The 230,686-nt window shown below is 31.0% G+C and carries 162 protein-coding genes and 9 tRNA genes (2 of these 171 running past the window's edge); 71 read left to right on the top strand and 100 right to left on the bottom strand.

Going from position 1 to position 230,686, the window contains the following annotated elements:
• From B5464_RS14465 to B5464_RS11775, 4 genes are all read right to left on the bottom strand, one after another.
• Positions 1-730 carry the beginning of a carbohydrate binding domain-containing protein gene (locus B5464_RS14465; RefSeq protein ID WP_172830882.1) on the bottom strand. 1,262 nt of this gene lie to the left of the window's left edge, so the window shows 730 of its 1,992 coding nt (coding positions 1-730); the start codon lies at positions 728-730; its stop codon lies off the left edge, out of view.
• Between the two features lie 10 nt (positions 731-740).
• On the bottom strand, positions 741-2,231 hold the full coding sequence (locus B5464_RS11785) for a RagB/SusD family nutrient uptake outer membrane protein (protein ID WP_079738514.1): 1,491 nt from the start codon (positions 2,229-2,231) through the stop codon (positions 741-743).
• A gap of 10 nt (positions 2,232-2,241) precedes the next feature.
• Positions 2,242-5,310, bottom strand: coding sequence for a TonB-dependent receptor (locus B5464_RS11780; protein WP_079738513.1), 3,069 nt, complete (start codon positions 5,308-5,310; stop codon positions 2,242-2,244).
• A gap of 208 nt (positions 5,311-5,518) precedes the next feature.
• On the bottom strand, positions 5,519-8,326 hold the full coding sequence (locus B5464_RS11775; protein ID WP_079738512.1) for a triple tyrosine motif-containing protein: 2,808 nt from the start codon (positions 8,324-8,326) through the stop codon (positions 5,519-5,521).
• A gap of 285 nt (positions 8,327-8,611) precedes the next feature.
• Here B5464_RS11775 and B5464_RS11770 point away from each other — a divergent pair, with 285 nt between their 5' ends.
• Entirely contained in the window at positions 8,612-17,968 is a 9,357-nt protein-coding gene (locus B5464_RS11770; protein ID WP_079738511.1) for a LamG-like jellyroll fold domain-containing protein, read from the top strand.
• 68 nt (positions 17,969-18,036) lie between these two features.
• On the opposite strand, the gene B5464_RS11765 is transcribed toward B5464_RS11770, so the two are convergent.
• The 13 genes from B5464_RS11765 to B5464_RS11705 form a co-directional block, all read right to left on the bottom strand.
• Complete coding sequence (locus B5464_RS11765) at positions 18,037-19,038, bottom strand: N(4)-(beta-N-acetylglucosaminyl)-L-asparaginase (protein ID WP_079739021.1); 1,002 nt, start codon at positions 19,036-19,038, stop codon at positions 18,037-18,039.
• A gap of 185 nt (positions 19,039-19,223) precedes the next feature.
• A complete protein-coding gene (locus B5464_RS11760; protein WP_079738510.1) occupies positions 19,224-20,183 on the bottom strand; it encodes a glycosyltransferase family 2 protein in 960 nt (319 codons plus the stop codon).
• A 213-nt stretch (positions 20,184-20,396) separates the two neighbouring features.
• Entirely contained in the window at positions 20,397-21,203 is an 807-nt protein-coding gene (locus B5464_RS11755; protein ID WP_077808918.1) for an enoyl-ACP reductase, read from the bottom strand.
• 24 nt (positions 21,204-21,227) lie between these two features.
• Positions 21,228-22,880, bottom strand: coding sequence for a DNA repair protein RecN (gene recN, locus B5464_RS11750; protein WP_079738509.1), 1,653 nt, complete (start codon positions 22,878-22,880; stop codon positions 21,228-21,230).
• A 143-nt stretch (positions 22,881-23,023) separates the two neighbouring features.
• Positions 23,024-23,914 (bottom strand): DUF4835 family protein, encoded by an 891-nt coding sequence (locus B5464_RS11745; RefSeq protein ID WP_079738508.1) that lies wholly within the window; start codon positions 23,912-23,914, stop codon positions 23,024-23,026.
• A 57-nt stretch (positions 23,915-23,971) separates the two neighbouring features.
• The gene (gene coaBC / locus B5464_RS11740; RefSeq protein WP_079738507.1) at positions 23,972-25,183 is read right to left on the bottom strand and encodes a bifunctional phosphopantothenoylcysteine decarboxylase/phosphopantothenate--cysteine ligase CoaBC; all 1,212 of its coding nucleotides are present in this window, start codon (positions 25,181-25,183) and stop codon (positions 23,972-23,974) included.
• Entirely contained in the window at positions 25,183-25,503 is a 321-nt protein-coding gene (locus B5464_RS11735) for a DNA-directed RNA polymerase subunit omega (RefSeq protein WP_077808914.1), read from the bottom strand. The genes coaBC and B5464_RS11735 overlap by 1 nt, the downstream gene beginning before the upstream one ends.
• Before the next feature lie 9 nt (positions 25,504-25,512).
• Complete coding sequence (locus B5464_RS11730; protein WP_079738506.1) at positions 25,513-26,373, bottom strand: outer membrane protein assembly factor BamD; 861 nt, start codon at positions 26,371-26,373, stop codon at positions 25,513-25,515.
• Between the two features lie 125 nt (positions 26,374-26,498).
• Entirely contained in the window at positions 26,499-27,008 is a 510-nt protein-coding gene (locus tag B5464_RS11725; RefSeq protein WP_077808912.1) for a ferritin, read from the bottom strand.
• Between the two features lie 21 nt (positions 27,009-27,029).
• Positions 27,030-27,905 (bottom strand): 4-hydroxy-tetrahydrodipicolinate synthase, encoded by an 876-nt coding sequence (gene dapA / locus B5464_RS11720; RefSeq protein WP_079738505.1) that lies wholly within the window; start codon positions 27,903-27,905, stop codon positions 27,030-27,032.
• A gap of 104 nt (positions 27,906-28,009) precedes the next feature.
• A complete protein-coding gene (locus B5464_RS11715) occupies positions 28,010-28,525 on the bottom strand; it encodes a hypothetical protein (protein ID WP_079738504.1) in 516 nt (171 codons plus the stop codon).
• Positions 28,526-29,014: 489 nt separating this feature from the next.
• Entirely contained in the window at positions 29,015-32,671 is a 3,657-nt protein-coding gene (locus B5464_RS11710) for a M1 family aminopeptidase (protein ID WP_079738503.1), read from the bottom strand.
• Between the two features lie 78 nt (positions 32,672-32,749).
• Positions 32,750-33,640: an ATP-binding cassette domain-containing protein gene (locus tag B5464_RS11705; RefSeq protein ID WP_079738502.1), complete on the bottom strand. Its 891-nt coding sequence runs from the start codon at positions 33,638-33,640 to the stop codon at positions 32,750-32,752.
• Between the two features lie 150 nt (positions 33,641-33,790).
• Between B5464_RS11705 and B5464_RS11700 the strand changes: the two genes are divergently transcribed.
• Together B5464_RS11700 and B5464_RS11695 are read left to right on the top strand one after the other, a co-directional pair.
• The gene (locus B5464_RS11700) at positions 33,791-34,879 is read left to right on the top strand and encodes a M42 family metallopeptidase (protein WP_077808907.1); all 1,089 of its coding nucleotides are present in this window, start codon (positions 33,791-33,793) and stop codon (positions 34,877-34,879) included.
• Between the two features lie 63 nt (positions 34,880-34,942).
• Positions 34,943-35,491, top strand: coding sequence for an NUDIX domain-containing protein (locus B5464_RS11695; RefSeq protein WP_079738501.1), 549 nt, complete (start codon positions 34,943-34,945; stop codon positions 35,489-35,491).
• Here B5464_RS11695 and B5464_RS11690 read toward each other — a convergent pair whose 3' ends face one another.
• Together B5464_RS11690 and B5464_RS11685 are read right to left on the bottom strand one after the other, a co-directional pair.
• Entirely contained in the window at positions 35,492-36,259 is a 768-nt protein-coding gene (locus tag B5464_RS11690) for a DUF6503 family protein (RefSeq protein ID WP_079738500.1), read from the bottom strand.
• Between the two features lie 19 nt (positions 36,260-36,278).
• Entirely contained in the window at positions 36,279-38,045 is a 1,767-nt protein-coding gene (locus tag B5464_RS11685) for an ABC transporter ATP-binding protein (RefSeq protein WP_079738499.1), read from the bottom strand.
• 335 nt (positions 38,046-38,380) lie between these two features.
• On the opposite strand from B5464_RS11685, the gene B5464_RS14370 reads away from it, so the two are divergent.
• Genes B5464_RS14370 through B5464_RS11670 form a run of 4 tightly spaced genes read left to right on the top strand, consistent with a single transcriptional unit; the run spans position 38,381 to position 42,631 of the window.
• Positions 38,381-38,545 (top strand): hypothetical protein, encoded by a 165-nt coding sequence (locus B5464_RS14370; protein WP_154066966.1) that lies wholly within the window; start codon positions 38,381-38,383, stop codon positions 38,543-38,545.
• 50 nt (positions 38,546-38,595) lie between these two features.
• Complete coding sequence (locus tag B5464_RS11680; protein WP_172830881.1) at positions 38,596-39,291, top strand: GLPGLI family protein; 696 nt, start codon at positions 38,596-38,598, stop codon at positions 39,289-39,291.
• A gap of 4 nt (positions 39,292-39,295) precedes the next feature.
• On the top strand, positions 39,296-39,997 hold the full coding sequence (locus tag B5464_RS11675) for a GLPGLI family protein (protein WP_079738497.1): 702 nt from the start codon (positions 39,296-39,298) through the stop codon (positions 39,995-39,997).
• A 6-nt stretch (positions 39,998-40,003) separates the two neighbouring features.
• Positions 40,004-42,631 carry a carboxypeptidase-like regulatory domain-containing protein gene (locus B5464_RS11670; RefSeq protein WP_079738496.1) on the top strand — a complete coding sequence of 876 codons (2,628 nt, stop codon included), beginning with the start codon at positions 40,004-40,006 and terminating at the stop codon, positions 42,629-42,631.
• Positions 42,632-42,693: 62 nt separating this feature from the next.
• Here B5464_RS11670 and acs read toward each other — a convergent pair whose 3' ends face one another.
• A complete protein-coding gene (gene acs / locus B5464_RS11665) occupies positions 42,694-44,601 on the bottom strand; it encodes an acetate--CoA ligase (protein ID WP_079738495.1) in 1,908 nt (635 codons plus the stop codon).
• Between the two features lie 54 nt (positions 44,602-44,655).
• Here acs and B5464_RS11660 point away from each other — a divergent pair, with 54 nt between their 5' ends.
• Together B5464_RS11660 and B5464_RS11655 are read left to right on the top strand one after the other, a co-directional pair.
• Complete coding sequence (locus B5464_RS11660; RefSeq protein WP_079738494.1) at positions 44,656-45,426, top strand: sulfite exporter TauE/SafE family protein; 771 nt, start codon at positions 44,656-44,658, stop codon at positions 45,424-45,426.
• A gap of 93 nt (positions 45,427-45,519) precedes the next feature.
• Positions 45,520-46,320, top strand: a complete 801-nt coding sequence (locus tag B5464_RS11655; protein WP_079738493.1) for a TerC family protein — start codon at positions 45,520-45,522, stop codon at positions 46,318-46,320.
• Positions 46,321-46,375: 55 nt separating this feature from the next.
• Here B5464_RS11655 and B5464_RS11650 read toward each other — a convergent pair whose 3' ends face one another.
• The 6 genes from B5464_RS11650 to B5464_RS11625 form a co-directional block, all read right to left on the bottom strand.
• Positions 46,376-46,741 (bottom strand): glyoxalase, encoded by a 366-nt coding sequence (locus B5464_RS11650; RefSeq protein ID WP_079738492.1) that lies wholly within the window; start codon positions 46,739-46,741, stop codon positions 46,376-46,378.
• Positions 46,734-47,216, bottom strand: a complete 483-nt coding sequence (locus B5464_RS11645; protein WP_077808895.1) for a hypothetical protein — start codon at positions 47,214-47,216, stop codon at positions 46,734-46,736. The genes B5464_RS11650 and B5464_RS11645 overlap by 8 nt, the downstream gene beginning before the upstream one ends.
• Before the next feature lie 104 nt (positions 47,217-47,320).
• Positions 47,321-48,508 (bottom strand): enoyl-ACP reductase FabV, encoded by a 1,188-nt coding sequence (fabV, locus tag B5464_RS11640; protein ID WP_079738491.1) that lies wholly within the window; start codon positions 48,506-48,508, stop codon positions 47,321-47,323.
• Between the two features lie 117 nt (positions 48,509-48,625).
• Positions 48,626-49,576: a phosphoribosylaminoimidazolesuccinocarboxamide synthase gene (locus B5464_RS11635; RefSeq protein ID WP_079738490.1), complete on the bottom strand. Its 951-nt coding sequence runs from the start codon at positions 49,574-49,576 to the stop codon at positions 48,626-48,628.
• Between the two features lie 46 nt (positions 49,577-49,622).
• Entirely contained in the window at positions 49,623-50,243 is a 621-nt protein-coding gene (locus B5464_RS11630) for a hypothetical protein (protein WP_079738489.1), read from the bottom strand.
• 3 nt (positions 50,244-50,246) lie between these two features.
• A complete protein-coding gene (locus B5464_RS11625; RefSeq protein ID WP_077808891.1) occupies positions 50,247-51,200 on the bottom strand; it encodes a PhoH family protein in 954 nt (317 codons plus the stop codon).
• A gap of 129 nt (positions 51,201-51,329) precedes the next feature.
• Between B5464_RS11625 and B5464_RS11620 the strand changes: the two genes are divergently transcribed.
• Genes B5464_RS11620 through gldG form a run of 6 tightly spaced genes read left to right on the top strand, consistent with a single transcriptional unit; the run spans position 51,330 to position 55,993 of the window.
• On the top strand, positions 51,330-52,190 hold the full coding sequence (locus tag B5464_RS11620) for an S-adenosyl-l-methionine hydroxide adenosyltransferase family protein (RefSeq protein WP_077808890.1): 861 nt from the start codon (positions 51,330-51,332) through the stop codon (positions 52,188-52,190).
• Between the two features lie 3 nt (positions 52,191-52,193).
• Positions 52,194-52,490, top strand: a complete 297-nt coding sequence (locus B5464_RS11615) for a putative quinol monooxygenase (protein WP_077808889.1) — start codon at positions 52,194-52,196, stop codon at positions 52,488-52,490.
• A 9-nt stretch (positions 52,491-52,499) separates the two neighbouring features.
• Entirely contained in the window at positions 52,500-53,105 is a 606-nt protein-coding gene (locus B5464_RS11610; protein WP_079738488.1) for an outer membrane protein, read from the top strand.
• 3 nt (positions 53,106-53,108) lie between these two features.
• Complete coding sequence (locus tag B5464_RS11605; RefSeq protein ID WP_079738487.1) at positions 53,109-53,639, top strand: GNAT family N-acetyltransferase; 531 nt, start codon at positions 53,109-53,111, stop codon at positions 53,637-53,639.
• A gap of 1 nt (position 53,640) precedes the next feature.
• Entirely contained in the window at positions 53,641-54,357 is a 717-nt protein-coding gene (gene gldF / locus B5464_RS11600; protein ID WP_079738486.1) for a gliding motility-associated ABC transporter permease subunit GldF, read from the top strand.
• Positions 54,350-55,993: a gliding motility-associated ABC transporter substrate-binding protein GldG gene (gldG, locus tag B5464_RS11595; protein WP_079738485.1), complete on the top strand. Its 1,644-nt coding sequence runs from the start codon at positions 54,350-54,352 to the stop codon at positions 55,991-55,993. Before gldF ends, gldG begins: the two co-directional genes overlap by 8 nt.
• Positions 55,994-55,995: 2 nt before the next feature.
• On the opposite strand, the gene B5464_RS11590 is transcribed toward gldG, so the two are convergent.
• Entirely contained in the window at positions 55,996-56,757 is a 762-nt protein-coding gene (locus tag B5464_RS11590) for an NAD(P)H-binding protein (protein WP_079738484.1), read from the bottom strand.
• 185 nt (positions 56,758-56,942) lie between these two features.
• Between B5464_RS11590 and arsB the strand changes: the two genes are divergently transcribed.
• The 6 genes from arsB to B5464_RS11560 all read left to right on the top strand — a co-directional run bounded on the left by arsB (position 56,943) and on the right by B5464_RS11560 (position 62,065).
• Positions 56,943-57,989 (top strand): ACR3 family arsenite efflux transporter, encoded by a 1,047-nt coding sequence (gene arsB / locus B5464_RS11585; RefSeq protein ID WP_079738483.1) that lies wholly within the window; start codon positions 56,943-56,945, stop codon positions 57,987-57,989.
• A gap of 125 nt (positions 57,990-58,114) precedes the next feature.
• The gene (locus B5464_RS11580) at positions 58,115-58,963 is read left to right on the top strand and encodes a DUF2911 domain-containing protein (RefSeq protein WP_079738482.1); all 849 of its coding nucleotides are present in this window, start codon (positions 58,115-58,117) and stop codon (positions 58,961-58,963) included.
• Between the two features lie 196 nt (positions 58,964-59,159).
• The gene (locus B5464_RS11575; protein WP_154066965.1) at positions 59,160-59,726 is read left to right on the top strand and encodes an RNA polymerase sigma factor; all 567 of its coding nucleotides are present in this window, start codon (positions 59,160-59,162) and stop codon (positions 59,724-59,726) included.
• Positions 59,716-60,237 (top strand): hypothetical protein, encoded by a 522-nt coding sequence (locus tag B5464_RS11570; protein WP_079738481.1) that lies wholly within the window; start codon positions 59,716-59,718, stop codon positions 60,235-60,237. Before B5464_RS11575 ends, B5464_RS11570 begins: the two co-directional genes overlap by 11 nt.
• A complete protein-coding gene (locus tag B5464_RS11565) occupies positions 60,221-61,300 on the top strand; it encodes a hypothetical protein (RefSeq protein ID WP_079738480.1) in 1,080 nt (359 codons plus the stop codon). The genes B5464_RS11570 and B5464_RS11565 overlap by 17 nt, the downstream gene beginning before the upstream one ends.
• A 30-nt stretch (positions 61,301-61,330) precedes the next feature.
• Positions 61,331-62,065: a head GIN domain-containing protein gene (locus tag B5464_RS11560; RefSeq protein ID WP_079738479.1), complete on the top strand. Its 735-nt coding sequence runs from the start codon at positions 61,331-61,333 to the stop codon at positions 62,063-62,065.
• Between the two features lie 72 nt (positions 62,066-62,137).
• On the opposite strand, the gene B5464_RS11555 is transcribed toward B5464_RS11560, so the two are convergent.
• The gene (locus B5464_RS11555) at positions 62,138-63,313 is read right to left on the bottom strand and encodes a GlmU family protein (protein ID WP_079738478.1); all 1,176 of its coding nucleotides are present in this window, start codon (positions 63,311-63,313) and stop codon (positions 62,138-62,140) included.
• A 147-nt stretch (positions 63,314-63,460) separates the two neighbouring features.
• Here B5464_RS11555 and B5464_RS11550 point away from each other — a divergent pair, with 147 nt between their 5' ends.
• Both B5464_RS11550 and B5464_RS11545 read left to right on the top strand, forming a co-directional pair.
• Positions 63,461-63,832 carry a 6-phosphogluconate dehydrogenase gene (locus B5464_RS11550; RefSeq protein WP_077808877.1) on the top strand — a complete coding sequence of 124 codons (372 nt, stop codon included), beginning with the start codon at positions 63,461-63,463 and terminating at the stop codon, positions 63,830-63,832.
• Between the two features lie 7 nt (positions 63,833-63,839).
• Positions 63,840-64,388 carry an acyl-CoA thioesterase gene (locus tag B5464_RS11545; RefSeq protein WP_077808876.1) on the top strand — a complete coding sequence of 183 codons (549 nt, stop codon included), beginning with the start codon at positions 63,840-63,842 and terminating at the stop codon, positions 64,386-64,388.
• A gap of 46 nt (positions 64,389-64,434) precedes the next feature.
• Here B5464_RS11545 and B5464_RS11540 read toward each other — a convergent pair whose 3' ends face one another.
• The 5 genes from B5464_RS11540 to B5464_RS11520 all read right to left on the bottom strand — a co-directional run bounded on the left by B5464_RS11540 (position 64,435) and on the right by B5464_RS11520 (position 73,375).
• Positions 64,435-65,031: an MCP four helix bundle domain-containing protein gene (locus B5464_RS11540; protein WP_079738477.1), complete on the bottom strand. Its 597-nt coding sequence runs from the start codon at positions 65,029-65,031 to the stop codon at positions 64,435-64,437.
• Positions 65,032-65,179: 148 nt separating this feature from the next.
• Positions 65,180-67,633, bottom strand: a complete 2,454-nt coding sequence (lon, locus tag B5464_RS11535) for an endopeptidase La (protein ID WP_079738476.1) — start codon at positions 67,631-67,633, stop codon at positions 65,180-65,182.
• Positions 67,634-67,801: 168 nt separating this feature from the next.
• Positions 67,802-68,779: a Gfo/Idh/MocA family protein gene (locus B5464_RS11530; protein WP_079738475.1), complete on the bottom strand. Its 978-nt coding sequence runs from the start codon at positions 68,777-68,779 to the stop codon at positions 67,802-67,804.
• Positions 68,769-70,637 (bottom strand): sodium:solute symporter, encoded by a 1,869-nt coding sequence (locus B5464_RS11525; RefSeq protein ID WP_079738474.1) that lies wholly within the window; start codon positions 70,635-70,637, stop codon positions 68,769-68,771. The genes B5464_RS11530 and B5464_RS11525 overlap by 11 nt, the downstream gene beginning before the upstream one ends.
• 218 nt (positions 70,638-70,855) lie before the next feature.
• Entirely contained in the window at positions 70,856-73,375 is a 2,520-nt protein-coding gene (locus tag B5464_RS11520; protein ID WP_079738473.1) for a PIG-L family deacetylase, read from the bottom strand.
• Between the two features lie 178 nt (positions 73,376-73,553).
• Between B5464_RS11520 and dnaN the strand changes: the two genes are divergently transcribed.
• The 14 genes from dnaN to B5464_RS11450 all read left to right on the top strand — a co-directional run bounded on the left by dnaN (position 73,554) and on the right by B5464_RS11450 (position 91,323).
• Positions 73,554-74,672, top strand: coding sequence for a DNA polymerase III subunit beta (gene dnaN / locus B5464_RS11515; RefSeq protein ID WP_079738472.1), 1,119 nt, complete (start codon positions 73,554-73,556; stop codon positions 74,670-74,672).
• Positions 74,673-74,790: 118 nt separating this feature from the next.
• Positions 74,791-75,336: an ACP phosphodiesterase gene (locus B5464_RS11510; RefSeq protein WP_079739019.1), complete on the top strand. Its 546-nt coding sequence runs from the start codon at positions 74,791-74,793 to the stop codon at positions 75,334-75,336.
• Complete coding sequence (gene ggt / locus B5464_RS11505) at positions 75,336-77,021, top strand: gamma-glutamyltransferase (RefSeq protein WP_079738471.1); 1,686 nt, start codon at positions 75,336-75,338, stop codon at positions 77,019-77,021. The genes B5464_RS11510 and ggt overlap by 1 nt, the downstream gene beginning before the upstream one ends.
• Before the next feature lie 10 nt (positions 77,022-77,031).
• On the top strand, positions 77,032-77,805 hold the full coding sequence (locus B5464_RS11500) for a hypothetical protein (protein WP_154066964.1): 774 nt from the start codon (positions 77,032-77,034) through the stop codon (positions 77,803-77,805).
• 4 nt (positions 77,806-77,809) lie between these two features.
• On the top strand, positions 77,810-78,226 hold the full coding sequence (locus B5464_RS11495) for a VOC family protein (RefSeq protein ID WP_079738469.1): 417 nt from the start codon (positions 77,810-77,812) through the stop codon (positions 78,224-78,226).
• Between the two features lie 71 nt (positions 78,227-78,297).
• Complete coding sequence (locus B5464_RS11490) at positions 78,298-81,540, top strand: S41 family peptidase (RefSeq protein WP_079738468.1); 3,243 nt, start codon at positions 78,298-78,300, stop codon at positions 81,538-81,540.
• A gap of 60 nt (positions 81,541-81,600) precedes the next feature.
• On the top strand, positions 81,601-82,461 hold the full coding sequence (locus tag B5464_RS11485) for an RluA family pseudouridine synthase (protein ID WP_079738467.1): 861 nt from the start codon (positions 81,601-81,603) through the stop codon (positions 82,459-82,461).
• Positions 82,462-82,545: 84 nt separating this feature from the next.
• Entirely contained in the window at positions 82,546-83,823 is a 1,278-nt protein-coding gene (locus tag B5464_RS11480; RefSeq protein ID WP_079738466.1) for a hypothetical protein, read from the top strand.
• Complete coding sequence (locus B5464_RS11475) at positions 83,823-84,905, top strand: AI-2E family transporter (protein WP_079738465.1); 1,083 nt, start codon at positions 83,823-83,825, stop codon at positions 84,903-84,905. The genes B5464_RS11480 and B5464_RS11475 overlap by 1 nt, the downstream gene beginning before the upstream one ends.
• Positions 84,906-84,911: 6 nt before the next feature.
• Complete coding sequence (locus B5464_RS11470) at positions 84,912-86,087, top strand: class I SAM-dependent methyltransferase (protein ID WP_079738464.1); 1,176 nt, start codon at positions 84,912-84,914, stop codon at positions 86,085-86,087.
• 74 nt (positions 86,088-86,161) lie between these two features.
• Positions 86,162-86,971 carry a formate dehydrogenase accessory sulfurtransferase FdhD gene (gene fdhD / locus B5464_RS11465; protein WP_079738463.1) on the top strand — a complete coding sequence of 270 codons (810 nt, stop codon included), beginning with the start codon at positions 86,162-86,164 and terminating at the stop codon, positions 86,969-86,971.
• Entirely contained in the window at positions 86,964-89,255 is a 2,292-nt protein-coding gene (locus B5464_RS11460; RefSeq protein WP_079738462.1) for an FdhF/YdeP family oxidoreductase, read from the top strand. Before fdhD ends, B5464_RS11460 begins: the two co-directional genes overlap by 8 nt.
• A gap of 19 nt (positions 89,256-89,274) precedes the next feature.
• A complete protein-coding gene (locus tag B5464_RS11455) occupies positions 89,275-90,813 on the top strand; it encodes a hypothetical protein (RefSeq protein ID WP_079739018.1) in 1,539 nt (512 codons plus the stop codon).
• Between the two features lie 246 nt (positions 90,814-91,059).
• Positions 91,060-91,323, top strand: a complete 264-nt coding sequence (locus tag B5464_RS11450) for a hypothetical protein (RefSeq protein WP_077808860.1) — start codon at positions 91,060-91,062, stop codon at positions 91,321-91,323.
• 88 nt (positions 91,324-91,411) lie between these two features.
• Here B5464_RS11450 and B5464_RS11445 read toward each other — a convergent pair whose 3' ends face one another.
• From B5464_RS11445 to B5464_RS11425, 5 genes are all read right to left on the bottom strand, one after another.
• Entirely contained in the window at positions 91,412-94,378 is a 2,967-nt protein-coding gene (locus B5464_RS11445) for an ATP-binding protein (protein ID WP_079738461.1), read from the bottom strand.
• A 203-nt stretch (positions 94,379-94,581) separates the two neighbouring features.
• A tRNA-Arg gene (locus B5464_RS11440) sits at positions 94,582-94,655 on the bottom strand.
• A gap of 29 nt (positions 94,656-94,684) precedes the next feature.
• Positions 94,685-94,759: transfer RNA gene (locus B5464_RS11435), tRNA-Pro, on the bottom strand.
• Positions 94,760-94,777: 18 nt separating this feature from the next.
• A tRNA-Ser gene (locus tag B5464_RS11430) sits at positions 94,778-94,861 on the bottom strand.
• Positions 94,862-94,962: 101 nt separating this feature from the next.
• Positions 94,963-97,026: an HD family phosphohydrolase gene (locus B5464_RS11425; RefSeq protein WP_079738460.1), complete on the bottom strand. Its 2,064-nt coding sequence runs from the start codon at positions 97,024-97,026 to the stop codon at positions 94,963-94,965.
• Positions 97,027-97,162: 136 nt separating this feature from the next.
• Here B5464_RS11425 and B5464_RS11420 point away from each other — a divergent pair, with 136 nt between their 5' ends.
• Positions 97,163-98,338: an acetyl-CoA C-acyltransferase gene (locus tag B5464_RS11420; RefSeq protein WP_077808857.1), complete on the top strand. Its 1,176-nt coding sequence runs from the start codon at positions 97,163-97,165 to the stop codon at positions 98,336-98,338.
• 24 nt (positions 98,339-98,362) lie between these two features.
• Complete coding sequence (locus B5464_RS11415; protein ID WP_079738459.1) at positions 98,363-99,133, top strand: C40 family peptidase; 771 nt, start codon at positions 98,363-98,365, stop codon at positions 99,131-99,133.
• 54 nt (positions 99,134-99,187) lie between these two features.
• On the opposite strand, the gene B5464_RS11410 is transcribed toward B5464_RS11415, so the two are convergent.
• Both B5464_RS11410 and gyrA read right to left on the bottom strand, forming a co-directional pair.
• On the bottom strand, positions 99,188-100,435 hold the full coding sequence (locus B5464_RS11410) for a tetratricopeptide repeat protein (protein WP_079739017.1): 1,248 nt from the start codon (positions 100,433-100,435) through the stop codon (positions 99,188-99,190).
• Between the two features lie 22 nt (positions 100,436-100,457).
• Entirely contained in the window at positions 100,458-102,977 is a 2,520-nt protein-coding gene (gyrA, locus tag B5464_RS11405) for a DNA gyrase subunit A (RefSeq protein WP_077808855.1), read from the bottom strand.
• Between the two features lie 263 nt (positions 102,978-103,240).
• Between gyrA and B5464_RS11400 the strand changes: the two genes are divergently transcribed.
• Both B5464_RS11400 and B5464_RS11395 read left to right on the top strand, forming a co-directional pair.
• Positions 103,241-105,799 carry an ATP-dependent Clp protease ATP-binding subunit gene (locus tag B5464_RS11400; RefSeq protein WP_079738458.1) on the top strand — a complete coding sequence of 853 codons (2,559 nt, stop codon included), beginning with the start codon at positions 103,241-103,243 and terminating at the stop codon, positions 105,797-105,799.
• A 155-nt stretch (positions 105,800-105,954) separates the two neighbouring features.
• Positions 105,955-106,983: a TlpA disulfide reductase family protein gene (locus tag B5464_RS11395; RefSeq protein ID WP_079738457.1), complete on the top strand. Its 1,029-nt coding sequence runs from the start codon at positions 105,955-105,957 to the stop codon at positions 106,981-106,983.
• A 72-nt stretch (positions 106,984-107,055) separates the two neighbouring features.
• Here B5464_RS11395 and B5464_RS11390 read toward each other — a convergent pair whose 3' ends face one another.
• The 10 genes from B5464_RS11390 to B5464_RS11345 form a co-directional block, all read right to left on the bottom strand.
• Entirely contained in the window at positions 107,056-108,009 is a 954-nt protein-coding gene (locus tag B5464_RS11390) for an acetyl-CoA carboxylase carboxyltransferase subunit alpha (protein ID WP_079738456.1), read from the bottom strand.
• Between the two features lie 68 nt (positions 108,010-108,077).
• Positions 108,078-108,998, bottom strand: coding sequence for a DMT family transporter (locus B5464_RS11385; protein WP_079738455.1), 921 nt, complete (start codon positions 108,996-108,998; stop codon positions 108,078-108,080).
• Complete coding sequence (locus B5464_RS11380; RefSeq protein ID WP_172830880.1) at positions 108,985-110,076, bottom strand: LptF/LptG family permease; 1,092 nt, start codon at positions 110,074-110,076, stop codon at positions 108,985-108,987. The genes B5464_RS11385 and B5464_RS11380 overlap by 14 nt, the downstream gene beginning before the upstream one ends.
• A 53-nt stretch (positions 110,077-110,129) precedes the next feature.
• Entirely contained in the window at positions 110,130-111,260 is a 1,131-nt protein-coding gene (gene tgt / locus B5464_RS11375; protein ID WP_077808850.1) for a tRNA guanosine(34) transglycosylase Tgt, read from the bottom strand.
• Positions 111,261-111,453: 193 nt separating this feature from the next.
• Positions 111,454-112,344, bottom strand: a complete 891-nt coding sequence (gene rluF, locus B5464_RS11370) for a 23S rRNA pseudouridine(2604) synthase RluF (RefSeq protein WP_079738454.1) — start codon at positions 112,342-112,344, stop codon at positions 111,454-111,456.
• A 33-nt stretch (positions 112,345-112,377) separates the two neighbouring features.
• Entirely contained in the window at positions 112,378-112,980 is a 603-nt protein-coding gene (locus B5464_RS11365) for an alpha-ketoglutarate-dependent dioxygenase AlkB (RefSeq protein ID WP_079738453.1), read from the bottom strand.
• A gap of 99 nt (positions 112,981-113,079) precedes the next feature.
• The gene (locus B5464_RS11360; RefSeq protein WP_079738452.1) at positions 113,080-114,666 is read right to left on the bottom strand and encodes an OmpA family protein; all 1,587 of its coding nucleotides are present in this window, start codon (positions 114,664-114,666) and stop codon (positions 113,080-113,082) included.
• Between the two features lie 10 nt (positions 114,667-114,676).
• Positions 114,677-115,582 carry a type IX secretion system membrane protein PorP/SprF gene (locus B5464_RS11355; protein ID WP_079738451.1) on the bottom strand — a complete coding sequence of 302 codons (906 nt, stop codon included), beginning with the start codon at positions 115,580-115,582 and terminating at the stop codon, positions 114,677-114,679.
• A gap of 82 nt (positions 115,583-115,664) precedes the next feature.
• Positions 115,665-137,006: a gliding motility-associated C-terminal domain-containing protein gene (locus B5464_RS11350; RefSeq protein WP_079738450.1), complete on the bottom strand. Its 21,342-nt coding sequence runs from the start codon at positions 137,004-137,006 to the stop codon at positions 115,665-115,667.
• A 759-nt stretch (positions 137,007-137,765) separates the two neighbouring features.
• Positions 137,766-137,954: a hypothetical protein gene (locus B5464_RS11345; RefSeq protein WP_035325018.1), complete on the bottom strand. Its 189-nt coding sequence runs from the start codon at positions 137,952-137,954 to the stop codon at positions 137,766-137,768.
• 209 nt (positions 137,955-138,163) lie between these two features.
• On the opposite strand from B5464_RS11345, the gene B5464_RS11340 reads away from it, so the two are divergent.
• A complete protein-coding gene (locus B5464_RS11340) occupies positions 138,164-138,913 on the top strand; it encodes a hypothetical protein (protein ID WP_079738449.1) in 750 nt (249 codons plus the stop codon).
• A gap of 864 nt (positions 138,914-139,777) precedes the next feature.
• Here B5464_RS11340 and B5464_RS11335 read toward each other — a convergent pair.
• The 16 genes from B5464_RS11335 to B5464_RS11260 form a co-directional block, all read right to left on the bottom strand.
• A complete protein-coding gene (locus tag B5464_RS11335; protein ID WP_079738448.1) occupies positions 139,778-140,272 on the bottom strand; it encodes a heavy-metal-associated domain-containing protein in 495 nt (164 codons plus the stop codon).
• A 32-nt stretch (positions 140,273-140,304) separates the two neighbouring features.
• The gene (locus B5464_RS11330; RefSeq protein WP_079738447.1) at positions 140,305-142,083 is read right to left on the bottom strand and encodes an efflux RND transporter periplasmic adaptor subunit; all 1,779 of its coding nucleotides are present in this window, start codon (positions 142,081-142,083) and stop codon (positions 140,305-140,307) included.
• On the bottom strand, positions 142,073-142,555 hold the full coding sequence (locus tag B5464_RS11325; protein ID WP_079738446.1) for a DUF305 domain-containing protein: 483 nt from the start codon (positions 142,553-142,555) through the stop codon (positions 142,073-142,075). The genes B5464_RS11330 and B5464_RS11325 overlap by 11 nt, the downstream gene beginning before the upstream one ends.
• Positions 142,556-142,572: 17 nt before the next feature.
• A complete protein-coding gene (locus B5464_RS11320) occupies positions 142,573-145,068 on the bottom strand; it encodes a heavy metal translocating P-type ATPase (protein ID WP_079738445.1) in 2,496 nt (831 codons plus the stop codon).
• Positions 145,069-145,072: 4 nt separating this feature from the next.
• Positions 145,073-146,308 (bottom strand): TolC family protein, encoded by a 1,236-nt coding sequence (locus tag B5464_RS11315; RefSeq protein ID WP_054851357.1) that lies wholly within the window; start codon positions 146,306-146,308, stop codon positions 145,073-145,075.
• Positions 146,308-150,012, bottom strand: a complete 3,705-nt coding sequence (locus tag B5464_RS11310; protein WP_079738444.1) for an efflux RND transporter permease subunit — start codon at positions 150,010-150,012, stop codon at positions 146,308-146,310. Before B5464_RS11310 ends, B5464_RS11315 begins: the two co-directional genes overlap by 1 nt.
• A 107-nt stretch (positions 150,013-150,119) precedes the next feature.
• Complete coding sequence (locus tag B5464_RS11305; protein ID WP_036122971.1) at positions 150,120-150,533, bottom strand: hypothetical protein; 414 nt, start codon at positions 150,531-150,533, stop codon at positions 150,120-150,122.
• A 71-nt stretch (positions 150,534-150,604) separates the two neighbouring features.
• Positions 150,605-152,557 (bottom strand): heavy metal translocating P-type ATPase, encoded by a 1,953-nt coding sequence (locus B5464_RS11300; protein WP_079738443.1) that lies wholly within the window; start codon positions 152,555-152,557, stop codon positions 150,605-150,607.
• Positions 152,554-152,916 carry a DUF3703 domain-containing protein gene (locus B5464_RS11295; RefSeq protein ID WP_079738442.1) on the bottom strand — a complete coding sequence of 121 codons (363 nt, stop codon included), beginning with the start codon at positions 152,914-152,916 and terminating at the stop codon, positions 152,554-152,556. The genes B5464_RS11300 and B5464_RS11295 overlap by 4 nt, the downstream gene beginning before the upstream one ends.
• Positions 152,917-152,972: 56 nt before the next feature.
• A complete protein-coding gene (locus B5464_RS11290; protein WP_079738441.1) occupies positions 152,973-153,386 on the bottom strand; it encodes a Fur family transcriptional regulator in 414 nt (137 codons plus the stop codon).
• 2 nt (positions 153,387-153,388) lie between these two features.
• Complete coding sequence (locus B5464_RS11285; RefSeq protein ID WP_079738440.1) at positions 153,389-155,575, bottom strand: TonB-dependent receptor; 2,187 nt, start codon at positions 155,573-155,575, stop codon at positions 153,389-153,391.
• Positions 155,576-155,624: 49 nt separating this feature from the next.
• On the bottom strand, positions 155,625-155,945 hold the full coding sequence (locus B5464_RS11280; RefSeq protein ID WP_079738439.1) for a DUF6660 family protein: 321 nt from the start codon (positions 155,943-155,945) through the stop codon (positions 155,625-155,627).
• A 50-nt stretch (positions 155,946-155,995) separates the two neighbouring features.
• A complete protein-coding gene (locus B5464_RS11275) occupies positions 155,996-157,492 on the bottom strand; it encodes a hypothetical protein (protein WP_079738438.1) in 1,497 nt (498 codons plus the stop codon).
• Positions 157,492-157,755: a helix-turn-helix domain-containing protein gene (locus tag B5464_RS11270; protein WP_079738437.1), complete on the bottom strand. Its 264-nt coding sequence runs from the start codon at positions 157,753-157,755 to the stop codon at positions 157,492-157,494. Before B5464_RS11270 ends, B5464_RS11275 begins: the two co-directional genes overlap by 1 nt.
• 174 nt (positions 157,756-157,929) lie before the next feature.
• Entirely contained in the window at positions 157,930-159,180 is a 1,251-nt protein-coding gene (locus B5464_RS11265; RefSeq protein ID WP_079738436.1) for a site-specific integrase, read from the bottom strand.
• A 235-nt stretch (positions 159,181-159,415) separates the two neighbouring features.
• A tRNA-Ser gene (locus tag B5464_RS11260) sits at positions 159,416-159,503 on the bottom strand.
• 236 nt (positions 159,504-159,739) lie between these two features.
• On the opposite strand from B5464_RS11260, the gene aroC reads away from it, so the two are divergent.
• Positions 159,740-160,804 carry a chorismate synthase gene (gene aroC / locus B5464_RS11255; RefSeq protein ID WP_079738435.1) on the top strand — a complete coding sequence of 355 codons (1,065 nt, stop codon included), beginning with the start codon at positions 159,740-159,742 and terminating at the stop codon, positions 160,802-160,804.
• Positions 160,805-160,838: 34 nt separating this feature from the next.
• Here aroC and B5464_RS11250 read toward each other — a convergent pair whose 3' ends face one another.
• From B5464_RS11250 to B5464_RS11135, 24 genes are all read right to left on the bottom strand, one after another.
• A complete protein-coding gene (locus tag B5464_RS11250; protein WP_077808831.1) occupies positions 160,839-161,150 on the bottom strand; it encodes a DUF3467 domain-containing protein in 312 nt (103 codons plus the stop codon).
• Between the two features lie 113 nt (positions 161,151-161,263).
• Entirely contained in the window at positions 161,264-165,538 is a 4,275-nt protein-coding gene (gene rpoC, locus B5464_RS11245; RefSeq protein WP_079738434.1) for a DNA-directed RNA polymerase subunit beta', read from the bottom strand.
• A 104-nt stretch (positions 165,539-165,642) separates the two neighbouring features.
• Positions 165,643-169,452, bottom strand: coding sequence for a DNA-directed RNA polymerase subunit beta (gene rpoB, locus B5464_RS11240; RefSeq protein WP_079738433.1), 3,810 nt, complete (start codon positions 169,450-169,452; stop codon positions 165,643-165,645).
• Positions 169,453-169,595: 143 nt separating this feature from the next.
• On the bottom strand, positions 169,596-169,970 hold the full coding sequence (gene rplL / locus B5464_RS11235; RefSeq protein WP_079738432.1) for a 50S ribosomal protein L7/L12: 375 nt from the start codon (positions 169,968-169,970) through the stop codon (positions 169,596-169,598).
• A 50-nt stretch (positions 169,971-170,020) separates the two neighbouring features.
• Entirely contained in the window at positions 170,021-170,539 is a 519-nt protein-coding gene (rplJ, locus tag B5464_RS11230) for a 50S ribosomal protein L10 (protein WP_077811321.1), read from the bottom strand.
• A 19-nt stretch (positions 170,540-170,558) separates the two neighbouring features.
• A complete protein-coding gene (gene rplA / locus B5464_RS11225; protein WP_077808827.1) occupies positions 170,559-171,248 on the bottom strand; it encodes a 50S ribosomal protein L1 in 690 nt (229 codons plus the stop codon).
• A 20-nt stretch (positions 171,249-171,268) separates the two neighbouring features.
• Positions 171,269-171,706, bottom strand: a complete 438-nt coding sequence (rplK, locus tag B5464_RS11220; protein ID WP_077808826.1) for a 50S ribosomal protein L11 — start codon at positions 171,704-171,706, stop codon at positions 171,269-171,271.
• Between the two features lie 70 nt (positions 171,707-171,776).
• Positions 171,777-172,328 carry a transcription termination/antitermination protein NusG gene (nusG, locus tag B5464_RS11215; protein WP_077808825.1) on the bottom strand — a complete coding sequence of 184 codons (552 nt, stop codon included), beginning with the start codon at positions 172,326-172,328 and terminating at the stop codon, positions 171,777-171,779.
• Positions 172,329-172,330: 2 nt separating this feature from the next.
• The gene (gene secE / locus B5464_RS11210; RefSeq protein ID WP_077808824.1) at positions 172,331-172,528 is read right to left on the bottom strand and encodes a preprotein translocase subunit SecE; all 198 of its coding nucleotides are present in this window, start codon (positions 172,526-172,528) and stop codon (positions 172,331-172,333) included.
• Positions 172,529-172,546: 18 nt separating this feature from the next.
• Positions 172,547-172,619: transfer RNA gene (locus B5464_RS11205), tRNA-Trp, on the bottom strand.
• 82 nt (positions 172,620-172,701) lie between these two features.
• On the bottom strand, positions 172,702-173,889 hold the full coding sequence (tuf, locus tag B5464_RS11200) for an elongation factor Tu (protein ID WP_079738431.1): 1,188 nt from the start codon (positions 173,887-173,889) through the stop codon (positions 172,702-172,704).
• Positions 173,890-173,949: 60 nt separating this feature from the next.
• Positions 173,950-174,022, bottom strand: a tRNA-Thr gene (locus B5464_RS11195).
• A 15-nt stretch (positions 174,023-174,037) separates the two neighbouring features.
• Positions 174,038-174,110 (bottom strand) — tRNA-Gly (locus B5464_RS11190).
• 13 nt (positions 174,111-174,123) lie between these two features.
• A tRNA-Tyr gene (locus tag B5464_RS11185) sits at positions 174,124-174,205 on the bottom strand.
• A gap of 54 nt (positions 174,206-174,259) precedes the next feature.
• Positions 174,260-174,333: transfer RNA gene (locus B5464_RS11180), tRNA-Thr, on the bottom strand.
• 104 nt (positions 174,334-174,437) lie between these two features.
• On the bottom strand, positions 174,438-174,746 hold the full coding sequence (raiA, locus tag B5464_RS11175; RefSeq protein WP_077808822.1) for a ribosome-associated translation inhibitor RaiA: 309 nt from the start codon (positions 174,744-174,746) through the stop codon (positions 174,438-174,440).
• 6 nt (positions 174,747-174,752) lie between these two features.
• Positions 174,753-175,640, bottom strand: coding sequence for a tyrosine-type recombinase/integrase (locus tag B5464_RS11170; protein ID WP_079738430.1), 888 nt, complete (start codon positions 175,638-175,640; stop codon positions 174,753-174,755).
• A 96-nt stretch (positions 175,641-175,736) separates the two neighbouring features.
• Positions 175,737-175,934, bottom strand: a complete 198-nt coding sequence (rpsU, locus tag B5464_RS11165; protein ID WP_026777225.1) for a 30S ribosomal protein S21 — start codon at positions 175,932-175,934, stop codon at positions 175,737-175,739.
• 215 nt (positions 175,935-176,149) lie between these two features.
• Complete coding sequence (locus B5464_RS11160) at positions 176,150-177,316, bottom strand: acyl-CoA dehydrogenase family protein (protein ID WP_079738429.1); 1,167 nt, start codon at positions 177,314-177,316, stop codon at positions 176,150-176,152.
• A gap of 21 nt (positions 177,317-177,337) precedes the next feature.
• Entirely contained in the window at positions 177,338-178,222 is an 885-nt protein-coding gene (locus tag B5464_RS11155) for a helix-hairpin-helix domain-containing protein (protein ID WP_079738428.1), read from the bottom strand.
• 9 nt (positions 178,223-178,231) lie between these two features.
• Positions 178,232-179,824, bottom strand: a complete 1,593-nt coding sequence (locus tag B5464_RS11150) for a sodium:alanine symporter family protein (RefSeq protein WP_079738427.1) — start codon at positions 179,822-179,824, stop codon at positions 178,232-178,234.
• A gap of 87 nt (positions 179,825-179,911) precedes the next feature.
• The gene (locus B5464_RS11145) at positions 179,912-180,811 is read right to left on the bottom strand and encodes an SDR family oxidoreductase (protein ID WP_079738426.1); all 900 of its coding nucleotides are present in this window, start codon (positions 180,809-180,811) and stop codon (positions 179,912-179,914) included.
• Complete coding sequence (locus B5464_RS11140; protein ID WP_079738425.1) at positions 180,812-181,810, bottom strand: TrkA family potassium uptake protein; 999 nt, start codon at positions 181,808-181,810, stop codon at positions 180,812-180,814.
• A 3-nt stretch (positions 181,811-181,813) separates the two neighbouring features.
• Entirely contained in the window at positions 181,814-182,035 is a 222-nt protein-coding gene (locus B5464_RS11135; protein ID WP_077808815.1) for a PspC family transcriptional regulator, read from the bottom strand.
• Positions 182,036-182,208: 173 nt separating this feature from the next.
• On the opposite strand from B5464_RS11135, the gene uvrA reads away from it, so the two are divergent.
• The 5 genes from uvrA to B5464_RS11110 all read left to right on the top strand — a co-directional run bounded on the left by uvrA (position 182,209) and on the right by B5464_RS11110 (position 193,938).
• The gene (gene uvrA / locus B5464_RS11130; RefSeq protein WP_079738424.1) at positions 182,209-185,031 is read left to right on the top strand and encodes an excinuclease ABC subunit UvrA; all 2,823 of its coding nucleotides are present in this window, start codon (positions 182,209-182,211) and stop codon (positions 185,029-185,031) included.
• A 50-nt stretch (positions 185,032-185,081) separates the two neighbouring features.
• Positions 185,082-185,789 carry a TIGR00730 family Rossman fold protein gene (locus B5464_RS11125; RefSeq protein WP_079738423.1) on the top strand — a complete coding sequence of 236 codons (708 nt, stop codon included), beginning with the start codon at positions 185,082-185,084 and terminating at the stop codon, positions 185,787-185,789.
• Positions 185,790-185,850: 61 nt separating this feature from the next.
• On the top strand, positions 185,851-188,634 hold the full coding sequence (locus B5464_RS11120; protein ID WP_079738422.1) for an aminopeptidase: 2,784 nt from the start codon (positions 185,851-185,853) through the stop codon (positions 188,632-188,634).
• A gap of 277 nt (positions 188,635-188,911) precedes the next feature.
• Complete coding sequence (locus B5464_RS11115; RefSeq protein WP_079738421.1) at positions 188,912-191,365, top strand: thiamine pyrophosphate-dependent enzyme; 2,454 nt, start codon at positions 188,912-188,914, stop codon at positions 191,363-191,365.
• A gap of 134 nt (positions 191,366-191,499) precedes the next feature.
• Positions 191,500-193,938 carry a zinc-dependent metalloprotease gene (locus B5464_RS11110; protein ID WP_079738420.1) on the top strand — a complete coding sequence of 813 codons (2,439 nt, stop codon included), beginning with the start codon at positions 191,500-191,502 and terminating at the stop codon, positions 193,936-193,938.
• Between the two features lies 1 nt (position 193,939).
• Here the strand turns inward: B5464_RS11110 and B5464_RS11105 are convergent, their stop codons facing one another.
• Positions 193,940-195,214, bottom strand: a complete 1,275-nt coding sequence (locus tag B5464_RS11105) for a DUF2851 family protein (RefSeq protein WP_079738419.1) — start codon at positions 195,212-195,214, stop codon at positions 193,940-193,942.
• Positions 195,215-195,329: 115 nt separating this feature from the next.
• On the opposite strand from B5464_RS11105, the gene B5464_RS11100 reads away from it, so the two are divergent.
• The 10 genes from B5464_RS11100 (at position 195,330) to B5464_RS11055 (ending at position 203,934) form a co-directional block, all read left to right on the top strand.
• Positions 195,330-195,962 (top strand): NAD(P)H-dependent oxidoreductase, encoded by a 633-nt coding sequence (locus B5464_RS11100; protein ID WP_079738418.1) that lies wholly within the window; start codon positions 195,330-195,332, stop codon positions 195,960-195,962.
• Positions 195,963-195,989: 27 nt separating this feature from the next.
• Positions 195,990-197,450: an aminoacyl-histidine dipeptidase gene (locus B5464_RS11095; protein ID WP_079738417.1), complete on the top strand. Its 1,461-nt coding sequence runs from the start codon at positions 195,990-195,992 to the stop codon at positions 197,448-197,450.
• 193 nt (positions 197,451-197,643) lie between these two features.
• Positions 197,644-198,408, top strand: a complete 765-nt coding sequence (locus B5464_RS11090) for a ParA family protein (protein WP_077808806.1) — start codon at positions 197,644-197,646, stop codon at positions 198,406-198,408.
• 1 nt (position 198,409) lies between these two features.
• A complete protein-coding gene (locus tag B5464_RS11085) occupies positions 198,410-199,297 on the top strand; it encodes a ParB/RepB/Spo0J family partition protein (protein WP_079738416.1) in 888 nt (295 codons plus the stop codon).
• Complete coding sequence (locus tag B5464_RS11080) at positions 199,298-199,879, top strand: DUF5683 domain-containing protein (protein ID WP_077808802.1); 582 nt, start codon at positions 199,298-199,300, stop codon at positions 199,877-199,879.
• Between the two features lie 3 nt (positions 199,880-199,882).
• Complete coding sequence (dapB, locus tag B5464_RS11075; protein ID WP_079738415.1) at positions 199,883-200,584, top strand: 4-hydroxy-tetrahydrodipicolinate reductase; 702 nt, start codon at positions 199,883-199,885, stop codon at positions 200,582-200,584.
• A gap of 86 nt (positions 200,585-200,670) precedes the next feature.
• A complete protein-coding gene (gene lepB, locus B5464_RS11070; RefSeq protein WP_079738414.1) occupies positions 200,671-202,374 on the top strand; it encodes a signal peptidase I in 1,704 nt (567 codons plus the stop codon).
• A 1-nt stretch (position 202,375) separates the two neighbouring features.
• Complete coding sequence (locus B5464_RS11065) at positions 202,376-202,978, top strand: WbqC family protein (protein ID WP_079739016.1); 603 nt, start codon at positions 202,376-202,378, stop codon at positions 202,976-202,978.
• Positions 202,979-203,038: 60 nt separating this feature from the next.
• Positions 203,039-203,617, top strand: coding sequence for a Crp/Fnr family transcriptional regulator (locus tag B5464_RS11060; protein ID WP_079738413.1), 579 nt, complete (start codon positions 203,039-203,041; stop codon positions 203,615-203,617).
• 5 nt (positions 203,618-203,622) lie between these two features.
• On the top strand, positions 203,623-203,934 hold the full coding sequence (locus tag B5464_RS11055; protein WP_079738412.1) for a DUF6122 family protein: 312 nt from the start codon (positions 203,623-203,625) through the stop codon (positions 203,932-203,934).
• On the opposite strand, the gene B5464_RS11050 is transcribed toward B5464_RS11055, so the two are convergent.
• From B5464_RS11050 to B5464_RS11030, 5 genes are read right to left on the bottom strand one after another with little or no spacing between them, the layout of a single operon-like run.
• Positions 203,913-205,412, bottom strand: coding sequence for a lipopolysaccharide biosynthesis protein (locus tag B5464_RS11050; RefSeq protein ID WP_079738411.1), 1,500 nt, complete (start codon positions 205,410-205,412; stop codon positions 203,913-203,915). The genes B5464_RS11055 and B5464_RS11050 overlap by 22 nt on opposite strands.
• 1 nt (position 205,413) lies before the next feature.
• Entirely contained in the window at positions 205,414-206,679 is a 1,266-nt protein-coding gene (locus B5464_RS11045) for a glycosyltransferase family 4 protein (protein WP_079738410.1), read from the bottom strand.
• Positions 206,676-207,866: a glycosyltransferase family 4 protein gene (locus B5464_RS11040; RefSeq protein ID WP_079738409.1), complete on the bottom strand. Its 1,191-nt coding sequence runs from the start codon at positions 207,864-207,866 to the stop codon at positions 206,676-206,678. The genes B5464_RS11045 and B5464_RS11040 overlap by 4 nt, the downstream gene beginning before the upstream one ends.
• On the bottom strand, positions 207,863-210,298 hold the full coding sequence (locus B5464_RS11035; RefSeq protein WP_079738408.1) for a YfhO family protein: 2,436 nt from the start codon (positions 210,296-210,298) through the stop codon (positions 207,863-207,865). Before B5464_RS11035 ends, B5464_RS11040 begins: the two co-directional genes overlap by 4 nt.
• 37 nt (positions 210,299-210,335) lie before the next feature.
• The gene (locus B5464_RS11030) at positions 210,336-210,599 is read right to left on the bottom strand and encodes a DUF4834 family protein (RefSeq protein ID WP_079738407.1); all 264 of its coding nucleotides are present in this window, start codon (positions 210,597-210,599) and stop codon (positions 210,336-210,338) included.
• Positions 210,600-210,739: 140 nt separating this feature from the next.
• Here B5464_RS11030 and B5464_RS11025 point away from each other — a divergent pair, with 140 nt between their 5' ends.
• From B5464_RS11025 to B5464_RS11000, 6 genes are read left to right on the top strand one after another with little or no spacing between them, the layout of a single operon-like run.
• Positions 210,740-211,951, top strand: a complete 1,212-nt coding sequence (locus B5464_RS11025) for a transporter (protein WP_079738406.1) — start codon at positions 210,740-210,742, stop codon at positions 211,949-211,951.
• Positions 211,952-211,966: 15 nt separating this feature from the next.
• Entirely contained in the window at positions 211,967-213,088 is a 1,122-nt protein-coding gene (locus B5464_RS11020; protein ID WP_079738405.1) for a GTP cyclohydrolase, read from the top strand.
• Between the two features lie 22 nt (positions 213,089-213,110).
• Positions 213,111-213,818: a 16S rRNA (uracil(1498)-N(3))-methyltransferase gene (locus tag B5464_RS11015; protein WP_079738404.1), complete on the top strand. Its 708-nt coding sequence runs from the start codon at positions 213,111-213,113 to the stop codon at positions 213,816-213,818.
• Between the two features lie 39 nt (positions 213,819-213,857).
• The gene (locus tag B5464_RS11010) at positions 213,858-214,499 is read left to right on the top strand and encodes a DUF4159 domain-containing protein (protein WP_079738403.1); all 642 of its coding nucleotides are present in this window, start codon (positions 213,858-213,860) and stop codon (positions 214,497-214,499) included.
• Between the two features lie 38 nt (positions 214,500-214,537).
• Positions 214,538-215,461, top strand: a complete 924-nt coding sequence (locus B5464_RS11005) for a bile acid:sodium symporter family protein (RefSeq protein WP_079738402.1) — start codon at positions 214,538-214,540, stop codon at positions 215,459-215,461.
• A gap of 3 nt (positions 215,462-215,464) precedes the next feature.
• A complete protein-coding gene (locus tag B5464_RS11000; RefSeq protein ID WP_079738401.1) occupies positions 215,465-216,526 on the top strand; it encodes a 1-acyl-sn-glycerol-3-phosphate acyltransferase in 1,062 nt (353 codons plus the stop codon).
• A 143-nt stretch (positions 216,527-216,669) separates the two neighbouring features.
• Here B5464_RS11000 and B5464_RS10995 read toward each other — a convergent pair whose 3' ends face one another.
• The 4 genes from B5464_RS10995 to B5464_RS10980 all read right to left on the bottom strand — a co-directional run bounded on the left by B5464_RS10995 (position 216,670) and on the right by B5464_RS10980 (position 222,053).
• Complete coding sequence (locus B5464_RS10995) at positions 216,670-219,588, bottom strand: glycoside hydrolase family 3 N-terminal domain-containing protein (protein WP_079738400.1); 2,919 nt, start codon at positions 219,586-219,588, stop codon at positions 216,670-216,672.
• Positions 219,589-219,782: 194 nt separating this feature from the next.
• Entirely contained in the window at positions 219,783-220,268 is a 486-nt protein-coding gene (locus tag B5464_RS10990) for an ABC transporter ATPase (protein ID WP_077808777.1), read from the bottom strand.
• 46 nt (positions 220,269-220,314) lie between these two features.
• The gene (locus tag B5464_RS10985; protein WP_079738399.1) at positions 220,315-221,142 is read right to left on the bottom strand and encodes a 3'-5' exonuclease; all 828 of its coding nucleotides are present in this window, start codon (positions 221,140-221,142) and stop codon (positions 220,315-220,317) included.
• Between the two features lie 56 nt (positions 221,143-221,198).
• Complete coding sequence (locus B5464_RS10980; protein WP_079738398.1) at positions 221,199-222,053, bottom strand: PPK2 family polyphosphate kinase; 855 nt, start codon at positions 222,051-222,053, stop codon at positions 221,199-221,201.
• A gap of 165 nt (positions 222,054-222,218) precedes the next feature.
• Here B5464_RS10980 and B5464_RS10975 point away from each other — a divergent pair, with 165 nt between their 5' ends.
• The 7 genes from B5464_RS10975 to B5464_RS10945 all read left to right on the top strand — a co-directional run.
• Positions 222,219-223,007 (top strand): MBL fold metallo-hydrolase, encoded by a 789-nt coding sequence (locus tag B5464_RS10975; RefSeq protein ID WP_079738397.1) that lies wholly within the window; start codon positions 222,219-222,221, stop codon positions 223,005-223,007.
• Between the two features lie 16 nt (positions 223,008-223,023).
• Positions 223,024-223,545 (top strand): superoxide dismutase family protein, encoded by a 522-nt coding sequence (locus B5464_RS10970; protein ID WP_079738396.1) that lies wholly within the window; start codon positions 223,024-223,026, stop codon positions 223,543-223,545.
• Positions 223,546-223,834: 289 nt separating this feature from the next.
• The gene (trmD, locus tag B5464_RS10965; RefSeq protein WP_077808771.1) at positions 223,835-224,518 is read left to right on the top strand and encodes a tRNA (guanosine(37)-N1)-methyltransferase TrmD; all 684 of its coding nucleotides are present in this window, start codon (positions 223,835-223,837) and stop codon (positions 224,516-224,518) included.
• A gap of 24 nt (positions 224,519-224,542) precedes the next feature.
• Complete coding sequence (locus tag B5464_RS10960) at positions 224,543-226,015, top strand: glycosyltransferase family 39 protein (protein ID WP_231963596.1); 1,473 nt, start codon at positions 224,543-224,545, stop codon at positions 226,013-226,015.
• Between the two features lie 118 nt (positions 226,016-226,133).
• The gene (gene rplS, locus B5464_RS10955; protein WP_077808769.1) at positions 226,134-226,484 is read left to right on the top strand and encodes a 50S ribosomal protein L19; all 351 of its coding nucleotides are present in this window, start codon (positions 226,134-226,136) and stop codon (positions 226,482-226,484) included.
• Positions 226,485-226,809: 325 nt separating this feature from the next.
• Positions 226,810-229,035, top strand: a complete 2,226-nt coding sequence (locus B5464_RS10950; protein WP_079738394.1) for an NADP-dependent isocitrate dehydrogenase — start codon at positions 226,810-226,812, stop codon at positions 229,033-229,035.
• A 156-nt stretch (positions 229,036-229,191) separates the two neighbouring features.
• Positions 229,192-230,686 carry the 5' portion of a TonB-dependent receptor gene (locus B5464_RS10945; RefSeq protein WP_079738393.1) on the top strand. The gene runs 884 nt beyond the window's last position, so 1,495 of the gene's 2,379 nt are visible here — the first part of the coding sequence; the start codon lies at positions 229,192-229,194; its stop codon lies off the right edge, out of view.

The following is a 230,686-nucleotide window of genomic DNA, read 5'->3' as shown; positions in this document are numbered from 1 at the left end:
AAGTTGTAGGTAATTCGTTTAATGTTACATCGGTATAAGCATCACTAAAAATCGAAACAACGTCTTCTGCTTTTCTATTCTTCGGATTTGGTGCCGCTTCTAATGGCGCTAAAATTTCTGTTACTGTAAATTCTTCTGTATATTCTAAAGTTGCAATTGCCGCACCTTTTGCTACAATTTTAATTGAATAATCACCTGCTTCTTTATATAGGTAAGAAATAGTTTCACCTATATTACCAGAAACTGGTTCTGTTGCATTTACTTCACCTGAATAAAAATCGAACATTGATGCAAAATCTGCATTTACCGTAATATTTACTTGTTTAGATATTGCTGCATCATTTTCTAAAACTACAACTATATTCTGAGGTGCTTTAAATGAAACTACCAATTGTTGTATGGCTTCAGTTTTATCTCCGTTTAAATTATAAGCAACAATTTTTACATCGTGCGTACCTTCTGTATAAACATTAGATGCACTTTCGCCTTGTTCTAAATTAATAGGCGTAGTAGTATCTGCATCAAAATAAACATCGTAATTAGTTGCTCCTTCTGCATTTGGCGTAATTGTAACTTCGCCAGTATTATCTTGCTTTATATTATAATTAGCTGTAACATTTGTTGGTGCTGATATATTATCTGCAAAAGAAAGGTCGTTTAAATTTTCTTTACACGCTGTAAACAAGATCAACACGATAAAGAATCTATATATATATTTTATTTTTTTCATCTTTTAACTATTAATTGTATCCTTGATTTTGAGACCAACGATTACCTGTTAATTGAATTTCTATTGCCGGAATTGGAAACAGCTCATTTTTACCCGTTTGAAAACCAGAAATATTAGCTGCTGCTTCTCCCGTTCTTACTAAATCGAAAAATCGATGCCCTTCACCAGCTAATTCTAATCTTCTTTCATTAAAGATAATAGCTGTTAAATTTGCTCCGGTTTCTGAAATATTGTGTAACATATCTCCAAAAGCACGTTGCCTTACTAAATTTAAATATTCTAAAGCCTTAGCATCATTTGCCGATGGTTTTCTATTATGAGCTTCTGCAGCCATTAACAAAACATCTGCAAAACGAATTGCTCTGTAATTATTTGGATTTGTTAAATTTCTATCGGCTTGTGCATCTGCACCTCTTTTTCTTGGTAAATATTTTTTATTAAAATAACCAGTATGCTCGAAACCAGTATTAAATTCTGCTCCTGTTTGAGTTGCCCAAGCATTGATATCTAAAATTGTTATATCTTTTCGCATGTCACCGTCTTCAAAAGCATCTACTAAATCTTGCACCGGCACGTTAAAACTAAAGCCAGAAGTAAACTCTGGTCCTTCATAACCTCTTACACCGTTAAAACCAACAGCAACATTACCTTCACTACACTGTAAACAACCAAAACCTGCACCTTGCGTTTCTGTATATTGAACCTCAAACACAGATTCTACACTATTTTCATTATCATTTTCAAACAAATCCATAAAAGTTGCTGCATCTGTAACTAAACTATGCGGTCCGTTTAAAATTAAATTATCTAAAACATCGGCAGCTTCTGTAAATTTATTCTGATATAAATATGCTTTACCCAATAAAGCTTCTGCAGCTCCTTTTGTTACTCTACCAGTTTCTGCCTGAACGTATGGTAAATTGTTTGCAGCAAAAATTAAATCTTGTTCTATTTGTGCATAAACCTCTGCTTTTGGAGTTCTATCTACATTAAACTGATCTCCAAAAAGAATTCTTTGATCGACAACCAAAGGCACATCACCAAACCATTTTACCAACTCGAAATAATAATAAGCTCTTAAAAATCTTGCTTGTGCAATAACTTCTTCTTTACCAGAAAAATCTATTTTGTCTTTAAATTCTAATATATAATTCGCTCTGTTTACTCCTGCAAACATCCAACCCCAGATATCTCTTAATTGCTGATTTTCGGATGTATGAATCATGTCATCAATTTCTTGAATAGCAACTACATCTGTTGCACTTTCTCCGCCAGCTAATGTATTATCTGATGCTATTTCACCTAGCAAAACGTTTAAATATGAAGATTGTAACATATCATAAGCGCCTATTAGAGCATTTTGATAATCTTCTTCTGTATTAAAATAATCTTCTGAGTTTTCTGCTGTCGATTCTACATCAACAAAATCATCACTACAACTCGTAATTAAAATTGAAGAGAATAAAAAGAAAGCTAAATATTTTATATGTAATTTTTTCATGGTCTATTTTTTAAAAATTAACATTTAATCCTACTAAAAAAGTCTTTGGCGTTGGATAAAATCCTTGATCAATTCCGCCACCAATCGGCGCTCCGTTAGAAGTTGTTGGGTCGTAACCTCTATATTTTGTTAACGTAACTAAATTATTAGCTGATACATAAAAACGGAATTTGCTTAAACCTACTTGTTCTAATATTTTCTGATCTAAAGAATATCCTAATTGTATGTTTTGCAACCTTACAAAAGAACCATCTTCTACAAAAAAGTCAGAAAAAAGTACGTTACTGTTTGCTCCTGTTGTAACTCTCGGAAAAGTATTTGATGTTCCAGCACCTGTCCATCTATCTAAATAATATCTTGGTCTGTTTGTTAATGGTAAATTTCTTTCGAAGTTTCTTACAATTTCATTTCCAAGTGATGCAAAAGCATACATGTTAAAATCGAAATTTTTATAATCAAAAGAGAAATTTAAACCCATAGTTACATCAGCAATAGGATCTCCGATATAGGTTTTATCTTCATTTGTAATCTCACCATCGTTGTTGATGTCTCTAAACCTTAAATCTCCAGGATTTGCATTTGTTTGTGTTGCGTGTGCATCTACTTCTGCTTGTGTCTGAAAAATTCCGTCAGTTTGATATCCGTAGAAATAACCAATTGGCATACCTGCTTCCATTCTAGAAGGAGGATCTTGCCCTACGCCAAAAGAACCGCCAAATAAAACACCGCTTTCATTACCTACAAATAAAACTTCATTTTCTAAAGTTGTGAAATTGTATTTAATTCCGAAGTTAAAATCATCTGAGATAGTTTCTTTATAACCAATTGAGAATTCAAAACCTTTATTTTCTACGGTTCCTGCATTTACAATAGGACTTCCAGAACCCGGTGCAGAAGCTCCTAAGATTCCTGAAACTTCTGGATTTAGTAATAAATCTTCTGTTCTTTTGTTAAAATAATCTGCAGTAATATCTATCTTATTAAAAAGCTCTAAATCTACACCAATATCTAAAGGAATTTGTTTTTCCCATTTAATTTCTGGATTAGAAATTGCCCCAAGTGCAGTACCAAATTGTAATTGATTGTTAAAAACATATTCTCCTTCTCCTGATAATGTAGAAACAAAACCGAAGCTCGAAATTCTATCGTTACCAATTACACCATAACTAGCTCTTAATTTTAAGAAACTTAATACAGAACTATCTTCTAAAAACTTTTCTTTAGAAGCTACCCAACCTACAGATGCAGTAGGGAAATAACCAAATTTATTTTTAGGTCCAAAATTAGAAGATCCATCTCTTCTAATTACTGCCGACATTAAATATTTTCCGTCATAATTATACTGTAATCTTGCAAAATAAGATAGTAACCTACTATCAAAAAAACGTCTTGGTTGATTACTTAATGCTAAATTATCTTGCGATGTATCTGAACCTGCAACACTAACACTTTCTAATGTATTACCATTGGCTCCAAAACCTAATAAATTAGATTCGTTAATTCCTTGAGATCTAAAAACCGATGTACCTAATAACACTTTTACATCATGAACATCATTAAATGTCTTTTCATATTTTAACAAAGCATCAAAAGTATAATCTTTATAAGTTTGTTCGCTTTCAAAAACAGATGAAGTATTATTTGCATCTGTTAAATCTGCAAGAGCACTTACCGTATTAAAAACCTTACCAGAACCATAATAAACCTCTGGACTATAACTTTTTGTTTTTACTGATGCATGGTTAAACTGAATTCTAGATTCAGCAGAAAATCCGTCTAAAAATGAATAATTTAAACCATAACTACCCGCAAATTTATTTACCCAAGTTCTATTGTAAGAATTCTCTGTTTGTGCTAAAGGATTTACAACTTCTATACCAACACCTGTATTTGGTGCAAAAGAATAATCGCCATTAGCATCTCTAACAGAAATATTAGAAGGCATATTTAAGGCGTTAAACAACACAGATCCCAAAGCATTTTCTGGCAAACCTCTTCTATTTGTATTTGTATAAATTGAAGAAGAAGTAAACTTTAAATTCTTTAAAATATCTGTACTAAAATTAAATTTAGCTGTGGTTCTATTAAAATTCGCTTTAGAACCACCTACAATACCATCTTGATCTAAATGAGAACCCCCAAATGAATAGGTAGATTTTTCGGTACCTTTAGTAGCATTAAAATCTATACTAGAAATTGCTGCATCTTTAAAAACTTCGTCTTGCCAATCTGTACCAACACCCAAACCGGATATATTACTAAAAGGTAAAGACTCTGCGTTAGCGGCAAAAGCTTCATTCGCTAAAAGAGCATACTCTGTAGCGTTAAGTAAACTGATGCTTCTTGTAGTTCTTTGAAAACCTGCATATGCGTTTAAGTTATATTTAAACTCAGTATTTTTTCTACCAGATTTTGTTGTAATAATGATAACACCATTTGCACCACGAACACCGTAAATACCAGCCGAAGCATCTTTTAAAACATTCATAGATTCGATATCAGAAGGATTGATCACACTTAAATCTTCTATAACATTACCATCTACCAAGATTAAAGGATTGTTGTTTCCGTTTGTAGAAATACCTCTAATTCGAATATTTAAAGCAGCACCTGGTGCACCAGAAGAAGATGTTATGTTAACACCAGCAACTTGCCCTTGTAAAGCTTGCTCTATTCTTGTTGGCTTTAAATTCTGAATTTCTTCACTAGAAACTACAGCAACTGCACCTGTAATTTCCTTTTTTCTTTGTGCTCCGTAACCAACTACAACAATTTCATCTAAAGATTCAGATTCTACTGTTAAGGATACATTTAAATTACTAGAAGTAACAGTAACCTCTTTTTCTGCATAACCTAAATATCTAAAAACTAAAATTACTCCTTTATCTATATTAGTTAAAGAGTAATTTCCATCGAAATCTGTATTAGTTCCTTTAGATGTACCTTTTAATATAACACTAACTCCTGGTAGCGGATCGCCAGTAGCGGCATCTTTAACAACACCTTTTATATTTACAGTTTGTGCAGTTGCACAAAAACCTATAAATAATAGAAGTAAAAATGTGATTTGTTTTCTCATAAATAAAGAGTTTTATTTTTTTGATAAATTTAACATCAATAAATTATTAAATTAATAAAAAACACCTGAACAAAAAACATACATAGCAATTTTTAACTAAAAACACTTTATAATCCCTTGTTTTACATAGAAAGATTAAGTTTTAAAAACTTAAGTTAAATACCGATGTTGTGGTTATGTATAGGTCTTAACACCTCTTGATGTGGTATTAGATATCCAAAATATAATTTGTTAAGTTGATATCGTGATCCAAATCCATCTTTTTACGCAATCGATACCTCTTTACTTCAACACTTCTTGGTGATATATTTAACAAAGGAGCAATCTCTTTTGAAGACAAATTCAATCTAAGGTAAGCGCACAACCTCAAATCATTAGGGGTTAAATTTTGATGTCTATCTTTCATCTTATCTAAGAATTTTTGATCTGCATTATTAAATGCTTCTTGAAACATTTTCCAATCGTCTGTATTGTTTAAGTTCTTATCTATAATTTTAACAACCTTCGTAATGTTTTGTTCCTTACCTTTAAGAAGTTCTGTTTTCAAATTACTTAAAAACTCATTTTTCTTAATAATACTCATTGTAGATGTTGCCAATTCTCTATTTTTACTAGCAATATCATTTCTTAATTTTTCGTTATTAAGCTTGATAATTTTTTGAGAACTTTCTAATTCTTTTAGCTCTAACTCTTTTTGAGCTTTTAACAAAAGCTTTTGCTGTTTATCGTTGTAATATTTTTTAGATAAAACATACCAAATAAAGACCATCAAAATAAAAATCAAAATATACACAACAATTGCAAATTCAGATAAAAACCATGGCTTCGCAATATTAAAATTAAAACTAGCTACATTACTACTAACTTTACCAGATGCTAAAGCTCTTACCTTAAAAGTATAATTACCATGTGGTAAGTTCTCAAAGAGTGTTTTATTTGATTCAGAAAAAGTACTCCATTTACTATTGTAACCTTCTAATTTATGTTGATATGTTAAACTAGATCCACTTTTAAAACTAGGAACACTGTAAGAAAACTCCACGCTATTTTCCTTAGTTTTAAAATTAGCTTCTTTGGTTAAGTTTACATTTTTAAATGGCTGATCTATTTCGTAATTAATAACATTGGTTATATTAATATTAAAACTCTTAGGAACCTTTATCTTGTTTAAGTCTACTATTAAGTATCCGTTTATTGTACCTATTAAATATTTTTCATTTTCTAAATGAATAATATTTTCGAAACCAGAAGCACCTTTATATAAAGTATTTTTAACTGGAATAATATTTAAATTTGGTTTATCACTTAAAGCTCCAGGACTTAAATACCGAAGTCCATCACTTGTAAAAGACCACAATTTATTAGTTGTATTATCTGCAATTAATTTTGCAGATATAAAATTCCTTTTTGGCAATAACTCACTGTAAGTAGAATCAATTTTAAAAACATTATTAGTAAAATCATACTTAAAAACACCTTCTTTAGATGCGTATAAAGCTTCATCTTTGTATTTAAGAAGACTAGAGTGTAAGCCTTTGCGAACAGACCCTTCTTTTTCTAAACTTATAACACTTCTTAAATCTGCATCAACCTTTAGTTTAAAGACTCCTTTATATTCATGATTTACAAAAATTTCAAAGTTGTCAAATATCAAAAAATATCTACTAGAGTTTTTAAAACCACTAATCTTATTTCTTACAACCCAATTGTCATTTTTTTTCTGTAAAACATATAAACCGTCGTAACTTCCTTGTAAAACAAAGTCTTTATCAAAAGATTTAAAATCCCAACTTCCTTGGGAATCAAAAATTAATTTTGCTTTTTCATCATCAATTATAAAAGTTCCTGAATCATGACCACAAAATAAAGTTCCCTTAATTGATTTTAAGTTCCAAACTTGACCTTGCGTACCTTTAACAAAAGCAAAAGATTCCTTTGTATTGTATTTTTTAACAAATAACCCTTGGTTTGTTCCTAAATACATATTTCCTTTATGTAATAAAGATGTATAAATCGTACCCAAAAACTCTTTTTGATTTGAAAACGTTTTAAAAGGAGAATTAAAATTCACAAGATTAATTCCGTTATCTAATCCTAACCATAAATTTTTTTCAAAATCTTCAAAAATAGATAATACTGTGTTATTGCTTAAGCCTAAATTCTGATTGAGTTCATATTCAATTTCACCAAATTTATTTAAGTATAGTAATCCATTAGAAATTGTACCTAAAACAAAAGATTCGTTTGCCAATAATTCCGCACTATAAATAGTATTATTATCTAATTTAGTAGCTGCTTCAATTTTCCATTTTAGCACTTTGTTATTCTCGAAGTAATAAAACCCTTTATTTTGTGTTAAAAAAAGAGGCTTTCCATTAAAGTGAAAAATATTTGTTAATTTGTTATTTTTAAATATTTCATTTTCAGAAACTAAAAGAGACGCGCCATTTTCAATTCTAAACAATCCCTTTTCGAAATCTTGAAAATAGACTACATCTTTTACTTTAGCAATCTTAGTAATTTCATTAAAACTTTCTATAATTTTTATTTTCTGAGTTTCTAAGCTGTATAAATATATTCTTTGCAAAGACTTAAACAACACCCATCCATCCAACTCTATTATCTCCCAAATTTGCTCATCTTCTAGCATTTTTACCTTTTCAGTTTCAACTAAAGAAGAAAATTTAAGTAAACCAAACTCATCCTTTTCCCAAAAACCGAAATCCATAAAAAATCCTGTATAGATTCTGTTAGAAATGCATTTTACAGAACGCATTATAGTTTCGTTTGGTGTAATGTACAACTGCCAATCTTCCCCGTTATACTCTAACAAACCCTTGTTATTTGCTACATATATATATTTATTATCAGATTGTGAAATAGACCAATTTTGATTTTCACCACCATATTCTTCTGTTGTAAAAACATCGATTGGTGGCACTTCTTGAGAACATAAATCCCCCACAACAAACAACAAAAAAACAACAACAATACTTGTAGATATATAATTTTTCATATTTTAAATATGTATGGTTTTATTAAATAACAATTGCTTAAAATTAAACATTTTATAAATATTAGTATAGTTATTTTTAATATATATTTTATCAATAATTTATTTCATCTTAATTAAAACTATCTTAAATTAATCCAAAAAAAGAAAACACGTGTAAACACCTAGTTAACAAATCAAGTATTTATTACTTAAAAACCTAGTCTTTAATTGATTGTTGTATTGTTAAAATTTTAACATTATATTTGCATTTGACACTAGTGTTTTTTAAATAATAAATCTTAATAAATGACAAATGTTTTTCTTAGGATTCTTGAATTTGGGGAAGTTCAGAATCTAAAAAACAAAAGAAATAACTTTATATTATCTTTTTTGTTAATTGCATTTTTAACAATTACTAACAATTCTTATTCACAAACAATTCCTGGTACGGGTACAGTAACCTCAAATTGCGGTAACTGTACACCTACAAATTGGTTAGATACTGGTGGTACACCAGATATTTCTAATAGATTTAATACGGGAGGACAAGGAAGTGCAGGTGGTAATGCTACTTGGGTAAACCCTCTACCTCTGCCTCCAACAGGAGACTTAACATGGGTATCTATTAGAGATATTGGAGATGGTATAGGTTTAGCTGGTTCAGAAGAATCTGTTACTGCTACTATGGGAGAGTTAGTGGCAAACAAAATTTATATTTTAAAAATTTACACACTTACAGCTTTATCAAATGCAGATGGTACTGATCCAGCCAATTCTTATTATTCTGGAACTTATATGGATCAATTTGATTTTGAAATTGATAATAATGGAAGACAAACTATTTCATCTATAACTAGAGATAAATGGGGAACTAACAATATTGTTTTTATTGCACAACCAAATTCTGGTAACATGAATATCTCATTTTACCCGAGAACGGATGCAGACGAAGGTCCGTTTCCATATCAAGGTTTAGAAAGTTTACAAATAGCAATAGAATTAAATGCGATCGAAGAATTAGATACTGATAATGATGGCGTACCAGATATTGTAGATGTTGATGATGATAATGACGGTGTTCTAGATACAGAAGAGTTAACAGTAGGTGCAACCACTTATGATCCTTTAGGTGATGAAGATGGTGATAAACTGCCAAATTATCTAGATACTAGAGATGATGGTACTGGTGATGGCTCTAACACAAGTTATATAGATTCAAACTCAGATGGTGTTCCTGATATTTTTGATTTTGATAATGACGGAATTCCTAATCACTTAGATTTAGATACCGATAATGACGGAATTCCCGATAACATCGAAGCTCAAACCACAAATGGATATATTGCCCCAAGTGGATCTGTTGGAAACGGATTTACCGATATTGACAATGATGGGTTAGACGATAATTATGATCCAGTAGTTGCTGGTGGAACAGCAGGTGTTGCAATTATTCCTGTAAATTCTGAAAATGACGGAGAGCCAGATTATAAAGACTTAGATTCAGATAATGACACTGTACCTGATACTGTAGAAGCTAATTTAATTTTAAGCGGCAACGTTGGCGAGAATGGTTTAGATAATATTTATGATAATGAAGATAATTATACAGACGTAAACGGATCTTTCGATAATACTCAAGTAGACAACTTTCCAGATCAAGACAATAATGCTAATTTAGGATTGCCAAATGACGTAAATTGGAGAGATGTATCTGTTGCTGGTTTTATTGATACAGATGGTGACGGTATTGCTAATTCTGTAGATATCGACAATGATAATGATGGTATTATAGATACATTAGAAGGTTATGCAACCGAATGTGCTAAATATGATAATGGATTTATAGAATCTGAAGTTAGTATTGTAAATTCTAATAATATTATTGGAGAACCAGACGGTAATTTCGGACAAGTTTATAACGGCACTAGTACCTTTGACTTTGATTTCGGACAAACCTATCCTGCAGGAACTCAATATCAAATTACTTGGAGAAGAAGAAATAATGTAACTACGGGCACAGCATATATAGATTTAAGCGAATCTTCTGACAACAACACTTATGTATTACACCCCGTACGTCCACAAAGTACTAATAATGTTACTTTTCAAAATACAATTGTAACTTCAAACGTAAGTTTTAGATATCTTAAATTTGCAAAAGGTACTATAAACACAGTAGATTATGAAGTTGATGCCATCGGAATTATACAAAATACAAATTGTTCTTTAGATAGTGACAATGATGGTGTACCAAACTATTTAGATTTAGATAGTGACAACGATGGTATTCCAGATAACATTGAAGCGCAGGCTACAAACGCATACATAGCTCCTAGTGGTGCACCAAACGCCGGTTTTACAGATGCAAATAATAATGGTTTAGATGATAATTATGAAACTGCACAAGGTGGTACAGATATTACTCCTGTAAATACGGATAATTCTAATGACACCATTCCAGATTATTTAGATTTAGATTCTGATAATGACGGAACATCTGATAGAGCAGAAGCTAATTTATCTTTACACGGTAATTTTGGTTTAAATGGTTTAGATTCTAGTTATGAGAATTCTGACAATTATACAGACGTTAATGGTAATTTCGATGAAACTCCTTTTAACGACTTTCCAGACAATCCTACAGGTGGCGAAATAGATTGGAGAGATAATACAAGTACTTTTATTGATACTGATGGAGATGGAATTCCTAACAGTGTAGATTTAGATGATGATAATGACGGAATTTTAGATACTGTAGAGGGTTGTGATGCTGCCTCTATCGTATCAGAAAACCTATCTTTTACAACCGTTTCTGGTTCTGGATTTAGCTATAATGGTAACAATTTAAACTTCACAAACGGAACCGCCAATTATGTAAACAGTACGCATTCACCTGATTTTTCTACTTATGGTGTAAATAATGACTTCGAAATGAAATTTACCATTAGTGGTAACTATACAGACTTTACGGATAGAAGAGTTGTTATTGGAATTAATGAATCTGGTACAGATTCATCCAATAATTGGCCAGATGTAGATTTTTCTTTTTATGTAAGAGGTACCAATGAAACACTACAAATCTATGAAAACGGTAATTATATAGGGAATTTCGGAAGCGGAGCAAGTGGAAATATACTAAGTATCAGAAAAACAGGTACAAATGTAAGTTATTTAGTGAATGGTAATGTTGTTTATACAAGTGCACAAACCGCAAATGGAAATGATTATTACATTGACAGTTCTTTTTTCGGACAAACTTCTAACTTCGATTTAAATAATTTCCAAATAGAATATATCGATCCTGCAGATGATTTTGATGGCGATGGAATTCTAAATTGTTTAGATTTAGATTCTGACAATGATGGAATACCTGATAATATTGAAGCTCAAAGCACTTTAGGCTATACCGCTCCAGATGGTATTTATGATGCCAATGGTGTTGATACTGCTTATTCTGGTGGTTTAACTCCAGAAGATACAGATACAGATGGCGATTTTGATTATTTGGATACAGATTCAGATAACGATGGTAAATTAGATAATTTTGAAGCAGGCCTAACTTTAACAGGTGTATACGGCGTAAATGGCTTAGACAATGCTTATGATAACGGAGATAATTATAACGACGTAAACGGTTCTTTTGACAATTCGCAAAGTAATAATTTTCCTGATGAAGATGGTGATGTATTTAATTCTGGAGATGTAGATTATAGAGATGATACTTTTACAAATGATTACGATGGAGACGGCATTAGTGATGAATTAGATTTAGATGATGATAATGATGGTATAGTAGACGCTATAGAACTAGGACCTGGAAGTTGTTTAATTTCAGATCCAACAGGAGGCATATTAAACTGGAATAATGAATTCACAAACGGAGATACAACTTTTATTTCTGGTGATGATCCTTTAGGTACATCTGCAAATTTATCTAATAACAACGTAAATATATTATTATCTAGAACCTCAAACGTACTTAGTGAAAGTGAATTTAGAGTAAACAATGCAACAACCACTAATAGTTCTTTTAATTTAAATCAAGGAGCCTCTTTTTCTGCTTTTTCTAGACATACTATTAATTTTGATGCTCCTGTTTTTGGAATCAATTTTACAATTTACGATGTAAATGTAGATGTGAATACAATTGCAATTGATAGAGTTAAAATAATCATTACTAAGCAAGATGGTACAACCTACAATCTTACGGCAGCTGACTATGCAACTGGTGCCTCTAACTCTTTTACAGGTAATAATACTTTCTTAGGTACAAGCACAGCTTCATCAAATATAACAATCAACTCAATATCAGAATGGATAACACAAGTTCAAATTGTTTATGAAAACGCAGGTTCTGGTAGTATTACTGCCACTCAAAATATTGCAATTGGCGATATCGGTTTTTGTACTCCAATAGATAGCGACGGAGATTCTGTATTTGATTTTAGAGATTTAGATGCAGATAACGACGGTATTCCAGATAACATCGAAGCACAAACTACTTCAGGCTACATAGCGCCAACAGGTAGTTACAGTCTTTTTGGTATAGATTTAGCATATGATACAGGTATAACGCCTGTAAATACAGACGAAACAGGTGAGCCAGATTACTTAGATTTAGACTCAGATGATGATGGTATCAACGATATTTTAGAATCTGGTTTAACTACTTTACCTAACAATGGTAGTACAACTACCAACCCAGTTGGTAAAAACGGTTTAGATAACACATTAGATAATGGCGATGATTATGTTGATGTAAACGGTTCTTTTGATAATACACCTACAGATAATTTTACAGACGGTGATGCTGATGTTAATATTGGAGGAGATTTAGATTATAGAGATGACATTATTGGTGTAGATACAGACGGAGATGGAATTACAAATGACATTGATATTGATGATGATAATGATGGTATACCAGACATTATAGAGGATCAAGCAGACGCTTCAATTTCACCAACTTTCGCAACAAATCCAGATGCGTATTGGACATTAGACAATAATTCTAACGATGCTTCTGGTAATGGCAATAACGAAAGACCAGAAACAAATCAACCAGATTATTCTACAGATGCAATTCAGGGAACACATTCAGCTGAATTTAATGGAACTAATGACGTTTTAAGATATAGTCAAGATGGCGGTTTTATGGAAAGTACTTATACACATATAAGTTTTTCTGCATGGATAAAACCAGATGACGTTTCAGGGCAAAGAGTTATTTATGAAGAAGGTGGTGCTACTAATGGTATAACATTATGGATTAACAATGGTGTAATCACATTATCAACTCGAAACGGAGGCGCAACTAGTCAAAGAGATTTAGCACACCCTGTTTCTATAGCAGTTGATAACGCATGGCATCACGTAGCCGCAACTTTTGTAAACGGTATTTTAACTTTGTATGTAGATGGTAACCCAGTAAGCTTAGATATTTCTGCAGACTACACAACAATTCCTAATCATACGAATGATGGTGGTCTTGGTGGTCCAATTGGTGGGGCAACAGGCGCAGGTGTTAATGGTTATTATTCTGGTTTAATTGATGCTGCCAGATATAGTAATACACCTGCAGGAGTGTTTTCTGCTGAAGACATTTCAACAGAAGTAGCTTTAGGTAGCGATTCAGATAACGACGGAATAATAAACAGCTTAGATATTGACGCAGATAACGACGGTATTCCAGACAACATAGAAGCACAACCAACAATTGGTTACATTTCTCCGAGTGGATCAGATACTGATAACGATGGTTTAGATGATGCTTACGACCCTGATTGTGCTTTAGCGGCAGATTGTGCAGGTATTATTGGTGTAGATTTAACTATTCAAGAAAATACAGATGCATCACTTACAAACCCAGATACAATTCCTGATTATCTTGATACCGATTCTGATGGTGACGGACTATTAGATATTGAAGAAAATGGGTTTACAGATAATACTGTAAGCGGAACAGATTCTGATAACGATGGACTAGATGATAATTTTGAAGGAGCAAATACAAATGACAGATATGATGTTAATGATGAAATTAACACACCATCGCAAGATTTACCAGATGAAGACTCAGATGTTAGTACAGATGATGTAGATTATCGTGATGAAGATTCTGATCCTGTAACACCAGACTTTACAGGAAATACTTTGTGGTTAAGAGCTGATAAAAATGTAACCGGAGGTAATACAGTTACGCGTTGGGAAGATCAAACAGCTAGTTTAGATTTTGATGCTACTGCCGGTCAAGAACCAGACGCAAGTATTGTTGCTAATAATTTAAACTTTAATCCAACAGTAACTTTTAATCAAGCAAACGGAGATGGTTTATCATACACTGGTCTTTTAAACCCTAGAACAATGTATATTGTATACAACGATCAATCTAATACAGATTGGGCTACTCCATTTACACACAATGACGGTGCTGGTTTAGGACATGGAAATGGGAACACAACTAATGGTACAGATTTTGTTTTTGATACCACTTTTAATCCAATAGAAGTAAGAGATGGTGTGCAATATGTTAACGGTTTAGAAACACAATTAACAGCGCATCCAAGACCTGATACTTTTGAAATGCATTCTAGAATATTCACTGCAAACATTTCACCAGATTCAGAAGGATCATATACTTACACAGTTGGTAGAGACAGAAACTTTACAACAAGAGTTATAGATGGTAGCGTTGCAGAAGTTATTTTATACAGTGACGCTCATTCAGATGCAAAAAAACAAAGTGTAGAAACTTATTTAGCAATTAAATATGGTTTTACTTTAAGCAATACCAATAATACTTCTGTTACCGACGGAGATTATGTTTTAACAGATGGTAATACTAAAGTTTGGGATTACACTGCAAACAGTAATTTTCATAATGATATTGCTGGTATTGGTAAAGACGATGCAATGGCTTTAGATCAAAGACAATCTAAATCTGTAAATTCTGATGCATTAATTACCATTGGTTTAAATACAATTGCAGCAACCAACTTAGCAAATTCAGGTAGTTTTTCTAAAAACAAAGATTTCTTAGTTTGGGGTAATAACAATGGTAACATAAACTCAATTACAGAAACAGAGTTAGTTTGTGCGCCAGAAAAAACAATTGGTAGAACTTGGAAAATCGTTGAAACAGGAAGTGTTGGTTCTACTCAAATTACAGCAAATAAAGCAATTTTAGACGCTGCATTAACAACACCTAATACAATTAAAGTATTAAAAGTAGCAGATGATGCAAACTTTACTTCTAATGTAAACTACGTGTTGTTAACTGATACTGTTATAAATTCAGAAAATGTATATGCTGCACAGTACGATTTTAATGGTGTAAAATATTTTACATATTCAGAGATTAACGGTATTTTCTGGAATGGAGACGCAAATGCTTGGACAGGTGGAAATAGTAGCCTAATTGCTGGCGGACCAAGTACAAATGCTGCAGACCGTGACAAAGTTATGGTTATCGACTCTCAAACATCGCTTACACACGCAGTTTTAACAGAAAATGTTGTAGTTGAATGTGTTTGGATAAAAGATGATTCTAAACTAATGGTATCAGACAATAGATATTTAGAGTTTGATGAAGATTTTATCTTAGACGGAGAAATGAAATTAATTGGCGACGGTCAATTGATACAAACACATGCTGGTTTTTCTAACGTACAAGGTAACGGTAAATTATACAGAGATCAACAAGCTGTTGTGCCAAGTATTTACAGATATCATTATTGGTCTTCTCCTGTAAGAGAATTAAATCAAGATTCTTTTAGAGTTAAAGAAGTTATGAAAGATGGTAACGAACCTACTTCTGCGGCATCTACAATTACAGAAATAGATTGGTCTGGAAACGGTAACATTTATGATGGTGCACCTGGTGTTGCAGGCGTTACACCAATTAAAATTGCACCTTATTGGATCTATTCTTATTTTAATGGTACTACGCAAGCAGAGTATGTTCAAAGAAGAGAATCTAGCCCAATAAAAAGAGGACAAGGTTACACGATGAAAAGTACAGGTCAAAACCCGCAAAACTTTACATTTGTTGGTACACCTAACGATGGTTCTATAACTTTTGATGTTGATCCTGCCACAACAAGTTTATTAGGGAATCCGTATCCAAGTGCTTTAGATGCAACAGATTTTATCAATACAAATATCAACGAAATCGACGGTACAATTTATTTCTGGGAACATACAGGAGAAGACAAAGCGAATCCTGCAAGTTCTGAAGGTCATAATTTAACAGGATATCAAGGTGGATACTCTCAAAGAAATATTTCTATGGGAATTGCAGCCAACGGTGTGGGTAGCTTACCTGCATTAGTTTTTGATTGGACAGATGCGATTTTAAGTGGTAACACTTTAACTCAAACTGTATCCGGAATTACAACTACAGTAACAAAGTCTGCTGGAAACATTGGTTTATTACCTAATACCTTAGGTGTTGGTGGTACTTTAGGAAACATTATTGGTGATCTTGGTTTAACAACTAGTACTTATGATATTACTTTTGATTTTAACGCGAAAGTAGATTTAAAATCTATTTATTTATTTAATAATGTAATTCTACCATTAACAAATCCAACAGTAACCTTAACTCCAAACGGAGGAGCATCACCGGTTACACAAGAATTATCAGGAATTACAGGACAAGAAATTACTTTAGATTGGGAAGATGTTACATCTTTTACGATTACAACAGACAGTCCTTATAATTTAATAATAGACGATTTAAAATTTACGAAAGGAAATTTACCAAGTTTAGGTGACGGTGTTTATCATGCGCCTAACAGATATATTGGTGTTGGTCAAGGATTCTTCGTTTCATCTTCATCTATTGGTGGTAGAATTAGATTCGAAAATTCACAAAGAAATTATAGAGATAATAATTATGCTGCTGGCGGAACTTTCTTCTTTAAATCAAATCAGAAAAAATCTGCACAAGATCAAGAAACTAGTTTATTACCTAAATTAAAATTAGGGTTTAACTACAATGTTACAGATGAAATTAAATCGCATAGACAGATTGGTATCTCTTTTAGAGGAAACAATACTTTTGGTTATGATAATGGTTATGATAGTGATATTTACGATTTAAACAGTACAGATTTTTATTGGCATTTTCAAGAATACTCTAACAGAAAGTTAATTATAGCGGGTGTACCTTCTCTTGAAAAAGATATGGAAATACCATTAAGCGTAATCATAGGAACCAACAACAGTTTTACTGTACAAATTGATGAAGTTGAAAATATTGAAGACAATATCTATTTATTAGATAAGTTAACAAATACGTCTTACTTATTAAGTGATACAGCAACTGAATTAAACGTACCTGTTGGTACATATACCGATAGATTCTTTATTACATTTGCTAGTAAAAATGCTTTATCTGTAGAAAATGATACTATTTTAAGCAAGAATTTAGAAGTATTTATGGATAATGATAATCGTGAAATTGTAATTAGAAACAGCGATTTATTAAACATTAAAAAAGTAGAGTTATATAATTTACTAGGTCAGAAAGTAAATACCTATTCAAATTTAGAAAACGGTATAGAAAACAGACTTAAAATTAACAAACTACCAACCGCCATTTATACAGTGAACTTGGTTACAGAAAAAGGGAAAATTTCTAAAAAATTACTCATAGAATAATTTTAAAATAAAAAACCGAAACTTAAACGTTTCGGTTTTTTTTATCTTCATATTTACATGAACGGCAATTATTTTTTTTGAATATAAGAACCAGATGCTATATAGGTTTGTTTGTCTTCTTGGTATTTACTTACTCCAAACCCAGGATGAATGCAATAACTACCAAATTCTCCTTTTTTATTTAAAGCCACATAACCAACCTGAAAGTTTTTATAATTAGGATTAGAAGAAACAATTCTTTTTACACCTTCTTCGCAAGCCTCTTGTGGCGTTCTACCTTGTCGCATTAACTCTACAATTAAAAAACTACCAACCGTTTTTAAAACTTCTTCTCCCATACCCGTTGCAGTTGCGCCACCAATGGCATTGTCTATAAACAAACCAGAACCAATTACAGCAGAATCACCTACTCTACCCGCCATTTTATAAGCCAAACCACTTGTTGTGCATCCGCCAGAAATATCACCATTTTTATCTATTGCTAACATACCAATCGTATCATGATTTTCAATATTGATAATTGGTTTGTATTCCGATTTTTCTTTCCATTTCTCCCAAGCTTTTTTTCTTGAAGCTGTAAGTAAATTTTCTCTAACAAAACCTTTAGATACCGCAAACTCTTCTGCTCCTTTCCCTGCCAATAACACATGCGGCGTATCTTCCATTACTTTACGTGCCACAGAAATTGGATGTGCAATATTTTCCATACAAACCACAGCACCGTAATTACCATCTTTATTCATAATACACGCGTCTAAAGTTACATGTCCGTCTCTATCTGGCGTGCCACCGTTTCCTACCGTTGTGTTATTTACGTCTGCCTCTTCCACTCTACAACCTTGTTCTATTGCATCAATTGCAGTACCGCCATTTTTTAAAACTTCCCAAGCAGCTTTTGTGGCATTATGAAAACGCCAAGTTGCTACAACAACAGGTAAAACCGCTTTTTCATCTTTTTTAGTAATTGCATCTTCTTGTATAGTTTCTTTACATGCAATTAAAGATGAAGAAACCGTTACAATACCCAAACCCGTTACAGATGCTTTTTTTATAAAATTTCTACGTTTCATTGAATAAGATTCTAAAATTTCTACCAAATATAACAGAAATTAAAATTTAGTGTTCTTTGCTATTACTTATTTTGATAATAACTAATAAAAACAAGTGCATTTACCTATTGATTATGTAAATTGAAAAAGATAACTTCGCTAACTTCGATTATAAGTCATTAAAACGACAAGATAATCGTATTAAATTAGCGAAACCTTTTAAAAAATTTAGATTTTAAAAAACCAGTACCGTAACCATAAAATTGGGTTAAAGAAGTTACTATACTTAAAAATGCAACTTTTATACTTTTGTTTTGAGACAAAGAATCTAGAAATAGTATGCACAAATAAAAGCAGTAAATGTAAAATAGTTGTGGGTAACCAAAAAACACCGCAATAATACTTAGATCTAATCCTATTATAAAAACACTAGGAAACCAATAGGTAATTTTGGCTGTTTCTGGATACTTTTTATTTAAAATAGGTCTTGCTGTACCAAAACCAAAGGTTTGGTTAAAAAACTGGTTAATTGTGCTTCTGCGTTTATGATATACAAAGGCTTTTTCTATTAGTTGGGTTTCAAAACCATTTTCCCACAGTCTAAAAGTTAAATCGATGTCTTCGCCGTTTTTCATTTTAGAAAAACCCTGTGTGTTTTGAAAGGCTTTTTTAGAAAGCCCAAGATTAAAACTTCTGGGCTGAAATTTACCGACACTTTTTTTCTTTCCTCTAATTCCGCCAGTTGTTACCACAGACGTCATCGAGTAATTAATGGCTTTTTGTAAATCTGTAAAACTTTCATGCGCTGCATCTGGTCCGCCAAAAGCATCTGTAAAATTGGTTTCTAAAGCTTTGTTTACTGCAGTTAGATAGCTTTTAGGCACCAATACATCAGAATCTAAAATAATAAAATAGTTTCCGGTTGCTTTTTGCATTCCGAAATTTCTACTTGCTCCTGCCCCACTATTCTCTTTAAAAAAATATTTTAAATCTAATATATTGGTATATTTTTCTACAATTTGTTCGCTTTTTTCTGTAGAACCGTCTTCAATTATTAGAACTTCAAAATCATTAGAAAAATCTTGTTGGGTAAGACTTTCTAGCAATTCGTCTATTTCTTTAGGACGATTGTAAACGGGAACTATGATAGAAAAATTAAGCTTCAAAATGTGTTTGAAATATGTGTTTTGTAAATGTAGAAAAATTAAAAAAGCTGAAAGTTTTTATTTCTAAAAATTTCAGCTTTTAAATATGCTTTTTGTTTTTTCTGTTTCTAATTGCTAGCAAACAAGTTTAGCCCTGATTGAGCGGCATGTTTGAGCTCTTTTGAGGCACGAAAAAAGCGAGTAGCGAAAGCAGGAAATAGCTTCTAAAAAAAATTACTCGAATTTTTCTATTACAGCATCGCTTACGCCCATATTAGAGAATCCGCCATCGTGAAACAAGTTTTGTAAGGTTACTTTTTTTGTTAAGTCTGAAAACAGAGAAATTGTATAATCTGCACATTCTAATGCGGTTGCGTTACCTAACGGCGACATTTGGTCTGCGTATTTTATAAAACCATCGAAACCTTTAACACCGCTACCTGCAGTTGTTGGAGTTGGCGATTGAGAAATGGTGTTTACTCTAACTTTATGATCTCTACCAAAGAAATATCCAAAACTACGTGCAATAGACTCTAAATAGGCTTTATTGTCTGCCATATCGTTGTAATCTGGAAAAACTCTTTGTGCAGCCATGTAGGTTAAGGCAACTATACTACCCCATTGGTTCATGGCGTTTTTGTTGTACAATACATTCATAGTTTTATGAAAAGAAACTGCAGAAACATCCCATCCTTTTGTTGTAAAATCGTACTTAGGATCTGTGTAATGTTTACCTTTTCTTACGTTTACAGACATACCAATTGAGTGTAAAACGAAATCTATTTTTCCGCCTAAAATTTCCATAGATTTTTCTACAAGGTTTTCTAGATCGTCCATAGAAGTAGCATCTGCAGGTATAATTTGCGAGCCCGTTTTTTCTGCTAAAGCATCTAACTGCCCCATTCGCATTGCAATTGGCGCGTTTGTTAAAACAAACTCTGCACCTTCTTCATGTGCTCTTTCTGCAACTTTCCAGGCAATTGAGTGTTCGTTTAAAGCTCCGAAAATAATACCTTTTTTCCCTTTAAGTAAATTGTACATATGTATAAAAATTTAATGCTTTTTTTAATTTAGTAGTTCTTTTGCATGTGTTAATGCCGATTCTGAAATGTCTTTACCACTTAACATTTCTGCAATTTCTTTAACACGCTCTTCGGCTGTTAATTGTTTTAAATTTGTGGTAGTTACACCGTTAACTTCTGCTTTATACACTTTATAATGGCTGTTACCTTTTGCAGCAATTTGCGGTAAATGTGTAATTGCAATAACTTGCATATTCTTACTCATTTGTTGCATTATTGCCGCTATTTTATTAGAAACTTCACCAGAAACACCGGTATCGATTTCATCGAAAATAATGGTTGGCAATTGTGTGTTTTCTGATAAGATGGTTTTAACAGATAGCATAATTCTAGACAACTCACCACCAGATGCAACTTTTTTAAGCTCGCCAAAGTTACCACCTTTATTTGCAGAGAATAAGAATTCTAACTTATCTTTTCCGTTTGCAAAATAGTTTTTGGTTGGCTTTATTTTTATTGAAAAACGGGCGTTTTCCATACCTAAATCTGCCAATAAAACTTCTAATTGTTTGTTTAATTTTGGTATTGATGCAGTTCTTGCTTTTGTGATTAAACCGGCTACTTTGTCTAATTTTTCTGATACAGAGGCTATTTCTTGTTGCTTTTTTTGTATAAACTCGTCTGCAGATTCTACGGCAACAACTTTTTCTGATATTTCTTCGAAAACTGCTAGCAATTCTTTGTTAGAATTAACCAAATGTTTTTTCTGTAAATTGTATAGCAGTTGTAATCTATCATTGATTTCTTCTGCTTCATTCGGATTAAAATCTACATTTTCGTTTGCGTCTTCTAATTCTGAAACAACATCATCAATTTCTATTTTTACGGATGTTATTCTTGCTGATAATTCTTGATATTCTTTAGAAAAAGATGCAATTTTAGACAAACGATTGTCTAAAGTATTTAGCAAGTTTTGGATGCCTATTTCTTCGTTTATTGTTAGCTCTAAAGCTTCTGCTAAATTATCTTTAATTTCTTCTATGTTGTTTAGCTTTTCTAGTTTTTCTTCTAAAACTTCTTGCTCATCAACTTTAATTTTAGCGTCTTCTAACTCTTTAAACAAATGCAAATTGTAATCGTACTGTTTATTTGCTTCTTGCTGTTTTTCTTCTAATTTTAAAAGTTCTCTTTTTAATTTATTTAACTGCGAAAAGCCTCTTTTATATGACGCTATTCTTGGTGTATTTTTGGCTAAAGCATCTAATATCGAAAACTGAAAATTAGTATCAGACAATTCCATTGTTTGATGTTGCGAGTGCACATCAATTAATTTTACTCTTAATTGGTTTAAAACCGTTAAGGTTACAGGTGTATCGTTTATAAAGGCTCTAGATTTACCAGATGGTAAAATTTCTCTTCTAATAATGGTTTCTGCTTCGTAATCTAAGTCTACTTCTTCGAAAAAATCTTGTAAATTATAGTTAGAAATAGCAACTTTAGCTTCTACAATACACTTTTTTGTAGTGTCTTTTAATGATGACAAATCTGCCCTGTTACCTAAAACCAAGCCCAAGGCACCTAATAAAATAGATTTACCTGCACCAGTTTCTCCTGTAATTATAGACAAACCCGAAGAAAAATCGATACTTAATTGATTGATTAACGCGTAGTTATTTATGGATAATTGTGATAGCAAATTCTCTAGATTTTAAAAGATAAAATTAGTGAAAATTTGTTGAATACTAAACATCGAAAATTTAATTATAACACAAAGGATAAAATTAAAATCAGTAGATTTTAGTAGAGAAAAATTAAGTAATTCTCAACTATCAAAAAAACCTAATCTAACTTTCTCCACTTAGAATTATTATTGGTAGAAATTTTTCGAACAGTTTGTATAAGACGTTGTTTATTTCTTGTTTTGGTATCTTCTGAATATAGATTTACAATTTCATCTGCTTTCGCATCAAAAAACAATCTAATTAAATAATTACCAACTGTTTTGTTGTAAATACTTTCTAACGCAATTACACTATCTTCTATACTTTGTTGTGCAGAAGCTTTTGCACCTACAAGATTATCAAGTCCGTTTCTATGATAATTGTAAAGTATATTTCTGTAAGCTTTTAGTTTAGGCGATATTAAATTATCTATTAATAAATATCTGTTTTGTTTACCAACAACATTTTGCCATGACGATAAACCGCTTTGTTGCGCTTGTAGCATTACATTTTGCGCTTCTTTTAGTTCCTTATCACCAGCAAACTTGCCAAATGTATCTGCATCTACACCAATAATTATATTTGCATAAAATACAATGGTAGAAATTAAATTACTGTCAAAAGCATTTTTATTATAAATTAAAGGGTCAAACTCGTTGTATTTAAAATTGAATTCGTTGTCTTTAATGTTTAAAACAGGCGATGGATAACTAGAGTTAAAAACGGGTCTAGATGATTGTACTTGCAATGTGGCAGTAAAATTATTGTTATCTCTAGAAGTGATAATAATTGTCATAGCACAATCGATACGTTCTTCTGGCTTTACAGTTCTATCTGTCCATTTTGTTTGATTGATATACTCGCTTAAAGCTCTCTGTAAAGTAGTAAATACTTGTTTGTTAGAACCCGCAATTTGATCTGAATTAACGGTTACCAAACAATTTAATTCTTGTGCAGTAAAAGTAATTACAGTAAAAAATATAAAAAGTAGTGATGTTATTTTGCGCATACTCAAATTTAGATTTTTTATTAAAAGAAAGCAACAGTTTGTAATACTATTAGAATCTTATTTAAGAATTCTTACTACAATTTCATTCATAATATCTTTTGCTACTTCTACTTTAGACTTTAATTGAAATGATTTTTCATTTAAATCTTTATCAATTACCGTAACTTTATTGGTGTCTGTTGCAAAACCTGCTCCTTTGTCTTGTAAAGAATTTAATACAATTGCATCTAAATTCTTTCTTTTTAATTTGCCTTTTGCATTTTCTAGTTCGTTATTAGTTTCTAAAGCAAAACCAACTAAAAATTGCTGTTTTTTAATTGCACCTAAAGAAGCTAAAATGTCTTTTGTTGGTGTTAACTCTATGTCTAACGTAGCATCTTTCTTTTTTATTTTCTGAGTAGCAATGTTTTTTGGTTTATAATCAGCAACTGCTGCAGATAAAATAGCAATATCTACATCAGCAAAATAAGAATGTGCAGCGTTGTACATGTCTTCTGCAGAAACAACGTCTATTCGTTTTACTAAAGAGTGTGAAATTTTTTGATGACTTGGGCCTGAAATTAAAAAAACTTCGGCACCTAAATTTGCAGCAGCTTTTGCTATTGCAAATCCCATTTTACCAGAAGAATGATTTCCAATAAAACGCACAGGATCTATCGCTTCATAAGTTGGTCCTGCTGTTAGTAGTACTTTTTTACCTTTTAAAGGTAAATTCGATAAAATATCATTTTCTATAAATGAAACAATATCTTCTGGTTCTGCCATTCTTCCTTCTCCTACCAAACCACTTGCCAATTCGCCAGAAGTTGCAGGAATTAAAATATTGCCAAAACTTTGTAATTTATCTAAACTTTGTTTCGTAGACGGATGTATGTACATATCCAAATCCATTGCAGGTGCAAAATAGACAGGACATTTAGCAGATAAATAGGTAGCTAGTAAAAGGTTATCGCAAGTACCATTGGTCATTTTAGACAATGTATTTGCTGTTGCAGGTGCAATTAACATATAATCTGCCCACAAACCTAAATCTACGTGATTATTCCATAATTCATTTTCATCTTCTTTAGAATAAAAAGTCGAATGAACAGGATTTTTAGAAAGTGTAGAAAGTGTTAAAGGTGTTATAAAATCTTTAGACGCAGGAGTCATAATAACTTTAACTTCTGCGCCTAATTTTATAAATAAACGAACTAAACTAGCCGTTTTATATGCTGCAATACCTGCAGTAATCCCTAAAAGAACTTTCTTATCTTTTAAAACAGACATTACTCTGCTTCTGGGTTTCTATGGTATACTTTTTCGTTTAACCATTCTTCAACTGCCATTGCTGTTGGTTTTGGTAATCTTTCGTAAAACTTAGAAACTTCTATTTGTTCTTTATTTTCGAAAACTTCTTCTAAAGAATCGTTATATGTAGCAAACTCATCTAACTTATCTACTAATTCTCTTTTTAAATCAGAATTAATTTGATTTGCTCTTTTTGCTATGATAGATATTGCCTCATAAATATTTTCTGTAGGCGCTTCAATTTCATTTTTATCGTAAGTAATAGTACTTAACGGTGCTTTTGTATCTTTATAATCCATCTTAAATAATTATTTCTTTTGTATGTTCTGTAATTCTTTCTGCTTTGCAATTAAAGCTTCTACTCTAATTTTTTCTGCTTCTAATGTAGCTACCATTTTATCAGAATCTTCCATAAATTGAGATTCAGGAAAACTCTTTTTTAATCTCTGATATGCTTTCATTGCAGCTTCAATTCTTTCTGGCTTTCTTCTATCTGTACTTTTTAATACAAAATCATGCGCCGCTTTTAATCTATAATATAAAGCTTCTTCTTTAAATTTTGTTCCTAAAAAGTCTTCTAGTAAATTATCAAAAGCTTGTATAGATGCTTTGTAATTTCTTAAATCGTAATCTGCCGTTCTGTAATAAGTTTTCGCAATTTCGAAATACTTTCTTTCTAACTTAGTTCTAAGTTCAGAATAATATTTGTTTGCTTCTGCAATTTTATCAGAATCTGGATACGTGTTTATAAAACTTTGAAAAGATTCTAATGCTTTATTTGTATCTGTAGGATCGATACTAAACCTTGGTGATGCCAATTTATAACTGTATGCAGATAAAAATGCAGCTTCTTCTTTTTTAGAACTCTTTGGATAACTTTTTGTAAAACGATCGTAATAATATGCTGCTTGCGCGTAATTTTTTACATTAAAATTAGATTGCGCAACCATAAATTGTATACGCTCCATTTGAGGTTTACCTCTGTAGGTTGGTGTTACTTTTTCGAATAAACGTAAAGCCTTACTGTATTTCTGACTTTCGTACATCTTTACAGCCATCTTATACTGCTCTTCTGATGTACCTTTATTTAATACTTTTTGATATTCACCACAAGAAAACAGTAGTAAACTAAGAACAAATAAATACGCTAAATTTTTAATTTTTTGCATCGGGCAAAATTAGTGATTAATTATGGATAAATAAAACGATTTTTTACACAGTTGTTTATGCTATGTAATTTTCATTACAAAACAACAAAAAATAGCCATAAACCGCTACTAAAAGTTTGTTAATATTAAACTTCTTCTTCTGGTGCTGTGATTAATTGTTTGATGTCATTATCAAATAAATAAAAACCACTTTTATCGTCTCCTATTAAACTAATCTTATCTAAAATATTTCTAGCCAAAGCTTCTTCTTCTATTTGCTCTGAAACGTACCACTGTAAAAAGTTATGTGTTGCATAATCTTTTTCTTGTAAACAGATATCTACCAAATCGTTTATAGATTCTGATACTGCTACTTCGTGATTAAATAATTCTTGAAACATTTCTTTAAATGAACCAAAAGAAACTGGTGGCGCTGCTAAAGGAGAAATAATTGCATGCCCACCTCTTTCATTAATAAACTTTACCAATTTTAGCATGTGCATTCTTTCTTCATCAGAATGTGCGTACATAAATTGAGAAACACCTTCAAAACCTTGTGTTTCTGCCCATGACGCCATTGCTAAATATACTTGAGAAGATTGTGCCTCTACCGTTACCTGTTTGTTTAATGCGTCTTGAATTTTTGGTTTTAACATGTTTTATCTTTTTTAGTAAACTTAAAAGTTTTTTACAAAATTAGCAATTTTTGCTTGAAGTGTTGCACTTGCTTTTACCAAAGGCAATCGGACTTCATTTTTACAAATACCTAATTCTTGTAAAACTGTTTTTATTCCGGCCGGATTATTTTCTTCAAAAATCAAATCAATAATAGACATTAATCTAAAATGCATTGCAAAACCTTCTTTGTTATTGCCTTCTAAACCATCTTTTATTAAGGTAGAAAACTCTTTAGGATATGCTTGCCCAATAACAGAAATCACACCAGATCCGCCTGCAAGCGCAATACTTAATGCCAAATCATCATCACCAGAAATCACTAAAAAGTCTTTTGGCTTGTTTTTTATCAACTCTAAATATTGTTGCATATTATTACCTGCTTCTTTTATACCTACAATGTTTTCAAAATCGTTTGCAAGTCTAATAGTCGTTTCAGCATCCATGTTTTTTGCTGTTCTACCAGGCACATTATATAAAATAATTGGCTTTTCTGTTGCTTCTGAAATTGCTTTAAAATGCTGATAAAAACCTTCTTGCGTTGGCTTACTGTAATACGGCGCTACAGATAAAATACCATCTATATTCTCTAAATTGGTTGTTTTTATATCTTTAACAACCTCTAAAGTATTATTACCACCAATTCCTAAAACTAAAGGAACTCTACCCGCATTTGCAGTTACAATAACATCTATAATTTTTAGTTTTTCTTCTTTACTTATAGTTGCACTTTCTGCAGTTGTACCGTTTATTACTAAATAATTGGTACCATTTTCTATATTAAAATTAACTAATTTAATTAGTGCATCGAAATCTACACTTAAATCTTCATTAAAAGGTGTAACCAAAGCTACTCCTGTTCCTATAAACTTTTGCATTCTATAAATATTTTGATAGACAAAATTACAATTTTAAGATTAATATTTTACCGATTTTAATCTCTATTAGAAAGAATAAACAACTTTAAAAAGAAAGTTTAATTTTATAGCTTTTTTAAAATCTGTAAGTATTTTTTAACTTCTTCTGTAAAAGTTTTGTGATTTTTTATTTCTGATGTAATTTCTAAATGATAAAGCTTAGAATTCACATTAGAAAACCCTACTTTAAAATCTGCTTTACTTTGTAAAACGGCTGTTTCTAAATACATATTATTTTCATTAAAATAACCAACTAACAAGTCTAAAGGTTCGTCTAAAAAGCTTTTAAAGTTCGTTTGAAAATAATTTCCGCTCCAGTTTATGTCTTTCTCTGTAAAATGTTTGTAAGAAATTTCATCGTTTTTATTAAAATCTCTTTTGCTGTAAATTTTCACATTTTTGACTCCCAGAGTATTTTCAAAAACTTTTTGTAAGTCTGTCTCAGCTGATATTTCTTCTGAAGTAATGATACCAACAGATTGTATTTTTTTTAAAGATGACGCACTCGTTTCTTCTTTTAACGAAACTAATTTATCTAGTTTCTTTTTTAAAACGCGCTCTTTTAATCCTTTAAAAATCATTTAGTATCTATTTGAAAAAAAATAAAAATAGTAATTATTATCTTAAGTTTCTTGATTAATTATGCATCATTTTAGCGTAATATTTACCTAATTATTTGCAATAACATAGAATCAATTTTGTTTTTAGTGTTGTCAAATTATAAATACTGAAAAAACAGCATTTACATCGATTGCAAAAAACAACACCTAAAACACTATTAAACAATAAAATACATAATCAAAAACTTATAAAAGCTTTAAATAAATTAAGAATTAATGATTTTTTTTATTTTTAATTTGTTTTTTTAACATATTTTTTACTATTATTGTAATGTTGTTTGATAATTCATTATCAAATAATATTTAACCCCTAACTGGTAAATAATTTTTATACGTTCTTTTTGCCCTAACAAAATCTACGTTATTATTATAAAAGCATTTACCCCTATCTAAAAAAGCAACTACCTAAAAGTAGTTGCTTTTTTTGTGCTCTAAATTAACCAGAAGAAGTTATAATTTCATCCTATTATCATCAGATTTTGTATCAATTAATTTATTGTACGGATCTACACCTACCTCTATAGGCTTTTTATCTACAACAATAGAAATTGTATTACGAATTTGTGTAATCTTATGCTTTTCTAAATACAATTGCTTTTCTTTTTTTACGCCGTCTTTTTCTTCTTCAGTAAAAATACCGATATCTATATAATCTTCTAATTTAACAGACAACAAAGGTTTGCTTAACTTCTCGTTTGTATAACTTAATGTATCACCTACTTTTTGGCCATAATATTTTTTCCCTTTTTCATCATTTCTGTATTTAGAAACCTCAAATTCTATATCAACTTTATATTTTCCGTTTTCTAAAGCTGTAGATTTTGCATCAACAATTCTATTTTTGTACAACGTAACTGTTTCAAACATATCTTTAATAACATATTTTAAAGAATCTGGTGTTACCTCTTTAATATAATTTACCATTTCTAAAGAAGTTGTATAAGGTGCTTCTTGAAACTTTACTTTTTCTACATATTTTTTTAAAGCATTATTTAATTTTTCTTCACCCAAATAGTCGCTTAATGCATAAAATACTAAAGATCCTTTTTGGTAACGAATATAACCTTGCCCATCATTGTACATTAATGGTTTTTCTCTTTTTGTTTCTAAAGTTCTCTGAATCAAATAACCGTCTAATGCTTCTTTTAAAAACGTTCGCATTTTTGGCTTACCATTTTGATGTTCTAAAACTTTTAATGCTACATATTCCGATAAACTTTCTGACAACATTGTTGCGCCTAAAACATCTGCACCAATTACTTGATGTGCCCACCATTGATGCGCTACTTCATGAGCCGTTACTGCAAAAGGATAATCTACTCCGTCATCATTTGTATCATCTACAGCCGCAATAAAACCAAATCCTTCTGAAAACGGAATTGTGTTTGCAAATGATTGTGCAAATGTACCTTGTGTTCTCGGAAACTCTATAATTCTTAATTGTTTGTGTTGATACGGACTAAAGTTTTTCTCGTTATAATTAATAGACGCTTTCATACCTTTTAGCATTCTGTCTAAATTATAATCGTGTTGTTTATGATAATAAATTTCTAAACCTATTCCTTTCCAAATTTCTTTTTTAACTTCATATTTCGCTGAATTAAATGCATAGAAATTCAACATTTTACTATCCATTTTATAATGAAAATACTTTCGATTTCCTTCTGTCCATTCTTTTTGCAAATAACCAGGCGCAATCGCTATTTGATCTTCGGATGTTGATACGGTTGCTTCAAAATCTATCCAATCAGAATCTTTAGAAATATAGGTATTACCCAATGCTGTAGAGTCTGTTGGTAACGGACGCAAATTATTTGGTGGTAAATCGTATTTTTTTCTCGTTTTATCATCAATCAATTCTCCACCAGAAGAATATCCTAAAGAAGGAAACATCGAAAAATTATTGATAAATGTTCCGTTTGCTAAAACTGGTGATTTTCTTTGAAAAACAGTGTTTTCTTTACTTTTTACATGTACAGTAAGTTGTAACGAATCACCCGGTAAAATTTTATTTTCAAACTTGTAAATATCAAAATTAAAAACCGTGTCTTCTAAAACTAAATTATTTGGTTTATTAAATTCGAACGTATTTTCTAACGAATTATGATTTAAGAAAATACTATCAATTGCAGTATCTGTTTTATTAATCATTGTAAAAACAGCGTTTGCTTTATAGGTTCTTTTCTTAGGAAAAATAGCAACATCTGCTTTTACAGCAACAATTCTTGGTTGCTTATAATTCTCGTATTTTTTATATGATTTTTCCCATTTTACAGCATTCAATTCTGCTTGCTTAGATGCAGAATTTTTCTCTTTAGATCTTGTTGCTGTATAAATAGTTGCACCCAAACTTATAAAAGCAATTGCAACAATCACCAAACTAATTATTTGTGGCATCTTAAATCTAGATACAGCTATGTTTAATCTTTCTGAAAAAGAATTTGGTATGCCTCTAACCCAAAATAAAATACTTAAAATCAATAAAATTGTTCCGCCTAAAATCCAATACAATTTGTACCATAAATATCTAGATAATGCAGATCCATAACCATTCATATCAGAATAACTAAAACCTGGCCCTTCGTTATATTTAAAAATTGCCAATTCAATTCCTATTAAATCTAAAAACGGAATTCCGATTGCTAATATCAGCAATACCAACAAACCTAAATACTGGTTTTTAAATAGTGTTTGAATAAATATTGCTAAAAATGCCCAAACCACATAATTTAAAAATTTTAAACCAAATAATTCTTGAATATACAACCCAATCTCAAAGTTGTAATAGCCTTGATATGCTTGAAACAACATACCAGAAACCATAATTACAGCCAATAAAACCAATTGCATTTTTAAAATAGCGATAAACTTAGAAAACAAAAGCGTCCAGTTTGGTACAGGTGTACTATCTACCAAATGATTAATTTTTGCAATTCTTGCTCTTTGCACCAACATACCTGCATATAAAAAAGTACAAATATTAATTACAAACAGACTAAAAATATTTCCGCCACCTAACATTTGCCAAGTTACAGGCAATGTATCTGTTCCAAAAATTTCACTTGAAATAAATAAAGTACCAAACAGCATTAAAAGCCCTACAATTAATATTGATATAAATGGTAAACTTTTAAAAATGTATTTAAAATCGATGTTAGACAATTTCCACATCACTTTTAGGTTTTGTAAAAACGAATAATCATAAGTTACTTTAGGCAAAGTAATTTTTGTAACTCCACTAAAGTTAGATTTTGTTACTCTTTCTGATTTTGATTTTTTTAACGAAAATGTTACCGCATTTTGGGTAAACTTAAAATACTTATAAACCAATCCAAAGATTAAACTAGATACTAATAACCATATCAAACGATTATAAATTACTAGTTTTCCTATCGGAATTTGCAATTCATTCTGTTCTGAAACAGTCCAATATTTTGTATAATAAGAAGACGCAGAAGAACCAAAAGGATCTAACAACGCTAATAAACTTGCTTGCTCTGGATCTGATAAAATGCTAGAAATTGCCCCTTCTACAAACATTAAAATAATTACTGTAATAAATCCAGCGGTTACATTTCTAGAAAAAGTAACCACAGCAAAAACTACGGCACCAAAAAATAAAACATTTGGTAAAATATAAACCAAATAGGTTTTTAAATAGGTAACAATATTAAAATTTGCTACAATTTCTTGATTGGTTCCTGGAAATCGAAAACCAATAATCATACCTAAAGCTATCACTAAAACAATCGCAGAAACCACCACGATTCCGCTAAAAAATTTAGCAAATAAATAATTAGCCTTCGTAAAAGGATACGAATATAAAATGGTATGCATTTCACTTTTAAAATCTCTATAAATTGAAACACCAATAATAGAGGGAAATAAAAAGAAAATTAAAGTGGTAAACCCATTAAATAAACCTGTAATGCCTATTGGCGAGTTTACAATTCGAGAAGAACCCATGGTTCCTGTAATTCCGTCCCAAATACCTGCAGATGTTGCTGATAAGAAGAAAGAAATTATTAAAAATATTGAAATATAAATGTAAAAAACTGGCTTGTTAAACCAATATTTTAATTCTTGTTTAAAAATTGTAGAAAACATAATAAAATAGTTTTAAGCGATTCGTTTTAAATATTCTGTTTTTTGAGTTTTGTAACTAAAACTCTTCATCAAAAACTATTAATTGGTTAAAACTGGTTCATCTTGTTTTAAAGCTATAAAATACACATCATCTAGCTGTGGTGTTGCCTTAACAAAGTCATCCGAGGGTTTTTCTAAAGCGTGTACTCTAATATTTAACGTATCATCAGCATTAAAATTTCTAGACAAAACGTTGTATAACTTCATGTTTTCTTCTAAATCATCTTTTTGGATTACTTTGGTCCAAATAGTATTCTCTAATTCTTCTGTTGCTTTTTTAGGCGTGCTATGTTTTAAGATTTTACCACCATTTAAAATGGCCATCTCATTACACAATTCTTTTACGTCTTCTACAATATGTGTAGAAAAAATAACGGTACAATTGCTACCAACTTCACGTAAAACATTTAAAAAACGATGTCTTTCTGCCGGATCTAAACCTGCAGTTGGCTCATCAACAATAATTAATTTAGGATTATTTAAAAGCAGTTGTGCAATACCAAAACGCTGTTTCATTCCGCCAGAATAACCTGCAACATGTTTGTGCCTTACTTCGTATAAGTTGGTAATTTCTAACACTTCTTTTACAATTGCTTTTCTTTCTGTTTTATTAGCAATTCCTTTTAAAGTTGCAAAATAATCTAACAATTCGTCAGCAGACATTTTAGGATACACACCAAAAGATTGCGGTAAATAACCCAAAACTTTACGCAAAGACATGTTGTCTTCTAAAACATTAATATCACCAAAAGTAATCGAACCAGCATCCGGACTTTGTAATGTTGCAATAGTTCTCATTAAAGAAGATTTACCTGCCCCATTTGGTCCTAACAACCCAAACATACCTGTGCCAATTTCTAAATTTAAATTATCAATGGCTTTTACACCATTTTTATATGTTTTGGTTAAATTTTTAATAACTAATTTCATATTACTTTTTTGTTGGTTAATGTTGTGTAATTAGTGTAAAAGTAAGCACTTTTGTTACACTATTTTGTGATTTTTTTAATGGAAATCCTAAAAAATGGTATTATTTTTACATCTATCAAGAAAAAATCAATTTTTATAAATTTATAAATAATGGCTAAAAAATCAATTTTAAATAAAGATTCACTTACATTTTTAGAAAAATATTTAAATAATGCGGCTCCTACTGGTTACGAATGGGAAGGTCAAAAAATTTGGATGGACTATCTAAAACCTTATGTAGATGAATTTATTACAGACACTTATGGTTCTGCTGTTGGTGTTATAAATCCGGATGCAAAATACAAAGTTGTAATCGAAGGACATGCAGATGAAATATCGTGGTATGTTAATTATATTTCTGATAACGGATTAATTTATGTAATTAGAAACGGTGGATCAGACCATCAAATTGCACCAAGTAAAATTGTAAATATTCATACTAAAAACGGAATTGTAAAAGGTGTTTTTGGGTGGCCTGCAATTCATACAAGAAACAAATCGAATGAAGAAGCACCAAAACCAGACAATATTTTTATTGATACAGGTTGCGCTACAAAAGAAGAAGTAGAAGCTTTGGGTGTGCATGTTGGTTGCGTAATTACTTATCCGGATGAGTTTCATATTTTAAACGGAGACAAATTTGTTTGTAGAGCTTTAGACAACAGAATGGGTGGTTTTATGATTGCTGAAGTTGCGCGTTTATTAAAAGAAAACAAAAAAGATTTACCGTTTGGATTGTACATTACAAACTCTGTACAAGAAGAAATTGGCTTGCGTGGTGCAGAAATGATTACACAAACCATTAAACCAAATGTTGCAATTGTTACCGATGTAACACATGATACAACTACACCAATGATAGAACCTAAAAAAGCAGGTTTACTAGAAATTGGTAAAGGGCCAGTTGTTGCTTACGCGCCAGCGGTTCAACAAAAATTACGAGATTTAATTACAGAAACTGCCGAAGCTAAAAAAATCCCTTTTCAGCGTTCTGCACTTTCTAGAGCAACGGGTACAGATACAGATGCTTTTGCTTACAGCAACGGTGGTGTAGCGTCAGCTTTAATTTCTTTACCACTAAGATATATGCATACAACTGTAGAAATGGTGCATAGAGAAGATGTAGAAAATGTAATTAGAATGATTTACGAAACACTTTTAAATATTAAAGACGGAGAAACTTTTTCTTACTTCGAATAAAAATACTTTAATTATGAATTACGAATTTTTAATTACAAATTCGTAATTCATAATTTTTTAAAAATGGACGAACTCATAGACATATTAACACCAGAAGGAAAATCAACAGGCAAAACTGCTTTAAAATCTGAAGCACATAAAAACGGTTGGTTTCATGCCACTGTACATATCTGGTTATTTACTTCGGATGACAAAATATTGCTTCAAAAAAGAGCAATGACAAAAAAAGTATTTCCGGGTTTATGGGATATTTCTGTTGCCGGACATATAGGCGCAGGAGAAACTATTTTAGTAGCTGCACAAAGAGAAGTTTTTGAAGAAATTGGCCTTAAATTACAAGAAAAAGACTTTATTAAAATTGGCACAAGAATTCATCAAGTAAAGCATCTAAACGGAATTATAGATAACGAGCATCATCATGTTTTTATAGCCGAATTAAAAACTCCTTTATCAACTTTAAAAATTCAAGAAGCAGAAGTTGATGACATCAAATTATTCAATTTAAAAGTATTAAAGGACACAAAAAACCTTGAAAACGTATTGTTACCAAGATTTCATGCGTATTACTGTATGGTTTATGATAAAATAATTGAATTTAAAAACAAGAAATAATTAACCTTTTGGTTTTTCAAAAAATGAATTTGCCATTTTTGTTTTACTAATTAATGGTAATGTAAATTTTACACTATTTCCAACAGGTTTTGTTGGTAATCCGTTTTTGTCTTGTGCATACCAAATAATTTCATTTGGTAAAAGAAACCCATTTACATTTTCCCATTTTTTATATTTTATCAAATTATAACGATTGCTTGATGTCTTAGAATTAAAAGTAACCGTGTAGGCTAACCATTCCATTTTATAAGTTTCAGGATTGTAGTATACAATATAATTATCATTAGAAGAATTACCAATATTTGCTTTGTAAGAAATTTTAAATCCAGGATATTTTACATTTTCAAAAACTAAATCTTCTGCTTTTTCATATACAATTCCGTTATCACCTAAAACAAAAGGCATTGCATAAAAATAGAAATATAAATTGTAATAAAACTTCGGATTACCTTTGTAATCACCATCATTTTCTTCATCTAACCAAACCTGATTACCGTCAAAACCCAAAGAATATTTTGGTGCATTAATTACGGTTTTTCTAGATTGAAGCGCTACCGTATGCGTTTCATCATTTATATTAAAAGACAATAAATGGTTTGATTTCCAATTTGAAATTCCGCCATGAAATTGAAAAACTTTATGCAATTCCGAAGGAAATTTAGACTCTTTTACCTCTACAACTTCTTTTTGCTTAACATCTTTTTTGGCTTCTTTTTTACAAGAAACAATTGTGAATGTAAGTACGAATACAACTGCTAATTTTTTCATAATATATTTTTAATACTTTCTAAATTTTAGATTGATACGTATACAAATCGAAATATCTACCTTCTTTAGCAATCAACTCATCATGCGTTCCTCTTTCTGCAATTTCACCAGCCTCTATCACCAAAATTTGATCTGCTTTTTTAATAGTACTCAACCTGTGTGCAATAACAATTGTGGTTCTGTCTTTTACTAATTCTGATAAACTTTTCTGAATTAAAGCCTCACTTTCTGTATCTAAACTAGAAGTGGCTTCATCTAAAATAATCATTTTAGGATTTGCCAAAATAGCCCTTGCAATTGCCAATCGTTGTCTTTGTCCGCCAGATAATTTCACACCTCTTTCACCAATTAAGGTGTCTAAACCATCATCAAAACGATCTGTAAATTCATTTACATAAGCTGCTTTTACAGCATTTTGCAACTCTTCTTTAGTAGCGTTTGGTCTAGGAAACAAAATATTATCTCTTATGGTTCCTTCAAATAAAAATTCATCTTGTAAAACAACACCTAAATATTTTCTAAAACTAGATAATTTAACCTTAGACATATCTTTATTATCTATAGTGATTTTACCTGCTGCTGGATTTAAAAATGTTGCCGACAAACCTGCAATTGTAGATTTACCAGAACCAGAACTACCCACCAAAGCAGTAACAGAACCTGCAGGAACTTTAAAATTAATGTTATTTATTACTTGTTTACCTTCTTCATAAGAAAACGAAACATCTTCAAAAACAACATCACCTTTTACATCATCTAAAACAATAGTTCTATGCTCGTTATCTTCTTCCGCAGCCATATTCATTAGCTCTTCTGTTCTGTCTAAACCAGCCAATGCTTCGGTTAATTGACTACCAATATTGCTCATTTGAACAATTGGTGCAACCATAAACGCTAACAGAAATGTAAACTGAATAAAGTCTCCAAAAGTTAAACTTCCTTCCATCATATAATATCCACCAATTCCCATAACACCTGTGGTTGCTAAACCTATTAAAAAAGTTGAAGAACTTGTCATTAAAGCAGTAACCGTCATGCTTTTCTTTACGTTTTCGTAAATATTTGCCACTCCTTTTTCAAAAATTTCACTTTCTTGTTGTTCTGCATTAAAGGCTTTTATAACTCTTATGCCTCCTAAAGTCTCTGTTAATCGACCTTTTACTTCTGCATTTATTTTACCTCTTGCTCTAAATATTGGTCGAATATATTTAAAAGATTTTAAAGCAATTAAACCAAAAATAGATAACGGAATAAACGTAAAAAGCGTCATCCAAACATTCATTCTTAATAAAATTACAAGTGTTACAATTGCTGTAAATGAACCACCAATTAACTGCACCAAACCTGTACCAATAAGGTTTCTTACTCCTTCTACATCACTCATAATTCTAGATACTAAAGCGCCAGATTTTGTGTTATCGAAAAAACTAATTGGTAAAGACAATACTTTCTTCTGCACTTGGGCTCTAAGTTCTGATATTAAATATTGTGCCTGAATACTTAATACTTTTGTCAATAAAAATGAAGTAATTGCTTGCACTAAAATTGCGCCAATTACTATTAAAACCAAATTATAAAGTTGATTAAATTCTTTATTTGGCACAACTTCGTCCATTAAAACTTTACTTTGCAATGGCAAAACAAAACCAGAAAGACTTCTTATTATTATCAATACCAAACCTAATAAAACCAAGTTTCTTCTTGGCCAAATAATGGTTTTAAAAGCTTGTTTTAAGGTTACTTTTGGTTTGGTTTTACTTTTTTTTGATTCTTTGAAATGTTGCATAAAAAATAGTTGTCAATTTATATGCCACAAGGAAAAAGCATGACAGATTTACAAAGTTACAATAAACAAAAAAACTTAATGGTTTTACACCGAAAGAACTTACTCTAAACCTAAATACATATAAATTAAAACTTTAACTTAAATAAAAACGTGAGTTTCATTTTTTTTTTACATTTGGATATCTTCTATCAAAATTATTTTGTGGAAGAGAAGAAAAAATTGCTTTATTTCATTACAATTTAAAATTAAACTTTACGCCAAATATTGGTTTGTAATCTAGTACAAATTATTTAAAAGTAATTTTAACACTTGCATTTATAGCGGGTATTACAACAATGAACGCGAATACAAATATTCAAAATAATGATCCAGAGGATGATTGTATTGCATATGCATGTGAAGGACTTGATGAATTTCTAGATTTTGTTGATGGTGAATCAAATGAAGCTCTTAATGATTTCATCGTTGATACATTATACAATGATTGCATGGGATTATAATTAATTTATGGGGAAATTAAACAATTTCCCCTTTTTAAAAAAAAATGAATATGATGAAAAAAATAACAGTTTTGCTATTTGTTTTATATGTATCAAATATATTTTCTCAAACAGGAATTATTAAATATACAACTAAAGTAGTTGATAATAAATCTAATGTTAGTGAACGGATAAAGAGAATGATTATTGAGGCAAATAGAACAAAATACACACTAATTTATAATTTAGAAAAATCTTACTTTCAAAAAGATAAGAATATACCAATTTATCCACTAGAAGCTAAATTGGCTTCTGTATTAGTAAGGTCAAACAAAAATTCACATCAATTAAACAACTTAAAAAAAGAAAACTTTTTTAACACTTTTATTAAAAACACTAATTATATCGTAGATGATAGTGATAAAATGAGTAATTGGGTTTTTGTTAATGAAACTAAAATTATAGATGGATATATATGTTTTAAAGCAACAAAAGAAATATTTTATAAAAGAACTAATGTTAAGTCAAATAATATAGCTTGGTATACACCTGATATACCTGTACCTTATGGACCCGCAGGTTATGGTGGTTTACCAGGTTTAATATTACAATTAGAAATTGGAACTAAAGTTACTTATTTGGTAAGTAAGGTTATATTAAACCCTACAAAAAAAGTTGAAATACCAACTTTAAAAGAAGGTGAAAAAATAAACTTAGAAGAAATGGTTTTTTTAATGCAAGAAGCAAGAAAAGTTACAAAAGACTAACGTTATGAAATTAAAAAACATCTTTTTTACATTATTTTTTTTAACAAATTTAACAGCACTACATAGTCAAAACGGAATTATTACATACAAAACAAAAAGAACAAAAATTCGTAAAACTTCTAACCCTGAAATGACTAGAAAAATTACGGAGGAAGTAAATAGAAGTTCATATGTTTTGTACTTTAATAAAGAAAAATCTTTTTTTAAAAAAGAAAAAAATATACCTCTTTACCCATTTAAATCAAAATTTGCTGATATTTCTACAGGTGCCAACAAAAATTGGTATCAATTTAATGGTATTAATAAAGATGCTATGTATAATACAGAAATTTTAAGTAAACAATATATTGTTAATGATAGCTCTAGAATGAAAGAATGGGAATTCTTTAATGAAATTAAAATTATTGATGGTTACACTTGCTATAAAGCAGTTAATAAAAAATTAAATACAAGATCTGGTAATTACATTACTAATATTGCATGGTACACTACAGATATACCCTTGCCTTATGGCCCTATAGGTAATGGTGGCTTACCCGGATTAATTTTGAAATTAGAAATAGATAACTTTCATTATTTAGTTGATAAAATCATTTTAAATCCAAAAAAAATAAAAAAAAATCCTAGTTTAAAGAAAGGAAAAAATATAGATGTAAATGAGAAAATAAGATTAATGAGAGATGTTAGAAAAGTTACTATAGACTAAAAAATCATGAAAAAACCACATCTAATTTTATTTTTTATATTAAACTTTTCTTGTGCTATTTCTTCACAAATAGTAATAAAAGGTAAAATTTTAGATGAAAATAACAAACCATTAACTGGCGCAAATATTTTAGCTTTCCCTAACAATAAAGGTAAATTAGCCCATAACGTTAGTGATAATTTAGGCAATTATACTTTATCACTTACAAAGAACACAACTTATAATACCTCTATAAGTTTTATGGGTTTTATAACTAGAAAAGAAACTTTAAACACTCCTAAAAAAGATAGTATTATTAATTTTATTTTAAAGGAAGACCCCAATAAATTAGAAGAAATTGTTATTAAATATAAAATTCCTGTAAGAATTAGAAAAGACACTACCACATATAATACAGATGCTTTTACAAATGGTAAAGAACGTAAACTAAAACAAGTTTTAAAAAAATTACCTGGCGTAGAAGTAGATAGAAAAGGCAATGTTACTGTAAAAGGTAAAAAAGTAACGACACTTTTAGTAGATAATAAAAAGTTTTTTACAGGAGACACAAAATTGGCGGTAAACAACATACCAGCAGATGTAATTGCCAAAATAGATGTTATAGAAGATTATCATGAAAATGCTTTTATGAAAGGTCTCGAAAAATCTGATGAAATTGCCATGAACATTAGCTTAAAAGAAGACAAAAAAAAGTTTGTGTTTGGAGATATAGAGGCAGGTTTAGGTATTAAAAACAGATATGTTTTACACCCTGCAATTTTTAAATACAGCCCAAAAACTAATTATAGTTTTATTGGAGATTTTAACAATACAAATAGAAAATCTTTTACTTTGAGAGATTATATAAATTTTGATGGTGGTTTAGACATGAATAACTTAAAAGAAGTAATTCAATCTCCGGTTGTAAAATTATTACGAAATCAAAATTTTACAGCTAGTAAACACAAATTTGGTGGTTTTAACATGCAACATGCTAAAAACGAAAAATTGAGTATTAGTTCTTTTTTAATTGCACTATCAGATAAAACAAATGGTCGTGTAGAGAATTTTAGAAATTATTTAATAGATAATATTACTGAAAGATTGCGAGAAGATGAAAGTAATAATCAGAATTTATTCTTAGGGAAAATACAATTCTTATATAAACCAGAAGAAAATACAAGAATTAAATATTACACAAAATTTGAAACAACTTCGATAAACCAAACCATCGAAAACAATAGAGATTTAGCTAATTCTGTAATAAACTTTAATGAAAATAATTTAATTAATTCTGATAAAATAAATTCTTATTTAAAAGCAGAAAAAAAGTTTTCTACTTACCATACATCACAAGCAATTGTAAATTTTAATTTTAATAAAATTGATGATTCCACAAATTGGTTAACAAACACTAATATTTTCCCAAATAATATTCCTATCAATGAGAAAGAAAGTATAAATGTTCTAAAAAAATCTTCAACTGAAAAGTTTGAATATAATGTGGCTTTAAAGCACTTTTGGATATTAGATAATGTGAATCATCTTTATTTTAATGTTGGTAATAATTTCGAACAAAATAAATTTAAGAGTAATTTATTACAAGATAATATAACTATTAGTAATTTCTCTAATAATCTAAAACACAACCAATTTACTATTTTTACAAGTATTTTATATAAAAAATTAATTGGTGATGCTATTTTTACGGCAGAATTAAAATATCAAAATTACTACAGAACAAGTTTAGACCTTAATAACAACAGCTCTTATCAATCTAATTTACTACTACCTAAAATTGAAATAGATTGGGATATTACTAATAGAAAGAAGCTTATCTTTAAATACAACCTTACAAATACATTTCCGAGCACAAGACAATTAATTTCTAATAATATTTTAAATAATTACAATAATATCTATACTGGTAACACGGATTTAAAAGAAACTTTTTATCACTTTGTTAGTTTAAGTTATAGAAATTACAAAACCTATGGTTGGAGTTTTTACCCAAGTATTTATTATAAGATAAGAAATAATCAAGTCCAGAATATTTTTAACACTTCAACTATTTTTAATGTTATTAATCCTATTAACATTGATACTCCCAACAAATCTTTAACTACAAATTTTAGAGTTGTTTACAATTATAAATACTGGAAAGCTACTGTATTAACAGAATATACAAATTCCAATTACGCAACATTTATAAACAATAATAAAATTAAGTCTAATAATAATTCATTTTTAACCCGAGCCAGTTTTAGAACTGTTTATGATAATAAACCAAATATAGATTTTTCATATTCTCAAACACATAAAGACAACACAAACTCTTTATTTAGTGCTATCTCTAATTTATCTAATTTAGATGTTGCTGTAGATTATGAGTACGAAAATTGGAAATTTAAAACTGAATATTTGTATAATTTTTATAAAAATAACGCTACTAAAAACACCAATTCGTTTAACGAATTAAATGCTTCCTTTTTTTATCAAAAAGAAAATAGTCCTTGGGGCTTTGAATTATTAGGCACAAATATTGGCAACAATATTTCTAAATTAAATTCTACTTTATTTTCAAATTTATTTTCTGAAAGAAGAACTTTTGTTTTCCCTAGAACATTTGTTATAAAGGCAATCTATAAATTATAATTTTGTAAATCTTTAATTCAGAAATCACCTATATAATAAAAAAAAACTTACTAGAAATTAGTTTACATTCTATTATCAATAATACTTTGTACAACTTCCGGATTTAACAATGTACTTGTATCGCCTAAGTTATCCATTTCATTAGCTGCAATTTTACGTAAAATACGACGCATAATTTTTCCTGAACGTGTTTTTGGCAATCCTTCTGAAAATTGAATTTTATCTAATTTTGCGATTGGTCCAATTCTGTCTGCAATTAATTGGTTGATTTCTTTTTTAAGATTATCATGATTTCTATATTCTCCGGCATCCTTTAAAGTAATATAACCGTATAAAGCACTTCCTTTAATATCGTGCGGAAAACCAACAATAGCAGATTCGGCAATTGCCGGATGCTCGTTTATAGCATCTTCTATTGGTGCAGTTCCTAAATTATGTCCAGAAACAATAATAACATCATCTACTCTACCAGTTATTCGATAATAACCAACTTCGTCTCTTAAGGCGCCATCGCCTGTAAAATAGTTATTTTCGAAAGCAGAAAAATAGGTTTCTTTATATCGTCGATGATTTCCCCAAATAGTTCTCGCAATACTTGGCCAAGGAAATTTTATACACAACCTTCCTTCTACTTGATTTCCTTTTAATTCTTGTCCGTTTTCATCCATTAAAGCTGGCTGAATACCTATAAAAGGTAATGTTGCATAGGTTGGTTTTGTAGGTGTAACATACGGAATTGGTGTAATCATGATTCCGCCAGTTTCTGTTTGCCACCAAGAATCTATAATCGGACTTTTCTTTTTACCAACATTATCATTATACCAATGCCATGCTTCTTCATTTATGGGTTCACCAACAGAACCCAAAACTTTTAACGAAGACAAATCATATTTATCTACCAATTCTGTTCCTTGTTTTGCCAATGCTCTAATTGCTGTTGGCGCTGTATAAAACTGATTTACCTTATGCTTTTCTACAATTTGCCAAAACCTACCAAAATCTGGATAACTTGGTACACCTTCAAACATAACAGTTGTTGCACCGTTTGCTAACGGACCATAAACAATATAAGAATGTCCGGTAATCCAACCAATATCTGCGGTACACCAATACACATCATTTTCTCTGTATTGAAATGCATTTTTAAAAGTATAAGCAGCATAAACCATATATCCTGCAGTAGTATGCACCATTCCTTTTGGCGTTCCTGTAGAACCAGAAGTGTATAAAATAAATAACGGGTCTTCGGCATTCATTACCTCTGCCTCACAAACATCAGAAGCATTATCTAACAAAGGTTGTAACCATTTATCTCTATCAGATTTCATCGATATATTAGATTGAATTCTTTTTGCAACTAAAACACTTTCTACACAAGTACAATTTTCTAAAGCTTCATCAACAATTCCTTTTAAGTCTATGGTTTTTGAGCCTCTATAAGATCCATCAGCAGTAATTACCATTTTACAATCAGAATCATTTATTCTTGTTGCCAATGCTGTTGCAGAAAAACCTGCGAAAACTACAGAATGTATTGCGCCAATTCTGGCACATGCTAAAGTTGCAATTGCCAACTCTGGTATCATCGGCACATAAATACAAACTCGATCTCCTTTTTGTATACCTTGCTCTTTTAACACATTTGCAAACTGATTTACTCTCTTGTGCAATTGGTTATAAGTAATATGTTCTGCAGCTTCATCTGGATTATTTGGCTCAAATAAAATGGCAGTTTTATCTCCTCGAGTTGCCAAATGTCTATCAATACAATTTTCTGTAATATTTAATTTAGCACCTTGAAACCATTTTATTTCTGGTTTCGAGAAATCCCACTCTAGAACTTTATCCCATTTTTTTCGCCAAATAAAATGCTCTTCGGCTATTTCTTCCCAAAAACTTTCTGGCTCTCTAATAGACTTTCTGTATACTTGATAGTATTCTTCTAAATGTTTTATGTGGTAATTACTCATAATAAGTTTTGCTAAGTATAATTCTTTCTAAAAATAGAAAATTATATTTGCTTTATGGAATTTGATTTAATTTTAACAAACTTACCTGTAATAATTCTGTTTTTTTCGGTGGCAATATTATATGCAGCTGTTGGTTTTGGTGGCGGTTCTAGTTATTTAGCAATTTTAGCTTTAACAAGCATTGCATTTACACAAATTAGAGCAACTGCTTTACTTTGCAACATTGTTGTTGTTACCAGTAATGTTTTATTATTTCAACAGCAGAAACAAATAGAATGGAAAAAAATAGTGCCTTTAATTCTCTTAAGTATTCCGTTTGCATTTCTCGGTGGAAAACTAAAAATAAGTCAGAATTTCTTTTTTATTCTTTTGGGTTTTACACTTCTTTTTGCAGCAATAACTATGTGGATTTCAAAAAAAATAATTTCTTCTGATGCTAAATTTAAAGAGTCTAATTTTCTAAAAAATGCAGGCTTTGGTGGTTTTATCGGTTTTATTTCTGGAATGGTTGGTATTGGCGGAGGCATTTTCTTAGCACCACTTTTACATCTTACAAATTGGAATACGCCTAAAAAAATTGCAGCTACAGCTAGTGTATTTATTTTAGTAAACTCTATTGCTGGTTTAATTGGGCAATATTCTAATCCAGATTTTAATATCGATTGGCAATTAACTTCTATTTTATTAATTACGGTTTTTATTGGCGGACAAATAGGAAGCAGATTAAGCGCAACAATTCTTAAACCTATGCAACTTAAAAAGGCAACTGCTATTTTAATTGCTTTTGTAAGTATTAGGATTCTAGTTAAACATTTATTTACCTAAAACTATAATGTTAAAAGTAAATCGAATATTAATTGTGTATTTTCTACAATCCAAATATATTTGAACTTCATACTTATTAAACAATAAAAAACTATGTTAGAAGTAATTTTTACATTAATTATGCTTGTGCTTTTACAAGCAGTTCTTGGTTTCGATAACCTACTTTATATTTCTTTAGAATCTAAAAAAGCGCCGGTAGCAGATCAAAAAAAAGTTAGAAAAACAGGAATCTTAATAGCAATTGTTTTAAGAATTGTATTGCTTTTTGTTTTAGTATCTATTATTGATTTTTTTCAAGAACCTTTTTCTTTTTTAACTGGTGAAATAAAAGATATTGTTCATTTTGAATTTAATGGTCACAGCATCATTGTTTTATTAGGTGGTGGTTTTATTATCTATACTGCGATTAAAGAAATTTGGCACATGATTGGTACTAACAATTTAGGTGACGATATTGAAGGTGATTCTAAAAGAGCTAAATCTGCTAATGCAGTTATAACAAGTATTGTAATTATGAATCTTGTTTTTTCTTTCGATTCTATTTTAGCTGCAATTGGTTTAACTAGTGAAATCGAAAACTCTACAACCGCTTTTATTGTAATGGCCATTGCTATTGTAATTAGTGGTTTGCTAATGTTATTTTTAGCTGATAGAATTTCTAGCTTTTTAGCAAAAAACAGAATGTACGAAGTATTGGGTTTATTTATTCTTTTTATTGTCGGAATAATGTTAGTTACAGAAGGCGGACATTTAGCACATATTAAACTTTTTGGTAACGAAATTGTACCAATGAGTAAAACTACTTTTTACTTTGTATTAGCGGTATTGGTAATTGTTGATGTAGTTCAAGGAAAATATCAGAAAAAATTATTAGCAGCTCAAAAGAAGCAATAATTTTAAATTTATATTTAAAAAAAGGTGTTTGTAAAATTACAAACACCTTTTTTTTTTAGATTTCATCTAAGCTATCTTGAATTCTTTGCGCAATTATCTGTAAAATTCTTCTATTTAATTCTGATGAATTTTCATCGTAAAACGCATATTCTTCCATCGAAAAATCTCCAATAATTAAACCTAGATTTAGGTTTTTAAAATTGATGTCTTTTGTAAAAATAGCTTTTACTCTACTTCTTTTCTTTTGAGCTGTTAAAACAGAAAAATCAATTTTTCTTTTCTTTAAATAACTCTTAAAAAACACAATTAACAAATTGTGTTGCATTTTTATAATAGGTCGTAAAGTTTTATTTTGAAAAACTTCTGCTTCAGACATATTATCTGTTATTAAGTTTTCTAATACAGGTCTTGTTCTACTCATTTTCTAATAATTCGTTTAATTCTAATTGAAAATCGTATTGTAAATCTTCATGTAGTTTTTCTAAAGCTTTTTTTATCATTCTTACCTGTGTATCAAAAACACTTTGTAAACGCGTACTTCTTTTTATAGAAGGTTTAAAAGCTTTTAATTTTTTACAAAAATACAGTAACAACTCTACTTCTGTTTCTTTTTTCTTAGAATAACGAATGTGTTTTTTGATTGATGTTAATATTTTTCGAACACTTTTTCTTATGTAAAAAAAACTCTTCGTATTAATTTCGCTAAACTGTAAATCTACTTCTTCTTTTATCGTTGCTATAAAAGATTCTTCATCATGAGATTCGAATAATAAATAGGTAAGTAATTCTTTGTTTTCTTTTTTAAATCGAGCCAAATGCAGGCATAAATCTTTTAAATCTGAGGCAGATTTATGCGACAATTCATCTTTAAGTTGCTTAATAGTAACTGCTTTCATAAGTTTTAAAAAATTTAACTACAAGATAAAAAAATAATACCTCACAAAATTAAATTGTAAGGTATTATTTGTAAAATTTAACCAATAAAATTGGTAATTATTATTTATTTAATACTTGGTATTTGTACCATTTCATTTACATCTGCGTCGTAATCTACTCCGTCTACTTTAAATCCGAATAAATTAAAAAACTCGTCGCTGTAACCTTTTAAATCTCCAATTTCAGCTAAATTTTCTGATGTAGCATCTTTCCAAAGTTCTGCAATTGCAGCTTGTACTTCTTCTTTCATTTCTAAATCATCAATTCTAATTCTGCCTTTTTCATCCAAGTCTAAATCACCACCAAATAAACGTTCGCTATACAAACGCTGAATTTGTTCGATACAGCCTTCGTGAGTTCCGTTTTCTTTCATTATTTTAAATAACAAAGATATATATAAAGGTATTACAGGTATTGCAGAACTTGCTTGTGTAACCAATGCTTTGTTAACAGAAACATAAGCATTACCGTTAATTGCTTTTAAATCTTCTGCAATTGTAAAAGCTGTTGCTTCTAAATGATCTTTAGCTGCACCAATTGTTCCGTTTCTATATACTGGCTTTGTTACTTCTGGGCCAATGTAAGAATATGCAACTGTTGTAGCACCTTCTGCTAATAAATTTTCTTTACTTAAAGCATCCATCCACATTTTCCAATCTTCACCTCCCATTACGGTTACGGTATTTTCTACGTCTTCACCTTCTGCCGGATTTATAGAAATTTCTGATACTTTACCTGTATGAAAATCTACAGTTTTGTTTGTAAAAACTTCTCCGATTGGTTTTAATACTGATTTAAATCTTTTACCAGTATTTGGGTGTTTTCTAACTGGTGATGCTAAACTGTAAATTACCAAATCTACTTGCCCTAAATCTTCTTTAATTAGATTTACAACTTCTTCTTTTATTTCGTTAGAAAATGCATCGCCATTAATACTTTTTGCATACAAACCTGCTTGGTGTGCATGTTTTTCAAATGCTGCTGTGTTGTAATATCCTGGTGAACCTGGTCTACCTTCTGTAGCTGGTTTATCAAAGAAAACGCCAATTGTTGCTGCATCAGAACCAAATGCACTGGTTATTCTAGATGCCAAACCAAAACCTGTAGAGGCACCAATTACCAATACTTTTTTTGCTCCGTCTATTTTTCCTTTCGACTTTATATATTCTATTTGATTGACTACGTTTTGCTCACAACCTGTTGGGTGAGATGTTAAACATATAAATCCTCTTGTTCTTGGTTCTATAATCATTTGTTGTTTGTTTGTTCTCTATGTAAAGTTAACTAAAAGAAATCACTCGAATTGACATAATTTTTGCCTAAACAAGTGATTTTGTTTGCTTTTACATCTAACTTAATTTGAGATGATTTATTTTGAAGCTAAAAACTTCAACACATTATTTTCTATTCTATTTAGAACATTATCTGTAGTAGCTTTTGTAAAAGCTTCTCCGGTAATTTGTTCGTATAATTCTATATATCTATTAGAAATTTCGATGATTTTTTCATCATTCATTTCTGGTATTGCTTGTCCTTCTTTACCTTGAAAACCGTTTTCTATTAACCATTGTCTTACAAATTCTTTAGACAATTGTTTTTGTGGTTCGTTATTATCTTGTCTTTCTTGGTATCCTTCAGCATAAAAATAACGAGAAGAGTCTGGTGTATGAATTTCATCAATTAAAACAATTTTACCATCTTTCGTTTTACCAAATTCATATTTAGTATCTACTAAAATTAAGCCTCTTTTTGCCGCAATTTCAGTTCCTCTTTTAAATAAAGCTCTTGTGTAATTTTCTAAGACGATGTAATCTTCTTCAGAAACAATTCCTTTCGCTAAAATGTCTTCTCTAGAAATATCTTCGTCATGCTCGCCGTTATCTGCCTTTGTAGAAGGTGTAATTAAAGGTTCTGGAAATTTATCGTTTTCTTTTAAACCTTCTGGCATTTTTACACCACAAAGCATTCTTTTACCTAATTTATATTCTCTTGCCGCGTGCCCAGAAACATAACCTCTTATAACCATTTCTACTTTAAAAGGATCACATAAATGACCAACGGCTACATTTTCATCTGGATTTGCAAGTAACCAATTCGGAACAATATCTGCGGTATCATTCATCATTTTGGTTGCAATTTGATTTAAAATCTGACCTTTAAACGGAATTTGTCTTGGTAAAATAACATCAAATGCAGATAATCTATCTGTGGCTATCATTACCAAAAGTTCATTATCTATATTATAAACTTCTCTTACTTTTCCTTTGTAAACAGATTTCTGATTCGGAAACTGAAAATTAGTTTCGTTAATTGTATTCATTTTAGTTGTTGTGTTGTTAAGTGTGCAAAAATAGTAATTTAAAAAGTTATTTTTTCTTCTTTTTTAAACGTTTTATTTGCTTTAAATTATCACTAATTGGTGTTGCTGTAATTTCTGTTTCACCTGGAATAAAATAGAAAAAATAGGCCGAATTCTGCCCTATTTTTCTAACATCTAATTGTTGGTTGTCTTTAAAAACAAGCGTATAATTTGGGATAATTTCTTTAGATTGATATTTATGTTTCATACCGATGCCCATACCGGTTCTCATAGAAACAAAAAGTAAAAAAAACAAAAACATTAACGCTGGCAACAGGTTATTTTTGTCTCCCATTTTAGCATATCTCTTATCCCATTTTTCTATATTATATATCTTTTGATACCATTTTTTTACTCTAAAGTATTTATACAATTTGGGCATCCATCTAGTTAAATATAAATACAACAAACCAAACATAAAAATTAGTACAAGAGATAAAACCCAGTTATTTGCAAGCAAACTTATAGGAGATATTAAAGCATCTAAAATGGTTGTGTAATTAAGATAGGTAACACCAAAAATTCCGTAAAAAATAGCGTCACTAACAATTCCTAAGATTATTAAATATAAATATCCAATGTAAAAATAGTCTTGTAAACCTAGTTTATCTTTTTCTATTTTTATCATTATCTATTCTGTTTCTATGCTTTTGTAAGCAGAAATAATTCTCTTAACCAATCTGTGTCTTACAACATCTTTATCGTCTAAATAAACTTGTGCAATACCTTCAATATCTTTTAAAGCTAATAAAGATTCTTTTAAACCAGAAACTTGTTTTCTTGGTAAATCTATTTGCCCAGGATCGCCGGTAATTATAAACTTTGCGTTTTTACCCATTCTGGTTAAAAACATTTTCATTTGATTGTGAGTAGTATTTTGTGCCTCATCTAAAATTACAAAAGCATTGTCTAAGGTTCTACCTCTCATAAATGCTAAAGGCGCAATTTGAATAACTCCTTTTTCTAAATGAGATTCTAACCTTTCATGCGGAATCATATCTCTTAATGCATCATATAAAGGTTGCATATAAGGATCTAATTTTTCTTTTAAATCTCCTGGTAAAAAACCTAAATTCTCGCCAGATTCTACAGCAGGTCTTGTTAAAATAATTCTACGTACTTCTTTTTCTTTTAAAGCTTTTACAGCCAAAGCAACTGCGGTATATGTTTTACCTGTTCCTGCAGGACCAACAGCAAATAACATATCATTTTTGGCCATTAAAGAAACCATTTTACGCTGGTTTTCTGTTTGCGCTTTAATTAATCTACCGCTAACACCATGCACCAAAACATCTTTTGCTTTTTTAGAAGCACTTGTTTTTTCTTCGTTTCCGTTAGATGTTAAAATACGCTCGATACTATTTTCATCTAATTTATTATAGCGGTTATAGTATTTTATCAATCGGTCTAATCGAATTTCAAACTCGTCTAAAAGTTCAGACTCGCCGTAAATTTTCATTTTAGATCCTCTTGCGACGATTTTTATCTTCGGAAAATACCTTTTTAATTGTTCTATGGTACTATTATGTGCCCCAAAAAAGTCTTTTGGGTTTATTTCTTCTAGCTCTATAATGCGTTCGTTCAAATGTTTATTTTTTATAGATTGATATCAATTTTATTTCAACTAAAAATAGCGAATAAAATTCCTAAAATGATTAGATTTGCGTTAAATAGTTAACAACTTTTACACAATTAATTAACAGCTAAAAAATTAATGTCTCTAATTACTTTAACCACAGATTTCGGAACGAAAGATCACTTTGTAGGTGCTGTAAAAGGGGCTATTTACTCTGAACTTCCAGATGCAAAAATTGTTGATATCACACATGAAATTTCACCATTTAACATTACAGAAACTGCGTATATTCTAAAGAATTCTTACAAAAGTTTTCCCAAAGGAACCGTGCATGTAATTGGTGTAGATTCTGAATTAAGTGAAGAAAACAAGCACATTGCGTTAGAATTAGATGGTCATTATTTTGTGTGCCCAGACAACGGAATTATTTCGATGATCGTTGCAGAATTTAAGCCAACAAAAATTGTAGAAATCACAATTCATGATAGAATAGAAAGTAGTTTTCCGGTTTTAGAAGTTTTTGTACAAGTTGCTTGCTTTATTGCTCGTGGCGGAAATTTAACAGTAATAGGAAGAGAAATATCAGAATATAAAACAATTATAGAAATACAGCCAAAAGTAAATCAATTACAAGATCAAATTATTGGTGGCATCGTTTATATAGACAACTACGGAAATGTAATTACAAATATTAGTAAAAAAATGTTTCAAGAAATTGGTAAAGGAAGAAATTTCGAAATCAATGCTAAAAAACATAAGTTTACAAAAGTGTTTTCTAAATATAACGAAGTTGCGTCTAACAGCGCTTACAGTAATCAACAATACGAAGGTCATAAATTAGCCATTTTTAACTCTGCAAATTATATAGAAATTGCAATTTACAGAAGCAATTTAGATACTGTTGGTGGCGCCTGCTCTTTATTAGGTCTGGCATATCGAGATACTGTTACCATAAATTTTATTAACGAGCCAAAACAAGAATTTACCACTTTAAACTAAACTATGTTTGTAAGAATTGTAAAGATGAGTTTTCATCAGAAACACATACCTACTTTTTTATCAATTTTTGAAGAAAAAAAAGAATTTATAAGAGGTTCTAAAGGTTGCCAATTATTAGAATTATATCAAGATAAAAACAACCCAGATATCTTTTTTACATATTCTTATTGGAACGAAGAACAAGATTTAGAAAACTACAGAAACTCGGCACTTTTTAAAGATGTTTGGGCAAAAACAAAAGTTTTTTTTAACGATAAACCTGCTGCTTGGAGTGTAGACAAAAAAGTATCACTAATTTAAATTTACTATATGAAAAAGATTGCTTTATTATTTATCACACTTATTACAATTTCAATCAACGCGCAAACAGAAAAAGGGAGTTTTATGATTGGAGCTTCTAGTAATTTAAATTTCGGTTCTGCAAAAATATGGTCGGAAAATGATGGATATAATTCTAGAGATACAAAAGCTACTAATTTTTCAATTGCTCCGAAAGTTGGATATTTTATTATGGATAATTTTGTTATTGGTACTGAATTAGGGCTTAGTTATTCTAAAAGCTCCTATGAAAACGGTTCCGATTCTTACAAAAATAACTCTTTTGTTTTTACACCTTTTTTAAAAAATTATTTTTTAAAAGGAGAGTTTAAGCCTTTTATAGAAGCAAAGGTTTCATTTGGTAAAAACAAAAGCGAAAATAATTATTACGATGCATTTGATAGTTATAATTATACTGATGAATCAAACATTTTTGGTTATGAATTTGGTGCAGGCATTGCTTATTTCATTAACGATACAATAAGTGTAGAGTTTAGTTTAAAATATAATAAAACAAAAAACGACACTACAAATGGTGATTACACCTATCATGCTTCTTCATTTAATTCTTCTATCGGTTTCGGAATTTTCTTATAAATCATGAACTTTATTAACTTCACTGAACATCCGGTTTTAAAAACCGAAAGATTAATTTTAAGAAAAGCTACCGATTTAGATATTGCCGTTGTTTTAGAATTAAGGTCTAGTGAAGAAATTAATAAGTTTGTAGGTACAAAAAGAATTCAGAATTTAGAAGAAGCATCTGCATTTATAAACTCTTGTAATTCTTTATATGATCAGCATAAAAGAATCTTTTGGTTAATTGAGTTTCAAAATCAAGTAATAGGCAGTATTGTGTTACATAACATTTCTAAAGTTGATACATACGCAGAAATCGGCTATAAACTAAAGCCAAACTTTCAGCAAAAAGGAATTATGACTGAAGCTTTGCAAAAAGTAATTACCTTTGGATTTGATAAATTAGCATTAACAACCATAGAAGCTTTTACGCATAAAAATAATATTGCTTCGATAGCGTTATTAGAAAAAAATGGTTTTGTTTTTTTACCAAAACGAAAATGTAGCACATTTAATTACAATAGAATCTTTAAATTAGAAAGTAAATTATAGAATGATTGCAATACTAAAAAAAGAATTCAATTCGTTTTTTTCGAGTCCGATAGCATATTTGGTTATCGGCGTCTTTTTATTAATTAACGGCTTATTTTTGTGGGTTTTTAAAGACGATTTTAATATTTTAAATGCTGGTTTTGCAGATTTAAATCCGTTTTTTTATTTAGCTCCTTGGGTATTTTTATTTCTAATTACTGCAATTACCATGAAAAGTTTTGCTGATGAATTTAGCAATGGTACCATAGAATTACTAAAAACGAAACCAATTTCTAATTGGCAAATAGTATTAGGTAAATTTTCTGCTTCTTTAATTTTAGTAATTATAGCTATTTTACCAACATTAACTTATGTATACACAGTGTACCAATTAGGCAGTTCTGTTGGCAATTTAGATATTGGTGCAACCATTGGTTCTTACATCGGTTTGTTGTTTTTAGCAGCAACCTATACTGCAATTGGCCTGTTTACATCTATCATATCAAAAAACCAAATAGTTGCATTTATATTAGGTGTTTTAATCACTTTTTTACTTTTTTATGGTTTTGATGCCATTTCAGTTTCTTTAGACAACAATTATGTTATTAAGAAATTAGGTATTAATGAGCACTATAAAAGTATATCTAGAGGCGTTATAGATAGTAGAGATATTATTTACTTTTTAAGCATTACATTTTTCTTTTTATTCATTACAAAAACCCGTTTAGAAAATGAATAAATCTATAAAAAACATATCGATTGTAATTGTTTTATTGATAAGCATCAACCTACTAAATCAGTCTTTTTATAAAAGATTTGATATTACAAAAGACAAAAGATACACTTTATCAGAAACCACTAAAAGCAGTATTGCTAAGGTTGATAAAAACTTATTTATAACGGTTTATTTAGAAGGAGATTTTCCATCAGAATTTAAACGATTACAAGTAGAAACTCAACAATATTTAGAAGAATTGTCTTCGGAAAATTCAAGAATAAAAATCAATTTCGAAAATCCAGACAATCAAAGAGAAGCCTTGATAAAAAAAGGCATGATGCCTAGTCAACTAACGGTAGAAGAAGATGGTAAAATGTCGGAAGCTATTATTTTTCCGTGGGCAGAAGTTAGTTTGGGTTCTAAATCTACCATTGTATCATTATTACCAAATGCCATTGTAGCATCACAAGAAGAACAATTGCAAAAAGCTATTGAAAATTTAGAATATAGTTTTACAAATGCCATACATACTATTCAATTAAAAACACAGAAAAAAGTAGGTATAATTACTGGTAACGGAGAATTAAAAGATATTTATCAGTATAGTTTTTTAAGTGAGGTTGCAAAAAAATACCGATTAGCAAAATTCACTTTAGATTCTGTAGAAAGTAATGCTAACAAAACTTTACAAGATTTAACTAATTTAGATTTGGCAATAATTGCAAAACCTACAGTAAAATTTACAGATAAAGAAAAGTTTGTTTTAGATCAGTTTATTACCAACGGAGGTAAAACTTTATGGATGATTGATAATGTGCAAGCAGATCAAGATAGTTTGGCTAATTCAGGTAAAATGCTAGCGTACCCAAGAGATTTAGGTCTTACAAATTTATTGTTTTCTTACGGAATTCGAATAAACACAAGTTTGATAAAAGATTTATACTCGGCAAAAATACCGGTTGCTACAGGGCAAGTTGCAAATCAACCACAGTTTAAAAATCTAGATTGGTTTTACCATCCATTAGTTAACGGTAATCCGAATCACACAATTACCAAAAACGTTTCTCCGGTTAGATTACAATTTGCTAACCAAATAGACACTCTTAAAAACAACATAAAAAAAACACCTTTATTGGTTAGTTCTTTATTAACACAAAAAGTAGGAACTCCTAAAATTATAGAGTTGCAATCTATTGCTGATGAAGTTATAGAAACAGATTATAAAGGCGGTCATCAGTTATTTGCTGTTTTACTAGAAGGTTCTTTTAATTCTGCATATAAAAATAGAGTAAAACCTTTTAAAACAACGCTCTTAAAAGAACAATCAAAACCAAGTAAAATGATTGTAATTTCTGATGGAGATATTGGTAAAAATCAAATTTTGAAAGGACAACCTTACGATTTGGCTAGAGATAAATGGACGAATCAGCAATTTGGCAACAAAGATTTCTTACTAAATGCTGTAGATTACTTATTAGATGACGCAGGTTTGTTAAAATTAAGAAACAAAAACTTAAAAATTAAAATGTTAGACAAACAAAAAGCTTATAAAGAAAGAACTTTTTGGCAATTTTTAAACCTAATATTACCTTTAATTTTATTGTTTGCCTTTGGCCTTACATTTAATTTTCTAAGAAAAAGGAAATACAGTAAATAGATTTATATAGATAGTAAATCGTCGTGAATAAAAGTATAATCTAAAGTTTTTTGTAGTTTTTCTGACGAAATAATTTTCCATTTATAAACATCATTATTTTCAAATTCTGGCGTTTCAAAATCTCTACTTAATTTAGCTATTGTATAAAATTCTCTTCTTGTAGGATGATGATTAGAGCAAGCATTAAAAGTAGTATTCCAACAATTTTGAGCTACAATTTCATGTATAACTTCTATACAATCTTCTCTATGAATCATGTTTACAAAACCTTTTGGCTGCGGAATTTTTTTACCATTTTTAAACCAATTTGAAGGATGTCTTTCGCCACCAAATAAACCAGCAAAACGAATTATAGTTGTTTCGAAAAAAGTATTTTCTCTAAATAAATTTTCGATAGCTGTTAGCGGTGTATTTAACACTGCATCTTCTTCTGTAACCACCTTATTTAAACTGTCATAAACAGAAGTAGAACTTATAAAAATCACTTTTTGAACGCTAGAATTTTGAATTTGAGATATCAAATTTTCGAAACCATAAATATCTTTTGAGGTAATTGCAATAATTAAAATATCGGTATTTAAAAAAGTATCAAACTCTTCGAATTCAGATATATTTACGATATAAGACTCTATATCTAAAGCCTCTAAATCTGTTATTTTTTCTTCGGATGTTGTAGATCCTTTTACAGAATATCCTTCTTCCAAAAAAGAAACTGCTAAAGGTTTCCCTAACCAACCACACCCAAGAATACTAACATTTTTCATTATCTCTAGATTTATTATTCAGCAAAAATACAAATCCTTTTTAATGTTTCCTTAATGTAATTTAATTAGTAAATAAATAAAATAAGTTTAAAACCTACAATATTAATCGTAATATTGCAATATAACAAAATATAATAACAACAGTAACTATTTACACGCTTACAAACTTTAAATTCGATTAAAAAATGACTAAAAAAAAGCTTAGTTTTTTAGATAGAAACTTAACCTTATGGATTTTTATAGCAATGGCTATAGGTGTTGGTTTAGGATACTTTATACCTACATTTCCAGATTTTATAGACTCTTTTAGCAGTGGCACTACTAATATTCCAATTGCTATTGGTTTAATTTTAATGATGTATCCACCATTAGCAAAGGTAAATTATGCACTTTTACCTAAAGTATTTAGAAATATTAAAATACTATCTATTTCTTTAATTTTAAATTGGATAATTGGTCCGGTGTTAATGTTTATTTTGGCTATTGTATTCTTAAGCGATTATCCAGAATATATGGTTGGTATAATTCTAATAGGATTGGCAAGATGTATTGCAATGGTGTTAGTTTGGAATGATCTTGCCGAAGGTAGTAGCGAATATGGAGCAGGATTGGTTGCCTTAAATAGTATTTTTCAAGTATTTGCTTATAGTTTTTATGCTTGGTTATTTATAACTGTATTGCCTCCTTATTTTGGTTTTGAAGGTGCAATAGTTGACATTTCTATTGGTACAATTGCAGAAAGCGTTGCCATTTATTTGGGAATACCTTTTTTATTAGGAATTTTAAGTAGATTAATTTTAGTAAAGTTAAAAGGAGAAGAATGGTATACCAATAAATTTATTCCAACAATTTCTCCAATCACCTTAATTGCGCTATTATTTACAATTATTGTTATGTTTTCTTTAAAAGGAGAATTAATCGTTCAAATACCAATGGATGTTTTAATAATTGCTATTCCGTTACTTATTTATTTTAGTTTAATGTTTATTATTGGCTTCTTTTTTACAAAAGCTACAGGTGCAGATTATGACAAAACTACAGCTGTTGCTTTTACCGCTGCAGGTAATAATTTCGAATTAGCAATAGCGGTTGCTATCGCAGTTTTTGGCTTAAATTCTGGTCAAGCTTTTACAGGCGTTATTGGTCCTTTAGTTGAAGTTCCTGCTCTAATTCTATTGGTGCGTGTTTCTTTTTGGTTAAGAAAAAAATATTTTACTAAAAGCAAAGCATAAAAAAATATGCTAAAAAGCGATTGAAATGTACTTTTCAACAGCATCTTATTTTAAGTTTTTATTAACATTTCGCTTTTTTTGAAATTGTAATTTTGAAACTATAAAAACTAAATAATACTTATAAAATGAAAAAAATTATATTATCATTATTTGTAGCTGCTTTTGCTTTTTCTTCAAATGCACAAATAAAAACTCCAGCACCAAGTCCTTTTCAAAAAATTGAGCAAGCTGTTGGCTTAACAGATGTTACTGTTGAGTATTCTAGACCAAGTATGAAAGGTAGAAAGATTTTTGGTGGTTTAGAAGACTACGGAAAAGTATGGAGAACCGGAGCTAATGAAAACACGAAAGTTACGTTTTCTACTGATTTTATGATTAATGGAAAAAAATTAAATAAAGGTACCTACGCTTTGTACACAATTCCTGGTCAAAAAAATTGGGATATCATTTTATATTCTGATGCAACAAATTGGGGAAATCCTGCAAAATGGGATGAAACTAAAGTAGCTGCTAAAGTAACAGTTGCCGCACAAAACATACCAATGGTAATTGAAACATTTACAATTAGTTTTGATGATTTGACAAATGATTCTGCAGTAATCGGTATTATGTGGGAAAACACGTATGTTGGTTTAAAGTTTGAAACTCCAACTGACGCAATGGTTTCTAAAAATATAGAAAAATTGATGAGCGGACCATCTGCAAATGATATGTATGCAGCTGCATCTTATTATTTAGAAGCAGGTAAAGACATTAATAAAGCAAAAACTTGGATTGATAAAGCGGTTGCAATGTCTGCAAATGCTCCTAAATTCTGGTATTTACGCAAACAATCTTTAATTCATGCAAAAGCAGGAAACAAGAAAAGTGCAATTGCTGCTGCTAAACAATCTTTAAAATATGCAGAGATAGCAAAAAATGCAGGTTACATAAAAATGAATAAGGCTTCTTTAAAAGAATGGGGAGCAATGTAATACTGCTTTACATACTTTATAAAAAAATCTCGAACGTTTGTTTCGAGATTTTTTTTGGTTAATTTTTAAATTACAAATTATTGAAAATCAACGATTAAAACATTAAATATTGTATTCTTTTAAAAAAGTTTACTTTTATTTCTTAGAAAGTGTCACATTTTAAAAAGCTTTTTGTCTATAGAATAGAACCATTTTATTGGAAACTAATCAACCACATATAACCAAATTATTAGAGCGCTGCCAAAAGCAAGATAAAAATGCGCAGCTAGAATTGTACAAATGCTATTATAAAGCAATGTATAATGTAGCGTATCGTATTTTAAAAAATGAATTCGAAGCAGAAGATCTAATGCAAGAGGCTTTTTTAACTGCTTTTACAAAAATGAAAATGTATAAAGGTGAAGTTACTTTTGGTGCTTGGTTAAAACGAATAGTAATCAATAAAAGTTTAACACAATTAAAGAAAAACAACAGATATCAAGAAGTAAAAATGGAAGTTGTTACTGATGATGAAGTCGAAGAAGAAACAATAGATTACAGAGGATTTAAAGCTAGCACTGTGCTTAATTGTCTTCAAAATTTAAAAGAGAATTACAGAGTAGTTTTAAATTTACATTTAATAGAAGGTTACGATTATGAAGAAATTTCGCAAATATTAGAATACACGAATGAAAATGTAAGAACAACTGTTTCTAGAGCGAAGAAAAAATTAAAGCAGGTTTTACTTGCAGAAAATTTACAAACACAAGTATATGGAAGATAAATTACATCAATTTTTTTCTGAAAATAATTTTGATTTAAATGAACCAAACACTGGTCATTTAGAACGATTTGAAAGAAAATTAAACTATCCAAAACAAAAGAAAAACTCTTGGAAATGGTTAAGTGTTGCTGCTTCTGTTGTTTTAGTATTAGGTTTTTGGTTGGGTAGCAATCATCAAAAAAGACAATTAGATTTAGCAGATGTTTCTCCTAAAATGGAAGAAGTTCAAAATTATTTTGTCTCTACTATTAATCAAGAAATTAAAACTTTAGAAAGTAATAGAAATTTAGACACAGAAACTATTATAGAAAATGCGTTAGAAGAATTAGAAGAGCTAGAAGACAATTACAAAGTTTTTATAAAAGATCTTAATAAAAATGGTAAACAAAGGCGTGTTATAAGTGCAATGATTAAAAACTACCAAAGACGTCTAGATATTTTAGAAAGAACTTTAGATCAAATAGATAAATTAAAAAACTTAAATAATATTCAGAATGAAATTTATATATAAAATAGCACTTTCTTTAATGTTTATACCAGTAGTTGCCTTCGCTAATACTGATGATAAAAAACACGAAAGAACAAAAAAAATATCTAAAAGTTACACCGTAAACAAAAACGCTAAAGTTCTTATTAACAATAAATATGGCGATTTAAACATATCAACTTGGGATAAAAATTCAGTTGAAATTGAAGTTAAAATTACTGTAAAAGGTGATGATTTAGATGAAGTAGAATCTAAATTAAATTCAATAAAAATAGATTTTAACGCTTCAAAATCTATGGTAGAAGCAGAAACTGTATTCGGAGAAAAGAAAAGCAATTGGTCTTGGTGGGGTAAAAGTAAAAACACCAATTATAAAATAAATTATATTGTAAAAATGCCAAAAACAAATGCTGTAGATTTAGATAACGATTATGGCAGTATTTATTTAGGAAACTTATCTGGTAACGCAGTTATTAATTGCGATTACGGAAAAATTTCTGTCGGAGAATTATCAGCAAAAAATAACGACATTAATTTAGATTATTGTTCATCATCTACAATTGCTTACATGCAAAATGGTAAAGTAAATGCAGATTATTCTAAACTATCTATCGATAAATCAGAAAACTTAAAAATAAATGCAGACTATTCTACAATTAAATTAGATAAATCTAAAAATGTAGATTTTAATTTAGATTATGGTTCGATTACGGTTAATGATGTAGAAAATATTGATGGTAATTCTGATTATGTTGCTTTACGTTTCGGAACCGTAAGAAAACAACTTTCTGTAAATACAGATTATGGGTCTTTAACAATTAAGAACCTTAAAAAAGGTTTTGAAAAGATTGATATTACAGGACAATATACCGGGATAAAAATTGCTGTAGAACCAAATATATCTTTTTTATTTAATATAGACTTACAATACAGCGGTTTTAAAAGAGATGATGATAAAATAGAGTTTTACAAAAGCATCTCTAAAACTACAAGTAAATATTACGAGGGTAAATACGGAAAAGCAAACACCAACGCAAGCATACATATCAATTCTCAATACGGAAGTGTTAGAATTGAAGAAAAATAAAAAACAAATCAACCTATAAAACCAAAAATCATGACTAAAAAAATAGCTTTTGCTCTTTTATTCTTATCACTAACATTTTCTGCAAACGCACAAAACTGGTGGGGAACAAATAAAAAAATTAAAGGAAACGGAAATATTGTAACTGTTAAAAGAAGTACTGATGATTATAGAGGTATTGCTGCCGGTGGCTCTTTCGATGTAATTTTAGTAAAAGGCACAGAAGGTAACATCACCATAGAAGGTGAAGAAAATATAATACCATATATAGAAACAGAAATTAACAACGGAATTTTAAAAATTAAATACAAAAAAAACACCAATATAAGAACCACAAAAAGATTAACTGTTACTATACCTTTTACAGATATCGAAAGTGTTGCCTTAGGTGGTTCTGGTAATGTAACTAGTAACGATGTTATAAAATCTAAAAATTTAAATGTTAGTTTAGGTGGTTCTGGTAATATCAATTTAAAAATAAATTCTGATGATGTAAATACAAATATTGGTGGTTCTGGTAATATTGATTTAAAAGGAAATACAGAAGAATTAAAGTGTGCAATTGCAGGTTCTGGTAGTATTAGAGCTTATGATTTAAGCACAGATGAATTTTCTGCAACAATTGCAGGTTCTGGTAGCATAAAAATTACTGTTAAAAACAAAATTAAAGCAAAATTAGTTGGTTCTGGTAGTATTTACTATAAAGGAAACCCAAAACATATTGATAGTAAATCTGTTGGTTCTGGTAGCATTGTCGACAGAAATTAATAATTATTTTTACATATAAAAAACGCCAAAATGAGAATTCATTTTGGCGTTTTTATCAATCTATTTTTATACTTAATAATTTCTGTATTGTTTAGTTTCTTCAAAAATATGATCTAATATTTTCTGATCTTTTTCATCAAAAACTAAGCTTCTTCTTTTCATAACAGCAGTTACTACTTCATACACTTTTTTCATTTGAAATGTTGTAAAACCAGCAGCACCACCCCAACTAAAAGAAGGTACAAAATTTCTAGGGAAACCACTACCAAATATATTTGCGCTTACACCAATAACGGTTCCTGTATTAAACATTGTGTTAATTCCGCATTTAGAATGATCTCCCATCATTAATCCGCAGAATTGTAAACCTGTTTTCGCAAAACGATTTGTTTCATAGCTCCAAAGTTTAACTTCTGCATAATTATTCTTAAGGTTAGAGTTGTTGGTATCTGCACCTAAATTACACCATTCTCCTAAAACAGAATTTCCTAAATATCCATCGTGCCCTTTACTAGAATATCCAAATATAACAGAGTTACTAACCTCACCTCCTATTTTAGAAAAAGGACCAATTGTAGTGTCTTTATAAATTTTTGCGCCCATTTTTACAACCGCATTATTACACATTGCAAAAGGACCTCTAATATTAGAACTTTCCATAACCAAAGCATCTTTACCAATATAAATTGGCCCTTCAGAGGCATTTAAAGTAGCAAAAACAACTTTAGCTCCTTCTTCTATAAAAACATTTTCTTTATTTAAAACTTGCACTCCTTCTGGAATTGGCGCAGAAGTTTTCCCTTCTGTAAGCAATTTAAAATCTTGCTTAATAGCTTCACCATTAAAGGTAAAAATATCCCAAGTGTTTTTAACCTGAATTACATCTTCATCAAAATCTATTTGAGTGTATTGTTCAAAATCTACCTCTTCTTGCGAATCTGTAGTGTAAAATGCAATTACATTATCACCCTTAAAAATTGCTTCGTTTTCAGAAAGATTTTTAATTTTTTCTACTAACGATTCCGTAGGACAAAAAGAAGCATTAATTAAAATGTTTTTTTCCATTTCTACCATCGGAAATTTTTCTTCTAAATACTCTTCTGTTATTGTTGTTGTAGTTAAACCTAAGTGTTTTTCCCATTTTTCTCTAATGGTTAAAATTCCTATTCTTATGTCTGCAACAGGTCTTGTATATGTAAATGGCAATAATGATTGTCTTGCATCACTATCAAATAAAATGTAGTTCATTTTGCTTTTTTTTGAAGTACACAAATTTACTGTAAATAGATTACAAAAAAAACTGATTCTTATAAATCACGACTATATAAAGCTTGTTTATCATAAAATCCTTTAAAAATTAATAATTACTAAAATTTAGATTTGTATTTTTGATTTATGAAAAAAATTTTAGGCGTTTTAATAACTAGTGCAATAATACTTACTGTATTATATTATGTTTTTATCTACTTTGTAACTTATAGTACAGGTGTAAGATCTGGAGAGCTGATAAAAATTAGTAGAAAAGGTGTTCTTGTAAAAACTTGGGAAGGAGAAATTAGTCAAGGAATTTCTGGAGCGCAAATTTTTGCTTTTTCTGTTGAAGATAAAAACAAAAAAGTTATTGAAGATTTACAAAAACATCAAGGAAAATATGTAAAACTATCTTACAAAGAACGTTATACATCTTTCTTTTGGTTGGGCGATACCAAATATTTTATTACCGAAGTCACAAGAGAAGATTCACCACATTTTAGAGGAAAAAATTAATAATAAGATGAAAAAATTTAAAAGTATAGAAGAATCGCAATTAACAATAACCGAGTTAATGTTGCCTTCGCACTCTAATTTTAGTGGAAAAATTCATGGTGGTCATATTCTAAACCTTATGGATCAAATTGCATTTGCTTGTGCTTCTAAACATTCTAGTAATTATTGTGTAACTGCATCTGTAAATAAAGTAGATTTTTTAAATCCTATAGAGGTTGGTGAGCTACTTACACTTAAAGCATCTGTAAATTATACAGGTAGAACTTCTATGGTTGTTGGTTTACGTGTAGAATCTGAAAACATTAGAACCGGAGAAAAAAAACATTGTAATTCTTCTTATTTTACAATGGTAGCAAAAGACGAAAACGGCAAAAGCACACCGGTTCCTGGTATTATTTTAACTTGTAAAGACGAAATTAGACGGTATGCAAGATCTATAATTCGTCAGAAAGAAGGTAGAAATAGAACTTCTAGATTTAGTACTAATTCTTTTAAAACGGAAGATTATTTAGAATTATTAGCACAAAGTAACTCTAAAATAGAATTGAAAGATTAGGTATTAAAACTTGTTTTTTAATCAACATTTTCTAAAAAAAATAAAATCACTCTTTTTTAGGTTGGTAAATAACAATTATTTGAATAACAATTGCTAAAAAAATTAGAATATAGATTTCTAATTGAGTAAACAACTCTACAGTATCAATTGCCTTTTTACTTATAGACATTTGCCTGCCTCCTTCGTTTAATTGAATTTTAGATAATTGGTATAAATTCTTTTTAACTTTTAAAAGTTCGTTTTCAAGACCTTTAACATTATCAAATTTAGAGGCGATAAAATCTCTTTCAGCTACTTTAACTTTTTCAAAATTTTGCTTAAATTCATTGAACACTTTTACCTCTTTGGCAGTTAATTTTGTTTGTTCGTACTTTAAAATAAAATTCTGTAAATCTTCGTTAATTTTATTGTTTTCTGATAAGAAAAAATCCTTGTCTGCTTTTATTGCTGCCAATTCTTTTTCTTGCATAGCTATAGACATTTCAAAAATCAAATCATTTACAACAAGTCTGTCTTCATAAATCGTAACCACAGAATCTTTAACACGTAAAAAATTATTTCTATCTATTAGATTAGTTGCAACAATTAGCACAAAAACCATTAGAATACCCAAAACCCATTTTACTTTATTATAGAATGACATAGCTTGTATTTTTTATAAACTGATAACTCAAATATAAAAAAACACCCTAAAATATCATAGATTTTTAACATGTTATTAACCCTAAACAAATAGATAACAAGAAGATAATTATAAAAAAAGCCTCTCTAAAATAGAGAGGCTTTTTTTACTAAACTAACTTTTTAGCATTACTTACTTTCTGTTTTGTAAGCGCTATTTCTATTACTTGTTTCATATCAGAAACATAATGAAATGTTAAGCCTTTTAGATAGCTTTCTTTTATTTCTAAGATATCTTTTCTGTTGTCTTCACATAAAATTATCTCTTTAATATTAGCCCTTTTAGCTGCTAATATTTTTTCTTTAATTCCGCCAACAGGCAACACTTTTCCTCTTAAAGTTATTTCACCAGTCATGGCTAACTTGTTTTTTACTTTGCGTTGTGTATAAGAAGAAATTAACGATGTTAACATTGTAATACCTGCACTTGGCCCGTCTTTTGGCGTTGCCCCTTCTGGTACGTGCACATGTACATTGTATTTTTCTAAAATTTCTGGTTTAATTCCAAATTCTTCTGCATTAGACTTTATATACTGCAAAGCAATTGTAGCAGACTCTTTCATTACATTTCCTAAATTACCAGTAATAGAAAGGTTTCCTTTTCCTTTAGATAAAATAGATTCTATAAATAAGATATCTCCACCAACTTGTGTCCAAGCCAAACCTGTAACAACACCTGCAACATCATTGTTTTCAAATTTATCGCGATTTCTTGGTGTACCTAAAATTTCTTCAATTTTTTCTGATGATAAAGCAATATCATATGTTTCTTCTAGAGCAATTGATTTTGCAGCAAAACGTACCACTTTAGCAACTTTTTTCTCTAGTCCTCTTACACCAGATTCTCTTGTATAACCTTCTACAATTTGTTCTAATTGCTTTTTACCAAGTTTTAAATCTTTAGTAGTTAAACCGTGCTCTTTTAATTGCTTTGGTAGTAAATGTCTTTTTGCAATTTCTACTTTTTCTTCTATTGTATAACCTGTAACATTAATCAATTCCATTCTATCTCTTAAAGCCCACGGAATTTGACCAATATTATTTGCTGTAGCAATAAATAGAATTTTAGACAAATCATAACCTACTTCTAAGTAATTATCATAAAAAGATTCATTCTGCTCTGGATCTAATACTTCTAACATTGCAGAAGAAGGATCCCCTTGATGACTTTGCCCTAGCTTATCAATTTCATCTAAAACAAATACCGGATTCGAAGTTCCTGATTTCTTTAAATTCTGAATCAAACGACCTGGCATTGCACCGATATATGTTTTTCTATGACCTCTAATTTCGGCTTCATCTCTTAAACCACCTAAAGACATTCTAACATACTTTCTACCTAAAGCTTCTGCAATAGATTTTCCTAAAGAAGTTTTACCAACTCCTGGAGGTCCGTATAGACAGATAATTGGAGACTTCATATCTCCTCTTAACTTTAAAACAGCCAAATGCTCTATAATTCTTTCTTTAACTTTTTCTAAACCAAAATGATCTCTGTCTAAAACTTTGGTTGCATGTTTTAAATCGAATTTATCTTCAGAATAAATTCCCCATGGCAATTCTAACAGTAATTCTAAATAACTTCTTTGAACGCCATATTCTGCCGCCTGCGGATTCATTCGTTTTAAACGATTGATTTCTTTCTCAAACGTATCTGCAACTTCTTTAGACCATTTTTTAGTTTTAGCTTGCTTACGCATTTCTTCTAATTCTTGATCATTAGAAGCGCCACCTAATTCTTCTTGAATGGTTTTTAATTGCTGATGTAAATAATATTCTCTTTGTTGTTGATCTAAATCTTCTCTTGTTTTAGATTGAATATCATTACGTAATTTTAATTTCTGAAGTTCTTTATTAAGGTTTTTTAAAGCTAATAAAGCACGTTCTTTAAGATTGTCCTTTTCTAAAATAACTTGTTTTTGTGCAACCGTTAAATCCATGTTAGAGGAAATAAAGTTTACCAAAAACGAATTAGATTTGATATTTTTTATTGCAAAAGATGCTTCTGATGGCAACATTGGGTTTTCTTTAATAACCTCTAATGCTTGCTCTTTAATACCGTCTATTATTGCGTTAAATTCCTTTACATCATCTACTTCCTTATCTTCAATCGCTTCTTTTACAGTTGCTTTTAAATATGGTTTTTCTTCTATTATTGTGTCAATTTCAAAACGTTTTTTACCTTGAATAATAACGGTTGTATTACCATCTGGCATTTTTAAAACGCGTAAAATTTGTGCAACAACACCTGTTGTATGAATATCTTTTAAACCTGGTTCTTCTACATCTTCATTACGTTGTGCAACAACACCAATAACTTTATCACCTTTATTTGCATCTTTAATTAACTGAATCGATTTATCTCTACCTGCTGTAATAGGAATTACAACTCCTGGAAATAAAACAGTGTTTCTTAAAGGTAATATTGGTAAAATTTCTGGAACACTCTCATTATTTATAATTTCTTCATCTTCTGGCGTCATTAAAGGAATCAATTCTGAGTCTTCATTTAACATGCTATTAAGCGACAAATTGTCTATTCTAACTACTTTTGGTTTGCTCATCTTCTATATATCTGTCATACTGACATTTATTTTTATTTAACTAAAAACAAATATCAAATTTCTTATTAATAATTAACTGAAAATCAATATTTTAAAAATAAAAACATTGCTTTTTCAACTTATAAAAGTCAATTGTTGTGCCAAAGGATATTTGCACTTTAAAAACTACTACGATTTGTAAGTTAAACCAATTGTATTTCGAACATCATCTAAGGTTTTAATTAAAGTTTTAGAAAAATCAAAAGTCATAATATCACTTTGCTTTTTCCCTTCTCTTAAAAGCTGATTAAAGTGTTCTATCTCGAAATTAAAACCAATGGTATTGTAATTAAAATCGATAACATCTTCTTTATCATCTACAAAAACACTTACAGTTGTAGGCTCGTGAAAACGCGTGTTTATTTTAACAATGGCTTTGTCGAATGTAAAAATTGCTTCTGTTGGTGTTTCTTCTAAGAAAGTACTTTTTAAAGATGCCTTTGCATTTTTATAATTAAAAGTCATATAGCATTCCGCATCTGCTCCATTCTCAAAAAAAGTAGCATCCGCAGTAAAATTATCTGGCGTACCCAAACTAGATAATGCAGCAAATACAGGGTAAATTCCTATATCCAACAAACTTCCTCCGCCAACTTCTTTTTTAAAAACCCTACTTTCTAAGTTGTACTTCGGATGAAAACCAAAATCTGCTTCTAAGTGATCCAATTTTCCGAATTTTTCAGTTTTAACAATATCTAAAACATATTTATAGTGCGGTAAAAAGCTAGTCCATAAGCCTTCCATTAGCAAAACATTATGCTCTTTAGCCACAGAAATCATAGTTTCTACCTCTTGCAAGTTCATTGCAAAAGGTTTTTCACACAAAACCGCCTTTTTATTTTGTAAACAAAGTATTGCATGTTCTTTATGAAAACTATGCGGCGTTGCAATATAAACAGCGTCTATGGCATCGTCTTGGGCTAATTCTAAATAAGAATTGTATGCTTTTTTAGCATTAAACTTCTTAGAAAACTCATTCGCTTTTTCTTGACTTCTAGATGCCACAGCTACTAATTCTGCGTCTTCAACTTTTGCTAAATCTGTTGCAAATTTGTTTGCTATTTTTCCAGGGCCAATAATTCCCCATTTAATAATTTTATTTTTCATCCAATGCAGTTTTATCAATATTAAAAAATCCTAAGAAAAAGAAGAGTACAATTAGCGTAACTACATGCGTAATACTTAACGACACATCGTTTAAAATATCATAAGAAATTTTAAAAATTGCTAAAGAAGTAATCAATAAAATTACTTTACTTTCTTTGTTTATTGCATTAAAAACAAAAAACAAAGAAAAGAACAACACCAAAATACAACCTATAAAATTTAACCATAAATAGCTAATAATAGGTTCTAAACCTGCAGCTTCTAATTTGTAAATTCCGAAATAATAAATAGAACAAATTAAAATCTGAGTAATTACAGCAGCCTTAAAAACTGCATTTCCGTTTACTTTTTTAAAGAAAAAAGCTAATAAGAAAATACCCAAGACATTTCCGTAGAAAATAGAACCAATAATATTTACTAACTGTATTAAATTATCGAATAAATTGGCAACACATGCAACGGATATTGCAATTAAACCCCAAGCTAGTGTAAACCATTTCGATGCTTTTACATAATGTTCTTCGCTCTTATTTTTACTTACATTTCTTTTGTATAAATCTATGGTGGTTGTACTTGCAAGTGCATTTAATTCTGATGCTGTAGAAGACATTGCAGCAGATAAAATTACAGCCAATAAAAGCCCAATTAAGCCTCTTGGTAAATTATTTAATATAAAATGGATAAATACATAATCTTTATCGTTGGTTTCAATTTGATCATTAATCTTTTTAATAACATCTTTTGATGATGCTTTTAATGCCAAATCTTTCGCATTTAAAGATTGAATTTCCTCTTTTTCATCTGCTTGAAAACCATCAGCAAAAATTATTTTTTTAGTATTTTCTATTGCTATATGTTCGTTTTCTAAAGCTTTGTATTCTTGTTGATACTTAGAATTAGTTACAGCGTCATTAACATTGGGATTAAAATTTAATGGCGATGGATTAAATTGATAAAAAACAAAAACCATTACACCAATTAATAAGATAAAAAACTGCATTGGCACTTTTAATAAGCCGTTAAAAATTAAACCCAACTGACTTTCTCTAACCGATTTACCCGACAAATAACGTTGTACTTGACTTTGATCTGTACCAAAATAAGAAAGCATTAAAAATGTTCCACCTAAAATTCCTGTCCAAATTGTATAACGATTGCTTAAATCCGAAGAAAAATCTAGCACCTGCATTTTATTACTTGCACCCGCAATTTCTAATGCATTTGTAAACGTAATATTTGCCGGCAGCTGACTCATTATCATAAAAAATGCAATTAACATTCCTATAAAAATAATTATCATTTGTTGCTTTTGCGTAACATTTACAGCTTTTGTACCACCAGAAACGGTGTAAATTATCACTAAAAATCCTATAATAATGTTTAAGGTTAGTAAATTCCAACCTAAAACCGCACTTAAAATAATTGCTGGTGCAAAAATGGTAATTCCTGCAGCCAAACCACGCTGAATTAAAAATAGAACAGAAGCCAAACTTCTTGTTTTTAAATCGAATCTACCTTCTAAAAACTCGTATGCTGTATAAACTTTTAGTTTATGGTAAATTGGTATAAAAACCAAACAAATAATTATCATGGCAATTGGCAATCCAAAATAAAATTGCACAAAACCCATTCCGCTATTAAAAGCTTGCCCTGGTGTAGATAAAAAAGTTATTGCGCTTGCTTGCGTTGCCATTACAGACAAACCTATTGTCCACCATTTAGTGTCATTTCCGCCTTTAATATAGTCGGTTACATTTGCATTTTTTCTTGTAACATATGTACCGTAAGCAACAATAGAAATTAGAGTTACAGATAAAACAATCCAATCTATGGCGTGTAATTTACTTTCAATCTCCATAAACTAAACTGTAAAATAATTAGTGATAAAATAAAATGCAATTATGTAAATAACATTGGCAATTAACACCAACGAATATTCTTTTTTCCAGGTATATTTTTGTTGTTTCATTATTATTTTTTTTTGAAGCAATTTCCTGCTTTCGCTACTCGCTGTTTCGTACCTCAACGAGCTCAAACAAACCGCTCAATCAGGGCTAGATTTCTTTGCTAACTTATTTATTGCTTAATTGTCTTTTTTACTTCTATATTACTTTTACCAACAGACAATAAATTTGCAAATAATTTATAAGCGCCAGAAACACCTGCAGGCAATTCTCTAAAGAAACTTAAACCTGTATAAATGTAATTTCCTTTACCATACTTTGCTATTAACAAACTTCCTTTTTTTGCTGTTTCACCCTTGTCTTGCATAGATAATACTGGTGTAAATTCTTTGCTCCAAGAGTTCGGAAAATACAAACCTCTTTCTTGTACCCAACCCTTAAAATCGTTTTGAGAAATTTTATTTGGAAAATTTAAAACCGGATGCTCTTTTTCTAAAACAGTAACTTTAGCAAATTCATCTGTAACTCTATCTCTAGATAAATTTAATTTAAAAGGTGCAGCAACATCAACATTTCTATTCGTGTTATACTGTACAATCATGTTACCACCTTTTTCTACATAATCTAATAAAAACTTTTGCTTAAATTTCAACTCTTTTACAACATTGTAAGCTCTAATTCCTAGAACAATTGCATCATATTTATGTAAGTTTTTATCATTAATTTCTAAAGGATTTATCATTACAACATTGTAACCAATTTGGTTTAAACTTTCTGGCACAACATCACCAGCACCTTTAATATATCCTATATAATTACCAACTTTTTTAATATTTAATCTTACAATTTTTGCTTCAGAATTTAATAAAACACTTTGTTTTGGTATATGATTGTAATTTATTTCTACCAATTCTTTATCAAAAACTTTTCCGTTAGAAGTTGCCATCACTTTTAATTTACCTTCTGCTTGGTTTTTTGGTGGTGTTACCTTAAAAGTAAATGCATTCTTATCATTTTTTTGTTTGATTGCAAAATCAATATACTTTGGTGAAACTGCCCAATTTAAAGGCACTTCTAAACTAAGTTTTCCTTTAACATTATTAGCGCCAGCTCTAACCTCTACAACAACATCTTTAGCAATATCATCAGAAAAAATAAGTACCTTATCTTTTAGTTTTGTTGTAATTTTAGGTAGAATTTCAAAAGGCTCGTAAATTTCTCCTTTATCTCTTTCTGCATATCTTCTCACAACATTTTTAGTAAATGTTATTGGATTACCGTCAATCATTAAATTAAACAATACTTTTGTTTCTCTTGGTGTTTCTGGCTTACCAATTAAATTTTGATTCTCTACAGAATACATACCTAAAGTTGCGTCTTTTCTTAACCAATAAGGATCTGAATATGTATTTGTTTTTAAAGTAATTGTCTCTTTAAAATTAAGTTTTTTATTAGTTACTAAATCTATCTCTTTTTTAACTTTTTTATTATCTATTGTAGAAACAATTGATGTTAATTCTATTGAAAAATTACTTCTATTTAATACTTCGAAATTTAAATTGATAATACTATTTGGTGTTGCAGAAGAACTTTCTGCAGAAGCTTCTAAATACAAACCTGCACAAGCTTCTATAATTTCTTTTATCTGTTTTTTCTTAATTTCTCTCCAATGATTATCTGTTAGTTTATCTATTAAACCATAAGCTTTCATTAATTTTGGCAAATGTTTTTCTGGATTCACGAAATCAAAATTTTCTTCAATTTCATATAAAATTTCACCAATTTCACCTCCTTTATTTAAACGGTTCCAGGTTGTGTTAATTCCAGAAAAAATATCATTCTTATCCTTTAATTTATCTCCTTTTAAAAATTCTACATATTCTTTTTGAGAACCTCTAGTAGTTAATCTACCAAAACCCTGACACAAATGTTGACTACTTGCCAAAGATGCTAATTCGTTATTAGACATCCCTTTTAAAGGATAATAAGTACCCACATCAAAAGATGTTAACTTTCCTTCTGTTGCATTTTTAAAATCTGCTTCATTTTTATAAAACCAAGAAGATGTATTAAAAAACAAACGCTTTGGTTGCCAAGTTTCTGTATATTTTAGTTGATTTTTATAAACAGAATTATCTCCTGCCAAATCAAAAGCTTCTACACTTAACATTGCAGAAGTTGTGTGATGCCCGTGTGTTGTACCTGGCGTTCTGTGATTAAATCTATTGATTATTACATCTGGTTTAAAATTTCTAATTGCCCAAACAACATCACTTAAAACCAATTCTTTATTCCAGATTTCTAATGTTTCATCTGGATGTTTGGAGTAACCAAAATCGTTTGCTCTAGAAAACATTTGCTCGCCACCATCTACATTTCTTGCTGCCAATAATTCTTGTGTTCTAATTACACCTAACAATTCTCTTATTTCTGGGCCAATTAAATTTTGTCCGCCATCACCTCTAGTTAACGATAAATAACCTGTTCTTGCTTTTACATTGTTAGCTAAATAGGCAATTAAGCGTGTGTTTTCATCATCTGGATGCGCAGCAATATATAAAGCAGTTCCTAAGAAATTTAGTTTTTCAATCTTTTCAAAAATTTGATTTGATGTTAATTTTTGTGGTTTTTGAGAAAATACAGCAATTGAAATCAGTAAAAAAGCGACGCTTGTAAGTAAAAATTTATTCATATTTATAAATTAGTCAGTGTAACAAAAGTAGTTTTTTAAAAATCAAATTAAATCTTGTTAACATAATTATAACGTTTCAAAAATCATCAATAAAAATGCTAATAACCTGTTAATAAAATAATTTTTAAAGTCACATATTTAGAATATATTTGTAAATCAAATTAAGAAAACATATTACATGAAATTTATTGTATCTAGTTCGCAATTATTAAAACAATTGCAAGTTTTAGGAGGCGTTATAAATAGTAACAATACTTTACCAATTTTAGATAACTTTTTATTTGAATTATCTGAAAATGAACTAAAAGTTTCTGCATCAGATTTAGAAACAACAATGAGTTCTGTGGTAGAAGTAGAAAGTGAAAGTTCTGGTTCTATTGCTGTATCTGCTCGTTTGTTATTAGATACTTTAAAAACTTTTCCTAACCAACCGTTAACGTTTAAAACAGAAGGTGATAATACAATTGAAATAAGTTCTGATCAAGGTAAATATGATATGGCTTATTTTGGTGGAGATGAGTTTCCGAAAGCGGTTTCTTTACCGTCGCCAAGTAAAACAGTTGTTCCTGCAAATATTCTAGGAACGGCTATTTCTAAAACAATTTTTGCGGCAGGTAACGACGATTTAAGACCTGTAATGAGCGGAGTTTTCTTTCAGTTTAGCTCTCAAAGTTTAACTTTTGTTGCTACTGATGCTCATAAATTGGTAAAATATTCTAGAACAGATGTTACTGCAGATCAAACAGCAGAGTTTATCATGCCAAAAAAACCTTTAAATTTATTAAAAGGAATTTTAGGAGGATCGGAAAGTGATGTGACTATTGAATATAATGATGCAAACGCTAAATTTACGTTCGATAACGTGGTTTTAGTTTGTAGACTAATTGATGGTAAATATCCTAATTACGAAGCGGTAATTCCTAAAGAAAATCCGAATAAATTAACTGTAGACAGAGCTTCTTTTTTAAACTCTGTAAGACGTGTTTCTATTTTCTCTAGTAAAACTACACACCAAATTCGTTTAAAAATGGCAGGAACAGAATTAAATATTTCTGCAGAAGATTTAGACTTTGCAAACAAAGCCGATGAACGTTTAAGTTGCGATTATCAAGGTGATGATATGCAAATTGGTTTTAACTCTCGTTTTTTAAGTGAAATGTTAAACAACTTAAGCTCTAACGAAGTTTTAATTGAAATGTCTTTACCTAACAGAGCTGGTATTTTAACACCTATTGATGGTACAGATGAAGGTGAACAAGTTACAATGTTGGTAATGCCAGTAATGCTAAATAGCTAGTAAAAAATTACTTTATAATATATTAAAACCACAACTAAATAGTTGTGGTTTTTTTGTTTACTTTTAAAAAATGAATTTTCTAGCACACCTCTACTTATCTCAAAACAATAAAAATATTATGATCGGTAATTTTATTGCAGACCATATTCGTGGTAATAATTACAAAAAGTTTTCTAAAGAAATTCAACAAGGTATATTTTTACATCGCGAAATAGACACTTTTACAGATGCGCATGAAGTTGTTAGAAAAAGTAAGCGAAGATTACACCCAAGATACAGACATTATAGCGGTGTAATAATCGATATTTTTTATGATTATTTCTTAGCAAAAAACTGGAATGATTATTCTGAAATTCCGTTAGAAATCTACACAAAGTCTATTTATCAATTATTTAATGAAATTAAAGAAGAACTTCCTGTAAAATCTCAAAACTTCATAAAATATATGATTGAATATGACATTTTATTCAATTACAACAATAAAGCAGGTATTGCAAAGGTTTTAAACGGAATGAATACTAGAACCAAAGGAATATCTCAAATGAATTTGGCTATTGAAGATTTGGAAGTACTAGAAGATGAATTACAAGAAGACTTTACTGCATTTTTTAAAGATTTAATAGCATTTACAAATATCAAATTAAAAGAAATTAAAGCAATCTAATGAAAAAAAGATCCTTATTAATTATAGCCGTTTTTATCTTACTTTTTTGTGCTTGTAAAAAAGATAAAACTGTAGGTTTTATTGCAGAAAAAGCAATGGTTGTTTCTGCAAGAGAAGAAGCTTCTAAAATTGGTGCTGCAATTTTACAGAAAGGTGGTAACGCATACGACGCTATGATTGCTACACATTTGGCTTTAGCAGTTGTTTATCCTGTTGCGGGTAATATTGGCGGTGGCGGCTTTATGGTTTATAGAAATAATGATGGCACAACTGGTGCGTTAGATTTTAGAGAAAAAGCACCAATTACAGCGCATCGAGATATGTATTTAGATTCTGTTGGCAATGTTATTAAAAACAAAAGTACTTTGGGCGCATTTGCTGTTGGAGTTCCAGGATCAATTGCCGGAGTTTTTGAGGTTTATAATAAATTCGGAAGCCTTCCTTTTAAAGACCTAATTCAACCAGCAATCGATTTAGCAAAAAATGGAATAACCGTAACAGAAAAGCAAGCAAAATCCTTAAACAGCGCAACAGAAAGGTTTAAAAAGGTTAATAATTATATTACCGTTTTTGAAAAGGAATGGAAAAAAGGCGACATTTTAAAACAGGAAGAATTAGCTCAGACTTTAGAACGTATTCGAGATTTAGGTAAAGATGGTTTTTACAAAGGTAAAACTGCATCTTTATTTGTGAATTATGTAAAAGAATTAGGCGGAATTATCTCTCTTGAAGATTTAGAAAAGTACAAAGCAATTTGGCGTAAACCAATAACTTTTAATTACAAAGATTTCAAAATTACTTCTATGACTTTGCCTGCAAGTGGTGGTATTTGTTTAGCGCAAATTTTAAAAGCTGTAGAGCCTTATGACTTATCAAAAATAGAACACAATTCTACAAAATACATTCAGCTTTTAACCGAAGCAGAAAGACGTTCTTATGCAGACAGAGCTAATTTTTTAGGTGATATCGATTTTGTAAATGTTCCTGTAGATAGTTTAATAAATGCAAAATATATCAATAATAGAATGAAAAGTTTTTCTTGGGATAAGGCTACACCTTCTTCAGAAGTTTCTCATGGTAAAATTCTAGGTTATGAAAGCGATGAAACCACTCATTATTCTATTGTAGATCAATTCGGAAACGCTGTTTCTGTAACTACAACGCTAAATACTGGTTACGGTTCTAAAGTTGTGGTAAAGGGTGCAGGTTTTATTTTAAATAACGAAATGGATGATTTTAGTAGCAAACCTGGTGTACCAAATGTATATGGTTTATTAGGTTCTGAAGCCAACTCTATTGCACCAGAAAAAAGAATGCTAAGTTCTATGACACCAACTATTGTAGAAGAAAATGGTAAATTAAAAATGGTTGTTGGTACTCCTGGTGGTTCAACAATAATTACTTCTGTTTTGCAAAATATTTTAAATGTAACAGAGTATAAAATGGGTATGCAAGAATCTGTAGATCAACCAAGATTTCATCATCAATGGCTGCCAGATGTAGTTCGAATGGAACCAAACGGATTTAATGAAGAAACAAAGGCTAAATTAGAAACTTTAGGCTATAAAATTCTAGAAAGAAATTCGTTAATAATTGGTAGAGTTGACGCTATTTTAGTTTTACCAAACGGAAAACTAGAAGCAGGTGCAGATAAACGAGGTGATGATGCCGCAGCAGGATTTTAAATAATTAAGTATGCAGAAATTTTTATTACTTTTTATAATGGCTCTTTTTTTTACAAATTGTAAAAAAAATGAATTTTCCTTAACAAATATTAAAGAGTCTAGCCCTAAATATCCGACTCTTATTTATGAATTTCCACTTCTAAACGGATCAGAAGAAATTGCAAACAAAATTAATAGAGAAATTGCAAACGAACTTTTAGATATTAATTTAAACGATAAGTATAAAAGTATTTTTGAAAATATTTGGGCTACGGAAAATAAACCAATGTCTAGACTTTCTTTCTTAAACTATAAAATAAACACTTTAAACCAAAACCTCTATTCTGTAACTTTTTATTCCGAAGGTTGTGGTGCCTATTGCGAAGAGTTTAATATCTCTTATAACTACAACCTACAAAACGGTAACGAATTAACTTTGGATACAATTTTAACATCAAAAGGAAAAGACGATTTAATTAAAATTTTATCCGTTAAAAAAAGAAAGAAAATAGAAGGTTATATTTTTCATTTAGAAAATGAAGAAGCAACCATCGAAGACAAAAAAATGATTGATGAATCAATATGGCTTTATAAAGATTGTTTAACCAGGTTACCTTTTAAAACCTTAGATTATATCGACTTTAAAATTAAAAAAGATTCGATAATTTTAGAATCCGGCAGATGCTCTAATCATGCAATGAGAGCGTTAGATGACTTAGGTAATTATTCGTATGCATTCCATATATCAGACATAGAAACATATTTAAACGAATACGGTCTTAACACATTAACTAATCAAAATTAAAAAAATGATTCAACCATTCCATTTAGCAATTCCTGTTCAAAACTTAGAAAAATGCAGAACTTTTTATAGAGAAATTTTAAATTGTGAAGAAGGTCGAAGTACAGAAAATTGGGTAGATTTTAATTTCTTCGGACACCAGTTAGTCATTCATCAAAAAGATGGCTTTAACCCAGAAAGAATTTCTAATCCTGTAGATGGTCACGATGTTCCCGTTCCACATTTCGGAGTCGTATTATCTTGGGAAGATTGGCAAAGTTTATCAGAAAGATTAAAAAAACACAACACTAAATTTATTATTGAGCCTTGTATCCGTTTTAAAAGCGAAGTAGGTGAACAAGCAACAATGTTTTTTCAAGATCCAGAAAAAAATGCTTTAGAATTTAAAGCATTTAAAGACATGAGCCAGTTATTTGCGAAGTAAGTTCGTTTTTTTTATGATTTATTTAAGTTTGATTTTCTGTATCTTTAATGATTCAATCAAACTTTATTCTCATGAAAAAAATTACACTTCTTTTTTTTGTAATTCTCAGTTACACAAGTTTTTCGCAAGGCACACGATTATTAAGGCAACCTACTTTAAGTAACAATCAAGTTGTTTTTGTACATGCTGCAGATTTATGGAAAGTTTCTATAAATGGCGGCAATGCTATTCGTCTTACCAGTGATGATGGTTATGAATCTAGTCCGAAATTTTCTAAAAACGGACAATGGGTTGCTTTTACTGCACAATATGATGGTAATACTGATGTTTATGTTGTTTCTATTAACGGTGGCGAACCCAAAAGGTTAACATACCATTCTGCTTCAGATAATGTGCAAGGATGGACGCCCGACGGAAAAATATTGTTTCGATCTAACAGAGAAAGTAGGCCAACGCAAACTAGTAAGTTTTATACAATTTCTATAGATGGTGGTTTGCCAGAAGCCTTCGATATTCCGAGAGCTGCTTATGGTGAAATATCAGAAGACAATAAATACATTGCCTACACACCAATTACAAGTTGGGATGCAGAATGGAGAAATTATAGAGGTGGACAAGCAATGCCAATTTGGATTGTAAATTTAAAAACTAAAGAATTAATAAAAACTCCACAATTAGATAGCGAAAGACATGTAAATCCTGTTTGGTATAATGGTGATGTTTATTACATTTCAGAAAGAGATTATACAGCAAACATTTGGTCTTACAATATCAAAACTAAACAAGAAACACAAGTTACATTTCATAAAAAATTTGACGTTAAAAACATTGATGCCAACCAAAATGGTATTGTTTATGAGCAGGCTGGTTTTTTACATTTGTTAAATCCAAAAACTAAAGAAACCAATCAAATTGTAATAAATGTTAAAGGAGATTTAAACTATTCTAGAACAAGGTGGATGAATGTTTCTGGCAGAAACTTAACCAATCCTAATGTTTCGCCAAAAAGTAAAAGAGCCATTTTTGAATATCGAGGAGAAATTTTTACAGTACCAAAAGAAAATGGTACTTGGCGAAATTTAACCAACTCTTCTGGTGTTGCAGACCGTTCTCCTATTTGGTCTCCAAAAGGAGATAAAGTTGCTTGGTTTTCTGATAAAAATGGTGAATATGAATTGGTATTAGCAGATCAAAACGGAAACAATCAAGAGTTTATAAAATTACCAAACCCTACTTTTTACTTTCAACCAGATTGGTCTCCAAATGGAAAATTTATAGCGTATACAGATACCAATTTTGTAATTTGGATTATCAATTTAGACACTAAGAAAATTGTAAAAGCAGATGCAGATGGTTTTGCGCATCCTAATAGAACCATGAATCCTAAATTCTCTCCTGATAGCGATTGGATTGTGTATGCAAAACAAAATGATAACAGCTTTAAATCGATCTATGCTTATCAATTAAGTACTAAAAAAACGGTTCAAATTACAGATAAAATTGCAGATGCAATTACACCTGTTTGGGATGCTTCTGGTAAATATATTTACACTTTGGCAAGCACAAATTACGGTTTACAAACGGGTTGGTTAGACATGTCTTCTTTCGACCCTAGTGTTACAAGAACATTATACACAATTGTTTTGAATTCTGGGGATAAAGCTCCTAATCTTCCAAAAACAGATGAAGAAGAAGCTTCAAAATCAAAACCTGATGATTCTAAAAAGAAAGAAAACAAAAAAGATAATGTTCAGAAAACTATAATTGATGAAAATGGAATTTTCGATAGAGCTGTCGCTTTAAATTTACCTGCTAGAAATTATGTTGGTTTATTAAAAGGGCCAAAAAATAAAGTTTTTGTTGCTGAATCAATCCCTAATTCTAGAGGTTTAACATTACATAGTTATGATGTTACCAAAGAAAAAGCAACAACTTTTGCTACTGGTGTTTCTACTATGACTGCATCAAGTAACGCAAATTCTATTTTATTATCTAAAGGAAGTAACTGGAGCATCAACAAAGCTACTGCAGCAAAAGCAGGTAAAGAAAACTTAAATACCAATTTAAAAATAAAGGTAGATCCTAAAGCAGAAGCTCATCAAATTTTTAAAGAAGGATGGCGTTACATGAGAGATTTTCTTTACGTAGATAATGTCCATGGAGCTCCTTGGGATGATATATACAAATGGTATTCTCCGTGGATAAATGATGTAAAACATAGATCTGATTTAAATTATGTTGTAGATATCATGAGTGGTGAAGTTGCTATTGGACATTCTTATGTTTCTGGCGGAGATTTCCCAAATATTAACAGAGTTGGTGTTGGTTTATTGGGTGCAGATTTAGAAAAGAATCGAGGTTTTTATCAATTTAAGAAAATTTATAAAGGCGAACGTTGGAATCCGAATATTTATGCTCCTTTAGGTTTACCTGGTATCAATGTAAATAAAGGTGATTATTTAGTTGCTATAAATGGTGTAGAATTAACTTCGGATATGAATCCTTATAAATTACTTGAACAAACTGCGGGCAGAGAAATTTATATCAAAGTAAATAACAAACCTTCTCTAAAAGATGCTAGATCAATTTTAATTACACCAACAGCAAGCGAAAGAGGTTTAAGAAATATAGATTGGGTAGAAAGTAATCGTAGAAAAGTTGATGAATTATCTAACGGAAAATTAGCTTACGTTTATGTACCAAACACAAGTAATCCTGGTTTTACATCTTTTAATAGATATTATTTTTCTCAGCAAGAGAAAAAAGGAGTTGTAATTGACGAAAGAAATAATGGTGGTGGTTCTGCAGCAGATTATATGATAGATATTATGTCTAGAGAAGTTGTTGGTTATTTTAATAGTAAAACAGAAAGTAGAAAACCATGGACAACTCCGATGGCAGGAATTTGGGGACCAAAAGTGATGATTATTAATGAAAGAGCGGGTTCTGGTGGAGATTTATTACCATATATGTTTAAAGAGAAAAACCTAGGACCATTAGTTGGTACAAGAACTTGGGGTGGTTTGGTTGGGACTTGGGATACTCCGCAATTTATTGACGGCGGAAGAATGGTTGCACCAAGAGGTGGATTTTACGATGTTGATGGTAATTGGGCTGTAGAAGCAGAAGGTGTAGCGCCAGATATTGAAGTTCATCAAACTCCCAAAGAGGTTTTGTCTGGTAAAGATCCTCAATTAGAAAGAGCAGTAACAGAAGCTTTACGTTTATTAAAAGACAATGAGTTTATTTTAAAACCAGAGCCAAAAGCACCTATTCGCTCTAAAAGACCAAAAGGATATCAAAAAGACAATTAAAATGATTAAAATAATTCCCACTTTTGTGGGAATTATTATTTTATAAAAAACTTTTATGTATTGAATTTACTAGAAACCCATTTTGTAAAAAAATTAGAGAAACCGATTCGTTTTCAAGAATACAGCGTCGGAATATTTAATGCCATACCAACAAAATCAGGAATTAAAAAAGCTATTAAAAAAGGTCATATTTTTATTGATGATAAAATAGCTACAACTGGAATATATATTTCGGGAGGAGAAAAAATAGATCTTTATGAATCTGAAAACACTTCAACTTTTGAAAGATTAAAATTAGATTTAGAAGTTTTGTTTGAAGATAACTATTTAGCTATTATTTACAAACCTGCAGGTATTTTAGTTAGCGGTAACAAATTTGTAACTATTGCAAATGCTTTATCGCAAAACCTTATTAAGAGTACGCTTGCAGATGCAGTTAAACCGCAACCAATTCATAGATTAGATTATCCAACTAGTGGATTGTTATTAATTGGCAAAACAAGTTTATCTATTATTGAACTAAGTAAATTGTTTAAAGAAAAGAACATCAGAAAAACATATTTTGCAGTAACAATTGGTAAAATGAACGCTAAAGGCTACATAGACAAACCAATAGACAACAAAGAAGCTTTTACAAATTATAAAGTTTTAGAATCCGTAATTTCTAAACGTTTCAATTTTTTAAATTTAGTAAAACTACACCCAGAAACAGGGAGAAAACACCAACTACGTAGGCATTTATTTTCTTTAAAAAATCCTATTTTAGGAGATAAAGAGTATTTTCTACAAGATAAAATACTAAATGGAAAAGGTTTGTTTCTACACGCAGCAACTTTAGATTTTATACATCCGTTTACGAAAGAAAAAATTACTATTTCGAAAGAATTACCTAAAAAGTTTAGAAAAATTTTCTGTCATTAAAAATCTATTTTAGATTATTCTAAAGAAAACAAATCATAACTTATTTAAAATTGATAAATTTACAGTCTAATTTATCTAATATTCATGAAGAAATTTTTCAAAATCCTAGGTTTTCTATTTTTAATTTTAATCCTATTTTTAGGTATTTATTACTTTGCTAATAACGAAAAATTACCAACCGGAGAAAAGGGTGAAAAAGCAGATGCTTTGGCAACTAAAATGTTAATAGCCTTAAATAAAGATGCTTTTGACACTACAGAAATTATAGAATGGAATTTTATAAACGAACATTTTTATGTTTGGCACAAACAAGAAAATTTAGTTGAAGTTTCTTGGGATGAAAATAAAGTTCTTTTAAAAACTAAAAACCCATCAGATTCTGAAGTTTATGTTAATGATAAACTTACTAAAAATGACGACTTAATTAAGCAGGCAGAAAGCTACTTTAACAACGATTCTTTTTGGTTAATTGCACCTTACAAAGTTTTTGACAGCGGTACAGAAAGACGTCTTGTAAATTATAACGATAAAGAAGCACTTTTAATTACTTACAAAACCGGCGGTTCTACTCCAGGAGATTCTTATTTATGGATTTTAGATGATAATAATATGCCGATTTCTTATAAAATGTGGACATCTATAATTCCTCTTGGCGGAGTATCGGCTACTTGGTCTGATTGGAAAAACACAAAATCTGGCATAAAATTACCTACTAAACATAAACTTTCGATTTTTGGATTAGAAATACCAATGAACAACGTAAAAGCTTACAATAAAAAAGCAGATGAGTTGGCGCACAAAATATTAAAAGCTATTAAACATGAAAACTATAAAAACACACGTTTTATAGAGTGGAGCTTTGGCGGAAGAAGGCATTTTAAATGGGACAAAGAAAATCATATTGCAGATGTTTCTTGGGACACAATTCGTGTAAACCTGCATCCACAAGCAAAAGAAAAAAGCACCGTTTATTACAATAATGTTAAGCAAGATATTGCTGATGAGAAAATTGTAAAACGTGCTTGGGATATTTTTAATAACGATTCTTTTTGGTTGGTTGCACCTCACAAACTTTTTGATGATGGTACCATTAGAACAATTAAAAAAGTAAATAATAAAGATGCGCTTTTAGTAAAATATACTTCTGGCGGAACAACACCCGGAGATTCTTATCTTTGGATATTGGATGAGAACTATGTACCAATTAGCTACAAAATGAATGTTGCTAGCATGAAAATGGTAGAAGTACCAGCAACTTGGCAAAATTGGATTACAACAGAAAGTGGTACAATGCTGCCAACTAATCATACTTTTGCAAATGGTAATAATTTAAGTATGGGAACTGTAAAAGCTTATAATTAATGACTTCTAAAACAATTGCAAACGGTATTTTAAGAGCTTTAGCTATAATAATTGGTATAGTTTTACTTGGTTATTTCTTGTATGCTATTCAGTCTGTAATTGTATATATTATTATTGCAAGTGTACTTTCTTTAATTGCGAGACCACTTATAATTACATTGCGAAGAAAATTAAAATTCCCCAATACGCTTGCCGTTGTTTTTACAATGATATTAATGCTTGGTTTCTTAACGGGCTTAATAGTTATGTTTATACCTTTAGTTGCAGAACAAGGTAAAAGCCTATCGTTATTAGAAGTAAATGAATTGCAGAACAATATTCAAGAAATTTTTAATCAAATAACTTCGTACTTTGCATCTAAAGGTATTGATGTTTTAAGCGAATTAAAAAATGTAGATTTTTTATCTCAATTTAAAGAAATACCAAACCTTTTAAATTCTGTTTTAGGCGCTGTTGGTTCTTTAAGTGTTGGCTTATTTTCTGTATTATTTATTTCTTTCTTTTTTATGAAAGACAGTCAAATATTAAAAAAAGGAGTGCTTGCAATTATACCAAACGGTACAGAAACAAGATTTTCTAAATCTTTAGAAACCATTAATAATTTACTTTCTAGATATTTTATTGGTTTATTACTTCAAATTACAATTCTATTTATTTTATACACTTTAATTTTATTAATTTTTGGTATTACCAATGCTGTTGTTATTGCTTTTCTATGTGCATTATTAAACCTAATACCTTATGTTGGCCCAATGATTGGTGCTGTTTTAATGTTTATTTTATCGATGACAAGTAATATTGGTTTAAACTTTCAAGAAGAAATCTTACCAACTACAATTTATGTAATGATTGGGTATTTAATTGCACAATTAATAGACAATTTTGCAAGTCAACCATTAATTTTTTCGAAAACAACTAAATCTCATCCTTTAGAAATATTTTTAGTAATTATTATTGGAGGCTTACTTTTTGGAGTTCTGGGTATGATAACTGCGGTACCTTGCTATACTGCTCTAAAGGTTATTTTAAAAGAGTTTTTATCTGATAATAAAATTGTAAAATCATTAACCAAAGACTTATAATTTCTTTTGAATTTAGCCATTTTACGTACAGAAGTTCAGCAATTTATTTTAGATCATTTAAAAGCTGATATTACCAAATTGATTTTAAAAGGAAGCCCTTTTAAAGATATTACTGTACAAGAACTGGCAAATCAAATTGTAGCAAAACAAAAATCTGACCAAAAATTACCTACTTGGTTTACTACGGATAAGATTTATTATCCTGCAAAATTAAGTATCGAACAAACTTCTTCTGAAATTACAGGAAAATACAAGGCAAATCTTGTAAAAGGAAATACTATTATCGATATTACCGGTGGTTTTGGTGTAGATTGTTACTATTTTTCTGAAAACTTCAAAGCAGTTACACATTGTGAAATTAATACTGATTTATCTGCAATTGTAAATCATAATTATCAGCAATTAGAAAAAAACAATATTGCAACTTTTTCTGGAAACGGATTGGATTTCTTAAAAAATACTGATCTCAATTTCGATTGTATTTATATAGATCCTTCTAGAAGAAACGATGCAAAAGGAAAAGTTTTTTTATTAAAAGATTGTTTACCAAATGTGCCAGAAAACATAGATTTTTTGTTTTCTAAATCGAGTATAATCTTAATTAAAAATTCACCAATTTTAGACATTACAAGTGCTATTAACGAACTTAAATTTGTCAAAGAAATTCATGTAATAGCAGTTCATAACGAAGTAAAAGAGTTACTATTCATTTTAGAAAAAGAGTATAATAATCCTATCAAAATCATTACCATAAATATTGGGAAACAAAAAACAGAAACTTTTAGTTTTATTTATAAACAAGAGTCTGTTTCTATTAATTCTGAACCACTTACCTATTTGTACGAGCCAAATGCTGCGATTCTAAAATCTGGCGGATTCCATCAAATTACAAATCAGTTAAACGTTTTTAAACTTCAGCAACACTCGCATTTATATACATCAGAAAATAAAATAGATTTTCCGGGTCGAACCTTTAAAATTGAACATATTTTAAATTACGATAAGAAGAAGTTTAAAAAAATCTTGTTAGATAATAAAGCGAATATTACGACTAGAAATTTCCCTAAAACAGTAGCGCAAATTAGAAAAGAAACTAAAATTAAAGATGGTGGAAATACATATCTTTTTTTAACAACAGATTATAAAAACAACTTAATTTGTATTGTTTGCTCCAAAGCATAATCACCTAGTTCCCTCTTAAATTAACTACACTATTTTCTTTATTTTTTTACGTTTAAAGGTTAACTTTACGGCTTATGCAAACATTTATTTACCAAGGATTAAAAATTACAGACTCAAATCAATCTTCTACTGAAGATAATTTAGTTGTAGAAGCACCTTTACAGATAAATATTAATAATGATGCATATACTGTTGTAATGCGAACGCCTGATAACGATTTTGAACTTATTAGAGGTTTACTTTACGCTGAAGATATTTATAAAAAAAGTAGTGCTCTTGAGTTCGAAATCATAAAAACTACACAGAATATTCCTGCAATTATAAATGTAAACATCAGCAAAGAAAACTTAGGAAAAGGTTATTTAAACAAACGTACTTTATTGTCTGTTTCTTCTTGCGGAATTTGCGGAAAACAAGAATTAAAAGACTTAGAAATTTCTGGAAAAAAATTATCAAATAAAAATCTTCTTTCAGCAAACAACATTCATAAAATGTTTGTTAAAATGAGCGCTTTACAAAACACTTTCAAAGATACTGGAGGTAGTCATGCAGCTGCAATTTTTGATAAAAAAAATAATTTATTGTCTATTAAAGAAGATATTGGTAGGCACAATGCAGTAGATAAAATTGTTGGCGATTTATTAATCAATAATAATTTAAAAGCTGCAAATTATTTATTGGTAAGTGGTAGAGTTTCTTATGAAATCGTTTCGAAAGCATTTATCGCTAAAATACCTGTAATTATTGCCGTTTCTGCTTGTTCTTCTTTAGCTGTAGATTTTGCTAAAGAATTCGGAATCTGCTTAATAGGTTTTACTAGAGAAAACAAAATGACAGTTTACGCAAATCCATCATACATTCAAAATAACGAAACTTATGTCTAAAAATACAAACGCACAACCACCAGAAAAACTTACCGGAATTAAGTTAAAAGACATTCCAGATTCTGCGGTTGGCTTTAAAGCAATTACCTCTGCATTAAAACATGTTACAGAAGAAGCTGGTTTTGTAAAAGGTATTGGTTTATTAAAAAATTTAAATCAAAAAGATGGTTTTGATTGCCCTGGTTGCGCATGGCCAGATCCAGATGCTAAAAGAGCTTTTTTAGCAGAATATTGTGAAAACGGTGCAAAGGCTGTTGCCGAAGAAGCTACCAAAGATAAAGTTTCGCCGCTATTTTTTGCAACACATTCTGTTAATGAACTTTCTAAATTATCTGATTATGAAATTGGAAAAAGCGGACGAATTACACAACCCATGTATTTGCCAGAAGGAAAAGATAACTACGAAGAAATTTCTTGGGAAAACGCTTTTTCTATAATTGGACAAGAATTAAATGCTTTACAATCTCCAGACGAGGCAATTTTTTACACCTCTGGAAGAACAAGTAATGAGGCAGCATATTTATATCAATTGTTTGTTAGACATTACGGTACTAATAATTTACCAGATTGTTCTAATATGTGTCATGAATCTAGTGGTAGTGCACTTTCAGAAACGTTAGGAATTGGTAAAGGATCTGTTACTTTAGACGATTTTAATCATGCTGATTTAGTTATAGTTATGGGGCAAAACCCAGGAACTAATCACCCAAGAATGTTAACTGCATTAGGAGAAACTAAAAATAATGGCGGAAAAATAATTACTGTAAATCCGTTACCAGAAGTAGGCTTACTAAATTATAAAGATCCACAGAATCCATTAAAATGGGTTGGTTCTGGTCAAGATTTAACCGATTTATTTTTACAAGTAAAAATAAATGGTGACGTTGCCTTACTTAAAATTATTTTAAAATTAATGAAAGAAAAAGAAGTAGCATTGCCTAATTCTGTTTTTAATCATGAATTTATAAATAGCAAAACCGAAGGTTTAGACGCTCTTTTAAATGATCTTGATACTTTTTCTATTGAAGAATTATTACCTCAAACAGGTTTAACCCTAGAAGAAATTGAAAAAGCTACCGAACTAATAATTAATAATGAAAACATCATTATTTGTTGGGCAATGGGTTTAACTCAGCATAAAAACGCGGTTGATAACATTAGAGAATTGGTAAATATTCTTCTGTTAAAAGGAAGTATTGGTAAAAAAGGTGCCGGAACTTGCCCCGTTCGTGGTCATTCTAATGTTCAAGGAGATAGAACTATGGGTATTTGGGAAAAAATGCCAGATTCGTTTATCGATAATTTAGAAAAAGAGTTTTCATTTAAAGCACCCAGAAAACATGGTTATGATGTTGTAAACTCTATAGAAGCTATGCATAACAGTAAAGCTAAGGTTTTTATTGGAATGGGTGGTAATTTTGTTTCTGCAACTCCAGATACAGAATACACAGCAGATGCATTAAGAAACTGTAATCTTACCGTTCATATTTCTACAAAACTAAATAGAAGTCATTTAATTCACGGTAAACAAGCATTAATTTTGCCGTGTTTAGGACGCTCAGAAAAAGATATTACTACCAATGGAGAACAATTTATAACCGTAGAAAATTCTATGGGAGTTGTGCATCAATCTAAAGGTCATTTAAAACCTCACTCTCCTTTTTTATTAAGTGAAACTGCAATTGTTGCAGGTATGGCAACTGCTACTTTAGTTAATTCGAATGTGAACTGGACCAAACTTGCTTCTGATTATGATTTAATCAGAAATAAAATTGAAGCAACAATTCCTGGTTTTGATAACTATAATGAAAAAGCAAGAATTAAAAGCGGCTTTTATTTACCCAACAACGCTAGAGATAACAACTTCTCTCCTACTGCCACAGGAAAAGCAAATTTTACACTAAATCAACCATCTGATTTAAATTTAAATAAAAATGAATTTATAATGATGACAATTAGAACTCACGATCAATATAATACAACTATCTATGGCTTAAATGATCGATATAGAGGAGTTTTAAACGAAAGAAGAATTGTTTTTATGAATGAAGAAGACATGAAAGAAAACAATTTAAATCAATTAGATTTAGTAGATTTGGTGAGTCATTTTAACAATCAAAAAAGAATTGCAAAAGGATTCTTAGTTGTAAAATACGATATACCCAAGCAATGTACAGCAACTTACTTTCCAGAAGCAAATGTACTTGTACCAATAAAAAGTGTGGCTAGAAAAAGTAACACACCAACATCAAAAACAGTTATTATTACAGTTGAAAAAAGATAAAAATTTTAAAATTACACTTGTGAAAAACTATTTATTAATTTTAACTACCATTTTTTGCACTCAAATTCTTACTTCTCAAACGAATTTAGTTCCAGAAAAAAAAGTGCAAAACGGATTTTTAAAAGTAGATTTTTTATCTATTGAAATGCCACAACTAGAAATTCCTAATGAGCCAAACATGGGATTTTCAGGAATACATTATAATTTATTTTTAAATGATGATTTGTACGCAGGTTTAGGTATTTATGGTGCTGTAACTGGTAGAAGAGGTGGTTTTTTTACACTTGGCGTTAATGCTGGATACAAGAAATTTTTAACCGAAAAATTATTTATAGATACCGGTTTTCATTTTGGTGGTGGCGGTGGAGCAGCTGCGGCAGATGGTGGAGGTGCCTTTATTTTACCCCACTTTAATTTAGGTTATAAATTTGATCATTTCAACTTAAATGCTGGTTACAGTTATGTGAACTTTTTTGATGATGGAAAAATTAACGGAAGTCAATTAAATTTTGCAGTAGAAATCCCGGTAAACTTTAATTATTCTGATTATAATGTTATTGATGAAAAATTTTCAATTCAAGATTTAGAAAATTCATCTTGGAATAATCCTACTAAAAAATCATCTCTAACAATTCATTTTAATAATTTAAAAGCTACTAAAGCTAAAAATTATGCAGGAGGAGTTATTGAAGGCAAAACAATTAGATTAGCAGGTTTTGAATTTGCAAATTACATTACAGAAAATTGGTTTGCCTTTTTAAAGCTAGATGGGGCTTATAGCGGAATTAGAGCCGGCTATATGGATGTTTTATTAGGAGCTGGTTACAATTTCTCTTTTAATAAAAATAGAACAAACATATTAACCAAACTTGCAATTGGCGCCGGTGGTGGCGGTGGAGTTAATTCTGATGGTGGATTTATGATTTCACCAGATATTTCTATCGAACAGAAATTATTTGGTAATACTTACTTAGCATTAAATAAAGGATATTTATTTACACCAAACACAGAATTTTTTACAACTTCTACTTACGGATTTGGTCTAAAATATTATGTAGATAGAAATGGGACACAATCAAGTTATAAAAACTTTAAAGAAGGTAAATTTAAGGGAATACAACTTATTGTAAAGCAAGATTGGTATTTAGATGCAGAACGTATGGAATTAGATACAGAAGATATGCACCAAATATCTTTACAAGTTAACTTTGATCTTTCTAAAAATTTATATGTAGCAGGTCAAACTTCATTTGCTAACTTTGGTAATGCAGGTGCTTATGCAGAAGGAATTGTTGGATTAGGTCTTAAATCTGGTAAATTTTTTAATAAAAGTACCACGATTTTTACACAAATTTTAGCAGGTGCAGCTGGTGGCGGAAACATTAGCACAGGCGAAGGATTGATTATAAAACCAAGTTTAGGAGTTAATTATCAACTAACTAATAAAGTAAGCTTAAGAAGTGCTGTTGGTTATGTAAAAGCTAAAGGAGGCGAATTGAGCAATCCGTTTTTAAATTTTGGATTAAATTTTGATTTCTCCTTTTTGAATATGAAATAGTTTTAGTATATTTGTATTATCAATTTTAATTAATTGAACTCCCTACATTAAATTTATAATTAAGTTCAGATTTTTGTATTAATTTACATCAATCTAAATTATAATACAAATTAAAGCACCCTAACTTTACACGTATTTTTGTTCTATTATTTTATAGTTCCAGAATAACTAAAGTATCAACCTCTAAAAATTAGTTTCTGATTGTAAATAATAGTTTTTATTCAATTTTATAAAAATTATTTTAAGATGAAAAAAGTTTTTTTAACAACATTATTTGCAAGTTTAATGCTTGCCAGTTGTCAACCAGCAAAGACAGAAATAGAACATTATGAGTCTAATAAAGCTGTGGTTGCCAAAGAATTTCCAAATTACCACATAACATCATTTAGACAGTATAGTTACATTTTTCAGGTATCTAACCCAGAACATGTAATTAAGTTAACTTTAGATAATGCTGTTATTGTAAAGAAAGATACTTTAAAAGTATTTGCTACAGTAACAAGAAGATAATTACTCCCCCAAAAGTAAGTTTAAGTACGTTTGTTAACGTAATTTGAGTAACCATAAAAAAATGGTTACTCATTTTTATGCATTATATTTAACTTGGCAACACCTCTATATTTAGGTGTTTTTTTAGGACTCCAGAAGGCACATCTTTTGATTCATCAAATATTCTTGTATCACCAAACAATATAAAGCTATCTTTAGCTCGAGAAACTGCAACATTAAGCATGTTGGGTTTATTGTCTCTATCAAAAAATAACACACCTTCATCTTCTATACTGTAAACAGAACTAAATAAAACGATACTTCTCTCTGCACCTTGCAATGCATGCACTGTACCTAATTTTATATCGTTTACTTTAAAACCAGAATCTATCAACGCTTTAGATAATTCGGTTTTTTGGCTAGCAAAAGGTGTAATAATTCCTAATACTTTTTCTATGGATTCTACATTATATGCTTTTTGAATATCAGCTTTATGTCTGTTTAGCCACATAATAATAGATTTTACTTCATTTTTATTATGACGACTACTAAATTTTCTTTCACTTAAACCTTCTATATGATATGCCATCATAGAAGGAAAAATTTGATCTTTACTTGCTTTTCCCTTCATTGGTTTAAGAATACCATCATAAGCTAATTCATTACAAAAACCAATAATTTCATCATTACATCTTCTATGTTCTAATAATAACAATCCGTTTTCTTTCTTTGTAATTAGTGGTGTTTCATATTCACATGCATTTTGAGCCATTTTCATGATACTACCATTAGATGCCAAAAAACCAATTTCTTTTAAATAATTATAATCATCTTGACTAGAGACAATATGCTGATTTAACAAATTACCAGAATCAATTTTTGGAGGTATTGACCAAATCGGTTCTATTTGTTTTAAATCTCCTACTACAATTGCTTTTTTTGCCAACGAAAAAATAGGAATACTTACCTCTGGAGTTACTTGTCCGGCTTCATCAATAATTAATAAATCTAGAAAATTAAACAATGGTAAATATTCAAAAATAGCTTTTCCGTTCTCGTTTTCACCTTGAAACTGACTAAATAAAAAGTGTGAAGGCGCCATATATAAAGTTGCAACAAAACAAGGAGTTAACATTGCTCTTCTTTTCCATTTTGCAGCTACTACTCTTTCTCCTGTTCCTTTTTCTGTTTCATTAAGTAAAACATCTTCGGTTTCTAAAATCCATCTTGCTTCCCAATAATGTGTTGCTAATAAAAAAGCTTTGTGACGAATATTTAAATCAATTTCATCATAAAAAAAACGATGACTTTTATCCTCAGCTTCCATTTTTTCATACTCAAACTCCCACATTTGTTCTTCAGAGACAAATGGGTAACCGGTAATACTATTTTTAAATTTCCAGTTTTTTAATTTTAAGTTGGATGATAAAGCTAGATTTATATCTGCAATACATTTTTTGATGAATATTAATGTAGCATCAGAATTATTTAAAACTTCTTTATCGATTTTAAAAATTTTATCTGAGTTTTCATTTTTAGAATCTTCTTCAAAGTATTGCTGCACTTCCTCTAAAAAATTACGCTCATCCGAAGAAGATTTAAGTGTATTTAGTATCGTTCTCCATTTCTGTAAATTAGAAATTTGAATCGTATTTTTCTGAATATGATCTTTCTCATTAAGTAAAAGATTATTTACACTTTTTATGGATTTTAAATAATCTTGAGAAATACGAACTCCGTCAATTAAATTATCTTGTAAAATAGTTATTTCTTCTTGAAGATGAAGGCAAGCATCTTCTAACGAATCTAATTCTACATTAAAGTACTCGGTATATTTACTAAAGTAAAAATGTTTAGCATCTTCTAAATACTTTTCATTTTCTAGATCACATAGAGTACCTTCATTGCCAAACATATTGCCTTTAAGGTAATTTATATCTTTAAGTTTTTTTTCACTTTTAGAATTCGACGGTAAATAAGTGGCATACCCGTTAAAACCAGGAATCCATCTTTCTGCCAAATCACCTAAAGTACTCTTAGAATTAATAAAACTATCTATAATATTTGTGACCGCTTGGTTATTTGTTGAACATGCCAAAATAACTGGTGCATCATCTCCTTCAATAGCTGCTCTAACAACTTCTGTAGCAACCAAACTTTGTAAAAGTGTTGTTTTTCCGGTACCAGGCGGACCATTTACAGCAGTAATTGCATTTTCTTCTGCGGTAAAATATGATAATAAAGTTTTTCTCTGACTTATAGAAAGCGGAAACTCATTAGACATTTGACCTAAATGTAAATGATTATAATTTAAAAAACCAGCATCTGTTATTGGTTCTCTTTTCTGCTTTAAATTAGGATCTATTAATTTAGAAATTAAGGGCAGTTCTTCTGTTTCGCTTAATAAGTTTTCATATAAAAATAAGATACTTTTTGCAGCAGAAATCTTAGAACTTCTTGCAAAATAAGTCGCTTTATGGTTTGTTGTAAATCCTTCTGCATGATAACTCGCAATTGCATTGTAAGTCACCTCAGAAAAAATCATATTTACATATTCCCAATAAACATCCCAAGACAAAACCTCATCTTCAACTTCTGGCTTTTCTATTTCTCTAGCTTCTGCAATTGTTTCTGTGGATGAAAAAATAAAATCGTTTCCAATATCTGCTTTAGGATCTAAATAATCACGAACAAATAGCGGAAAAATTTCTTTTGGTGCTGATAATTGACCTGCTCTATTTACTCTTGCGGTTATCCAAAAAGGATAAATAGATTTTTGCTTAAAATTTTGGTCTGCTGAAATTACATCTAACTGAAAAGGTGCTATAATTATTTCTGTATCGAAAATTGTGTACCAATTTACATGCTCTTTATTGGTAATTCCTTTTAATCGATTGATTCTTTTTTCTTCAAAATCTAACATATCAGCCGCGTTATTGGGGTTGATTGTTCCTGCGCCTAAATCGCAATAATTTTGATTAAAAATATTTTTTATTCTAGAAATATCAACGGCTAAATTCTCGCTATCTATTAAACTATTTTTATAATAATGCAACCAGTTTTTAACGTTATTCATTTACTTAATATAGATTAGCTCTTTGAAGAAATTAGAGGGCGAATATATACTTTTTAAGAAGCAATTATCAATTATAAAAGGAGATTGTTAATAAATAAAATTACCTTAAAATATTATTTATTGATTTCTAAATAATTAGAAAAATTGAGATTATAAAAACTTTATATAAACAAAAAACCATCACATTTCTGTGATGGTTTAAGTGAGCCCTGAAGGATTCGAACCTTCGACCGCCTCCTTAGAAGGGAGGTGCTCTATCCAGCTGAGCTAAGAGCCCGTAGTTTTTATGTTTCTACGAAAACAGTGTCGGGGTGGCAGGATTCGAACCTGCGACCTCCTCGTCCCAAACGAGGCGCGATGACCGGGCTACGCTACACCCCGAGAATTAAGCAAAAATTGCGGAGAGACAGGGACTCGAACCCTGGCGACAGTTACCCGTCGACAGATTAGCAATCTGCTCCATTACCACTCTGGCACCTCTCCTGTTTTAGAACTTATCCGCAGTTGTTTAAAATTGCGAGTGCAAATGTAATACTAGATTTACAATTTTACAAGTTGTTTGCTACTTTTTTTTATCTTTTTTTTTAATCAGGATACTCAACCCTTAAGTGATAGATGTTTAGCAGTTTTTTCTTTATCACTTTTTTTATAATTTCAATTTCTTTAAAAGTAATGTCTGAATTTAAAAATTGATTGTCTGACATCTGTTTTTCAATGATTTTATCAATTAAATCACTGATAGATTGCGCTGTAGGCGTTTTTAAGCTTTTAGAAGCTGCTTCTGCCGCATCACACATCATTAATATTGCTGTTTCTTTTGAAAACGGATTTGGACCCTGATATTGAAATTTTTTAACATCAACCTCACTATCCGGATTCAATTCTCTTTCCTTCATTAAGAAATAATAAGTAGTACTTGTACCGTGGTGTGTTCTTATAAAATCGATAATTCGATCTGGTAAATTGTATTTCTTTGCTATTTCAACTCCTTTAATAACATGATCTGTTATTATTTTTGCACTATCTCTTGGTGATAATTCATGATGAGGATTTACACCTGTAGTTTGGTTTTCTATGAAATACATAGGATTTGCCATTTTACCTACATCATGATACAGCGCACCGGTTCTTACCAACATCGAGTTTGCTCCAATTTCATTTGCTGCAGCTTCTGCTAAATTAGCAACTTGCATTGAGTGCTGAAAAGTTCCTGGAGCTTTTTCATTTAACTCTCTTAATAATTTAGAGTTTGTATTAGAAAGCTCTAAAAGAGTTACATCAGAAACCAAACCAAAAACTTTTTCATAAATATAAATTAAAATAATTGCTAAAAAAGATAACAATCCGTTTACGGCAAAAAGCATGAAATAATCTAGATTAATCTGCGATGCATTTCCTTCTTTTATAATTGAAAAAGCAAAGTAAGTAATCATATAAATTCCTGTTATTTGTGCAACCGAAATAAATAAATTTGCTCTTTTATAAAGTTCTGATACACTTAAAATAGTAACAATACCGGCAATTATATGTAGATAAATAAATTCGAAACTATTGGGTACAACATACCCCAATAAAAGTACAGTTAGTACATGTGTAAATAAACCCAACCTTGCATCAAAAAAAGCTTTTAAAATAATAGGTAAAACACTTAAAGGAACAACATATAAATAATCTGAATTATAATTTATTACCAATGTTTGTATAAATATCATTGAAAAAACATTGAAGAAAATAAATGTTACTTTGTTGTTGTTGTTAAATATTTCAATTCTATTTCTTTGTAAAAAAAGTAATAGCATTAACAACGCTAAAGCAACTAGGATGGTGTATCCAAAAATAATCCAGTTATAATTAGATTCTGTCCATACATTAGATTCAGATTCACTTTTAAGAGAATTTAAAATTGCTAATTTCTTCCCTTCTACCAAATCACCTTTTAAAATAATTAACTCACCTGCAGAAACTTTTCCTTTTGTGTAAGAAATATTTTTAGTTTCGTTATCAATAACTTTATCAGTATAAATGGCGTCATAAGTTACATTTGGTTTTATAATTTCTGATAAAATTGTGAAAATTTGACTTCTTACAGATTCATTTAAATCAGTATCTAAACCATTTGTTATCGATTTTAAGACTTTATTAGAATTGTACAAATTTTTAAAAGGAACATCTTTTACTTCATTCTTATTTCTAAGAGCAACTAGTTCATCTTTATTAGAAACTCTATCTTGGCTAACTACTTCTAAAAAGCCTGTTTTATAAATTTCATCAATAACCTTTAAACCTAAATTCTTTAATAATTTTGTTTTTTCTGCTGATAAAGTATCAATAGTACTTAAACTATTTACTTTATTTTTAAAGGAAGATTTTACTTGATTCTCTATTGTTTTATCAACAATAAAATACAATTTAGCATTTGCGTCTATTTGCTTTTTTTCTATTTTAATTTCCTCTTCAGACTTCTGAATTGCAAAATCAAAAGGAGCATACAAATTATCATACCTCCATAATTGCCCGTTACTAAAATCATATTTAAACTGACCTCCTTTTGGAAACAAATACACAATAGCTATCGTGGTTACTAAAAACAATATTACCTTAAAAATTATGGTGTTGTTTTGATAAAGTTTATTTACAAAATTGCTCATGCTTATTTTCTTATAAATACAAACTTACAGTAAAAAAATTAAGGTTAGAAATTCAAGAGAAACAAACCTTTACAAATTGATTAAAAAAGATTAATTTAGCAGACAATCTTATATTAAAATAAACTCAAATTATCATATGAAAGAAGTAGTAATTGTATCTGTAGCCAGAACACCAATTGGTAGCTTTATGGGAAGTTTATCTTCTGTGCCTGCAACAAAATTAGGTGCTGTTGCAATTAAAGGCGCTTTAAATAAAATAAACTTATCGCCAGAATTGGTAGAAGAAGTTTTTATGGGTAATGTTGTTTCTGCAGGTTTAGGACAAGCACCTGCAAGACAAGCAGCCATTTACGCTGGTATACCAGAATCTGTACCTTGTACAACTGTTAATAAAGTTTGTGCTTCTGGTATGAAATCTATTATGTTAGCAGCTCAAACAATTGCTTTAGGAGATGCAGATGTTGTTGTTGCTGGTGGTATGGAAAACATGAGTTCTATTCCGCATTACCAACACGCTAGAAAAGGTTCTAAATTCGGGCCAATAACTATGGAAGACGGAATGCAAAAAGATGGTTTGGTAGATGCTTATGGCAAAGTAGCCATGGGAGTTTGTGCTGATGAATGTGCAACTGAATATGATTTCTCTAGAGAAGACCAAGATACATTTGCAATACAATCTTACGAGCGTTCTGCAAAAGCATGGAGCGAAGGTAAATTTTCTGATGAAATTGTGCCTGTTGAAATTCCTCAAAGACGTGGAGAACCTGTAATCTTTTCTGAAGATGAAGAATACAAGAACGTTAAAATGGAAAAAATTCCTGCTTTAAGACCTGCTTTTACAAAAGAAGGAACTGTAACTGCCGCAAATGCTTCTACTATTAATGACGGTGGAGCTGCATTGGTTTTAATGTCTGCAGAAAAAGCAAAAGAACTAAACATTACACCGCTTGCAAAAATAAAAAGTTATGCAGATGCTGCACATGAGCCAAAATGGTTTACAACTGCACCTGCAAAAGCGCTACCAAAAGCATTAGCTAAAGCAAACATCTCTATTGATGATGTGGACTATTTTGAATTAAACGAAGCTTTTTCTATTGTTGGTTTAGCTAACATGAAAATTTTAAATATTTCTGATAAAAATGTAAATGTTAACGGTGGTGCAGTTTCATTAGGACATCCGTTAGGTGTTTCTGGTGCAAGAATTGTAATTGCATTGACTTCTATTTTAAAGCAAAATGATGCAAAAATTGGTGCTGCAGCTATTTGTAATGGTGGTGGTGGTGCCAGTGCTATGGTAATTGAAAGATTATAATCTTAAATAAATAATAAGCAATTTATGCTATTTGGCATCTGTAATTTAAGTATTGTACCCGTTAGGGCAGAAGAATCTGACAAATCTGAAATGATTAGTCAGATTCTTTTTGGTGAACATTTTCAAATTATTGAAAAAACTAAAAACTGGAGTAAAATTCGTATTAGTTTCGATAATTTTGAAGGTTACATAGATAACAAACAATACCTAGAAATTACAGAAGACTTTTATAATTCTATAGAGAATGCTACGTTAACTTTTTCTGGAGAAATTTTAGATTTTGTTACATCAGAAAATAACGATTTAACAACAATTGCAATAGGTTCTCAATTACCTAAATTTAGTATTGGAAACTTAAGATTAGGTTCTTATAATTATAAATATGAGAACACTGTTTTTGATAAAAAACTATCTAAGCCAGAAATCTTAAAGATTGCTTTTACCTATCTAAATAGTCCTTATTTGTGGGGAGGAAAAACTCCGTTTGGGATAGATTGTTCTGGTTTTACACAAATGGTTTACAAACTTTCTGGATATAAATTACCTAGAGATGCTAAAGAACAAGCTAAACAAGGTGAAGTATTAAGTTTTATAGAAGAAAGCGAACCTGGTGATTTAGCTTTTTTTGATAATGAAGAAGGCGAAATTATTCATGTTGGAATTGTTTTAAATGACTATAACATTATTCATGCTCATGGTAAGGTTCGCATAGATACTTTAGATCATAGTGGTATTTTTAATGCTGATTTACAAAAGCATACTCACAAGTTAAGAGTTATTAAAAAAATGATATAAAAAAAATCCGAAACTTTAAAGTTTCGGATTTTTTTTCATCAATCTTAAGATCTATTACTGACCTCTCATTTTTTTATAAATTGGTCTTAAAGCATCTGCTTCAGTAGTCATTTCTAAAGTATCGTAGATATTCAATAAAGTTTTAACAGTACCTTCAGATCTTTCAATATTATCTGCTTTTACTAAATAAGGTAATGCTTTTCTGTATAATACTTTTTGCTTTTCTTGTAATTCATCGTACTTCTTAAAGTTAGATAAATTTTCATTCATTTCATCAACAATTGCTTTTTCTCCACTTAATATTGCTACAGCTAAATTCATGTAAGCATCTCCGTAATCTGGTTTTAACTCGATTGCTTTTTCATAATATTTAATTGCTTCTTCACTTTTGTTTTGATTAGCATTAACAACACCTAAATTAAAAAATAACGTTGGGTTTGTTGGGTCTAACTTTACTGCTTCTTCCATTAAAGCACCAAACTTATCCATTTTTTCTAATTTAATATATAATTGCGCTTCGTTTAGAATTAAATTAACATCTTTCGGATTTGCTTTTCTAGCTTCTTGTAAAGCTACAATAGCTTCATCCGTCTTACCTTGATTCACTAAAATATATCCAATATTTTTAACAATCTCAGCTTGCTTAGAATCAGAAACTTTTACTGTAGGGTTAGAATATTGACCTAACTTAACCATAGTATCTCTATTAGTCTTAGTTCCTAAGTTTTCTACAGCTCCTGTTTCTTTGTTTGTTGCTAAGTATTGAGTTGTGATACCTGTATAACCAATTTCTTTTAACTCTCTGTAATGCTTTAAAGAAACATCATAGTCTTTTGATAATGAAGCACTAATAGCTGCATTATATAAAAAACTTGTGTCTTTAGGACTTAAAAGATATGTTAAATAGAAATTACCTGTTGCTTGCTTATAATCTTTACTATTATATTGTTTAATAGCTAAATTAGATGCTTTTTGAATTAATTCATTTAACATTGGTTGCGCTTCTTTTGTATATCTCTGCTTACCAATTTCTTTTTCATATTTAAATAAAGTATTAAATGCATCTGCGGCACCTTTATAATCATTTTTACCAGCCAATGCTTGACCATTTAAATAATAATATTTTGCTTTATATTTAGCTTCCATTGTTGCTTCCATAGATGCTAAAGGAGCTATAGCTGACAAAGCTGTAGTATAATCTTGTTTCTTAATTGCTTTTTCAGCTGTTTTCAATTCGCTTTTTTGCGCAAAAGAAGCCATTGATAAGAAACCTACAGTTAACGCTAATATTTGTTTTTTCATTTTACTGATATTAAATTTATAATTATTCTTGATTTTCACTTGAATCATTTTCAATTTCCGTGCCATTTTTTATTTCTTCGGCATTTTCTTCTTCGTCTACTTCTTCATCATGAGCAACTTTAGCAACTGCTGCAATGCTATCAGAATCTTTAATATTAATTAAACGAACACCTTGCGTTGCACGTCCCATAACTCTTAAATCTTCTACAGCCATTCTTATGGTTAAACCAGATTTATTAATAATCATTAAATCGTTAGAATCGTCTACGTTTTTAATTGCAACTAAATCTCCTGTTTTTTCAGAAATATTTAAAGTTTTAACACCTTTACCTCCTCTATTTGTAACTCTATAGTCATCTAATTTAGAACGCTTTCCATATCCTTTTTCAGAAACAACAAGTATATTACTTTCCATATCGTTTACAGCAACCATACCTACTACTTCATCATTTTCATGTTGAAGTGTAATACCTCTTACACCAGAAGCTGTTCTTCCCATCGGACGAGTTTTAGCTTCTTCAAAACGGATTGACTTTCCAGATTTTAATGCTAACATAACTTGGCTATCTCCCGTAGTTAATTTAGCCTCCAATAACTCATCACCTTCTTTAATAGTAATTGCATTAATACCGTTAGTTCTTGGTCTAGAATATTGTTCTAATGATGTTTTCTTAACCTGACCTTTTTTAGTTGCCATTATGACATAATGACTATTAATATACTCTTCGTCTTTTAAATCTTGAGTAACTAAGAACGCTTTAACCTTATCGTCTTGTTCGATATTAATAAGGTTTTGCATCGCTCTACCTTTTGTGTTTTTACCACCTTCTGGAATCTCATAAACACGCATCCAAAAGACTTTACCTTTTTGAGTAAAGAACATCATATATTGGTGGTTTGTACCTACAAATAAATGTTCTAAGAAATCTTCATTTCTTGTAGTTGCTCCTTTTTGACCTCTACCTCCTCTATTCTGAACTTTATATTCTTCTAAGTTTGTTCTTTTTAAATAACCAGCATTAGAAATTGTAACAACAACCTTTGTATTTGGTATCATGTCTTCAATTTTCATATCTCCACCAGCATACTCGATGATAGATCTACGCTCATCACCATATTTATCTTTTATTAAAAGAAGCTCGTCTTTAATTATCTGATAACGTCTTGGTTCGTTTGCAAGAATATCTTTTAAATCTGTAATAGTTAACATGATTTCATCATACTCTGCACGTAACTTATCTTGTTCTAGACCTGTTAATTGACGTAATCGCATTTCTACAATTGCCTTGGCTTGAATCTCTGTCAATTCAAATCTTTCAATTAAACTTTCTCTAGCTTGATCTGCATTACTAGAAGCTCTAATAATTTTTATTACTTCGTCAATATTATCCGAAGCAATTATTAATCCTTCTAAAATATGTGCTCTAGCCTCTGCTTTTTTAAGTAAAAACTCTGTTCTACGTACAATTACTTCATGCCTATGCTCTACAAAATAATGTATTAATTGCTTTAAATTTAATTGCTCTGGTCTTCCTTTTACCAATGCAATATTGTTTACACTAAAAGAAGTTTGAAGCTGTGTGTATTTAAATAATTTATTTAAGACGATGTTAGGAATGGCATCACGTTTTAAGACATAAACAATTCGCATACCATTTCTATCTGATTCGTCACGAATATTAGCAATACCTTCTAATTTCTTTTCGTTTACTAAATCAGCAGTTTTCTTAATCATGTCTGCTTTGTTAACTTGATAAGGAATCTCGGTAACAATAATACATTCACGTCCTTTTACTTCTTCTATAACAGCTTTAGCACGCATTACTATACGACCTCTACCTGTATGAAAAGCATCTCTTACACCATCATAACCATAAATAATACCACCTGTAGGAAAATCTGGCGCAGTAATATGCTGCATTAACTCGTCTATCTCGATATCTCTATTATCAATATAAGCTACAGTACCGTTAATTACTTCTGTTAAGTTGTGTGGCGCCATATTTGTTGCCATACCTACAGCAATACCAGAAGCACCGTTTACTAATAAATTAGGAATTCGCGTTGGTAAAACAGTAGGTTCTTGTAAAGTATCATCAAAATTTAATTGATGATCTACAGTGTCTTTTTCAATATCAGCTAACATTTCTTCTGATATTTTTTGCATTCTAACCTCTGTATAACGCATTGCTGCCGGAGAATCTCCATCAACAGAACCAAAGTTACCTTGCCCATCTACCATCATATAACGCACACTCCAATCTTGCGCCATTCTCACCATAGAATCATATACAGATGTATCACCGTGTGGGTGATATTTACCTAATACTTCCCCAACAATTCTTGCTGATTTCTTATAAGCCCCTGTTGCTTTAATTCCTAGTTCATGCATACCATACAAAACCCTTCTATGCACTGGCTTTAAACCATCTCTTACATCTGGTAATGCTCTTGAAACAATAACTGACATCGAGTAATCGATGTATGCAGATTTCATCTGCTCTTCAATGTTAATCGGAATTAACTTTTCTCCGTCTGCCATATATATTTTCTATTAATAATTATTCCTTTTTTTAAAACAAGGCAAGATACTATTTCTATTACTATTTACAAAGATTTAAGACTTATGAATTCGACAGAGTTATCAACATTTATTAATAATTTATTAGCGCTTTTTACTTCCTTGATTTTCAACTATTTTCTGCATTATTTTTAAAGTCAAACTGTCAGTTTTTAAGAGTTGGCATATTTTTTGTAATTTTTAAGAAAAAAAAGGACTAAATTTACATCAATAGACAATAATATATGGACGATAATTTTTCACCGAAGGTAAGAGATGTAATAGCATTCAGTAAACAAGAAGCGCTAAGATTAGGGCATGAATTTATTGGAACAGAACATTTGTTATTAGGTTTAATAAGAAAAGGAGAAGGAAAAGCAATGGAAATTTTAACTGCATTTGATGTAGATACTATTTTATTGCGTAAAAAGTTAGAACAACTAAACCCAGTTGATCCTACTTTTGCAGAAACTTCTGAGAAACAAAGTTTACATTTAACTAGACAAGCAGAAAAAGCTCTAAAAACAACTTTTTTAGAAGCAAAGCTATATCAAAGCGAATCTATAGATACTGCACATTTACTTTTATGTATTTTAAGAAACGAAAATGACCCAACTACTAAGTTGATTCAGAAATACCACGTTAATTACGATGAAGCGAAAGCTTTATATAAACAACTGCATGTAGATGATGAAGATCTACCTAACAATCCGATAGCAGAAACACCATCTGATGATGAATTTGCTTCTGAAAAACAAAATCCTTTTGATCAACCTCAAAAAGGAAAAAATGTTAAAAAATCAAAAACACCAGTTTTAGATAATTTTGGTAGAGATTTAACAGATTTAGCAGAAAAAGGAAAGTTAGACCCTGTTGTTGGTAGACAAAAAGAAATTGAAAGAGTTTCTCAAATACTAAGTAGAAGAAAGAAAAACAACCCAATGCTTATTGGAGAACCTGGTGTTGGTAAATCTGCCATTGCAGAAGGTTTAGCTTTAAGAATTGTAGAAAGAAAAGTTTCTAGAATTTTATTTGACAAGCGTTTGGTTTCTTTAGATTTAGCAAGTTTGGTTGCGGGCACAAAATATCGTGGTCAGTTTGAAGAACGTATGAAAGCTCTAATGAACGAACTAGAAAAGAATGATGACATTATTCTTTTTATAGACGAAATTCATACAATAGTTGGCGCAGGTGGTGCTACAGGATCGTTAGACGCCTCTAATATGTTAAAGCCAGCATTGGCTCGTGGAGAAATACAATGTATTGGTGCTACTACTTTAGATGAGTATAGAACAAATATCGAAAAAGATGGCGCATTAGAACGTCGTTTTCAAAAGGTAATTGTAGACCCAACATCCGTAGAAGAAACAATACAGATTTTACACAACATAAAAACGAAGTACGAAGAACATCATCATGTAAATTATACAGATGAAGCTTTAGAGGCTTGTGTAAAATTAACTAACAGATATATGACTGATAGATATTTGCCAGACAAAGCTATTGATGCTTTAGATGAAGCTGGATCTAGAATTCACATCACTAATATTGTTGTTCCGCAACAAATTTTAGAGTTAGAAACCAAGTTAGAGCTTATTAGAGAAAGAAAAACTAAAGCTGTAAACGGACAGAAATATGAAGAGGCTGCAAAATTAAGAGATGATGAAAAGAATATAGAGGCTGCTTTAGATTCTGCTCAAAAACAATGGGAAGATGACTCAAAATTAAATAGAGAAATTGTAACCGAAGATAATGTTGCAGAAGTTGTTTCTATGATGACAGGCATACCTGTAAATAGAGTTGCAGAAGCAGAAACACATAAATTAAACGAATTACCTCAACTTATAAAAGGTAAGGTAATTGGGCAAGATATTGCTGTATCTAAAGTTGTTAAAGCAATTCAAAGAAATAGAGTTGGATTAAAAGATCCTAACAAACCAATTGGTTCTTTTATTTTCTTAGGACAAACTGGTGTTGGTAAAACGCAATTAGCAAAAGTTTTAGCAAAAGAGTTATTTGATTCTGATGATTCTTTAATTAGAATTGACATGAGTGAGTACATGGAAAAATTTGCTATTTCTCGTTTAATTGGTGCACCTCCGGGATATGTTGGTTATGAAGAGGGTGGTCAATTAACAGAAAAAGTTAGAAGAAAACCTTATTCTGTTGTTCTTTTAGATGAAATTGAAAAAGCACATCCAGATGTGTTTAACATGTTACTTCAAATTTTAGATGACGGTTATATTACTGATAGTTTAGGAAGAAAAATTGATTTTAGAAATACAATCATCATTATGACTTCTAACATTGGTGCTAGACAATTAAAAGATTTTGGTGGCGGAGTAGGTTTTGGCACTTCTTCTAAAAAAGAACAAGCAGATGCACATGCAAAATCTGTAATTGAGGGTGCTTTAAAGAAATCTTTTGCACCAGAGTTTTTAAATAGAATAGATGATGTAATTGTATTTAATGCTCTAGAAAGAGAAGATATACACTCGATTATAGATATCGAATTAGATAAATTATTACGTAGAATATCAGATTTAGGTTATACATTACAATTAAGCGAAAAAGCAAAAGATTATATTGCTGACAAAGGTTTTGATAAGAAGTATGGTGCTAGACCGCTTAAAAGAGCTATTCAGAAATATATCGAAGATGCTTTAGCCGAAGAAATTGTAAATTCTAAACTAAATGAAGGAGATACAATTTCTATGGATCTTGACGAAAAAGAAAACAAATTAAATATCAAGATACAAAAAGGAAAAATAGAACCAGAACAAGAATCTGAAACAGAATCATAAATTAAAAAATCTCAAACTAACGTTTGAGATTTTTTTTTACATCAAACTACAAAAACACTGTGAATTTCTATATTTTTAACAGAAAAGTTAAATATCGAAAGACACTATCCTCTGATTAAATTTATATATTTGTTTCAAATAAATATTTATAATAAATGAAAAAAATTAGCATCATAATCATCGCTGTTTTTGCACTTGCTTCTTGTACTAAAGAACATTCTAAAGATTATTTAACGCTTTCTGGAAAGTTAGAAAACAATAAAGATTCTATTTTAACAATTACAGGTCAACAAGGCCCCGTAAAAAGCATTACAATTAATAACGATGGTACTTTTAAAGATACTTTAAATATAGAAAACGCTGCAGTGTACACTCTTAGTACTAGTCCTGCAAAAAGAGCTCCTATTTATTTAAAAAACGGATTTGATATTAAGTTAAATGGAGACTCTGAAAATTTTATGTCTAGTTTTAAGTTCTCTGGACAAGGTGCAGATAATAGTAATTTTATTTTAGCTCAGATTACAGAAAGTCAAAAAATTGGAAATCCTACGTTACTATTAGAATTAAATGAAAATGATTTTAAAAACAAAATAGCTTCAATTAAATCTAATTACGATAGTATTTTAAACTCTTATAAAGACATAGATACTACATTGGTAAAAATGGTAGATAGTCAAACCAATCAAATGATTACTTATTTTAACCAAGCTTATGAAAAAAACAAAGCTATGGCTAAAGGAACTATTTCACCAAAATTTGTTGATTATGCAGATTACAAAGGCGGTAAAAAATCTTTAGACTCTTTTAAAGGAAAATTTGTTTATATAGATGTTTGGGCTACTTGGTGCGGACCTTGTATTCAACAAATTCCTTATCTAAAATCTTTAGAAAAAGAATATCACGGTAAAAATATAGAATTTGTAAGTATTTCTACGGATGAATACAGAAGAAGTGGCGGATCTTGGGAAGCAGCAGAAAAGAAATGGAAAGATTTTGTAAAAGCAAAACAGTTATCTGGTGTGCAACTTTGGGCAGGTAAAGACATATCTTTTCAGCAAGAATATCAGATAAATTCGATTCCTAGATTTATATTAATAGATCCTCAAGGTAAAATTGTAAATTCTGATGCACCTAGACCATCAGAACCAAGATTAAAAGAATTATTTACTTCTTTAGGTATTTAAAAAATATTAGAAAATAAAAAAAGCGAAATTCAAATTTGAATTTCGCTTTTTTTATTTTATTTAAATAGATATTTACTCTTTGTAAACACCCATGTTTGCATATTTATCCATTCTTTTTTCGACTAAATCTTCATCAGATAAATCTTTCAATTCATCAAAAGCAGCTAGTATTTGACTTTGAACAGCAGCAAAAGCCCCTTCTCTATCAGAATGTGCACCACCAATTGGCTCTTTGATAATTCCGTCTATCAATTTCATTTTCTTCATGTCGTTACCGGTAAGTTTTAAAGCTTCTGCAGCTTGTTCTTTAAACTCCCAACTTCTCCACAAGATAGAAGAACAAGATTCCGGAGAAATTACCGTATACCAAGTGTTCTCCATCATATAAACTCTATCTCCAACACCAATTCCTAAAGCCCCACCAGAAGCTCCTTCACCAATAACAACTGTTATAATTGGTGTTTTAAGAATTGTCATTTCAAAAATGTTTCTAGCAATAGCTTCCCCTTGTCCGCGTTCTTCCGCTTCTAAACCAGGGTATGCACCAGGAGTATCTAAAAGTGTTACTACAGGAATACCAAATTTCTCTGCCATTCGCATTAAACGTAAAGCTTTTCTATATCCTTCTGGATTAGCCATTCCAAAATTTCTATACTGACGTGTTTTTGTGTTGAAACCTTTTTGCTGACCAATAAACATAAAAGATTGATCTCCTATTTTACCCAATCCACCAATCATCGCTTTATCATCACCTACACTTCTATCTCCATGAAGTTCCATAAAAGTATCACCACAAATTGCCTTAATATAATCTAAAGTATAAGGTCTGTTTGGGTGTCTAGATAATTGTACTCGCTGCCAAGGCGTTAAGTTTTTGTATATATTTTTTCTAGCATCTGCTAGTTTCTTTTCAATTTTTTTACAAGTAGCAGTTACATCTACCTCACTTTCTTCACCAATAATCTGACATTTTTGCAGTTGATCTTGAAGTTCTTTTATTGGCATTTCAAATTCTAAATATTCCATTTCTAGTGATTTGATTTTAGTTATTTGTAAGAACAAACATACTATAAAATTTACTTTTTAAGGCTAAATTAAATTACTTTTTTCTTTTTCAGTTTTTGCTGAATCTTATCTTTTAATGTCTTTCTATTTTTTAAAATACCATTTAATAATACTACAAACAAGACTATAAAAGCTCCTAAATAAAAAGTGTTACTCATTTGCTCTTTATCACCAAAAATTATTAATGCTAAAATAATTGCATAAATAGGTTCTAAATTTATTGTAAGCATTACAGTATAAGGAGAGAGATATTTCATTACTTCAACAGAAGCAATAAAAGCATAAGCGGTGCAAATACTGCTTAAAATTAAAAGGTACAACCAGTCTGAAGTTTCAATTTGAAAAAAGGCAATAGAAAATCCGTTAGTAATTAATAAGTATACAGTAATAAAAGCAACGCCAAAAAATAATTGGTAGAACGATATAACATCCGCAGTGTATTTTTTAATGTACAAACCGTTTAAAACAGCAAATAGCGCACTTAAAAAAGAGGCAATTAACGCGTAAATAATACCTAATTTATATTGACTTTCGAAATTGAATATAATATACAACCCACCTATAACTAATAATCCTAAAAAAATCTCTAAAGTATTTATTTTTCTCCTAAAAAATATAGGTTCTATTAATGATGCAAAAAATGCACCTGTACTCATGGTTACCAGTGCAACAGATACATTAGAAACTTTTATAGCTTTGAAAAAAAACACCCAATGTAAGGCAATTACAATTCCTGTAAATAAAAATTTTAAAAGCCCTTTTTTATTGACTCTGAATGATTTTTTCTTCCAAAGAAAATAAATTACAATAAAAATTACCGCCAATAACATTCTATACCAAACCAAAGGAATTGCATCAATAGTTATTAGCGCACCTAAAATTGCGGTAAACCCCCAAATAAAGACAATGAGGTGTAGTAATAAATAGTTTTTTAATTTACTTTCTTGCATTTAAGTATAAATAAACAGCAACTGCACCAAATAGTATATTAGGAATCCATACATAAGTGATAGAATTTACTCCGGCAACAGAGCCTAATACTTCACCTACTTTCATAAAAAACACATACAAAAACATAATACCAACTCCTATTGCTAAGTTAACGCCTGTACCACCTCTTCTTTTTCTAAAAGCCAAAGCAACTGCAATGATGGTTAAAATATAGGAAGCTACAGGTAAACTAGTTCTTTTATAAAGTTCAACTAAATAGGCATTAAGGTTTTTAACACCTCTTTTTTTAGAAATATCTATAAATTTCATCAATTCGTTAGATGGCATTTCTTGTGCAAAAGCAGATTTATAGATTAAATCTCTTGGTGTAAAACTAAAAACTGTATCTATCTTATTACCAGAAAAAATACTATCTCTGTCTTTATAAATCAATCTTTTTTTCCAGGTACTAATTGTAAAGGTTGAATCTTTTACATTATATTTTAATCTGTTTGCAGATAATTTTGACTTTAATTTTAACCCATCATAAGTTTCTGAGTTAAAATCGTAACCTATATTATTTTCTGTATTAAACGTTCTTATAAATATATACGTGCTATCTGTTAATTGTAAACTAAAATCTGATACATATTTTAACTCATTAATTTGTTTTGAGTTATTGATATATTTTTTTTCGAAAGCTTTTCTTGTTTTACTACTTGTTGGCACCACATAATGATTCATAGCCAACGATAAAATAGTGATTAAAGTGGCGCCTATAAAATATGGATATAAAAAACGAGTAAAAGAAACTTTAGCATTTGTAATTGCTATAATTTCTGTGTTATTAGATAATTTTGAAGTAAATAAAATTACAGCAATAAACAATGCCAAAGGCATAAAAGTATTGGTATAATAAATTGTAAAATTTAAGTAGTAATCATTTAAAATCTCATTGAATCCTAAATCTGGATGTTCTAAAAAATTGTCTATTTTCTCAGAAACATCAATAGCTATCGCTATCGGAATTAAGATTAATAATGTAAACAAAAATGTTACTAAAAACCTTTTTAATATGTACCAATCTATTATTTTCAAAAGAATAAATAATTAATTTTTTAGATTTAAGTTCTTAATAAGAACTTGTAATTTTACAATCTATTGTCCATTTGTTTTACCATTTTATCTTTCCACTCTCTAAAATCTCCTGCTAAAATATGTTTTCTTGCCTCTCTTGTTAACCAAACATAAAATCCTAAATTATGTATAGAAGCAATTTGTTTACCTAACATTTCTTTTGCAGCAAATAAATGACGTAAATATGCTTTAGAGTACATTGTATCTACCCAAGTAATTCCCATTTCATCTATCGGAGAAAAATCGTCTTCCCACTTTTTATTCTTAATATTTATAGAACCATAAGCAGTAAATAACATACCATTTCTAGCATTTCTAGTAGGCATAACACAATCGAACATATCGATACCTAAAGCTATATTTTCTAAAATATTAATTGGCGTACCAACACCCATTAAATAACGTGGCTTATCTTCTGGTAAAATTTCTGTTACAACTTCTGTCATTGCATACATTTCTTCGGCAGGTTCACCTACAGATAAACCACCAATTGCATTTGCTTGTTGACCTGCATTTGCAATATATTCTGCAGATTGTTTTCTTAAATCTTTGTACGTACTACCTTGTACAATTGGCATAAAAGTTTGTTCGAAACCATATTTATACGGTAATTTATCTAAGTGATTTATACATCTGTTTAACCACCTATGCGTCATATGCATCGATCTTTTTGCATAATTATAATCACAAGGATACGGTGTACACTCATCAAAAGCCATTATAATATCTGCACCAATAGTTCGTTGTGTTTCCATAACATTTTCTGGTGTAAAATGATGCATAGAACCATCTATATGACTCTTAAACTTTACACCTTCTTCGTTAATTTTTCTTCTACCAGACAAAGAATACACTTGGTAACCACCAGAATCTGTTAAGATATTTCTATCCCAGTTCATAAACTTGTGCAAACCACCTGCTTTTTCTAAAATATCTAAACCAGGTCTTAAATATAAATGATATGTGTTACCTAATATAATATCAGGATTTATTTCGTTTTTTAATTCTGTTTGATGAACTCCTTTTACGGTTCCAACAGTTCCCACAGGCATAAAAATAGGCGTTTCTATTTCTCCGTGATCAGTAGTTATTACTCCTGCTCTTGCCTTGCTTTTTGGGTCGGTAATTTTTAAGTCAAATTTCATTATCGGCAAAGATACTATTATTTAAGAATTGTAAGTTTCTTAATTAAAATTTATATTCTATTTTGCTATTAGTTCGCAAAATATGCGTTAAGGATTGCAGTGGAAATACTTTTTTGAGGAACGAAAAAAAGATTGTAGCGTAAAGCCTGACTTTAGTTCTAAATGCTTTTAGAACAAAGTAACGCCCAAAAAATTATCTTCTTTTTCTTTTGGATGAAAAACTTGTATTCTTCCTTTTATTTTTTGGTGATGATTTTCTAAATGATGCGCTTTTTTTATTAAAACTATTTTTGGTTGGTACTTCTTTTCTTTTTGCTTTTTTAGCTTTTGGCGCTTCTTTTACAACTGATGCTTCTTCGGTTTTAGATGATGTTGCAATCATTTTATTTATTTGTTGCATTTCTTCTTGGGTAAGCTCTCGCCAATCTCCTGTTTGTAAAAAACCCAATTCTACATTCATAATTCGGGTTCTTTTTAACTTGGTAACTTCGTAATCTAAATACTCGCACATTCTACGAATTTGTCTATTTAAACCTTGTGTTAGTATTATTTTAAAGACTTTTTCGCTTACTTTTTCTACTTTACATTTTTTTGTAACTGTGCCTAAAATTGGTATTCCGTTACTCATTTTATCTACAAACTCTGGTGTAACAGATTTGTTAACGGTTACAAAATACTCTTTTTCGTGATTGTTACCTGCGCGTAAAATTTTATTTACAATATCGCCATCGTTAGTTAAAAATATTAATCCTTCGGATGGTTTGTCTAAACGACCAATAGGAAATAATCTTTCTGGATGATTTATATGTTTTACAATATTTGCTTTTTCTCTACCATCTGTTGTAGAAACTATACCTACAGGTTTATTTAGAGCGATATAAAGTGTTGTTCTTTTAGGTTTAACTAATCTACCATCTAACTTTACAACATCTTTTTTACCAACTCTGTTACCTAGTTGTGTTGGTTTACCATTAATGGTAACTCTGCCTTCGTTTATAAATCTTTCTGCTTCTCTTCTAGAACAAATACCAGATGAGCTTATATATTTATTAAGATTTATAGTTTGCTGCTTGTTAGTTTCCAATGAAAATTTTTTTTTGCAAAAGTAAAGATAAGATTACAATTCTATTGTTCTAAAAGTTAAATTAATTCGAGGTGTTTTTACTTTTTTTGTTGGTGGCAACCTGTGTAACCAGTTTGTTTGCGTACCAGATTTCATAACTAATAAACTTCCGTTCTCTAAAACAATGTCTATTCTTTGTTTATTTTCTTTATGTTTAAAAGAAAATTTTCTTGCAGCACCTAAAGATAATGAAGCTATTGCTCCGTTTTTTTTGAGCATTTTTTCTCCGTCGGAATGGTATGCCATACCTTCTTCACCAGAATGATATAAATTTAATAAACAAGAATTATATGTTTCTTGTGTTTCTTTTTCTATTATTGATTTTAATTCTAGTAACTCTTTGGTAAAAATATTTGCTGTTTTTGTAACACCAGAATATTTATAAGAAAATTCTGATTCGCCATACCAAGCAACTTTTCTTTTGGTTATTATTTTTTTACCAAAAATAATAGCTTCATCATTTTTCCAGTTTATAGAATTCATCAACTTTTCATAATAAAAACGACAATCGTTTAAATTTAAAACTACTCCGTGATAATTTGTGATACCATCAAATGGCAAAATATTTTTTATTTTTTCTGAAGAAAACAAATCCATAGTGTAAAAATACAATTTATATTACGTCTTGGTTTTATCAAACAAAAAAGTCTAACCTTTTACAGTTAGACTTTTTAATCTATTAATTATTTTGAATTTTTAACGAATTGCTTCTGGATTTAAAATAATAAATTCTGTTCTTCTATTTAATTGATGAGCTGCCTCTGAACACTCTACATTATTGGCACATTTATTAACTAATTGAGTTTCGCCGTAACCATCTGCTTCTATTCTTGTTGCTTTTACACCACGACCAATTAACCAATCTAAAGTAGATTTTGCTCTTCTTTTAGATAATGATAAATTGTAAGCATCTGGCGCTCGACTATCTGTATGAGATGCTAACTTAACTTTTAATTCTGGATACTTTCTCATAATTCTAACAACCTTTTCTATTTCTATTGCTGCGTCTGGTCTTATAAAAGATTTATCTAAATCAAAATAAATAGGATTTATATCTACCATTAATAATCCTCTTACTCTTACGAATTCACTTTCAATTAAATTTAAGCCTAAGGTTAAATTTAAATCTTCATCTAAATTTGTTGTAAACTCCTCTGAATCTTCTGTGTAATCGAATTTACTACCAACTACTTTATAAGATTCTTTACAATCTACTTTAAATTTAAACCTTGCATTGCTATCTGCGATAACAGAGTCTATAATTTCTCCTTTAGAATTATACAAATCTACTTTTGCTCCTGGTAATAATGCTTCTGTTACACGTTCTTTAACTACACCATTTACAACTTGATCACATTCTACTCTTACCGGTGCTATTTCTTTAAAATAATAAATATCATCATCACCTGCTCCTCTTTTTCTATTAGAAGAAAAATGACCTTCTCTTTTACCATTTCTAAAAACTAAACTAAAGTCATCGTAATTAGAATTAATAGGATACCCTAAATTTGTAGCTTTCATTTTATTGTTAGAATCAGATAATTTTACAGCATAAATATCTAATCCTCCTTTACCTTCTCTATAACCGTTTGATGAAAAGTATAAAACATCATTATTATCTATGTAAGGAAACATTTCTTTGCCTACAGTATTTACTCTTTCACCTAAATTAACTGGTTGCCCATAAGTACCATCTTTAAAAACATCTACAACAAAAATATCTGTACTACCTATAGATCCTGGCATATCCGAGGTAAAGTACAATTTGGTTTCGTCTTTATTTAAAACAGGATGCCCAGTTTGATAATTATTATCATTAAACGGCATTGGTATTATGTTTGTCCATTCCCCATTCTCGCCTATTGTAGCTCTGTACATTTGTATTAAGTTCATTCCTTCATAATCATTTCTAAGTTTTTTCTTGATATAATTATTTCTTGAAAAATAAACTGTTTTTAAATCTTTTGTAAACGCCACATTAGACTCATGATATTTTGTACTTATTTTTTTTGAAAATCGTTTTACATTTTCAATTTCACCATTTTCTAAAACAGTTCCTTTGTATAATTCTAAAAAGGGCTGTCTATTATTTGCCCACAAACCTGTTTTTACAGATTTAGGACTTCTACTAGATGCAAATACAGCTTCTTTATCACCATAATATGCAACACCAAAATCCGAATATTTAGTGTTAACATCTAGTCTTTTAATTGTATAGTTAAATTGTTGTGCATTAGTTACACCAACAAATAAAGCTAAAAGTATAAAGGTAATTTTTTTCATATTTATTTTTTTAAAAGAATCTAGGACTCTTAATGTTTCTTCTATTAAAATTAAATAACAACATTATTTCATGACTACCAGAATTAAAGTTTCCAAAACGGGTAATTGTATGATCGTATGCATAACCAATTCTAAAATCTTGATTAACATTAAAACCTAAAATACCACTTATAGAATCATCTAATCTATGAGACAAACCAATTTCAAATTTATTATCTACTAGCAAGTTTGCAGATATATCTACAGATAATGGTGCACCTGCACCCCCCTTTAACATTGCTGATGGTTTAAGTTTTAAATTATTTGAAATATCAAACACATAACCAGAAGTTAAAAAGTAATGCATTTTCTCTGATGCAGTACTTACAATTCCATTTCCTTTTTCTAAATGAATTGTTTCTAAGAAATTTGGCACAGAAAGACCTACATAAAACTTATCTGAATAATAATATAAACCTGCTCCGAAATTTGGAGAAGCTTGGTTTACAGGAGTATTTAATGGGTCCGCGGGTTCACCCAATCTTAATTCTCTAACATTTAAAAAAGTGGCTCCACCTTTTATACCAAAAGCAAGTCTACCTTCTTCGGATGTTCTAATTGTAAAAGAAACATCAAAATAGATATTATCTTCTTTCACAGGACCTATTTCATCATGAATAATAGAAAATCCTAATCCTAGATTATTTCCTAATGGAGTATCTGCAGAAACTGTAAATGTTTGCGGAGAACCTTCTACACCAACCCATTGTGATCTACCTAAAATTCCTATACTACCTACTCCTTTAGAACCGGCGTACGCAGGATTTAAAATATTCATGTTGTACATGTATTGCGTATACTGCGGATCTTGTTGACCATAAATAGTACTAATTGTAGTAAGCAATATTATACTAAAAAGTAATTTTATTTTTTTCATAAACCTAGTTTAAAATATGATTTATAAGAGAGAAAAGAGTTTTTAGAATCTTTTCTCTCTATATTTTCTGTTTTTACAATTTTTATTTTCTTAAATATAACCAACCTGTTTGAGGTTTTCTATCATCATTATTAAAGTAAATAGTATAGTAGTATGTACCTGCAGGTAAACTATCAGAACTTAAATTCCAACGTCCTGTAGAGAAACCATTCCACCATTTTGGTGATGTACTTGGGTTACCATCGTGTTTATATGTATAAACCACATTACCATATCTATTTACTATTTCCATTCCAAACTTAGGATACAACACTTCTAAATGTTTTATCTCGAACACATCATTTTTACCATCTCCGTCTGGTGTAAACCCTTCCGGTATTGCTAATAATACTTCTGGCTCTGTTGCTCTTTGTGCCATATCATCTTCGTAAAGATCTCCGTTGTTTGGTGTAGAATCAATATCTAACTCGTTAATTGCAGTTACTTCTGCAATGTTTAACCAATCTCCAAACGCCTCTACAGTTGCAGTTACAGTTAATGTTTGAGTTTCATCTTTTAAGACCGTATCAACTGTCCAAAGACCAGTTAATTCATTATAAGAACCTGCTGTGGTAGTTGCACTTACAAATGTATAACCAGATGGTAATAAGTCTAGAACTTCTACACCGTTTGCAGTACTTAAACCATTGTTAGTTAAATTCACTGTAAAGTCTACATTAGAACCTGCAACTGGTTTGTTTTCGCTAACATCTTTAGTTAACTCTAAATCTACAGTTTGTACTGGTGTTAAAGTTATACATGATGTATCGTTAGTTGCGTTTACATCTGGCTGATGAACACTATTTACAGTTGCACAATTTGTGTAACTTGCTGTAGTACCTTCTGCCTCTACGATAACATCTATTAATAATATTTCGATATCATTTGCGGCAATTTTACCAACATTCCAGATTCCTGTGTTCTCATCATAAGCGCCAACCGTAGAACTGTAATTAACAAATGTGTATGATAATGGTAATAAGTTATCAATTACCGTAACATCTGTACCATTGATAGGTCCGTTATTAGTTAACTGAATTTCGAAAGTTATCACTTCTCCTACTTTAGGTGATGTATTACCATTAACAACAGTTTTAACTATTGATAAGTCTAATTCTGTTACTGGTGTTACAGATGCACAATCATAATCGTCTTCTGCTGCAACTCCATTTGCAGGTGTAGAATCTTTGTCATCTTCATTAGCAGTTATAATTTCTGCACAATTTTCGTAAACTCCGCTTTCTAAAACTGTAACATCTACTAATAAAACTGCTGTATTACCAACTTCTACTTTACCAATATTCCATAAACCTGTAGTTGGATTATAAGTACCAATTGTAGAACTATAGTTTTCATATTTATATCCAGAAGGAACTAACTCTGAAACTTGAACTCCTGTAGCATCTGTTGGTCCATCATTATAAACTCTAATTTCGAAAGTTAATTTATCGCCAACCAATGGTGTAGTAATGTTATTTACAATTGTTTTAGTTAACCTTAAATCTATTACTCCGACAGGTACAATACTTACAGCACCAATATTATTTGTAGTATCTGGATCTTCTTGATCTGATACTACAGAACTTGTTGTGTTTGTTATTGTTTTACCAATTGTACCTTCATTAACAGTCGCTTCAATAGTTAAATTTGCAGAAGCACCAGAAGCTAAATCACCAATAGACCATTCTCCAGATCCGTTGTTAAAAGTACCATTAGTTGTAGATGAACTTACAAAAGTTACACCTACAGGTAAATTATCAACCAGACTTACATTTGTTGCTGTATCTGGACCATTATTAATAACTTCTATTACATAAGAAATAGTGTTACCAACATTTGGTGTAGCATCGTCTACAATTTTAGTAACTGCTAAATCTGCACTAGTTACATAAATAGACTCTTCTAAATCGTCTCCAACTGTAGTTAAGTCAACTTCATTTCCAGAAGCTGCAGTTACTACATTATTAATATTATTTCCAGCTTCACCTTTGTTAACCGAAGCTCTAATAGTAATTGTTGCAGAACCGCCTAATGGTAAATTACCAATAGACCAAATTCCAGAAGTAAATGAATTTACAGTTCCACCCGTTGCTGTATGACTAATATAAGTTAACCCTGATGGTAAGTTTTCGATTAAACTAACTCCGGTAGCATTACTTGGCCCATTATTTACAACGTTTAATGTAAACTCAACTATATCACCTACATTTGCTACAGATCGGCTTACTACTTTGGTAGTTACTAAATCTGTAATTTTTATTGGTGTTGTAGTTGCATCATCATAATCATCTTCTGTAGGATTACTATTTCCTGGTGTTGATGTTGGATCTTCTTGATCTGATGAAGTTACTTCTGCTGTATTTGAATAATTACCAGTGGCATTTACCATTGCAGTAATAACTAAGGTTTCATTTTCTGATGCTGTTACAGCACCAACATTCCATGATCCAGAAACTTCACTATAAGTTCCTACAGAAGCAACTGCACTAACAAAAGTATAACCAGTTGGTAATTGATCTACTACATTTACTCCGGTAGCATTATTTAAACCATTATTGGTTAATGTAATTGTAAAGTTTACAGTATCACCCACATTTGGCGTATCTACATCAACTTCTTTTAATAAAGTTAAATCTGCACTTTCTTTTACATCTACAGTTACAATTGCTGTTGTACAATTTACTGGATTTAAAACTTCACATATCTGATATTCTATTTCATAAGAACCACCCGGTGTTCCTGAAGGTACACTGATAATTCCTGTTGATGGATCTATTGTTGGAACTGGCGCACCAGACACTAAAGGTGTTGCAGGAGTAACTATAGAAATAACTACTTCATCAATTAGAACTGGCACTCCGTTTAAAGTATCAGATCCGCTTCCATTGTCGGTTAAAACATTTCCTACGTTATCATCTCCATTATAACCATCAACATTACCAATTATATCATCATTAGCTACAATTGGCCCTGTACCTACAACTACCGTTACTATTGCATCATCACAATTTGTTGGATTTAATTCCTCACAAATGCTATAACCAATTTTATATGTACCTGCTGGAGTTCCAGATGGAACGCTAACAATACCTGTTGATGGGTCTATTACTGGTACAGTAGCACCTGGTGTTAATGGTGTTGCTGGTGAAACTACCGTTAAATTTACAGCATCAATATCAACAGAACTTCCATTTAAAGTATCTGCTCCATCTCCATTATTTGCCAACACATTTCCTACGTTTGCACTACCATCTAAACTATTTACTGGCTTCGAACTGAAATCATCATTTTCTGCCACAATAATAGCCTCTTCAACAACTACAATTACTTTAGCTATATCACAATTTGTTGGATTTAAAACTTCACATATTTGATATTCTAATTCGTATGTTCCTGCTGCTGTTCCTGGAGCAACATCTACAGTTCCATCTCCGTTTAATGTTAATGCATTATTTGGGTCTGCAGTTATTAACTTTAATGTCACTTCATCAGGATTTACTAAAATACCGTTTAAAGTATCATTATCAAAAACATTAACTACAGCTACTTTACCTTCAAATCCATTTACAGGCGTTACAGGAATATTATCAACTGCAACAATCTCTGGTGAATCAACTACAACTATAACAGTTGTTGTATCACAATTATTTGGATTTAAGTTTTCACAAATAGTGTATTCTATAGTATACGTTCCGCCTGGTGTACCAACTGGCACACTTACAATACCCGTAGCAGGATCTATTACAGGAACCGGTGCTCCTGCAATTGGAGTTGCTGGTGTTTTTATAGTAATTGTTACATCTGCAAGTACTACAGGAATACCATTTAGAGTATCGTTATCTAAAGCATTTCCTACATTAGGTTCTCCATCTAATCCATTTACTGGACTTAATGAATAATCATCTACAATCGCATCTATAACAGCCTCTTCTACTACAACTGTAGCTTCTGCTGTATCGCAATTTGTAGGATTTAAAACTTCACAAATTGTATATGGATACACATAAGTTCCTGCAGGTGTATTTGGTGCAACTGTAATTGTACCATCTGCATTCATAGTCAATCCTCCAGAAGTTGTTGTTGGTGCAACTCCTGCAGTTAAATTAACATCTGCTGGTGAAACTATCACTCCGTTTAATGTATCATTTAATAATACACTTGCAGTATTTGCTCCATCTAATCCATTAATAGGTATTGCAGAAAAATCATCATTAATAGCATCTATTTTTGCTGGATCTACAGTTACGGTAATTGTTGCTGTATCACAGTTACTAGGATTTAATATCTCACATATAGAGTAATTTATCTCATAATCTCCTGCAGGTGTTCCTGGAGGAATACTTATAACTCCTGTTGATACATCTACACTTGGTACAGGTGCTCCTGGCAATTTAGGTGTTGCCGGTGCAATTATTGATATTGCAACATCAGATACATCTGTTGATACTCCGTTTAGCGTATCATTACCATCAGTATTATCATCAAATAAGTTACCTACATTTGAATTACCGTTTAATCCATTTCCGCCTGCTATTACGTCATCTTCTGCAACAATTGGAGCTGCTTCTACAACTACTGTTACAACAGCGGTGTCGCAATTACCTGGTGGATTTGGCTCTAACTTATCACATATAGAGTATGTGATTGTATATGTATCTGCAGGTGTTCCTGCTGGTACAGTTATATTACCTGTTACTACATCAATTACTGGTACTAATGCTCCTGCAACTATTGGTGTTGCCGGATTAACTATCGAAATAATAACATTATTTCTAGTTGCTGCATCTCCATTTAAAGTATCAAAACCATCACCAGTATCACTAGTTAAAATATTTCCTACTAATGATTCTCCTTCTATCCCGTTAACCGGACTATTTGTAAAGTCATCATTAGTTGCTATAATATTTAATGGAGAATAACCTATCGTTACTGTAGCTTGATTAGAAATATTACCATCATTATCATCTACTGTATAAGCTATTGGTGTTGGATCTTGTGTATAACCAACTTCCGGAGTAAATGTTATTGATCCTGATATAGCATCAACAAACCAAGTTCCTTCTCCTGGAATCACAAAACTTATTACATCTCCATTAGCATCTTTATTAACATTTGTAGCTGTACCAACTGGTACAATTAAACTTACTGTTGTTGGATCTATACTTCCTGATGCATCTGAATCGGCATCATTAGACGTTACATCCACAGTCACTAAGTTTCCTGGCACATTATTTAAATCAGTATCACTTGTTGCTACCGGCGCTTGTGCTACATAACCTGCACTAGCAATTGCTGTTGTGCTCTCTCCGGTAATTGTCTCTGTTAATGTGTAAACTATTGGTGTTGGATCTGCTGTAAATGTTGGGTCTGGATTAAATGTTAAATCATCTGTAGTTGGATCATAACTCCAAACTCCTTCGCCTGGTACATCTAATGTCAATGGATTTCCATCTCCGTCTGTATCATTTGGATCAATACTTATCGTAGCATTCCCTGTCGATGGATTTGTGTCTACTGGACTTCCATCACTCAACGTATCATTAACTGAAATGTCTGACAATACTGCATCAACTCCTGTTACAATACCATTTACGCTATCATCTGTAGCTACTGGTGATACTTCATTATAAGTAACTGTTACTATAGCTGAAGTTGCATTGCCTTCTGCATCACTTACCGTATAACCAATCACTGTTGGATCTGTTGTAAAGCCTGCTTCTGGATCGAAGGTTAAACTTCCTGATCCGTCATAAGACCAAACTCCTTCACCTGCAACTGTTAATTGATAATCCGATGCTCCTGGTGTACCACTCACAACTGCTCCTGCTGGTAATGGGTTTGCTGTACTTCCAAACACAAAAGTGTTCGCTACAACTGCATCGCCTTCTGTATCATTACCTAAAACATTTAGTGTAACATCTGATGCTACAGTATTGCCTAAACTCTCATCATTTACTGCTACTGGTACATAATCTACCGTTACTGTAGCTGGCGTAGCACTTACATTCCCATCATTATCCGCTATGTTATAATCTATAGGTGTTGGGTCATCTGTAAAACCTGTTAATGGTGTAAAAGTAATTGATCCCGTAACTTCATCAACATTCCATGTTCCTTCTCCTGGTACTGTAACACTTGTTACATCATTGTTTCCATCTACAACATTTGTAGTGGCTCCTGATGGAACTACCAAACTTACCCTTGTTGGATCAATTACACCATCTGAATCGGTATCTGCTCCTGCTCCTGTTAATGGATCTAATGTTACTGCGCCTGCTGGATTTGATGATGAAATATCATCATTCGCTATTGGGGCAACTTCTTGATAATCGATCGTTACTGTTGCAGTATCTGTTAAACCTGTTTGATTCTCTGTTAAAGTATAAACTATAGGCGTTGGATCTGCTGTGAAATTAGATGCAAATCCTCCTGATATCGTTTCTGGAGTAAATACAATCTCTCCGTTTGCTAAATTATAATTCCAAGTTCCTTCTCCTGCAACTACTAAGACATCTTGAACGCCTGCTGTAGATGGATCTAAATCTAAAGTCGTATTCGTTGGACTTGCTGGTGTTACGCCATCACTTAATAAATCATCCGTTAAAATCTGTAACGGTGCACTTGGCTGTGTTGTCGTATTTAAAGTTACATCTGTATTGTCATTCGCTACCGGTGGTAACTCTCCATAAGTAACTGTTACTATAGCTGAAGTTGCATTGCCTTCTGCATCACTTACCGTATAACCAATCACTGTTGGATCTGTTGTAAAGCCTGCTTCTGGATCGAAGGTTAAACTTCCTGATCCGTCATAAGACCAAACTCCTTCACCTGCTACTGTTAATTGATAATCCGATGCTCCTGGTGTACCACTCACAACTGCTCCTGCTGATAATGGGTTTGCTGTACTTCCAAACACAAAAGTGTTCGCTACAACTGCATCGCCTTCTGTATCATTACCTAAAACATTTAGTGTAACATCTGATGCTACAGTATTGCCTAAACTCTCATCATTTACTGCTACTGGTACATAATCTACCGTTACTGTAGCTGGCGTAGCACTTACATTCCCATCATTATCCGCTATGTTATAATCTATAGGTGTTGGGTCATCTGTAAAACCTGTTAATGGTGTAAAAGTAATTGATCCCGTAACTTCATCAACATTCCATGTTCCTTCTCCTGGTACTGTAACACTTGTTACATCATTGTTTCCATCTACAACATTTGTAGTGGCTCCTGATGGAACTACCAAACTTACCCTTGTTGGATCAATTACACCATCTGAATCGGTATCTGCTCCTGCTCCTGTTAATGGATCTAATGTTACTGCGCCTGCTGGATTTGATGATGAAATATCATCATTCGCTATTGGGGCAACTTCTTGATAATCGATCGTTACTGTTGCAGTATCTGTTAAACCTGTTTGATTCTCTGTTAAAGTATAAACTATAGGCGTTGGATCTGCTGTGAAATTAGATGCAAATCCTCCTGATATCGTTTCTGGAGTAAATACAATCTCTCCGTTTGCTAAATTATAATTCCAAGTTCCTTCTCCTGCAACTACTAAGACATCTTGAACGCCTGCTGTAGATGGATCTAAATCTAAAGTCGTATTCGTTGGACTTGCTGGTGTTACGCCATCACTTAATAAATCATCCGTTAAAATCTGTAACGGTGCACTTGGCTGTGTTGTCGTATTTAAAGTTACATCTGTATTGTCATTCGCTACCGGTGGTAACTCTCCATAAGTAACTGTTACTATAGCTGAAGTTGCATTGCCTTCTGCATCACTTACCGTATAACCAATCACTGTTGGATCTGTTGTAAAGCCTGCTTCTGGATCGAAGGTTAAACTTCCTGATCCGTCATAAGACCAAACTCCTTCACCTGCTACTGTTAATTGATAATCCGATGCTCCTGGTGTACCACTCACAACTGCTCCTGCTGATAATGGGTTTGCTGTACTTCCAAACACAAAAGTGTTCGCTACAACTGCATCGCCTTCTGTATCATTACCTAAAACATTTAGTGTAACATCTGATGCTACAGTATTGCCTAAACTCTCATCATTTACTGCTACTGGTACATAATCTACCGTTACTGTAGCTGGCGTAGCACTTACATTCCCATCATTATCCGCTATGTTATAATCTATAGGTGTTGGGTCATCTGTAAAACCTGTTAATGGTGTAAAAGTAATTGATCCCGTAACTTCATCAACATTCCATGTTCCTTCTCCTGGTACTGTAACACTTGTTACATCATTGTTTCCATCAATATCATCTGTCGTTGCTCCTGCTGGAACTACCAAACTTACCCTAGTTGGATCAATTACACCGTCTGAATCAGTATCTGCTCCTGCTCCTGTTAATGGATCTAATGTTACTGCGCCTACGGTATTCGATAATGAACTATCATCATTCGCTATTGGGGCAACTTCTTGATAATCGATCGTTACTGTTGCAGTATCTGTTAAACCTGTTTGATTCTCTGTTAAAGTATAAACTATAGGCGTTGGATCTGCTGTGAAATTAGATGCAAATCCTCCTGATATCGTTTCTGGGGTAAATACAATCTCTCCGTTTGCTAAATTATAATTCCAAGTTCCTTCTCCTGCAACTACTAAGACATCTTGAACGCCTGCTGTAGATGGATCTAAATCTAAAGTCGTATTCGTTGGACTTGCTGGTGTTACGCCATCACTTAATAAATCATCCGTTAAAATCTGTAACGGTGCACTTGGCTGTGTTGTCGTATTTAAAGTTACATCTGTATTGTCATTCGCTACCGGTGGTAACTCTCCATAAGTAACTGTTACTATAGCTGAAGTTGCATTGCCTTCTGCATCACTTACCGTATAACCAATCACTGTTGGATCTGTTGTAAAGCCTGCTTCTGGATCGAAGGTTAAACTTCCTGATCCGTCATAAGACCAAACTCCTTCACCTGCTACTGTTAATTGATAATCCGATGCTCCTGGTGTACCACTCACAACTGCTCCTGCTGATAATGGGTTTGCTGTACTTCCAAACACAAAAGTGTTCGCTACAACTGCATCGCCTTCTGTATCATTACCTAAAACATTTAGTGTAACATCTGATGCTACAGTATTGCCTAAACTCTCATCATTTACTGCTACTGGTACATAATCTACCGTTACTGTAGCTGGCGTAGCACTTACATTCCCATCATTATCCGCTATGTTATAATCTATAGGTGTTGGGTCATCTGTAAAACCTGTTAATGGTGTAAAAGTAATTGATCCCGTAACTTCATCAACATTCCATGTTCCTTCTCCTGGTACTGTAACACTTGTTACATCATTGTTTCCATCAATATCATCTGTCGTTGCTCCTGCTGGAACTACCAAACTTACCCTAGTTGGATCAATTACACCGTCTGAATCAGTATCTGCTCCTGCTCCTGTTAATGGATCTAATGTTACTGCGCCTACAGTATTCGATAATGAACTATCATCATTCGCTGTTGGGGCAACCTCTTGATAATCGATCGTTACTGTTGCAGTATCTGTTAAACCTGTTTGATTCTCTGTTAAAGTATAAACTATAGGCGTTGGATCTGCTGTGAAATTAGATGCAAATCCTCCTAATATCGTTTCTGGAGTAAATACAATCTCTCCGTTTGCTAAATTATAATTCCAAGTTCCTTCTCCTGCAACTACTAAGACATCTTGAACGCCTGCTGTAGATGGATCTAAATCTAAAGTCGTATTCGTTGGACTTGCTGGTGTTACGCCATCACTTAATAAATCATCCGTTAAAATCTGTAACGGTGCACTTGGCTGTGTTGTCGTATTTAAAGTTACATCTGTATTGTCATTCGCTACCGGTGGTAACTCTCCATAAGTAACTGTTACTATAGCTGAAGTTGCATTGCCTTCTGCATCACTTACCGTATAACCAATCACTGTTGGATCTGTTGTAAAGCCTGCTTCTGGATCGAAGGTTAAACTTCCTGATCCGTCATAAGACCAAACTCCTTCACCTGCTACTGTTAATTGATAATCCGATGCTCCTGGTGTACCACTCACAACTGCTCCTGCTGATAATGGGTTTGCTGTACTTCCAAACACAAAAGTGTTCGCTACAACTGCATCGCCTTCTGTATCATTACCTAAAACATTTAGTGTAACATCTGATGCTACAGTATTGCCTAAACTCTCATCATTTACTGCTACTGGTACATAATCTACCGTTACTGTAGCTGGCGTAGCACTTACATTCCCATCATTATCCGCTATGTTATAATCTATAGGTGTTGGGTCATCTGTAAAACCTGTTAATGGTGTAAAAGTAATTGATCCCGTAACTTCATCAACATTCCATGTTCCTTCTCCTGGTACTGTAACACTTGTTACATCATTGTTTCCATCTACAACATTTGTAGTGGCTCCTGATGGAACTACCAAACTTACCCTTGTTGGATCAATTACACCATCTGAATCGGTATCTGCTCCTGCTCCTGTTAATGGATCTAATGTTACTGCGCCTGCTGGATTTGATGATGAAATATCATCATTCGCTATTGGGGCAACTTCTTGATAATCGATCGTTACTGTTGCAGTATCTGTTAAACCTGTTTGATTCTCTGTTAAAGTATAAACTATAGGCGTTGGATCTGCTGTGAAATTAGATGCAAATCCTCCTGATATCGTTTCTGGAGTAAATACAATCTCTCCGTTTGCTAAATTATAATTCCAAGTTCCTTCTCCTGCAACTACTAAGACATCTTGAACGCCTGCTGTAGATGGATCTAAATCTAAAGTCGTATTCGTTGGACTTGCTGGTGTTACGCCATCACTTAATAAATCATCCGTTAAAATCTGTAACGGTGCACTTGGCTGTGTTGTCGTATTTAAAGTTACATCTGTATTGTCATTCGCTACCGGTGGTAACTCTCCATAAGTAACTGTTACTATAGCTGAAGTTGCATTGCCTTCTGCATCACTTACCGTATAACCAATCACTGTTGGATCTGTTGTAAAGCCTGCTTCTGGATCGAAGGTTAAACTTCCTGATCCGTCATAAGACCAAACTCCTTCACCTGCTACTGTTAATTGATAATCCGATGCTCCTGGTGTACCACTCACAACTGCTCCTGCTGATAATGGGTTTGCTGTACTTCCAAACACAAAAGTGTTCGCTACAACTGCATCGCCTTCTGTATCATTACCTAAAACATTTAGTGTAACATCTGATGCTACAGTATTGCCTAAACTCTCATCATTTACTGCTACTGGTACATAATCTACCGTTACTGTAGCTGGCGTAGCACTTACATTCCCATCATTATCCGCTATGTTATAATCTATAGGTGTTGGGTCATCTGTAAAACCTGTTAATGGTGTAAAAGTAATTGATCCCGTAACTTCATCAACATTCCATGTTCCTTCTCCTGGTACTGTAACACTTGTTACATCATTGTTTCCATCTACAACATTTGTAGTGGCTCCTGATGGAACTACCAAACTTACCCTTGTTGGATCAATTACACCATCTGAATCGGTATCTGCTCCTGCTCCTGTTAATGGATCTAATGTTACTGCGCCTGCTGGATTTGATGATGAAATATCATCATTCGCTATTGGGGCAACTTCTTGATAATCGATCGTTACTGTTGCAGTATCTGTTAAACCTGTTTGATTCTCTGTTAAAGTATAAACTATAGGCGTTGGATCTGCTGTGAAATTAGATGCAAATCCTCCTAATATCGTTTCTGGGGTAAATACAATCTCTCCATTTGCTGAATTATAATTCCAAGTTCCTTCTCCTGCAACTACCAAGACATCTTGAACGCCTGCTGTAGATGGATCTAAATCTAAAGTCGTATTCGTTGGACTTGCTGGTGTTACGCCATCACTTAATAAATCATCCGTTAAAATCTGTAACGGTGCACTTGGTTGTGTTGTCGTATTTAAAGTTACATCTGTATTGTCATTCGCTACTGGGGGCAACTCTCCATAAGTAACTGTTGCTGTTGCTGAAGTTGCATTGCCTTCTGCATCACTTACCGTATAACCAATCACTGTTGGATCTGTTGTAAAGCCTGCTTCTGGATCGAAGGTTAAACTACCTGATCCATCATAAGACCAAACTCCTTCACCTGCTACTGTTAATTGATAATCCGATGCTCCTGGTGTACCACTCACAACTGCTCCTGCTGGTAATGGGTTTGCTGTACTTCCAAACACAAAAGTGTTCGCTACAACTGCATCGCCCTCTGTATCATTACCTAAAACATTTAGTGTAACATCTGATGCTACAGTATTGCCTAAACTCTCATCATTTACTGCTACTGGTACATAATCTACCGTTACTGTTACATTATTAGACTGATTGCCATCATTGTCCTCTACATTGTAACTAACAACTGTTGGATCATTTGTAAAACCTGCTAATGGCGTAAAAGTAATTGACCCTGTAGCCTCATTCACACTCCAAGTTCCTTCTCCTGGTACTGCAAAACTAGTCACATCGCCATTGGCATCAATCACCTCACTAGTTGCTCCTGCTGGTGTTATTAAACTAACAGTCATTGGATCAATTACACCTCCTGCTGCTGCATCTGAATCTGCATCATTAGATGTTACATTTAACGTTACTGCTGTATTTGGTGTATTGTCTAAATCACTATCTAAAACAGCTACCGGCGCTTGCGCTACATAACCTACAGTTACTGTAGCTGTATCTGTTAAACCTGTGCCTGTCTCTGTTAAAGTATAATCTATTGGGGTTGGATCTGCTGTAAAGCCTAGATCTGGATCAAATGTTAAATCATCCGTTGCTGGATCATACGTCCAAACTCCTTCGCCTGGTACATCCAATGTTAATGGATTCCCATCTCCATCTGAATCTGTTGGATCTAAACTAATAGTCGCATTTCCTCCTGGTGTCGTGTCTACTGCACTTCCATCACTCAACGTATCGTTTCCTGAGATATCTGTTAAAACTGCAGGCGTTCCTGTAACAACTCCTGATACACTATCATTTGTTGCTACCGGTGGCTTATTAACAATAATTGTTTCTGTTAAATCATCACCAACATTTGTAGGGTCTACTTGATCTCCTGATGCTCTCGAAGTAGTATTTATAATTGTGTTACCAGAAGTGTTAGCATTAACTGTAGCTATAATATTTAAAGTTACACTTGCGTTAACCGCTAAGTCACCAATTGTCCAAATTCCAGAACCTGAATTATAGGCTCCTGAACTATCATCACTTACATAAGTAACTCCTGCTGGTAAATTATCTGTTAAATTAACACCTGTTGCAGCAGTTGTTCCTCCGTTATTTGTAACTACAATTTTATAAATAATTGTATCTCCTTCATTAGGAGTTGGATTATCTACCTCTTTAGTTGTTACTAGATTTGCACTATTTATAGGTGTAACTGGCACTTCACTATAATCATCTTCTGATGGATTGTTATTATTAGGTGTTGAATCTAAATCATGTTGATCTGACCCTGTTACTTGTGCAACATTATCATAATCTCCTGTACCTAATACTTTAGCTGTAATAGATAAATTAGCTGTTACTCCATTAGCTAAACTTCCTACATTCCAAGCTCCAGAAACATCATTATAAGTAGTTGTCACTGTTTCCGTTGAAGATACAAAAGCATATCCTGAAGGCAACTTGTCTGTAACTACAACTCCTGTTGCGTCACTTGGACCTTCATTTTTAACAGTTAAATTAAACACTACATTTTCACCAACATTTGGTGATGCATTAACAACTGCTTTTGTTACTACTAAATCTGCAATTGGTCTTGGTGTACTAGAAATACTATTTGTATTATTAGTCGTGTCATCATCAGTTTCTGCACTGGTTACAGTGGCTGTATTTGTATAATCTCCTGTTGCTAAAACAGTGGCTGTAATATTTAAAGTTGCTTTTGCATTAATAGCTAAATTTCCTATTGACCAAACACCTGTAGCAGGAACATAATCTCCTGTACTGTCATCACTTACCCAAGAATACCCTGAAGGTAATAAATCGTTTGAAACAACTCCAGTAGCATTACTTGGACCGTTATTAACAATTTCAATAGTAAAGACAACATCAGAACCAACATCTGGTGTTGCATTGTCTATTCTCTTCATTAAAGCAAGGTCTACTAATGGTGATGGTGATGGTGTTACTGTTGAAAAATCATCTCCTGTTCCATCATTTACTGTAGAATCTGGATCTGCTTGATCACTACTTGTTACTTCTGCATCATTTTTATAAACTCCACTTTCTAAAACTGTGGCTACTATTTGAATTGTTTCTGTTGTACCTGCTATAATTGGTCTTGATACAGTCCATAACCCTGTTGTACTATTATACATTCCTGCTGTTGGACTTGCACTTACAAACTGGTAACCTGTTGGTAATTGATCTGTAATTACAACATTTGTAGCATCACTTGGTCCTGCATTGCTTACATCAATAGTAAACGTAACATTATCGCCAACATTTGGCGAAGATATATCTACAACTTTAGATACAGATAAATCTGCTCTTTCTACAGGTGTAACAACTACCTTTTCTTGATCATCTTCTAAAATATCATTATTACCAGGTGTAGAGTTTTCATCTACTTCTGTAGTTCCTGTAATTTCGGCAACATTGTCATAATCTCCTGTTGGTAAAACTGTTGCTTCAATCTCTAAAGTAGCATTTGTAATTCCTAAATTTCCAATGGTCCAAGAACCTGATACTGAATCATAAGATCCAACAGATGGTGTTGCTCCTACAAAACTATAACCACTTGGTAATTCATCTGAAACCACAACTCCTGTTGCGTTACTTGGTCCTACATTTGTTACTGTAATTGTAAATTTAACATTGCTACCTACATTAGGTGAAGGAACATCTACTCCTTTAGTTAAACTCAAGTTAACTAAAGGATCTCTAGATACTGTTACCTCATCTTGATCATCTTCTGTTAAATCATCATTGTTTGGTGCAGAATCAACATCTGTTTCTGTTGCACTTGTAATTTCTGCAACATTTGTATAATTTCCTGTAGCTAATACAGTTGCTGTAACATTTAAAGTAGCTGTTGTTCCGTTTGCTAAATTTCCTATAGTCCAAACACCTGTAGCTGGCACGTAACTTGCGCCACCAGTATGACTTACTAAAGTATATCCTGATGGTAATTGATCTGTAACTACAACTCCTGTTGCGTTACTTGGTCCATCATTAGATACAATTACTGTAAATACCACATCTGTACCTGCCACAGCTTGCACGTTATCTACAGATTTTGTTAATGATAAATCTATTAAGGGTGTTGGTGTTGTGCTTGTAGTAGAATAATCGTCTTCGGTTACAACTCCATTATTTTCTGTAGAGTTTGGATCAAATTGATCTGTTGCAGTAACTTCAGCATCATTTTTATATTCATTAGCAGCACCTGTTGCAGCGTTTACCGTGGCTACAATATCTAAATATTCTGTTTTTCCGTTTAAAACACTTCCTGAAAGTGTCCAATTACCAGTAACTGAATCATAAGCACCTGAAGTTGCTGTATAACTTACAAATGTATAACCTACAGGTAATTGATCATTAACTACTACTGATGTAGCATCACTTGGGCCTGCATTTGTTAAAGCAAGTGTAAACTTTACATTATCTCCTACTATAGGAGTTGATTCATCTACTGTTTTAACAAGTGATAAATTGGCCACCTTTGTTGGTGTAATATCAACTTGTGCTTGATCATCTTCTGTAATAGTGTTGTTACCAGGTGTAGAATCTGGATCTTGTTGATCTGAATGAACTACTTCTGCTACATTATTATAATTACCCGAATCATTAATAATTGCATCAATTTCTAAAACTGAAGATCCTCCTGCTGATATAGTACCTATAACCCAAGAACCAGTTGCTGGTGTATAAGCTCCAGAACCATTATCGGCATCATACGAATATCCTGTTGGTAAATATTCTACTACATTAACTCCTGTAGCAATACTTGGTCCTGCATTATTAACTGTAATTGTAAATTTAACTTTTTCGCCAACTAAATAACTTGAACCATTTGCTGGTGCACTTACCGTTTTTGTTAAATTTAAATCTGCAACAGATACTGGAACTGTTGCTTCAGAATCTTGGTTATTAGAAGTATCTGAATCTGTTTCATTTGTTGCTGATATTGAAGCGGTATTGTTATATGAACCTGACGCATTAACTGTAGCCGTAATATCTAAAGTTTCTGATGCTCCACTTGCTAAATTCCCAACAGTCCATACAATTCCTGTTCCAGAGGCTGGTGTCGAATCATCGATACTTGCGCCACCTGTTGCAGAATTAGAACTTACATATGTATAACCAGATGGTAACACATCTGAAACAGCAATACCAGTAGCATTACTTGGTCCGTTATTATTTACAGTTATCGTAAATATAACGTTAGAACCCACATTTGGAGCTGCGTTATTTACCGTTTTAACTAAAGCAATATCTACTACCGGACCCGGTGTTGTAGTTACAGAACTTTGATCGTCTTCTGATAAGACATTATTATTAGGTGTAGAATCTGGATCTGATTGATCTAAGCTTGTAATTTGTGCAGTATTTATATAAGGTCCAGAAGCTTCTACTGTAACTTTATATGTTAAGATAACAGAACTACCTTTTGAAATTGTTAAACCATCCCAATTAATACTTCTCCCTCCAGAATTATAAATACCTCCATTACTTACAGAACCTGTTACAATAGAATAACCTATTGGTAGTTCGTCTAACACACTTACTCCTGTTCCGTCAAAATTGGCATTATTGTTTGTAACTTCAATCTGAAAATCTAAAACATCACCTACACTGATTGGTAAAGGTGTTACTAATGTTTTTTCTAAATCTAAATCTACACTAGGTAATATTGTTATAATAACGTTATCTGTGGTTCTTACACATGGATTATTATCTACTGTCCAAGTAAATTCGTAAGTACCTGGTACTGTACCTGCAACATTTGTAGCAGGGTCATTTATATCTAAAATATTTGGTGTATTTGGTCCTGATACAAATGTCCAAACTCCTTCTCCTGGTAAAGGGTCGTTTGCTGCTAAAACAACAGCATCAAACTGAGATAAATTTTGATCTGGGCCCGCATTTGCTGCTGCTACATCATCTGTAATTGTTACCTCCATTGTATCAGAGAAAGAACATCCACCATTTGACGAAGTCCACATAAAAGTATAAACTCCTGCACTTGTTAATCCTGTAACTCCTGTATCTTCATTAAATTTATTATCAAAAGTTACTATTGATGGTGTAGTACCTACCTGAGACCACTCTCCGGTACCAACAGTTATGTTATTACCATTCATTATAACAGAAGAAGACGCGCATAAAAACTGGTTAGGTCCTGCATCTGGATCTGTTGGAGGAACACCATTATAAGTTATTGTTATAATATCTTCTTTAGTTGCACAACTACCGTTTGCAACCTTCCATCTAAAAGTATAATCACCTAAAGCTAATGTATATTCATTAACTATAGAAAGAGCTGTTGTAGGATTGTTTGGGCTATCAATTGAAATATCTCCTGGAGTATAAGATGCTGGCGGATCATATGCAGCAATATTATAAGGATTACCACTACCATCTAAACTATTACTATCAATTAATTCCCAAGTTCCTAAACCGTTTATTGGTGTTGCAGCTTCTAAAACAGTTGAAAACTGACAAGAATTATCTGGAATTGGCGTAATAACTGCATCACTTGGTTCTAAATAAGAATTAACTCGAATAAAATCACTTATTCCGTTAGTACAATTACTTCCAGGATTGGTTGATTTAAATTGAAATATATACAAACCTTCTACTGTTGTAGAAAGCTCAATATTTGTTGTTGGATTGTTAACTGCAAGTATATTTGCAGCACCTGGAGCTGGTTCACTTATTACTGACCATTCACCTTCACTTGGACTTGTTAACGCAGTTGCATTCATGGTTGCAATGTTCGTATCTCCCAAACAAACCTCTTGATCTGTACCTGCATTAGGTGTTTCTGGTGGTGCACTGTTTGTAACAGTTACAGTATCTGTATCTCCACAAGCTACACCAGGCGTAGTATATGTAAATTGATATGTATTACCTGGAATAATATCAACAGTGGCTAATCCATTTCCAATTGAAACAGGATTAGGACTATCTGAACCTGTAGAGCTTAAAAAAGTCCATGTACCATTATTAGATAACGTTTCATTACCTTGTAAGATAACAGATGTTGCGTCGCATAAATCTATATCTGCACCTGCATCTGCTGGTTCATTTACAGTTAACGTAAAATCTACAGAAGGAACACTCGGAGGACAAAATGGATTATCCGAAGAAATTGTCCATCTAAAAACATAAACACCTGTAGACATTCCTGAAACTGTAAGATCTGGGTTTGTGGCGTTTATTGTAGGATTATTTGGTCCTGAAACTATAGACCATATTCCAGTACCACCGTTTCCTGGGGTTGCTACTGCTTGCGATCCTAAGCCTCCATAAACTGTAGTAGAGTTATCTACTTGAGATGATACATAAGAAGTACCACACGTAGTATCTGATGACGCGCCTGTTAAAGCAGCATCTTCTGCTTGCAAATACACATCAAAACTTACTGAATCTGGATTATCATAAGTACAAAGACCTTTATCTACATTCCATTCAAATTCATAAGAATACCCAGGTTTTAAATTAGAAAAAGTTGCTGTAGGTGAATTTATATCGTCTACAGACCAAGAATTATCCCCTTGCTTTAAAATCCAAGTACCTGTAAAACCATGTACAACAGGATCATCTGCATTCATTGTAACAGATATTGGTTGACTCGTAGCACATACATCAGTAATTGTTCCGGCATCATAAATAACTCCCGGATCGACAGTAATAGAAACCGTATCTGTAAATTCTGTTGTACATGCAGAAGGGTTTGTGGTTTTCCATTCAAAAACATATTGACCTGCTTGTAAACCTGTATAAGTTGCATTAGGGTCTGCATCTGTTTGTGAATAATAATAATCTGGTGTAGCACCTTGACCTGGAGTTTTTATACCATATGTAGTAGTAGGATCTGGTGCGCCATTTGGCTTACTTACAATTGTCCATTCTCCTATAGTCTGATTAGTATCATTAAAACTCGATGCATCTGCATTTAAAGTTACACTTGTAGTTCCACTAGGCAAACAAAAATCATCTCCTGCAAATGCGGCCGAAGGTGCAACATCTGAATCTACATCTAATGTTACTGATGTTGCATAGGTACATGGTATAGCAGCCGTAGTTGCTACCTGCCACTCTATCGTGTATATAGTATTAGGCGCTAAATTTACCGATGTTCTTATATTATTCTTATCAGAAAAAACAACTGCTGGATTAGCATCTACCTGAACCCACTCACCAACTTCATTTTCTGCTAATGGTGTTGCTTCTAATATAAAGTCACCAGCACATAAATTACTTGTAGATGGCGGAGGAATTATTTGAGAATTTGGCGTGATAGATACTGTAACTTGTGTATCGTCTGTAGAAGGTGTTGACCCAGGAGGACCACTAACAATATGCCATCTAAAGTTGTAAACCCCAGAAGTCGTCATCGTAACTAATGTGTTATATAAAGTTTCATCAGTAAACACTGCAACATCTGGCCCATCAATTTGAGTCCAATAACCAGTATATACATTTGTTACACCTGGTTTTGTTGCCGTAGGATCATTACCCGCTAAGTTAGTAGATGCATCACCACAGGGTAAAACAGAATCTGTACCAGCATTTGCTGCCATATCTTGATTTGCTCCTGGTGCTTCTGAAACTATAATCGTAATATCTTCTGATGCAGAACCACAACCTGTTAAACCTTCTCCTGATGCAAATCTAGTAATACGTATTACGTAAGTACCAATGTCATCTAAACCAGAAACATTTATATTTCCTGAAGAATATGTATAGACTGGCACTACTGTACCTGGTCCACTTACTAAAGCAGCAGTTGTACTAGTTCCTCCTGAAAAAACATAAGGTAAATCTACACTATTATATGGTGAAGAAGGTATAGGATTCTCTGGAGTAGTTGGAAGTATAATGGTATTAGTTGCTCCATTAACATCAATTGTTGTAGGATCGTTTCTGAATAAAACTCTTACATCATCAGAAGAATCACATTCGTAAAGTGGATTTCCTAAATTTGGTGCAGTAATTGTCCATCTAAATCTATAATCTGCAGTACCAGACATTCCTGAAACTGTAGTTGTATTACTTGTATTATCACTAAAAGTAACAGCAGGGTTACTATCTATTTGAGTCCACAAACCTGTTTCACCTGCATAAAGTGGCAAATTACCTTCTAAAACGGTAGATGTTACTGGCGTACAATATACTTGATCTGGACCAGCATATGAACTCGTATTTTGTTGAGTTGCCGCAGGCACATTTATAGTAACTGTATCTGTTCCTGTAGCACAAGGACCGTTTACCGTCCACCTTAAAGTATAAGAACCTTCTGTTAATTGGCTTACAACTGTATTGGGGTTATTTAAATCTACAATATTTGGTAAAGCAGGACCCGAAACAAAAGACCAAGTACCTTGCTGACCGTTACCTAAACCACCTACAGATGCAGACATTGTTACACTTTGAAAATTCGTATAACATTCTGGTACATTTGTAAATGCTTCTAAATCTGGGCCAGCATCTACAACTGGGTCACCTCCTAGATTTGTAATAACCACAAGGTCGTCTGTAGGACAAGTTTTTGTTTGTGACGGATTTGTAATAGACCATCTTAATGTAGTATCACCAACTTCTGTATCACTTAATGTAATTGTAGTTGTAGGAGAATTAACATCTGCTATTGTTACACCAGCATTGTCATTTCCATTAATTGTCCACACACCAACCTCACCAATAGCTGTGTTAGGTGCATTTGCCGAAAGCGAATAAACACCAGGACAACCGCTAATATTATCTCCAGCCTCTGCCAAAGTATTTTCATTAACAGTAATCGTTACATTTTGTGAGTTATCACCAGAACCATCAAAACATTCTCCTGTTAGTTTGAACTCATAAACTTCTCCACCTACTAATCCGTCTACAATCGTAGAAGCTGAATTAGGTGTTTGTAAAATTACACTTGGTCCAGAAACTTGTGTCCATCTTGGATTAACTACTTTAGGATCTGTATCACCAGGAGCAATACCAAAAGAAGAACTAGTTAAAAATAAACCATCTGTAACACATATAGTTTTACTATTACCAGCATTTAGGTTACAGGTTTGTGAATATGAACTATTGCTAAATAATATAATAGCAAATAGTGCAAAAATTAAAGACACCTTATTATAGGTATAAGAAGTCAGTTTTGTAAATAAGTAATTTTTCCTCATATTTAATTTAATTATTTTAAAACAAAAAGCAGAATACACCTTGTATAATTACAAGGTGTATTCTGCTTTGATTAAAAGACAATATATTTATTAACTGTCTTTAAACAACAAGATTTTTTATTAGTTAGTAATAAGGTAATAGTCGGTTTCAATTCCTCCAATTTTAATTTCGCTAAATATTAAATTGCGCATATTTTTTATTGGAGGAACGCAAATATATATAAAAAAATAACTTCTGAAATTAAATTAAAGTAAACTTTAAATATTTATTTAATAGAAATTAACTGCTATTTATTTATATATGATTAAGAAACAATTTCTATTATAAAGTCACATAAAAAATATTTTTTTTAAGAAAAAAAATTGTAAAAAAAAGAATTTCAGTATTTTAAAAATATTTAATTATATAAATAAAATCATAACTTACAATACCATTGTACAAAAAACACTATTACTTCTACTAATTTTATAAAATAATTAATTAATCATCAAGAATATTTTTATTTGATAAATAGATTTGATTAGAATATGTACGCTGAGGAAAAAATTTAAATGTAGGATTAGAAAATAAATTCTATTAAGCACAAAACCCACAAACATTATGTTTGTGGGTTTTTATTGAGATATGTAAATCTCTAAGCGGAGAAAGAGGTAAGTGAACCTCTTTCGTAGTGCCTTTATTTATTACTGTTTCAGTCCTGTACCATTGTTGGGTCACCTAATAGGTCACCTTTATACCTTGTAGTAAAGATAAGGAATTTACTTGATTAATCCTTGTACTTTACTGATTTCAAAGCCCATAAAGTCGCAAAATTCATCGATAGTAACTAACTGATGAGCTTCTTTGTTAAGGCGTTCTTTAATCGCTTTGATTATTGTTCTGCCATAACGCTCACTCTTTCCTGTTACTACCTGTACGTCTTTAGGGTAAATACAGATTCTACTCATTTACTTTAAATTTAAAATTAATACTCTAACTATACTTTATCTATACCGTAGCTATAAAGCACTTATATACAATATACGACTAATATCCCATTGAAAAAACTAACTAAATCGGAAGTTTTGGCAACTTATAAACAGTACGGAAGCACTCTAATACATTGACAGTCAATAGCTCGTATATTTGATATTCATCATCAAAAAATGTATTAGTTATGGCAAAATTGAAAGGTATTATTAAGTTAGAAGGAACGTTAGACAATCTAACTTTTTACAAAGCAAAAGAGGGTTATTTAGTAAAAACTAAAGGCGGTGTTTCTAAAGAGCGTATTCAAAATGACCCAGCGTTTGAACGTACTCGTGAAAACGGTTCAGAATTTGGAAGTTCTGCATCATCTGGTAAGTTATTGAGAACATCAGTTAGAAACTTAATGATTAGAGCAAAAGACAATCGAGTTTCAAGTCGTGTTACTCAAAAAATGACACAAATTAAAAACTTTGATACAACCTCTGTAAGAGGACAAAGAAATGTAGCTACAGGATTAGCAACACCAGAAGGTAAAGCCACATTAAAAGGCTTGGATTTCAACAATAGAGCCATTTTAAGTGCTGTTTTATTCGCTCCGTTTACTGTAGATGGTGCGACAGGTGAAATTACTATCCCAAATTTAACACCTACAAATGATATTGCATATCCAAGTGGCGCAACACACGTAAGTTTAAGTTCAGCATTTCTAAAAGTTGACTTTGATACTACAGATAACGCAATCGAATACAGTCCTACTGTAAATATTCCGATTGATTCAACGTCTGCAACGCAAACACTAACTCCAGCAGGTGTGCCAACAGGTACAGGAAACGATATATTCGTTTTATTAGTAGAGTTCTTCCAAGAGATTAACGGTGTTCAGTATCCGCTTAAAAATGGCGCATATAACGTTTTAAATATCGTTGAAGTAGCATAGTTTCATTCTGACCTTTGAAGCTGCAAGAGTCCTATAATTTTTATTGTAGGGCTTTTTCTTTTGCCATAATTTTTTTGAAGAAAAGAAAAAAGACAGCCAATGTTAAAGGTAGCGTGGATGATGCTGTCAAGGTTTTTGGGTAAAAGTTTTTTACTCTAAAATCTTGAAACCTTTTACGATAGCTACTTAAAAAAGTTTTATTCAAAACCCGTAGGGCTTGACCTTTACAGTATTGAGCGTTGGCAGAAGGAAGCTACCTATATTTGCTTTCTTTTTTATTTTTTTATGTACTTCATTTACAAGTTTAGCACAATCTAATCACCTTTTAATTATAGCACTATGCTTCTTGATATTTGTTAACGAAATGAAACAAACAAAGACTTGAGGTAAGGAATACTTGGACTTAACGATGGTTTTGTGCAGATGAATGAGATAACTAATATTCTAACCTACTTTATCTTACTTCTGTTTCATTAGAGTTCCAAATGTGGTTGTGTGTTCCAATGTGAGCGTGGGTTAAGCGGATATTTTACATAATACCAGTTATAGCTACGAAAATATAAGAATACTGCGTTAGCAAACCTTTGAAAGGATTTTTGCTACTATAACTTGTATTATGTAACATAGCTTGGGTGAGTTTAGGGTTTTATGATATAATAATAACAGAATAGCTTATTGCAGTTTGGTTTGATTTTATGAAAACCAAAGCTGTAATATGCTATTACCTTAAAGACAAAAAAACGCTAAACTTGTTAGGTGAGCGGAACAACACAAAAGACAGAGGATTTTGAGGTACGAAAAAACTGGGTTTTGGGTTGTGGGGAATAAAAAAGAGCCTTCCGAAAAAGACTCTTTCATTATTGCTTAATGGTCGTGATTTGAATGGTCATCACTTTCTTCTTCACCAGATTGATTCATCATCATTTCGTGGTCGTATTTACAACAACCTGGTAAACCATCATATGCTTCTTCATCACCTTCTACTTTTTCGGTATCATATCCTGAAGCTGCGATTGCTTTATGGATTGCCATTGCATCGGTTTTTGTATCATCAAAAGACACATCAATCTTCTTTTTATCGACATCCCAATTAGCACTTGCAACACCTTCAACACCGTTAGCTGCTTTTTCGATAGTGTTTTTACACATTCCGCAATTTCCTCTTACACCAAAAGACAGGTCTGTCATTGCCATATCTTTTGACATTTCAGTAGTTGTGGTTTCTGTTTCTTTTTTGGTTTCGTTTTTACAACTTGTTAAACCTAATGCTGCTATTACAGCTACACTTAAAATTACTTTTTTACTCACGTCGATTACATTTTTGTTTTTGTGTTCGTGATTTTTCTTTGAAAAATTCATTGTTTAAAATTTAATTGTTATTACTTGATTTATTATTCTATTACTTGTTTTACTTCACCACAGGTTAGCATTGCTTCGCCAAAGTATGGATTGATTACTTTTTCTTCTTTGCTTAACCAATAAGCACCATTATTGTTATCTGCCATTGGACAAAATTCTACATAGACCTTTTCATTGATACCAAATAGTTGTACAGCATTGATTAGATGTGATGATAAATGTTTAAAATGGTCTCTTTGTGATTTTATATCGGACGTTTCAGAAATTGAAGTTGCAGAAGATTTTATTTCGCCTTCTAATGACATCCAATGGTTATGCGCCTTATTATCTGACAACAATTTCATATTTACTTTGGTTAAATTGTTTAGTAAAGTTGATGCGCTTGTTGAAGTACTTTTTGAATCTTCTTTTACTAAAGCATCTTTTAAATTGATATATTCATTGTAAACACTATTTAACTGTTGTTGAAATTTCTCTGATACTTCCAAACGCTCATTCATATTGGTGTGGTCAGTTTGTTTGTTGGATGCATTGTTATCCATACCTAAATGTCCTTCGTGTCCAGTCATTACTTTACCACCATCTTTATTCATCATAGATTTTTTGCCTTGTAATTGTGCAGCTGCATCAACTGTAAATGTTCCGTTAGTCACTATTTCATTTCCAACAAATAAACCTTCTACAACTTCATATTCATTACCAATTTGATTGCCTAATTTAATTTCACGCATTTCAAAAATAGGTTGGTCTGGATTTGTTTTAAGGTACACCACAGAACGTTCACCTGTCCATAACACAGAAGATGTAGGAATTGTTAATACTTCGTCATTTTTAGCTGTACTGCCTTCAATATTTGCGGTTACAAACATTCCTGGTTTAAATACATCATCCTTGTTGTTTAGAACCACACGCAAGGTTACTGTTCTTGTTTTCGTGTTTAAAACTGGGTCAATGAAATCTACTTTACCTTTAAACTCTTTATTAGGATAAGCATTGGTTGTTATCATCACTTCCTGTCCTTTTTTAAAGCGTTCAATCTGATTTTCATAAACATCAAAATTTCCCCAAACCGTATTGAGATTAGCAATTTTTAATAAGGGTTGACCTTGTTTAATGTAATCGCCTTGCTCTACCAATTTTTCTGTAACAGTACCCGAAAAGGTTGCATAAACAGGAAAGTTTTCTTTCACTTTTCCTGTTTCTTCAATCTGATTGATTTGATTTTCAGAGAGCTTCCATAATTTCAGTTTATTACGGACTGCTTTATATAAAGCAGGTTGTGATTCTTTTAAAGATGCTGCTGTAATTAATTCTTGTTGTGCTGCATAGAGTTCTGGCGAATAAATGGTTGCCAATAATTGACCTTTACGAACTTCTTCGCCTGTAAAACTCACATTCAAACGCTCAATTCTTCCAGCGAAATAACTTACTTGTACTGCATTGGCTTCTTCGTTTTCAGCAATTTTACCAGATAGTTTTATGGTATTGCCTTCTGCATTGCCTTTACCCACAACGGTTGTTTGAATATTGGCTAATGCCATCGCATTTTCTGTTAGTTTGAACTGGTCTGCCATTAAGCCATCGCTTCCGCTTTCCGCAGGAATTAAATCCATACCACAAATAGGACAATCACCTGGTTCTGGTTTCATAATCTGTGGATGCATAGAACACGTCCACATTTGATTGGTTTCTGCAACCGCATTGTGATTATGGTCTGTTTCTTTATTTGATGAGCCACCAAAAAGCAACCACCCCAATAACACACCTACTACGAGTAAGCCTATGTATATGACAATTTTATTATTTTTCATTTTCTAATCTTTTTATCATTGCTTTCATTTCTTCTATTTCTTTACGCTGTGCTTTTATGATGTCTTCTGCTAATTTCTTAACTTCTGGGTCTTGAATATCTGCTCTTTCACTTGTTAAAATAGCGATAGAATGATGTGGTATCATTGCTTTCATCCAAAGGACATCACCAATAATTGGTGCTTGTGTTCTTACCAATCCTAATGCACCAACAAACAGAATAAAACTACCTGCAAGTATGGCAATATTCTTCTTTTTATCATTATACATTTTTCGCATAAAAAACCACATTATAACTGCCATTGTTGAAATTCCTAAACACGTCATATAGAAACGTGTTAGACTAAACCATACGTGGTCTATGGAATAGGTGTTTAAATACATTGTGATGTACATTGCTACAAATGAGCAAGCCAGCATTATAAAGAAGGTTTTGTAGTTTCCTTTGTTTGAGTGTTCTTTTGGATTTTCCATAATCATTTGATTTATAGTTATACTTTAATCGTTCTTAATCTTAATGCGTTACCAATAACCGAAACAGAGCTAAAACTCATTGCTAAAGCTGCAATCATTGGCGAGAGTAATATTCCGAAGAATGGGAACAACACACCTGCTGCAATAGGCACACCTAATGTGTTATAGATAAGCGCGAAAAATAGGTTTTGCTTAATGTTTCTCATTACAGAATCGCTTAAATTTCTTGCTTTTACAATTCCGTTTAAATCGCCTTTTACGAGTGTTATCATTGCGCTTTCAATTGCTACGTCTGTTCCTGTTCCCATAGCAATACCAACATCGCTTTTAGCCAATGCTGGTGCATCGTTAATACCATCACCTGCCATAGCAACTACTTTTCCGTTTTCTTGTAATTTCTCTACTTCTTTGAGTTTGTCTTCTGGTAACATACTGGCTTTAAAATCTGCAAGATTTAGTTCTGATGCTACTGCTTGTGCGGTATCGTGATTATCGCCTGTAAGCATTATTACATCAATCCCTTTATCTTGAAGTGCTTTAATGGCTTTAGCACTTGTTTCTTTTATCTTATCGCCTATAACTACATATCCAACGACGGTTTCATCTATTGACAAATAAGAAACTGTTTTGCCTTGTTTTTGGTAAGATTTCGCTTCGTCTTTCATTTTAGAAGCAATTTCTGCTTTCACATATTCCATCATTTTAGGATTACCTAATGCTACTTTTTTATCTTTTATGGTCGCTTCAACACCTTTTCCTGTGACTGCACTAAAATCTTCGGACTTTAAAATTTCTGCGTTGTGTTCTTTGCCATATTTAACAGTTGCTTCTGCTAAAGGATGTTCGCTATTGGTATTTAATGAAACGATGTATTGTAACACTTCTTTTTCGCTTAAAGCCTCATTAAAAGCACCAACGGTTTCAACTGTTGGTTTTCCTTCGGTAATTGTGCCTGTTTTATCAACGATAAGCGTATTCACCTTATCCATTTTTTCAAGAGCTTCAGCATTTTTAATCAATACACCATTTTGAGCACCTTTACCTACACCAACCATTACAGACATTGGTGTTGCTAAACCTAAAGCACAAGGACACGCAATGATTAGTACTGCAATTGCATTCACAAACGCATACACATAAACTGGTTCTGGTCCCCAAATAGACCATACTATAAATGTGATTATCGAAATGATTACTACAACTGGCACGAAGTAACCCGAAACTCTATCCGCTAAATTTTGAATAGGTGCACGACTTCTACTGGCATCATTCACCATATGAATGATTTGTGATAATAAAGTGTCACTACCTACCTTTTCAGCTTTCATTAAAAAGGATTGATTGCCATTTATTGTTCCGCTACTTACTTTATCTTCTTGAGATTTGTTTACAGGAATAGGTTCTCCTGTAATCATAGATTCGTCAATAGTTGTTTCGCCTTCAGTTATCACACCATCCACAGGAATTTTATCGCCTGGTTTCACTTTTAGAATATCATTAAGTTCTATCTCGTCAATACTGACTTCAACTTCTTCGCCATCTACTATTTTTATGGCTTTGTTAGGTGCTAATTTTAACAATTCTTTTACTGCCGAATTGGTTTTACTATGCGCACGAGCTTCTAACAGCTGACCTAATAGTACTAACGTTAGAATTACCGTTGCTGCTTCAAAATAGACGTGAACTGTACCTGATTCTGTTTTAAATTGACTTGGAAATACGTCTGGAAAGAACATACCAAAAACACTAAACGACCACGCCACACCTGCACCAATCCCAATAAGTGTAAACATATTGAGATTCCAAGTCTTAATGCTTTTATAGGCACGTTCAAAGAACATCCAAGTGGCATAAAACACTACTGGAATTGATAATGCAAACTGAATCCAGTTCCAATATTTCTGTTCCATTATATCGTACAACGGATTGTTATTAAGCATTTCGCTCATAGCAATTAAGAAAATGGGTAATGTGAATACAGATGCTATCCAAAATTTCTTTAATAGCTTCTTATACGTTTTTTCTTCTGCTGAACTATCTGCTTCCATTGGCACTAAATCCATCCCACAAATAGGACACGAACCTGCTTCGTCTTTGACAATTTCTGGATGCATCGGACACGTCCATTGTTCCTTTGAAGTTGCTGATAGATTTTGTTCTTCCACCAAATCCATTCCGCAAACAGGACAATCACCTGGTTTGTTATAGATTTTATCGCCTTCGCAATGCATAGGACAATAAAATGTGCCTGTACCTTTAGGTTGCTTTTCCTTTTTAGCTTCTGAATGCTGATGGTGTTCACCTTGTTTATGAATGCTATATGTACCACCATCCTTTTTTAAGGCTTCTTGAAATGTTTCTATGGGAATATGTGATTCCATTTCTATGTTAGCTTCTGCCTTATCTAAATCGACTGTTGCTTTTGAAACACCTCCTACTTTAGAGAGCGTTTCCTCAACGTGACTGCGACAACCGTTGCAGGTCATTCCGTGTATGTGATATGTGTGTGTCATTGTTTTACTGAATTAAATAATTAATGATTGTACTTTGCACATAGTAGGTCTTCACAGATTCTATTTGGTTCATTTGAAACTTTAGCTGCAACTCTTGAATATCCAAAACATCATTAAAATCAATCGTTCCTGTTTCATAGCTTTTGATTAAAATGTCTTCTGCATCTTTGGCTTGCTGTAGGTTTTTGGTTTGGGTAGCATAACTTATTCTTGCAGAAATGCGTTCGTTATTCGCTTTGTCTAAAAGCGTTTCCAATGCATTTAAACGTTCCTGTTTTTGAGCAGTAATTTCCTGCTGTTGCAAATCATTTTGTTTGGTTTGGGATTTATATTTCTTATTGAAAATTGGGATAGATACCGAAACCATTGGCATTACAATATCCTTTCCGTTATCGCTGAAATCCATATTTGGTCTTTCAGCAACATTGATATAATCTAATCCAAAACCAATCATTGGACTGCTTTCTTTTTGATTCAATAATTCTGATTGCTCTATGGATTGATAGAGTTTATCAAATTTTAGTAATTCAGGATGTAATACTAATTTTTCAAAAGTAATATCAAAGTCTTCAGAAGGTATCATTAAACTATCTACCACATTCACGGTAACATCATTACCTCTATTCAATAGATTATTGAAGTTAGTTTGTTCTGCTAAAAATTGTTGTTGCAATACGTCTTTTAATTGTTGCATTTCGTTTTGACGCATTTGTAAACGCAATACATCAACCGCTGATGCTTTACCAACCTCAACAGAAGTCAAAGCCATTGTTTCATAAGTTTCTAACAGATTGATATTCTCTGTTAATACCTTTTGTTTTGCTTTATTAGCATATAGTCTATAATAAGATTGTGAAACTGAAGACATTAGTTTTCGCTTCGCAATTACAATATCTTCATACTTAACATCTGCTAACGAACTAACGTAATTTTCTCTTGCCGAAATATTACCAAACCACGGTAACATTTGTTTTGCAGACACCTTAAAGCGTTGAGCACCTGTTCGAGTTTCTGGTTCACTTACAAAATAACCAACTCCAAATTCTGTATTAGGAACCGTATTTACTTCATTTACTTTTTCTGAAACCCTTTTGTATTGCAATTCAAATTTTTGAATTTCAGGGTTGTTATCTAATGCTTCATTAATGAGCACATCTAATTGTTGCGCATTTCCTTTGAGAACAAAGATTAAAAAACAAAGAAAAATGACTGACTTTATGTGTGATTTTATATGTTTCATTATACTGTTCTTTTAAGTTTAACTTCTGCTTTCCAACTATATAAAACAGGGACTACAAATAGTGTTATTAAAGCGATTAACATTCCACCAAAACTTGGTATTGCCATAGGTATCATAATATCACTACCTCTTCCTGTAGATGTTAATACTGGTAATAATGCCAATATGGTAGTAGCAGTTGTCATTAAACAAGGTCTAATACGTTTTTCTCCTGCTTCTACTACTGATGCTCTGATTTCTTTTTTATTTTCTGGTGTATTTCTATCAAATGTTTGTGTTAAATAAGTTGCCATTACAACTCCATCGTCTGTTGCAATACCAAAAAGAGCAATGAAACCAACCCAAACTGCTACACTTAAATTAATTGGATGTATTTGAAATAATTCACGTAGATTCTCTCCAAAGAAATTAAAGTTTAAAAACCAATCTTGACCATAGAGCCAAATCATTAAGAAACCACCAGCAAATGCTACTGCAATACCTGTAAATACCATTAAGGATGTTCCAACAGAACGGAATTGGAAGTACAGTATCAAAAAGATAATTGCCAAAGCTAATGGTACAACAACCGATAAAGTTTTTTCTGCTCGTAATTGGTTCTCATACGTTCCTGTAAATTGATAGTTAATGCCTTTTGGTACAACCAATTCGCCATTATCTATCTTTTCTTGAATTAAGGTTTGTGCATTTTCAACCACATTTACTTCTGCAAAACCATCCATTTTATCAAATAACACATAGCCAACTAAAAAAGTATCTTCACTTTTAATTACTTGTGGACCTTGTTCATATTTTATAGTCGCCAATTCACTTAACGGAACAGGGCTTCCTTTTTCAACAGGCACATAGATTTGTTTTAAATCGGTTGGATTTGCTCTTAATTCTCTTGGGTAACGAACTCTAACACCATAACGCTCACGACCTTCTACTGTTTGTGTTAATACCATACCACCAACAGCCACTTTTAAAACATTTTGAACTTCCTCAATGGTTACACCATAACGAGCAATTTTCTCTCTATCAATGTCTATTAACAAATATGGTTTACCTACTATACGGTCTGCAAAAACTGCTTCATCTTTAACACCTTCAGCTTGTTTAAGTATATCTTCTAACTGAACACCAAATGCTTCTATTTGTTTTAAGTCTTGACCTTTAACTTTTATTCCCATAGGTGCACGCATACCAGTTTGTAGCATTACTAATCGGGTTTCAATAGGTTGCAATTTTGGTGCAGATGTAACGCCTGGTAGTTTGGTAACTTTAACAATTTCATTCCAAATATCATCTGGTGATTGTATTTCAGGTCTCCAATTTCGATAGAACTCACCATTATTATCTTTTATTAATTGAGACCTTGAAACAGTATTGAAAGGTGTGTTTTTAGTATTATTTGGGTTCGTTATAAAACGACCATCTTTTAATTCAAACAAACCATCATCATTGACTTTGTAACGTTGACGTTCTCGATTTTCATTCAGCATATATTCTGACTTATACTGAATAACATTTTCATACATTGATAGTGGTGCTGGGTCTAAAGCAGATTCTGTACGACCTGCTTTTCCGACTACTGTTTCAATTTCAGGAATACTTGCAACTGCCATATCTAACTGCTGTAAAACACGCTTATTTTCTTCTACACCAGAATGTGGCATCGAAGTAGGCATCAATAAAAACGAACCTTCATTTAATGATGGCATAAATTCTTTACCTGTGTTTTTCATAATGAAAAAACCAGCAATGACAATTGCAGTTGGAATTGAAAGAAATAGTAATTTATTATCTAAACACCATCTTAAAATTCGAGTATAATACCTGATAAACAATGAGAAAACACCCAATAAGCCAAAGCAAATGACACCAACAAAGATGAGGTTCCAGAAGATACTTTTATCAACTCCTAAAGGTCTCCAATATTCCGCTAACAGAAATACTATTGCAGTTGTACATATTATGATATTAATTAAGTTGGATTGTTTTTCTGTTATTTTATTTTGAGTACTTAACAATGCTGTGATACCAAAAGCTATCAATATTAATCCTAACCAATAACCATAGATTATTGCTATTATCCCTAATACTATTAAAACGCCATTTAAAGCATATTTAAAATGCGTTTTTATGCTTTTCTTTCTGAATAAAAACGCTGCAAAAGGTGGAATTAAAAACAATGCTACAATTATTGAAGCTGTTAATGCAAAGGTTTTTGTGAATGCTAATGGTCTGAACAATTTACCTTCAGCGCCAATCATTGTAAATACAGGAATGAAACTTATAATTGTAGTCATTACTGCGGTTACGATTGCACCAGAAACTTCGGCTGTTGCGTTGTAAACTACTGTATTAATGGATTGTGTTCCATCATCTTCATCTAAATGCCGAATGATATTTTCTGATAGTATAACACCAACATCGACCATTGTTCCGATAGCAATTGCAATACCAGATAATGCGACAATATTAGCATCGACGCCAAAGAGTTTCATCGCAATAAATACCATTAAGACTGCAACTGGTAATAATCCTGAAATCAAGACAGAAGCTCGAAGATTAAACACCATAATGATTATAACCAAAATGGTAATCAATATTTCAAGAGTTAAGGCTTCATTGAGTGTACCTAAAGTTTCTTGTATCAATTCTGTTCTGTCATAAAAAGGCACTATGGTAACTTGTGATGTTCTTCCATCTGCCAAAACTTTTGAAGGTAATCCTGCACTTAATTCATTAATTTTTTCCTTTACGTTATTAATGACTTCCATTGGGTTTGCTCCATAACGAGCCACCACAACAGCACCAACAACTTCAGCACCTTCTTTATCCAATAAACCTCGTCTTGTTGCTGGACCTAATGAAACTTTTCCAATGTCTTTAATTTTTATTGAAGTGAAATTTTCAGAATCAACTACAGCATTTTCAATATCTGCAATGGATTTTACATACCCCAAACCACGAACTAAATATTCAGCTTGGTTAATTTCCAAGGTTTGTGCGCCAATATCCTTATTACTTTCTTTTACAGCTTTAACAATATGATGTAACCCAATGTTATATTGACGCATTAGTTCTGGGTTTACATCCACTTGGTACTCTTGAACATAACCACCAATTGATGCAACTTCAGAAACACCGCTTGCAGAGGACAAGGCATATTTAACATAGTAATCTTGAATACTACGTAATTCGTGTAAATCCCAACCACCTGTTACATTACCGTTCTCATCACGACCTTCAAGTGTGTACCAAAATATTTGTCCTAATCCTGTGGCATCTGGACCTAACGCTGGATTAACACCTTCGGGTAATAAACCACTTGGTAAGGAATTAAGTTTTTCGAGAATACGACTTCTGCTCCAGTAAAATTCTATATCCTCTTCAAAAATGATATAGATGCTTGAAAACCCAAACATAGAGGAACTACGAATGGTTTTCACTCCAGGAATACCCAATAATGATGTGGTTAATGGATAGGTTATTTGGTCTTCTATATCTTGTGGGGAACGACCATCCCACTTGGTAAATACGATTTGTTGATTTTCACCTATATCGGGAATAGCATCTACTGCTACAGGGTTACTTGGCAAAAATCCTGTATCCCAATTAAAAGGTGCATTAACAGTTCCCCATCCAATAAAAAGGACAAGTAGTAAAACTGCAACGAGTTTGTTTTCTATTAAAAATTTGATGCTTTTATTTAGCATATGATTGATTTTAAACAATTAGACAATAGTGTTGTAAAAACACCGAATACAGTAAATTATCCTTACGACATTGCAGTCATAGGATAAAAGAGTCTATTGTTTAAAAATCAAATTAAGTATGTCTCGTCAATCTTGTAGAGTTGCCTTATGACGAGTGGTGGTTTGTATTCTTCGTAGGTAGATACATTACTGTCTAAACCTTCAAAAAGGTTAATGTAAGTATAAACAAATGAAGCGATGAATACTTGTTGCTCAAACGTGATTTTGTCAACTTGCAATTGTAATTCGTCTTGACCTTCAATTGCTAATTGTTTATCATCACAACAATTTTTCTTGGTAATAGAACATTCTTCGGTTGAAGGCTTTTCCATTTCCATTCCGCAACCTTTGGCTTTTTGAAAGATAGCAGATTCTACTAAAGTATCTCCACAATAATGCATATTCACAGTAAATGACATTGTAGAGAATAACACTACAAAAGTCATTGCTAAAGACATTATTTTATGGAAAATCTGCTTCATATTGATTGCGAAGTTACGAAATTTTAACAACTATTGATTTTGTTTAACAGAAGTTTAATTGATTAATCTGCTTAATCCCATTTCATTTTCTGCAATCGAACTGCATTTAAAATTGCTAATAATGCTACTCCTACATCTGCAAAAACAGCTTCCCACATTGTGGCTAAACCACCTGCTCCTAATATCAAGACAATAACTTTAACTCCAAACGCTAAAATGATATTTTGCCAAACAATTTTTCTTGTAGAACGACTTATTTTAATGGCTCTAACTACTTTTGAAGGCTGGTCGGTTTGAATGATAACGTCTGCTGTTTCAATAGCTACATCACTACCTAAACCACCCATTGCAATACCAACGTTACTTGCTGCTAAAACAGGTGCATCGTTAATACCATCACCTATAAAGGCTATTTTGTTTTCAGGATTTTTCTTTAAAATTTCAACTTCGTTTAATTTATCTTCTGGAAGTAAACCACCTTTAGCATTTTCGATATTCAACTCTTTAGCGACTTGTTGCGTGATGGAATCTTTATCACCGGAAAGCATCATAATATTTTTAATGCCTACTTTGTGTAATGCTGTAATAGTTTCTTTTGCATCTTCCTTTAATTCATCTGCTATGACTACATAACCTGCAAATTGATTATCGATTGCAACTAATACTATCGATTCTACAATAGATTCCGTTTCAGATGGAACATTTATATTATTCGCAGTCATTAAGGCTTTATTTCCTACTAAAACTGTTTTACCATTAACAACGCCTTTTAAACCTTTACCTGCAATTTCAGAAACGTCTTGTGCTTCAAAATCTTCTCCTTCAGCTTTGTACTCTAAAATGGCTTTAGCAATTGGATGCGTGGATTGTTCTTCCAACGCCATTAAGTATTGCATAAATTCGGTTTCATTCCAACCAATTGCTTTTACTTCTTTGATTTTAAAAACACCTTTGGTAGCGGTTCCTGTTTTGTCCATTACCAAAGTATTTATTTTGGTCATAGCATCTAAAAATGAAGCACCTTTAAATAATATTCCATTTTTTGAAGCTGCTCCCAATCCACCGAAATATCCTAATGGAATTGAAATCACTAAGGCACAAGGACAAGATATTACCAAGAAAATTAATGCTCTGTATAACCAATCTCTAAACACATAATCATCTACAAAAAAGTAAGGTATAAAAGTAACACCAATAGCTAAAAACACAACAATTGGTGTGTAGATACGAGCAAACTGTCTAATAAATAGTTCTGTTTTAGACTTACGAGCTGTAGCATTTTGAACCAAATCTAATATTCTCGCAATAGAACTGTCTTCAAACTTATTAGTTACCTCAACTTCAATAACGCTTTCTAAATTGATACTACCTGCGTAAACCTTTGCTTCTTTCTGAATGGAATCTGGTTTGCTCTCGCCTGTTAACGCTGCGGTGTTTAGAGATGCTTTTTCGGATAATAAAATCCCATCTAACGGTATTTTCTCACCTACTCGAATTTGTATTTTTTCACCAATATTTACAGCTTCTGGCGACACACTAACATAATCACCATCACGAAATACATTGGCTTCTTTTGGTCGAACATCTAATAAGGCTTTAATATTTCCTTTTGCTCTATTAACTGCTGCGTTTTGAAATAATTCTCCTACTGCATAAAATAGCATTACTGCCACACCTTCAGGATATTCACCAATGATAAACGCACCAATGGTGGCAATAGACATTAAAAAGAACTCGGTAAAAACATCGCCTTTTATAAGACTTTTCCATCCTTCTTTAATTACAGGAAATCCAACTGGAATATATGCTAAAGTGTACCAAACTACTCGAATCAATCCTTCAAATTGAGGAATCGCATCAAAATAATCTACAGCGATACCTACCATTAACATAACAAAACTTATAATAGCAGGAATGTATGTCTTGAATGCACTTCCATCTCCGTGGTCGTGACCATCATCGTGAGAATGTTGTTCTTCTGAATTTGGTTTTAAATCTCTTAAATTGACTTTCTTTTTTTTCATTTAATATCTAATAATTTTTCAATGTCATTGGGAATAGGCATCCGTTTTAATGGTGGCACGTTTGCTCCACCTGTATTACCAAGTGGAACGTGATTTATAAATGATTTCCAGCCACCCACAAACAACCTAACTATTTGACCTATTACTTCTTTAGTATCTTTTTGTCTAAATCCAAATTTTAGCATTAACCAATGTGAATAGGTATGTTCTATTGGATAAGATTGCCCTATGATATGACTGCGTTCTAAATGATACCAAGCATTGCCAAAATGCTTATTTTCTAAACAGAAACTGTATAGTTTTAATTCTTCGTTATACGCCTGTTTAAGATGTTTAGGTATTTTAGTATTAAACTTCATATTCACTAATTTTGGATAAATGTACTTTAATAGTAAGTGCAATGGAAGTGCAATTATTAGCCACTACACTTATCGCAAATACCTTTTACCACCAAATTTACATTCTCTGACACAAAACCATCAGGTACTTTAATTTGCGGTATTTTATGTTCTGTTAGGCAAATGGTTTCATTGCAATTGTTACAATGGAAATGTAAGTGTAAATCGGTTTTTATATCACAATTACATCCCTTTTCGCATAACGCATATTTTGTTATCCCTGTGCCATCGTCTATTTGATGCACAATATCCTTTTCTTCAAAAGTTTTAATAGTTCTGTACAAGGTAGTTCTATCTGCTTTTTCAAAAGCATTTTCAATATCACTCAATGTTACCGCTATCTCTTTTTCTGCAAGAAACTTATAAATTAACATACGCATTGCTGTAACACGAATATTTTTTGACTCTAATACTTGTTCTATTGTTTCCATATTTAATCGTGGTCTTCGTTTCCAAATGGTTTAATAATAAGACCTACACTAAATATAAAACCATCTGTAGGTGCATAAATCTCTGGAAAAACAGGATTGTCGTGTGGCGGTAAAACTAAAGGTGAAAACCTGCTTTGTCTTCTATCTGTAAAATTCTCAAAATTCACAAATACACTTCCTAATTTAAAATTACGCATCACCAATAAACCCATAGTTACAAAGTCTGTAGTTTCTGTACCATTGGATAAGAATTGTTTTCCTGTATAAAAGGTTTCATAACCAATACGCCATTTTTCAGATTCGTACATTAAAACACTACCTGCGTTATGCTTTGCTGTTAATGGCTTTTGTGGATTGCCAGGTAAATAATTTAGTTTGATATCAATAAGCGCATAGTTTAAAAACCATCTAAAGTCTTTGTAAGTAAACTTAATATTGGTTTCTGCTCCTTTGCTAAAGATTTCATCTGGTGCATTTTCAAACTGAAATAAACCGTTATCTGTAGAATTTAAAAGCAGTCCATCATTAATAGCAGTCACATAGAATAATTGGTTTATGGAAAAACCAATCTCATCCGATAATCGTGTTTGATAATTCACATCGAAATTAACACCATAAGAACGTTCTGCATCTACTGTAGATTTATCTATAGCAAGCACATTTTCAAAATTGATATACTCTGCTTCTTCTGTAAAAATATCAGGAATCTTATACCCTAAACCTCCACCAATTCTACTTGAAAATCCACTATTGTTTTTATAAAGTAATGAAATTCTTGGAAGTGGAAAGAAACCGAAATCCGTATTATAATCTGCTCTTAATCCTGTTTCTAATATCCAATTATCTGATAAATCATAAATATTATTTGCAAATGCGCCAAAGGTTACATCTTTTTGGTCTCTCTGTAGTGGTGCGTTATCATTTTCATCGAAATTTGAGGTATAAAGATTAGCTCCAACTATCCAATCCGTTTTTTCTGATGCTGTATTATATGTGATTTCAGTAAACGTATTTGTCTGTTTGCCATCAAAATTGAAATCCGGAACGGTTAAATTCCTATCGAAAAAAGAGACACTATTTTTAAACTCTACTGAACTAACGGAATCTAATTGTGTTTGATATACCAATTGACTGCTTAATCGTTTTGAATTGTTTTCTTCTGTATATTGATGAATACCTTCTTCACCACTTTCAATTTTGGTAATATCTCCACCAATTCTATGATCGTACGTTCCGTTTAATCCAAACCAAAGTGTTGTTTTATCTGATGGATAATAAAATAATTTTGGATTGAATGAAATTGATGTTGTTTTTGGTAGGTTACTAAAGCCATCATCTTCTGGGTCGTATGCTTTTTGGTAATGACCAGAACCATAAAGTGATACACCGAATTTTTCATTTCGTTTGCTATAAAATACATTGGCAGTACTTCCTAACGCTTGGGTTTGAGTTAGCATAATATCTAATGCAGGTTCTTCATCTGGTGTTTTAGATACCATATTTACTAATCCTGCAATAGCACCTCCACCATAAAGTGTTGACGAACTTCCTTTAATAATTTCAAATTGTTGTAAGTCTAAAGGTGGTATTTGTAAAATACTTAACCCACTTGAGAAACCACCATATAATGGAAATCCATCTCTTAAAAGCTGTGTGTACCTACCATCTAAACCTTGAATACGAATATTGGTACTCCCACTACTTAATGATGTTTGTTGCATTTGTATTCCTGTGCTTTCACGAAGCACCATAGAAATATTAGTAGGATTCATTATTGCTTTTTCTCCTAATTCCTCTGCACCTATAAACTCTATACGTGTCGGTATTTTTCTAACGGTTCTCGTACTTCTTGAAGATTGCAGTACTACAGCATCTAATTGATTACCACCTTCTTTTAATTTAAAGACTAACGCTGTATTACTTGGAATTTGAATTGTTGTCTCAAATGCTTCAAAGCCTAAAAAGGAAATTATTATTTGATGCTGACCATCTGGTATTTCTGTAAAAGTTGCAATACCATCAAAATCGGTTACTGCTCCTTTTTCTAATACTTCAAAATAAACCGTTGCGCCCAATAAAGGCTCGTTTTCAGCTTCTGTTAGGACTTTTATTTGTATGTCTGATGTTTGTGCCTGTAACGATAGGCAAAGTATTAATATGAGCTTTATGCTCAATAGGTATTTATTCATTGAATTGTATTTGTAATTAACTAAATAATTGATTTAAAATCGATTTGTTTTAGCTGATTACTTGTGGCGGATGCCAAATATTGGAAAGGAAATTAAACCCGTAAATAGGTTGATATGTAGAAATTAAATCCGTTGAGATTTCAATATTAAGTTTTAAATCAAATGTCTTGATGGGTTCGTAAGTAATTGTCATACCGCAACAATTACAAATACAAGTTACAGGACAAGAATCGTCGCTATCTTCTTGATGATTATGATTTGTACTTATCTCGTCTTGATGCTGCTGGTCTTCTATATTTTGCCCATCAGAACAAGGCTTTGCTGAAAGCAATAGTATAATTAATGATAATATGATTGTTACAAATTTCACAATTACAAAGATAAAAATTTAATGATGCAATGGTTGTGCAATTATTTTATTTAAGCGACAACCTTTGCTTTCTCCTTTAAAGTTTCAAGATGCTTTACCATATTGCTTTTACACCATACCTCTTGTTTTATTGTTGGTGGATGACCAATAGCCTTGGTTAACTCTTCCATCATAATCTGCTCAACTACTTCTACATATTCTTCAGTAGTAGATATGCTATCGTGAATAGTGTATATAGGTGCTAATGGATATTCTTCTGAAACACGCTTTGCTATGATGTTAATCATTAAATGACTCTCTATGCTCTGTAATAATCTTGGAAGTAAAGATTTGTCCTTACTTTTTATTTTAGCAAATACATCATACACCGCTTTAAACTTTTGCTCAAATAACCTTTTGGGTGCTGCTTCTGCTTGCCCCTTAAATTGGTTGGATGTAAACAACACTTGAAAAACTGCTGCTTTAACTTCTTTGCGGTCTTTTAATTCAATACCTAATTCCTGTAAAAAGGCATCCTCTAAAAACTCATATAACTTTCCAGATACTACTAAATCAATATAGTCTTGAAACTCATTATTTATAAGGGATTGGGGGATTTCTCCTAACATAATGTAAGAATCATTGTTATGAATATTTATATGTGAAATATTTAATGTATCACTCTTTATTTCATTGAAAACCTTATTTATTTTATTAAGATAAGAAAAATAGCGACTCTGCGGTTCATCAAAAGCAATCGACAATGAGTTATTCTTATTTCGCTCAAATTTTTGCACTATCCAAAAATCACGACTCAACAAAATAGTACTTAAATAGGGTTGACTGTTTTTAATATCTAACGAAATTAATTTTTGGCCATCATACGTAACAGCATTTCTAATTCGACTTGGCATATTGGTCAAATTGGTATGAAAGCGATATACATTATCATCCAACATCAAATTATAATCTTGCCATTTTAACCTTTGTGCGCTCATTTGAGCGTGTACCATTTGATTTGTTGGATGCTTATATTTTTTTCTTACTCTGTCGTACTCCCAAAGTGCTTTATCTTTTATTTTTAAATTATGCTCTTGAACTAAAAAGTCATCTATGTAATCATAATCAATTCGTAGTTTATCATTAAACCACTTTGTTAAAAAGCCAAGATGTTTAACCGACTCTATTTTACGATTTTTATGGGCTTTTAATTTGTTTCTAAAAGTGAAGTCTTCAACTTGCATTGATTTTACAGGTGTTCTGTATCTCTCAATAAATCGAAATCCTTTTGATTTTTCTCCAACCACATAATGATTATCGGACTCAATAATTTGTAAATCGCTTTCTAAATAGTTAAGATACTTTTTATAGTTCTGTATTTTATCCTGCAATTTTTTTGCGTTGATAGGCACAAAATCTTCGCCCTGAATATTCTTATCCATTAATGGAATAGCATTTATTAAATGCAGGATATAACATAGCTTGTCTAACTTATAAGGTTTAAAACTTGGCGGATTATTGTGCGTTAACTCGAATATATCCAAGTTTTCAGGTATGTATATTCTCATTATGCACTTTTGTTTTGGATTAAAATTCCGATTACATCATCATATTCATAGTACATAGTTTTACCCATTTTTGTATAAGGTAATGTTCCGTTGATTCGTAAATTCTGCAACGTGCCTGCTGAAATATTTAATAGCTCACGTACGTCTGCTGATTTTAACCACTTTTTTTGCTCTGTTTGGCTTCCTAAAATTGTCTTCAGTTCTGTGATGATTTCCTGTTTAAGAGTCTTTAAATCATCCTTTGTAATTACTTCAAATGTCATTTTTTATTAAAACGTATTAAAAGGTGTAAACACCTGATTTATATTGTGTTAATTTACGATATTTTGACCTTTACATAAAACAAACTTATTAACATTTATGCACTATCTTTTAACAGAAAAACCCTTGAATAATCAAGGGTTTAAGCATATACTTTTGTTCTTTGTTTATATATGTTAATTAGCGATTCTTTTGGAAGCATCAACATTACTTTTATCAGCAAATTTTTGTTTCAAAATTGCCATATCATCGCTTACTTTTCTATCCAATATTTTAGCATAGTGTTGCGTTGTTTTTAGTGATTTATGACCTAACATTTTACTAACTGATTCCATTGGCACACCATTAGACAATGTTACCGTAGTTGCAAACGTATGACGAGCTAAATGGGTGGTTAAGTTTTTATTGATACCACACAAATCTGCTATCTCTTTTAAATAGGCATTAGACTTTTGATTGCTCAATACAGGAAGCAATACATCTTTTGTAACTGCCTCTGGATGGTTCTCGTATTTCTTTATAATCTCTAAAGCAGTCGGAAGTAGGGGAATGTTACTACGTGTATCTGTTTTAGTACGCTTTGTCTTTATCCACTTATCTCCATCAATACCAAATACCAAATTATCTTTTGATAGTTTCTTAACGTCGCTATACGCTAAACCTGTAAAACAACAGAATATAAAAATGTCTCTTACTTGCTCTAATCTATTAGTGTGTAACTCTTTTTCGAGCATTGTTTGTATTTCTTCTTCTGAAAGAAATTGACGTTCCACTTCTTTTAAACGGACTTTATAATTTAGAAATGGGTCTTTTTTAATCCAATCGTTTGCTATTGCAATACGTACAATCTTTTTAAAATTCTTGATATACTTAATTGTACTGTTATGTCCGCAGTTTCTAACCGTTTTTAAATAGAACTCAAAATCTGTAATATACTTGTGGTCTATTCTGTTTACAGGTATATCACTTACATTGTATTGATGTTGCATAAACTCTTGCAGATGCTTACATACTGTTTTATAACGTTCTAAAGTTCCTGCTGAAAACTCTCTACCAACTAATTTTTCAACTTGCTTGTTGTGATTATTAAAGATGGTTATGAGTGTTATTTGTTTTTCCTCAACACCTAAAAACTTGTTTTTAAGGGTTTCGGTTGTAACCTCCTTGTTATCTTGAATTAAGTCTCTTTGGCTTTGATATACTTTTGTAGTAAGTGAATCTAAATAGGCATTTAGTTCTCGTATATCTTCTGTTCTTCCAATAGCTTTATTGGCTTCAACGCTCCATTTCTCAATCTCAATGGTACGTTTTGTACTAATCTCTGTACGCTTACCATCTATGGTAATACGTAGGTAAATAGGGCATTTGCCCTGTGCATCTACTTTACCCTTTTTTAAGTAGAATAATAATCCAAATGTTTTGTTCATTCTGGTGACCTTTAATTATACATTAATTTACAAAATTTCGAGGTCTTTTAATTGATATATTGTACTGATTTATAAACAGTTATAAACAATTAGGTGACCTAATTAAGGTTTAAAAAAGGTCACCTAATAGGTCACCAACAGAATGGTTTTAAATACATATTTTAATGTTTTGGGTAAAATAAAAAGTCCCATAAACATTGAGTTTACAGGACTTTCGTCGATTTTGAATAAATCTTGGCGGAGAAAGAGGGATTCGAACCCCCGGACCTGTTACAGTCAACAGTTTTCAAGACTGCCGCATTCGACCACTCTGCCATTTCTCCAAGTGTCTCATCAGGTATTCCCTGAATGCGGATGCAAATATAGAAAGGTTTTTTAATTCTGAAAAACAAAAATGAAGTTTTTTTTAAAAAAATTTGAAAATAATATTTTTAATTCTCTATAACTCTAATAATCAGATTATCACCAAGAAATAAAAATTATAGGTATCATTTAAAATATTACAAAAGATAATATCATCGAGAACACTTTATTATATTTGTAAATAAATACAAAAAAAATGGCATTTAATTCTTTTGGAAAATTATTAAAAGTAACCACTTACGGTGAATCTCACGGAACCGCTATTGGTGGTGTAATTGATGGTTTTCCTGCTGGGTTAAAAATTGATTTAGAAGCTATTCAAAATGAATTGAATAGACGTAAACCTGGTCAATCTAAAATTGTAACACAACGTAAAGAACCAGATACGGTAGAGTTTTTATCTGGTATATTTGAAGAAAAAACTACAGGTACTTCTATTGGTTTTATTATTAGAAATACCAATCAGAAATCTAAAGACTACAATCATAACACCAATGTTTATAGACCTTCACATGCAGATTACACGTATGATAAAAAATTTGGAGGTAGAGATTATAGAGGTGGTGGTAGAAGTTCTGCTAGAGAAACTGCCAATTGGGTTGTTGCTGGCGCTTTAGCAAAACAATTAATAGCATCAATGAAAATTAATGCTTTTACTTCTTCTGTAGGCGATATTTTTATTGATAAGCCTTATCAAGATTTAGATTTTTCTAAGACAGAAAACAACATTGTAAGATGTCCGGATGAAAGTTCTGCAGACAAAATGATTGCTAAAATTCAAGAAATAAGAAAAGCTGGAGATACTATTGGCGGTACTATTACATGTGTTGCACAAAATATACCTGTTGGCTTAGGTGAACCTATATTTAATAAATTACATGCAGAATTAGGCAAAGCAATGTTATCTATTAATGCTGTTAAAGGTTTTGAGTTTGGAAGTGGTTTTTGTGGTGCAAAAATGAAAGGATCTGAGCATAATGACATTTTTAATGCTGATGGATCTACTGAATCTAATCTTTCTGGAGGAATTCAAGGAGGTATTAGTAACGGAATGGATATTTACTTTAGAGTAGCTTTTAAACCTGTTGCTACAATAATGACAAATCAACAAACTATAAACTCTGAATATGAGGTAACAGAAATAACTGGTAAAGGGCGTCATGATCCTTGTGTTGTACCAAGAGCTGTACCTATTGTTGAAGCCATGACTGCTCTAGTATTAGCAGATTTTTGGTTATTGAACAAAACAAGAAAAATATAATAAAAAAGCGAAACTTTAAAAAGTTTCGCTTTTTTTATGCTTCACCAGTTGGCCCAAAATTCATTGGAATTGGTGGTTGTTCATAATCTTTAATTTCACCGTTTTGTTGTTCAAACTTTCTAACATTTTCTGCCAAAGCTTTAGAAAGTCTTTTTGCATGTTGCGGAGTTAAAATAATTCTAGACTTTACTTTGGCCTTTGGTACACCAGGCATAATATTAATAAAATCTACTATAAACTCTGAAACAGAATGGTTAATTATAGCTAAATTAGAATATGTGCCTTCAGCAATTTCTTGATCTAATTCTATATTTAATTGTCCGTCTTTATTTTGATTTTCTTCCATAATCTTGTTTATATATCAATTAATTTACAATAAAAAAAAGTTGAATTGAATAATGTAAATAAGTTACAGTAAACAATTCAACTTTTAAAATATATTACTAATAAAAGCTACTATTAGAAACTTTGTTCTATTTCGTCTTTAGGACCAACTAGAATGTTTTCATAAGCTCTCATACCTGTACCTGCTGGTATTCTCTTACCTACAATTACATTTTCTTTTAATCCTTCTAAAGTATCTACTTTACCGCTTACAGCTGCTTCATTTAATACTTTTGTAGTTTCCTGGAAAGAAGCTGCAGAAATAAATGATTTCGTCTGTAAAGATGCTCTTGTAATACCTTGTAAAACTTGTTCTGCTGTTGCTGGTCTTGCATCTCTAGCTTCAACTAAGTTCTGATCGTTTCTTCTTAATAAAGAATTCTCATCTCTTAATTGACGTGCAGAAATAATCTGTCCCGCTCTTAAATTTTCAGAATCTCCAGCATTTTCAACAACTTTCATTCCGTAAATTGCATCATTATCTTTGATAAAGTCAATTTTGTGAATTAATTGATTCTCTAAAAATAAAGTATCTCCAGAATCAATAATCTTAACTTTACGCATCATTTGACGTACAACTACTTCGAAATGCTTATCATTAATTTTTACACCTTGTAAACGATATACTTCTTGAATTTCATTTACTAAGTATTCTTGAACTGCAGATGGTCCTTTAATTCTTAATATATCTGAAGGAGTTGTAGCTCCGTCTGATAATGGCATACCAGCTTTAATAAAGTCATTTTCTTGCACTAAAATTTGGTTAGAAAGTTTAACTAAATACTTACTAATATCTCCAGTTTTAGATTCAACAATAATTTCTCTATTACCACGCTTAATTTTACCGAAAGAAACAACACCGTCTATCTCTGATACTACTGATGGATTAGAAGGGTTACGTGCTTCAAACAATTCTGTTACACGAGGTAAACCTCCTGTAATATCGCCTGCTTTACCTGATTTTCTTGGTATTTTAACTAAGGTATGTCCAGATTCTACCATCTGTCCATCATCAATCATTAAGTGTGCTCCTACTGGTAAACTGTAAGAACGTAAAGCATTACCATCTTCATCTTCAATAATCAATGAAGCAATAATTTTCTTGTTCTTAGAATCGATCATTACCTTTTCTTGGAAACCAGTTTGCTCATCAACTTCAACAGAGTAATTAATACCTTGTTCTAAGTTATCAAACTTAACTCGTCCACTAAATTCAGAAACAATTACACCGTTAAATGGATCCCATTGTACAATTACATCACCTTTCTTAATAGTCTTTCTCTCTTTATCAAAGATGATAGATCCATAAGGTATAATGTTTGTACTTTGAGTAATTCCTGTTTTCTTATCTATAATTTTAATTTCTGCTGTTCTAGAAATTACAATATCAACATCATTACCTTCGCTATCTTTACCAACAACAGTTCTTAAATCTTCGATAGTTACATTACCATCAAATTTAGCTATTAACTTATTGTCTTCAGAAATGTTACCTGCTACCCCACCAACGTGGAATGTACGTAACGTTAACTGTGTACCTGGTTCTCCAATAGATTGCGCTGCAATTACACCAACTGCTTCACCAATTTGTACTTTGTTAAGGGTAGATAAACTTTGACCATAACATTTTGCGCAAATACCTTTTGTAGATTCACAAGATAACGGAGATCTAACTTCTACACTATCTACACCAGACTCTTCAACTGCTTTTGCTAATTGATAAGTAATAGGTTGGTTAGCTTCTAAAATTAGGTCTTCTGTTATTGGATGATAAACGTTATTTAAAGAAATACGTCCTTCAATTCTATCTGATAAAGATTCTACAATCTCATCATTTTTCTTTAATGGAGCAACTTCTAAACCTCTTAATGTACCACAATCTTCTTCGTTGATAATAACATCTTGAGAAACATCTACTAATCTACGTGTTAAATAACCAGCATCGGCTGTTTTTAATGCTGTATCGGCAAGACCTTTACGCGCACCGTGAGTAGAAATGAAGTATTCTAAAATTGATAAACCTTCCTTAAAGTTAGAAAGAATTGGGTTTTCAATAATTTCTCCACCTCCTGCAGTAGATTTTTTAGGTTTTGCCATTAATCCACGCATACCTGTTAACTGACGAATCTGCTCTTTAGAACCCCTTGCCCCAGAATCAAGCATCATGTATACCGAGTTGAAACCTTGTTGATCTTCACGTAAACGTTTCATAGATAACTCAGTTAAATCGTTATTTGTTCTTCCCCAAATATCAATTACCTGGTTGTAACGCTCTTTCTGCGTTAACATACCCATATTATAGTTACCTACAATTGCTTCTACTTCTTTGTTTGCTGCATCAATCATTCCTTGCTTTTCTGCAGGAATAATGATATCTCCTAATGAGAATGATAAACCACCTTGGAAAGCAAATTTATATCCCATATTTTTAATATTATCTAAGAATTCTCCAGTAGTAGGAATATTAGTAGCTTTTAAAATGCCACCAATAATTCCACGTAAATTTTTCTTAGTTAATACTTCATTAATATAACCTGCAGCCGGAGGAACAACTTCATTAAATAAAACCCTACCAACAGTAGTTTTAATAATTCTAGTTACTTGTTCTCCATTTTCATCTATATCTTGAGTTCTTACTTTAATACCAGCATTTAAATCAACTTTTTCTTCGTTAAAAGCAATAGTTACTTCTTCTGGAGAATAAAAAGTTAATCCTTCACCTTTAATAGGCACTTCTGGAGTAGAAACTCTTTCTTTTGTCATATAATATAAACCAAGAACCATATCCTGAGAAGGTACAGTTACTGGTGCACCATTTGCAGGGTTTAAGATATTATGAGAAGCCAACATTAATAATTGTGCTTCTAAAATAGCTTCTGGTCCTAATGGTAAGTGAACAGCCATTTGATCTCCATCAAAATCGGCATTAAATGCAGAACATGCTAATGGATGTAATTGTATTGCTTTTCCTTCAATTAATTTTGGTTGAAAAGCTTGGATACCTAATCTGTGTAACGTAGGAGCCCTGTTTAATAATACTGGATGCCCTTTAATTACATTTTCTAAAATATCCCAAACAACTGGTTCTTTTCTATCTATAATTTTCTTTGCAGATTTTACAGTCTTAACAATACCTCTTTCAATTAATTTTCTAATTACAAAAGGCTTATAAAGTTCTGCTGCCATATCTTTTGGCAATCCACATTCAGATAATTTCATTTCTGGTCCAACAACAATTACAGAACGTGCAGAATAATCAACACGCTTTCCTAATAAATTCTGACGGAAACGTCCTTGTTTACCTTTTAATGAATCTGATAAAGATTTTAAAGGTCTGTTAGATTCTGTTTTTACTGCAGATGATTTACGTGTGTTATCAAATAGAGAATCTACAGATTCTTGTAACATACGTTTTTCATTACGTAAAATAACTTCAGGAGCTTTTATCTCAACTAACCTCTTTAAACGGTTGTTTCTAATAATAACTCTTCTATATAAATCATTTAAATCTGAAGTAGCAAAACGACCTCCATCTAATGGAACTAAAGGTCTTAATTCTGGTGGAATTACCGGAACCGCCTTCATAATCATCCACTCAGGATTATTTTCTCTATTTTTTTGAGAATCTCTAAATGCCTCAACAACATTTAAACGCTTTAATGCTTCTGTTTTACGTTGTTTAGAAGTTTCTGTGTTTGCTTTATGTCTTAAATCGAAAGATAATTGCTCTAAATCGATTCTTGCCAATAAGTCAATTAAACACTCAGCACCCATTTTAGCAATAAACTTGTTTGGGTCTGAATCTTCTAAATATTGATTATCTTGAGGTAATTCATCAGCAATATCTAAGTATTCTTCTTCTGTTAAGAAATCCATTTTTTGTAATGGTTCTCCTTCTACATTTTTAGCAATACCTGGCTGAATTACTACGTATCTCTCGTAGTAAATAATCATATCTAACTTTTTAGAAGGTAAACCTAAAAGGTACCCCATTTTGTTAGGTAATGATCTAAAGTACCAGATATGAGCAACAGGAACCACTAAATTAATGTGTCCTACTCTATCTCTTCGTACTTTCTTTTCTGTTACTTCTACACCACATCTATCACAAACGATACCTTTGTAGCGAATTCTTTTGTACTTTCCACAAGCACATTCATAATCCTTTACAGGACCAAAAATACGCTCACAAAATAAACCATCTCTTTCTGGTTTGTGCGTACGGTAATTTATTGTTTCTGGTTTTAAAACTTCACCTTTAGAAATTTCTAAAATAGCTTCTGGTGATGATAAACCAATTGAGATTTTATTAAACTTTTTTACAGTGTACTTCTCTTGTTTTCTTGCCATGTTGATGGATTCGAATTAAAATTGTAAAAATGGCCTCAATGAGACTTATAAATAAATGATTATAAGAAGTAGATTAAAAAACCTACTTCTTACATCAATTTTTGTTATTCTTCTAATCTAACGTCTAAACCTAAACCTTTAAGTTCGTGCATTAATACGTTAAATGATTCTGGTAAACCAGGTTCTGGCATAGTTTCACCTTTCACAATACTTTCGTATGTTTTAGCTCTACCCATAACATCATCAGATTTTACTGTTAAGATTTCTCTTAAGATACTTGATGCACCATATGCTTCAAGAGCCCAAACTTCCATCTCTCCAAAACGTTGACCACCAAACTGAGCTTTACCTCCTAATGGCTGTTGTGTAATTAATGAGTATGGTCCTATAGAACGAGCATGCATTTTATCTTCAATCATATGACCTAATTTAATCATATAAATAATACCAACCGTTGCTGGTTGATCAAAACGTTTACCTGTTCCTCCATCATATAAATATGTATGTCCAAATCTTGGTACGCCAGCTTCATCTGTAATACCGTTAATTTGCTCTAAAGATGCTCCATCAAAAATAGGTGTTGCATATTTAGTGTTTAATTTTTGACCTGCCCAACCAAGAACAGTTTCATAAATTTGACCAATATTCATACGAGATGGTACACCTAATGGATTTAATACGATATCTACTGGAGTTCCGTCTTCTAAGAAAGGCATATCTTCTGCTCTAACTATACGTGCAACAATACCTTTGTTACCGTGACGTCCTGCCATTTTATCACCAACTTTAAGCTTACGTTTCTTAGCAATGTAAACTTTAGCTAATTTTAAAATACCTGCTGGTAATTCATCTCCAACTGAAATTGTAAACTTTTGACGACGTAATGATCCTTGTAAATCATTTACTTTAATCTTATAGTTATGAACTAGTTCACCAACTAATTTATTTAAGTCGCTATCTGTTGTCCACGAACCTGTTAAATGCACATAATCATCAACAGAGTTTAACATTTTAAGAGTATATTTTTTACCTTTTGGTAAAACTTCTTCTCCTAAATCATTAAATACTCCTTGAGAAGTTTTACCACTAATTAAAGTAAATAATTTCTCGATTAATTCGTCTTTTAAACCTTCAAATTTAGAAACAAAAGATTGCTCTAAAGTAGCTACAGCTTCTTTATCTCTAATTCTCTTATTTTTATCTTTTAAGGCTCTTCTAAATAATTTTTTATCAATTACTACACCTCTTAGTGATGGAGAAGCTTTTAATGATGCATCTTTTACATCACCAGCTTTGTCACCAAAAATAGCACGTAATAATTTTTCTTCTGGAGTAGGGTCAGATTCTCCTTTTGGTGTAATCTTACCAATTAAGATATCACCAGGATTAACTTCTGCACCTATTCTAATCATTCCGTTTTCATCTAAATCTTTTGTAGCTTCTTCAGAAACGTTAGGAATATCATTAGTTAACTCTTCGGTACCTAATTTTGTATCTCTAACATCTAAAGAATATTCATCAATATGAATAGATGTAAATATATCTTCTCGAACAACTTTTTCTGAAATTACAATTGCATCCTCAAAGTTATACCCTTTCCAAGGCATAAAGGCTACTTTCATGTTTCTACCTAAAGCTAATTCTCCTTTTTGAGTTGCATAACCTTCACAAAGAACTTGTCCTTCTTCAACTCTATCACCTCTTTCTACAATTGGTTTTAGGTTAATGTTAGTTCCTTGATTGGTTTTTCTAAACTTAATTAAGTTGTAAGAAACTTCATCAGAATCAAAACTTACAAGTTTTTCTTCTTCTGTTCTATCATACTTAATTGTAATTTTATTAGCATCAACATAAATTACTTCACCTGCACCTTCCGCATTAATTAAAATACGAGAATCTTTTGCAACTCTACGCTCTAAACCAGTACCAACAATTGGAGATTCTGGTCTTAACAATGGTACAGCTTGACGCATCATGTTAGATCCCATTAAGGCTCTGTTCGCATCATCATGCTCTAAGAATGGTATTAAAGATGCAGATATTGACGCAATTTGATTAGGAGCAACATCCATATAGTCAATTACATCTGGTGTAACAACCGGGAAATCTCCTTCTTCACGAGCAATAACTCTATCTAAAACAATACTACCGTCTTCTTTAAGTTCTAAATTAGATTGAGCAATTTTCTTACCTTCTTCTTCTTCGGCACTTAAATAAGTTGGCTCTTCTTTAGCAACAACACCATTATCTACTTTTCTATAAGGAGTTTCGATAAAACCTAAATTATTCACTTTTGCAAATACAGAAAGTGAAGAAATTAAACCAATGTTTGGCCCTTCTGGTGTTTCAATTGGACATAGACGTCCATAATGTGTATAGTGAACATCACGAACCTCAAAACCTGCTCTTTCTCTTGATAAACCACCTGGCCCAAGTGCAGATAATCTACGCTTATGTGTAATCTCTGCTAACGGATTCGTTTGATCCATAAATTGAGATAACTGGTTTGTACCAAAGAAAGAATTAATTACAGATGATAAAGTCTTAGCATTTATTAAATCGATTGGTGTAAACACCTCGTTATCACGCACATTCATACGCTCACGAATTGTTCTTGCCATACGAGCTAAACCAACACCAAATTGACCAGCTAATTGCTCTCCTACAGTTCTTACACGTCTGTTAGATAGGTGATCAATATCATCTACTTCTGCCTTAGAATTGATTAATTCAATTAAATATTTTATTATAGTAATAATATCTAACTTAGTTAATACTTTTTGGTCTATAGGCTCATTTAACTGAAGTTTGGTGTTCATTCTAAAACGACCTACTTCACCTAAATTATATCTTTGTTCAGAAAAGAATAATTTATCAATAATACCTCTTGCAGTTTCCTCATCTGGCGGTTCTGCATTACGTAATTGTCTATAAATATGTTCTACTGCTTCTTTTTCAGAATTTGTAGGATCTTTCTGTAACGTATTATGTATAATTGCATAATCTGCCATGTCGTTATCTTCTTTATGAAGTAAAACGGTTTTGGCACCTGCATCTATAATTTCGTCTATATGTTCTTTATCTAAAATAGTATCACGGTCAAAAATAATTTCGTTTCTTTCGATAGATACTACTTCACCAGTATCTTCATCTACGAAATCTTCATGCCAAGTTTTTAAAACTCTAGCAGCCAATTTACGACCTAATACTTTTTTTAATCCAGCTTTAGAAACTTTTACTTCTTCTGCAAGATCAAAAATTTCTAATATATCTTTATCTCTTTCAAAACCTATGGCTCTGAATAATGTTGTTACTGGTAATTTTTTCTTTCTATCAATGTAAGCATACATTACTTGATTGATATCGGTAGCAAATTCTATCCAAGATCCTTTAAAAGGAATAACTCTTGCAGAATATAATTTTGTACCATTTGCGTGGAAAGATTGTCCAAAGAACACACCTGGTGATCTATGTAACTGAGAAACTACCACACGCTCTGCACCATTTATTACAAAGGTACCAGAGTTTGTCATATAAGGTATTGTACCAAGATAAACATCTTGTACAATTGTTTCGAAATCTTCGTGTTCTGGATCTGTACAGTAAAGTTTTAAACGTGCTTTTAAAGGCACACTGTGCGTAAGACCTCTTTCGATACATTCTTGAATAGAATATCTTGGTGGATCTACGAAGTAGTCTAGAAATTCTAATACGAATTGATTTCTTGTATCTGTAATTGGAAAGTTATCCATGAAGGTTTTGTACAAACCTTCTTCACCTCTTTCTTCTGCTTTCGTTTGAAGTTGGAAAAAATCTTGGAAAGATTTTACCTGAATATCCAAGAAATCTGGATATTCTTTAATCATTTGAGAAGTTGCGAAGTTGATTCTTTCAGTAGTGTTTTTCGTTGCCAAAAGAGTATATTTTTTTGATTAAAATCTGAATTAAAATAAAGAACGAATATATACACAAAATGGTTTAGGTCTAGAGACAAGTGTCCCTAGTACCTAAACCTAAATTTGTTTTCCCGTTACGTTTACACGTCGGGAGTAATAGCTTACTTAAGCTCTACCTCAGCTCCAGCTTCTTCTAAAGATGCTTTAAGACCTTCAGCCTCATCTTTAGATACACCTTCTTTTACTGCTGCTGGTGCGCTATCTACGATACCTTTAGCTTCTTTTAATCCTAAACCAGTTAATTCTTTAACTAATTTAACAACTGCTAATTTAGAACCTCCTGCTGCTGTTAAAATAACATCAAATTCAGTTTGCTCATCAGCTGCTTCTGCTCCACCTGCTGCTGGTCCTGCTACTGCTACTGCTGCTGCAGCTGGCTCGATACCATACTCATCTTTTAAAATAGTAGCTAATTCATTAACTTCTTTTACTGTTAAGTTAACTAATTGCTCTGCGAAATCTTTTAATTCTGCCATTTTAATTGTTTTTAAAAATTTTGTTTATTATAGTTTATTTGTGCGCGTAATTATTTTTCAGATAATGTCTTAATAATACCTGAAAGTGTTTGTCCACCTGACTGTAATGCTGAAACAACATTCTTAGCAGGAGACTGTAATAATCCAATGATTTCTCCAATTAATTCTTCTCTAGATTTAATATCTACTAAAGCATCTAATTGATCATCTCCAATATAAATAGATTCTTCTGCAAATGCACCTTTTAATAAAGGTCTATCTTTAGATTTCTTTCTAAATTCTTTGATTAATTTCGCAGGTGCATTTGCAGCCTCAGAAATCATCATTGAAGTATTTCCTTTTAATACTGTTGGTAAGTCTCCAAAATCTTTATCTGAAGCTTCCATTGCTTTTGCAAGTAATGTATTTTTAACAACTGATAACTGAACTCCTGCTTTAAAACAAGCTCTTCTTAAATTAGATGTTGTTTGTGCATCTAATCCAGAAATATCTGCTAAATATAAAGTGTTTGTATCTGCTAATACTGCTGTTAAATCTTGTATTACTTGTGATTTCTCTTCTCTAGTCATAATTATAAGTTTTAACGTATTAAACAGTTTTAACTTCAACAGCTATACTAGGACTCATCGTACTAGACATGAAAACGCTTTTTACATACGTTCCTTTTGCTGTTGTAGGTTTCAATTTAATAATTGTTTGTATTAACTCGTTTGCATTCTCTTCAATCTTCTTAGCATCAAAAGATACTTTTCCAATTGCAGCATGTACAATACCAGTTTTGTCTACTTTAAAGTCTATTTTACCAGCTTTAACATCTTGAACGGCTTTTGCAACATCCATAGTAACAGTACCAGTCTTTGGGTTCGGCATTAATCCTCTTGGACCTAATACTCTACCTAAAGGACCTAATTTCCCCATTACACTTGGCATCGTGATGATAACATCAACGTCTGTCCAACCACCTTTAATCTTTTGAAGATATTCATCTAACCCTACATAATCTGCACCTGCTGCTGTAGCTTCTGCTTCTTTATCTGGAGTTACTAATGCTAAAACTTTAACATCTTTTCCTGTTCCGTGAGGTAATGTTACAACACCACGAACCATTTGATTAGCTTTACGTGGATCTACTCCTAAACGAATTGCTAAATCTACTGATGCATCAAACTTTACATTAGTAATGTCTTTGACTAGAGCTGAAGCTGCTGCTAAATCATAAGATTTAGAGCTATCTACTTTTGCGTAAGCTTCTTTTTGCTTTTTTGTTAATTTTGCCATTTTACTACTTTTTATAAAGTTTATGCTGGTGCATCACCTTTTACTGTTAATCCCATAGAACGTGCTGTACCTGCAATCATACGCATTGCTGAAGAAACTTCAAAGGCATTTAAATCTACCATCTTGTCTTCTGCAATTGTTTTAATTTGATCCCAAGTAACTGATGCTACCTTCTTTCTGTTTGGTTCACCTGAACCCTTTTTAATTTTGGCCGCTTCTAGTAACTGAACTGCTGCAGGAGGAGTTTTTACAACAAAATCAAACGATTTGTCTTTGAAAACAGTAATAACAACAGGTAATACTTTACCTTGTTTGTCTTGCGTTCTTGCATTAAACTGTTTACAGAACTCCATAATGTTAACACCAGCAGCACCTAAAGCGGGTCCAACCGGCGGCGATGGATTCGCTGCGCCTCCCCTTACTTGTAACTTAACTACTTTACTAACTTCTTTTGCCATTTTAAAAATGTTTAATGATTTATTTTAAGTTGGAAGCCAAAAAATAAATCGATATATATTTGTGTAACAATTATATCTTTTCTACTTGCATATAACTTAATTCTAATGGTGTTTTTCTTCCGAATATTTTCACCATTACCTCAAGCTTACGCTTTTCTTCGTTTACTTTTTCAATAGTACCATCAAAACCATTAAATGGTCCGTCAACTACTTTTATTGTTTCTCCGATATTAAATGGAATTGCAACATTCTCATCTCTTACAGATAATTCATCTACTTTACCTAACATTCTGTTCACTTCAGATTTACGCATAGGTACAGGTTCACCTCCTTTAGTTTCACCTAAAAAACCAATTACACCTGTAATTGCTTTAATAACGTGAGGAACTTCACCAGATAAATTAGCTTCTACCATAATGTAACCAGGAAAATAAACTCTTTCTCTATTTATTTTCTTACCATTACGTACTTGTACAACTTTCTCTGTAGGCACTATTACTTGGCTTACATAATCAGATAAGCCTACCCTAGAGATTTCTGTCTCTATGTAAGCTTTTACCTTATTCTCTTGTCCACCAATGGCTCTAACAACATACCATTTCATTACTGAATCAGTCGCCATCTCTAATTAGATTTAAACATTGTGAAAAAGTTATCCAAACCTGTTTGAAAAACATAGTCTATACCTGCTACAGCTAAAGCGAACAAAATAGTGAACACCGCTACTGTTACTGTTGTCTTTTGAGCATCTTCTTTAGAGATCCAAGTCATGTGATTGCTTAGTTCATCAAAAGAATCTTTAATATATTGTATAAACTTCATTCTAATTGTATGTTTTTGCACGGATTGAGAGACTCGAACTCCCGACACCTGGTTTTGGAGACCAGTGCTCTACCAACTGAGCTAAACCCGTTTATTATTTCATTTATAAAGGCATCCCGATAAAATCGGGACACCCTTTTAAATTTATACTTAATAAATCAATATATAAAATATTAATCTAATAATTCAGTTACCTGACCTGCACCTACAGTTCTACCACCTTCACGGATAGCGAAACGTAAACCAACGTTTAATGCGATTGGTTGGATTAAATCTACAGTAATTGTTAAGTTATCTCCTGGCATTACCATTTCAACACCATCAGGTAAGTTAATTGTACCTGTAACATCCGTAGTTCTTACATAGAATTGTGGACGGTAATTGTTATGGAATGGAGTATGACGACCACCTTCTTCCTTCTTTAAAACATAAACTTCTGCTTTAAATTTAGCGTGTGGTGTTACAGAACCTGGCTTACAGATTACCATACCTCTTTTAATATCTTCTTTAGCAATACCTCTTAATAAGATACCTGCATTATCTCCAGCCTCACCTCTATCTAAGATTTGACGGAACATTTCAATACCAGTAATAGTAGAAGTCATTTTTTCAGCTCCCATACCGATAATATCTACAACATCTCCAGTGTTTGCAATACCAGTCTCAATACGACCAGTTGCAACTGTACCACGACCTGTAATAGAGAATACATCTTCAACAGGCATTAAGAAATCTTTATCCACCTCTCTTAATGGTTCTTCAATCCAAGCATCAACTTCTTTCATCAATTCAAGAACAGTATCAACCCATTTTTGCTCACCATTTAAAGCTCCTAAAGCAGAACCTGAAACTACAGGACCATTATCTCCATCATATTCATAGAAAGATAATAATTCTCTAACTTCCATATCAACTAATTCTAAAAGCTCTTCATCATCAACCATATCAACTTTGTTTAAGAAAACAACGATACGAGGAATTCCTACCTGACGACCTAATAAGATATGCTCTCTAGTCTGTGGCATTGGTCCATCTGTTGCAGCAACAACTAAAATAGCACCATCCATTTGAGCAGCACCCGTTACCATGTTCTTAACATAATCGGCGTGACCTGGACAATCTACGTGTGCATAGTGACGCTTTTCAGTTTGGTACTCTACGTGAGAAGTGTTAATTGTAATACCTCTTTCTTTTTCTTCCGGAGCATTATCAATCTGATCAAAAGATCTAGCCTCAGAGAATCCTGCATCAGCTAATACTTTAGTAATAGCCGCAGTTAAAGTTGTTTTACCGTGATCTACGTGTCCGATAGTACCAATGTTTAAGTGTGGTTTCGAACGGTCAAAAGTTCCTTTTGCCATAATTATTAATTTTAATTCTTAGTTTAAATATATTTAGTGTCTAATAATACATAAAAAATGAGCCAGCGATGGGATTTGAACCCACGACCTCATCCCTACCAAGGATGCGCTCTACCAACTGAGCTACACCGGCTTGTTGATATTTTAGAGCGAAAGACCGGGTTCGAACCGGCGACATTCAGCTTGGAAGGCTGACGCTCTACCAACTGAGCTACTTTCGCAATTTGTAAATTGTGGGGAGAGCAGGATTCGAACCTGCGAAGACATAGTCAACGGAGTTACAGTCCGTCCTCGTTGGCCGCTTGAGTATCTCCCCGATAATTTACTATTTTAATGAACTTTTAAATTACAAATGCAATTTAATTTACTGAGCCAATGGAGGGACTCGAACCCACGACCTGCTGATTACAAATCAGCTGCTCTAGCCAGCTGAGCTACATCGGCTTTCGTTGTTTAAAAACAACACGCTATTTCTAACGGTTTGCAAATGTATAAAGTTTTTTCAATTTCCAAAACTTTTTTTTAAGTTTTTTTGTTTTTTTTTCGTTTTACGAAATCATAGAATCTCTTAACTTCTCTTTTGATCTTTTTAATTGCCTCTTTAAATTATCAACTGCGGCATTAACACCTTCTTCAAAAGTTTTCGTTTCTCTTTTGACAATCAACTCGCTACCAGGTATATTAATTTTTATTTCTGTTATTTTATTTTCTTTATCACTTGTGTTTTGAACTTTTAAAAACACTTCTGCATCAACTATCTTATCATGAAATTTTGACAATGTTAAAACCTTAGTTTCTACAAACGTTATTAATTGACTATCTGCATTAAAATTTACCGATTGCGTGAATACTTTCATACCTTATCATTTTTTGTTGCTTCTAGGGTGAGCATTGTTATACACTTTTTTTATTGCTTCTAAACTATTACTAGCATAGATTTGAGTAGAGGCTAAAGATGAATGCCCTAGCAATTCTTTAACCGAATTTAAGTCTGCCCCTTCATTTAAAAGATGTGTTGCAAAAGAATGCCTTAATATATGTGGACTCTTTTTTACCTTTGAGGAGACTTCACTAAAGTAAGAATTTATAATTCTGTAAACAAGTGTTTCATATAATTTATTTCCTTTTGAAGTAATTAACAAATATTCTGAAACAAAACCTTCTTTGTTTCTCTCTTGTAAATACTTTTTTATTGAAATTAGCACAGAGGGAAGTATTGGCACATAACGTTCTTTATTCCTTTTACCCAAGACTTTTATAGTATTATTTGTAGAATTTATATCTTGTAATTTTAAGCTGATTAACTCTGCTCTTCTAATTCCTGTAGAGTACAAGAGCTCTACCAACAACTTGTTTCGTAGAGTTTCAAAACTATTATCATTTTCAAGAGAACTTATAACAGCATTCACTTCTTTTACAGTGAAAGGAACCTGGACTTTCTTTTTGATTTTTAAAGCTCTATGTTTTGCTAACGGATTACTATCTAACTGACCTGTTTTTTGTAAAAATTTATAAAATGACTTTAATGAACTAATTTTTCTGTTTATAGAATTATTTGATACATCAGAATTAACTAAACTTACAATCCAACTTCTAATTAAGGGATATTTCACCTCTAACAAATCATCTAATTCAAATTCTGATAAACAAAATTCATTGAAAGCAGTTAAATCTGTTTTATATGCAACTATAGTATGCTTAGAATATTTTTTTTCTAAGGATAAATAATCTAAAAAAGAATTGATTAACATTATTAATTTTTAATAATCAAATTTAGTGTTTTTAAAGCAAAAAAAATCTCGTACTAAAATTAGTACGAGATTTATTATTTTAAGAATACGTTAGATTTATCCAACCTCTTCTTGTGTTCTTAATCTTTGAACGTAAGAAGCTTTTATTCTTTGAGCTCTTTTCGCTACAGATGGCTTTGTAAAGTTTTTTCTGTTACGTAAGTTCTTCATCGTCTTAGTACGATCGAATTTTCTTTTATAACGCTTTAACGCTCTATCTATATTTTCTCCTTCTTTAATAGGTATAATTAACATAAGTTAGCACCTCCCTTCATAGTATCTTTATATTTTGAATAGCACAATGGCTATTTGGTTTATTTTTTGGTTTGCAAATGTAGTTACAAATTATGAAATAACAATTACTAAATTAAATTTATTTTAAATAGTCTATTTACTCTAATTTTCAATAGTTTAAAACAGGTTTTAAATAATCATTATAAAGTCAAAAAATAATAAAATATAAAAATGTACTAAGTAGCTGGTTTATATTCTTTATTATCGATTACCATTTTTGCTATAATCTCTTTTAGTATTTCTGAAGTTCCTCCTCCTATTGGACCTAATCTACTATCTCTTAACAACCTTGCCATAGGATATTCTTCCATATAACCATAGCCTCCTAAAAGTTGTAAAGCATCATAAATAACCTCATCTGCTATCTTTGTAGATAATAATTTAGACATACTTGCTTCTTTAACAACATAAGCTCCTAAATCTAATCTTTTAGTTATCGAGTAATTATACTCTCTACACATATCTACTTTACTAGACATTTCTGCTATTTTATGTCTTAAAGCTTGAAATTTATCTAAAGACTTGCCAAAAGCAACTCTTTCTTGCATGTAATTAATTGCATAATCTACTGCGAATTCTGCTCTTGCGTGTGCATTTACCCCCATTATCAATCTTTCTAAAGCAAAATGTTGCATGATATAAGGAAAGCCTTTTCCTTCTTCTCCCATTAAGTTTTCAACAGGAATTTCTACATTATCAAAAGCAATTTCTCCAGTATCTGAAGCTCTCCAACCAAGTTTATCTAATTTCGTTGCAGAAATACCTTTTGCTTCTCTATCGACAACAAAAATACTAATCCCTTTATATTTATCCGAAGGATCTGTTTTTGCTGCAACTATTAAATAATCTGAATAAACTCCGTTAGTTATAAAAGTTTTAGATCCGTTTAGAATATACTTATCACCTTTTTTAATAGCTGTAGATCTCATACCCGCAACATCACTTCCACCAAAAGGCTCTGTAATACAAAGACAACCAATTTTATCGCCTTCTACACTTGGTACAAGATATTTTTGTTTGATAAATTCTGTACCTTCCTTATTAAGATGTGTCATTGCTAAAAATTCATGCGCCCACATTGCTGCTGCAAAACCACCTGAATTAACCTTTTGCAATTCTTCTAAAAAAATTACGGTGTAGAATAAATCTAAATCTAACCCCCCGTACTCTTCTGGTGTACGCAAACCGAAATATCCCATTTCGCCAAATTTTTTCCAAATAAATCTGTCTATGGTTCCTGTTTTTTCCCATTTATCAATATGAGGAACTACTTCCTTCTGTAAAAAATCTTTAAAACTTGCACGAAAAGCGTCGTGTTCTTCAGTAAAGTACATACTGTTCATCTGGTAAGAATTTTGAGTTGTTTATTTAGCTACCAAATATAAGACTATTCTGTCATACAAATCTAACGGAAAACCACTGATATTTTTTAATTGTGAAATATTTTGCAATTCAGCCACCTCATCTCTGTACTCAAATATCTTTTTACACAATTCATAATCTACGTACGGAGTTTTAAGAATTTCTTTAAAAGAAGCTGTATTTACATTGACTTTTTGAATATATGGTAATTCTACAAGTTTAAAGGTTTGTTTAATTTTAACCAAAACTTCTGGCTTAACACCCCATATTTCGTCTAGTTGACTAAGCATAGAAAATCCTTGTAATTTAGAACGATACTTAATAATTCTGGCTGAAATTTTATCTCCAACACCATCAATTGTTTTAAAATCTTCTAAAGTTGCTTTATTAATATCTGCTGTCGATAGAGTTTTATTCTGATTTTTAGTATATTTAACAATAGTAGAATTAGATGTACTTGTTTTTTGTTTAGTAACCCAATCAGGGAACTTAAAATACGGAGCAATTCTATTTAAAAGTGAATCTGAAACATTTGTAACTTTCTGAAACTCTTCTTTAGAATTCACAAATTGATTTCGATTTCTATAAGCAAGTAACTTATCTATTTCATTTATAGACATTCCTAATTGAACACCTTTATAATCTGTTATATAGTTCGGATTAAAAGGATATAACTTAGGCTTTCTTGATTCTAAAGCAATTAATTTTAAACTATCTATCTTCTTATAAAAGGCTAAAGTTCGAGCATTATCAATTATTGATAGATCTTTACTTGAGTCCTTATAAAAGAAAATTAAAACTTGGAATAAAGCTATAATTATAACCAATAAAAAAATCCCATTTCTTTGGTTTTTATTATACCAGAAATGGGATTTGAATATGTTCATTTGTACTTTTTATGCTTTGTTTGTTTTAATAGCACTCATATACTTCTTTAATTCTACTTTAACCTTAGGCGCTAAAAGAATTAAACCTATCATGTTTGGAACCATCATTGCAAACACCATTGCATCAGAGAAACCAATTACAGAACCTAAACTAGCTGCCGCACCTATTATAACAAAAATACAGAAAATAACTTTGTAAGTGTATTCCATCTTTTTTGATCTTCCGAATAAATAAGACCAACCTTGAAAACCATAGTAAGACCAAGAAATCATAGAACTAAATGCAAATAAAACTACTGCAACTGTTAACACGTATGGAAACCAAGAAATAGCCGACTCAAAAGCTCCTGAAGTTAATAAAATTGCTTGCGCATCACTTAAAGATGCATTTTCTGCAGTTACATTACCTGTAATAATTAATACTAAAGCTGTCATTGTACAAACCACTACAGTATCAATAAATGGCTCTAATAAAGCAACCATTCCTTCACTTGCTGCGTATTTAGTTTTTACTGCTGAATGCGCAATAGAAGCAGAACCAATACCTGCTTCATTAGAAAATGCTGCCCTTCTAAAACCTTGAATCATTACACCAATTGCACCACCAGCAATTCCTTCTGGACTAAAAGCACCATCAAAAATTTGCACGAAAGCATCACCAATCATATCATAATTTGCAAAAATCACAAACAATGCTGCACCCACATAAATTGCAACCATAAAAGGAACAATTTTATCTGTAACCTTAGCAATTTTCTTGATTCCACCGATAATTACAATACCAACTAAGATAGCCATAACCAAACCGAACAACCAACCTTTACCTGCTAAAACAGACTCTGAACCACCTGTAATATTTTGAACTAATTGAAAAGCTTGATTTACCTGAAACATGTTTCCTCCTCCAAAAGAACCACCAATAACAAAAATTGCAAATAAAGCTGCTAAAATCTTACCTAGCGTTTTATTTTTTAATCCTTTTGTTAAGTAATACATTGGCCCTCCGTAAACAGTACCATCTGCTTCGATATCTCTATATTTTACACCTAAAGTACATTCTACAAATTTAGACGCCATTCCTAAGAAACCAGCAACTATCATCCAGAATGTTGCACCTGCACCACCAATTGAAACAGCAATTGCAACACCTGCAATATTACCTAAACCTACAGTTGCAGAAAGCGCTGCTGTTAATGCTTGAAAATGCGAAACCTCACCTTCATGACCCTCTACTCTAATTGTGTCAGGATTATCACCTTCTTCTGTTGTTGAAACATTATTTGAAACTTCAATAGCTTTATTTTCGCCTTTACCTTCTAAACCGTCATATTTTCCTCTAACAATATTTATTGAAGTAAAGAAACCTCTAAAATTGATAAAGTTAAAATAAACTGTAAAATATAAAGCTCCTAATATTAACGGGAATAAAACCCAATAAATACTAATAGTATCTGTAAAAGGAATTTGATAAAAAATAAAATCTACAAACCATCCTGTTGCATTACCAAATGCTTCATCAATTTGTTGATCTAAACCTTTTTCTTGAGCAAATGTAAAAAAGGGTGTTGCTAACATTAGCAACGAAAGAAGTTTTTTATTCATAATAGAAATTTGATTAATTTAAATTTAGTGACCCGCAATATCATAAAAAAATGCTCTTTTAACAAGTTTTAAGCGTTAAAAGTAACTTTATGACAACGTTTCTTTAAACTTTTGTAAATCTACTTTAAAAGAATTTGTTTTAAAGCCTAACTCTTTATTCGTTTTAGTTAAGTCGAAACCTGTTTTTGCAGGTCTTAAAGCTTTTTGATTTAAAGTTTTGGTAGAAATTGGTTTTATTAAATCTTTGCTTAAGTTAAAAACCTCTGCAATTTCTTGTGCGATTTCAAAAACACTAAGCAGTTTATCCGAAGAGATATTAAAAATTCCTTTTGCTTTTTTATCAATAACAACCTTGCAAGCTAATGCTAATTCTTCTACATAAGTTGGCATTCTATATTGATCATCAACAATCGTAATTTCTTTGTTATTTTCTAACATTTCTTTTACCCAAAGTACAATATTACTTCTACTCATGTCAAAAACTTTTCCGTAGACTAAAATTGTTCTTAAGATTGTGAAATCTATTTCTGAATTCAATAAAACTTGTTCAGATTTTAATTTTGACTCGCCATAATAACTTAAAGGATTCGGAATATCAGACTCTTTATAGTATCCTTTTTTGCCATCAAAAATAAAATCCGTAGAAATATGAATTAGATGAATTTTAAGTTTTTCTGAAACATCTTTTAACGATTCTACCGCTAAAACATTTAACTCGTTACAAGTTTCTTTGGCATCTTCACAAGCATCTACGTTTGTCATAGCTGCTGTATTTATAATAAAATCTGGTTTAATTTTTAGAATAGCATCAGTTAATAAAATTTTATTGGTGATATCTATTGACGAGTACTTAAAATCTTTTCTTCCGCTTCTGTTATTTCCTTTAGAAAAACCATAAACATCATACACATCTTTATTTTTGAGTAACAAGTTTAGTAGAGATTGACCTAACAAACCATTACTACCCGTAATAATTACTTTTTCCATTTAAAAGATTTGTCTTAGTTTAATTATTTGCTCTGGCCTACCCAAAACAATTAGTTGAGAATTTTCTACTAATTTGATGTTTGCCTCTGGATTGATTACATAATCTTTATCCGGATTTCTAAATCCTATTACGGTACAACCAGTTTGTTTTCTTAAGTCTAAATCTAAAATAGTTTTATTTATAAATTTAGATGGCAAATCGTTTACAGCTATTTCTTCTAGGTTTGCAGTTGTTTCACCTTCTATAGTTAATCTATCTACAAATTCTATAACATCTGGCGTTGTAACCAAAGATGCCATATGATTTCCGCCAAGTTTATCTGGCATTATTACATTATTTGCACCGGCAAACTTTAATTTCTTGTACGAAGATTCGTTAGATGCTCTACTAATAATTGTGCACTTATTATTTAATTGACTTGCAGTTAATACTACAAATAGATTATTCGCATCCGAAGGTAAAGCTGTTATCAAAAAAGAGGCTTTTTCGATTCCGGCTTTTAATAATGTTTCATCTAAAGTTGCATCACCTTCAATATTTAAAATCCCTTCAGAATCTAAAAAAGAAATCATTTCTTTATCTTTTTCTACAACAACAAATTCTTTATTGTAGTTTCCTAATTTTAATATTGCTTGCTTACCATTTCTACCGTAACCACAAACAATAGTGTGGTTTTTTAAATGATTTATTTGTTTTTCCACTTTTCTGTGTTTAAAATGTTGAAATAATTTACCGCTAACCAAATATTCTGAAAACGAAGAAACCGCATAACCAAAAATGGTAATACTTGTTAAAATTAAAAAAATTGTAAATACTTTTTCTTCAGGTGAAAAAGGCTGCAACTCACCAAAACCTACCGTTGTTACAGTAATTACTGTCATATAAAGTGCATCTACAAAATTATAGCCAGAAAGCGACATATAACCAATTGTACCAACACCAATTATTAACATAACTAGTAAAGCAATTTTATTTATTTTCGATTTTAGAAACTTCATATTTTACAAATCAAAAACCGAGCTTCTTTTGGTGTAAATCATATCTTTTAATTTTAAAATAAAAGCCATTGTTAAATACAAGCCAAAAGACAAACCTGCAGTAAAAAATGTAGCATAAATAAAGAATAAACGAACGTTTAATGCTCTCATCCCTAATCTATCTGCCAATCTAGAAAAGACTCCAAATCCATTTCTTTCAAAAAAATGACGTATACTGTCTATCATTATTTACCAAATTAAATATATCGCAAGATACTATTTTACATTTTTAAAAGGAAGATTTTTTATTTCTTAAACATCTTAAAACTAGTTAAAAAACATTTATAAAGGTTTTTAGATTGATTCTTAAATTAAATTTCTAATGATTAACTTTGCTTTTTTTGAAAAATAAGGCACATTTGAAAGACCAAGAATATATAGAAGTTTACGGAGCAAGGGCTCATAATTTAAAGAATATTGATGTAAAAATTCCTCGCGAAAAACTAGTAGTTATAACTGGTTTAAGTGGTAGCGGAAAATCTTCTTTAGCTTTTGATACTATTTATGCTGAAGGACAAAGGCGTTATATAGAGACTTTTTCTGCGTATGCCAGACAATTTTTAGGAGGATTAGAAAGACCCGATGTTGACAAAATTGATGGTTTATCACCCGTAATATCTATCGAACAAAAAACAACAAATAAAAGTCCGAGATCTACTGTTGGTACCATTACAGAAATTTATGATTTTTTAAGATTACTTTTTGCAAGAGCTGGTGAAGCATACTCATATAACACAGGCCAAAAAATGGTAAGTTATTCTGATGAGCAAATTAAAGATCTTATTTTAAAAGATTTTGATAACAAAAAAATTGCCGTTTTAGCACCTTTAATTAAATCTAGAAAAGGACATTATAGAGAATTATTCGAACAAATTTCTAAACAAGGTTTTTTAAGAGTTCGTGTAGATGGTAAAATTCAAGAAATTGAAAAAGGAATGAAGCTAGACAGATACAAAACTCATGATATTGAAGTTGTAATCGATCGTTTAGCCGTAAACAAATCCGTAGAGAAACGTTTAGATGAAACTATAAAAACAGCCTTATATTCTGGTAACAATATAATGATGGTTATTGATGTTGAAGATAATAACCCAAGATATTTTAGTAGAGAACTTATGTGTCCTACAACGGGTATTGCTTACCCAAATCCAGAACCAAACACTTTTTCTTTTAACTCACCTAAAGGTGCCTGTAATTCTTGTAACGGGTTAGGATTAACTAATGAAATTAATCTATCTAAAGTGATTCCGGATGATTCAATTTCTATAAAAAATGGTGGAATTGCTCCGCTTGGAGAACAAAAAAACAGTTGGATTTTTAAACAAATTCAAAATATTGCGGAACGTTATAAATTTAAACTAACAGACGCTATTAAAGACATTCCTAAAGAAGCATTAGATATTATTTTAAATGGTGGTAACGAATCTTTTGAAATAGAATCTAAAACTGTTGGAGTAAGAAGAAATTACAAAATCGATTTTGAAGGTATTGTCGCATTTATTGAAAACCAGTACAAGAGCGCAGAAAGTACTTCTATAAAAAGATGGGCAAAAGGTTTTATGGACGAAGTTACATGTTCTACTTGCCATGGTAAAAGATTAAAAAAAGAAGCTTTACATTTTAAAATTTTAAATAAAAACATTAGCGATTTAGCACAATTAGATGTTACAGAACTTGCTAAATGGTTTAAAACCATAGAAAAAGATTTAACTAAAAAACAGCTAAAAATAGCCTCTGAAATCTTAAAAGAAATAAGAACTAGAATTCAGTTTTTATTAGACGTTGGTTTAGACTATTTAACCTTAGACAGAACTTCTAAATCTTTATCTGGTGGAGAAGCGCAAAGAATTCGATTAGCTACTCAAATTGGTTCTCAGCTTGTTGGTGTTTTATATATTTTAGATGAACCAAGTATTGGTTTACACCAGAGAGATAATGAAAAATTAATAGATTCTTTAGTTAAACTTAGAGATATTGGTAATTCTGTGTTAGTTGTAGAACATGACCAAGATATGATTGAAAAAGCAGATTTTGTTTTTGATATTGGTCCAGGAGCAGGAAAACATGGTGGCGAAATTGTATCCGCAGGAACATTTAGTCAATTAAAAAAACAAAAAACACTTACAGCAGATTATATCACAGGAAGAAAAAAGATTGAAGTTCCTAAAAAAAGAAGAGAAGGTAACGGAAAAAAGATCAAGTTAAAAGGAGCAACAGGTAACAATTTAAAAAATGTATCTGTAGAATTTCCTTTAGGTAAAATGATTTGTGTTACCGGAGTTTCTGGAAGTGGAAAATCGACTTTAATCAACGAAACTTTATACCCAATTTTAAACGCTCATATTTACAGAGGTGTTAAAAAACCAATGCCTTATAAAAAAATTGAAGGTTTAGAACATATTGATAAAGTTATTGATATCGATCAATCTCCTATTGGTAGAACTCCCAGATCTAACCCAGCAACGTACACCAAAACTTTTGATGAAATTAGAAGTTTATTTGCAAAAACAGCTGAAGCTTCTATTAGAGGTTACAAACCTGGACGATTTTCTTTTAACGTTAAAGGTGGTAGATGCGAAACTTGCCAAGGTGGCGGAGTTAAAGTTATTGAGATGAACTTTTTACCAGACGTACAAGTAGAATGTGAAACTTGCCAAGGAAAACGTTTTAATAGAGAAACTTTAGAAATTAGATACAAAGGAAAATCTATTTCTGATGTTTTAGAAATGACTATAGAAGACGCAACAGAGTTTTTTATCAAAATTCCTAAAATCCACAGAAAGCTTAAAACCATTAAAGATGTTGGCTTAGGGTACATAACACTTGGGCAACAATCTACTACGCTTTCTGGTGGAGAAGCACAGAGAATAAAACTAGCATCAGAATTGTCTAAAAGAGACACTGGTAATACTTTTTATATTTTAGACGAACCCACAACCGGACTTCATTTTGAAGACATTAGAGTGCTAATGGAAGTTTTAAATAAACTAGCAGATAAAGGTAATACCGTTTTAATTATAGAACATAATTTAGATGTTGTAAAATTAGCAGATTACATTATTGATGTTGGTATGGAAGGCGGTAAAAAAGGTGGTAAAATTTTAACTACTGGTACACCAGAAGAAATTGCAAAACATAAAACTAGTTACACCGCCAAATTCTTAAAAAAATTACTAATTTAGCAGGCTTTTCTTTTTTAAAAGCATGATACAATAAATAAAATATACTTAAAATGACAAATGACGATAGAAAAATAAAAGAAAAACTACAAACTAAAACTTGGAACGAAATTAAAACAAACGATTCTTGGGCTATATTTAAAATCATGGCAGAGTTTGTAGAAGGATACGAAAAATTAAGTAAAATTGGTCCTTGTGTTTCTATTTTTGGTTCTGCAAGAACAAAAACAGATCATCCATATTACAAATTAGCAGAAGAAATTGGTTTTCAATTAACGCAAGCAGGTTTTGGTGTTATTACTGGTGGTGGACCAGGTATTATGGAAGCTGGTAATAAAGGAGCAAACAGAGGTAAAGGACTTTCTGTTGGTCTAAATATCGAATTACCTTTCGAACAACATGACAATCCTTGGATTGATCCAGGAAAAAGTTTAGACTTCGATTATTTCTTTGTGCGTAAAGTTATGTTTGTAAAGTATTCGCAAGGTTTTGTAGTGATGCCTGGTGGATTCGGAACTTTAGATGAACTTTTTGAAGCAATTACACTTATACAAACTAAAAAAATAGGCCGTTTTCCAATTGTACTTGTTGGTTCTAAATTTTGGGGCGGATTATTAGACTGGATAAAAAACACACTAATTACTGAAAAAAATATTGGTTTAGAAGATTTAAGCCTATTTAGAGTGGTAGACACTGCAGAAGAAGCTGTTGAACACTTTAATAAATTTTACGCAAAATACCAGCTTAAACCAAACTTCTAAAATTAATTAAAGATTTATTAGTTTACCTTTATTGAAAAAACAAGTTTACATACTATTTTTCATGCTACTTTATAGTGGCTTTAACTTAGCACAACAAAATGCGATTAATATTAAAGCCACTTTAAATGTAGAAGAAGATAAATTAATGATTCAGCAAGAAATTGTTTATACAAACACTTCTAATCAAGAATTAAATCACATATTTCTTCACAATTGGGGTAACGCATTTAAAGATCGAAAAACTCCACTTTCAAAACGTTTTATTCAAGATTTTAGAAAAGACTTATATTTTGCAAATCAAAAAGATTTAGGTTTTTCAGACATCAAAAACATTACAATAAATTTTAATAATATTGTTTATAATGAGTTAGAAAACAAAGAAGATATCTTACAGCTATTTCTTAATAAACCATTAAAACCGAAAGAAACTACAAGAATTAATGTTACTTATATTTTAAAAATTCCGAACTCTAAATTTACAGGTTATGGTAAATATAATAACGGATACAGATTAAGATATTGGTATTTAACACCTGCAATTTATAAAGATGGATGGCAGTTAATGAGTAACTTAAATCTTAACGATTTATTTGAAGATTACACCACTTTTAACATTCAGTTTAAATTACCAAATTACCTTAACTTAACAAGTAGTTTAAAACAACAAAAACCAAATATCGATAGCGTTTTTACTACTTACAACCTTTATGGTAAAAACCAAAAAGATGTTATTTTAGACATCCAAAGAAAAAATACTTTTAAAAAATTTCATACAGATAGTCATGAAATTCAAACTGATATTTTACAGGAAGATTTCAACGAAAATATCACAAAAGTAATCTTAAATAGAGAGCTAAGTTTTTTAACGTCATATTTAGGAGTTTTACCTACTGATAAAATTTTTATTGATGAAGTAATGCGTAAACAAAATCCTATTTACGGATTGACGCAATTACCTAATTTTATTAGACCTTTTTCTGATGTTTTTAAACAAGATTTAACCTTATTTAAAGTTTTATCAAAAAAATATTTACAACAAACTCTGCTAATTAATGAAAGAAAAGATTATTGGTTAATAGATGGCTTGCAAAATTATTTGATGATTGAGTATGTAAATAAATTTTATCCAGAAATTAAACTTTTAGGAAAAGCATCTAACTCTTGGTTTTTAAAAAGATTTAATATTTCTAAACTTCAGTTTAACGAAAAATATCCATTTGTATATCAATTTACTGCCAGACGATTTTTAGATCAAGCATTAAATACTCCTGCAGATTCTTTATCGAACTTTAACAGAAGAATAGTAAGCAAATATAAAGCTGGTTTAGGTTTTACCTATTTAAAAGGTTTTTTAAGTGAAGCTATTTTAAATAAAAGTATCAAAGAATTTTATCAAAAAAATAAACTTAAAGTTACTAACGATTCTGACTTTAAAAATATTCTAACTAAGAATACTTCAAAAGATATTTCATGGTTTTTTAAAGACTTTATAAAAACTAACAAAAAGATAGATTATACTATCGATAAAGTTAAAGAAACAAATGACAGCTTAAAAGTTACAATTAAAAATAAGAGAAATATTACGGCTCCTATTGCTTTATACGGAATAAAAAATAAAGAAATAAAATATAAAGAATGGTTTACTAACGTTTCTGACACACTTACCACTAGCCTTCCGAAAGGTAAATTTGACCAAATTGCTTTAAACTACGAAAATATTTATCCGGAATACAATACGTTAGATAATTATTACAACGTAAAGAGAAAATTATTTAACAAACCTTTAAAATTTTCTTTGATTAAAGATGTTAAAGCACCAAATTACAATCAGATTTTTTATCAACCTAGTTTTGGATATAATTTTTACGACGGATTAATTTTAGGCGTAAAACTACATAATAAGCCTATTATCAAAAGAAATTTAGAATTTAAAATTTCGCCAGGTTATGCAACCAGAAGTAAAATGATAAACGGTTCTTTTTCTGTAGCTTTTAATCAGTTTTTTGAAGAAACTAACATTTATAAAATTGCATATGGTATTGCCGGAAACACATTACAATATGCACCAGAATTATCTTACAGCTCTTTAATACCATATGTAGATATTCAATTTAAAAGAAAATCTTTAAGAGATGCAAGTACAGAAAATTTAAGAGCAAAAATTGTTCATATTAATAAAGAAATTTCTCCGCTAGAAACAAAAACAGATCAAGATAATTACAATGTATTTAGTTTAAGCTATAATTATATCAATCCTGATATAATTGATGAAACTAGGTATAGTTTTACAGGAGAAGTTGCAAAAAATTTCTCTAAGATTTCTGCAGATTATAGGTTTAGAAAGCTAACAACATCAGACACTCAGTTAGATTTTAGAGTTTTTGCGGGCGTATTTCTTCATAATAAATCTGAAGGAGATTATTTTAGTTTTGGTTTAGATAGAGCTAACGACTATTTATTTGAATTAAATTACTACGGTAGATCAGAAAGTTCTGGTATTTTTAGCCAACAATATATTATTACAGAAGGTGGTTTTAAGTCTGTTTTACCGACAAGATTTGCAAATCAATATATGTTATCTCTAAACTCTAGCATTGGTTTATGGAGATGGGTAGAGTTTTATAATGATGTTGCTTTCCTTAAAAATAAAAACCAATATTTATTTTTTGGTTATGAAAACGGAATCCGTTTAAACTTTATTCATAATATTTTTGAAATCTATTTACCGCTATACTCTAATAACGGTTGGGAGGTTTCTCAAGAAGCGTATCCTCAAAAAATTAGATTTACTTTTACAGGCGATTTAGGTTCTATTTACAATTTCTTTAGACGAGGATTTTTGTAAAAACCAATTCTAGCTTCCTCTAATTTTAAAACAACTTTAACACACATTTTTCTTTACTTAAGCACTTAAGAATGTTTAATTAAATTTTAGGTTATTCTATAATAATCTTCATTTACTTCTATTTCGTACAGATTTTTAAAATAAATCTATAAAATTTAATTATTCGTAAAATTTTAAACTAAAAACATTAATTTGTTGATAAATTACTAAATAAATAAGAAATTTTTAAATATCAACTAAAATGACTACTTTTGCAAAAGTATAATTCAAGAAAAATATGGCTCAGAAAACACTTACTCAAGATACAAAAGAACTTTCTTTTAAAGATTTTAAAGCAGAAGTTTTAAACGACTATAAAATTGCTAAAATTAGTAGAGAATGTAGTTTACTTGGTCGAAGAGAAGTTTTAACTGGTAAAGCTAAATTCGGAATTTTTGGTGACGGTAAAGAAGTGCCTCAATTAGCCTTAGCAAAAGCCTTTAAAAAAGGAGATTTTAGATCTGGTTATTACAGAGATCAAACTTTTATGATGGCAATTGGCGAATTAACTGCACAACAGTTTTTTGCTGGCTTATATGCTCATACAGATATCGATATAGAACCAATGTCTGCTGGTAGACAAATGGGTGGTCATTTTGCCACACATAGTTTAAATGAAGATGGTAGCTGGAAAAACCTAACAGAACAATACAACTCTAGTTCAGATATTTCTCCTACTGCAGGTCAAATGCCTCGTTTATTAGGTTTAGCGCAAGCTTCTAAAATCTATAGAAACGAAAAAAGTGTACAACACAAAACCAACTTTTCTAAAAATGGTAATGAAATTGCTTGGGGTACAATAGGTAACGCAAGTACAAGTGAAGGTTTATTTTTCGAAACAATTAATGCTGCAGGTGTTTTACAAGTACCAATGGTTATGAGTGTTTGGGATGATGAATACGGAATTTCTGTTCACGCAAAACATCAAACTACAAAAGAAAGTATTTCTGAAATCTTAAAAGGTTTTCAAAGAGACAACGATGCCAATGGTTATGAAATCTTTGTAGTAAATGGTTGGGATTATGTAAAATTAATAGACACTTACAATAAAGCGGCTAAAATTTCTAGAGAAGAACATGTACCTGTTTTAATTCATGTTAAAGAATTAACACAACCTCAAGGGCACTCTACATCTGGTTCTCACGAGAGATATAAAGGAAAAGAAAGATTACAGTGGGAAAAAGAGCACGACTGTATTGCTAAAATGAGAAAATGGATTTTAGATTTTGAATTAGAAACAGAAAACGGAGAAACTTTGCGTTTTGTAGATTCTGAAGCCGATTTAATCATTCTAGAAAAAGAAGCTAAAAAAACAGTTACTACTGCAAAAAGAAATGCATGGAACGCTTATAACAATGAATTAATTGCAGAAGTAAAAATTGCGGCAAATCTACTAGACAGAGTTGCTAAAAAAAGTAAAAACAGCGCGTTTATTACAAAATATAAAAACGATTTAGAAAAACTAGTAGAACCAATTAGAAAAGATATTTTAATTGCAACTAGAAAAACACTTCGTTATTTAAAGGATGAAGAATTTTCTGAGAAAATAGAACTTCAAAACTTTATTAAAAAAACGATTGAGGCAGCAGCTTATAAATATTCTTCTTATTTATATAGCGAAAGTAATTACAGTGCTTTAAATGTAAGCGCTAAAAAACCTGTTTATGCTCAAAAACAAAACTTGGTAGATGCAAGAATTGTAATGAGAGATAATTTTGATGCAATTTTAAAGAAGCATCCAGAAGTTGTAATTTTTGGTGAAGACGCTGGTTTTATTGGTGATGTAAATCAAGGATTAGAAGGTTTACAAGAAAAATACGGCGATATTAGAATTTCTGATACAGGAATTAGAGAAGCTACAATTATAGGACAAGGTATTGGATTAGCAATGCGTGGTTTAAGACCAATTGCAGAAATACAATATTTAGATTACTTATTGTATGCTTTACAAATTATGAGTGATGATTTAGCAACATTACATTATAGAAGTTTTGGTAAACAAAAAGCACCCTTAATTATTAGAACTCGTGGTCATAGATTAGAAGGTATTTGGCACGCAGGTTCACCAATGGGTGGTATTATTAATAACGTTAGAGGAATGCATGTTTTAGTTCCTAGAAACATGACTAAAGCTGCCGGTTTTTACAACACTTTACTAGAAGGAGACGAACCTGCTTTAGTGGTAGAATGTTTAAACGGTTATAGATTAAAAGAAGAATTACCTATAAATTTAGCAGAATTTAAAACACCTATTGGTTATATAGAAACTGTTAAAGAAGGTACAGATATTACAGTTGTTTCTTACGGATCTACTTTAAGAATTGTGCAAGAAACAGCTATCGAATTACAACAAGTAGGTATTAACATAGAAATTATTGATGCACAAAGCTTGTTACCTTTTGATTTAAATTCTGATTGTGTTAAAAGTCTTGCTAAAACTAACAAATTATTAGTAGTTGATGAAGATGTACCAGGTGGAGCATCTGCTTATATATTGCAAGAAATTTTAGAAAAACAAAACGGATATCAATATTTAGATAGCAAACCAGCTACATTGGCATCTAAACCACATAGACCTGCTTATGGTACAGACGGAGATTATTTCTCTAAACCTTCTGCAGAAGATATTTTTGAAAAGATTTATGATATTATGCACGAATCGAATCCAAAGAAATTTAAAAGTTTGTATTAAAAAAATTTTTCTTATCATATTTATGAAAACCTCAAAAAACTACTGTTTTTTGAGGTTCTTTTTTAACAGAAATATAAGAATCTGCTTCAGCTAATTTTAATAATTTAGTAGATTAAATAATTAACCAATCTATTATGAAAAAAATAATTTTATTTTCATTAGTTACTTCACTCCTTTTCACATCCGATTTATTTAGTCAAAGTGGTCGAATTAAATTAAAGAAGAAAAATAAAACTGAAAAAAACACAGAAACCAAAGCTCCTAAAAAAAGTAAAACTCCTAAATATTCAGACTTTGTAAAAAAAAGCACAAAGACTGACGATGGTTTGTTTAAAGTACATGAAAATAAAGATAAATTTCTTTATGAAATTCCTAATTCTTATTTAGGTAAAGAAATGTTATTAGTTACTAGAATTAAAGAAATTCCTGCTAATTTAGGTGGTGGTTATGTAAATGCTGGTTCTAAAATTAACACACAAGTTATTGTTTGGGAAAAATATAAAAACAAAATCTTATTAAAAGTAAAATCTTACAATGCTATTGCAGAAGATAATTTACCTATTTACAAATCTGTAAAAGCAAATAATTTAGAACCAATAATTTATGCTTTTGATGTAAAATCTCAAAACATAGACTCTACTGCAGTTTTAGTAGACGTTACTAAGTTTTTCTCTACAGATATTAAAGCAATTTCTGGCTTACCATCATATTACAGAAAAAACTACAAAGTTAGAAGGTTAGATGCTTCTAGAAGCTTTATCAGTAGCATTAAAAGCTACCCAAAAAACATAGAGGTAATTCAAGATTTTACATTTGATGCTGATGCACCGCCAAGTAATAGAAATACAAATACGATTTCTATGCGAATTAATCAATCGATGATTTTATTACCAGAAGAACCAATGATGTCGAGAGTTTACGACAAAAGAGTTGGTTATTTTACAATTGGTAATGTAGATTATAGTTCTGAAGCCTTAAAAGCAGACAGCAAAAGATACATAAGAAGATGGAGGTTAGAACCAAAAGATGAAGCTGCTTATAATAGAGGAGAATTAGTAGAACCAATTAAACCGATTGTTTATTATTTAGACCCTGCAACACCAGAAAAACTAAGAAAATATATAAAACAAGGTGTAGATGATTGGCAAAAAGTTTTTGAAACTGCTGGTTTTAAAAATGCAATTATGGCAAAAATGCCTCCAACAAAAGAAGAAGACCCAGAATTTAGTATGGAAGATATTCGTTATTCTTCTATTAGATACGTGGCAAGTACAACTCGAAATGCAACGGGACCAAGTGTTTCTGACCCAAGATCTGGTGAAATTTTAGAAAGTGATGTTATTTGGTACCACAATCATTTACGTTCTTACAGAAACAGATACTTACTAGAAACTGGTGCTGCGAATCCTTCTGCGAGAACTTTAGACACACCAGATGAAGAAATTGGCGACATGATGCGCATGGTAATTGCTCATGAAGTTGGTCATGCTTTAGGTTTACCACACAACATGGCTGCTAGTTATGCATACCCAACAGACTCTTTAAGATCTGGTGATTTTACTCAAAAAAACGGAATTGCAGCAACAATTATGGATTACGCAAGATATAATTATGTTGCTCAACCAGGTGATAAAAACATACGTTTTATTAGACAACTTGGTCCTTACGATCATTATGCAATTAACTGGGGTTACAGAAAAATACCAAATGTTACTTCACCAGAACAAGAAGTTAAAACTTTAGACAAATGGATTGAAGAAAAAGGAAATGACCCAATTTATCGATTTGGTGGCCAGCGTTTTGATCCATCTGCACAAACAGAAGGAATTGGTAACGATCAAGTTAAATCTAGTACATACGGAGTAAAAAACTTAAAAATTGTTGCTAAAAATTTACCTAATTGGACTTCTAATCAAACAAATAATTACGAAGATTTAAATGAATTATATGGTGAATTACTAAGTGTTTGGGGGCGTTATGTTGGTCATGTTACTGGTAATATTGGTGGAGTATACGAATTCAACAAAAAACCATCTCAACAAGGTGCTATTTATGTACCAGTTTCTAAAAACGTTCAAAAAGAATCTTTAAATTGGTTATTAAATAACGTATTTAAAACTCAGAATTGGTTACTTGATAAAAACATTCTTAATAAGATAGATGAAACAGGCTATACAGAAAAGTTAGGTCGTTATCAAGACAGAAATCTAGCAACATTATTAAATTATAGAACTTTAGAAAGAATGATTGAAGCAGAAGTTATTCAAGATAATTTCTATCCTGCATCAGACATGATAAGCGATTTACGTAAAGGAATATTTTCTGAAGCTAGAAGTACTAAAAACGTAGACTTACAAAGAAGAAAGCTTCAAAAATCTTTTATCAAAAGATTAGGTTCGTTAATGAGTGATAAATCTGCAACAAGTACAGATATTTCTTCAATTGTTAGAGGAGAATTAACAACATTAAAATACCAGTTAAACACTGCAAGTAAAAGAGCTATAAATAAAATATCTAAGTATCATTACAAAGATTTAATTGTAAATATTAACAACATTTTAGATCCAAAGTAATTTAACTTTTACTTAAAACATTTTTACCTATTGCGCATTCTAAACATCGTTTAAGTGCGCAATAGTTGTTTTTAAGCTCTAATAAAGCTTGAGAGTCGAATGCACTTTCAGAAGAAACTTTTAACTCTGTAAATTTAGAAATAATACTATTTTTTTCTGATTTAATTTCCCTTAAAATTTCTAAATAAGTTTCTTCATTTACTTCTCCTCTGCTCTTATGATACATAAACTTTAAAGGTATTATTGTATTGATAATCAATAAATCTATAAATGATTTGGTAAGTCGTTTAGAAGATTTTTTAGAAACGGATTCAAAATTATAATGTGTTTGCCAAAAATCAATCATATCAATTTTAAATAAATCATAAAAATCTGCAAGCGTATTTGATTCAATAATCTTAGAAAATAAATTTTTCCCTTTGTTTAATAATGCAACTAACTGTGCAATTCTTATGGTAGGAAAATTATTAGGACGCATTCTAAAAAAGGAAAACTGATTGTTTGATAAAGGTTTTAGATGGAATTTATGTTTTAAAAAAATATACTCTTCTTTTAAAAGCAAATAATAATTATGCTGAATGTCTTCTTCTAAAAAACCTGCTTGTCCAAAAAGTAACGCAGAAAACTGTGTAGAATTTGCACTTACTTTTTTTACAATCGAATAATCAATTGATTTTGCTAGAGCCAAAAACGCATCTCCATTAATTTTTAATCCGAAGTTTTTAGCTAATAATTGAAATAAAACCCCTTCAAAATTATTTTGCTCTACTTCTAAGAGAATTTTAATTTCTGATGATTTTCTTTCTAACCGCTCAAAAAACAAACGCTCTTTCCAATTATTGAAAGTAAACGAATCTATTTGTGATAAGTTTTTCTCACAAGGAATCCAATTTTTTCGAGACAATAGTAAACTCTTATAATTATCTAAAAGATTTTTATCTACAAAAGGTTTAAGAACCAAGGTGGGTATTGCTTTATTATTTTTCATATAAATCAAAGCATCGTTTTCCCAAACAACATGTAAAATTACAGCTTCATAATTTCTATCTAATTCATGATTATGCAAATACCAATCTGATGATTTCAAATGAATCTCTACATTACCTATCCAAGTTTGATCATCAATCTTTAAATGTGCATTTAAAAAATCGGGTCCTGCATTTTGATTATGCAAACCTGTTTTAAGAATCGAGAGCGTTTCGTTATTTACTGTGCACAATTTTACGCTAGAAAACATTTTATATTTCCAGACATAATGAAGAAAATCTTCATTCATAGTTTTTATTTTAAAAGTACAAAAAAATTGATACTTCTATAAATTTATATAATTAAGCAATTTTAAGAAAGCAAGATTAATGTCATATTTTTGTAAAATAAAATAAGCTTAAAACATGACTATTATAGATAATTTAAAATGGCGTTATGCAGTAAAAAAGTTTGATGCTAATAAAAAGCTAACAGAAGAACAAGTAAACACACTAAAAGAAGCTTTTAATTTAACAGCTACTTCTTATGGTTTACAACCTATAAAATTAATTGTAATTAATAATAAAGAAGTTCAAGAACAACTGCTTCCGTTTTCTTTTAATCAACAGCAAATTGTACAAGCCTCTCACCTATTTGTAATTTGCATACAAGATAATTACACTACAAAAGAAGTTACAGAATATTTCAACTTAGTAAAAAAAATCAGAAATACACCCGATGAAATTTTAAACCCGTTTAAAGATTTTTTAACGGCAGAAATTCAGAAAAAAACACAAGAAGAATTAGCTATTGCAAATAAAAATCAAGCTTACATTGCTTTAGGTAATTTACTAACAGTTTGTGCAAGTTTAAATATAGATTCTTGCCCTATGGAAGGTTTTATTCCTTCTAAATACGATGAAATTTTAGGATTGGAAAAACATAATTTAAAATCTGTTTTAGTGCTACCGGTTGGTTTTAGAGCAGAAGACGATTACATGAAAGATTTATTAAAAGTTAGGAAAAATCTAACAGAAAGTGTTATCGAAATCTCTTAAATTTACACTTTAAATTAAAACATTTTTATGAGCACAGAAGTTAGAAATTTAGCACCAAAAGAAGTTTGGAATATGTTTGCAGACCTTAACGCTGTTCCGCGTCCTTCAAAAAAAGAAGAACGTGTTATACAGTTTATGGTAGATTTTGGTAAAAAACTAAATTTAGAAACATTTGTAGATAAAGTTGGTAATGTAATTATCAATAAAAAAGCTACCAAAGGTTTAGAAGATAGAAAAACAGTGGTTTTACAAAGTCATTTAGATATGGTGCATCAAAAAAATGCAGCAACTAATTTCGATTTTGATTCTGAAGGAATTAAAATGATTGTTGATGGAGATTGGGTAAAAGCAGATGGCACAACACTTGGCGCAGATAATGGTCTAGGTGTTGCAGCAATAATGGCTGTTTTGGCTTCTACAGAAATTGAACATCCAAATATTGAAGCACTTTTTACAATTGATGAAGAAACCGGAATGACTGGTGCCATGGGTTTAGAAGGAAATATTTTAAAAGGTGATATTTTACTAAATTTAGATACAGAAGAAGATGATGAAATAGGAATGGGTTGTGCTGGTGGCGTAGATATTACCGCAACAAGAACGTATAAAGAAGAGGAAGTTCCAGAAAATTCAAATGCCTTTTCTATCACTGTAAATGGTTTAAATGGCGGGCATTCTGGTATGGATATTATCAAAGGTTTAGGTAATGCCAACAAAATAATGAACCGTTTATTATTTGACGGATTTACTAATTATGGTTTAAGAATATCAGAAATAAATGGTGGTAGTTTAAGAAATGCTATACCAAGAGAAAGTTTTGCTGTGGTTACTGTTGATGCAATTTCTAAAGAAGCTTTTTTATTTGAAAGCAACTTATTAATCAGTAATATTAAAAAAGAATTTGCAACTTTAGAACCAAATCTAAATATTGAAATCTCTGACACAAACTTACCTGAAAAGGTAATGGAATTGGGTGTGCAAGAAGGTTTTATAAAATCTATTTACACAGCTTTAAACGGAGTTTATAGAATGAGTCCAGATATTGAAGGTTTGGTAGAAACTTCTAATAATATTGCCAAAATTGTTGCAAAAGATGGCAATATTAAAATTAGTTGTTTAACAAGATCTTCATCAGAAACTAATAAATTAGATTTAGCAAATTCTTTAAAATCTGCTTTTGAATTGTCTGGATTTACAGTTGATTTTTCAGGAGAATATCCTGGATGGCAACCGAATGTAAATTCAGAAATTTTAGATATCGTTTCTAATTTATATGAAGAATTACATCAAGAAAAAGCAAATGTTGCTGCTTGTCATGCAGGTTTAGAATGCGGAATTTTAGGGCAAAATTATCCGGAAATGGATATGGTTTCTTTCGGACCAACAATTAGAGGCGCACATTCGCCAGACGAACGCGCAAGTATATCATCAACACAAAAATTCTGGAACTTTTTAATTGAAATATTAAAAAATACACCAAAAAAATAGCAGTTGTTTTCTGGTAAAAAACCGAAGGATTCCTTCGGTTTTTTATTACATCAATTTGTGTAAAAAGAAAATAAAAATAAATTTAATTAACTGATTATCAGTTTTTTAAAATTTTATTCATTTGTTAACATCTTTCACTTCTAAAAATCATAAAAAAATGTAATTTTACATTTAGATAAATCTATTTATTTTCATGGGTAAAATTATTGCAATAGCAAATCAAAAAGGTGGTGTTGGTAAAACAACTACCAGTGTAAATTTAGCAGCCTCTTTAGGTGTTTTAGAGAAAAAAGTTTTGTTGATAGATGCAGATCCGCAAGCAAATGCTTCTTCTGGTTTAGGTATAGATGTAGAAACTGTAGAAGGCGGAACATATCATGTTTTAGAGCACACTTTATCAGCTAAAGATGCGATTATTAAAACCGATTCGCCAAATGTAGATATTATACCTGCACATATAGATTTAGTAGCTATTGAAATAGAACTTGTAGATAAGCAAGAAAGAGAATACATGTTAAAAAAATCGTTAGAAGAAATTAAAGACGATTATGACTATATTTTAATAGATTGTGCACCATCTTTAGGGTTAATTACCTTAAACTCTTTAGTTGCTGCAAATTCTGTGATTATACCAATTCAATGTGAATATTTCGCACTAGAAGGTTTGGGTAAATTACTAAATACTGTAAAAAGTGTTCAGAATATACACAACCCAAGTTTAGATATAGAAGGTTTATTATTAACAATGTTCGATGCTCGTTTAAGGTTATCGAATCAAGTAGTAGATGAAGTAAGAAAACATTTTTCTTCTATGGTTTTTGATACAATTATTAGAAGAAATACACGTTTAGGTGAAGCACCAAGTTATGGTGAAAGCATTATTGCTTATGATGCAACAAGTAAAGGAGCTGTAAATTACTTAAATTTAGCTCAAGAATTATTAAAAAAGAATTCGTAAGATGGCAAAAGCGACTAAGAAACAAGCGTTAGGAAGAGGATTATCTGCTTTATTACAACAAGACACACCAAATGTAAATTCTGCATCAGATAAAAATGCCGACAAATTAGTTGGTAGTATTATCGAAATAGAATTAGATAAAATTGATGTTAACCCTTATCAACCAAGAACATATTTCGACGAAGAAGCTTTAAGAGAGCTTGCTAGTTCTATTAAAGAATTAGGTGTTATACAGCCTATTACTGTTAGAAAATTAGAAAGTAATAAATTTCAATTAGTTTCTGGTGAAAGAAGATTCAGAGCTTCTAAGTTAATAGGAAATAAAACGGTACCTGCTTACATTAGATTAGCAAATGACCAAGAAATGCTAGAAATGGCATTGGTAGAAAATATTCAGCGTAAAAACTTAGATCCAATAGAAGTTGCACTTTCTTACCAACGTTTAATTGACGAAATTCAATTAACACAAGAAGAATTAAGTACAAGAGTTGGTAAAAAAAGATCTACGGTAACTAACTATTTACGTTTATTAAAATTAGATCCAATATTACAAACAGGTATGAGAGATGGTTTTATCTCTATGGGACATGGTCGTGCAATGATTAATGTTGACAACACAGAAGATCAATTAGCCATTTATGAAAAAATTTTAAGAGAAAAACTTTCTGTAAGACAAACAGAAGATTTAGTAAAAAGCTTAAAATCTGGATTTATTGCTAAGCCTAAGAAAAAAACGGTACCAACTTTTGTAAAAAATAGCCTAAAGGATATTAGCGAATATTTTGGTCATAAAGTTGATGTTTCTGTTAGTGCAAACGGAAAAGGTAAAATTTCGATACCATTTCATTCTGAAGAAGATTTTAACCGAATAAAAAACTTATTAAAATAAGTGATCTCAAAAAAAATTATAATAACCATTTCTGTTTTGTTTTTTTCTTTTCATCTTTTTGCGCAAAAAGATTCAACAAAAGTTAAGACAAAACAGAATCTTATTATACAAGAAGGTGTTTATAAACCTTTAGCGCCAGCTAAAGCTGCTTTTTATTCTGCTATTTTTCCTGGTTTAGGTCAAATTTATAATAAAAAATATTGGAAAGCTCCATTAGTTTGGGGCGCCATAGCAACACCTACTTACTTTTATTTAAATAACAACAGCGAATATAAACGCTATAGAACCGCTTATAAACTTAGAAAATCTGGTTTTCAGGATGAGTTTACAAACGACTTAGGAGAAGTTACAGTATCTCTAGAAACCTTAGAAAGAGCGCAAGAACAATTAAGAGAAAATAGAGATTTATCTTTAATGTGGGGTGTAATTATTTATGTATTACAGATTGTAGAAGCTAGTGTAAATGCACATTTAATACAATTTAATACAGACGATAATTTATCATTAAAACCTTCATTTGTTCAAGATCCTATTTTATTTGATGCTCCTAAAGTTGGTTTTACACTAAAATATACTTTTTAAAAAATGAAAATTGCATTATTAGGCTACGGAAGAATGGGTAAGGAAATTGAAAAAATTGCAATTTCTAGAGGGCATGAAATCGTCATTAAAAAAGATGTCGATACAGAAATAGATATCACTTTAGCAGATGTGGCTATAGATTTTAGCATACCTAACTCTGCTTTTAATAATATTTCTAATTGTATCGAAAATAAAATACCTGTAATCTCTGGTACTACTGGTTGGTTAGACAAATACAACGATGCCGTTAAGTTATGTGAAGAAAAAAAAGGCGCTTTTATTTACGCTTCTAACTTTAGTTTAGGTGTAAATATCTTTTTTGAATTAAACAAACAACTGGCTAAAATGATGAGTAATTTAGAAGATTACAATATTTCTATGGAAGAAATTCATCATACAAAAAAATTAGACGCACCAAGTGGTACAGCAATTACTTTAGCAGAAGGAATTATAGAAAATTCTACTAAAAAAGATTGGGAATTAGACAAAACCACATCCGAAGAAAACATACCTATTGTTGCTAAAAGAATACCAGAAGTTCCTGGAACACATACTGTTTGGTACAATTCTGAAGTAGATTCTATCGAAATTAAGCACACTGCACACAGTAGACAAGGCTTTGCTTTAGGTGCTGTAGTAGCCGCAGAATGGATTCTTGGTAAAACAGGTGTTTTTAGCATGAAAGACGTGTTAAACATCAGTTAAAACCTGTAACAAAATTGATTTTTATCGCCTAATAAAAAAATTAAAATACAATCCTTTATCAATAAGGATTTTAAAATATAATTATTATGACTTTTACCCAATGGTTTATCTTTTTTCTTGTTGTACAAGTAATTCATTTTTTAGGAACTTGGAAATTATATGTAAAAGCAGGAAGAAAAGCTTGGGAAGCAGCAGTGCCTGTTTATAACGGAATTGTATTAATGCAAATAATAAATAGACCAAAATGGTGGGTTATTTTACTTTTTATTCCGATTGTAAATTTATTAATGTTTCCGGTTATATGGATTGAAACAATTCGTTCTTTTGGTTTTTTCAAAAAAATTGATTCGTTTTTAGTAATTATTACTTTAGGTCTTTATATATTCTATATAAATTACGCTACAGATGCAACTTATAATGAAGATAGAAGCCTAAAACCTAGATCTGAATTAGGTGAATGGGTAAGTTCTATTACTTTTGCCATTATTGCAGCAACACTTGTGCATACGTATTTTATGCAACCATTTACAATACCAACGTCTTCACTAGAAAAATCTTTATTAGTTGGAGATTATTTGTTTGTAAGTAAATTTCATTACGGAGCAAGAGTTCCATCAACAGTTATTGCGGCACCAATGGTACACGATTCTTTACCTTTGGTTGGTACAGCTTCATATTTAAAAAAACCTCAGCTTCCTTACACAAGGTTACCTGGTTTACAAAACATTAAAAATAACGACATTGTTTGTTTTAATTGGCCTACAGATTCATTAGCCACAATGTGGGGAGATACTTCTGGTAAATTCACCTATAAACCAGTAGATAAAAAAACAAATTATGTAAAACGAGCAGTAGGTATTGCTGGTGATTCTCTAGAACTAAGAGATGGTTATGTATACATAAATGGTAAGAAAAATGTACTTCCGTATAGAGCCAAAATACAATTTTATTATACGTATGAAGCAAAAACAGCTATAGACGCAAATAGTTTTCCTAAGTTTTTAATCAAAAAAGAAAAGACAGGTGTTTATAGAATTTTATCGGAATATTGGAACAATTCTAAAATACAAAAAGCAATTAAAGAAAACGGAAACTTAACTAAAATAAGCTCTGACTCTTTATATACAGAAGTTGCTGGAGGTATCAATCCTGATTTTGCCAGAAGACTTAAAATGGAATCTGTTGCAAATAAAATAAACATTAATTTAACAGAAGATGAAGTTGAAAGGTTAAGAAAGCAACCTCAAACTGTTGCTGTTACAAAAATTAATTATGGTGCAGATAATGCAATTTTTCCGCATGTAGAAAGTAATAATTGGAGTCAAGATAACTTCGGACCAATTTACATTCCTAAAGCTGGTGCTACCGTAAAGTTAGATGCAAAGTCTTTACCTTATTACGAGCAAATTATAAAAAATTACGAAAATAACGACTTGTCTTTTGTTGGAGACGATATTTTTATCAATGGTGAAAAAGCAGATTCGTACACATTTAAGCAAGATTACTACTGGTTAATGGGAGATAATAGACATAATTCTTTAGATGCTCGTTATTGGGGTTATGTTCCTTTTGATCATGTTTTAGGTAAACCTGTTATGATTTGGTGGAGTTGGGATGCAAATGCTGCAAGTTTTGGAGAAAAAATTAAATCGATTAGATGGAACAGGTTATTTACTACTGTTGGTGGTGACGGTGAGCCTGTATCGTATAGATATTTAGTATTTGCATTAATTGCAATTTACATTGGCTACAGTTATTTTAAAGGGAAGAAAAAAGCTGCTAAAAAATAAAATGGCTGTATTTATACCAACATACTTTTCTCCGATATCACAATATCGAGCTATTGTTAATGCAGAAATTGTTGTATTTGAAACAGAAGACAATTTTCAGAAACAAAGCTACAGAAACAGGTGTTATATTTTTAATACAAATGGTAAGCAACTTTTAAATATACCTGTAAAACATCCTGTAACATCTGGCAGAAAAAAAACAAAAGATACTATTATTGAAAGTGCTACAAATTGGCAAGACCAACACTTTAAATCTTTAAAAACTGCTTATAGGAATTCGCCTTTTTTTGAATTTTACATTGATGATTTAGTTCCGATATTCGAAAAAAAATATAAATTTTTACAGGATTTAAATTTTGATACATTCGATTTTATTACAGATGCATTGCAGCTAGAAATTGATTATGAGAAAAGTGAATCTTACATAGAATCAGAAGAAAATTTTGATTTTAGAAATTTAGCTGACGCAAAATTTACACCCAACATTCTTACAAACAAGTACATACAAATGTTTGATGATAAGCATGGTTTTATACCAAATTTATCAATTTTAGACTTATTATTTATGGAAGGACCTAACGCAATTAGTTTTTTAGAAAATTAGTTGTATCTTTGCAGACTCTAAAATAGTAAATTTACTTAAGCTATTTAGTGCCTCAAATTAATGAATAATTTAAAAAAAATACTGGATAAATTTTGTGTAATTTCTGAAGAATCACAAAATCTTATATTTTCTTTAGCCACAAATATTGAGCTTCGCAAAGGAGATTCTATATCTAAAGCTGGAGAAATATCAAAAAGTATTTATATTCTAGAAGAGGGTATTGCTAGATCTTTTTATGTAGATGAAAAAGGTAAAGAATATATAAGAAACCTATTTGTACCTGTTAGAGCAATTGGGCCTTTAGGTGCTTTAATTCTAAGAAAAAAATCTAAGTTTTCTTATGATTGTTTATCTCATTGTAAATTACAAGTTATTAATTACGATGATTTTATAGAATTAACTAAGCAAAATCTAGAAATTGGGAAATTATATTCTAAAATTCTTGAGAAAGTATTTCTAGAATTAGAAGCTAAAGTGTACGATTTATCTGTTTTAAATGCTACAGAAAGATATCTAAAAGTAAAAGCACAAATACCAAATATAGAGAACTTAATTCCACAATATCATATAGCTTCTTACTTAAATATAACACCTGTTCAATTAAGTAGAATTAGAAAAGGTTTGTATTCTAAAAAATAATTTTAATGATAAGCATTAAATTTATAGTTCATTACAGCTTACATTTTATTGTTCCGTTTTTATTTGCTTTTGTTTTCTTTAGAAAAAAATGGAAAACGGTTTACATTATTTTTTTACTTTCGATGCTTGTAGATTTAGACCATTTATTGGCAAATCCTATATTTCAAGAAAATAGATGTAGTATCAATTTTCATCCACTTCATAGATTTTTGGCAATGGCTTTTTATGTTGTTGGGCTATTTTTTAAGAAAACAAGAATCCTTTGTATTGCCTTGCTTTTTCATATGTTTACAGATTACTTAGACTGTTTATTGTAATATTTACCAAGTAAAATATCTAATTCCGGAGAAATATTAAATTTGAAAATTAATAATATATACATCGGTACAATTAAAATACTTTTCAAAATGATGTTAATAATTGGGTGAATAGGAAAATCCCATATATAAATATTATCAATCGGAAAATCCCAAAAATTAAAAGCAAAGTATAAAACAGCAATTATTACCAACATTTTTGCGGTTTTATTGGTAAAAGGAGTTATAGAGAATTTCTTTTTTACAAAGTATAGTTTAAATGTATTAGCGCAAAAAATTACTATTAAGGTAGAAAGTGCCAAACCATTTGTACCCATTTCAAACTCATAATAAAATAACTTATTTAAAGCGTAAACAGAAAGAGCCATAGCAATACCAACAGGTAGCGTAATTTTATAAAACTTAGAATTATTAATAATTGCACCATTATTACCTAAAAAACCATTGTACATTTTTAAAAATGAAATCATAAGCACTACGAGTCCGCCACCGGCATATTCTTTTGGTAATAAATTGAATAATTGTTGCACATTTGTATTGATTAAAACGAAGAAGAATCCGCTAATTAAAAGTAAATTGATAGAACTTTTTTTATACAAAGAGCCAACCTCTTTTTGGTTATCTTCATTTAATGTTTTAGATGTTAATGGCTGTAAAATATTTAACATTGCTCTACTTGGGGCTTCTATAAAAGATCCTATAAAAACAGCAACAGAATAATAAGCTGCGATTGCCAATGTTTCTTTACCCGGAATCATAAATTTATCAATATCTAAGATAATTGCACCAGCACTTCCCGCTAAAATTATGTACCCAGAAAATCGTAAAACTTCAATAAAATTTGCAGGTTTCTCAAATGTAAACTTTGGTACATAAAGTTTTAATGCATAAAACATCATTATAAACATTCTTAAAAAATACGCTGCAGTTAGGTAATAAATAAATTCTGGTTTGCTAATAAATTCAAAATAAACGGCAAAAAGTAACAACATTACTACTACTCTATTCCATAATTCTTTTAAAATATTACCAAAAACAGTTTGAAACTGAACTTTTGCCCACGAATAAAAAATCTCGAAATAAGCACAAGCCACTGCTATTAAATAAATTACAATTGTATAATCTTTTATAATAGGATTTTTTTTTGATAAATAATCTCCTATTTCTTGATAAAAAATATTACCAAAATAAGCTATTGGTATTGCAATTAATAATGGTAAAAAAACAACAGAAGATAGAAATTTATCTTTTTCTACTTTTGTGAAATAACTAGAGAAAAACTTTACAATTGTATGATGAATTCCTAATGCTATTAATGGCATTAAAAGGTTAGATGTAGATAATAGAAACGTAACTAAACCATAATACTCGTCTTCTAAAAACCTTGTGTACAAAAAAAGAGTATTAATACCACCAAAGGCAAAACCTAAGTATATAAAAAAAGTGTTTTTTAATGATTGTTTTAATACAATTCCCATTCTACGAAGTTATGTTTTTTAGAATAGAGGCTAGATTTTTCGTCAACTCTTTTCTATGATATTTTTTTATGTCGGTTGATGTAACCAACAATTTATTATTTTTAAAATCGTTATACAACGATTTAATTTCTTCTGATAATTTTATTTCATTATCAAAATTTACAATCTTACCGGCGTTTGTTTCCTCTAAAATTGTGGCCAAATCTCCTTTTTCTGGTCCGATGGCTAAAATAGGTCTTTTAGCTGTTAAATACTCAAATAACTTTCCTGTTAAAATACCTTCGTTATTTAATACATTCGGAATTAATAATAATAAAACCTGAGATTTTTTTTGATACTCGATCGCTTTATGATGTGGTAAATACCCTAAGAACTTAGTGTTTTCTGATAAATTGAATCGTTGTATATCTTGCTTTACATCATTTACAATATCTCCAATAAAATTAATTTGTAAGTCGTTTTTAAAACTTGAATCTTGTAAACAAAGTTTTTCTAAAACTTTAAATAATACTGTTGGATTGCTTTGTTTGGGTAACAAACCAATATATGAAATTGTAAATTTTTTATCTAATCTTATGATATTTTTAGTCACAACTTCATCATCAAAACCATTGGTAATAACCTCTACTCTTTTTGCTGTTTTTAAAAACTCCTTTTTTAAAGTGTTACTAACAGTTAGTATACCATCAGCATTTTTTAAAACTGATTTTTCTAATTTAATATTTTTATTTTTTGCAAAAGATAACTGATTAAAGTCTTTATTATAATATAAGTTTGACCACGGATCACGAAAATCGGCAATCCATTTTAGATCATTCTTTTGATGTAATTTTTGCGCAATTAAATGCATACTATGTGGCGGACCCGTGGAAATTATTACATCAATTTTAGAAGAATCTATAATTTTCTGCAAATATTTAACCGATGAATTCACCCAAAAGATTTTAGGATCTGGAATAAAGAAATTTCCTCTAATAAAAGACAAAAATCCGCCATTACTAACATTAGAAACACCTTTTTTTTGTTTACTATTTTTTTTCCAAAATAATAAATCTGTTGGTTCCCAAATTGGTTGTTTTAAAATCTTAATATTTTTAGGAACTTCATTAAGTAGTGTTTTATCTTCTTTTGGATAGTTTGCATTATCAACGGTATACACTATTGGTTCAATATCAAAATTCTGTAAATATTTTACAAATTTTAACCAACGCTGAACGCCAGAACCACCTGCAGGAGGCCAATAATATGTAATTATTAGAACTTTCAATCGATTAAATTGTTATACAGGTTCAGTAACTTTTTAGACGTTTCTTCCCAACAAAATTCGTTTATAATAAAATTCTTACCGTTTTCACCTAAATTATTTCTTAACGAAGCATCTTTATATAAAATTTGAATTTTAGCTGCAAAATCTTCGCTATTTTTTTGTTCGTGTACCAAACCAGCATTTGATTTTTCTACTAGTTTTTTCTGAGCAATAGCATTACTAACCAAAAGAGGTTTTGCAAAACTCATGTATTGAAAAATCTTATTTGCATAAGCAACATCGTGCTGTAAATTTCTATGCAAAGGCGATATACAAACGGCACTTGCCAAAATATAAGATTGAAAAAGAGAAACATCTTGCCAACCTTCAAAATCTACAAATTTTTGTAGATTTAAATCTTTAACTTGTTTCTTTAAAATTGCATCGGTAGTGTTTCTACCAACGATAACCAACTTGATTTCTGGTATAGATTTTTTTAATTCGTTTACAGCAGTAATTGCTGTTTGTAATCCTCTTCTAAGATGCGTATCACCTAAATAAAGAATTACAAAATTGTTTTTATATTTCTCTAAAATAGTTTCTTTTAGGGTAAAATTTTCAAAGAAAGATTTTCTAATCGTATTTGGTACAAGTACCAATTTATCCTTTTGTTTTGGTAATCTTTGTGCTAAAGTTTCTAAAAATTCTGGCGATACAGAAATTACTTTATCTGCTTTTGCTATAAACTCTTCTTCTTTGATTTTCCATTTTTTCGGAGAAATAATATACTTCCCAGGAAATTTCTGTAAATGAGGATACAATTTCATCACCTCTGGCATATTATCATGCAAATCTAAAACTACAGGTAGTTTATTTTTCTTATTCGATTTAAAAACAGCTTCTGCTATTCTCATATCATGAATATGAATTGCTTCTATATGATTCTCTGTTATAAATTTCGATATTTTCTTTTTCATTAAAAAAGAATATAACGGAATGGTATAAGCCAATGCAGATAGTTTATATTCTAACTTATTAGAAGTAAATCGTTTTACTTTTATACCGTTTATTACCTCTGATGTTTTTTGATCACCATAATTTAGACAAAACAAAAAAACTTCGTGCCCATCGTTTACCAAAGAAATAGCTTCATTTTCTACTCTTGGATCAGGAGGAAAAGAAGCATCTAGAATCATTCCTATTTTCATGCTTCTTTACGTTTCTTCTTCTCGTCATAAAAAAACCATCCGGCAGAAACAACAATTAATAATGCGTAAGAAATCAACGAAAATATTTTTCCTTCTTTAATTACTTTTGGCTCAAATTTAAATGTAATTTCATGATTTCCTGCAGGAATCTCCATTCCTCTTAAAACATAATTTACGTTATAATACGGCACTAATTTTCCGTCTAAATAAGCATTCCAGCCATCTTTATAATAAATTTCAGAAAAAACAGCGAATTGTGCTTTCGTAGAACTTGATTGATATTTTAAATTCGTAACATCATTACTAATCAATTTAATTGTTGCTGTAGAATCTTTTTCAACAAATAAATTTTCTTTTAATTTACTAAAATTCTCTTTTAAAATTACAGCAGTATTTTTAGTATTTAAAGAATCTAAAGCTTGTATTTCTTCATTTGCATTGTTTACAGAAATTAACTTTTCTACAAACCAAACATTACCGTTTGCTTCGATATTTTGTTGTGCTTGAACGTTCCCTTTATTATCTGGCACAATAAAATACTTGGTATTTAGCATGTTTAAAACTTGCATATTATTCTTTGCAATTTGATAATCAAATAGCTCTTGATAACGACCAAGTTTAGCCGCATGATAACCACCAATAGAATTATGAAAGTAAGATGTACTTCCATCATTCATAGGATCAACAGAAAAATTTGCTACTCTAAAATAAGATGTATCTTTTAAAATTGCTTTATCAGCACTTGAAGCTACAAATGGTTTTTCTATTTTTCTTGATGATTTAAAATCGTCTGCATTTACATAATTAAGATTTACAGATAACAAATCGAAAAGAATTAAAACAGTTATTGCTATAATGGCAAAGGGTACTTTGATTTTCTTTTTTAAAGTAAACCATAAAACAGCACCAGAAATAAGAACCAGCACTAAAGATTTAACTGTATCTGAAAATAACATTGCTTTTCTGTCTGCAATTACTGCGTCTAAAAACCCAGGAACTTCACTATACTGTTGCGCATCTCTTAAGCCTTCAAAAGTTCCGAAAATATGAGCAAAACCAAAACCTACTATTATTAAACCACCAAATACGATAACTGCCTTTTTTAAAGCAGCTTGTTTCTCGTTTACTTCTAGAGCACTAGAAAACAGTTCTTTTAAACCTAAAACACCTAAAATTGGCACACACAATTCTGCAATTACCTGTATTGATGAAACTGCTCTAAATTTATTGTAAAGTGGTACATAATCGATAAAAAAGTTAGTAATCACCTCAAAATTTCTACCCCAACTTAAAATAATAGAAAAGATTGTTGCAGCAACTAACCATTCTTTTATTCTTCCTTTTACTAAAAATAATCCTAAGAAAAACAGAAAAAATACAACAACACCAATATACGCAGGTGCTTCTACAATTGGTTGATCTCCCCAATACGTTAAAACTTGTTTCGAATATTCTTTGGCTGTTTTTTTATCTGTTTTTTCTTCAATAAACTCATAAAAATTAGAATTCTCTCCTAATTCTTCTATAGTTCCACCGCCCATAAAACGCGGAATAAATAAATTAAAAGTTTCTAATTTAGAGTAACTGTATTGAGTTATGTAAGATTTATCTAAACCTTCTGTAGCCTTTTTTGTAGAACCATCTAGATTAATTGTTAATTCTGATTTTCCTCTTGTACTGTGTTCAGAATATTCTTTCATTGCCATTAATCTTGGCGCATTTGCCCCTATTCCTAAAACTACAGCTGCAATAATTACTGCTGCTTGTTTTATAAATAATTGCACCTTACGTTCTTTAATCGCATTAATTAATTCTACTAAACCAAGAATTAATAAACAGAAACCTAAATAGTAGGTCATTTGAATATGGTTAGCATAAATTTCTAAAGCCATTGCCAAACCTGTAACAATAAAACCCAAAACAAACTTTCTATTAAAAATCCAAATAACCCCCGCTAAAACTAGAGGCATATATGCAATTGCATGGGCCTTTGCATTGTGACCTGCACCAAATATTATAATTAAATAAGTAGAAAACCCAAAGGATAAAGCACCTAAAATTGCCAATCTCCATTTAACTTTTAACGCCATCATCAACACAAAAAAGCTTAAAAAATACAAAAATGTGTAATCTGCAGGTCTTGGTAAAAATCTAAGTAATTTATCTACACTTCTAACAATATCGTTTGGATAATAAGCACTTACAGGATAAGCTGGCATTCCGCTAAAAGAAGCATCTGTCCAATAAGGTTCTTCGTTATTATCTGCTCTATAATCATTAATATCTTTGACCATTCCTCTAAATTGAGTAATATCTGATTGATTTAATTTTTGACCTTTTAAAACAGGATGAAAGTAAATTAAAGAAGCTATTATAAATACAAGTATTGCTACTAAATAAGGAAAAAGTTTGTTAAGTTTCAATTTTAAAATTGTTTTAGGTTGCTATTTATTTTGAAGCGAGTTTAGTCTAATCGATTTCTTCAAAATCTACATACTCACCAACAGACTTTTTACTTTCTTTTTGGCTTCCTGGTTTTTTATCTATAATTGTTTCACCTTCTTTTACAGAAGGGTTTTGTGCTTGTCTTTGCTGCCCTCCAAATTGCTGTTCTGCTTTCTTTTGAATAGTTTCTGCTGCTTTTTTCATTAAAAAAGGCGCAAAAAGTCTTGCTAAAAATTTAAACGCATAATAAAATAAGAAAATAAAAAAGAGTGTTTTAAGTAAACCCATTTATAAATTTAATTTAAAAATATATCAAAAATAACAATTTGAGTACAATTGAGACGTTATGAATCTATAAAAGTTTCTTAAACCTAAAAAAGTAGTGTTTGCCTTTATAAAACAGCTTTTTTGTTCTATGTTTGTGAAGCATGTTAGATTTAAAATGTAAACCCTATTCTTTTTCTATGAATGTAAATAAATTTCAGCTATTTATTGTTGTTTTTTTTAGTTGTGTTGCTTCTAATTTTGCGCAATATACAGATGTTATAAACTCTAATAAACCTGGTTTTTCTGAAAGCCCGTATAGTGTTGGAACAGGAGTTTACCAGTTTGAAAGCAATGTTTTTTATAGAAACACAAGTATAGAACCTACGTTTTCTAGACCAGAATCTTTAGGTTTAGATCTTTTATTTAGAACCAGTTTCCTTTTTGAAAAACTAGAATTAAATACACAATTAACATATCAAAGAGATAAAGTAGCTTTTAAAAATATTTTTACATCGAGTTACGACGTATCTGGTTTTAGCCGAATTACTGTTGGCGCTAAATATTTGGTATATCAACAAGAATACGAAGACAAATCTAAAGAAGTAAGAAGCTGGAAAAGAAGACACGCATTCGATACAAAAAGATTAATACCTTCTGTTGCCGTTTACCTTGGTATGAATACTGATTTTGTAAGTGAAATTCATAAAACGGGTAGCATTACGCCAAAAGTTGGAATCCTTTTACAACATAACCTTACACAAGATTTTAATGTAATTACCAATGTTTTTTATGATAATATTGGTTCAGATTTTTCTGAGTTTTCTTACATCATAACGGCTACACAAAATTTTAGCGACCAATGGTCTGCATTTATAGAAAATCAAACTATTTTTCAAGAATACCAAAATAATACCAACTTAGGCTTGGGTTTAGCCTATTTATATGATACAAATTTACAATTTAACACTTCTGCGAGGTTACTTTTTGAAGGCCAATCTAAAGGTTATTACGCTAGTTTAGGAATTTCGTATAGAATAAACAGACATAGAGATTCTTTTATAGAATTAGATGATAATGGTCAAGAAATTAAAGACACACCAATATCTCGCTACAACCAAAAACAAAATAGCTTTTTTAATAGGTTTTTAAATATCTTTAAGAAGAAAGATAAAAATACTAGATCTAGACCAACCAGAACTAGAAAAGCAACTTCAAAGAAAAAAACTGGTGGTTTTTTAGGTATCTTCGGAAAGAAAAAAAAGAAAGCTACAAAGAAAGAAACAGAAATTGAAAAATTAGAAAGAGAAATTAAAGAACTAGAAAAAGAGATGAAGAAAGAAGATCAGAAAAAGAAAAAAAACGATAATAATTAGACGCTAATTTTTACAATGATTACCTTAAAAAAAATAAATACTAAAAAGGAAATGAAACAATTTGTAACATTTCCTTTTTCATTATATAAAGACAATAAATATTGGGTACCACCAATAATTAAAGATGAAGTAGATAATTTCGACCCAAAGAAAAATCCTGTTTTTGAAAATGCTGATGCTCAATTTTTTGTGGCGATTAGAGATGGTAAAATTGTAGGTAGAATTGTAGCGATTATCAATTGGTTTGAAATTGAAAAACAACAAATAAAAAAAATGCGTTTTGGTTGGTTTGATGTAATTGATGACATCGAAGTAACAAAAGTTCTTTTAGCCAAAGTTAAAGAAATTGGTTTGGCAAACAATTTAGAATATATAGAAGGACCTGTTGGTTTTAACAATTTAGATAAAACTGGTGTTTTAGTTGAGGGTTTCGATCATATAGGCACCATGATTACTTGGTACAATCACCCATATTATAAAGATCATTTAGAAGAACTTGGTTTTGTAAAAGAAAAAGAATACTTAGAAAATAAATTTAAATTCGATAAAGTAGACAAAGTTTATTTTGATAGAATTAGTAAGATTATTAAAAGACGTTTTAAATTAAAAGCACTAGACTTTACAAAGACAAAAGACATCATGCCATATGTTGATGAAATGTTTGATGTTTTTGATAAATCGTACTCTAAGCTTTCTTCTTTTGTACCAATTTCTGATGCTCAAATAGCTTTTTTTAAGAAAAAATACATTTCTTTTATCAACCCAGAATATATAAAGTTTGTTGTTGATGAGAATAATAAAGTTGTAGCTTTTGCAATTGTAATGCCCTCTTTTTCTGAAGCGCTTCAAAAAGCAAAAGGGAAACTGTTTCCGTTTGGTATATTTCATCTTTTAAAAGCAAGAAAACATGCTAAAGATGTTACTTTTTATTTAATTGGTGTGCATCCAGAGTATCAAAACAAAGGTGTTCATGCTATTATTTTCGATCAATACACAAAAACATTTGGTCCTTTAGGAATAGACAATTGTATTAGAACGCCAGAGTTAGAGGACAATGAAGCAATTAAAAAGTTATGGGAAAACTTTGATCCTGTAACACATAAACGAAGACGAACCTACAAAAAGAGTATTGTTTAATAATTCTGATAAAATCTAACAAATGCAATTATTTTATAATTCAGAAATTTCTACAGAAACACAAGAAATTACTTTCGATAAAATTGAAAGCAAACACATTGTACGTGTTTTAAGAAAAAAAGAAGGAGATATTCTTAAAATAACAAATGGTAAAGGCTTTTTATTTGATGTAGAAATTATTTTAGCAAGCGATAAAAAGTGTTTAGCTAAGGTTACTTCTTTTACTGAAAAACAAAAACCTTGGCAATATTATTTACATGTTGCAATTGCGCCTACAAAAAATAACGATAGAATAGAATGGTTTTTAGAAAAAGCAACAGAAATTGGTATTGATGAAATTACACCAATTATTTGTTCTAATTCAGAAAGAAGGGTTGTAAAATTAGAACGATTTGAAAAAATTATTCAGTCTGCCATGAAACAATCGTTAAAATTTACGTTGCCAAAATTAAACAAACCTGTAAAATTTAATGATTTTATCAATCAAGATTTTGATGGCAAAATATGTATTGCACACTGTGAAGAGCAAGATAAAAATCTATTAAAATCTGTAATAAATCCTGCTGAAAAAACAACTATACTTATTGGACCCGAAGGAGATTTTTCTATAGAAGAAATAAAAAAAACATTAGAAAAGAAGTTTACACCTATTTCTTTAGGTGAAAGTAGATTACGAACAGAAACTGCAGCTTTAGTTGCTGTTAATACTATTTCGTTTATCAATCAATAAGTTTTTTCTTATATTGCTTTAAAATTTCCTAAATATTTTATGAAGCAACTTCTAACAATTACGTTTACCTTTTTACTAAGCATAATTTACGCACAAGATGTTGCTATTTTAAAGTATAATGGTGGCGGAGATTGGTACTCGAATCCTACAGCGGTTCCTAATTTAGTTGCTTTTGCTAACGCTAACATTGACACCAAAATTTCTAAAAATCCGCAATCTGTTGCGGTAAGTAGCGAAGATATTTTTAATTTTCCCATTCTATTTATGACGGGTCATGGTAATATTTTCTTTTCTGAAGATGATGCCGAAAACTTAAGAAACTATCTAATTTCTGGTGGCTTTTTACATATATCCGACAATTATGGTTTAGACAAATTCATTCGTAAAGAAATGAAAAAAGTTTTTCCAAAATTAGAATTTAAAGAAATACCAAGCTCACATAAAATCTACAATCAGACCTTTAAATTTCCAAACGGAATCCCAAAAATTCATGAACACGACAAAAAATCCGCACAAGGTTTTGGTATTTTTTTCGAAGGAAGACTTCTTGTTTTTTACGATTATGAAACAGATTTGAGTGATGGTTGGGAAGATCAAATAATACACAACAATCCGCAAAGTGTAAGAGAAAAAGCTTTAAAAATGGGCGCTAACATAATTGAGTTCGCATTTAGTAATTAAGTTTTTTTTTCTAAAATTAATCAATAAATATTCTTAAAATGAACAATCAAATAGATATCGATGCTATCAAAATAAATTTTGATTCTAGTGGTTTATGGGTTTTAAACATCGCTATTGGTATTATAATGTTTGGTGTTGCATTAGGTATTTCTATTGATGATTTTAAGCGTTTACTTAAAAACCCTAAAATACTTTTTGTTGGTGTACTATCTCAGTTTATTTTATTACCGGCTTTTACTTTTTTAATTATACTACTTTTAAAACCGTATCCTAGTTTTGCTCTCGGAATGATGATGATTGCAGCTTGCCCTGGCGGAAACGTTTCTAATTTTTTTAGCAAAATGGCTGGCGGTAATGCTGCCTTGTCTGTTAGTTTAACAGCTTTTGCTACATTGATCTGTATTTTTATGACGCCTTTAAACCTTCAGTTTTGGGGTAGTTTATACGAACCTACAAACAGTATTTTAGAAACAGTTGCTTTAGATTGGATCGATTTATTGAAACTGGTTTCTTTAATTTTAGGAATTCCTTTATTTTTTGGAATGTTGATCAAACATTACCATTCCGAAATGGCTCAAAAAATAGAAAATGTTTTAAAACCATTATCGATGCTTGTATTTATCGCTTTGATATTTATTGCATTTTCTCAGAATTTAGAAATCTTTGTAAACCATATTCATCACGTTTTATTTTTAGTAATTTTTCACAATATATTCGCTTATTTTTTAGGTTTTTACACTGCTAAAAGTTTTAAATTAAATAAAAAAGATACCAAAACTATTGCCATGGAAACCGGAATTCAAAATGGCGGATTGGGTTTATTATTAATTTTTGGTTTTTTTGACGGTTTAGGCGGAATGGCACTTTTGGCAGCTTTTTGGGGAATTTGGGACGTGTTTTCTGGAATTCTATTGGCTACTTATTGGGGAAGAAATTCTAAAAAAGACACTTTAATCGAATAATTTATGCTTCAAAAAATTTGGTTTGCACTTGTATGGACTTATGTAAAACTTGGTTTATTTTTTTACAGTAAGAAGATTATAGTTAAAGGCACAGAAAATATTCCAAAAAAAGGAGCAGTATTATTTGCTGTAAATCATCCTAACGGATTGGTAGATCCTTTATACGTTACTACAACTCACAATAGAAGAAACCATTACTTGGTTAGAGCCGCAACATTTAAAAACCCGATAGTTAAGAAAATTTTAGAATCTTTATACTTAATGCCCATTTATAGAATTCGAGACGGTATTAAGCAATTAGCAAACAATCAGCAAATTTTTGATAAATGTCACAGAATCTTTGATAAAGGAGAAACTTTAATGATTTTTCCGGAAGGAAGTCATGATAAAAAAAGAACCATTAGACCTTTAAGTAAAGGGTTTACAAGAATTGTTTTTGGTGCGTTAGAAAAGCATGAAGATTTAGATATAACTGTAATTCCGGTTGGTTTAACGTATCAACATCCGTCAGATTATCCTGCTAAAATTATTATTAATTATGGCAAACCTATAAAAACAAGAGCTATTTATAATAGTAATACTCCTGCAAAAGCTATTAATATTTTAAAAGCAAATGTTACCGAACAATTACAAAAACTGACTGTTCATATTCCTGATGATGATAATTATGAAACCGTTTTACAAAAACTAAACAATGCACAAGTAGATTTTACTGAAGTAGATAAAGTAAATTCTATGATTCTAAAAAATAGTTTTCCAGAAGCAAAATCTCCTAAAAAAAATTATTTGATACCGCTTTATTATGTAATAGTTTTAAATAGTTTGATTCCTGTTTTAATTTGGAAAAAAGTTTTTAAATTGATTAAAGAAGTTGAGTTTATAGATACTTTTCGATTTAGTGTTAATCTTTTAACGTTTACAATATTCTATTCTTTACAGGCATTGATAATCGGTTTATTTTACGGAAATAACGTGGCTTTATTTTATTTCACCTTTTCTGTATTTCTTGTTTTTGTTTACACAAAACTAGCGCCCACCAATACAAAGAAATTTTTAAATCTGTAAAAAGTTGGCTTATAAGTTTAGCCCTGATTGCAGCAATTGTTTGAGCTCTTTTTTAGAGCAGTTTCGATTGTAAATTTTGAAGAATGAAAAATTGCAATTCGAACAAACTAAAAAAAGCGAGTGCGGAAAGCAGGAAATAGCTTCTAATTAATAATTGCGTCTTGAATTACTTGCTGAATTTTGGTTCTCATATTACTTCTAATCAAACCTCGATTATCCATGTTTGGATATACTCTGTTTGATAAAAACACATAAACCAATCCGCTTTTTGGATCTGCCCAAGTATAGGTTCCTGTAAAGCCAGAATGCCCAAAACTCTCTTCGGATACACAACCACAAGTTGCTTTAACTCTAGGATTAAGTTGTGGTTTATCGAAACCTAGACCTCTTCTAACCTTTTCTTTAGAAAAATATCTATGATTAAATTTATCTATCGTTTCTGGTTTTAAATAACGTTTACCGCCATAAAAACCTTTTTGTAAATACATTTGCATTATTTTACCAACATCGTTTGCATTGGCAAATAAACCCGCATGACCACCAACACCACCTAACATTGCTGCGCCCATATCGTGCACATAACCTTGCAGTAATTGATTTCTATAATATGTATCTATTTCTGTAGGAACAATTTCATTTCTATGAAACTTTTTTAATGGTAAGTATGTGGTTCTATCTGCACCCAAAGATTGATAAAAATTTTGATCTACTAGTTTATCTAAAGGTTTGTCGTATTGTAATTCTAAGGCTTCTTTAAAAATATAATATCCTAAATCGCTGTATTTATAACCAACTCGTTCTCTTTGGTCTGCTTCTTTAATATATTTGTAAATGCTATCTTTATAATTATGATTGATAAATAAATTTTCTGCTACTTTAATATCAAATTTATTCGACTTTTTACTGCTATAAAACGTAGCCAAATTCTTACCAGTTATACTGTCTTGCGTGTCTTTATAAAACGGAATCCAAGCTTTTAATCTACCAAAATGAGATAATACTTCTTTTACAGTAACTTTTTCTTTATTTGAGTTCGAAAAACTTGGTAAAATATCTCTTAAACTAGCAGATAAAGGTATCTTTTGTTCTTCTTCTGCTTTCATTATTAAAGGCAACGATGCTAATATTTTAGTTAACGATGCTAAATCATATATATCAGAATTTTTAACTGGTATTTTTTTATCGTGTGTATGGTAACCATAACTTTTTTCTAAAACCACCTTACCATTTCTTGCCACAAATATTTGTAAACCTGGTGCCATTTTTTGGTTGATAATTGTATCGGCCATTTTATCGATAGCTGCCAATTTTATAGAAGACATTCCTGCTGCTTCTGGTATTGTATATTCGAATCTACTAAGATTTGTGCTTGATAACCCAAAACCTTCTTTAAATTCTGAACCAATAGAAACAGGCAATTTACCTTTTGCTGTAATTGCACCAAACAATATTTGTGCAGATACTTCTTGAGAAATTTTACTATTTTGATACGAAACAATTAAACCTTCGATATTAGCAAAACTTTTGACTTGTAATAAACTATACGGACTCGCAAAAACATCTAATACCACCGATTTTTCTCTTGCAATTTCTTGCAACCAAACCAATTCTTTATTCGTAAACTTATAGCTTTTCCAAGGATGCTGGTTTGATTTATGAAATCCAATAATTACATAATTATACGGTTTCAATTTTGTTATCAATCCGTCTAAATTTTTATCAGCAACAACATCTACTTTTGTGTAATTTTTTAGCATGTCTACATAAGCTGTATTCTCTGCATCACCCAATTTTACATACGCTATTTTTTGTTTTTCTAAATCTCTAATTGGTAAATTACCATTTATATTTTTTAATAAAGTAATCGATTTTTTTACCAATTCTCTGTGTAATAACTTATCTTCTACTCTATTTAAATCTTGTTCAATATTTTCTACTACAACAGGTTTGTAGTTGTGTAAACCTGCCCAATATTTAGATTTTAATATTTTTCTTACTGAAAAATTTAATCGCTCTTCTGTTAACGTTTTTGTTTCTAAAGCCTTTTTAATTAAAGCCACAGAACCTGGCACATCTTGCGGAATCAATAATAAATCGTTACCAGCTTGTATCGCTGCTAAATCTATTTGTGCAGAAGTAGCATAATTGGTAGCGCCTTTCATGTTTAAACCATCAGTAATTATTAAACCTTGAAAGCCTAATTTTTCTTGTAATAAATTTGTTACAACATTTTTAGAAAGTGATGTTGGCAACGTTGCATTTGGCTCTAAACTTGGTATATTTAAATGCGCTGTCATTACACTTGCCAAACCAACGTCAAATGTTTTTTTGTACGGATACAATTCTATAGAATCTAAACGTGCTGCATCAAAATTTAAAACTGGTAAAGTATAATGAGAATCTGCTGCCGTGTCACCATGACCCGGAAAATGTTTACCATTTGCTAAAACACCTTCACTTTGCATACCTTTAATAAAAGCAATTGCTTTTGCAGTTACATTTTCTTTACTTTCACCAAAAGATCTATTTCCAATAATAGGATTTTCTGGATTTACATTCACATCAATAACTGGTGCAAAATTTACATGAATTCCTATTCGTTTTGCATGTTGCCCTAAATGTTTACCAAATTTTGTAATTAAAGAATCGTTTCTAATGGCACCTAAAGTCATATTCCAAGGAAATCGATATGTGTTTTTTAAACGCATATCTAAACCCCATTCACCATCAAAACCAATTAACAAAGGTACTTTTGCAGAATCTTGATATCTATTATTTAAAATCGCCTGTTTTTCTGGCGTACCTTGCATAAAAATTAAACTACCAACATGATATTTTGTAATCATCTTGTTTATAAAACGCTCATGCTTTTCATCTAAATTAGAATACGCTTGCACCATAAAAATTTGTCCAATTTTTTCATCAATAGACATACTATTCATTATGCTATCTACCCAAATTTCTTGCGCAACAAAATCTTTAGTTCTTAACGGATCTAATCTTTGTGCGCTTAAACTTATCGTAAAAGCAATTGCTAAAAAGGCTAATATATTCTTCTTCATTCTAATTCTTTCGATATTTTTTTGGCGTTTTAACAGGCTTTCGCTACTCGCTTTTTTTAGGTTTGTTCTTTATACATTTTTTCTTCTTTCGTCAAAAAAAACACTCGAACTTTCACCTAAAAAAGAGCTCAAACAGACCGCTCTATCCTTAACGCAACTTCTTGCCAAGAGGCTTTATTATACTAAAACAATAGTTATACCAAAAAGCGTTTATGCCAACTATCTTTTGCAGTAATTTCCCAATTATTTTCAAAATCTTCCTTGGTATTTACCATGTTGTTAAAAACAATTGTATCTGCAGTAATTTTCTTCTCTTTTGCAAATCTTTGAAAATCCGATAATTTAACAAGGTTTATATTTTCGTTATCTTTAAAAGTAACGTTCATTTTATTCATTAAATCCAATTGCAATTCTTTTTCTAAAGCTTGTACAAAACGCACAGAACTATCTATAGAACAACCAGAAACATTATTAAAACTTTCATCTACTGCCAATACTAAAAACTGATTGTATTTAATAGTAAAAGAGCCTTTTAAATCATCACCGTGACGTGTCCATTGATTTATAAACTCTTCTGCTTTATCAGAAATAAACTGTATTTCATTTTCTGTAAATTCTCTATCTGCTTGGTAAATCCAAACGCGAGAGTTATTTGGTAAATTGTTATATGCTGTAAACATTATTTTTATTTTATTTTACAATTGTTATTCGTCAAAAAAAGTAATTCTATCTTAAATTAAACTTTTGTTGCAACGCTTGTAACTTTTCTGCATCCGTCATTTTCTTTTTTGGCGGATTCATTCTTTCTTTTATTTGTCTTAAAACCTTTTTTGTGTACAACGGAAAATCTGCATTTTGCATCCAGTTATTGTACCCAGGATTTTCTTTAAAAACTTCTTCTACCGTTCTGCCTTTATACTTTCCGAAAGAAAAAATCTCTTGCTTTTTATCGTTCATCAAAATAAAACCTGCAAAATCTGCTCTTTCGCCATGTGTAGAATATTCACTTAAAGCATCTACAGTATTTTCTATATCGTCGTATTTATCTAACTGAGCTAACAAAATTTCGTACGTTGCATTTGTATCTGCTTCTGCACCATGAGCGCCTTCTAACTCTCTACCGCAATAAAACTGATATCCTGCGCTTAATGTTCTTTGCTCTTTTTTATGAAAAATAACTTGTACATCAATTGCTTTTCGATCTTGCATATCAAAATCGATTCCGGCACGCATTAATTCTTCTGCTAAAAGTGGTATATCGAATCTATTAGAATTAAAACCTGCCAAATCACAACCTTCAATCATAGCGCTTACCTCGGTTGCCAATTCTTTAAAAGTTGGCTCATTTGCAATTTTTTCGTTTGTTATTCCATGAACATCTATAGAACTTTGTGGAATTTCAATCTCAGGATTTACCAACCACGTTTTACTTTCTTTATTTCCGTTAGGAAAAACTTTTAAAATTGCAATTTCTACAATTCTATCTGTGGCAATATTAACTCCTGTAGTTTCTAAATCGAAAAATACAATTGGTTTTGTTAAGTTTAAATTCATTTTTATATTTTCTAAAAGCAAAAAACTAAAACACAATATTTTAGTTTACTACTTATTTATTCGTTGTTTAATTGATTTTTAAATTCTTCGATTCTTGCGGCATCTTTAGCTGGCAATTCTGGTGCTTTAAAATCGTATGTATCTAATTCTTTTTTTAATATTTCTGCTAAAATATATCTAGCAGAAGGTTTATCATCTGCCGGAATTATAAACCAAGGTGCATTTTCTTTTGATGTTCTGTTTAATAAATCTTCATAACAAAACTGATATTTATCCCACAATTTGCGCTCTTTTAAATCTCCTGCAGAAAACTTCCAATTCTTTTCTGGTATATTCAATCTTCTTAACAATCTATTTTTTTGTTCTTCTTTAGATAGATTTAAAAAGAATTTAAGAACTATCGTTCCGTTTTTTGCTAAATGACTTTCAAACTCATTAATTCTATCCATTCTATCATGATAAAAAGCATCGTCTAAATCGACTAAACTTTTTACGGTTGGTATGTTTTCGCCGAAAACATATTCTGGATGCACTCTTGTTACCAAAACGTTTTCATAATGTGTTCTATTAAAAACACCTATTTTACCTTTTGCTGGCAAAGCTATATAATGCCTCCACATAAAGTCGTGTTTTAGCTCTAATTCTGTAGGCACTTTAAAACTATGCACTTCTACACCTCTTGCATTTACGTTTTTAAAAACCTCTCTAATTAGGCTATCTTTACCAGAAGTGTCCATACCTTGTAAGCAAATTAACACACTATATTTACCTTCGGCATACATAGCATCTTGCATTTTACTTATTTTTTTACGCAATTTTTTTAATGATTTTTCTGCGTCTTCTAGAACTTCTTTTGTATTAAAATCTTGTAATTTAATAGCACTAGAAACTCTATATTTTTCTGTTTTCATCTGATAAATATTAATTTTTAAAGATAAAAAAAATCTCTTTTTTATCGAGGTTTTTAAAAGATATTTAACAAAACATTAAAAAAGGTTTCAGAATTAAAAAAAGCTTAACAGAAAAGGAAATTTAAAGTTCTTATCTTTGATTAAATCGTAAAAAAACACATAATAATGAAACTTAAAATAACGTACTTATTAATTGTAGCTTTTTCTATTTTATCTTGTAAAAAAGAAGAAACTAAAAAACAAAGTGAAAAAACAGTTACATCAACAGAAAAAACAACCAATACTTCTGATTTAAAGATTACACCAATTTCGCATGCAACTGCTGTATTAACTTTTAAAGACGAAATTATTTATTTAGACCCAACTTTAGGTCAAGAGGCTTTTTCTGGTTTTAAAAAACCTACTTATGTTTTAATTACTGATATTCATGGTGATCACATGGATTTAAAAACACTAAAAGCTCTAGACCTATCATCAACAAAAATAATAGCACCAAAAGCGGTAGCAGAAAAAATTAAAGACATTAATGCAAAAGAGATTATTGTAATTAATAATAGTGAAACTAAAAATTTTACAAATTTTAATGTAGAGGCAATTCCGATGTATAATTTAAGAGAAGAAGCTTTAAAATTTCACTCTAAAGGAAGAGGAAACGGCTATATTTTAACCATTAATAACGAAAGAATTTACTTTTCTGGAGACACAGAAGATATACCAGAAATGCGCAATCTAAAGAATATTGACAAAGCATTTATTTGCATGAATTTACCTTATACTATGACGGTAGAAAGTGCTGCAGATGCTGTTTTAGCCTTTAAACCAAAACAAATTTACCCATATCATTACAGAGGTACAGAAGGTTTAAGCGATGTTACTAAATTTAAAGAAATCGTAAATAAAAACGATAATTCTATCGAAGTTGTGCAGCTAGATTGGTATCCGAATAGAAAATAATTAAAAAATATATTTTATGAAGTATTTAAAAAAAACATCATTATTTCTTTTAACAATTATAATTTTAAGCGCCTGTAGTTCAAATCCAAAAAAAGCAGTTGCTGTTATTAGCCCAAAAAGTGGTAGCGATATTTCTGGAACTGTAACTTTTACAGAACAAGATGGCATGGTTACCATGACAGCAGAAGTAAGAGGACTTTCTGAAGGAAATCATGCAATTCATATTCATAAAATTGCTGATTGTTCTTCGGATGATGGAAAATCTGCTGGCGGACACTGGAATCCGACCGAAAAAAATCATGGAAAATGGTTACAAGATCCTTTTCATATTGGTGATATAGGAAATTTAGTTGTTGATGAAACTGGTAAAGGTTCTATTGAAAGAAAAACAGATTTATGGGCAGTTGGCGGCGAAAATGATTTAAAAAATGTGGTTGGTCATGCGATTATAATTCATCAAGGACCCGACGATTTTAGCTCTCAACCTTCTGGCGCAGCAGGTGCAAGAATTGGTTGTGGAGAAATTACTAGAAAATAATATTTAAAATATTGCCAAAACTTTTTACCAATAAATGGTAAAAACTAAAAAAACATCTATCGTCTAAACAGTACTACTATTTTGATGATAGGTGTTTTTATTATCAATTTTCTTTTTTCCAGTTTTTTAGAGTTAACAAATTATTTGTTTTTATAAAATCCATAGAAAAGTTTTAGAAAAAAATAATAATTGAAGAGTTTGTAGAATCAAACAAATGGAAAGAAGTTTTAAAAAAAAGCCAATTAAAAAAAGTTATTTTATAATTCTTTAAAAAACTTACATTTGCAAAATGCGAATAGATATTATTTCAGTTGCTCCAGCCTTATTAGAAAGTCCGTTTAATCATTCTATAGTTAAACGCGCTAAAGAAAAAGGATTGGCAGAAATTATAATTCACGATTTACGCGAATACGGTTTAGGAAACTATAAACAAATAGACGACACACAATTTGGTGGTGGTGCAGGTATGGTTATGATGATAGAACCGATTGCAAACTGTATTAGAAAGCTACAATCGGAAAGAAAATATGATGAAATAATTTATATGACTCCGGATGCAAAAACATTAAACCAAAGTACTGCAAATACACTTTCTTTAAAAGAAAACATCTTAATCTTAACAGGACATTATAAAGGTGTAGATCAAAGAATTAGAGATTTATTTATAACAAAAGAAATTTCTATTGGAGATTATGTGTTAACTGGAGGCGAATTAGCTGCTGCTGTATTAGTTGATGCTGTGGTTCGATTAATTCCGGGAGTTATTGGTGATGAACAATCCGCACTTACAGACTCTTTTCAAGACAACTTATTATCTCCGCCAGTTTATACTAGACCTTCAGATTTTGAAGGAAATAAGGTTCCTGAAATTTTATTATCTGGTAATTTCCCAAAAATTGATGATTGGAGAACTGACAAAGCTTATGAAAGAACACAAGAAATAAGACCTGATTTACTAGACGAAAATTCGTAAAAAAACATTTTAAATTTTATTTATTTGGAAACATTACTAAATTATATAAAGCAACACAAAGCAATTTCTTGGGTTTTAGGTTTTCAATTATTTAGAATTTTACTTTTACCATTTATGGGCTTAATGCCTCAAGATGCGTATTATTATTTATACGGACAAAATTTATCTTTATCTTATTTTGATCATCCAGGGATGATTGGATATATTTTAAGATTATTTACAGATATTTTTGGCACCTCTATTTTTGTAGTAAAATTTGCCGATTTTTTTATTACCTCTTTAACTATTCTTAGTTTTTACAAATTAGCTTCTTATTTTTTACCCAAACAAAAATTAGAACGAGCTTTTGTATTATTAGCTTCTACCATATTTATTTCGATTCTATCGTTTAACTCAACTCCAGATGTACCTTTATTATTATTTTGGTCACTAAGTTTAATTAGCCTTTACAAAGCAATTTTCGAGAGTAAAAAATGGTATTGGGTTTTTGCTGGTTTGGCAATGGGACTTGCATTTAACAGTAAATACACTGCGATTTTATTGCAATTTGGTTTGTTAGCATTTTTAATTTTCTCTAATAAATATAGAAAATTGTTACTATCACCATGGTTGTGGTTTTCTTTAATAATTTCTGTTGCAGTTACTTTTCCTGTTTGGTATTGGAATTATCAAAACGATTTCGCTTCGTTTGCTTTTCAATCATCAGAAAGAACAAGCTCTATAACAGAATTTAAAATTTCACCGAACTATTTCTTTGGCGCAATTGGCCATCAAATGTTTTTATTGCTGCCTATTTTATTTCTAATTTTTATAACTTTTACTTTTAAATATGTAAAAAGAGCTGTTACAAAATTTAAAATTCCGCAAGCTAAAACATTGTTTTTATTAGCTTTTTTTATTCCAACTTTTTTAGGTTTCTTTTTATTGACACCTATATATTGGGTAAAATTAAATTGGATGATGCCATCGTACATCACCGGAGTAATTATTGCAGGAATGTTTATCAGTAAAAAGTTACTAAAAATTCAGCTTATATTTTCTATTGTATTTCATTTGTTAGTTAGCTTACAAATTATCTTTTATCTAGTTCCTATTAAAAGTGATGACACTTGGGTTGGATGGAAAGAATTAGCAACAGAAACAGAAAAATTAAAAGAACAATATACAGACGCTTTTGTTTTTTCTAATGATAACTATAAAACTTCGGCAGCACTAAACTTTTTTATGGATGATAAAGTGTACGCCCAAAACATTATTGGTTTACCAGCTTTACATTTTGATTATTTAGGCGATAATTTAAATGATTTAAAAGGTAAAAACGCAATTTTTATAGATTCTGACAAGCGTTTTAAAGACAAAAATAAAATAGGTAAAATTGATAGTTTATTAACTAATAAATTTAAAAAGGTAACTGAATTAGAACCAATTATCATCAAAATAAACAATAAAGAGAGTAGAAAATTCTGGATTTTCTATTGTACTGACTATCAACCTTAAAAATAGTTCGCATTTAGTTTTTAGAACTAAAAAAAAGTACTACTTTTGCAACCGCTAAATTAACCTCTGACGAAAAAATCGTGAATGTTGTTTTACAAAACCAATTAAATTAAAAGATATGGAATCTTTAGTAAAATTTGTACAAGACGAATTTGTAACAAAAAAAGAATTTGCAGAATTTGCAGCAGGTGATACAATCACTGTTTATTATGAAATTAAAGAAGGTGAAAAAGTACGTACTCAGTTTTTTAGAGGTGTAGTTATTCAAAGAAGAGGTGTAGGAGCTTCTGAAACTTTTACTATCAGAAAAATGTCTGGTACTGTAGGTGTAGAAAGAATCTTTCCTGTAAACTTACCTTCTATTCAAAAAATTGAAGTTAATAAAAGAGGTAAAGTTCGTAGAGCTAGAATCTTTTACTTTAGAAGTCTTACTGGTAAAAAAGCTAGAATTACAGAAAAAAGAAGATAATTCTTCAATTTATAAAAATACTAAAAAGCACTGTTTTATTACAGTGCTTTTTTTTGTTTTAAACTAATTTAAAACCTTCTATATTAAAAGGCTGTAACCCAAAAATTAACCTCAATAAAGATGAACAAATAGTTAAATTTTGTTTAATTTTTCGAATAAAAACATATTCACATCAATACATGCTTTTTATTATCAATCCCCTACAAAAACAAGGTAATTAATAACAATTAAACAATTAGAATTTCACATTAAATTCATAAATTTGTTCCACTTTTTTTACGAAATCCATTTCGTATAAAGTTTAATTTCTAAAAAACAATTAAAAATGAGCAAAATAGCCAAAATTGTATATACAAAAACTGATGAAGCTCCTGCTTTAGCAACACGTTCTTTTTTACCAATAGTAAAAGCATTTACAAAATCTTCTAATATAGAAATTGAAGTAAAAGATATTTCTTTAGCTTCTAGAATTCTTGCTAACTTTTCTGATTATTTATCAGAAGAACACAGAGTAGAAGACGCTTTAGCATATTTAGGTAATTTGGCTAAAAAGCCAGAAGCTAATATTATTAAATTACCTAATATTAGTGCTTCTGTACCACAGTTAAAAGCTGCAATATCAGAATTACAAGATTTAGGCTATAGTTTACCAGATTATCCAGAAGAAGTTACAACAGATGAAGATAAAGCTGTATTAGCTCTTTATAATAAGGTAAAAGGATCTGCAGTAAACCCTGTTTTAAGAGAAGGTAACTCTGACAGAAGAGCGCCAAAAGCTATTAAAAATTATGCACGTAAAAACCCACATTCTATGGGTGCTTGGGGTGCAGATTCTAAAACACATGTAGCTACAATGAGCGAAGGTGACTTTGCACACAACGAAAAATCTGTTACAATAAATAATGCTACAAACGTAACAATTACACACGTTGCAGATAACGGAACTAAGACTGTCTTAAAAGAAAATTTATCTTTAATTGATGGTGAAATTATAGATGCAACTGTAATGAGTAAAAAAGCATTGCTTTCTTTCTTAGATAAAGAATTTGCAGATGCTACAGCACAAGGCGTTTTACTTTCTTTACATATGAAAGCGACTATGATGAAGGTTTCTGACCCAATTATTTTTGGTCATGCTGTTAGAACTTATTTTAAAGAATTATTTGAAAAACATGCTGCTACTTTTGATGAAATTGGAGTTGATGTTAACAATGGTTTCGGTAACTTATTAAGTAACTTAGAAGAAGTATCTGCAGAAAAGAAAGCAGAAATTTTAGCTGATATCGATGCTATTCTTGCTAAAAATGCAGATTTAGCAATGGTAAATTCTGATAAAGGAATTACTAATTTACACGTTCCTTCTGATGTAATTATTGACGCTTCTATGCCAGCAATGATTAGAACATCTGGAAGAATGTGGAATTCTAAAGGAGAATTACAAGACACAAAAGCAGTAATACCAGATAGTTCTTATGCAGGTATTTATGCTGCAACTATAGATTTCTGTAAAAAGAATGGTGCTTTCGATCCTACAACAATGGGTACAGTTCCTAACGTTGGTTTAATGGCTCAAAAAGCAGAAGAATATGGTTCTCATGATAAAACTTTTCAAATGTCTGCAGCTGGTAAAGTTGTAGTTACAGATGCTGATAACAACACTTTATTAGAGCACAATGTAGAAGAAGGAGATATCTGGAGAATGTGTCAAACTAAAGATTTACCAATTCAAGATTGGGTAAAATTAGCAGTTACAAGAGCTAGAGCTTCTAAAACACCTGCTGTTTTTTGGTTAGATGCTAACAGAGCTCACGATGCAGAAATTATTAAAAAAGTAAATACATATTTACCAAATCATGATACTTCTGACTTAGACATTAGAATCTTATCACCTATAGAAGCTACAGAATTCACTTTAGAAAGAATTGTAAAAGGAGAAGACACAATTTCTGTTTCTGGTAACGTATTAAGAGATTATTTAACAGATTTATTTCCTATTCTAGAAGTTGGTACATCTGCAAAAATGCTTTCTATAGTTCCGTTAATGAATGGTGGTGGATTATTTGAAACTGGTGCCGGAGGTTCTGCCCCAAAACATGTACAACAATTTATAGAAGAAAACCATTTACGTTGGGATTCTTTAGGGGAATTTTTAGCATTAGCAGTTTCTTTAGAACACTTAGGTACTGTTAACAACAATGCAAAAGCAATTGTATTATCAGAAACTTTAGATGATGCAACAGATAAATTTTTAGATAACGATAAATCTCCATCAAGAAAAGTTGGCGAATTAGACAACAGAGGTAGTCATTTTTATTTAGCAATGTATTGGGCTGAAGGATTGGCTAATCAAGATAAAGATGCAGACTTAAAAGCTACGTTCACCAAAATCGCAAACGATTTAAAAGAAAATGAAGCTAAAATTGTATCAGAATTAAATGAAATTCAAGGTAGCGCTAACAATATTGGTGGTTATTATCAACCAACAGATAGTTTAGCAGATGCTGCTATGAGACCAAATACTTTACTAAATTCTATTTTAGCAAGTATTTAATCTTTAAAATTATTAGTATTATAAAATCCGGTGTTTTACACCGGATTTTATTTTTTACACAAATACGATTCTTATTCTAAATTTTTAACGTTCTATTAAAATTAAGAATTGTACTTTTGTTTAATTAATTATTACTGCAATTAAACAAAACATAAAATGCTACGCAAAAAACAACTATTTGTTTTCTTTCTCTTTATTGGTTTGTCAATTTTAGGACAAGAAAAAATTACACTTAGCGGTACTGTTTATGACAATACTAATAACGAAACCTTGATTGGAGTTTCAATTTATTTCCCTGAACTAAACGCTGGTACAACAACCAACGAATACGGATTTTATTCAATTACAATTCCACAAGGAAACTACAAAATTCAATTAAGTTACTTAGGTTACGCTACGCTTTTAGAAACCATTAATTTATCAGAAAAAACTACAAAAAACTTTAAACTTCTTGAAGCTACAGAAAGTCTTAATGAAATAGTAATTGAAAGTAATATTGAAAAACTTAATTTAAAAACACCACAAATGAGTGTTAATAAATTAACTTCTTCTACCATAAAACAAATTCCGGTTGTTTTAGGAGAAGCAGACATTATTAAATCTCTAATTCTTTTACCAGGTGTTACAAGTGCAGGTGAAGGAGCTTCTGGATTTAATGTTAGAGGTGGTGCTGCAGATCAAAATTTAATTTTATTAGACGAAGCAATTGTTTTTAATTCGTCTCATTTATTTGGTTTTTTCTCGGTTTTTAATCCTGATGTAATTAAAGATGTTCGATTATATAAAGGTGGTATTCCTGCAAAATATGGCGGAAGACTTTCATCTGTTTTAGATATTTATCAGAAAGAAGGAAATAGTAAAGATTTTAAAGTTACTGGTGGAGTTGGTTTGGTTTCTTCGAGATTACTTATCGAAGGTCCTTTAGAAAAAGAGAAAAGTTCTTTTTTAATTGGTGGTAGATCTTCTTATGCTCATATTTTTTTACCTCTTTTTGATAATGACAATAAAGCCTATTTTTACGATGTAAACACAAAAATAAACTACCGATTTAACGACAAAAACAATTTATTTTTATCTACTTATTTTGGTAAAGATGTCTTCGGGTTAAGTGATAATTTTGTAAACGATTATGGTAATACTGTGGTAAACTTACGTTGGAATCATTTATTTACAGACAAATTATTTTCTAACTTATCTTTAATTTATTCTGATTATTTCTACGGATTGATTCTTGACTTTGTCGGCTTCGAGTGGGATTCTGGCATTACAAACTTCAACCTTAAATACGACTTTAATCATTATGTGAGTGAAAAAGTAAAATTAAGTTACGGAATTAATAATATCTACATCAAATTTAATCCCGGAGAAATAATTCCTAATAGAGAAGATTCTGGTATTGTTGCAGAAAAATTAATTGACAAATATGCAAATGAATTTGCTGCTTATATTGATGCTGAACATAAAATTAGTGACAATTTTAGACTACAATATGGTGTTAGATTTAGCAATTTTACTCGATTAGGGCAAGATGAGTTAAACACCTATGCAAATGACCAAGCAGTTGTATATAATTCTGAATTTAAAAAATATGAATCTGCAGAAGCAACTGGCGTAGAAAACTATAAAAGAAGCGATGTACTTGCAAGTTTTA

Origin of the sequence: Polaribacter sp. KT 15, assembly GCF_900143115.1 — a bacterium.
Lineage (GTDB): Bacteria > Bacteroidota > Bacteroidia > Flavobacteriales > Flavobacteriaceae > Polaribacter > Polaribacter marinaquae.
Note: the sequence above shows the minus strand (reverse complement) of the source record. Positions and strands in the feature narration are given on the sequence as shown.

Bases quoted from the DNA above. Each gene is read 5' to 3' on its own strand.
- B5464_RS11785 (WP_079738514.1), bottom strand. From the start codon at position 2,231: ATGAAAAAATTACATATAAAATATTTAGCTTTCTTTTTATTCTCTTCA.
- B5464_RS11780 (WP_079738513.1), bottom strand. From the start codon at position 5,310: ATGAGAAAACAAATCACATTTTTACTTCTATTATTTATAGGTTTTTGT.
- B5464_RS11775 (WP_079738512.1), bottom strand. From the start codon at position 8,326: ATGAAAAATTATATATCTACAAGTATTGTTGTTGTTTTTTTGTTGTTT.
- B5464_RS11770 (WP_079738511.1), top strand. From the start codon at position 8,612: ATGACAAATGTTTTTCTTAGGATTCTTGAATTTGGGGAAGTTCAGAAT.
- B5464_RS11765 (WP_079739021.1), bottom strand. From the start codon at position 19,038: ATGAAACGTAGAAATTTTATAAAAAAAGCATCTGTAACGGGTTTGGGT.
- B5464_RS11755 (WP_077808918.1), bottom strand. From the start codon at position 21,203: ATGTACAATTTACTTAAAGGGAAAAAAGGTATTATTTTCGGAGCTTTA.
- B5464_RS11745 (WP_079738508.1), bottom strand. From the start codon at position 23,914: ATGCGCAAAATAACATCACTACTTTTTATATTTTTTACTGTAATTACT.
- coaBC (WP_079738507.1), bottom strand. From the start codon at position 25,183: ATGTCTGTTTTAAAAGATAAGAAAGTTCTTTTAGGGATTACTGCAGGT.
- B5464_RS11735 (WP_077808914.1), bottom strand. From the start codon at position 25,503: ATGGATTATAAAGATACAAAAGCACCGTTAAGTACTATTACTTACGAT.
- B5464_RS11730 (WP_079738506.1), bottom strand. From the start codon at position 26,373: ATGCAAAAAATTAAAAATTTAGCGTATTTATTTGTTCTTAGTTTACTA.
- B5464_RS11725 (WP_077808912.1), bottom strand. From the start codon at position 27,008: ATGTTAAAACCAAAAATTCAAGACGCATTAAACAAACAGGTAACGGTA.
- dapA (WP_079738505.1), bottom strand. From the start codon at position 27,905: ATGCAAAAGTTTATAGGAACAGGAGTAGCTTTGGTTACACCTTTTAAT.
- B5464_RS11715 (WP_079738504.1), bottom strand. From the start codon at position 28,525: ATGATTTTTAAAGGATTAAAAGAGCGCGTTTTAAAAAAGAAACTAGAT.
- B5464_RS11710 (WP_079738503.1), bottom strand. From the start codon at position 32,671: ATGTTTTCTACAATTTTTAAACAAGAATTAAAATATTGGTTTAACAAG.
- B5464_RS11705 (WP_079738502.1), bottom strand. From the start codon at position 33,640: ATGAAATTAGTTATTAAAAATTTAACCAAAACATATAAAAATGGTGTA.
- B5464_RS11700 (WP_077808907.1), top strand. From the start codon at position 33,791: ATGGCTAAAAAATCAATTTTAAATAAAGATTCACTTACATTTTTAGAA.
- B5464_RS11695 (WP_079738501.1), top strand. From the start codon at position 34,943: ATGGACGAACTCATAGACATATTAACACCAGAAGGAAAATCAACAGGC.
- B5464_RS11690 (WP_079738500.1), bottom strand. From the start codon at position 36,259: ATGAAAAAATTAGCAGTTGTATTCGTACTTACATTCACAATTGTTTCT.
- B5464_RS11685 (WP_079738499.1), bottom strand. From the start codon at position 38,045: ATGCAACATTTCAAAGAATCAAAAAAAAGTAAAACCAAACCAAAAGTA.
- B5464_RS14370 (WP_154066966.1), top strand. From the start codon at position 38,381: ATGAACGCGAATACAAATATTCAAAATAATGATCCAGAGGATGATTGT.
- B5464_RS11680 (WP_172830881.1), top strand. From the start codon at position 38,596: ATGATGAAAAAAATAACAGTTTTGCTATTTGTTTTATATGTATCAAAT.
- B5464_RS11675 (WP_079738497.1), top strand. From the start codon at position 39,296: ATGAAATTAAAAAACATCTTTTTTACATTATTTTTTTTAACAAATTTA.
- B5464_RS11670 (WP_079738496.1), top strand. From the start codon at position 40,004: ATGAAAAAACCACATCTAATTTTATTTTTTATATTAAACTTTTCTTGT.
- acs (WP_079738495.1), bottom strand. From the start codon at position 44,601: ATGAGTAATTACCACATAAAACATTTAGAAGAATACTATCAAGTATAC.
- B5464_RS11660 (WP_079738494.1), top strand. From the start codon at position 44,656: ATGGAATTTGATTTAATTTTAACAAACTTACCTGTAATAATTCTGTTT.
- B5464_RS11655 (WP_079738493.1), top strand. From the start codon at position 45,520: ATGTTAGAAGTAATTTTTACATTAATTATGCTTGTGCTTTTACAAGCA.
- B5464_RS11650 (WP_079738492.1), bottom strand. From the start codon at position 46,741: ATGAGTAGAACAAGACCTGTATTAGAAAACTTAATAACAGATAATATG.
- B5464_RS11645 (WP_077808895.1), bottom strand. From the start codon at position 47,216: ATGAAAGCAGTTACTATTAAGCAACTTAAAGATGAATTGTCGCATAAA.
- fabV (WP_079738491.1), bottom strand. From the start codon at position 48,508: ATGATTATAGAACCAAGAACAAGAGGATTTATATGTTTAACATCTCAC.
- B5464_RS11635 (WP_079738490.1), bottom strand. From the start codon at position 49,576: ATGAATACAATTAACGAAACTAATTTTCAGTTTCCGAATCAGAAATCT.
- B5464_RS11630 (WP_079738489.1), bottom strand. From the start codon at position 50,243: ATGATAAAAATAGAAAAAGATAAACTAGGTTTACAAGACTATTTTTAC.
- B5464_RS11620 (WP_077808890.1), top strand. From the start codon at position 51,330: ATGTCTCTAATTACTTTAACCACAGATTTCGGAACGAAAGATCACTTT.
- B5464_RS11615 (WP_077808889.1), top strand. From the start codon at position 52,194: ATGTTTGTAAGAATTGTAAAGATGAGTTTTCATCAGAAACACATACCT.
- B5464_RS11610 (WP_079738488.1), top strand. From the start codon at position 52,500: ATGAAAAAGATTGCTTTATTATTTATCACACTTATTACAATTTCAATC.
- B5464_RS11605 (WP_079738487.1), top strand. From the start codon at position 53,109: ATGAACTTTATTAACTTCACTGAACATCCGGTTTTAAAAACCGAAAGA.
- gldF (WP_079738486.1), top strand. From the start codon at position 53,641: ATGATTGCAATACTAAAAAAAGAATTCAATTCGTTTTTTTCGAGTCCG.
- gldG (WP_079738485.1), top strand. From the start codon at position 54,350: ATGAATAAATCTATAAAAAACATATCGATTGTAATTGTTTTATTGATA.
- B5464_RS11590 (WP_079738484.1), bottom strand. From the start codon at position 56,757: ATGAAAAATGTTAGTATTCTTGGGTGTGGTTGGTTAGGGAAACCTTTA.
- arsB (WP_079738483.1), top strand. From the start codon at position 56,943: ATGACTAAAAAAAAGCTTAGTTTTTTAGATAGAAACTTAACCTTATGG.
- B5464_RS11580 (WP_079738482.1), top strand. From the start codon at position 58,115: ATGAAAAAAATTATATTATCATTATTTGTAGCTGCTTTTGCTTTTTCT.
- B5464_RS11570 (WP_079738481.1), top strand. From the start codon at position 59,716: ATGGAAGATAAATTACATCAATTTTTTTCTGAAAATAATTTTGATTTA.
- B5464_RS11565 (WP_079738480.1), top strand. From the start codon at position 60,221: ATGAAATTTATATATAAAATAGCACTTTCTTTAATGTTTATACCAGTA.
- B5464_RS11560 (WP_079738479.1), top strand. From the start codon at position 61,331: ATGACTAAAAAAATAGCTTTTGCTCTTTTATTCTTATCACTAACATTT.
- B5464_RS11555 (WP_079738478.1), bottom strand. From the start codon at position 63,313: ATGAACTACATTTTATTTGATAGTGATGCAAGACAATCATTATTGCCA.
- B5464_RS11550 (WP_077808877.1), top strand. From the start codon at position 63,461: ATGAAAAAAATTTTAGGCGTTTTAATAACTAGTGCAATAATACTTACT.
- B5464_RS11545 (WP_077808876.1), top strand. From the start codon at position 63,840: ATGAAAAAATTTAAAAGTATAGAAGAATCGCAATTAACAATAACCGAG.
- B5464_RS11540 (WP_079738477.1), bottom strand. From the start codon at position 65,031: ATGTCATTCTATAATAAAGTAAAATGGGTTTTGGGTATTCTAATGGTT.
- lon (WP_079738476.1), bottom strand. From the start codon at position 67,633: ATGAGCAAACCAAAAGTAGTTAGAATAGACAATTTGTCGCTTAATAGC.
- B5464_RS11530 (WP_079738475.1), bottom strand. From the start codon at position 68,779: ATGAAAAATAAAATTATTAAATGGGGAATTATTGGCCCTGGAAAAATA.
- B5464_RS11525 (WP_079738474.1), bottom strand. From the start codon at position 70,637: ATGGAGATTGAAAGTAAATTACACGCCATAGATTGGATTGTTTTATCT.
- B5464_RS11520 (WP_079738473.1), bottom strand. From the start codon at position 73,375: ATGAATAAATTTTTACTTACAAGCGTCGCTTTTTTACTGATTTCAATT.
- dnaN (WP_079738472.1), top strand. From the start codon at position 73,554: ATGAAATTTATTGTATCTAGTTCGCAATTATTAAAACAATTGCAAGTT.
- B5464_RS11510 (WP_079739019.1), top strand. From the start codon at position 74,791: ATGATCGGTAATTTTATTGCAGACCATATTCGTGGTAATAATTACAAA.
- ggt (WP_079738471.1), top strand. From the start codon at position 75,336: ATGAAAAAAAGATCCTTATTAATTATAGCCGTTTTTATCTTACTTTTT.
- B5464_RS11500 (WP_154066964.1), top strand. From the start codon at position 77,032: ATGCAGAAATTTTTATTACTTTTTATAATGGCTCTTTTTTTTACAAAT.
- B5464_RS11495 (WP_079738469.1), top strand. From the start codon at position 77,810: ATGATTCAACCATTCCATTTAGCAATTCCTGTTCAAAACTTAGAAAAA.
- B5464_RS11490 (WP_079738468.1), top strand. From the start codon at position 78,298: ATGAAAAAAATTACACTTCTTTTTTTTGTAATTCTCAGTTACACAAGT.
- B5464_RS11480 (WP_079738466.1), top strand. From the start codon at position 82,546: ATGAAGAAATTTTTCAAAATCCTAGGTTTTCTATTTTTAATTTTAATC.
- B5464_RS11475 (WP_079738465.1), top strand. From the start codon at position 83,823: ATGACTTCTAAAACAATTGCAAACGGTATTTTAAGAGCTTTAGCTATA.
- fdhD (WP_079738463.1), top strand. From the start codon at position 86,162: ATGCAAACATTTATTTACCAAGGATTAAAAATTACAGACTCAAATCAA.
- B5464_RS11460 (WP_079738462.1), top strand. From the start codon at position 86,964: ATGTCTAAAAATACAAACGCACAACCACCAGAAAAACTTACCGGAATT.
- B5464_RS11450 (WP_077808860.1), top strand. From the start codon at position 91,060: ATGAAAAAAGTTTTTTTAACAACATTATTTGCAAGTTTAATGCTTGCC.
- B5464_RS11445 (WP_079738461.1), bottom strand. From the start codon at position 94,378: ATGAATAACGTTAAAAACTGGTTGCATTATTATAAAAATAGTTTAATA.
- B5464_RS11425 (WP_079738460.1), bottom strand. From the start codon at position 97,026: ATGAGCAATTTTGTAAATAAACTTTATCAAAACAACACCATAATTTTT.
- B5464_RS11420 (WP_077808857.1), top strand. From the start codon at position 97,163: ATGAAAGAAGTAGTAATTGTATCTGTAGCCAGAACACCAATTGGTAGC.
- B5464_RS11415 (WP_079738459.1), top strand. From the start codon at position 98,363: ATGCTATTTGGCATCTGTAATTTAAGTATTGTACCCGTTAGGGCAGAA.
- B5464_RS11410 (WP_079739017.1), bottom strand. From the start codon at position 100,435: ATGAAAAAACAAATATTAGCGTTAACTGTAGGTTTCTTATCAATGGCT.
- gyrA (WP_077808855.1), bottom strand. From the start codon at position 102,977: ATGGCAGACGGAGAAAAGTTAATTCCGATTAACATTGAAGAGCAGATG.
- B5464_RS11400 (WP_079738458.1), top strand. From the start codon at position 103,241: ATGGACGATAATTTTTCACCGAAGGTAAGAGATGTAATAGCATTCAGT.
- B5464_RS11395 (WP_079738457.1), top strand. From the start codon at position 105,955: ATGAAAAAAATTAGCATCATAATCATCGCTGTTTTTGCACTTGCTTCT.
- B5464_RS11390 (WP_079738456.1), bottom strand. From the start codon at position 108,009: ATGGAATATTTAGAATTTGAAATGCCAATAAAAGAACTTCAAGATCAA.
- B5464_RS11385 (WP_079738455.1), bottom strand. From the start codon at position 108,998: ATGCAAGAAAGTAAATTAAAAAACTATTTATTACTACACCTCATTGTC.
- tgt (WP_077808850.1), bottom strand. From the start codon at position 111,260: ATGAAATTTGACTTAAAAATTACCGACCCAAAAAGCAAGGCAAGAGCA.
- B5464_RS11365 (WP_079738453.1), bottom strand. From the start codon at position 112,980: ATGGATTTGTTTTCTTCAGAAAAAATAAAAAATATTTTGCCATTTGAT.
- B5464_RS11360 (WP_079738452.1), bottom strand. From the start codon at position 114,666: ATGAAAAAAATTACCTTTATACTTTTAGCTTTATTTGTTGGTGTAACT.
- B5464_RS11355 (WP_079738451.1), bottom strand. From the start codon at position 115,582: ATGAAAAAAATAAAATTACTTTTTAGTATAATATTGCTTACTACAATT.
- B5464_RS11350 (WP_079738450.1), bottom strand. From the start codon at position 137,006: ATGAGGAAAAATTACTTATTTACAAAACTGACTTCTTATACCTATAAT.
- B5464_RS11345 (WP_035325018.1), bottom strand. From the start codon at position 137,954: ATGAGTAGAATCTGTATTTACCCTAAAGACGTACAGGTAGTAACAGGA.
- B5464_RS11340 (WP_079738449.1), top strand. From the start codon at position 138,164: ATGGCAAAATTGAAAGGTATTATTAAGTTAGAAGGAACGTTAGACAAT.
- B5464_RS11335 (WP_079738448.1), bottom strand. From the start codon at position 140,272: ATGAATTTTTCAAAGAAAAATCACGAACACAAAAACAAAAATGTAATC.
- B5464_RS11330 (WP_079738447.1), bottom strand. From the start codon at position 142,083: ATGAAAAATAATAAAATTGTCATATACATAGGCTTACTCGTAGTAGGT.
- B5464_RS11325 (WP_079738446.1), bottom strand. From the start codon at position 142,555: ATGGAAAATCCAAAAGAACACTCAAACAAAGGAAACTACAAAACCTTC.
- B5464_RS11320 (WP_079738445.1), bottom strand. From the start codon at position 145,068: ATGACACACACATATCACATACACGGAATGACCTGCAACGGTTGTCGC.
- B5464_RS11315 (WP_054851357.1), bottom strand. From the start codon at position 146,308: ATGAAACATATAAAATCACACATAAAGTCAGTCATTTTTCTTTGTTTT.
- B5464_RS11310 (WP_079738444.1), bottom strand. From the start codon at position 150,012: ATGCTAAATAAAAGCATCAAATTTTTAATAGAAAACAAACTCGTTGCA.
- B5464_RS11305 (WP_036122971.1), bottom strand. From the start codon at position 150,533: ATGAAGCAGATTTTCCATAAAATAATGTCTTTAGCAATGACTTTTGTA.
- B5464_RS11300 (WP_079738443.1), bottom strand. From the start codon at position 152,557: ATGAAAAAAAAGAAAGTCAATTTAAGAGATTTAAAACCAAATTCAGAA.
- B5464_RS11295 (WP_079738442.1), bottom strand. From the start codon at position 152,916: ATGAAGTTTAATACTAAAATACCTAAACATCTTAAACAGGCGTATAAC.
- B5464_RS11290 (WP_079738441.1), bottom strand. From the start codon at position 153,386: ATGGAAACAATAGAACAAGTATTAGAGTCAAAAAATATTCGTGTTACA.
- B5464_RS11285 (WP_079738440.1), bottom strand. From the start codon at position 155,575: ATGAATAAATACCTATTGAGCATAAAGCTCATATTAATACTTTGCCTA.
- B5464_RS11275 (WP_079738438.1), bottom strand. From the start codon at position 157,492: ATGAGAATATACATACCTGAAAACTTGGATATATTCGAGTTAACGCAC.
- B5464_RS11270 (WP_079738437.1), bottom strand. From the start codon at position 157,755: ATGACATTTGAAGTAATTACAAAGGATGATTTAAAGACTCTTAAACAG.
- B5464_RS11265 (WP_079738436.1), bottom strand. From the start codon at position 159,180: ATGAACAAAACATTTGGATTATTATTCTACTTAAAAAAGGGTAAAGTA.
- aroC (WP_079738435.1), top strand. From the start codon at position 159,740: ATGGCATTTAATTCTTTTGGAAAATTATTAAAAGTAACCACTTACGGT.
- B5464_RS11250 (WP_077808831.1), bottom strand. From the start codon at position 161,150: ATGGAAGAAAATCAAAATAAAGACGGACAATTAAATATAGAATTAGAT.
- rpoC (WP_079738434.1), bottom strand. From the start codon at position 165,538: ATGGCAAGAAAACAAGAGAAGTACACTGTAAAAAAGTTTAATAAAATC.
- rplL (WP_079738432.1), bottom strand. From the start codon at position 169,970: ATGGCAGAATTAAAAGATTTCGCAGAGCAATTAGTTAACTTAACAGTA.
- rplJ (WP_077811321.1), bottom strand. From the start codon at position 170,539: ATGACTAGAGAAGAGAAATCACAAGTAATACAAGATTTAACAGCAGTA.
- rplA (WP_077808827.1), bottom strand. From the start codon at position 171,248: ATGGCAAAATTAACAAAAAAGCAAAAAGAAGCTTACGCAAAAGTAGAT.
- rplK (WP_077808826.1), bottom strand. From the start codon at position 171,706: ATGGCAAAAGAAGTTAGTAAAGTAGTTAAGTTACAAGTAAGGGGAGGC.
- nusG (WP_077808825.1), bottom strand. From the start codon at position 172,328: ATGGCGACTGATTCAGTAATGAAATGGTATGTTGTTAGAGCCATTGGT.
- secE (WP_077808824.1), bottom strand. From the start codon at position 172,528: ATGAAGTTTATACAATATATTAAAGATTCTTTTGATGAACTAAGCAAT.
- tuf (WP_079738431.1), bottom strand. From the start codon at position 173,889: ATGGCAAAAGGAACTTTTGACCGTTCGAAACCACACTTAAACATTGGT.
- raiA (WP_077808822.1), bottom strand. From the start codon at position 174,746: ATGAAAGTATTCACGCAATCGGTAAATTTTAATGCAGATAGTCAATTA.
- B5464_RS11170 (WP_079738430.1), bottom strand. From the start codon at position 175,640: ATGTTAATCAATTCTTTTTTAGATTATTTATCCTTAGAAAAAAAATAT.
- rpsU (WP_026777225.1), bottom strand. From the start codon at position 175,934: ATGTTAATTATACCTATTAAAGAAGGAGAAAATATAGATAGAGCGTTA.
- B5464_RS11160 (WP_079738429.1), bottom strand. From the start codon at position 177,316: ATGAACAGTATGTACTTTACTGAAGAACACGACGCTTTTCGTGCAAGT.
- B5464_RS11155 (WP_079738428.1), bottom strand. From the start codon at position 178,222: ATGAACATATTCAAATCCCATTTCTGGTATAATAAAAACCAAAGAAAT.
- B5464_RS11150 (WP_079738427.1), bottom strand. From the start codon at position 179,824: ATGAATAAAAAACTTCTTTCGTTGCTAATGTTAGCAACACCCTTTTTT.
- B5464_RS11145 (WP_079738426.1), bottom strand. From the start codon at position 180,811: ATGGAAAAAGTAATTATTACGGGTAGTAATGGTTTGTTAGGTCAATCT.
- B5464_RS11140 (WP_079738425.1), bottom strand. From the start codon at position 181,810: ATGAAGTTTCTAAAATCGAAAATAAATAAAATTGCTTTACTAGTTATG.
- B5464_RS11135 (WP_077808815.1), bottom strand. From the start codon at position 182,035: ATGATAGACAGTATACGTCATTTTTTTGAAAGAAATGGATTTGGAGTC.
- B5464_RS11125 (WP_079738423.1), top strand. From the start codon at position 185,082: ATGACAAATGACGATAGAAAAATAAAAGAAAAACTACAAACTAAAACT.
- B5464_RS11120 (WP_079738422.1), top strand. From the start codon at position 185,851: ATGCTACTTTATAGTGGCTTTAACTTAGCACAACAAAATGCGATTAAT.
- B5464_RS11115 (WP_079738421.1), top strand. From the start codon at position 188,912: ATGGCTCAGAAAACACTTACTCAAGATACAAAAGAACTTTCTTTTAAA.
- B5464_RS11110 (WP_079738420.1), top strand. From the start codon at position 191,500: ATGAAAAAAATAATTTTATTTTCATTAGTTACTTCACTCCTTTTCACA.
- B5464_RS11105 (WP_079738419.1), bottom strand. From the start codon at position 195,214: ATGAATGAAGATTTTCTTCATTATGTCTGGAAATATAAAATGTTTTCT.
- B5464_RS11100 (WP_079738418.1), top strand. From the start codon at position 195,330: ATGACTATTATAGATAATTTAAAATGGCGTTATGCAGTAAAAAAGTTT.
- B5464_RS11095 (WP_079738417.1), top strand. From the start codon at position 195,990: ATGAGCACAGAAGTTAGAAATTTAGCACCAAAAGAAGTTTGGAATATG.
- B5464_RS11090 (WP_077808806.1), top strand. From the start codon at position 197,644: ATGGGTAAAATTATTGCAATAGCAAATCAAAAAGGTGGTGTTGGTAAA.
- B5464_RS11085 (WP_079738416.1), top strand. From the start codon at position 198,410: ATGGCAAAAGCGACTAAGAAACAAGCGTTAGGAAGAGGATTATCTGCT.
- dapB (WP_079738415.1), top strand. From the start codon at position 199,883: ATGAAAATTGCATTATTAGGCTACGGAAGAATGGGTAAGGAAATTGAA.
- lepB (WP_079738414.1), top strand. From the start codon at position 200,671: ATGACTTTTACCCAATGGTTTATCTTTTTTCTTGTTGTACAAGTAATT.
- B5464_RS11065 (WP_079739016.1), top strand. From the start codon at position 202,376: ATGGCTGTATTTATACCAACATACTTTTCTCCGATATCACAATATCGA.
- B5464_RS11060 (WP_079738413.1), top strand. From the start codon at position 203,039: ATGAATAATTTAAAAAAAATACTGGATAAATTTTGTGTAATTTCTGAA.
- B5464_RS11055 (WP_079738412.1), top strand. From the start codon at position 203,623: ATGATAAGCATTAAATTTATAGTTCATTACAGCTTACATTTTATTGTT.
- B5464_RS11050 (WP_079738411.1), bottom strand. From the start codon at position 205,412: ATGGGAATTGTATTAAAACAATCATTAAAAAACACTTTTTTTATATAC.
- B5464_RS11040 (WP_079738409.1), bottom strand. From the start codon at position 207,866: ATGAAAATAGGAATGATTCTAGATGCTTCTTTTCCTCCTGATCCAAGA.
- B5464_RS11030 (WP_079738407.1), bottom strand. From the start codon at position 210,599: ATGGGTTTACTTAAAACACTCTTTTTTATTTTCTTATTTTATTATGCG.
- B5464_RS11025 (WP_079738406.1), top strand. From the start codon at position 210,740: ATGTTAGATTTAAAATGTAAACCCTATTCTTTTTCTATGAATGTAAAT.
- B5464_RS11020 (WP_079738405.1), top strand. From the start codon at position 211,967: ATGATTACCTTAAAAAAAATAAATACTAAAAAGGAAATGAAACAATTT.
- B5464_RS11015 (WP_079738404.1), top strand. From the start codon at position 213,111: ATGCAATTATTTTATAATTCAGAAATTTCTACAGAAACACAAGAAATT.
- B5464_RS11010 (WP_079738403.1), top strand. From the start codon at position 213,858: ATGAAGCAACTTCTAACAATTACGTTTACCTTTTTACTAAGCATAATT.
- B5464_RS11005 (WP_079738402.1), top strand. From the start codon at position 214,538: ATGAACAATCAAATAGATATCGATGCTATCAAAATAAATTTTGATTCT.
- B5464_RS11000 (WP_079738401.1), top strand. From the start codon at position 215,465: ATGCTTCAAAAAATTTGGTTTGCACTTGTATGGACTTATGTAAAACTT.
- B5464_RS10995 (WP_079738400.1), bottom strand. From the start codon at position 219,588: ATGAAGAAGAATATATTAGCCTTTTTAGCAATTGCTTTTACGATAAGT.
- B5464_RS10990 (WP_077808777.1), bottom strand. From the start codon at position 220,268: ATGTTTACAGCATATAACAATTTACCAAATAACTCTCGCGTTTGGATT.
- B5464_RS10985 (WP_079738399.1), bottom strand. From the start codon at position 221,142: ATGAATTTAAACTTAACAAAACCAATTGTATTTTTCGATTTAGAAACT.
- B5464_RS10980 (WP_079738398.1), bottom strand. From the start codon at position 222,053: ATGAAAACAGAAAAATATAGAGTTTCTAGTGCTATTAAATTACAAGAT.
- B5464_RS10975 (WP_079738397.1), top strand. From the start codon at position 222,219: ATGAAACTTAAAATAACGTACTTATTAATTGTAGCTTTTTCTATTTTA.
- B5464_RS10970 (WP_079738396.1), top strand. From the start codon at position 223,024: ATGAAGTATTTAAAAAAAACATCATTATTTCTTTTAACAATTATAATT.
- trmD (WP_077808771.1), top strand. From the start codon at position 223,835: ATGCGAATAGATATTATTTCAGTTGCTCCAGCCTTATTAGAAAGTCCG.
- rplS (WP_077808769.1), top strand. From the start codon at position 226,134: ATGGAATCTTTAGTAAAATTTGTACAAGACGAATTTGTAACAAAAAAA.
- B5464_RS10950 (WP_079738394.1), top strand. From the start codon at position 226,810: ATGAGCAAAATAGCCAAAATTGTATATACAAAAACTGATGAAGCTCCT.